A 230,686-nucleotide genomic window follows, 5' to 3' on the forward strand; every position below is an offset into this window, starting at 1 on the left:
TTACGTTTTCCATCCCGTGTCGCGCTGACAGTATGTCGGCCGCCGATCGGCCCGCGCCCACAGGACAGTCGGCGCGCGCGGACACGGAGCGGGCCGTGAGGAACCCATGATGGTCGAGCGCTCACTTATCGCGGTAGTCGACGACGACGAGTCGGTGCGCGAATCGCTGCCCGACCTGCTGCGAGAGTTCGGCTTTGCGGCACGGGCGTTTGCGTCGGCGCAGGAATTCCTGGCCTCCGGCTGTGCCGACGAAGCGCACTGCCTGATCCTCGATATCGCGATGCCCGGAATGTCCGGCCAGGACCTGCAGTACGAGCTCAAGCGGCGCCGGCAAACGGTTCCGATCGTCTTCATCACGGCGCATGGCGACGAGGCCCTCCGGCCGCGCATGCTCGAACAGGGTGCCGTCGAATGTCTGTTCAAGCCATTCAGCGACACGGCTTTGCTCGGAGCGATCCAGGCCGCGCTCCGGGTTGAATGATTCATCCAGATGCCTGCGGATGGAGTTCGAAATGACACCCGCCCATGCAGTTGAACTCGAATCGGAATTGTCGCCGGCGCAAGCCACGCCCGTCGTCTTCGTCGTCGACGACGATGTCTCGGTGCGTGAGTCGCTCGAAGCAATGATCCGTTTTGCCGGCCTCAGGGCAGAGACGTTCGCTTCCGCCCAAGACTTTCTTGGGCGCCCGCGCGCGATGGTCCCGAACTGCCTGGTGCTGGACGTCAGTCTTCCCGATCTCAGCGGCCTCGACCTGCAGAGCCTGATTGGAGCCGAGCGTACCGACATGCCGATCATCTTCATCACTGGCTACGGCGACGTACCGATGACGGTGCGGGCCATGAAAGCCGGAGCGGTTGAATTTCTCACCAAGCCCTTTGACGACCAGGTCCTGCTCGATGCCATCCGTCACGCCATCGAACGCAGCCGCGTGGCATTAAGCGAGGAAGCCGGGATGCAGTCGATCCGTGATCGCTACGCGTCACTCAGTCGACGCGAGCGGGAAGTCATGGCGTTGGTGGTGTCAGGCCTTCTGAACAAGCAGGTGGCAGGCGAGTTGGGCATCAGCGAGATCACTGTGAAGGTGCACCGCAGGCACGTCATGCGAAAGATGAACGCCCGCTCGCTCGCGGAACTGGTCAACATCGCGGGAAGACTTCGTCCTGGCCGGGCACCCGCGTAAGGGTCAGGGCGCGTCCCTGCATGCCGATGACAGCACCAGTCTGGATATCAGGTCAACGTACCCTCAGCTCGACAGGTTTCTCCTCGCGATACCCGCCTCCGAGCGCCCTCGACATCGCGATGTCCTGACTCAGACGCTGCCCGTCGACTTCCAGCATGGAGATGCGTTCGAGCAACACAGCCTGGCGGGCGTCCATCACCGTGAGCCGGCTCGCGACGCCCCTTTCATAGCGCGCTTGCGCACTTGCCTGGGCGAACGATACCGCATCAATCTTCCGCGCCTGCAGCCCGGCTTCCTCGTCGAGGTCCTGAAGTCTGCTACCCGTCACGGCGACATCGCGCACGGCGTTCAGCACGGCCTCGTTGTACTGCGTGATCAACGTGTTGCTGGCCGTGCGCGCGCCGCTCAGGTTGGCGTTGAGCCGGCCGCCATCGAAGATCGGCAGATACAGGCCCGGAATCACATTGATCTGCTGGCTCGCACGCGTAAAGAGGTCTGCAAGATGCAGTGCGTTGACGCCAAAGAACGCCTTGATGTCGAAGCTCGGATAAAACGCGGCCTTCGCGGCATCGATACGGTCGAACGACGATTGCACATACCAGCGCATCGCTTGCAGGTCCGGACGACGTGCAAGCAGTTCGTACGACAGTGTGGGCGGCAACCCGGCGTGCGGGACCGGCAACGCGACGGGCCTGATGTCGGAGAGATCGTCGGGACCCGCGCCAAGCAGCGCGCGCAACGATTCGCGCAACTGCTTGACGCTGGCATGTGCGGCAACGATCTGCCTCTGTGTCGCCAGCAGTCGCGCACGCGCAAGCTCGGTCGGCGTGATTGGCTCCAGGCCGCGCGCGGCACGGGTGGCGTGCGCATCCACATCGAACTCTGCAACACCCTGCAGTTGCATAAGCAGATCGATTAGTTGATACGTCGTCTGGATGCCGTAGTAAAGCTGCGCAACGTCCGTCGACATTTCGAGTTCGATGGCGGCGACTTCGGCCAGCCGCGCGTTGTGCACGCCGATCGCCGCCTCCACCTGTGCTCGCTGCTTGCCCCAGATATCAATGTCCAGGCTCCCGCCGAGTCCTACGATGCCTTCCGTGTACCACGGCCCCGTCGCGCCGATCGCCGGCTCGTTCTTCGAATACGCACCCAGGAAGCCGTTGGCCGACACATGTTCACGATCCACGGCGGCGAGCGCCGTGACCTGAAGGTTTGTGCCGGCGCGCACCAGATCGATATCCGACTTCGCCTGCACGACGCGCGTACGCGCGATCACGATCGTCGGCGAGGTGGCAAGACTGCGCGCAATCAGCGAATCGAGTTGCGGATCGCCGTATGCGCTCCACCACTGGTTTGCTGGCCAGCCCTCTCGCTCGAGATGAATGTCATCGGCGATGCGGATCTGCTCCGGGGCGATCGTCGAATAGGGTTTTTCATCGTGCCGGATCAGCGCACAGGCCGACAGCGCACACGCCAACGCCGCCGTCACACCACAGCGCAGCCAGCGATACGAAAGCGGATCTGAAGAGCCAGTCTTTATTGCCCTGCTCATTCGATGATCCCCATATCGGCCTGGTGAACGCTCCAGGACGGCAGGGTCGACACCTGCCCGAGCAGACGCTCCGCGCACACGATCAATCGTTCATACGCAGCTTTCGCTGCATCGGTGCGCGGCTCCTCCTGATCGATGCTGGCATCTGTCGCAAGCACATCGGGGGGAACGTGAGCCGGTGCGCGCACTGCCTCCGGGTGCTCGGTCAGATCGCTGGCGTAACCTTCCAGCGATACGGCCGCCGCCGCTGCGCATTGTTCAGCCGCGCGGTTCGCACGACGCTCCCCGATCGGCTGCGCCCGGCGTTCTGCGTCGAAGGCGTCCGCTGCCAGGAGAATCTCGCGGGTCTGCGCGAGCATCGTCTGAACGTAATGCTGGAAGTTTTCCTGCTGCCCTTCGCCCATTTGCCAGCCAGGCTCCAGCGCGACACGTGCGGCCATCGCCTCGCATTCTGCAAGTTCGGACCAGAGCGCCGTCGGGATATCTGCGTCGCCCGACTGCCGCAACCGTGCCGCGAGACTTCGCAGAAGACGAGCGACACGTTGGCGGAGCGCCTCGCCTTCCGCCTCGGGCCATAGCGATGCATGAATGACCGCGGATATCGCCACCCCGAGGAGAATGCCGACCATCCGGTCCCGGATCTCGGTCAGGTTCGTTGTCGGCGCGAACTGACCGAGCAAAGCGATCGCGAACGTGAACATGAGCTGGGCGCCCCGCATAGCTGATTCGCTCCGATCCCGCGCACACCCACGCGCCAAGCGCCACGACTGGCAGCGACATCATCAGCAGGCCGACAATGCCGTCGATGCGCGGCACCACCCATACGACCATCACAAGCGCGCTCAAGCTGCCGAGCGCTGCACCGCCGATACGCAGGATCGCACGCCGGCTCGTCGCGCCGAGGCTCGGTTGCGCGACGATCAGCGACGACAGCATGATCGTGTGAATGCCCTGCCAGTCTGTCGCCAGGTAAAAGAGGTAGCCAATCATCGCCGCAAGCAGCGTCTTCAGTGCGAACTGCCTGTAGACCGGGTTCGAAAACGCGTCGGGGACAAAGAAGTGCGCCTTTTCCTGCTTCGTTTCGGTCGACTCAGGCGCGGCCGACCGGTTGGCAAATGCGTGAAGCGCTTCTCGCATCTGCTGCAGCGCGCCGGGCATACTTTCGTCTGCAACGTTCGCGAGCTGCTCCGGCACGGTGAAGTGCTCGTCCGTGCGGATGGTACGGCCAAAGTATGCGCACGCGTCGCGCAGCGCAGACCGAACGCCAGCCGGCACATCCGCCGTGCTTTCGGGCAGATGAGCCGTCGCCGCATACAAACGCGACACCGTAGTGACCCGCGCCAGATGAAACGCCTGAAGCCGCCGGTAATCGGCGTCCCGCATCGTCGAGAAGCGCAGCAGTCTTTGCAGCGTCAGCGTTCCGTTTTGAACTTCCCGCGCGTCCGGGCTGCCAACGCCTCGCGTCCCACGCTCCAGATCGGCAAGGCCCCCGTCAACCACCGCAAGCTGTCCGAGCATTGCGTCCTTGAATTGCTGTACCGGCTCGACAGGCAAACATAACGTGTTGATCAACAGCGTGATCGCAATCGCGTAATTCACAGCGACCCAGATCCACAGCGCGATGCGTACGAGCGCCTCCGCGTGATCGGTCAGATCGACAAACGACTGGAAGTAGATGACGACGATGCCGACGATGAAGAAAGCGGCGCCGATTTTTGCGACCCGCATCATGTAGGCGCTGAGGAGGAACAGCACCGCCGACAACAGGATTCTCAACAACGGGTAGTCGTACGTGAGCTTGATCATAAGAATCGCACTGCCGACGGCCAACGTCACGCCGATCATGAACACGATGCCGATGAGACGCGTCATCACCACGTTCGACTGCGTGACATAGAACACGACGAGTAGCGACAGCGCGAGAAAAGGCACCTGCAATGCCATGGATATCGTAATCACGATCGCGCTTGCCAGCACGCAGCGCAGCATCACGTTCGCACGCCCCGGATGAGCGCGAATCTCATCGCCGACAAAGCGGGCGAATCGACGTAAGTGCCACGGGAGATATCCGCGTGTCTCCATGACTGTTCTCATCGCGCCAACGCCGCTGTGTTGCCGCGATCGAGGGTTGCGACCGCGGACGTGCCGAGGCGGAACAGTTCGGCATCGGGATTACGCACCGCAATCTTGACAGGGAAGCGCTGCGACACATGCACCCAATTGATCGTGCGCTGCACGTTCGGAAGTCCCTCTTGAACCACGCCACCGTCGTCGGGCAGCACGCCATAGCCGACCGAATCGACCACGCCGGAAAAACGCCTGGCGGTGTCGCTCATCAGGTACACCGTGGACGGCGTGCCTGCATGAACGTTCTTCAACTCCGTTTCCCGGAAGTTGGCGACGACGTACCAATGCCGGGTATCGATCAACGTAAAAACAGGCTTCAACGCCGATGCGAACTGCCCGACTGTCGTGCGTAGCGAGACCACCCGACCGTCGAAGGGCGAGCGTACCTCGGTGAATTCAAGATTTAGTTCGGCAATGGCAATCTGCGCATTGACTTCGGCTCGTTGCGCGACCAGCGCATCGACACCGCTGACGGCCGCGCTAGCCTGCTGCGCCTCGCGCATCGCGGCGTTGAGTTCTGCCTGAGCGGAGCGCTGCGCGGTACGTGCGCGATCGACTTCCTCCGCGGAGACGTAGCCTTGCGCGAGCAAGGGTTCGGTGCGGCGCAGCGTGTCCGCGGCCTGGATTGCAACCGCGCGGGCCCGCTCGACGGTCGCCTGCACGGAATTCGCGTTGTATTGTTGCGCGTTGACCGAGCGTTGCGTCAAAACGATCTGGTTGTTGAGCGTGTCGAGCCGCGCGCGCCTGATCCAGCGCGGCCTGATACGGACGCGGGTCGATCCGTAACAGCAGATCGCCCTGCCTGACGGCCTGATTGTCGCGAACGGGAAGCTCGATGATCCGGCCACTGACTTCCGGCACGACGTTGATCGTGTCGGCGTACACGTACGCATCATCAGTGCTCGGCGCGCGATCGAGCCGCCACAGGACAATGCCAAGCAACACGATGGTGACCAGAACAATCGCTGCGGCAAGGAGATTCTTCGTACGCCGCATTGGACGAGGGTTGTTATTCATTTGTGGTCGCACATGTCACGAGCGGGAAAAAAATATCAACCATGCGGCCATCGCGAGCAGCGCGCTCAGCGCCGGATAGCTGATGGCGAGCGGCGCGAGCGCCGAGTTCGCATCGCGTCGGCTCAGCGCCAGGTGGACGAGAATTGTCCCCGCGACGCCGCCCGCGATGCAGAACAACCAGTCTGGAAAGGCTGCCCCGAACAGCGGGATCGACGGTGCAATCGCGCAGCCACCGAGTAGCATGCTCGACATTGACAGCAATGCCAGATTCATTACGCTCGATAAGCTCATGTGCGGTCGACGCCTTTGCGGTTGCCTACGCTCAGATGTTCGCCAACACTCTCTCTTGCTAACGACGCGATTACGAACGATGCGACGCATGCAGCTTTGCCAAGGCACTCGACCGTCGAGAAGAGGGCAACAGGAACGCTGTGCGTGTACTCAAGAGGTAATGCTGGTGCTATGGCGAATACGCTCGCTCCGCAAATGAACATGAACACTTGACGGGCAAACCGGAGGTTGACGATGGCGGCCGTGCCGATGAGGCCAATCAGTATCTTCGACGCCACCAACGCGAGCAGCGAGGTGGAATTGATCGACCCGCCGAGTTCCAGCGGTGCCTCAATCAGTGCCCAGCCACAGACCGCAATGACAGATGCCTTGAACAGGCGCTCCGATTTCGGCGTCAATTCGAGAGAATCACTTGAAACACTTTTCGAAAAATCCTCTTCGTAGTCCATCGGGTTGATCAAGCGGGCTGTTTTCCGGAGATCCACGAGAATTCCTCCTGGGCGGGACGTGTGCTTTTGATACGCACTCGCCGTGTAGAGATGGCGAAGAAAACACAGAATTGGTTGAATACACGATGTTCGAACATCTGCGCGCACTGCAAGGCAACGCGCAGACACCATCGATCCACCGTTGCACCGTTTCGCCGCCGATGCATCATCCGTGGGGACTCTCGTACCGGCTTGCCGAACGGAGCTTTAGCCACGACGTTGAATTTTCCCTGCACGTCGTGCCGGCCGAGAGCACGTCACGTCAAATCGCCAAGGCCGTGATGCCGCACGTGCCGGTGCAGCGCTTCTGCCAGCCCGGCGGATAGATTGCGCGCCGCACAGCGCAAGCCGCTCGATGCGCGGGCGGCGTGCGTTGCACGCCGGATCGCCGTTTTTCATCACGCAGTCCTCCACGCAGACATCGCCGGCCGCGCTTGCGCGGGCGGATACACGTTCCACGATCCGTCGTCGTGACGGAAGAAGAAGATCGACAGCAGCCCACCGGGGCGCGCGGCCTCGACGCACACGCAGCGCCGATGCATATGCGTGCGGCAGAAGCGCACGACGCGCGCGGGCATCGCGGGCGTAGGCGCGAGCCACTTATCGACGGCCCAGTGCAGTGTCTTTCCGGTCGGGCTCATGACGGACTCCTTCGCGTCTTTGTCTGTTTCAAACTTCAGTTGCCGGGTTTCATGCCGATCATGCTGCGTGAACAACAGCGTGGCCGATTTTGATCCGGTTGCCGATGAAAGTGCTCACGAGGCACAGTAGAGCGCGAATGCCCGTGCGCGGTTGCGTGAGGCATGCATGAACCTGTTCGCTGCGGCTTTCGCCGAGCAGGCACCATGCGCAGAAGTGCTCGCAGTTGTTCGTCAGCAAGCGATAGCGGCTTTCTCCGAGGCGCGAGCGGGCGCGCAGCACGGTTTCTTCGCCAGAAAACTTCGGGAACGGATGCGGACGCACGACGACGGCATAACCATCGGCGAACTGTTCGAGCGGGACTTCTTCCACAGGGCCGCGATGCGCGGACTTGGCGAAACCAGCGTAGTGAATGACCTTGCCGTTGCCTGCATAAATGCCGTGATGTTCGTAGCCGCGGCGTTGCGTGATGAGGTGGGCGCCGAGAGCAGGTTCGTCGTGTGAACCGGCTGGCGCGAGGTCCGGCGATGCAGAAGCGGCTGCGCGGATTGCGCCTTGTTCACTGCGTGATTGCTTGAGGTTGCGGTTCATGGCTTTGCTCTAAGTCCGGGTGTGAACGGCTGATGCTACGAACGGGCGAATCGCCTGCACCTGCAATGACATGAAAATGCATGTGGATGCATATACACAGATCACGCACGAGCATCGAAAAAATAGGCCGCCACACAGCGGGTAGACCATGCCGGGGCATGGAGGAGTGACCTCATTTGGAGCGTCGGCCTGCGAACCAATGTAGGTTGTGCCCAGCGCGGCCGCAATTACACTTTGGGTTCAAAACCACTCCTTCCCGCCGGTATGAAGGCGAAACTAATACCATCGTGCAATGGCGCTCTGCACTGTCTTCGGCCTAACCTCGCTTTCAGGACGACAACTCTCGGAGTTTTTTCGTAGCACGCGAGTGCAAGCCCTTGTTATTCCGGTTGCAGGGTGCCGTTCGCGCTTTTCCCGTCAAGGTTCGCGGAACAAACGTCTCCATCCCGATCGGGTCAACAAAATAGTGACTGCCGCTGGGTTGCCGCGTCCGCCCGAGGGCTTACCAAAGACTTGAGAGGCTGGCTTCCGGACGAGTCAACCACACCCCGTTTTTTGACGACGGGCGTTCCGTTCACCAGGTGATCGCGGCGCACACCTCTCTACTTTGACGAGCGGTTAATGGACACATTTCAATGCATGCGCATCTTTGCAAAAGTCGCCAGCGACGGAGGCTTTGCTTCGGCGGCCAGGAGACTCAACTTCAGTGTGGCCGCCGTCTCACGCGCTATCAGTCAACTCGAAACACATCTGGGTAGCCGGCTGTTGAACCGGACGACGAGGCAGGTCGCCCTGACGGAGGCGGGTGAGCGTTACCTGCGGCGATGCCAGGATATTCTCGCGAGCCTTGATGACGCGGAAGCCGAGGCGCGATCCGCGGCGGCGCATCCCACCGGACGGCTGCGCGTTCACGCGCTTTCAAGCTTCGGCCATCAGTTGGTGGTACCTGCAATACTGAAGTATCAGCAGCGGTTTTCCGACCTCAGAGTTGAGGTCACGTTGAGCGGGACTATTCCTGACATGCTGGAGGACGGCTATGACGCGTCGATCGTTCTCGCGCCGGAATTGCCAAGCTCCGGGTTGGTAAGTCTGAGGCTCGGGAGTATCCGCGGCGTGGTGTGCGCGGCCCCTCGGTATCTGGCGAGCCACGGCGTACCGCAAGCGCCTGAAGACTTGCGCGAACATCAGTGCCTGCAACTGACCACGTCCGTGTTTCCGTTTGATAAATGGGTATTCGGAGGCGCTGGCGAGACGTTCCCGGTGAACATCGGCTCGGCTCGCCTGACGGTCAACGCGATGGAGGCGCTGGAGCCGGCGGTAACGGGGGGACTTGGCGTCGCGATCCTGCCGGCTGGCGTTGCGCTGCCCGGTTTGCGCTCGGGCGCATTGATACGGATTCTTCGAGGATACGAGGCGCAGCCCGTGAACGTCTACGCGTTGTATCCGTCCCGGCGTTTCCTCGATGCAAAGATCCGGACGTTCATCGACCTCCTTCGCGAAGAGGTGCCGTCGATGCTGGAGACGGACGAGCGTGCGCTAACCATGCTCGACGGATGTGAGCTCATGAACCATCCGACATCCGGGTACAGATCCTGATGCAACGTCGATTCTTCACGACACACTATTCCAACACCGTGAGAGGCCCTGCCATGGAGAATGCCAAGAATTCCAGGCATGCGCCACTGAAGGCCGGCCACGTGTTCGAAGAATTTGCCAGGACCCTCTGGCATCTGCGTGCTCCGCTCGCGGTTCTGTTTGTGCTGTTCCTTCTGCTTTCGGTTGTCATGTACTACGTCGGCGGTCTGGTCGAATCGGCGAGCCGAACGCCCTCCTCGTTTGGGCAAACTCTCTATTTCTGCACGATCTCAGCGCTCACGATCGGTTACGGCGACGTGGTGCCGACCACAACCCTGGGCCGCATCGATTCGGTGTTGCTCGGAATGCAAGGTGTACTGGCGACGAGTATGGTCACAGCTGCATTTGTTCACGCTGTCCAGGAGGCAGCGCGTCGCGGCGGCATACAAGGTGAAGCCTAAGCCAGGTTCGTTTTCCGCGCGTAAGCGGTAGAAGATCTGGAGCCGGATCATCCCGGTTCACGAAAACCAGCAGCCCACCCTTACCACACTGTCGAGTCCGTCACGGGGCCAGCAGGTGGACAGCATCGCGACCAGCAGGATGGCAGCGACAATGATCGCGAGAATCGCGTAACCGCTCGGCGTCAGAGGCCCGCTGACAAACGCGGCCCACGGCCTGGTACGCTTCACGATCTTTGCCGCGCGGCGCAGCTGGTCGGTAATGTAGGCGCCACAGGCGCGCCGTTCAATGGCAGTGAGAATTTCGCTTTTCATCATCACGCGTCGCGGCAAGCATCATCAACACAGACCCTAATAGCAGATGCATTAGACAGGCGCTCCGATTCGACCGCCAACTCGATCGCATCCACTGAAATGCGTTGCGAAAAAACTTCATGTAACCCCTCGGGGCGATCAAGCCGGCTGTTTTCGGGCATCAATGGCGAGCTTCCATCTACGAACCAATTTAGGGTGCATCCGGCGCAGTCGCAATTGCACTTTGGGTCAGGTATGGCACGACATTCCTTCCCACCGATACCAAGGTGTCATTACACCATCGTGCAATTGAGCCGCGCACCCCTTCCAGCCTAAAGTTGCTCTCGACAGGCAACGTCTCCCAACGCTCGCGTAGCTCGAACGCAGCCAGTCGCACAACGTTACGAAAGCATCGCGTGTCCCTGGAACGAGTACGGATTGGACCCAGCCAGGTGATAGCCGGCTTTCATCACGCTGCCCAACGACGGCATCGAACGCGTGACGTGCGGCTTCAAGGTGGACCACGCGCCTTTGTACAAACTGGTTCCCCGTCAAAGTGGTGCGCGCCGCCACAGTCGGGCCATATTTCGCCACGCAAGCCGTAGTGCTGCCGCAATGGGATAACCATCATGCTGACTGACGTACTCCACCTCTCGCGCGCCCAGTTCGCGATGACCACGGTCTTTCACATTCTGTGGCCGATCCTGACAATCAGTCTCTCGGCGTTCCTGCTGCTGATCGAAGCACTGTGGGTTCGCACCGGCGACGTGATGTACTACCGCCATGCCCGCTTCTGGGGCAAGCTGCTCGTGCTCAACTTCACGGTCGGCGTGGTCACCGGCATTCCGATGGAGTTTCAGTTCGGCACCAACTGGTCCGGCTTTTCGCAGTTCAGCGGCCAGTTCGTCGGCAACATTCTTGGTTTCGAAGGCGCGATGGCGTTCATGCTCGAAGCTGGATTCGTCGGCGTGATGATGCTCGGCTGGGGACGTGTGCCACGTGGTGTCCATCTCTTCGCCACTGCGATGGTGGCGCTCGGTTCCAGCATTTCCGCATTCTGGATCATGGTCGCCAATTCGTGGATGCAGACGCCCGCCGGCTTCGCCGTCGTCGACGGAAAGATCGTGGTGACGGACTATCTGGCGGCCATCTTCAACCCCGACATGGTGTGGGGCGTCTCGCACATGTGGATGGCCGCGATCGAAACAGGCATGTTCGTGATCGCGGGCATCTCCGCGTACCACCTGTTCCGCCGCCGGAACCCCGAGTTCTTCGCGCGCTCGTTCAAGATCGCACTTGGAGTGCTCGTCTTCGTTGCACCGATTCAGGTCTGGCTCGGGGACTCGAGCGGCACCAGCGTGTTCGCGACGCAACCCGCAAAAGGTGCCGCCATCGAGGGACACTGGGAGACCAACAAGCCCGGCACGGGTGCCGCATGGTCGCTCGTTGCCTGGCCCGATCAGCAAAAGCAGCGCAACGACTGGTCGATTGAAGTGCCGGGACTGCTCAGCATCCTCGGCACGCACTCACTGCATGGCCAGGTCAAAGGCCTCACGGACTTCCCGCGCGCCGATCAGCCGTCTATGGTGCCGCTTCTCTACTACGCATTCCGCCTGATGGCTGGCATCGGCTTCGCCTTCATGCTGCTCGCGTTCTGGACAGCGTATGCATTGCGTAAAGCGCGCGGCAGCCTCGACCGGTTGCTCGCCCAGCGCAAGCTCCTGCTCGCATGGGTGCTGTGCATCCCGCTGCCTTACCTGGCTGTCGAGGCCGGGTGGATCGTACGCGAGGTGGGACGTCAGCCGTGGGTTGTCTACGGACTGATGCGAACGAGTCAAGCCGTGTCCACGGTGCCAGCGGCCTCCGTAACGGCCAGCATGGCGATGTTCTTCGCATTCGACGTCGTGTTGCTCGTCACCTTCTTCCTTCTCGCACGGAATTGGCTGAAGACCGGTCCCGATCTCACGGCCACACCGCCCGCAACGATGATCGCGCCGCCCCAGACGGCGGCGAGCTAATACTGTGCCCTCTTTCTCCAACTGAAGCGAGATAGTTCGATGGATAGCACCACTCATTCCCTGCTTGCCGTCACGTGGTTCGGCCTGATCGGCCTAATGCTGGTCCTCTACGTCGTGACGGACGGATTCGACCTCGGTGTGGGCATGCTCACGCTGCTGAGAAGAAAGCGCGAAGATCACGACGTGATGGTTCAGACCATCGGTCACGTGTGGGATGCGAACGAGACATGGCTTGTCGTGCTCGGCGGCGCCCTGTTCGGCGCGTTTCCTGCGGCCTACGCGTTCCTGATGCAGGAACTCTATCTGCCCGTCATGGCGTTGATAGCCGGACTGATCATGCGGGGTGCAGCAATCGAGTTCCGCCATAGCGTCCAGCGTGGACGGCTATGGGACACCGTGTTCGGCGTGGGCAGCCTCGTCGCGGCAATATCGCAGGGCGTCATACTCGGCAAGGTGATCACGGGCTTCGTGTCTGGCGAGTCCAGCACGGTGTTCATCACGGTAACAGCCATTGGCGTGGTGGCGGGCTATGCACTGCTCGGCGCGACCTGGCTTGTGAAGAAGACGGTGGGCGCGCTCGAACGTTGGGCCCGGCACCTGGCCTTACTAAGCGCGCAACTCACCGTGGCTGCCGCGATCGTGCTCACAGCGGCAACCTGGATTGAAGGCGTGGCCGTCCATGCTCGCTGGTCCCAGCCTGGCGTGTTTGCCCCGCTTGCGGTACTCGGCGCGCTCGCCGCACTGTCGTATGCCTGGCTCACCGCTTTGCTCTATCGGGGAAGCGAACGAGCGCCCTTCCGGGCAGCGATTACGCTCTTCATAGTGTCGTTCGCGGGCCTTGTGATCAGCCTCTATCCCGACTTCATTCCAGGCAGGCTCACGGTCATGCAAGCCGCGTCAGATACCCTGACCCTCGCGTTCATGTTGATCGGAATCGGCCTCGTGTTCCCGGTGATGATCGGCTACAACCTGTACCAGTACTCGATTTTCCGCGGCAAGGTGATCAGCAGAACCCGCGCGTAAAGGTAGCCGACGCTGCGCTGCAGCGTCGTTCCGATATGCCGCGCCTCAAAGCCACTGGCATGCTATCCACTTCTTTTCGTCGACGCCGCGTAGTCGCTCGACGTCAACCGGGCACCACGCCTGCCGTTCGCGCCACTCATAGGTTTCCATCCTCGAGGTGTATTCGACGTCTGTCCAGATGCACCGCCGAACGCTCACGGTCCCTGTTCTTTTAGTAGAGGGGACGCATCGAACAAATCGCGGCGGAAGGGATGGGTGCTGCTGGAAAACTCGGGGCCGTCAAAGCAACTTTATGCCTCCGCCATGAGTAGCTTGAATGCATCTCTACGACGCGAGCAGCTTCCCGTTCCAGGCGACCCAGATAACGCATGGGTTATCTACAGGAAGGTTATCGGCTCGGGAGTAAGCGTCGCGTGGGAGCCGTTGAGAATTCTCTGGACAAGCGTCGAAAAACGCGGCAGGCCGCTGCCGGCAGGGATCAAAGCGAGGCAGGTGTCGATAGGGGGAGATGCTTCGCGACGTTCCATGGCAACAGTTCGTCGATGCGGTTCGCCTGGTGATCCGCAATGTGCGTGAGCACGAATTCCAGGTAGGCGCGTGGATTGATGTTGTTCAATTTGCACGAGCCGATCAGGCCATACATGGCGGCAGCTCGCTCACCACCGCTGCCGGAGCCCGCGAATATAAAATTGCGCCGACCAAGGGCCACACAGCGCAAGGTATTTTCGGCAAGCACGTTGCTGATTTCGACACGGCCGTCGTCACAGAACAGTGTGAGGCCAATCCCCATCGGTTCAGAGAGTAGTTGATCGCTTCGACCAGTGGTGCCTTTGGCCAGAGAGTGGCGAGTTTCTCCTTCATCGAGCTCTCGAGAGCCACGAGCAACGGGCTGCTCTTTTCTCGCCTGACGCGTCGCCGCTCATCGGGTGGTCTGCCGCGGATAGCAGTCTCGATTTCGTAGGGATCGCCAATCATGTCGAGCCATTGCTTCGTAGTTTCCGACGGCGCTGTTTCATGGACGTCGAAGAGATATCGACGCGCATGATCCCAGCAAGAAGCCAGGCGAACTTTGCCGCTTTCGGTCAGCTCGTTGAAGCCGAGCATAGCCGCCCCCCTGAAGGACGCCTTCGAATCCGGCAAGATGGGTCTGGGGGTGGGTGCCTTTGCGGTCCGGCGAGTACGCGAACCAGACAGCAGCGGGAAGCGGCGATCATCGCGCATGTAGACCCACAACCGACCGGTCCTGGTCTTCTTGTTCCCGGGCGCGAGCACCGGGATCGGCGTGTCGTCCGCGTGGAGCTTCGTAGTCGACATCGTGTAGCGACGCAGGGCTTCAGTCAGCAACCGGCAGAGTTCTTCGCATTGTCCGACCCAGCGTGCCATGGAGGCCCGATCGAGACGTACGCCGTCGCGCGCCGCGATCTCGGACTGCCGATACAGCGGCGTGTGGTTCGCGTACTTCGCAACGATGATCTCGGCCAGCAAGCTCGGATCCGCTATGCTGCGCTCGATCGGCAGCCCCGGCATGGGTAGTTGCACGGAGCGCGTGCTCGAGCCCGCCTCGATCTGCCCGAAGTGCGACAACGCCATGAACGGCCGCGGCGAGACGCTTACGCTCGGGATCGCTTCCATCGCGAACCTCATTCGGCCACTGCGTGGCGAGTTCGCGCCGCCAACAGGAAAAAGCCAATCGTCGCGATCGCAAAGTCGATCGCGGAGCGGACCGCTTGCTGCTCGAAAAGCGGCGGTGCCACCGTGACCGCCGCCGAAGACGAGCGCATCGGAGCGATAGAGAAGCCGTCTAAAACGCTGATAGCGTGGCCAACGCCCACTTGCCCCAGCACCGAAAGCCCACAGAGATGCACAGTCTTGAACGAACTTCGACGTTGCCGAGAAAGCCTGTCAAGCGAGCCGAATGCCCGGCTGAGCCAGCCCGTTGATCTGCTCCGCCGTCCAGAGGAGCGTTGCTCTGCCAAAGCCGTGCAGCGCCTGCTGATGACGTCGGTACAACATGGCGTGACTGAGCTGGGCGAGTCTGCCCCGAATGAGCCCGCCGGGATAGAAGCCAAAGCGCCCAAGTGTGCCGAACGCGTCGTAGTCGCTCAATGACACAAGCGATCCAAAATCCCGGAACTTGAAGCCAGGAAGAGGCTTGTTGTGACGCACCCACTCCGGCAGGTAGCGCGCGAGATGCTCTGCCTGCTGGGTAGCCACCTGTGCGGTTGGAGGAAGCGGTCGCTGCGCACCGTCTGGCGTCAGGGCCGCGCAATCGCCGAGAGCATAAATGTTCTCATCGTGAAGAGCCTGTAGCGTGCCCGACACCACGATCTGGTTCGCCCGGTTGGTCGCGAGGCCAGCTAGCCCGTTCATGAAATCAGGTGCCTTGACACCAGCAGCCCATACCATCAAATCCGCTTCGGCAAGCTTCCCGTCTCCATACCGAAAGCCTCCCGGCTCCACGGATGAGACACCTGTCGAGGTCATGACGCGAAAGCCGATTTTCTCGAGTCGTTGCTGGCTAGCTGACGAGATCTCCGGTGGGAAGGCCGGAAGCACGCGTGGTCCGGCCTCAAGAAGAGTCAGACTCAGCCTTTTTCTGATCGAGGGATCGCCATAGCTGCCAGCGAGTTCGAACAGGTGACTGAGTTCGGCCGATAACTCGACCCCGGTCGCCCCTGCGCCCACAATCGCAACCCGGAGTTCCTCATCCTTGACAACAGAGCGAAGAGCACGTTCGCGCAACGCGACGTTGAATGTCTCTGCCTGCTGTTGGCTGTCAATGAGATGGCAATGCTCCATGACGCCAGGCACGCCAAAATCGTTCGCGCGGCTGCCTATCGACAGCAACAGCAAATCGTATGGAACTGTTCGGGGCTCGAGCATCAAGCCGCCCTCGTGCGCCCTGATCCCAGCAAGCTGGACTTCGCGCAGTTGCCGGTTTAGTCCGCACATCTCTCCCGGTTGATACGTGAAGCCGTGTTGACGCGCATGCGAAAGAAAAATCACGCGCTGCTGATTCACATCGCGCGTACCGGCCGCAATCGTGTGCAGCATCGGCTTCCAGATGTGCGTCGCGCTCCGGTCGATCAGGGTGACGGTAGCCTCACCCGTTCGGCCCAGCCTGTCGCCGAGCCTGGTTGCAAGCAGAATCCCGGCGATTCCGCCACCTACGATCACGATACGAGTTGGCTTTTTCATGGCAGTTATTCAATGAATGATGGACGACTTCCGATAGAAATACTTCCCTATCCGAACCAATTTACGGTTCGCCCCGTGCGATCGCAATTGAACTTTGGGTTAGGTTGACACGACATTCCTTCCCACTGATACGAAGGTGTCGTTACACCATCGTTCAATTGAATCGTGCACCGCTGACCGCCTAAAGTTCCTGTCCATGAGCTACGTCTCCCGACGCCGGCGTCGCTCAAACGTAGCCAGTCGCACAACGTCATCGGGGCATTGCGTGCCTCCGGGATCGACGACGCCGATAAGCCGGCGGCATTCGGCCTCTGCCTGACGTTCAGTGCCCCCGTTAATTGCAGCGACACGAAAGGACATGCAATGACTCTGATCAATGCAAACAGAAGCAACGTTTCTCAGGAAGCGATCCGCACCGGACGACTGTTTCTCCTCGAATTGAGCGGCGGCCGCATTCACTCGATGAATCCCGACGGCTCCGACCGCAAGACGATTGTCTCGGACTGTCACATGCCCGACGGCATCGTCGTCGATACGGATGCCGGTCATATCTATTGGACCAACATGGGTTCGGTGGGCGCTCATGACGGCTCGATCGAGCGCGCCGACCTCGACGGCAACAACCGCGTGGTCGTTGTCCCGCAAGGCATCACGCATACGCCGAAGCAGATCCACCTCGACAAGGATGGCGGCAAGCTCTACTGGTGCGACCGCGAGGGCATGCGCGTGATGCGCGCGAGCGTCGACGGTTCTCGAATCGAAACGCTGGTCGAGGCCGGGTACGGCGACCATGACCGGCACGACCAGACCAAGTGGTGCGTCGGGATCACCCTCGATCCGAAGCTCAAGAAGATCTACTGGACGCAAAAAGGCCCGGACAACGGCGGCCAGGGCCGCATCTTCCGCGCAAACCTGGATATCCCCTATGGCGAGACTTCGGCGACCCGCTCCGACATCGAGGTGGTGTTCGACCAACTGCCGGAACCGATCGACCTCGAGCTCGACGTGAAGAACCGCATCCTCTATTGGACGGACCGTGGCGATCCCCCGCGCGGCAACACCGTCAATCGTGCCCCCATCGACGAAACGGCGGCACCGGAGATCGAGATCACGCACCTGCTGGAAGGGATCGGCATCGCGCTCGACGTTGACGGCAACCGGATGTTCTTCACGGACCTGGGCGGCTCGGTTTATTCAGCAGATCTCGATGGAAAGGATGTGCGCAACTTCCTCTACGCTCAGGGCAATCTCGCCGGCATCGCCTATGCCGAAGTCTGATCAACGCATTGGAGACATCACATGACCGACACCAAACGTATTCGCCGAATCGCCATTATCGGAACGGGCGTGATCGGCGCGAGCTGGGCCGCGCTGTTTCTCGCCAGGGGACTGCACGTCGTTGCGACGGACATTGCACCGAACGCGGAAAGCGCATTGAGGAAATTCGTGGAGTCCGCCTGGCCGGCGCTCACGAGATTGGGGCTCTCGCCCGAAGCGTCGCTGACCAACCTGACGTTTACGTCCGTGCTCGAGCAAGCGCTCGTGGGCGCGGACCTGGTCCAGGAAAACGGGCCTGAGAGGATTGACTTCAAGCAGAAGCTCTATGGGCAACTCGACGCGCTGCTGCCTGCCGACGTGATCATTGCATCAAGCTCGTCGGGGCTCACCATGAGCGAAATCCAGAAGGGCGCCGCGGCGCATCCCGAGCGTTGCGTCATCGCCCATCCGTTCAATCCGCCGCACCTGATCCCGCTGGTCGAAATCGTCGGCGGAGCCACGACCTCCGGGGAGACGATCCGGCGTGTAGACGAGTTTTATACGTCGATCGGGCAGCGGACGGTGCGGGTCAACAAGGAGATGCCCGGCCACGTCGCAAACCGGCTTCAGGCCGCATTAGCGCGCGAGGTGTACTACCTCGTCACCGAGGGTGTGGTGAGCGCCGCCGACGTCGACACCGCCCTGTGCTGGGGACCGGGCCTGCGCTGGGGGCTGATGGGCAACATGATGCTCAATCATCTTGGCGGTGGTCCGGGCGGCATCGAGCACTTCATGCAGCAGTTCAGCGGCCCGATGACGGCCTGGTGGAAGACGCTCGGCGCGCCGGTGCTGACCCCCGAAGTGCAACAGACGCTTATCGACAGCGTCCATGCCGAGATTGGATCGCGCTCCATCGAGGAACTGGAGGCGGAGCGGGACGCGTTGCTGCTCGGTCTGCTCGAGCTACGCAGCAACGTTAGCATGACGAATCAAACAAAATCGATCGCGCCGGTCGCGTAGGCCTGGTCGCAACTGCCAGGATCGGTCACCCACTGACGCGTCCTTTTTTCCCAGCTTTCAAGCCACCGCAACAGGAGTCGCAACATGCCCGACACAGCCACGGAAAGCAAGATCACCGCGAAGCAGCTTCCGCCGCCGAACAGTGATTTCTATCACTACGCAGACACGCACGGCACAGCTCGCGGACGAAGGCAAGCTTACGGACCAGCAAGCGGCGCTTTCGAAGGCGTTCACGACGTCCAAGGCGCGTGAGACGGTCTCCTGGGCGCGAGAGCTGCTCGGCGGCAATGGCATTCTCGCCGACTACAACGTCGCGCGTTTCTTTGCCGATGCGGAGGCCCTCTATTCCTACGAGGGCACGTACCAGATGCAGAACCTGATCGTCGGCAAGGCAATCACCGGGTTCAGCGCGTTCATCTGATACCGCACCAGCGCGCCGGCGCGCCTTTCGCCGGCTCACGATCTGGAAAGAGAAATCAACCATGTCATCAACAACCATGACACTCGCATCGTCGCCATCAGCAGTGCTTGTCGATTCATCGACGGCAGGACCGACGCTGGCAAACGTCCTGTACGAGAAGTGCGGCGCGATCGCCTATGTGACCGTGAACCGGCCTAAGGTGCTCAACGCCCTGAACACGCAGACATGGAACGATCTGCGAACTGCTTTCGAAGATGCACGGGAGGATGTTGCCGTGCGCGGCGTCATTCTCACCGGCGCGGGCGACAAGGCATTCATCGCCGGTGCCGACATCAGCGAGCTGGCGCACGCGACTGCGATCGAAGCGGAGCAGTCGAGCCGCTCAGGTCAAGCAGTGCTCGACCTGATCGAGAACCTTGGCAAACCCGTGGTCGCGGCGATAAACGGCTTTGCACTCGGCGGCGGCTGCGAGACGGCAATGGCTTGCACCATCCGTATCGCCGTGGAGCACGCGAGGCTCGGTCAGCCCGAGGTCAAGCTCGGATTGCTCCCCGGCGGCGGCGGAACGCAGCGGCTGCCGCGCCTCATCGGAAAGGGCCGCGCGCTCCAGCTGATTCTGTCCGCAGAGGCCATCAGCGCGCAGGAGGCCTGGCGCATCGGGCTCGTCAACGAGGTCGTTCCGGCAGCCGATCTGATCGCGCGTGCGGAAGCCATCCTGAAGACGATCGCTTCGAACGCTCCTGTCGCTGTGAAGCTATCGCTCGAAGCGGTGAACAAGGGATTGGACGCGGGCCAGAGCGAGGGCCTCGCCCTCGAAGCCTCCTACTTCGGGCTGTGCGCCGGGACGGAGGACAAGAAGGAGGGCACGTCCGCCTTCCTCGGAAAGCGCGCGCCCCAGTTCTGCGGCCGCTGAAGCCGCCCCAACGCAACCCACTTAGAGACATCCAATGCCCAATGACAACATCTTCTCCGGCCTGAAGGTCCTGGATTTTTCGACCTACGTCGCCGCCCCGGGCGCCGCGGTGGTCCTCGGCGATTTCGGCGCCGACGTGATCAAGGTCGAGCCGCCGCAAGGTGACGCGTGGCGATACAGCCACAAGCTTCCGGTCCTGCCGCATTCCGAGGAGGCCTACCCGTGGCATCTGGCCAACCGCAACAAGCGCAGCCTCACGCTGGACCTGAAGTCCCCGAGCGCACAATCAGTTGTGCAAGAGCTCGTGAAGTGGGCTGATGTGTTCATCGTCAACACCCCACACGCGGCGCGCAAGAAGCTGGGACTCGAATACGAGACCGTGGCAGCGTGGAACCCGCGCCTGATCTACGCGGATCTGACGGGTTTCGGCGAAAAAGGGCCGGACGCTAACCTCCCGGGCTTCGACCTCACCGCCTACTGGGCGCGCAGCGGCCTGCTATCGATGACCCGCGACGCCGGCGCGCCCCCAACCTGGCCTGTGAGCGGCAGTGGCGATAACGCCACGGCCATGGGCCTGTATTCGGCGATCGTCACGGCGCTCTATCGGCGCGAGCGGACCGGCAAGGGATCGTATGTCACGACCTCGCTGCTCGCCGAAGGCGTGTGGTCGGCGAGTGTGTCGATCCAGGGCGCGCTCGCCGGCGCCACGTTTCCGCCGATGCACGACCGCAAGCATCCGGCCAACGCCGCGATGAACGTCTATCAGTCGGCCGACGGCGCCTGGTTCGTCCTTGTCGTCACGCCCGACAAGCTGGCTGCGGTGGCGAACGCCATCGGCCGAGCGGACCTGCTTACGGACTCGCGGTTCGCCGACCCCGCGAAGATGGTCGCCAACATGCCAACGCTCACAGGCATCTTCGACGAGCTCTTCGCCTCCAAGCCGATGGCGCACTGGCATGAGGTGTTTGGCGGCGTGCACGTGACGTTCGGCGAGGTCCGCGGACCGCAGGAGGTGATCAACGATCCCCAACTTGCGGTGAACGGAATCGTCGTCCCGCTGGAGGGCGCAGGCAAGCTGACCTCGACGATCAGCAGCCCGTTCCAGGTGCATGGCGTTGACAAGGTGCCGGCGCGGCGCGGCCCCGATCTCGGCGAGCACACCGAAGAGATCCTCCGTGACCTGGGATTTGACGCGCAAGGCATCGAGGACCTGCGCGCGAGCGGCGCGGTGCCGAAAGTCAACGAGCACGCAGCCTGACACAAGACAGAGAGAAAGGAGCAAACCATGAGCGACATTATCACCGAGCGTACGGGCGGAATCCTTCGGGTCCAGCTTAATCGCCCTGCCCAGAAGAACGCGATGACGTCCAGCATGTACACGAGCCTGGCCGACATCCTCAACGAAGCGGACAAGGACGACGCGATCCGTGTCGTGCTCTGGCACGGCGCCGGAAACGCGTTCTGCGCGGGCAACGACGTCGGGGATTTTCTGAACAATCCGCCGAGGCTTGGCGCGTTTCCGCAGGGCCTCCTGATGGAGGCATTCGTCAGGTTCGAGAAGCCGATCGTCGTGGCCGTGCAAGGCGCGGCGATCGGCGGCGGAACCACGATGCTGACTCATTGCGATTTCATCTACGCGGGCGAGAGCGCCAAATTCCAGCTGCCGTTCATCAACCTTGCGCTGGTGCCGGAATTCGGATCGAGCTTTTCGATACCGGCGCGCGTGGGCCGTCTCCGGGCGGCCGAATTGTTTCTTCTGGGAGAGCCTTTCACTGCTCAGCGGGCGGTGGAGTTGGGCCTCGCGACTCGCGTGGTGCCCGACGGAGATCTGCTGGCGACTGCGACCGCAACGGCACAGAAGCTGGCGGCAAAACCGGGCGGCGCGTTGCGGGCGAGCAGACGGCTCCTCAAGCAGGCTTCGGTTGGCCGGCTCAAAGAAGCGATAGAGAGTGAAAACCAGGAGTTCATGGAGCGGGTGAGTTCGGCAGAGGCCAAGGAAGCGCTCTCGGCCTTCCTCGAGAAACGTCCGCCAAACTTTACGAAGAGCCCGACGCACGGGACGGCCGAATAGTCCGTGCTCGCAGCACTGTACTTCGCAGCGTTCGTCATCACCGTAAAGCCGGATGCGCTTAGCGCAGTCCCGGCACCGACGAAGCAAGTGCATTTGCAAAATGCCGGCGTCTGGTGCGCCGGGATGCCGTAGCGAACCCGAGTGGCTGGCGCGGTGATTGTGCGCGACCTGCACTCTGATGAAACCAGCCATGAACCCGATGGCGTCAACGTCGAGTTGGACGTGACGCCTGTCCAATCGACTACGCCTTCTGCCTTCTTGACGGAGGCAAGACGATTCGCGACATCTCAACCGCTCACGAGAAAGATTCCTATGTTGACCGACATTCAACGCGACATCATAAAGGCCACCGTTCCGGTGCTGGAAACGGACGGCGAAGCGCTTACCCAACATTTCTATAAGCTGATGCTCGACGGGTATCCGCAGGTGCGCCCACTGTTCAACCAGACTCACCAGGCCAGTGGCTCCCAGCAACGAGCGCTTGCCAACGCCGTACTCACGTACGCGCGCAACATCGATCACCTCGAGGCGCTCGGCCCGCTTGCAAAACGGATCGTGAGCAAGCACGTTGCGCTGCAGATCCAGCCCGAGCACTACCCGATCGTGGGCGCGTGTCTGCTGCGTGCGATTCGAGAGGTGCTGGGTCCCGACGTCGCGACCGATGCAGTCATCGAGGCCTGGGGTGTGGCCTACCAGCAGCTTGCCGATATCCTGATGGGCGCTGAGCGTCAGGCTTACGACGCGCTGGCCAGCGCGCCCGGCGGATGGCGAGGTGAACGTGCGTTCCGGGTGGTCCGCAAAGTCCCGGAAAGCGCGGAAATCTCTTCGTTCTACCTGGAGCCGGTGGATGACGGTCCGGTACTCGACTTCACTCCAGGCCAGTACATCGGGCTTCGCCTGAACGTGAATGGCGCGGAAATCCGCCGAAACTATTCGCTGTCGGCCGCGCCTAACGGACGTAGCTACCGGATCAGCGTGAAGCGCGAGCCCGGTGGCGTCGCTTCCAACTTCCTCCACGACAAGGTCGTTGATGGAAGCATCCTGGAGCTCTTTCCGCCTGCTGGCGAGTTCACCCTCCGCGACAGTGACGAGCCGCTTGTACTAATCAGTGGCGGCGTGGGAATCACTCCAACGCTGGCGATGGCCGAAGCGGCTTTGCACCGCAGCAAACGGGGTGTCATATTCATCCACTATGCGCGCAATGCGTTGGTGCATGCCTTCGCCGATGTACTCAAGGCATGGCATGCCCGTTTTCCGCGTTTTCAATCATACGTCGTCTATGAAGAGACCGAAGCGCGGGAAGCGCCCGCTCCGGACGGGGTAGGCCGGCCAACCCTGGAGCAGTTGCGGCACTGGCTTCCGGCCGACCGGAACTTCGACGCCTATTTCCTCGGACCGAAGCCGTTCATGGCCTTCATCAAGCGGTCGCTGCACGAACTGGGCGTACCCGAGGATAGAAGCCGGTACGAGTTCTTCGGTCCGGCCGAAGAACTAGACTGAGACGCGATCTGGCCGGCCACAACCGGGTCGGCCAGCCCGCCATTGACAGCGGCAAGCTGTTGCCACGTTTTCAGCGGAGCCGCACAAGCGTACGATCGCAGTAAAAGTTCAGAGAGCAGATCAACGTGGCGTTTATCGTCGAGATTGCTAGTCCGAATCACCGCAATCGGCGCCGCGCTCCCGAACTGCCTTGCTTTTCGCCATTCGTTTCCAGCGCCTGAACCCATGCAAGCCGAAATGACAATCGAGACTGGCATCGAGTTCGTGTGCATAGGTGACGTTCGAGACGAAGGTCATGCCAATAGCGAAACATCGGGGCAGTTTAGAAATCTTCACTCGTGATATCTCCCCGGGCGCGCATGTGGACGTCACGCGCACCGTCAAACTGGCGGGACAAACGCTATGCAGAGGTTATGTCATGTACGCTCATGAGTCTGAGTCGGAACATGTCAGTACCAACGTCAAATAGCGCATGCCGCAGGCGTCAAACCGTCAACCGCGGGAACTGAATCTTCGCGCACTACTGCCGCGAGAATCATACGATCGCAATTCGCGGGTACATACGATTCGCAGGCACGCGGTCGGAACACGGAATCGCCGGGATAGATGCGCATGCCTGTCAACACGCAAAAGGACGATCTGCGTGCGACACCTTTCCGCCACACCTGATCAGCGTAGTGTCCGGATTGCGGATCGCTCCAGCGGACACTGAGCGTTTGCGATGTAAGCTGCTCGACAATGGAAACCCGAGCCGGGACCGATTCGCCAACGACGGGCTCAAATGTTCTGGTCGTCGTCGGACCGCTCCGGCGAAATTTCTTCTTGCGGATGTATGTATTCGGCGTGGCCTCCGACGCAAATGATTCCGGAGCCAAAAGAGCAATCAGCGCGCGTCGAACGATGTCGTCCTCATTTCGAAATGTCATAGCTTCACCTTTTCGGAAGTAGTCGCGATTGGCAACCATGCCGAGGCAACGCCTCCGTCGCTCGCGACTTTTACAAACATGCGAATGCATTGAACGGTGTCCATTAACCATCCCTCAAAAAGGCCACGTCGAATGCCTTTCAGGAAACAAGGTTAGGCTGATGGCGATGCACAGCACAATTGCACGATGGTGTTAGCCACAACTTCGTATAGGTTGAAAGCACGCTTTCCGCGGGTTCACTCTCCGCAACACGGCTCACGTTCGCTGGCGCCGCTGACCTCCTTAGCCGATGCCCGGAGCGTCGGCAGGCCGCGGCTCTTCACCTGAGCGCTCGATCCACCCGCCTCCAAGCGCACGATACAGATCGACAAGGCTCGTCAGCCGCTGCATCCTCGCGGTGATCAATGACTGGCGCGAAGCGTACAGGTCATTTTGCGCGGTCAGCACCGACAGATAGCTGTCGACGCCGCGCCGGTACCGCAGCTCCGACAGTTCGAGCCGGCGCTGTTCAGCTAGCGTGTCGTGCTGCCGGGCCTCGATCTCCTGATCGTACGTGCCGCGCGCCGCAAGCCCGTCAGCCACTTCGCGGAACGCGGTCTGGATCGCCCTTTCGTATTGCGCGACCTGGATCTTCTTCTGCACGTTAGCCAGATCGAGGTTCGCGCGGTTTTCGCCGCCTTGGAAAATCGGCACGGATATCTGTGGTCCAAAGGCCCACGCCGCGGAACCCGGCTTGAACAGCCCGCCCAGCGACGGACTGAGCGTGCCGAAACTGCCCGTCAGCGAAACCTTCGGAAAGAACGCTGCGCGCGCCGCGCCAATATTCGCATTCGCCGCGAGCAGGTTCTCTTCAGCTTCCATGATGTCTGGCCGACGACTCAACAAATCGGAAGGCAGGCCCGCCGGAATGTCCTCCAGCAAATCCTGACCATCGAGCGTCGCGCCCGGAGGCAGATCCGAAGGCAATGGTTCGCCGATCAGGAACACCAGCGAATTCTCGGCCTGAGCGCGCGCACGTTCCTGTGCCTGCAGGTTTGCCTGCGCCTCGTCGACTACCGTTTGTGCCTGGCGTAGGTCGAGTTCAGAACCCGTGCCATTGTCGAATTGCAGCTTTGTGAGCCCGTAAGAGTCCTGGGCGGTCTTTAGCGTGTCGCGCGTGACATCGAGTAGTTCATCGTAGGCGATTATCGTCAGATACTGGTCCGCCACCTCCGAAACCAGCGAGAGCTCGGCGGCCTTGCGAGCCTGCGATGTGGCCAGATATTGCGCGAGCGCCTGGTCCTTCAGGCTTCTGATCCGGCCAAAGAAGTCGATCTCCCAGGACGCGTTCAGGCCGACCGAATACACGTCTGAGACGGTGCGCGACGTAGGCGATAAATCTGCCGGCGTGCGCTGCTTGCTCTGCGAGGCCGCCGCATGGACTGTTGGAAACAATCCGGCGCGCGTGATCTGAAACTGTGCACGTGCAGCCTCGATGTTGAGCACCGAGACGCGCAGATCGCGATTGTTCTTCAGCGCAATCTCAATGAGTTGCTGCAGGCGCGGATCGACGAAGAAGTCGCGCCAACCGATGTCCGGCGCCGCCTGTCCGTTAGCCGAGCGCTTGCCGCTCTCTGCTAGCGGCTGCGTCTGATAAACGCCACCGTTCGGGAACGACGCCGCTACCGGCGCATCGGGGCGATGGTAGTGCGGCTCCATCGTGCAGCCGGTGATCAGGATCGCAAGCGCGATTGGCATCAACGAAAGTTCTCGCATTCCACTGTCCTCAACCGGCCGTTTCATCGTGAACACCCACCTCGACGCGTTCGCCGGAAGCATCGGGTTGGTGCGGCTCGTCGTGCGGGAACGCGTGAACCGAGTCATCTTTCTCACCGGAGAACATCGAGCGGACTACGACAAAGAACATGGGGATCATGAAAACGGCGAGGAACGTCGCCGTCAGCATCCCGCCGATCACGCCCGTGCCGATTGCGTGCTGGCTTGCCGATCCCGCACCGTTGCTGATGGCGAGCGGAAACACGCCGAGAATGAACGCCATCGACGTCATCAGGATCGGCCGCAGCCGCAAGCGGGACGCCTCGAGCGCTGCTGCCACGGGCCCCATGCCCCGGGTCTGCTGCAATTCCCGCGCGAACTCCACGATCAGGATTGCGTTCTTCGCTGACAGGCCCACTGTTGTCAACAACCCCACCTGGAAGAACACGTCGTTTTCGAGTCCGCGCAACGTCGCGGCCAGCAGCGCGCCGATCACGCCGAGCGGCACCACCATGATCACCGAGAACGGAATTGACCAGCTCTCATAGAGCGCCGCGAGACACAGAAACACGACGAGGATCGAGATGCCGTACAGCACGGGCGCCTGCGAGCCGGACTCGATTTCCTGAAGCGACAAACCCGTCCATTCGAAGCCGATGCCCAACGGAAGTTGCGCGGCGATCTTCTCCATCGCGCCCAGCGCCTGCCCGGTACTGCTGCCCGGCGCAGCCGCACCCTGAATTTCGACGGCCGACACGCCGTTGTAGCGTTCGAGCTTGGGCGAGCCGTAGGTCCACTGCCCGGTCGCGAACGCGCTGAACGGCACCATCCCCCCCGAAGCGTTGCGCACGTACCAGACATTCAGGTCATCCGGCGACATCCGGAATGGCGCATCACCTTGCACATACACCTTCTTGATCCGGTTGTCGGTATCGAGGAAGTTGTTCACGTATTGCGACGCCCAAGCGATCGAGAAAGTCTGGTCGATGGCAGCCGGAGTGACGCCGAGCGACAGCGCTTTCTCGCGATCGATATCCACCTTGAGCTGCGGCGTGTCGTTCAGACCGTTCGGGCGCACGCGAGCGAGCGCGGGATCCTTCGCAGCTATCTCCAGCAACTGGTTGCGCGCCGCCATCAGCACATCGTGCCCCACAGCCGCGCGGTCTTCGAGCTCGAAGTCGAAGCCGGACGCCGTCCCCAGTTCAGGTATCGACGGCGGGTTGACCGGGATGACCAGTGCAGTCTTGTACGGCGCGAACCGCGCAGCGAGTCGGGCGACCAACGCTTGCGCCTTCTGATCGGAGCGTTGCCGCACGGCGTAGTCCCTAAGCCGGATGAAGACGATACCGGAGTTCTGGGCGCGCCCTGCGAAGCTGAAGCCGTTCACGGCGAACGTCGATTCGACGATGGACTTCTCGTCGTTGAGCAGGTAGTCGGAAATATCGCTCAGCGTGTGTGCCGTGGTTTCCTGGGTCGAGCCCGCGGGCGTGCGAACCAGCACGAACAGGGTTCCCTGGTCCTCGTCCGGCAGGAACGACTTCGGCAGCTTCACGAACAGGAGCCCCACTGCGGCGATCACGGCGAGATAGATGATGAGCCAGCGGCCCGAGCGCCTGATCACGTGATGCACGCCAGAGTGATACCTGTCGCGGCTCCTGTCGAAGGTGCGGTTGAACCAGCCGAAGAAGCCTTTCTTTTCTTCGTGATGGCCCTGCGGGATAGGCTTGAGGATCGTCGCGCACAGCGCCGGCGTCAGAATCAGCGCGACCAGCACGGACAGCACCATCGCAGCCACGATGGTCAGCGAGAACTGACGATAGATCGCACCGACCGAGCCGCCCGAGAACGCCACAGGCACGAACACGGCGGCCAGCACCAGCGCGACGCCGATCAGCGCACCCGTGATCTGGCCCATTGCCTTGCGGGTTGCATCGCGTGGCGACAGGCCCTCCTCCGACATCACGCGCTCGACGTTTTCGACTACTACGATCGCATCGTCGACCAGCAGGCCGATTGCGAGCACGAGACCGAACATCGACAGCACATTGATCGAAAAGCCCACCGCGCTCATGATCGCGAACGTACCCAGCAGGACGACGGGCACGGCAATCGTCGGGATCAGCGTCGCGCGCAGGTTCTGCAGGAACAGGTACATCACGAGGAACACGAGCACGATACCTTCGAGCAACGTCTTGATCACATCCTCGATGGACAACTTCACGAACGGCGTCGTGTCATACGGATACTTGACGACCAGCCCATGCGGAAAGTACTTCGACAACTGGTCGATCTTGTCGCGCACGGCCTTCGCCGTCGCGAGCGCATTCGCGCCCGTCGCGAGGTAGATGCCGACGCCCGCGGCCGGTTGCCCGTTGTACTTCGTATCGATGTTGAAGTTCTCTCCGCCGAGCTCGACATGTCCCACGTCCTTGATACGGACCTGGGAGCCGTCCTGATTGACCTTCAGGAGGACGTCGCCGAACTGCTCGGGTGTGCGCAGCAAAGTCGCCTCCGTGATGGTGGCCTGCAGCGCCTGACCGGGGACAGACGGCGTGCCGCCGATCTGGCCGGAAGCCACCTGCACGTTCTGCGTCTGCAGGGCCTGTTCGACGTCGACCGGGGTCAGCCCGAAGTCGTCGAGCTTGTGCGGGTCCAGCCACACGCGCATCGCGAACTGCGTGCCGCCCAGGAGTGCCACCGTGCCGACGCCGTTGATCCGGCTGACGGGATCCTGCACCTTCGATGCCACATAATTGGCGAGGTCGTACTTGCTCATGCTCCCGTCTTCGGATACGAACGCGAGGACCAGCAAAAAGCTGCTGCTCGACTTGGTGACCTTCGTCCCGAGTTGCTGAACGGCCTGCGGCAAAAGCGGTGTCGCCAGTGACAGCTTGTTTTGAACCTGCACCTGCGCGGTATCGGCGTTCGTGCCGGCCGCAAAGGTCAGCGTGATGGTCGCGTTGCCGAAGTCGTCCGATTGCGACGAGATGTAAAGCAGATGATCGAGACCATTCATCTGCTGTTCGATCACCTGCGTGACGGTGTCTTCCACGGTCTTCGCGGATGCACCCGGGTACGTCGCCGTCACCTGAATCGACGGCGGCGCGATGGTCGGATACTGCGCTACAGGCAGCTTGAGGACTGATGCCGCGCCTGCCAGCATCAGGATGATGGCGATGACCCAGGCAAAAATTGGGCGATCAATAAAGAAGTTGGCCATGACTCCCCCGTTACCGCGCGGCAACCGCTTTCACGACTGCGCCCGGGCGAACCTTCTCGGTGCCCTGCACGATCACGCGATCGCCTGGGTTCAAGCCGCCTTCAACGATCCAGTTCGCGCCGGAAGTCGACGATGTCACGACCTGACGCAAGACCACCTTGTTGTCCTGCCCGATGACCAGCGCCGTTGCACGGCCCTTCTGATCATGCGCGATGCCGATTTGCGGCACCACGTATGCGCCTTGCCTGACGCCCTCCTGAATGCGCGCGCGCACGAACATGCCAGGCAGCAGAACATGGTTCGGGTTCGGAAAAAGTGCGCGGATCGTCACCGACCCGGTGGTCTGATCGACGGTCACGTCCGAGAATTGCAGCTTGCCTTGCAACGGATAAACGCGCCCATCTTCGAGAACCAGCGAGACGGCAGCCGCGTTCGGTCCGGCCGCGTCAAGCTTCCCCTCCTCGAATTCGCGGCGCAATCTCAAGCCATCGAGGCTCGATTGCGTCACGTCCACGTACATCGGGTCCAACTGCTGGATCGTGGCCATCAGTGTCGCCTGGCTCGTCTGCACATACGCGCCAGGCGTGACTTGCGATATGCCTACCCGGCCCGAGATCGGTGATATCACGTCCGTGTAGTTGACATTGATCTGCGCGGTATCGACGGCCGCCTGCGCCGCGGCAATCTCGGCTTCCGCCTGTCCAGCAGCAGCCACAGCGTTGTCGTACTCCTGCTTGCTGATAGCGTTTGCAGCCGCGAGCGGTTTATCGCGCTGAGCGAGGGCATCGGCAGCCATCGCGTTGGCTCTCGCCTTCGCGAGCGAAGCCTTTGCGCTATTCAACGCGGCGATATAGGGCGCCGGGTCGATCTTGTAGAGGCGTTGCCCTTCCTTTACGTCGTCGCCTTCTGTAAATCCGCGGTGCAGGACGATGCCGTCGACGCGTGCCCGAACCTGTGCAACAAGAAACGCATTCGTGCGGCCCGGCAGTTCGGTTGTCGTCGCGACCGCCTGCGGCGCGACTGTAATCACGCCCACCTCGGGTGGCCCCGGCGGATGTACAGGCGGCTTTTGCCCACATGCGGCGAGAGCTAGCGTCCCCGTCACCGCGCCTACGATTCCCAACTTGATCCGTGTGACATCCATAACCAATCCATACAAGTAGCAAAAATTCGAGCGCGTGTAGCCAGCAAACGAGGTATTACGGTTTCCCAGACAAGCTGTGCATATGCATACTTCCGTGTACGGTTAGTCAATCGACTCCGTTCGTAATCAGCAGAGGCGAACCTGAAGTGCGTGCAATGCGACCGGCGACAACGCAAAGGCGAAGCGGACTACGCCACTATCGCGCCGTCATCAGCCTTGAGGTGAACGCAGCGATAGCGAGGCTTCGGGGAGTGACCTGCGCAAAGGTGCAGGAGAAACGACTGTCTTCACGACGCCGGTTTTGACGTCGTAGACCAGTCTGGACACGAAGTGCATTAGTCATTGCAAATTCTTTACTCGTGAGCGGCCTTATACGCCGCGCCATATGAATGCGTACTGTGCATATGCACGTTCATGCGAATTTAGTGTATCCACACCATCCGAGCAAGAGGAATTGCGGTACATAAATTGCACTTCACTGTTTCAGAACTCTGGCGCTGTTGCGCTGGATTGGCCGCGCCCAAGCTGCTAATCCGCTGGCAGCTCGTTCGCGATCGACGACAACGCAGATGCCCCTTCTTTACCCAACATCCTTTTCGCCGTCTGCTGAGCTGCACGCCAGGCCGGCATGGCGGTCACCAGCAATTCACGCCCCGCATCGGACAGCACGATGGGACGACTGCGCCCATGTGTAGGCGTCAACTCCTCAACCCACCCCTGGTCCAGCAGCAGTTGAAGATTGCGTGTTGAAGTCGATCGCTCCAGATGATTGGCGCGGCCCAATTCAGCGCGGCTGCCACCGTTCATTCTGGCGATCAGGACGAGCATGGAAAATTGCGAAGAATTGACGTCATACGAGCGAAGTGCCCGATCATAGATGCCGGTAACGACACGCGAAATGGATCGCGTTCGTGTGAGCAAACAATGCCGGGTTACCTCCTCGACCAGGTCAGGCTCGAATCCCTGCTTGATCGGTGATCTGGTAGTAATACGCTGCACTAAAGTGTAGATGCCGCTGATGGAACATAGGTCAATGAATGCCGCTGGCTGCGTCGACGGCGCACTCGCTCAGTCACTCTCAGGACTGCTGCCCGCGCTGAACGCGGCCCGAACTTCGTCCACCGTCTGTTCAGGCGCTTGCAGATGCGGATAGTGGCCGAGCTTAGGGAGAATCGTAAGCTTCACACCGTTACGGTTCGCGTACTCAACGCCCATTTCCTTCTTGATGTAGATATCCTGCGCGCCCCACACCACCTTCACGGGGACCTTCAGCTTTGCCATATTGGCTTCGAAGTAGTCCTGGTCGCGGGTGAAGTAGGAGTAGTAGTGGTAGAAGGCGTCTGCCGATGTGATATCACCGCTCCATCCTTTCGCGATATCGTCCCTGAACTCCTGGGGCAACGCGTAGCGTTCCTGCGCCGACATGCCGCGGAAGAATGTGTTTGCCAGGATTTCGTCACGGTTCTTGTTCATCGCGGCATGCACGGCGTCAGACGACGGCTTGGACTTCAGGCCCTGCAGGCTTTCGTACATGTACTGCGGGCGGTTGAACGGGGCAAAGTCGCCAACGATGATCTCTTTGGCGATATTCGGTTGCTCCAATGCTGCTAACAGCGCCGGTAGCGCCCCGATATCGGTGGCATAGATCACCAGCTTCGAACTGTCGATGCCCGACGTGCGGATATAGTCTTCCAGCACATGGGCGTAATCCATCGGCGCATAGGAGAAGCGATTGGCGCCTGGACGTGAGGACTGTCCGTAACCCGGCCAGTCAAACGCATGTACCTCGTAGTCGCTGGACAGAGATTCGGCAATCGGTTTCCACGCATACATCGTCTCCGGGAAGCCGTGCAGGAAGAGTACCGTACCCTTAGGATGCGCGGGCCGATAGACCATATGACGCAGCTTGATGTCAGGATTGACCTGCACCTCGCCGACTTCAATCTTCGCCGCCGACGAGGATGACGCCGGCAGACTGGAGCATGCGGAAAGGCTCATAGCTACCGCGGAGAAGACTGTCGCCTTCGTTAAACGTTTGAACATGATCGGATTCTCGCTTAGTGCTCGTGTGACGCATGCAGTGCATACGCACGATGGGAGGCAATGTAGTGTAGATACATCATATGCCCAAGAGAAATTGCGTTGAGTAAAGTGCACTTCAATGTTCCAGAATTCCGGACGTCTGCTGAGTACTCGACAGTACGCTCCAGCGCCTTCTATTGGGGTGAAGTCGGATTTACAAGCTTGCTCAACGGCTTGAGTGGGCCTATCGGGAGGAGCGAGAACGTCATCAAATGTGCTTTCCCCAGGGGAAGTGCCTCGAGCATTTCATGTGCTTGGCCCACATCCGTAACGTTCAGGATGAATGCCACCCCAGCCCGGTCCTGCAGTGAATACCACTGATCAATCTTGCCCTCGAGGTAGAGCTGCGTCGTCTCGCGAACTTCGGTCGGAAGAATGTGTTGGACAAGCTGCATGTCCGTGCCCGGGGGAAAGGTGCCAATCGCCAATATCTTCGTGGTTGGCGTGGTTGGCATCGGAGTGGTGTGTGCCATGGAGACTCCAGCAGAAGCGGCCATCACGGACGCTGTTGTCAAATTAAGAAGAAGGCGTTTTATAGCGCCGCGGATTCGGGTCCCGTCAGATAGCAATCGCGGAAGCGCTCATCGACGCGTTGCCACATCAGTTTCGAAAACAGCAGCGCTGCGTTGAGCGGACGGTGATTGATGACCACGGAATCCGTCTCGCCCTGTTCGTTCAGATGTGCAACGACCACCGTCTCGATCGGCATGCCCTGAATCTGCGAGCGATAGGATTCCATGTACAAACCGTTGCCGATCTCGCCCTTGTAGCTGTGATGCTGGAATTCGTAGAGCGAGACTGCGTGTTTGATCACAGAGAGAATATCGGCTCGCCCCTCGATCGGACGCTTGAGGACGGTGGCTTCGAGCGTCGCGTTTTCGGCGAGGTTGGCCAGCCAGAGCGGCGGACCGCCAGCGGGTGCCATTACGGGGGCTGTGTCGTTGAATTTCATGCTGGGTGCTCCGTTACTGTTTGTTCGTGATGCCCGCGCTAGCGGCATCGAGCGCTGCTTCGAGCGTGATGCGCGCCTTCTCGCGGCGTCGCCGCGCGAGGCGTCCAGCCCCCGCACTGCGCTCGGACTCGCCCGCCAGCAGCGCATGAATGTCGGGCAGCGTCCAGATCGCGCCGCGCGTCCCCCACGCGCCATCAGGAATCTCGGTCGGGAAGACCCAGACGCGCGGCGCGACTTCTTCGAACGGCCGGTTCTCCGCGCGCGCCACCGCTTCCGTAACGCTTTTGACAAGCGTGCGACGCGATTCGTCGGTGTATTGCCCTTCAGGCGCAGACGGAATGATCCGGTAACGTATCGTGTTCGCGCGTTCACCGCCTATGTAAATCGCGGCAGGTCGATGAAGATGGAACACGGTGACACGCTGCGCGATCGGACTGGCGGGATCGTAGCCTTCCGCCTCGATGAGGATGTCGGTCAGTTCCTTGACGAGGCGCGCTTCGGCCTCAGGCGTCAAGGCGTTTTCGGGCCACAGTGCATCGATCATTGGCATGGTGCTGCTCCTGCTTTGGGTTCATCGGATGCGGCCATGATCGGGGTTTACTCGTGCGCCCGGAAGTGGCAGTATCGCCGTTATTCAAGGAATTTCAGACACGCAATGGCCATCGTCCGCATCTGGGTCTATGACGGAATTCTCGCGTCCGGCGTCGCGGGTCCTGTCGACGTGTTCAGCGCGGCCAATCAATTCCATGCGCGCAAGGCTGCGCCAGGCACGACGTCCGCGCCCGTGTTCGTGTGGCGCGTGGAATCGCTCGACGGGCGGCCCGTCATGGCAGCGTCAGGCCAGACCATTCACGTCGACGGCAAGATCGACCCGCGCAAACGGGCCGACGCCGTTCTGCTGACGGCACCGTTCTTCTCGAACATCGACGCGTTCATCGGGCGCCGCGAGCAGTTGAACGAACTGTCTTCCGCGCTGAGGCGCCAACGCAAGGCAGGCGCCGTGCTGGGGGCTTATTGCACAGCCAATTACCTGCTCGCCGAAGCCGGCCTGCTGGATGGCCGCGCCGCGACGACGCACTGGGCGAGAGCCGCGGACTTCGCGCGGCGCTATCCGCGTGTCGAAGTTCGCGCACAGGAACTGCTGATCGAGCAAGACGGCATCATCTCGGGCGGTTCCGTGACGTCGTATCTGAATCTCGCGGTGCGACTCGTCGAGACATTCGCTGGAGAATCGCTCGCGACGATGACCGCAAAGGCACTGTTGATCGACATGAACCGGACTTCGCAGGCTTCCTATGCAACGCTTCTCGATGAACATGGGCACACCGACACGCTTGTCGCGCGCGCCCAGCAGCAGATGGAGGCAACGTTGCAGCAGGGATTCCGGTTGAGTGAGCTGGCGGCATCGCTTGCTGTCAGCGAACGTACGCTCAATCGCCGTTTCAAGGAAGCGGTCGGGCTCGCACCGTTGACCTATCTGCAGAATCTGCGCATCGAGGTCGCGAAACGCTTACTGGAAACGCGACCAATTGGGCTCGACGCAGTGAGTCAGCGTGTCGGTTATGGCGATATCAGCACATTCCGGCAATTGTTCAAGCGCAAGACGGGATTGTCCCCGAGTGAATATCAAATGCGGTTTTCGCGTCCCGCGACGGCGGAGAGTGTAGAAGTCGAGCCAGGCAGCAACGGCTGAGGGCTCGCGGCATCACGCTACCGCCCTCGTCATTTCCCTCCCTCTCGCCCCGCACCTTCCCTTTGTATTCCAACGTATCTGCAAACGGATAGGGATACGCGCGCTTACACACGACCAACTTCAGGACACGAGCGGGATACGTTCGTCTGCTCAAATACGCCCATCGCGAGCAGAAGGCCGCGCCGCAAAAACTGGGCTTACCGAGGTAATGCATATGCAACACGAGCCGAACGGAACCGTTGAACTGGATCGAATTGCGGATCAACCGCTGAGCGGCCAGATCGCGCGCAATTGTCTGGTGACGCGCGCCCGGCAGATCTCCCGTGTCCTGACCTCCGTCTATGACGATGCGTTGCGGCCGCTCAGCATCGTGGCGCCGCAGTTCTCGTTGCTCGTGCTCATCGCGGAGTTCGGGCCCATTAGCCGCTCAGATCTCGGCCGGAGGAATCATCACGAGCGATCGACGCTAACAAGGAATCTGCAGCCGCTGATCGCGCAGGGCTGGGTTGCCGAAGGCGTCCCTGCTAGCGATGGTCGCAGCCGTCCTCTCTCGCTCACGCATGAAGGCGAGGTGCTGCTCAAAAGCGCCGCGAGCGCGTGGTCGGCTGCACAGAGCCACGCGACGCGACTTCTGGGAGAAAACGGTGCCCATGAGCTCATGAAAATCGCGCGCGATTTGCCGCTGCGCATGGTCTGAAATTTTTCGATCGATGTTGCATATGCAAGATCGACCAACGCCTGGTACCCCTACCCCCTCTTCAAGGAGTTTGTCATGAAAGTCGTCAAAGCCGCCGCCGTCCAGTTCAGCCCGGTGCTCTACAGTCGTGAAGCAACCGTTGCCAAGGTCGTGCATAAGATCCACGAACTGAGCCAGAAGGGCGTGCAGTTCGCCACCTTCCCCGAAACGGTCGTGCCTTATTACCCTTACTTTGCGGCTGTCCAGACGGGCATCGAGCTTCTGTCGGGCACCGAACATCTGCGCCTGCTCGAGCAGGCCGTGACCGTGCCGTCCGCCGCGACCGACGCAATCGGAGAAGCCGCGCGAAAGGCCGGCATGGTTGTGTCCATTGGTGTCAATGAGCGCGATGGCGGCACGCTGTACAACACACAATTGCTTTTCGATGACGACGGCACGCTGATCCAGCGCCGCCGCAAGATCACGCCAACGCATTTCGAACGGATGATCTGGGGCCAGGGAGACGGCTCGGGCCTGCGCGCCGTCGATAGCGCAGTCGGCCGAATCGGCCAGCTCGCATGCTTCGAGCACAACAACCCGCTCGCCCGCTACGCGATGATCGCCGACGGTGAGCAGATCCATTCGGCGATGTACCCGGGCTCGGCCTTTGGCGAGGGCTTCGCCCAGCGGATGGAAATCAACATCCGCCAGCATGCGCTCGAGTCCGGCGCTTTCGTCGTCAACGCAACGGCGTGGCTGGACGCCGACCAGCAGGCGCAGATCATGAAGGACACCGGTTGCGGAATCGGTCCGATCTCGGGCGGCTGCTTCACGACAATCGTCTCTCCTGACGGCATGCTGATGGCCGAACCACTTCGCTCGGGCGAAGGCGAAGTCATCGTCGATCTCGACTTCACGCAAATCGATCGCCGCAAGATGCTGATGGATTCGGCCGGTCACTACAACCGCCCTGAACTGCTGAGTCTGATGATCGACCGTACGCCGACCGCGCATGTTCACGAACGCGCTGCGCAGCCGATGATCGTCAACGACCAGGCGTCCGACGATCTGTGCACGCAGGCTGCATGATTCCGCGAATCTCGAACTGCCCCTGTATCGAAGGAGAACCTGCTTTGAAACCAATGATCGGGACCGGCTCCGCGAGCATCGTCGTTGCGGCGCTGATCACAACTGCTTCCCTCGGCTACGCACAGCCGTCTGCAACGGATACGCCCGTCGCAACGCATGCGCGCAAGCCTGTGAGCGCAAAGACCGACGTGTCAGACGGTACGCTGGTGAAGTCGCTGCCCGGATTCAGAAATGGCTATGCAACCGTAAACGGCGTGCGGCTGCATTATGTGGCGGGCGGCAAGGGTGAGCCGCTCGTGTTGCTGCCCGGTTGGCCGGAAACGTGGTGGACCTTCCACAAGATCATGCCGGCGCTTGCCGGTCATCACACCGTGATCGCCGTGGATTTGCGCGGCATGGGTGCATCGTCGAAACCCGCTGACGGCTACGACAAGAAAACGATGGCCGCCGATATCCATGAGCTGACGCAATCGCTCGGATACGACAAGGTTGCGATCGCGGGACACGACATCGGCTCGGCGGTGGCGTTCGCCTATGCGGAAAACTATCCCGAAGCCACCGACAAGCTGGTGATGATGGAGTTTCCACATCCCGACGAGAGCCTGCAGACGTTCCCGCTTCTGCCCGTACAAGGCGCATACGGTGACAGGCTCGGTTCGGCGCGCCCGAACCTTTGGTGGTTCGCGTTCAACCAGGTCAGAGGTTTGCCGGAGAAGCTGCTGGCAGGCCGCGTCCGGCTTGAACAGGACTGGCTCTTCCACTACTTTCTTGTGAATGAGAAAGCAGTCGACGCACGCGACCGCGCCGTGTATGAGCACGCCTATGATAGCGCCCCCGCAATTCGCGCAGGGAACGCGTGGTATCAGGCCTTCCCTCAGGACGTCAGCGACAACAAGAATTATGGCCAGCTGCAAATGCCCGTTCTCGTGATGGGCGGTCCCGCATACAAGTGGATGAAAATGGTCGTCGGGCAAAAGGCGGTCAATATGAGCGCCGTCGACATAGAGAACAGCGGGCACTTTATCCAGGAGGAGCAGCCCGAACTGGTCACGCAGACAATGCTCGGCTTTCTGCAAGACGCCCGCGAATGACGACCCGATCTTCGTGTTGATCAGCGTATGTACGCGCACATTTCCATGTCTACGTGTGTATATGCATACATAAATAACGTGAAGTTTCTCCTTGAAAGGATGTGATATGACAACGAAACCTGCCCATGATCGGCCCATTCTCGTGACCGGTGCCGGAGGCGCGATTGGTGGCATTGGCCGCAACGTGACAACGTCATTGCTCGCGAAGGGCTATAAAGTGCGGGCGCTGGTCCGCAAGGAAGACGAACGCGCGGATGAGTTGCGCCGCCTTGGCGCTGAAGTCGTGGTCGGCGATCTGACTGATCTCGCCTCGATGCACCGCGCGATCGAAGGCTGTTCGCGCGTCTATTTCGGCATGTCCGTCTCCGCGGCCTATCTCGAAGCAACCGTCAATTTTGCTGCCGTGGCGCGTCATCACGGCGTCGAAGCGATCGTGAACATGTCGCAGATGACAGTCACGGAGATGAGCATCACGGAGACGACCGACAGCCCTCAACATAAACTGCACTGGCTCGCCGAGCAGGTCTTGCAATGGTCGGGGCTGCCCGTCGTCACGGTACGGCCGACGGCGTTTCTGGAGAGCTTCTTCCTGACGCTTGGCGCGGCCGGCGTGCGCGACAACGACGAACTTGCACTGCCGCTCGGCAGCAGCAAGACGTCGCCCATTTCAGCCGTTGACGTCGCCAATGCCGTATCGGTGATTCTCGAAGACCCGGCGTCGCATATCGGCAAGATCTATAACCTGACGGGCCTCGAATCAACGGATCTCGAGCAGGCTGCGCGCGTCTTTTCGGATGCGCTCGGCCGGCCCATCCGTTACCGCAATGTGCCTGTCGCGCCGTGGTCCGAGAAATTGCGCGAACTCGGCATTCCTGCTCACGTCGTCGCTCATCTGGCCGTGATGGCCGACCTGCACGCTCAAGGCCGATACGACCGCATGACGAACGACCTCTTCGAACTCACGGGCCGTAAGCCCATGAGCATGTATGACTTCGTGAAGCTGCACGTCGCCGACTTCACCCGCAACGCAACACGCTGATCAAGGCAGGAGACCGATCCCATGTCAAAAGACACGCCCCAATCCTCATCGCGCCGGCACTTTGTCGGTATGGCCGCCGCGGCGCTCGCGGCAGGCTCGCTGAGCCGGCTCGCCTTCGCGGACACGAGCCCGGCAATCGGCAAGATCACGGAACCCGCAAACGGCGACAAGTCCGCGCTTCGCCCGTTCCGCGTTCACGTTCCCGACTCGCAGCTCGCCGACATGCGGCGTCGCATCAAGGCGACGCGCTGGCCCGATCGCGAGACGGTGCCCGACGAATCGCAGGGCATTCAGCTCGCCGCCATTCAGGGGCTCGCGCAATATTGGGCAAGCGGTTACGACTGGCGCAAATGCGAAGCGCGACTGAATTCGTATCCGCAGTTCATCACCGAGATCGATGGACTCGATATCCACTTCATCCATGTGCGCTCGAAGCACGAAAACGCGATGCCGTTGATCGTGACGCACGGCTGGCCCGGCTCGGTCATCGAACAGTTCAAGATCATCGACCCGCTCGTCAATCCGACCGCATACGGCGCACCGGCTTCGGACGCATTTCACCTTGTGATTCCATCATTGCCAGGCTACGGCTTTTCGGCGCGACCTACGACTACGGGCTGGGGACCGGAGCGTACCGCCCGCGCGTGGGTCACGTTGATGAAACGGCTCGGCTATGAACGTTTCGCTTCGCAGGGCGGCGATCTCGGCGGCATTGTCACGAACATCATGGCCAAACAGGCGCCGCCCGAGCTGATCGGCATTCACGTGAATTTCCCTGCCTCCGTTCCGGCCGAGATACTGAAGTCGCTGGCGGCGGGCGATCCGATGCCTGCCGGCTTATCGGACGAAGAGAGGCACGCGTACGAGCAATTGAGCGCGAACTTCAAGAAGAAGCGCGGCTACGCGTTCGAAATGGGCACGCGTCCGCAGACGCTCTACGGACTCGCCGACTCGCCCGTCGCGCTGGCGTCCTGGCTGCTCGATCATGGCGATGGCTACGGCCAGCCCGCTGCGGCGCTGAGCGCGGCCGTGCTCGGTCATCCCGTCAATGGACATTCGGCGGGCGCGCTGACGCACGACGACATACTCGACGACATCACGCTTTACTGGCTGACCAACACGGGTATTTCGGCGGCGCGCTTCTATTGGGAATCGCACGCGAACTTCTTCCTCGCGGCCGACGTCAACGTGCCTGCCGCTGTGAGCGCGTTTCCGGGAGAAAATTACCAGGCGCCGAAGAGCTGGACTGAAAAGGCCTATCACAACCTGATTTACTTCAACAAGCCCGAAACGGGCGGGCACTTTGCGGCATGGGAAGAACCGATGATCTTCGCGAATGAAGTACGCACGGGGTTGAGGCCTTTGCGTGCGTAATGTGCGAAGCGCTCCGATGCGCATGCGTCGGAGCGTTCGTCGTTTGGTTCGGTCATTTTCGACGAACACTGGCGCGCATGTCTGATATTCCTCGAAAGATGGCGACATTGCCACTTCCGCCAGTTTCACCAAAGCCCGATGATCGGGCGAACTTCCATTGCTGGTTCCCGAATATGACGGCAAACGCCTACTTCTCGACAAACCTGCTGCTTGCCTACGCAGCGTATTTCGTTGGCACCGCGAGTCCCGGGCCGAGCAACCTTGCAATCATCTCCACAGCGGCCAGTCATGGCAGGAAGGCGGCGCTAATGTTCGCACTCGGTGTCATTTCAGGATCGATGTTTTGGGCGACGGTGGCAACGCTAGGCGTGTCTGCGGCCCTGATCGCCTATTCTCAATTCATCATTGCAGTGAAGATTTTTGGCGGACTGTATCTCTTGTGGCTAGCCTTCAAATCCGGACGCAATGCGCTCGCGACTGCAGCTGCGTCCGTAGTGGCGGTGGAACGAACGCCGACCTTGACGAGCGTCTACTCACGCGGTGTGATGCTCCATCTCACCAATCCAAAAGCCATCCTCGTGTGGGTTTCGATTGTTGCTCTATCGTCGAACGGCACAGGGCCTACCCAGCCTACCCATAGTGCTCTGGTTATGGGCTGTGCGGCCATCGGATGTCTGGTGTTCGGCAGTTATGCGGTACTGTTCTCGACGGATTCGGCTCGCAGGATGTACGTGCGGACCCGCCGCGCCCTGGAAGGATGCCTGGCTGTGGTATTCGGGATTGCCGGCATCCGACTCCTGGCGTCGCGTCTGTAGAGCGCTATCGGTCAGCCCATCCCGCGCTGCCCAACCGATGCGAGCGCGCCATCAAACGCAGCCCGCTCGCGATTCCGCCTATGCCCGCGAAGATCGCGCCGCCAAGCAGCGCGAGTATCGGTCCGTGCTGGCCAGCCAGTCCAAAGCACAGCGCGACCAGCGCGGCGCCTGTGGCCTGGCCGATCAGACGCGAGGTCGCGACGACACCGCTGCGCGCATGAGGCGCGCTTGCCATCAACGCCTTGATGTTCGGAGACTGAAACAGGCCGAAGCCGACACCGCAGATCGCCATCCGCACCGCGATCGCGTACGCGGAAGGATGAGCGGGCAACAATGAGAGCGACACAAGGCCCGCGCACAGACAGGCGAGCCCGGCCGCGCCCAGCGCGCCTGGCGGATAGCGGTCTGACAGGCGTCCGGCAACGGGCGCCACGAGCGCTACGACAACCGGCCAGGGTGTAATCAGGAACCCCGTCTCGATCTGACTGAGGTGCAGCGCGTCCTCGAAATAGAACGGTAGCGACACGAACGCGAAGCCCTGCGCGGCGAACGCGCAAACGGCCGTCACGGCCGACAGCGCGAACTCGGGCCGCCGGAAGAGATCGACGGGCAGCATCGGCGCAAGTCGCGCTGCCTCGCGCCGCATCAGACACACGCCGAAAACGAGTGCGATGACGAGCGAGCCGAGCACGCGAATCGTGGGCGCACGCTGCCCCCCTTCACCGAGCGCGACAATCAGCGATGCAAAAGTGATGACGTTCAGCACGGCCGCAACGGGATCAAATGGATACGCGCCTCGGGGCGTCTGCGGCAGCGCTGGCAGCGCAAACGCGAGGGCAATGACTCCAAGCGGCACGTTGATCATGAAGAGCCATGACCACGACGCTGTCGAAAGGATTAGCGATGCGATGGTCGGCCCGACGGCAACCGACACGCCAACGACGAGCGCGTTGACCCCGACGCCGCGTCCAAGCCGGTGTCGCGGATACAGCGCACTGACGAGCGCAATGCTGACGCTCGTGATCGCGCTACCGCCCAGCCCTTGCAGAAGACGCGCGGCGGTGAGCAACGGCAGCGTCGGCGCCGCCGCGCAAGCCAGCGATGCGGCCGTGAACAGTGCCAGCCCGCCAATGTAGACGCGCCTGTGCCCGAAAACGTCGCCCAGCGCGGCGAAGGGCAGTATCGTCGCCACCATCGCAAGTTGGTAGCCGTTGACGATCCATACCGATTCGGCCGGCGTCACGTGAAGATCGGTTGCTATCGCGGGCAGCGCTGTGTTCGCGATCGCGGTGTCGAGCGTCGCCAGCGCAACCGCCAGCATGACGGCCACCATCGCGAAGCGGTTCGCGGCCGGCATTGGCGCATCAATGCCGGCTGCGCACGCATTGGAAAGGTCGGACAAGATGCCTCCTCGAATCGAACGAAACGTGATGTCGTCATTGTTCGACGCACCGCTCGGAAAGCGAGGCGAGCTTTGATTCCCGGGAGGAATACCGGCGCCGCGGTGATTGGATTTACGCTAGAGTGGGACTGGACAACGGCTGGCAGAGAATGAATGAGAATCGAAGACTTGCGCGTGTTCTCCCTGCTCGCTCAAACGCGCAACCTGCATCGCGTTGCGCAAAAAACGGGGCTGACGCAATCCGCCGTGTCGAAGATCCTGCAACGGCTCGAAGCGGAATTCGACACCCGCCTCGTCGATCGCAAGGGCCGTGGCGTCGAACTGACGGCAGCAGGACGCGTGCTCCTGGAGCGTGCCGCCAATGTCGGTGCGTCAGTCGCGCAAACCTACGCTGATATGGCGGCGGCGAAGTCTGCGTCGGCGGGCAAGATTCGCATCGGCGTCGTGCCGGCCCTGCTGGAATCCGCGCTACTGCCCATCCTCGCCCGTTATACAGCGCGCGAGAGCGCCGTCTCGTTCAGACTTTCCGTGCAGGTATCGGCGCTGCTGTTCGACGAACTGAAGGACGGGCAACTCGATCTCGCGCTTTGCTTCATGCCGGACACCATAGAAGACGAAGAACTCCGGTCCGATGAGATCGGCAGGCAGCGCTACCGGATCGTCGCGCGGCAAGGCCATCCGCTGGCGCATGCACCCGCCGATCCACGCCTGCTGCAAGGGGCGAAATGGCTGCTGCCGCTGCCGGGACATGGACTGCGCCAGATCGTCGATCGATACTTTCAGGACCACGATCTGGCGTCACCGCAGGCGGTTATCGAAACCGACGCGTCGATTTCGCTGCTGACAACGTTACTGCGCAATAGCGACCTGATTACCATGCTGACGGAGCAGATGCTCCAGACCTATGCGGGCCGCGATCTCGCCGCCCTGCCCTACGAAACGGTGCTATTCGAAAGCAGGATCCGGCTTTTCTACCGCAGGAAAACAACCATGTCGCCGGCCGTGCAGAGATTTCGCTCGACGTTGCATGAGGCACTGACTGGCCCTTGAATGCGATCGCTGGCGCCTCAATGGTCGACGGCTTTCATGGGCAGAAAGCCCGTCTGCCCATAAAACTCCTGCAAGGCAAAAGCTTCGCGCTCCCGTTGCGCGCGAGCACCGCGATCCAGCATCGAGAAGGCCCAGATTCCCGCGAACGCGAGGGGCACTGAAACCAGCGCCGGATTGTCGAGGAACACGGGCGTATGCGCGTGATGCAGCACGTCGACCCAAACCGATTTCGACAACAGCGTCAGCAGCACGGCAGAGGACAGCCCGAGCGCGCCGCCGATTACCGCGCCACGCGTCGTCATGCCCCGCCAGAAAATCGACGACACCAGCACCGGGAAGTTGGCGCTCGCCGCGATGGCCGCCACGAGGCCGACCAGAAACGCCACGTTGACGTGTTCGAAAAGGATGCCGAGTCCGATTGCGGCGACGCTCAATATCAGCGTGGCTACGCGCGAGATACGCATTTCATGTGCTTCGCTGGGTTTGCCCCGCGCGAGCCAGCACGCGTACAGATCGTGCGAAACCGTGGTCGCCCCGGAGAGCGTGAGGCCCGCCACCACGGCCAGGATCGTCGCGAACGTCACTGCGGCGATGAAGCCGTAAAACAGGTTGCCGCCCACAGCCTGCGCCAGCTTGACAGCAACCATGTTCGAGCCGCCGAGCAGATCGCGCGTGAGATTGAAGTGCCCGTCCGCCGCCGTCTTGAAGAACTCAGGATGCTGCGCGAGCAACGCGATCGCGGAGAAGCCGATGATGAAGGTCAGCAAATAGAAGTACCCGATAAACCCGGTAGCGACGAACACGGACTTGCGCGCCTCTTTCGCGCTGGGCACTGTGAAGAAGCGCATCAGGATATGGGGGAACCCTGCCGTGCCGAACATCAGCGCGATGCCGAGCGACAGTGCGTTGAGCGGGTCCTTCAGCAGCTTGCCGGGCGCCATGATACTGAGCGCGCCGGGATGAACGTCGACAGCGCGCCGGAACATCTCATCGGGACTGAAGCCAAACTGCGCCAGCGCGGTGATGGCCATGAAGGTCGCGCCGCACAACAGCAGCACGGCCTTGATGATCTGCACCCACGTGGTTGCCGTCATGCCGCCGAAGAACACGTACACCACCATCAGCGCGCCAACGATCACTTCCGCCATCCAGTACTGCAAGCCGAATAACAGCTGGATCAGCTTGCCCGCGCCGACCATCTGCACGACCAGATAAAAGACTACGACGACGAGCGACGTGCTCGCCGTCAACAGACGGATCGGTGCCTGCTCGAAGCGGTAGGCGACCACATCGACGAATGTATATTTGCCCAGGTTACGCAAGGGTTCGGCGAGCAGGAACATCACAAACGGCCAGCCGACCAGAAAGCCAATCGAATAGATCAGGCCGTCGAATCCGAACAGATACACCATGCCGGAAAGGCCCAGGAACGATGCCGCCGACATGTAATCGCCCGCGATCGCGAGTCCGTTCTGGAAACCGGAGATACCGCCACCCGCGCTATAGAAGTCGCGCGTCGTGCGCGTTTTGCGCGATGCCCAGCGTGTGATGCCGAGCGTCACGAGCACGAAGAGCAGGAACATGCCGATCGCAACGGGATTCAGTTCGACGTGACTGGGCACCGGACCTTCGATGCCCGACGCACGAGCGAGCCCAGCCGTCGATGCGAGACACGCGCACAGCAGGGAGCGAACGATCTTCATGCTTCACTCTCCTTCGGTGCGTCGAGGAGCAATGCGCGCATCGCAGGATCGAGCGTGCGGTTCGCGTGAAGCACGTACCAGCCTGTCAGCCCGATCGCCACCGCAATGATGCCGACGCCCACGACGACGCCGAGCGTGGTCGTCGCGCCCGCATACAACGGTCGCGCCAGCAGATGTGGCGCCACTGCGACGAAGAGGATGAAGCCGTAGTACGCGGCGATCATCAGCGCGGTCAGCCTGAAGCTGAAACGGCGGCGTGACGCGATGAGCCGCCGGTATGCGGGGCTCGCCTGGATTGAATCGATGTGGGTTTGCTGCATGCGTTTGTCTCCTGTCAGCCAAAGTTGGAGCTTTAGCCCCTTACCCTGGCACCATGCAAGTTGGTTGAGGCCTGTTGTCTGTCGTCGGAATGAAATGAGCCTCTCGAGCTCGATGCAACCGCTCTGCGGGCTTCTGTCGGCACCGCTTGCGTGCACGGGCGTCAGTGGCTGGCCAGCCGTCCCATCGCCTGCCGCATGTCGCTCTCGAACCGGCGCACGATGTCGGCAAGCGGCTCGACCTTGTCGGTGAACGCGAGCGACTGTCCCGCGGAGAGCAGTCCCTTCGACCAGTCGCCCGTCACGTACGCGTTGCGGCCGATCTTGCCCGCGACCATCGGCATCAGGTCCTGAATCGTGATGTCCGGGTTCTGTGCCTCGAGTGCCTTCACGGCGGCCGTCGTCTCGTTGCGCAGCGTCCGCACGGTATTGCGCACGGACTGCATGCACAGATCGGTATCGGTCGGTCCTGCTTCCACCAGACGGCGCTTGTAGTCGTCGTGCGCCCAGATCTCCTCGGCCACGGCGAAGCGCGTGCCGACCACCACGCCCGATGCGCCCATCGCGAGTGCCGCGGCAAGCTGCGAGCCGCGACCGATACCACCGCCGATCAAATAGGGAATGTCGAGCTGGCTCTCGGCCCATGCGGCGTTCACGAACGAGCCCACCATGTCGAGTCCGGGATGACCGCCGCATTCCGCGCCGACGATCGCCACAGCATCGACGCCGACGGCGGCCGCCTTGACCGCGAACCGAACCGCGGGCACCTTGTGCAGTACCCTGACGCCGGCCTCTTTGAGCAGCGGCATGAATTCCTCGGGATTGCGCCCCGAGGTTTCGACGCATTTCACACCTTCATCGACGATCAGCTCGAACACTTCGCGCGTTCTCTCGCCCGGAACGAGCTTCGGCAACATCGACACGTTGACGCCGAATGGGCCGCCCTCGCACAGTTCGCGGCAGCGTCGGATCTCGGCGCGCAGCGCATCAGGTTCAGGGAAGCTCGCGGCCGTGATGAAGCCGATGATGCCGGCACGCGAGGCGGCGCCGACATAGTCGGCATCGGCAAGCCACATCAGGCCACCGGCGACGATAGGGAGCCGCGTGCCAAACAGCTCGGTCACGGCGTTGGAAAAAGCGGTCTGGCTCATTGAAAGTCCTTGCGCAATAACGCGCGATCCAGCGTCACACGACGCCTTCTGTCTTCAGTTGCGAAAGCCGTTCGGCGGACAGCCCGAGCAGCGACTGGAGCACTTCGCTCGTGCCTTCGCCGAGTTTCGGCGGGGCGCTGCGCACCGGAAGGCGCGCACCGTCGAAGCGATACGGCGGCGCGAGCACGTGCGTGCTACCTGCTTCGGGATGCTCGAACGTCGTCAGCAACCCGCCTTGCGACGCGCGCGTCGAAGTGAGCGCCTGATGCAAGCCGAGCACTTCGCCGCACGGAATCCCCGCCCGCGCCAGCCGTTCGAGAAGCAGCGCGCGCGGTCTGCTGGCAATCTCGCGCTTGAGTTCGGGCACGAGTGTTTCGCGATGCGTCGCCCGCACGAGGTTCGTGCGATAGCGGTCGTTGTCGAACAGATCCGGCCGTTCGATCACCTCGCGACAGAAGCGCTCGTACTGGCCGTTGTTGCCGACCGCAATGACGAGCGGCCCGTCCTGCGCATCGAACACGCCGTACGGCACGATCGAAGGATGCGCGTTGCCATAGCGCGGCGGGTCTTCCCCCATTAACATCGACTCCAGCCCGTAATACGAAGTGATCATCAGGCCGCAATCGAACAGCGCCATTTCGACATGACGCCCCTTGCCCGTCTCCCGACGCTGGAACAGCGCGGCGAGCACCGCTTGCGCCGAATACATTCCAGTGAACAGATCGACGGCCGCCACGCCGAACTTGAGCGGCGGCTGATCGGCATCGCCGTTGAGCGCCATCAGCCCCGCCTCGCCTTGCAGCACCACATCGTAGCCGGGACGCGCCGCTTCCGGCCCGTGCCGGTCGTAGCCGGAGATCGAGCAGTAGATGAGGTCCTCGTGTCCTTCCTTGAGTTGCTCGTAGCCGAGGCCGAGCTTTTCGGCGCCGCCGAACTTGAAGTTCTGGATCACGACGTCGCTCTGGCGCGCCAGGTCTCGTGCGATCCGCTGCCCTTCTGGTGTTTGCAGATCGAGACACACCGAGCGCTTGTTGCGGTTCACGCTGTTGAAATAGGCCGTTTCGGTAGTGCCGACGCGTATGCCCCAATCGCGCGTGTCGTCGCCGCGCTTCGGATGCTCGACCTTGATGACTTCTGCGCCAAGATCGCCGAGCACCATCGCGCACCACGGCCCCGCCAGCACGCGGGATAGATCGAGAATGCGAACACCGGCAAGCGGCAGGGAGGAATCGAGGTTTGACATGAAAGATCCGGAATGACAAAGAGTGACGAAGGCACCGCGTCTAGTGAGAATCGACTTCGGACGCGCGGCGCAATGCTGAAAAATCAGCGGCGCGCTTGTCGAAGAAGGCGTTGATGCCTTCGGCGGATTCGTCGTCACCGAGCGACTCCGTCATGTATTGGGCTTCGAGTTCGAGTTGCGCTTCGACCGTGTTTCCGCCTGCCTGGCGGCACAGACTCTTGATCCGTGCGATCGCGCGCTCGGGTCCCGCCGCGAGTGATTGCGCCAGCGCAACAGCTTCCGGCAGCGCACTGCCCGGCTCCGCAAGACGGTTCGCGGCGCCGAGCGCGTGCATGCGTTCGCCCGTGACAGGCCGCCCCGTCAGACACAGCTCCGTCATCAGCTGACGGGAGAGGACACCGGACAGGAATGCCGTCGCGCCGCCGTCGGGCGACAAGCCGACCTTGACGTATGCCACAGAGAACGACGCATTGCGCGCGGTCACCAGCATGTCGCACGCGAGCGCGATCGAAAGCCCCGCGCCTGCTGCCGCGCCCTCGACTGCCGCGATCACCGGCTTGCTGCAGTCACGCAGCGCGCGAATCATGTCGTGCAGACTTTCGATGCCGGCGCGCCGCTCGGGCGGCGTCACCGCGCGCCGTTGCGCGAGCCGTTTCAGGTCGCCGCCCGCGCAGAACGCGCCGCCCACGCCCGTCAGCACGATCGCACCGACTTCCCGATCGTTTTGCGCCGCTTCGATGGCAGCCGGAAGCGCCTTGTACACCTCGGCCGTGAGCGCGTTGCGCGCGGAGGGATTGTTGAAGGACAGCACCTGCACTGCGCCTTCGCGGCGCGCAAGGATAGGTTCGTTCATGGCGTCAGCTCCTGTTCAAGGTGATATAGCGTTCGAGATGGTGATCTTCGTCGCCCAGCTGATGGTCGATCATCACGAGGCGCTTCGCGTAGTGGGCAAGCGGCAATTCCCATGTCATGCCGATGCCGCCGTGCAGCTGGATGGACTCTTCGGCCACTTGCGCACCGACGCGCCCGATCGTGTACTTCGCCGCCGACAACGCGCGTTCGCGCTCTACCCGGCTCCCGCCAAACGCGGCGGCGGCATTGATGACCGACGAGCGGGCCTGCTCGATCTCCAGTAGCAGATCGGCCATGCGGTGCTGCAATGCCTGGAAGCTGCCGATCGCGACACCGAACTGCTTGCGCGTGCGCAGGTATTCGAGCGTGTGTTCCTTCGCGACTTCCATCGCGCCGAGCGCCTCTGCGCACAACGCGAGCACGCCCGCGCCGATGCTGTGCTCGAGCGTCGTGTAGCCCGCGTCTCGTTCGCCGAGTAATGCAGTGTCGGGGACGCATACTTCGTTCAGGTGCACCTCGGCGGCCCGTCCACCATCGATCTTTCGATAGCCGCGCACTTCGAGGCCCGGCATCTCGCGCGGAACGACAAAGAGCGAGATCCCTTCTTCGGCTTCGGCTGTGCCGCTCGTGCGAGCCGAGACGAGATAGAAGTCGGCCTCCGCGCCCTGCTGCACGACGGTCTTGACGCCCGCCAGCACCCAGCCGTTCGAGCCCCGGTCGGCGCACGTCGACACCCTGGCCAGTTCGTAGTGCGAGCCGGGCTCGTCGTGTGCGAGTGCGGCGACGGCGCGTCCCTCTATCAGGCTTGCGATGAGAGGCTTGTGCGCGTCGTTGCCTGCATGAGCAAGCGCGTGCCCGACAGCGAGCGCACCGAGGAACGGCTCGACCACGAGTCCGCGCCCAAGGCTCTCGAAGACGACGGCGATATCGAAGCCATCGCCGCCGAAACCGCCATCGGTCACGTCGAAGAGCGCGCCGACGACGCCCAGCTCCGCAAAGCGAACCCATAGTTCGCGGCTGAAGCCCGACTCGCTGCACGCGAGCTCGTCGCGCTTCGCGAAGCCGTACTGCTCGCTCACGAAACGGTTGAGCGTATCCGCCAGCATGCGGCGGTCTTCGGTATGCTGGAAATTCATCGCGATCCTCTTACAGTCCCAGGATCATCTTCGAGATGATGTTCTTCTGGATTTCGTTGGAGCCGCCAAAGATCGACAGCTTGCGGTTGTTGAAGTAGAGCGCGGCGGCGCTCGCGGCCTCGTCGGGGCCGATCGGCGCGTCGTCGTAGCCTTCGTGCAGCGCCTCCTCGACAAACGGCTGCGCGTACGGCCCCATCGCGCGGCGCATCAGCGACGACAGCTCCTGGCGAATCTGCGTGCCGCGAATCTTGAGCATCGAGCTTTCCGCGCCCGGCACGCCGCCGCCCGCCACAGCGGCGATCACGCGCAGGTTGGTCGTCTTCATGTTTTCGAGGTCGATCTCGACGCGAGCGAGACGCGCCGCGAAGAACGGGTCGTCGGCAAGCGGACGGCCGTTGCGCGTGACCTTCGACGCGGCCCGGCGCAGGCGCGCCAGCGCCGCAACCGAAAAGCCGACGCCCGCGATGTTGGTGCGCTCGTAGGTCAGCAGATACTTGGCGACCGTCCAGCCCTTGTTCTCTTCGCCGACGAGATTCGCGACGGGCACGCGCACATCGGTGAAGAACACTTCGTTGATTTCGTGTTCGCCTTCGAGCGTGATGATGGGACGCACTTCGACGCCAGGCGAATTCATGTCGACGAGCAGGAAACTGATGCCCTCCTGCTTGCGTACATCCGTTGCCGTGCGCACGAGGCAGAAAATCATGTTCGCGTGCTGGCCGAGCGTGGTCCACGTCTTCTGGCCGTTGACGATGTAGTGCTCTCCATCTTCATCGATGCCGCGTACCGCGCTCGTCTTCACCGACGCGAGATCGGAACCCGAGCCCGGCTCCGAATAGCCCTGGCACCACCAGTCGGAGCCATCGAGGATGCGCGGCAACCAATGGCGCTTCTGCGCTTCGCTGCCGTACCTGATCAGCACGGGACCGAGCATGTTCACGCCGAACGGCACGATGCGGGGCGCGCCCGCCAGCGCGCACTCGTTCTCGAAGATGAACTTCTGCACGGCGTTCCAGCCCGGGCCGCCGTATTGTTCGGGCCAGTGATTCGCGAGCCAGCCCTGTTCGTTAAGGATCGCGTGCCATTCGGCCATGTCGCCGCGCGTGAGGCGCAAGCCGTTGCGCACCTTGCCGGAGAGCCTCGGAGGCAGTTTGTCTTTCAGGAAGCGCACGACTCGCTCGCGAAAGGCTTCCTCCTCGGGGGTAAAGTTCAGATCCATATCCTGTTTCTTTCAATAGATTTCGAAGAGGCCGGCGGCGCCCATGCCGCCCGCGATGCACATCGTGACGACCGCGTACTTCACGCCGCGACGGCGGCCCTCGATGAGGACGTGGCCCACGAGGCGCGAGCCCGTCATGCCGTACGGATGGCCGATGGAGATTGCGCCGCCGTCGACGTTGAGGCGCTCGGACGGAATGCCAAGGCGCTGCTGGCAATAGACCGCCTGCGATGCGAATGCTTCGTTGAGTTCCCACAGGCCGATGTCGCCGACCGTCAGTCCATAGCGCGCGAGCAGTTTCGGCACGGCGAGCACGGGGCCGATGCCCATTTCATCCGGCTCGCAGCCGGCTACCGCGAGCCCCCGGAATGCGCCGAGCGGTGTGAGGTTTGCGCGCTCGGCGGCTTTCGCTTCCATCATCACGCAGGCCGAAGCGCCGTCGGAAAACTGTGACGAGTTGCCTGCCGTGATGTACTTGTCCGGACCCTTGACGGGAGCGAGCTTCGCGAGTGCCTCCATGGTGGTGCCTGGGCGATTGCAGGTATCGGCGGAGACGGTCACCTCGCGCTGCCTCACTGCGCCCGTCTCCTTGTCGGTCACGGCCATCGTGGTCGTCACGGGCACGATCTCGTCGGCATAGCGGCCGGCGAGTTGAGCTTCTGCCGTCCGACGCTGGCTTTGCACCGAGAACAGGTCCTGCGCTTCACGGCTGATGCCGTAGCGCTGTGCCACGATGTCGGCGGTGTCGATCATCGTCATGTAGAGCGAAGGCTTGTGCTCGACGATCCACGGGTCGAGCGCGGTCACGCCGTCTTCACGCGTGCGGATGCTGGAGATGCTTTCGACGCCGCCGGCGATGATCGCCGGCGCACCGTCGACGACGATACGGCCGGCCGCCATCGCGATGGCCTGCAGACCGGACGCGCAGAAGCGTGTCACCGTCGTGCCGGCGATCGAAAGAGGCAAGCCCGCGCGGACCACTGTCTGGCGCGCGATGTTGCGGCCCGTGTTGCCTTCCGGATAGCCGCAGCCGAGAATCGCGTCCTCGATCAGGTCCGGGTCGATGCCCGAGCGTTCTACGGCTGCCCGCACGGCGAACGAAGCAAGCGTGGGACCGGGTGTGATGTTGAATTCTCCACGGTGCGCTTTGGTCAACGGCGTGCGCGCGGTGGAGACAATGACGGCTTCCCGCATGGTCTGAGTCTGCAAAGAGGGATGAAGAGTTGAACGGATCAGGCGATGTGGTTGAGGCTCGCCAGCGTGGCGCCGTGCTCGACCAGCCCGACGATCAGCGGCGACGGTTGCCAGAACACCGGGTCCTCTTGCGCGAACTCGCGGATGTCGGCGAGCACTTTCGCGAGACCGACGGTGTCGGCGTATTGCATCGGGCCGCCGCGATGGCGCGGAAAGCCATAGCCGTAGAGAAACGTCACGTCCACATCGAGCGGACGCAGCGCGATGCGCTGATGCACGACGTTCGCGCCTTCGTTGATCATCGCCGCCATGTAGCGACGCATGATTTCTTCGTCGGAGAACGTGCGCGGCGTGACGTTCGCACGCTCGCGCTCGGCATCGATGATCGCCTCGACTTCGGGATCAGGCGTGCCTGTGCGCGCGCCGTCGGGATACAGGTAGTAGCCGCGCCCCGTCTTCTGGCCGAACCAGCCGCGCTCGCAGATGCGATCGGCGATCTGCACATAGCGCTGTTTCGGGTCGCGCGTCGCGGCGCGGCGCTTGCGCGTCGCCCAGCCGATGTCGCCGCCCGCGAGGTCGGCGACCTGGAATGGGCCCATCGGAAAACCGAACCCGCGTACCGCGCGGTCGATCTGATACGGCGACGCGCCGTCTTCCATCATGTGGTCTGCGGCTGCGCGGTAGACCGCGAGCACGCGATTGCCGATGAAGCCGTCGCATACGCCCGCTCGCACGGGCACCTTCCGCAGCTTCTTCGCCAGGTCGAATGCGGTAGCAACCACGTCGGCGCTGACCTGCGCGGGCACCACGACTTCGAGCAGCTTCATGATGTTCGCGGGGGAGAAGAAATGCAGGCCCACCACATCGCCGGGGCGCGACACGCTTGCAGCAATCGCGTCGATGTCGAGATACGAGGTGTTGGTGGCGAGCACTGCGCCTGGCTTGCAGACGCGGTCGAGTTCCGCAAATACGGCCCGCTTGATGCTCATTTCTTCGAAGACGGCTTCGATCACGAGGTCGGTGCTAACGAGCGAATCGTAGGACGTGCTGCCGTTCCAGCGCGCGAGCACGGCCGCTTTCGCGTCGGCTGTCATGCGGCCCTTCGCGATCAGTCCGTCGTAGACCTTTTCGATGTTGGCACGGCCGCGTGCGAGCGATGCATCGTCGCGTTCGATCATCGTCACGGGCAGCCCCGCATCGAGCAGCGCCACCGCGATGCCTGCGCCCATCGTGCCGCCGCCGATCACACCGACGCTCGTCATGGCACGCGGTTTCGCGTGACGCGTTTCGGGCGCTTTGAGCACTTCGCGTTCGGCGAAGAATGCGTGAATCAAGCCGGCTCGCTGCGGGCTGTCGAGACATTGCAGAAACAACTGGCGCTCATGGCGCAGACCGTCGTCGAAAGGCAGTTCGAGCGCCGCCTGCACGGCATCGACGATCTTCAGCGGCGAGAACAGCCCTCGCGATTTCTTCGATGTTTCGGCGCGTGCTGCTTCGATGGCGGCTCGACTGGCCACGCGATCTGCGAGCCCGACAGCATCGCGAGTGCGGCGCACGGGAGCCTTCGCATCAAGCAATGCCTTTACGTAGGCCAGGCCCTCCGTCAGCACGTCATCCGTTTCGCCGACGCGGTCGACGAGACCCAGCGCGAACGCTTCCCGCGCGCCAACGTGACGCCCGCTCAACATCAGATCCAGCGCGGCCTTTGCGCCGATGAGTCGCGGCGCGCGCTGCGTGCCGCCTGCACCTGGCAGCAAGCCGAGCGTCACTTCGGGCAAGCCGAGCCGGGCGTCGGCGAGCGCGATCCGGTAGTGCGCGGCGAGCGCGATCTCGAGGCCGCCGCCGAGCGCCGCGCCGTGGATGGCCGCGACGACCGGCTTGCGGCACGCTTCAATCCTGTCGCAAACGACAGGCAGCGATGGCGGCAGCGGCGGCTTCCCGAACTCCTTGATATCCGCGCCGCCGATGAAGTTGCGTCCCGCGCCGATCAGCAACACCGCGTCGACGGCGGAGTCCTTTTCGGCGAATTCGATGGCGTCGTTCAGTGCGCGCCGCACGGCCACACCGAGTGCGTTGACAGGTGGATTGTCGACAGTGAGAACAAGAATGCGATTGCGCAGTTCGCGCCTGACGTCATGCCCGGCCGATTCGGAAGTCATATCCCGTGTCTCCATGTGTTTCGTTTGGCTGATTGTTAAATGCGCGGCGTGCATTGACAATCCAACTGACAGTTGACGAACTGTTAACTGAAAGTTGACACTGGACGCGGGTAGTCCTGCGGGGCGGGATGACGTGCTTGTTTGGGTGAAGCGCTAGCTCCAGGTTTGCGCAAGCGACAGGATTTCGGCGCGCAAATAGTCGATCAGCGCTTGCGTCGCGGGCGACGGATAGCGATTGGGCAGCGTCACGATATACAACGTGTTCTGCATGCCGGCCACGCGGAAATGCGGCAGGATTCGCAGCAGTTCGCAGCTCGTCGGCGCATGCGGCACGTAGGCCGGCAACAGTCCGACGCCCATGCCCCGACACACGGCCTCTGTCAGGAACGGATAGTCCGACGACTGCAGCGCAGGCTGCATCGTGATCGCGTGGACGTCCGTCTCGTCCCCGCGGTGCGTGAGCGTCATCGTGACGCGACGGCCCGGATACGCTGACGCGATCAGCGTGTGCTTTTCGAGGTCGCTCGGGCAGTCAATCGGACCGTGCTGTTTGACATAGTCGGCTGACGCAACCAGGTTCCAGTCGATCGAGCAGATATTGCGCGCCACGTAATCGAGCGGCGGCGTCGCTGTGATTCTTATCGCGACATCGACCTCGGCTGCGATCAGGTCTTCGATCCGGTTGTTGAACGTGACCGTGAGCGCGATGCCTGGATGCACGCGCGCGAACTCCAGCAGCTTGCCGCCGAGAAACATCCTGCCGAAGCCAGTGGGCACGCTGATGCGAACGCGCCCGCTCAAGGTCTGTCCGAGGCTATCGATAGAGGCCTGCGCCGTGCTCAGGTCTTCGAGCATGCGCTGCCCGCATTCGTACAGTGTGTGGCCGGCTTGCGTCATTTCGAAGCTGCGCGTCGAGCGACGCAGCAATTGCGCGCCTGTTTCGCGTTCCAGCAGTTTGAGCCGCTGACTGATATTCGCACGCGTCATCCCCAGCTTGCGCGCGGCGGCACTGAGGCTACGCGATTCGACGATCTCGACGAAGAGGCCGATCAGGTTCAGGTCCATGGTTTGATGGTGCGTGTGATTGCCTGGCGATCGAGTGCAACCGCTTTCCCATTTCCGGCATAGACCAATAGTTTAAGTCAGCGTCAACCACGGCCTTCACGCGAATAGCGACGACCGCTTCGCGTTGCAGGTGACATTGGGTGTCGTTCAACGCTCCGCGAACACCAGCAGCGGCTTGGCGTCGTGTGCGGCGCGCTCGGCGGCCGCGAATGCTTCGAGTGCACGATCCACTGAGTAGCGGCGCGCTGCCGGCGGCTTCAAGGTGCCCTCGGCGATGCGATCGAGCAGACTGCGCAGCGTCCGGCTGCTTTCACTCATCCCCTTGCGTGCGAGCCACGAGAAGATAAACCAGCCGCGCACCTCGGCAGCAGAGTAGACCAGCGCCGGAGCGAAAACCGGCATCTCGAACGCCGCCGGGTCGGTCTGACGATGCGAGGACAACGCTCCATACACGAGCAGGCGTCCGTTCGGGGCCAACTGACGCGCAAGGGTGGCGCCCGTGCGGCCGGCGACGCAGTCAATCGCGCTTACGATGCCATTGCCGCCCGTGGCCGTCGTCAACTGCGCCTGCCAGCTTTCGTCCGCGGTGCATAGCACGACGTCACCGCCAAGCGCCTGAATCTCGGCGACCTGCCCTTCACGGCGTACAAGGTTGATGGTGCGGAACCCCTGCGCTTTCGCGATCTGCAGCACGAGCCGACCGACCGTCGAACCTGCCGCGCTCTGGACCAGCCAGTCGCCGCGTTCGAGCTGGTGCTCGCACATTGTCATTGCCCATGCCGTCATTGGGTTGATCAAAGCCTGCGCAGCGTCCTCGTCGGATATCGCCGCCGGTACAGGTATCGCGCGGTCGGCTGGACCGATGACTTGTTCTCGCCACGTTCCAGGCACATCCAGCAACACAACGCGTTCTCCTACCCGCGTACTCGACACTTCGCTGCCCACGGCGTCGATGATGCCGACGCCCTCTGACCCGGGCGAGGCTGGCAGTGCCGGCTGACGCTGGCGTGCGAAACGTCCACGGATGACGTGCAGGTCGGACGGGTGCACGGGCGCCAGCAGCATCCGCACGCGAACTTCCGCCGGACCGGGCGTGGGCTCGGGCAAATCACACCAGTGGACTACCTCTGACGGCTCGCCGTTGCGTTCGAATATCAAAGCATTCATGTGCTCACCAGACGGTTGGGAGAGACTGCGATGAAAGCCGGGCTTTCATCGCAGTCGATTGAGTTCAGCCTGCCAATGGCTTCAGATGAAGCTGAGCGATTCAACCTTCGCTCGGCTCATACGGCGACGCCCGGTTTTCAAGCTTCCATTTCTTCTCAGCTTCCGTATCGGGCCGAGGTGGTCGAATGCCATCGATCAACCACAGTTCTCGCGGCGTTTCGCCGACATGCAGCTCGTAGTGGTAGCCCCGCTCCTGGACAAATGGCGCAATTGCAGCGTTCGCCTTGCGCAACCACGACTCCGTCCACGTGACATCCTTGGAGATATGTCTGGCGAATTGATCCAATCTGATTCTGACAAAATCACCTCGCGACTCACCTCCCATGAAGAAAGAGTCTTTCGGCTGTTCATGAAACAGAACGCCTACATAGAAGCGAGGGATGATGTAAATGTCGGCGATTCGCTTCGCCATCTCCTGCTTGTCTTCTGCCGTGTAGGCACCGGGGGGATGATAGATATTCCACAAAGGCATTTTTGTCTCCATGCATCAATAGATGCCGCGTTGCTTATGTCAGAGCATCCAGCACTCTGCAAAGCAAAGATGAACCCGACATGAGTGAGGCGGCGTTATAGATAGCCCAAGGATAGGCTACCGTCTGGAACCAATGCTTTCGCAACGCAGCATTGATTGCGACTCGTCGCACCGAAGCGCGATCACATCGTCGGCCCGTTCTACTGGCGACGGGAAAGGCCGAGTAAGCCGCGAGCCTCGTCAGGTGTCGCCACTTCTCCGCCGATACTTTTGACGATACTGACCGCGCGTTTGACCAGCGCCGCGTTGCCCGGCGCCAGTTCCCCTTTGGCAAGGTAAAGGTTGTCCTCCAGGCCGACGCGGACATGCCCGCCGAGAATCACGCTTTGCGCGACGATCGGAAATTGGGCGCGAGAGATGCCAAATGCTGACCAGCGAGCGTTCTCGGGCAAATAGCGCTTCATCTGAAGAAGGCTCTCGGTATCGGCGGACGCGCCCCAAGGCACGCCGAGACATAACTGGAACAAGGGAGCCTGCAGGATGCCCTGCGTTTCGATCAGATGGCGTGCCAGCCGCACGTGTCCCAGATCGAATACCTCGAGTTCCGGCTTCACGCCAGCTTCTTCAATCAAGGTTGCCATCTTGATCAGATGGTCGGGCACGTTGACGAACGCACGATTGCCGAAGTTCATGGTCGCGATGTCCAGCGTGCAGATATCCGGACGCAATTCGAGCACATGCCGCACGCGCGCCTCGGGCGACATCATCGTGCTGAGTTCGCTTCCCCGGTTCGGGTCTTCGTCGCTGGGAACGAATCGTGCCCCGGGTCCTGTGGTCAGGTTGATCAATATCGGGCATCCGCTATTGCGGATACGCGTGACGACTTCGCGGTAGAGCGCCAACTCTGTACTTGGCGCGCCGGTCTTCGGGTCGCGAACGTGAATGTGCGCGATGCTCGCGCCCGCCTCACATGCGGCAATGGCCTCATTGGCGATCTGCTCGGGCGTAACCGGCACTGCTGGATTCACACGCCAGTTATCGTCGCTGCCAGTGAGTGCACAACTAATAATTGTCTTGCTCATGGTGTCTGTTCAAAAGAGAAAAGAATCAGGCGTCGTCGTTCGCGCGTTCAGGCGGCCCGCGCTGGGCCGAACGGTGAAGCCCCGACTGGCGCAACCCGGATCAGCTTCTTGTTGACGAATTCGTCGAAGCCGAGCTGCGAAAGCTCGCGGCCGAACCCTGACCGTTTGACGCCACCGAACGGCAGTTCCGCTGACGTACCGAACGGCTGATTGATGAACACCATCCCGCTATCGATCTGAGCGGCGACTCGCTCGCCGCGTTCGGTATTCGTGGTGAACACCGACGCACCGAGTCCGTATGGCGTGCCATTGGCGAGCGCGATCGCGGCGGCCTCGTCCTCGACGACGTAGAACGCTGCGACCGGGCCGAACAGCTCTTCGGCGAAGACAGGATTCTGCGGCGAGATGTCGGTCAGGACAGTCGGTTGCAAATAGAAGCCTGGGCGCGCGACGCGCTTTCCGCCACACACGATGCGCGCGCCATGCGAAGCCGCGCGATCGATCTGCTCAAGCAGCAGACGCAATGCACGCTCGGATGAAAGCGGCGCGACGGCGGTCGCCGGATCGGTTGGATCGCCCGTCTCGAGCGATGCCATACGCTGCGTGAAGCCTTCGAGAAACGCGTCACCGCGTTCCTTGCCGACCACGATGATGCGCTTCGAACCCACGCAGCATTGACCCGCATTGAGCATGCGGCCTGCGACCGCGCTTTGAATCGCCCAGTCGAGCGGCGCATCCTCGAGCACGATGAACGGATCGCTGCCGCCCAGTTCGAGCACGACCTTCTTCAGATTGCGGCCCGCGCGTTCGGCGACGGCGGCGCCAGCGCGCTCGCTGCCCGTCAGTGTCACGCCCTGGACCCGCGGATCGTCGATGACGCGGCCAGCCTGTTCGATCGAGATGAACAGATTCGTATAGACGCCTTCAGGCGCGCCCGCTTCCTCGAACAACCGGGCAAAGGCCAACGCCGATTGCGGGACGCTCTCCGCATGCTTGAGCAGCAGGACGTTGCCGACCATCAGTTGCGGCCCGGCTACGCGCGCGATCTGGTAGTACGGAAAATTCCATGGCTCGATGCCGAAGAGCACGCCGATTGGCTCGATGTGCACGGCTGCACCGGGCGCTTCCGCGAGCGGGCGCGGTTGCAGATACGCGTGCGCATGTTTTGCGTAGTAGTCGAGAATGTTCGCCGACGACTCCACTTCCTTGCGTGCTTCGCCGCTGCGTTTGCCCATTTCCAGCGTCAGATAGCCTGCGTACTCGTCGGCCTTCTCGCGCAACAGCGCCGCCGCGCGCGACACAATGCGCGCCCGGTCGCTGACGGGACGGCGGCGCCAGTCAGTTTCAAAAGCGCGCTGCGCGGCAGCGAGCTTCGTTTCGAGCAGCTCATCGGATATGTCGGCGTAGGTGGCGAGCAGTTCGCCCGTTGCAGGATTAGTCGTCGTGTACGGCATGAAGTTCTCCGCGAAAAGGTTGGCATCGAGTCATCGCATTGGCATATGCTAACACCGTTAACACGCATTCTGACCAGCGTTTTATGGCCAGGAAAAACCCTCATTGATATTCATGTTAACACCGTTACCATGATCACGTATCTTCTTTCAACTGGGGAAGCGAAATGGCGAAGGGATATTGGGTGGCGGCGTATCGGGCAGTCCATGACGCAAGCAAGCTCGCGGCGTACGGCGTCCTCGCGACCCGGGTGGTGAAAGCCGCGGGTGGAAAATTTCTGGTGCGGGGCGGCGAAGTCGTTGCATTTCAGGCGGGTCTCAAGGAACGGACCGTCGTAGTCGAATTTCCGAGCTTCGAGCAGGCACTCGCTACGTTTCAGAGTGAGGCTTATCAGGAAGCGTTGGCCGTATTGGGAGACGGAGCCGAAAGGGACGCACGCGTCGTTGCAGGCCTCGATGATTGAAATGCTCCCAAGTACCAACCGACGCCGCCGTCTGCATCCACCGCTCAGCTTTGATCTTCGCGATTGTGATCTTTCGCGAACGGTAAACGTCCGTTACCACGCTCTCCCTGTTGCGGATTTCTGGAGAAAGTTTTGGCTTGTGAACGAAAATCGCTACGTACTTTGGTCGAGCATTGGCTTGCGCCCGGTGCAACGCATCAGGTTAGAGTCGTCGAGTTTCGGAACAACCGTGCCGGGCAGCAACGCTATGTACGTGTAGAGGTGTCAAAGACAGGAGAGCGCGCGGCGATGTTCTTCTTTCGTCACGACGATGGCATATGGCGCGTATTCCCTCCCGCGCAAGTTCGAACCGCGATGGGCGCCAGTTGTGCCTTCACTCATTGGCATTGATCAACCACCGAATCTGAGAGACAACCGTATTCAAGTTAATCCTGGCGTTATATTTCAGCCACATGTTATACACGTTAACATTTAAGCCGAGAGACGTGCAAATCTGAGGAAATGGAGCAAAGATGGACGAAGCAATTGTTCAGACAGAAATCAAAGGCCACGTAACGGTCCTTGCGATGAACCGTCGCCCGCACAACCTGATGGGCCCGACACTGTATCGCGCGCTACTCGATGAATTCGAAGAGGCAGTGAAACGCGGCTCGCGCGCGATCCTGTTGCGCAGTGGTCTGCGGCACTTCTCGGCAGGAGCCGAAGTAGCGCTTTTTCCAGATCGCATTGCCAGGCAAGGTAAAGCACTGATGGACCCGCTTGAGGTGCTGCGTGGCTTCGAATCACTACCGATCCCGATCGTCGTGGCGGTGAACGGCACCTGTCTCGGCGGTGGATTCGAAGTGGCGCTCGCCTGTGACTTCAGCGTCGTTGCCGAATCGGCCAAGATCGGCTCGGTCGAGGTCGCACTCGGCTTGCATCCGCTGCTCGGCGGCATCCAGCGTCAGGTGATGCGAGCCGGTCCAGCGCGAGCGAAAGAACTCGCGTTGCTCGGTCGCCGTTACGACGCGGCTACCCTCGAACGCTGGGGCTTGATCAATCTCGTTGTGCCCGACGACAAGCTCGATGAAGTGGCGCTGTCGGTTGCGCAGGAACTGGCCGCCGGTCCGACCATTGCGCATGCCGCTACCAAGCAGCTCGTCCGGGTCGCGGTCAACGAGGGCGTGGCTGCTGCCGACGATGCGATGTTCGAACTGCAGAAGCCGATCTGGGCATCGCAGGATCTCAAACGTGGACTCGAGGCCTTCGAAAAGGCCGGTCCCGGCACCGCCGTTTTCGAAGGAAATTGACATGGCCGGACCGCTCGAAGGACTCAAGGTCGTGGATTTTTCCCGCGTGCTGGCCGGCCCGTTGTGCGCGCGGACGCTAGCCGATCTCGGTGCTGACGTGATCAAGATCGAGCCACCGCGGCCCGACGTGTCGCGTGCCGCGTTCCCGAATCGCGATGGCATGTCGGGCTACTACGCTCAGCAAAATAGCGGCAAGCGCAATATCAGCATCGATCTTAACGCACCGGGCGCACGTGAGTTCGTGCTGCGTCTGTGCGACGAGGCTGACATCATCGTCGAGAATTTTCGGGCCGGCACGCTCAAGGGTTTTGGACTCGACTACGCCACACTCGCGAAGCGCAATCCAAGGCTGGTCTATGTATCGATCACAGGTTATGGCCAGCGCGGCCCGTGGGCGTCGCGCATGGCCTACGCGCCGACCGTGCAGGCCGAAACGGGATTCACGCACAACACGCTGCGCCATTTCGACAGCGCGGGCGACGGTCGCAGATGGACCGATCCCCTGTCCCACGCGGACGTCTATGCTGGCCTGCAAGCAACCATCGCCGTGCTCGCGGCAGTGCGAAAGCGTGAAGTCACCGGGCGCGGTCAATACATCGACGTCGCGATGGCGGCTGTGATGCTGTCGATCAACGAACGCGCTCACCTTGATCTCGCGGGTGTCGATACGGGCGCCGAGCCGGGCATCCTCGGCGCCGCCGACGGACCGCATTTCGTCGGCCCTGGTGGCGAAGAGTTCGTGGCGGCGCAAAGCATCGTCGGCAGCAATACGTTTCCGAACTACTTGCGCGCAATGCGCCGTATGGACCTTGCGCAGGATCCGCGTTTCAGCACCGCTGAGCGCCGCCTGCAGAACTACAAGGCACTGCACGCGGTAATCCAGACGTGGATGCTGTCGTTCCGTGATCTCAAGACACTCGATGCGCAACTCGACGAGGCCAAGATCGCGATTGGCCAGATTCGTACGCTGAAGGAATTGGCCGAGACCGATTGGGCAAAGCAATGGGGTGCGGTTCACGAGATCACGGATCGTCGCGGCGGCTCATATCTGATACACGGCTATCCGTGGCACTTCTCCGACGACGAGCTTGGGATGCGCAGCGCGCCCGCGTTTCGCGGCGAGCATAACGAACAGGTGTTCCGCGAAGCGGGAATGGCGGATACCGAAATTCGCAATGCAATCGATACCGGCGTTCTGGTCGGCGGCGCGCTACCGTCCGCGAAGAAGATTGACGCTTTCGTTCTTGCGCAAGCGAGTGAGTTGCAGAAAGTGACGGACGAGGAGCTCTGATCACCGCGATACACCTCGTATTTACGGTATCAACACAACACGTCGGAGGAGGACTGGATGGAAGTGATGAAACAAGCCTGCGTAGAGGCGTCATCGTCGGATGACAATGCCCTCCTTCGGAAGGCCTACGCTGCGGCGCAATGGAGAATACTGCCGATACTGTTTGGCTTATGGATGCTGGCGTGGGTCGGCCGTTCAAACGTTGCCTTCGCGAAGTTGCAAATGGTAGTGGATCTGCGCTTCAGCGAAACGGTGTATGGATTGGGGGCCGGCCTCTTCTTCGTCGGCTACGTGCTGTTCGGCGTCCCTACTACGATGCTGCAAAAGAAGTTCGGTGCACGCGCCGTGCTTGCTGGCATTGCCGGCGCCTGGGGACTAACGAGCGTCGCGATGACGTTCGTCAATAGCGCGCCGTCGTTCTACGTGCTGAGGTTCCTGCTCGGCGTGTTCGAGGCCGGCTTCTACCCGGGCGTCGTGTTGTACTTCAATGCGTGGTTCCCGGGGAAAAGGCGCACGCGTAACTTCAGCATCTTCCATTCGGGATCACTCTTTTCGACGGTCACGATTGGTTTAACGGGGGGATTCGTGCTCGAGCACATGAACGGACTGGCCGGCTTTCAGGGCTGGCGATGGATGTTCTTTGGTCAGGCGATCCCCACGGTCGTGCTGGCGTGCGTCGCGTTCATGATGCTTCCGGATCTGCCTCGCGGCGCCAGGTGGCTCTCCGCGCGTCAGCGTACGCTCGTCGAGGATGATCTCCGACAGAACGCCGAAACGATGAGCGATACCGGCAAAGACGGCAGTCGTCTGTTGCTCAACCCAGCCGTCTGGATCTTGAGCGCCGCCTACTTCTGCCTCCTCGCCGCTACCGCCGCACTGTTTTTCTTCTCGCCGACGATACTTCGTGAGGCGGGATTCGGCGGATACAAAGAGATTGGCCGTGCAGTCGCTGGTGCCTGCGCGTTAGGAGCATTGGGCAATGTGCTCATCTGCAGCATCGGGGGCAGTGCGCAGCGTCGGCGGCTCTTCTGTGCGTTGGCGTCGGTCTTTACAGCGGTGAGCCTTTCGGCGCTCGTTTTCGTATGGCACAGCAGTACTATCGCGACGTTTTTGCTGCTTGTCCTCGGCTTCGCGGGAACGGGGGCGGGTATAACGCTCTTCTGGCAAATGTCTGTCGGTTTTCTCAGCGGCAGGTCGTTAGTGGTCGGCGTGCCGTTGATCAGTTCTGTCGCCAATGTCGCCGGCTTCGTTACGCCTTTTCTGATTGGATACGTCCGCGACGCAACAGGAACTTACGCGAGCGGGTTCATCATGATCGCCTGTGTGCAGGCACTTGGTGTCGTGGTTCTTCTTTTTGGCGTGCAGCGCATTGCCAAAAGGCGATCGCCCGTTGACGATGTATCGGTTCGATGCCCAACGTGATTAATCGATGTCGACGTGGGCGCGCCAGGCATGCGCCCTGGTCTGACAGCCAACGGCGCCATCACGCGGCTAGAATGCCTATAGGAAAACACGGTTGTCAGCACGTGATCCGCAATATTGCGTACCTCTCTACGCAGAATTTATAATCGATTCCTTGTCGTACTCCACGAACGAAGGCTACGTGAGTCCTAAGTCATCTATCGCGAAGAGCGCGGATTACCATCATGGCAATCTGCGCAACGCGCTCATCGAAGCGGGGCGCAGCGCGCTCATGGATGTATCAGCACAGGACTTGAGCCTGCGTTACCTCGCGCGCATGGTGGGCGTATCGGAAGCCGCGCCCTCGCGACATTTTTCAGGTATCGACGAGTTGCTGGCCACGATCGCGGCGAGTGGTTATCGTGACCTCGCAGCGCTGCGCGTTGCGATCCGTGACAGCGAGGATACGTCGCTTTCCAAGGCGTACCGGATGATGCGGGTGTATGTTGAGTTCGCGCAGCGTCACAATGGGCTGTTCGGCCTGATGATCGGGCCTCGCATCGTCGCGCATCAAGCGTATCCAGAACTCATCGAGGAGAGTAACAGGTCTTTTGGGTTGTTTTGCGAGACGATTGAGGCGCTGGCCATTGAGACTGGCTGGACCCAGGCCGATCTCAAGCTGGTGACCCATGCCGCGTGGAGCATGGAACACGGTCTCGCCACGCTGCTCCTCGCGAACCGCGCGCCGCGGGCGGACACCAAAGTCGCTATACCAAAGTTGATCGATTTTGTCTTGATGACCTTGCTTAGCGCGATCACGGCCGGTCCAGATCATCTCCAGCGCGTGATCCAGCAATGCGCTCTCTCTGAGAAGCACGTGGGTACGCGCACGTCTCGCAAGCGCGTCAAAGCTTAGTTATCGCCGCTGTTGAATGCTAACCACCCGCCGTCGAATTTCGTTCTGAGCGTGCGCGGTATCGTGGTCGATGAGGATCGCTGCGGCGCAGTGCTGTTACGTTGTGAAGCGAGCGTTGGGGTCTTGCCGCCATTCCGATGTCAAGTTTCAGTTAACAGATCGTCAACTCCTACGACGTTCATTTCCGCGCCAATAACTTACACTTCGAAGCGAATATCTAAACGCAAAGTCGTTCCGGAGGGAGTGGATGCATTCATCGGAAATGAGCGGTCTTGAGTTGCTGCGCGCAGTTGCTTCGGGCCATATGCCCCGCGCTTCGATGGGAGAAACGATTCCCATGTCGTTTGCCGAGGTCGATGCCGGATATGTGAAGATGACAGCGCGCGCCAGCAGCCAACATCTGAATCCACTGGGTGGCGTGCACGGCGGCTTCGCCGCAACCGTACTAGATTCCGTGACCGGTTGCGCCGTACACTCGATGCTGGAGCCCGGAGTCGGGTATGGCACGATCGACCTGCAAGTGAAGATGCTGCGACCTGTGCCGCGCGATCAGGACGTCGTGGCGGAGGGCAGAACGGTCCATCTCTCGCGGAACATCGCAACTTCCGAAGGCACTTTGAAGTCTCTCGACGGAAAGCTTCTCGCCACGGCGACGGCAACTTGCCATTTGAAGAGACCCTGAACCACCCCGACAATGACCCCTGCGGTAGCGCACGGCGAGGTATGCCGTGCGCGCCAGGCAGACTTGTGCTGTTCGCGGAAGGACTTACGGTGTCAAGCGTCGAGACGATCAGTCTGGTCGTCCATTACCGAAACTAGCCGAGGGAGTGTGGAAAGCAATTCTTTCGGGTCAAGGCGAGTTTCGTTGGCCTGCTCGGGTGATCCTTGCCGGGCGATAACCGCTACATCGCCAGTTTCAAGAAGACCACCTCAGAGCCTCGGCCTCCCGCTATCCTCGACGCTGCGCCCTGGTGCCATCGCGAGGCCCGCAGGCTCGAATCGCCAAGTCCCCATGAAGCCGCGTCAAGGGCGCGGACGCCTTTCGTGACGGCGCCCGCACATCCGTCGCGCAAGACTAGAAACGGTGTGTCATACCAATCAACGCCAAGGTCTGCGATGTACCTTGCGCCTGCACGCGAACACCCGGCCAGCTTGTGCTCGCTTCACCATGATTCTTCATATAGCCGGCGCGCGCGTACAGGCTCGTGCGTTTTGACAACGAATGGTCGTAACCCGCCTGAATTCCCCATGTACTGTCTTCGGCGCCGCGCACGTTACGGTTGATGCCTGCGATTTCAAACACGTCCGCTGGCGTTGCCTGGATCGTTGCACCTACTTCAGCGAGACTGTATGGGTGCGAGGTGTCGAGCAATGCCGCAAGCGAATGCGTCGGTACATCCTTTGCGTGGTTGTAGGAGTAGTTGGCCTGCAGATTGACGACGCCGATGCGATATGCGACTCCCGCCGAATAGTGCTCCGTGTTGGCGAGCGTCAGCGCGGCGGGCAGGCCGGGTATGGTAGCGAACCCCGAATGCTGGTACTGATAGGCAATGCCGACGTACAGTCCGTACCCGTTATATGAGGCGGAAACGTCCAGAATGTTGCCCGTCGTGGCGGGCGTCGGTTGCGTGACCGTCGCCGCGAAAGCATACATGGCATCGATCTGGAATCCTGCCAGCACCGGCGACTGATAGAGGATCGAATTGCTGGCCCGTCCCGCTACGTATTGCGTTGAAAACGTGTTGCGGTCTACGGCCAATACGCCGGCCGACAGTGGCGACATGATGTCGTTGGCCCGAAATGGATCGGTTGGGTAGATCGCTCGAAAACTCGGCTCGTACTGGCGGCCGAACGTCAACGTGCCGTAGTCGCCATGGCTCGATCCCACCCACGCCTGCCGGTAAAACAATGCGGATGTGTCGATGAACCCCGTTCCGTTATTGATGTTGAAGCCATTCTCCACATCGAAGTCAGCCTTGAGACCTCCGCCGAGATCTTCGCTGCCTCGCAAGCCGAACATCGAGCCTGTACTGCCGCCGCCACGCTCCGAAACGGAGCTCATGCCGCCGTTATTCAGGTACTGAATGAAAGTGTCGGCAACTCCGTAGAGTGTCACGCTCGACGGATCGGCCATTGCTGTGCCCCCTGCCATTGCCACTATCACGCCTCCAATGCCACGGCTCATCCGGCTAAAGCGCATGCATGTCTCCTTTCTATGTATCCCCGCTCGTTGGCGGATGGTTGCACTACTGGTCCTACGGGTGAAACCAGAAGGGGGCGCGGTGTTGACGCACATGCCCTCTTGAATCTTTCGTGGAAAAGAAGCGGCTGCAGAACAGCGTGTGATGCAGGTGTTTGCATGGACACCTGCGTTCTGGCGCTGAGTCGTATAGCGAATGAAATGAAGACAACCGATCAGCCAACTTGCCGGCTCTGGTTTTCCCAGTAATGCGCGCGCAGGTCTTGCTTGAGAATTTTTCCCGCCGCGGAAAGCGGCATTGCCGAGCGGAACTCGACGGATTTCGGACACTTGTATCCGGCGATGAACTGGCGGCAGTGCTCCCGCAGATCATCTACGCTCGGATTGCTCCCCGGCCGTACCACGACCACGGCATGGACGGCCTCACCCCAACGCGGATTCGGAATGCCGATGACCGCACACTGGACGACGGCGGGGTGGCGAGACAGCACGCTTTCGACTTCAGCCGAGTACACATTCTCACCGCCTGTCACGATCATGTCCTTCATGCGATCGACGATGAACAGGTAGCCGTCGTCGTCCATATAAGCACCGTCGCCCGTATGGAGCCAGCCGTTGCGCAGCGTTTGCGCGGTCTCCTCATGCCTGTTCCAGTAGCCCTGCATCACGTTCGCGCCTCGCACGACGATTTCGCCGATCGTGTTACGCGGCACTTCCACATCATTCTCATCGACGATCTTCACCGTGACGCCGAGGCTGGCGCGACCGGCCGAGCGGTAGAGCCCGCTAGCCCGCGCTGCGGTTGAGTGATTGAGGGGTGGATTCACAGATACGACGGGCGATGCTTCCGTGAGTCCGTACGCGTGAAAGAATTCGATGCCGGGCAACACGGCAAGCGCGGTATCGAGCACGGCCGCGCTAATCGGCGATGCGCCGTAGTAGATGCGCTTCAGCGTGCTCAGGTCGCGTGCGCCGAAGTCGGGGTGCTCGAGAACGGCCTGGAGCATGGTGGGCACCAGCAACAATTCTTCCACCTTGTGACGCTCGATCGTTTCGAGCACGGCACGCGGGTCGAACGATGGTAGTACCACGTGGGTATCGCCCGCGGTGAAGTGGCCGACCGCGCGTGCCATCGCTGCGATGTGGAACAGCGGGGCCGCGTGCAGCGATACAGTCGTGCCCTCGAAGTGGCGATATTCCGCCATGCGCGACACGGTTGACGACCATAGGTTTAGATGCGACTGCATCACGCCCTTGGGCTGACCGGTCGTGCCGCCCGTGTACATGATCGCGGCAAGATCGTCGCCGCCGCGAAAGGAATCGTCGACGGGGGACGTATAGGAGATCAACTGCTCATACGAAAGCATGCCGGCAGGGGCACTGCCCTCGCCTGCATAGATCAGGACGGGACGACTGCGCGCGCTATCTGCAATCGTGGCGGCCATCGGCAGAAAGTGGTCGTCGACGATCAGGATGACGGTGTCGCAATCGTCGAGCGAATACACGATTTCCGCCACGCTCCAGCGAATGTTGACGGGATTGACTACCCCGCCGCCCCACCAAACGCTCAGCAGATACTCGATATAGCGGTCGGAGTTGAGCGCGAGCATCGCGACACGCTCGCCCGTCTTCGTGCCGAGTTTCTGCATCGCGCCCGCCAGCCGTGCGACGCGGCCGTGCAGTTCGCTGAACGTCTCCGAGCGTTCGCCGAAAATGACGGCCGCGCGGTCGGGCGACTGTTGCACGAAACGGTGCAAGCCTTGGGTCAGGTACATGATGTCTCCGTGTTCTTGTGCCGGCCATTGATTCGGGGAAGGCCGATCCTTGCTCGAATCGATACCTTAGGGGGCGCCACGCGTGTTGTCCTGTATCGAAAGGAGGAAATCGCGGACGGATGTCGAATAGTTCGAACGAACTACGACGACGCTTTGCGACTATGGAAGAATTGCGCGGCAAGATTTTGCGCCGCGGCGACTCGAGGAATTGGATGGGATAATGATTTCGCTTGTGTCGAAAATCCGGGCATCATTCGCGCGGTAAGCTTGCATATATGCATATACACGGGCCATGTCCTTGCAGCCCTTGCAAGTAACATGGCTCAAGGGCAGAGATTTCGGAGTTGAGTCGGTGAGTACATTTGGCGACGTTGGCGCTCGAAACAATGACAGCAGTACGCCGGGCATCGTTGCATCCAAACTCCGTCCGCCCGCCAACCATCCGACGCAACTCGCCCGCCCGCAACTGATCGACGCAATCACCGGCGCGCATGCCGCGCGGCTCGTGCTGATACGCGCGGCTGCGGGCTTCGGCAAAACCACGCTCTTGCAGCAGTACGCGGCCTGGTGCCGGATACACCGCCGCGACGCCGTCTGGCTGCGGCTCGACGACGCCGATAATGATCTGCGACGCTTCCTGGTGCACTTCCACGCCGGCCTGCAATCATTGTCCGGCGCAACGCGCGACGATCATGCTTCCCTCCATGCGAGTAGCGATGAGCGCTTTTGCAACGCTTTGATCGAACGGATCGCTGCGCATACGCGAACACTGTCCATTCTGATCGATGACTTCGAGACGATCCACAACCCGCCCGTGCTGGCCTTCGTACAGCGTTTGATCGGAGCGCTGCCACCAGGCTGCATGCTGGTTGTCGCCTCGCGCGGCACACCGGAGATCGGACTCGGACGCATCCGTGCGCGCGGCGCACTGCTTGATATCTCGCCTGGCGCACTGCGCTTCTCACTGGCCGAGACTACGCGATTCATTCGTGAAAGTTGCGCCATACCGCTGCGCGATCGCGAAATCGCCATGCTCCATCGCTGCACCGAGGGCTGGCCGACGGCCATTTATCTCGCGACACTTTCACTGCGTAACAGAACCGATCATGCCGCCTTCGTCTCGTCGTTCTCTGGTACCCATATCGAGCTGGCAGAGTTCCTTGACGATGACATCCTCGCGCAGCAAAGCGAGGCTTGCCGCGCCTTTCTGCTCGACACAAGCGCACTGCCGCAATTCTCGGCTGATCTATGCAATGCGGTGACAGGACGTAGCGATAGCCGCGAGATCCTCGATCACCTCGACCGTTCGAATCTTTTCCTGGTTCCGCTCGACGGCGAGCGCAACTGCTATCGCTATCACCGGCTGTTCGGGAGCTTCCTGCGCCACCGGCTTCACGTCGCGCACGCAGGGCGCGAAGCGCAGATTCACTGGGCCGCCGCTAGCTGGTTCCTCGAAAATGGACAGCCGATTCCCGCCATCGAGCATCTGCTCGACGCAGCAGAACATCAGGCCGCACTCGAGCAAATCAGCCGGCACGCACGACGCTTCCTTGGCGCTGGCCGCATCCGTTTGCTGATGCGCTGGCTCGATCGCATCGATCCTGCCCTGCTCGCTTCGATGCCCCACGTACGGCTGGTTTACGCCTGGGTGCTGCTGCTCAATCGCCGTTATGCGCAGGCGCTGCGCACTGTGCAGCATATCGCTTCGGAAGGGGCGCGCGACGCGCAGCGAGAGGAACTGGCACTCGAGGCCGAAGCATTGCGCAGCGTGCTGTTCGCGTTGACCGACCAGGTGGAGGCGAGCCGGCAAACAGGGCTCGCAATCCTGAAACGGTTGCCCAACGACGCCGACTTCCCCTATTTCACGCTCACCAATTCGCTGGCCTACAGCCTCGTCTCGACGCATTGCTACGACGAAGCGCGTAGCGTGCTGTCGTGCGGCCTTCAGCGAAGGAATGGTCATCCGTTCGTCGTGATGCGCTCGATGGCGGAAGCAATCGAAGGCATCATCGATCTCGTGCAAGGCCGTCTTGGCACCGCGCTTGCGCGGATGGCCACTGCCTCCTCTTATGAATGGCGGGAGCAACGCGATGATGTGGCGGGAAACCGCACCAGCATCGACATTTCCCGTTCGCTGGCGCTCTACGAAGCCAACGAGCTCGAAGAAGTCTCGCGGCTGCTCGCCGATTCGCTGCCGCTCGCCAAGAGCGTAAGCCCGCCGGACTCGCTGATTGCCGCTCATGTGCTCTATGCGCGAGTTGCCCTGATTCGCGGCGATCGCGAGCAATGGCTGCGACTACTGGCGGAACTGGAACATCTGGGCCGCTCGATCACGCTGGACCGAGCCGTGTGTTCGTCATGGCTCGAACGTGCCCGTGTCGCGACACTTGAAGGCCGCCTGTAAACTGCGGAGCAGGCGCTGCGCGCGGCGTATCAACACGCACAATGGGAAAGCCCGGAAATCTCCTTTCACGCCAACGATATCGATCTGCCGTCACTCACGCGTGCGCGCCTCGACATTGCGTCAGCCCGATACAAGCTCGCAGAAGGCGTGCTGCGCGACGCCCTCGATCACGCGACTGCCTGCCAGCGATACTGGCGCGCGCTGAAAATCCGCTTGCTGCTGGCGCTCGCGCTCGACGGCCTGGGCGAGCGAAGGGCGGCATTCGCAGAACTCACAAAAGCCCTTCAGCTTGCCAGCCACGAGGGCTTTATACGAGTCTTCGTCGATGAGGGATTTCCGCTGATGTCGCTCGTCTTCGGCTGGGCTGAACAGCATCGCAACGATATGACGACGCTAGGCGTCGTGCCGGCGTTCGTAGATGGCTTGCTGGCACTCGCCGATCAATCGTATCCAGGTCTGGTGCTTCGCAAGGAGGCTCCGGCAGGCAAGCCGTCGCCATCGTGCGAAGCACTGACGCCGCGCGAACTGGATGTACTGCGCTTGCTGTCAGCGGGACACAGCAATAAGATCATCGCCGAAAAACTGTTCGTTTCAGAACTTACCGTCAAGTCCCATTTGCGAAAGATCAGTGCCAAGCTCGGTGCCAGGAACCGGACTCAGGCTGTCGCAATAGGAAGAGCGACGGGTTTAATTCCCTGACGGCGGCGTCGTGGTCAACCCACGACTATGTGCCCTGATAGGCGCCAAAAGGTTGGCAAAGGCTGCAGTGAACGCCATGCCTTTGCCGCGCGTGCTGACATGTCCCACGCTTTAGTCCGATAACGGTGTAGGTATCGTGAACTTTTTATGTACCTATCCCGCCTGCCTACCGTTGCTGCCTCACGGCAATCGCCGCATCCAAACGGTGACAGATCGATATAGACCTGACTCGGTTGGTTGAACAGCAAAGGTGAACGTCCATTAACCGATCATCATGAGACGCCCGAGGTGTGTGAGCGGGAACCGCGAAGAGTCCAGGATATCGGGATTACGCGCGACCTTCGCCACCGGTGTGTTCCGCGTGCGGGGCCACAGCAACGCTTGACCGAAGCTGCGCGTGTCCAAGTTGACGAGCGCGCGGGGCACGGTCGTCCTCAACGTTGAACTCAGCGCAGCGACTGGAAGCTCGAGCGAACCTCTTGCGTGAAAGCGTGTGATTGCTCCCAGGCGGCAAAGTGTCCTCCTTTCGTGAGACGGTTGTAGTGGATCAGTTTGGGATACGCCTGCTCCGCCCAGCTTCGCGGGGCGGCGTACAGTTCGTCCGGAAAGACGCTGATGGCAACCGGAATGGTGACGTGCTTCGGCTCGAAGAAGTTGAACTTGTTTTCCCAGTACAGTCGGGCCGACGATATTCCGGTGTTGGTCAGCCAATAAAGCGTGACGTTGTCGAGAATGTCGTCTCGCGAAAGACCTTCGGACTGTCCATCAAACACGCGCGTAATGAGCGCGAGGCTGGCTGCATCGTGGTCGAGCATCCACGACGCGAGGCCGACAGGCGAATCTTCGATCCCATACAGTGTTTGCGGCCGGCCCGCCATCTCCTGCGCATAGCCGAGACCGTGCTTATAGAAAAAGTCGAGCTGATCGAATGCGTGCTTCTCGTCGGGCGAGAGACCGGCGGGAGCCGGATCGCCGAATTTCAATGCATGTGCAACGTCGTCCGGTACGGTTGCCGGCATGTTGGTATGGATGCCGAGCAGTTCCGGCGGCGTGAGCAGCGCCATCTGTTCCGTGACAGCGTTCCCCCAATCACCACCTTGCGCCACGTATCGCCTGTATCCGAGACGCTGCATCAGAACAACCCAGGCGCGTGCAATGCGAGCGGGGTCCCAGCCGGTTGTCGTTGGCTTGCCTGAGAAACCGTAGCCGGGCAGCGACGGGATCACGACATCGAAGGCGTCCGATGCACTCCCGCCATGGGCCGTCGGATTGGTCAGCGGATCGATGATCTTCAACTGCTCGATGATCGAGCCGGGCCATCCGTGCGTCACGATGATCGGCAACGCATTCTGGTGTTTCGAACGAACATGGATGAAGTGAATGTCGAGCCCATCGATCTCGGTGACGAATTGCGGCAAGGCATTGAGCCGCGCTTCGATCTTGCGCCAGTCGTACTCCGTCGACCAGTAACGCGCGAGTTTCTGCATGGTCGCGAGCTGCACGCCCTGCGATGCATCCGTGACCGTTTCCCGCTCAGGCCATCGTGTCGCCTTGATGCGCCGGCGTAAATCGACAAGTTGCGATTCCGGCACATGCACGCGAAGCGGACGGATAGCGGTCTTGTCGCCGCCCTTTGGTTGTGCGACTTCAGTGATCACCTGATTCGTTTCTGCGAAAGCAAGCCGGCTCAACGAGGCAGCAGCAACGGTCGCCGCTGCGACACCAACAAAGCGACGGCGCGACAGGGTCTGGGGAGGGATATCGTTTAACACTCTTGCTCCTATTGGCAATCAGTCGGGCTAGCGATGAGTGATCAAGCACTCTCGTGATTGCCCACCTGAGCCGTCTTCAAGGTTCGGCACGTAGGCCCTTAGTAGCTGGCAACTTCGATCACTGCGTCCGCAAAGGCCTTGGGGGCTTCCTGCGGCAAGTTGTGACCGATTCCACCAGTGATGGTCCGGTGCGCGTACTTGCCCACGAACTTCTTCGCATACGCCGCAGGCTCCGGATGAGCAGCGCCATTCGCGTCGCCTTCGAGGGTGATCGTCGGCACAGTGATGACGGGTGCGGCCGCGAGACGCTTTTCCAGCGCGTCGTATTGGGGTTCCCCGGTTGAGAGACTCAATCGCCAGCGGTAGTTGTCGATCACGATGGCAACATGATCCGGATTTTCGAAGGCTCTTGCGGATCGCTCAAACGTTGCATCATCGAAGTTCCATTTCGGGGACGCAAGTTGCCAGATGAGCTTTGCGAAGTCGTGTCGGTTGGCTTCATAACCCTGCCTGCCACGCTGAGTCGCGAAGTAGAACTGATACCACCATACGAGTTCCGCCTTCGGCGGCAAGGGCGCCTTGTTGCCCGCCTGGCTGCCGATCAGATAGCCGCTCACCGAAACCAGTGCCTTGCAGCGCTCCGGCGACAGCGCGGCGACGACATTGGCCGTGCGCCCACCCCAGTCGAAGCCGCCGAGGATGGCCTTCTGGATCTTCAGCGCGTCCATCAGTGCGATGACGTCGACGGCCAGCACCGACTGCTGGCCATTCCGGACCGTATTGCCGGAAAGAAAACGCGTCGTACCGTAGCCGCGCACGTACGGAACGATGACCCGATAGCCGGCCGACGCGAGCCGAGGCGCGACGTCGACGAAACTGTGGATGTCATAGGGCCAGCCGTGCAGCAAAATCACGACCGGGCCGTTGACCGGACCAACTTCGGCATATCCGACATTCAGAACGCCGGCATCGATCTGCCTGATCGCACCGAACGAACTATTCGACATCGCGTTGTCCGCGCTTGCAGCGGGCTGGCTCGACTCCTCGACTTGCGCGTTCGCCAGCCCGCTAAAGACCGATTCCATCGCACCCACGCTGACCACCGCCGTCCCCAGAAAGCGTCGACGGCGGGTGTTGATCTGATTCGACATCGGTACCTCTTCTCTTCAGGTTCAGTCATATCGCTGTGAACGCGCGCGGTTTGAGTCGACACTGCACACTTTGCGCCGACCGCGAATGGCGATCGTCGTATCCATTGCGATGAGCGACGGACAATCACGCGACGCGATCAAAGGGCTAGTGGCCAGTGAGCAATGCAGCACAGAGGCCCGCTCCGAAGGCGTATGTTCCCAAAGCCCCGATAGCTCGGGCCGGATTGGGTTTCTGCATGGACGGCCAGGCAATTAGCGCGACCACCAGGAGCAAACGGCAGGCAGTTGCGCCGACCATGCACCAGAGCTGCCAGTAAGGCGGATGCTGAGAGCCGAGGTACAAACAGAGCACCGCCAGAAATGGGACGTACTCGGCGGTGTTACCGTGAGCGCGCACCAGTTTGGTCAGCAACTGATCGGGTTCAGATGCGTAGCCACTTAGCACGCCGACGCGAGAGCGCAGGATTGAAACGGAGAGTCCAAGAGCGAACAGAGGGAGACCAAGGGCAGCGGTACAGGTCAGTGCAATGCTATTCATTCAATACCCCTCGCGCGACACCGAAGCCAGCATGTCAGGTCCGCGCGCAGAGCATAAACGTCGCGCCAGGGGTGTTCGAGAAATCGGGCTTGGGCGTTGAGGTCAGATCCAGGAATGTCTGGATCTTTCGATTGTGTGTGCATATGCATATATATAGACAAAAGCAGTCGGGAAGATGGCAAAGCGGTATGTGTATGGTGAGGCATCTGACAGCGGCTTAAAAGACAAAAACGCCGCGTTTTGGGACAATCAGTGCTCGCGATATGGCTCCAGAATTGCATCGAAATCGTGGCAAAGCTATGCTGGCTCCAATTGCCGATTGCGGCATTTTGAGACATCCATGAAGACCGTAGCATTGTTGATCTTCCCGGGGTTCGAGATTCTCGACCTCGCCGTGATTACCGTATTCGAGTTGGCGAACAGGACGCTCGGGTACGAGTCCTACCGGCAAGTTCGGCTGTCCGAAAACGGGGGGCCGGTTCCGAGCTATTCGGGCGCGACCGTGGACTCGTGCAAGTTCCGCAATGCGGCGTTCGATACGCTGCTCGTCCCAGGCTCCATTCCGGTTCCGAGTTCCACACCGAAAATGAGGTCATTCCTGAAGCGCGCCGAGCAGGCTTGCAGGCGAGTGGGCAGCATCTGCACGGGCGCGTTCATTCTCGCGGAAGCTGGGGTCCTCGATGGTCGCCGTGCAACCACCCACTGGTCCGCGGCTCAGGAGCTTCAGCGGCGACACCCTCAAGTGAATGTTCTGCCGGACCGGATCTTTACGAACGACGGAGGCATATGGACATCGGCCGGCATGACCGCATGCATCGACCTGGCTTTGGCCATGGTGGAGGAAGACCATGGAGCGAAGGTGGCAAAGGCCGTGGCAATGAGTCTTGTGGTCTACCACCGGCGTACCAGTGGCCAGTCCCAGTTCTCGGCGCTGCTGGAGCTTCAGCCCAGGTCCGACCGCATACAAAAGGTGTTGTCCTTCGCCAGAGCCAACCTTCACAAGGACCTTTCGGTGGAAGCCATCGCTGACATCGCGCACGTGAGTCCTAGACAGTTGAGCAGAATCTTCAAGACTGAGACCGGACAGTCTCCTGCGCAGGTGGTGGAGAAACTGCGCGTCGATGCCGCTCGCAGCCTCGTCGATGCCGGAGAGCTCTCACTTGCAGTAATCGCGAGGGAGACTGGATTTGGGGACACCGAAAGGATGCGCAGAGCATTCGTCAGAACGCTGGGCCAACCTCCGCAAACAATCCGCCGGGTTGCCAGGCAGCAGGCTGCCTAATCTAGAGAGGCGTGCCTCTCGAACTGCGCTTTTTCGCCGTTGGCCTCAATCGTTCACGAATAGAGGTTGATGGTTTTCGTCCACGGATGACACGAGGATGCGCGTTCAACGTGGCACGATACCCGCGCGTAGGGCCCGCCGCCTGGATGCCGAAAACGACGGAAGCCGTAGTGACGCCCGTCACCAGTAAACCCTGCAATCCGAACACGACAGCGACGATGCGGCCAATCGCGGTGGTCGGCACCACGTCGCCGTAGCCGACGGTCAACGCAGTCACCGCACAGATATAGAATGTTTCGCTCATCGATGAACGCGTTCGCGTGCCTGCATTGACCGCGCCTCCAGCCAGGTACATCGCAATCGACAGAATAAGAAAAGCAGCAGCAGAATTGCCAGAATACCGCGCAGGTGCCAAAGAATCTGCGCGGTTTCCGTGACGGCGTCGCGCGGCGAGATACGCGCGCCGACCGGGTCGGTGTCGTTGTCCATGTGCCTGACCTCACAGGTAAGCGCCATTCAGCGCGGCTTCAATTCGACGGGCGGATCGGCGCGATAGCCGCCACCGAGCGCTTTCGTCAATGTGATCTCCTGACTGATCATCTGACCGTCGAGCGTGAGCAGCGCGACCTGCTCCGCGATCACTGGCTGGCGCGCTTCGAGCGCAGCGAGACGGCTCGTCAGTCCGCGCTGATAGTGGGCCTCGGCGCTGTCTCTCGCGAACGCCAGCGATTCGATTCGCTGCTTCTGCAATTCGCTCTCGGCGTCGAGGGCCTGGAGACGACTGCCCGTCTGCGCGACATCGCGCACCGCATTGAGGACGGCCTGGTTGTATTGCTCGATGAGCAGGTTGCTGCCCTCGCGCGCGCCGCTCAGGTTCGCGTTGAGCCGGCCGCCGTCGAATATCGGCAGATAGAGGCCCGGAATCAGGTTGATCTGCTGGCTTGCATGCGTGAAGAGGTCCGCAAGATGCAACGCGTCGAAGCCGAAAAACGCCTTGATGTCGAAGCTCGGATAGAACGCCGCCTTCGCCGCGTCGATACGGTCGAACGACGACTCGACATACCATCGCATCGCCTGCAAATCGGGCCGCCGCGCAAGCAGTTCATACGAAAGCGTCGCGGGCAGCGCGGCTTTCGAACGAGGCAGCGCGACGGGCTCGATGGCGGGCAGTCCGTCCGGACCCGCGCCGATCAGCGCGCGTAACGACTCGCGAAACTGCTTGATCTGCGCTTGCGCCGACACGATCTGCCGTTCGATCGCCAGTTGCTGCGCGCGTGCGTCTTCGAGCAACGTGCGGGATTCGAGACCGCACGCCGCACGCGCTTCGTGGGCCTGCACCGCGAACGCCGCGACCTCATGCGATTCGTTCAGCAGATCGATCAGCTGATAAGTCGTTTGAATGCCGTAGTAAAGCTGCGCGATATCCGTCGAGATTTCGAGTTCGACAGCGGACGTCTCGGCGAGGCGCGCATTGCTCACGCCGACTGACGCGGCAATCTGCGCGCGCTGCTTGCCCCAGATGTCGACGTTCAGACTCGCGCCGAGCCCGACGATGCCTTCCGTGTACCACGGGCCTGTCAGCCCCAAAGCCGGTTCGTTCTGCGCGAACGGGCCGAGAAAACCGTGCGCGGACACATGCTCGCGATTCAGCAACGCCAGCGCGGTTATCTGGAGACTCGATCCCGTCTTGACGAGTTCCACATCCGACTTGGCCTGCGCGACGCGCGTGCGCGCGATCACCATCGTCGGCGCATTGCTGAGCGCCTGATCGATGAGCGCATCGAGCTGCGCATCGTGGTAGCGCGTCCACCAGCGCGCGGCGGGCCAGCCCTCACGCGCGAGATGGACGTCGTCCGCGAGCGCAATCTGCTCGGGCGCGATTTCGGTATACGGCGCGCTGTCGTGATGGATCAGCGCGCAGCCCGCCGCCATGCACGGCATCCACACGCAGCACAAGACGGATCGGAGCCATTTCATGTTCGCAACGCCTGTCTCGATACAGCCGCCCCCGAAGCGTCGACGCGCCAATCCGGCAGTCCCGCTACCTGCCGCGACAATTCGTCGGCGGCGTTGGCGAGCGGCGCGTCGGCGGGCCCGGTGACGGGCCCGGCCATCGCCGCGCGCGACGGACCATGCGCGGCGGGCGGATCGGCGTCGAGGCCGTCGGCGTATCGGTCGAGATCGGTGGCGGCCCGTTCCCGCGCCGAGCGCACGTCATCGGCCGTGCGCGGGCTCGCCGACGCGCCATGCGCCGACAGCGCGTTAGCCAACGCATCGCTTGCCAGCATGATCTCGCGCGCTTGCGCGAGCACCGTCTGGCCGCGCATCGTGAGCTGTGCGTGCTCGCCTTCCTGCCAGCCGGGTTCCAGCGCCACACGCGAGAGCGTCGCTTCGCAATCGGCGAGCACGGCCCACGCCTGCAACTGGCGCTGAGCATGCAGCAGCGCGTCATGCCCGCCTTCGGCCGCGAGCGGCGCGCGCAGCTGCACGGCGATCGCGCGCAGCATCGTGGCGAGCTTGTGCCGCAGCACGTCGCCCTCGCCTTCACGCCAGAACGACATCTGCACGAACGTCGCCACGGCGACGCCGAGCAGGATGCCCACCATCCGGTCACGGATTTCGGTGAGATCGGTGATCGGCTCGAAGCGCGCGAGCAGCGCAAGCGAGAACGTGAACATGATCTGCGTGCCGGCATAGCTGATCCGCTCGGACCCGGCCGCGATCCACGCCGAGATTGCGAAGACAGGCATTGTAATCAGCAGCAGGCCGACGATATTGTCGAAATGTGGCACGACGAACACTGTCATGAAGAGCGCCAACGCGCTGCCAACGAGCGCGCCCGCCAGCCGAAGCAGCGCGCGCTGCGTCGACGCGCCGAGAGTCGGCAGCGCGACGATCACGCACGTCAGCATGATCGTATGGATGCCCTGCCAGTCGACCGCGTTGTAGAACACGTAGCACACCAGCACGGCGAGCAGCGTCTTGAACGAGAAGCGCAGGTATGCGGGATTGCTCCACGCGTCGGCCGCGATCATCGGCTCGTCCGGTGGCGGCTTGCCGGGCTCCGCGTCGCGCGCGACAAGATGGGCGTAGGCATGCAGCGCGCGCCGTGCTTCGGCCGCGGCGGGCATCGCGTCGGCGAAATCGCGTTCGTCGGGCGCCGCCGTTTCGATGTAGCGATAGGGTGCGTCGGTCGTCACGGATTCGTCGAGCGCCCGTGCGTTCGCGCGCAACTCGCGCACCAGCGCATGCGCGGCCGGCGTGCGCGCCGCCGTATCGGGCCAATCGCTCGCGCTGCGATAAAGACGCGACACCGTCGCAATGCGCGCGAGCTGCAACGCCTGGTTCTCGCGATAGTGTGCGTCGCGCATCGTCGTTAAGCGCAGCAGCTTTTGCAGCGTGATCGCGCCCTGCTGGACCATCTGCGGTGTGACCGGGACGGCCTGCGCGCCGCCATCGAGAAGATGCGCGAGCCGCGCGTCGAGCGCCGCGAGTTGCCGATGCATCTCCGCCTTCAACTGCACGCGCGGCTCTGCGGGCAGCAGCAGCGTGTTCACGATGAGCGTCAGCGCGATCGCATAGTTGATGGCGACCCACACCCACAGCACCGCACGAATCAACAGATCTGCCTGATCGATCCGGTCCACGAAGCTCTGCACGTAAATCACGACGATCGCGACCACGAAGAATACGGGACCGATCTTCGTCACGCGAAGCAGATACACGCTGCAGAAGAACAGTACGCTCGCGACGACGATGCGCACCAGCGGATAGTCGAACGTGAACTTGAGGAGCAGGATCGACAGGCCGATGGCGAGTGTCGATCCGACGATGAACAGCATGCCGACGAGCCGCGTGACCACGACGTTCGACTGCGTGACGTAGAACACGACGATCAGCGAAAGCGCGACTTCTGGCACTTCGAGCGCCATCGACGCGACGATCACGATCGCGCTCGTCAGCAGGCAGCGCAGCATCACGTTGACGCGGCCGGGAAACGGCGCGAGTTCGCGCGCGAGGAAGACGCCCGCATCGCGCAGCGTATCCGGCAGATGATCGGCGGCGGCCACGTGCGCTCCTTAGCGGCGTTCGCCATCGTTGCCGCGTGCTGGTTGCAACACGGCAACCGCCGACGTGCCCACGCGAAACAGCTCTGGATTCGGACGATCCACGAGGATTCTGACCGGAAAGCGCTGCGCGACATGAACCCAGTTCAGCGTTCGTTGTATGCGCGGCAATCCGCCAGGCAACGCGAAGCCGGCTTCCTCGGATGCGACGCCATAGCCGATCGAATCGACGCTGCCCGCGAAGCGCTGGTCCGCGTCGCTCATCAGGTAGACGGTGGCGGGCGTTCCCCTTTTGATGCCCTTCAATTCCGTCTCGCGGAAATTGGCGACCACGTACCAGTGTCGTGTGTCAATCAGCGTGAAGACCGGTTTGAGCGCCGTCGCGAACTGGCCAGTCGATGTCTTCAACCCCACGACACGTCCGTCGAACGGCGCGCGCACCGTCGCGTATTCGAGGTTAAGTTCGGCGATCGCGATTTCCGCCTCGATGACGGCGCGTTGCGCGACGAGCGCATCGACGCCGCTCACGGCTGCCACCGCTTGCTGAGCCTGCAACTGCGCGGCGCTCAGCTCGGCCTGCGTCGCGCGTTGCGCGGTGCGGGCGCGGTCGACGTCCTCCGCCGACACATAACCGCGCGACAGCAGTGGCTCCATGCGATGCAGCGTATCGGCGGCCTGATTCGCCGCGGCGCGCGCCCGCTCGACAGCCGCGCGCACGGACTGTGCGTTGTACTGCTGCGCGTTGACGGTGCGCTGCGTCAGCTCGATCTGACGATCGAGCGCGACGAGCGACGCCTTGCCTCGCGTGAGCGCATCCTGATACGGGCGCGGGTCGATGCGAAACAGAAGATCGCCCTCCTTCACCGCCTGGTTGTCGTGCACGGCCAGCTCGACAATGCGCCCGTTCACCTCCGGCACGACATCGACGGTGTCCGCATAGACATAAGCGTCGTCAGTTCGCGGCGAACGGTCGAGCTGGCGAATCACGAGCAGCAGCAACAGCAGCGTCGCCACGATCAGGACAATGGCCGGCCATGCTCTCTTTTTCTTCGTGTCGGGAGCCGTCGCCATTGCGTCACCTGAACATTACGAGCCAGACAGCAAAGGAAAGGAAAGCGACGAGCGTCGGATACACCAGCGCCGAAGGCCCGATTGCATGATCGGTACGCAGCCGCTTGAGAATCACGTAGACGACGATCGTCAGCACCACGCCCGCGACGATGCAGAACAGCCAGTCCGGAAAGTATGCACCGAGCACGGCGATGGATGGCGAACTCACGCACCCCGATGTGAGCATCGCGGCGACGGTCGCGATGCCGAGCGCAGGCGGCAGGCATGCCCCTCTGTCGAATCGCATGTATCGCTCCAAGATGTGACGTGTCGCCGAAACCAGCGTCACGCTTTTGGCTTTGCCCAGGCAATCTGGATCAACCTCAGTGCTTACGAATAACCACGTCCAGGTTTGTCGCAAGGAAATCGCAAAAGTGCACTCAACAGCTTAAATATGAGCGATCCCGCTTCATTCCTGTGAGCGACGTCTATACTTTGCGGACGGATGATCTCCCGTTGACAAGCGTTAGCACCTATGAAAAAGAGACAGCTTCTCTGGTTCGTCGCACTTTGGATGCTAGGCGTCTTGGGCGCGGGTCTGCTTGTTCTGCCGTTTCACCTCCTGGTTGCGGCTGCAATGCGACGATAAGCACTACACATTCGCACTAGCAAAGAAGAAACAGATTGTCAGTGGTAGCCCGGGTCACGCTCGGTTACCTTTCCTCTGAACACCCAATACTGCATCGCGTTATAGACCAGAATAATGGGAAGCACGATGGCTGTGCCAATGAGCATGAAGAGCTGGCTCGAATGGCTGGACGAGGCTTCCCATATCGAGACCGAAGGAGGCACGATATTCGGCCAGATACTGATTACCAGTCCGCTGTAGCCAAGGAAGCAAACACCGAGAGTCAGCAGGAAAGGCGTTGCTTCATGCTCAAGACGAATGGAGCGCAGGATGCCTAAAACACACGCTGCGACAAGTACAGGGACTGGAAGGAACCATATCAGGTTGCCGCTTGCAAACCACCGATGCGCCACTGCGGGCAATCCAATGACCGTCCAGACGCTGACAATGCCGATCACCGCGGACAGCAGCCAGATCAAACGCATCATGAGGAACCGCATCTTCCGCTGCAGATCATCCTCGGTCTTCAATATCAGCCAGCCACAAGCCAACGTGGCGTATGTCACGAGGACGCCGATTCCGCAGAAGAGACTGAATGGAGACAGCCAGTCGAAAGCGCCGCCGACGAATCGGCCGTTGACGGTCTCAGTTCCTTGTAACAACGAACCCAATACGATCCCCTGACAGAACGACGCCAGAGCGGATCCACCCATGAACGCCAGATCCCAGGCGTGCTGGGTTCGTGTGGCTTTGCCCCGGATCTCGAATGCGGCTCCGCGAAAGATCAAGCCAATGACCATCAGAATGAGCGGAATGTAATTCGCGGGGAGCAAAGCTGAATAGGCGATCGGGAACGCCCCATAAAGCCCTGCGCCACCCAGAACCAGGAAGGTCTCGTTGCCGTCCCAAACGGGAGCGACTGTGTTCATCATCACTTGCCGGTCCTGTGCGGCATCGAGAAAAGGAAAAAGAAGCCCGATGCCAAGATCGAATCCGTCGAGCATCACATAGATAAACACACCGAGGCCTATGATGCACGCCCAGACGATGGGAAGGTCGACGACCATCACGTCAATTCTCCCGGTTTCATCGCATTGAGGGCGCGATTGTTCAACACGGGATGCTCGCGTGTTTCCTCCTGTTCGGTGTGCGCCGCCGGCCCACGCCTGAGCATCTGAAGCATGTAATAGACTCCCGTACCGAACACAAGCATGTAGACAATCACAAAAATCAGTAGCGACACGCCCACCTGCTGAGCGTTGACGGGAGAGACGGAATCAGCTGTGCGAAGGACGCCATAGACAGTCCACGGCTGACGGCCTACTTCCGTCGTGACCCAACCGGCCAGCAGTGCGACGATTCCCGACGGACCCATCAGCAGCATCATTCGTTGATACCACTGGGCCTCGTAGAGACGACCATTTAGGCGAAGCCCCAGGCCCACGAGTGTCGTCAGAAACATGAGCATGCCTAATCCCGCCATGATTCGAAAACTCCAGAACACGATCGGCGAGTACGGACGATCTTGTGCGGGAAACGCCTTGAGTCCTTTAATCTCGCCATCCCAGGTGTGCGTGAGAATCAGACTGCCCAGATGGGGCACTTGCACCGTATATCGCGTCACTTCGGCTTGCATATCGGGAAGACCGACCAGATTGAGAGGCGTGCCACCCTTTTCCGTTTCCCATAGTCCCTCGATGGCTGCGATTTTCGCTGGCTGATGCTTCCGCGTATTGAGCCCATGAGCATCGCCTACCGCGATCTGCACCGGTGTTATTACGAGCAGGATCCAAAGTGCCATCGAGAAGCTGGTCAGGATGGCCTTGTCGCGTCTTCCCCGCAGCAGGTGCCATGCTCCGCACGCCGCAACGACAAATCCGGCGACGATGAATGCCGCGATCGTCATGTGCGCGAGCCGGTATGGAAACGATGGATTGAATATAACCTTCCACCAGTCAACGGGAACGATACGACCGTTCGCGATGACAAAGCCTTGAGGAGTTTGCATGAAACTGTTGGACGCGAGAATCCAGAACGTCGAGACAAGCGTTCCGAGTGCGACCATCAGCGTGGCGAAAAAGTGTGCTCGTGGGCTGACTTTGCTCCACCCGAAAAGCATGACTCCGAGGAAACCAGCCTCGAGGAAAAATGCAGTCAACACTTCATAAGTCAGCAACGGACCCGTGACACTTCCGGCGACGGTTGCGAACCCGCTCCAGTTCGTCCCGAACTCATAAGCCATGACGACACCGGAGACGACGCCCATGCCGAACCCGACCGCGAAGAAACGCGACCAGAAGACGCAAAGCTCCTTGTACACGCTCTCGCGGGTGACGAGCCATCGCCACTCGAGCACGGCCAGGAAGCTGGCCATGCCGATACTGATTGCCGGGAAGACAATGTGAAAGGAGATTGTGAACGCAAACTGCAGGCGGGCGAGATGTATGGCATCGAGGATATTCATGGCTGAGCCTGCCGGATACCGTCCTGAGCCAGGACTCTTACGTTATAGATACAAGCCTCGAAGTACGCAACGACCGCTGAAGAGAATGCTCGCTAACTTCTCGCCGACGCGGCTGAAACCGGCGGCGACTCATCGCCACCGGGGCCGACTCCGCTACGTTGCTGACACCCGGCCTAACCAAGCCGACGTGAACGACAACTATTGGGCACGCAAGCCACATCGATCGGATAGCGCCGAGCAGCAGTCGACCCGCATCAGCCGTTCGGACCGCGGCGGTACCAAGGCCCGCTTCCGGAGTTCTTCGGACCTCGCTTCGCTCCGATCTATAACCAGAGTGGGCAATGCGAGGGCATCTTCGAATCGTCCTTCTCACGCGCCACCATGCCTGCACGATCCGATGACCTGCGCGATAGTTCATGGGTAATTTGACAGCACCCGACAGCGATGCCGTGGCAGCCCAGTCGCGTCTGAAACCCTCGTCTGCGCGAAATCCAATGAGATACCTGTTTGCCACAACGGGAGAACCATCGTGCGTATCCCAAGCCCTCCAAACGTGCGGACGATCCTGAAGATCATCATTGCCGTGGCGATCCCGGCGCTTTGCGACACGCCCGCCTTGACGGCGGGCTTACAGACCGACGCTACGCCTAATGAAACACCCTTCCTGGCGGAGAACCATGCCGCCATGACAAGAATGATGGACGGCATGTCCGCGAGACCGACGGGTGACGTCGATCGCGATTTTGTCGCAATGATGGTGCCTCACCATCAAGGTGCGATAGACATGGCGCAGGCCGAATTGCGTTATGGACACAACGAACAGCTACGCCGTATCGCGCAAGAGATCGTCGTCGAGCAGCAACAGGAAATCGTCGCCATGCGCGTCGCACTCGGTCAACCATTGCCAGCACCTGCCCCGGCTCCGGACCAGCAACAGCCCGCTTCCATACCTGCCGCCCCTGCTCACCGGACGCCCGACCACGGCATGCCAATGAACATGCCAAGCCCTATGCAAGGGGAGCAAAAATGAAACACGAATCCACCATCGCCATAGCGTTGTCTGCGGCCGCGCTGGTAACAGCGCAGATCGCCTGGGCTGGGCAGGCCCCTGGATCGCAGTCCGATCCTGACATTCCCATAAGCCATCACGATCGCGTTTACGCTGCTGAACAGTTCTCGAACACCGTGTCGGTAATCGACCCCGCCGACAACAAACTGCTCGGCCTGATTCGCCTCGGCGATACGTCGCCGGGCAATTTCAGTCCGTTGTACAAAGGTCAATTGCTTGTGCACGGCATGGGTTTCTCGCCGGACCATCACACTATTGCGGTGGTCTCGATCGGATCGAACTCGGTTTCATTCATCGACACGCAGACTAACGCCGTCAAGCATGTCACCTACGTCGGCCGCTCTCCTCACGAGGCTTTCTTCACGCCCGATGGAAAAGAGGTCTGGGTGACCGTGCGCGGCGAAAACTACGTTGCGGTACTCGACGGAAAAACATACGAGGAGAAAGCACGCATTACTGTCCCGCCTGGCCCCGGCATGCAGATATTCTCACCGGACGGGAAGTACGGTTACGTCTGTTCGTCCTTCAACCCGGAGACCGATGTGGTGTCCGTGGCCGACCATAAGATCGTCGGCATGGTCAGGCAGGCCAGCCCCTTCTGTCCCGACCTGGCGGCAACGCCCGATGGCAAGCAGGTCTGGTTCACGCTCAAGGACACCGGCAAGGTCCAGGTGTTCGATGCAAGGCCGCCATTCGCGCTGGTCACAACACTGGATACAGGCCCAATCACGAATCACGTGAATATCGTGCATAACGACAAGGGCACGTTCGCTTACGTCACCGTTGGCGGCCTAAATGTGATCAAGGTATTTCGGACCGACGACTTTTCGCAGGTCGCGACGATACCTGTCGGCAACTTGCCGCATGGGCTATGGCCGTCGGGGGACGGCAGCCGCATCTATGTCGGGGTCGAAAACGCCGATGCGATGACGGCGATCGACACACTGACCAACGCGGTCATCGCAACTGTGCCCATTGGCCAGGCGCCGCAAGCGGTCACCTATGTGCCGAATGCGGTGCCGGAAGGTGATGCTACGCAGAACCTGCAGACGCTCGGCCTGGCTGGCCAGAGTGTCCATATCACACTGGTGCCGGCGGGGTCGGGCAAGACGGCGGATACCGCCAATGTGCCTACGACTGTCGCGTTGTTCGACCAGGGGCTCGTACAGGTTCTCCAGGCCGCCGTCACTGGCCTGCAACCGAAGCAGCCCTATATACTAGGTCTTGCCGATAACGCCGATGGAACGGGTGACCTGCAAGTGCTCGCGAATTTCATGTCCAATCCGGCCGGCTCGGCGATCGTCAATGCGCTCGGGCAGATTCGCCAACTGGTCACACCAGGAATGGGCAATGCCCGTGACAAGCGCCGCTACCTCGTGGTTGCCCCGCAAGGGTCGGGCAAGCCTGGGGCTCCGGTACAGGTCCAGTCGCCATAACCTGGTCCGCTACCCCGCCTCGTTCGCGGCCGCGGAAGTGTGTGCGGAGCGGCTATCTGATTCTGGCATTCACGGTAACGACCGCCGTTCTCCGCCTCACGCAACCGGTGTAACGAGCGTCAACGCCACTATCCTTTCGATTTTCGATGTGCAAGGGTGCAGAACATTTCATTTTTCACTCTCTGCCGCCGCGTGGACTCTTGTAAGATCCCATGACAAAGAATCTAGAACACGGCCATCGGACAGGAATGCGAAGAGCAATGGACCAACCCGGTACGAATTTGACTGCGCCCATCCTTTGCAGCGACTCTACAGTCTTGTTTTCGGTCTACGGCTTCGGTTGGGGGTACTGTGCCTTTGCGCTACCTTGTGAAGTAGTTTGCGAAAAACTCGGCGCTGCGAATCGCACCCCAAGGCAATTGAGGCTGGCCTTCGAGCTTGGCAAGCGCCGACTGCTGGAGGCTGCGGAGGCGAAAGCAGTCCACGGCATGGGTGGACGCATAATGCTGTCTGCCACTGACCTGTAGCTCAGGAGTGCGATTCGGCGGTCGCTCCTGAAAGTAGGTCGCGCGCTGGGTTGTACCTCGCTATCTGTTGAGTGCTGCACGGAGTCGGTCGCCCTCTGGGGTGCCGATCACCACCGTCACTACCAGACCACGAAGCGGTCTTACCTGCAAACGTCGGAATGGCGGCTCGTTTCCAGGGTGAAGCCGTCATTCGACTCCTCGCTTCAGCGTGGCAATTCCTCCCGTGTGGCTGGTTAAGCACGGCCACCGGCATACTCCAACAATCGATAAGGCTCACGACGCCCGCACCTCACGGACCCCCTTCCCTATCCGCCGCCGCAGCAGCGTACGCAGCGTCACGCCGTCCGCGTAACCGACCTGCTCGGCGATGCGATCCACGCTAAGCTTGCTCGTCTTCAGCAGATGGACGGCGCGCTCGACCCGCAAATCCTGAATGTATTCGATGGGCGTTTTACCGAGCACCTCGTTTAGACGTCGCGTCAACGTTCGCTTGCTGGTCGCCAATTCTTCGGCGGCGTCGTCGAGCGCGATGGCCGTGTGGAGGTGTTCGCGCACCCAGCGGTCGAAACGCTCGACGAGCGGGTCCGAATGGGCCAGGTGATCGGCGATCGCAAAGGCGGACTGCGACGGCCGCGAATCGAATACGAGGTACTTGCCTACGAGCGCCGCAAGCTCCGGGCTGTTGTTGCGGATCAACCAGAGCGCGAGGTCGAGATGACTCAGAGCGGCCCCCGCCGTCACCATGTCGCCGCTGGGAACGACAATACGATGCGCATCCAGGTGCACTTCAGGGTAACGCTGCCGGAATATCGGCGAGAGCCACCAGGTGGTGGTGGCTTCACGCCCATTGAGCAAGCCGCTTTCGGCAAGCACGAAGGTGCCCGTACAGGCGGCTCCGATACGGGCGCCGGCACCGTGCCACGTGCGCAATGCACCGAGCGCATCGATCACGTCGGCCCGGCCGAGCGAAGGCACGAGCAGGTCCGTCGTCGTCCTGTTGAGCGCCGGCACGACGACCCAATCCGGGGCGGGGGCGTCTGTCATGTCGCGCACGGGCACCTGCAGCCCAAGCGCCGTGCGCACCTCTGGCCGCATCCCCGCAACAGTGATGTCGAAGTCCGGTATGACCATCCCGGTCGCGCGCGCCAATTCATTGGCCGTCGTCAGGGCATCGAGCACGGTGGTGAGGCCGGTGTCGAACACCCCCTCGAGCGCCAGGACAAAAATTCGCATGGCAGGATCGATACCAAAATTGTCGATTGAGACAGTATCTCCAAGGGCGCTCCATTTGTAAAGTCTGGACCAACGCGTGAACTCGTCACGCGCAAACTGGAGAGCAAAGATGATTAAGAAGGCACTATTCGTACGACTTGAAGCCAGGCCGGGAAAGGAGCAAGCCGTAGCGGACTTCCTCGACGCCGGGCTGGAAATGACGAATCGGGAGGCGACCACACCGATCTGGTTCGCCCTCAGGCTGTCACCGACGACGTTCGGTGTATTCGACGCCTTTGCGAACGAACAGGATCGCCAGGCACACCTGCACGGGAGTATGGCCGGCGCCCTGATGGCGCGGGTCGACGAGATGCTGGCCAGCGCGCCGTCGGTCGAGCCGATCGACGTTCTGGCCATGAAGAACGAGCTGGCCTGATTCCCGGTTATCTATCACCGATCAATCCTCGCCCGTCAAGCACGATTGCGCGAAACGACGGGCAACTACAGACAATCCTGGAGAGTACAATGTTTGCACTGCGAACTAAACTGGCCATTGCCGCCCTAATTGCCCTGAGCGCCACGATGGCTCAAGCCGAGGCAAAGGGGGCTGCGAAGGATGTTGTCATTGTCCACGGCGCACTGGTGGATGGCTCCGGCTGGCGGGCCGTCCACGACATCCTGATCAAGGATGGCTACCATGTGACGATCGTGCAAGAGCCGCTCACGGGCCTCGCCGAGGATGTCGATACCGCCAGGCGCGCCATCGACCAGCAGCAGGGCCCGGTGGTGCTGGTCGGCCACAGCTACGGTGGCTCCGTGATCACGGAGGCAGGCGCAGACCCGAAGGTCAGCTCGCTCGTCTATGTGGCCGCACTGCAACCCGACGTAGGCGAAGCCAGCGGTCAGCTGTTGCAGAAGTTTGCCGCGCCCAACGATGCCATGCGAGCGACGCCGGACAAGTACTTCTTCCTCCCGCCGGCGAAATTCCGTGAGAACTTTGCCGCGGACGTCCCGCCCTCGGACGCGCAATTCCTGGCGGACTCGCAGGACCAACTCGCCGAGAAAGCGTTGGGCGCACCGGTCTCTGTGGCGGCATGGCGAACCAAGCCCAGCTACGCCATCCTGACCACCCAGGATCATATGGTGAGCCCCCAGCTTCAGCGTTGGATGTATCAGCGCTCGGGTGCCAAGGTGACCGAGGTGAGCGCAAGCCACGCTGTCTTTATCTCCCAGCCGGCCGCGGTCGCGCGAGTGATTGAGGTTGCCGCTAAGTCGACGAACTGACCGGAACAGAGGGCAATCCGGGGGGCGTGGGGGCGATAGACCCGAAGCGCCCCTCAGAAAATGACCAACGCCAGAGTCATCTGCACCCGGTCGGTATTGTTTGTGCGCCAGTGGTTGCAGTGTCGTCGCGAGCAGAACATATTTGCCTACGATGTGCATGGCACCGCATTCCGTTGCGCGCCTGGCATGGTTGCGATGTGATAGCCGCACTTGCCGCAGTTCGAAAACGCGAGTCCGCGGATCAATGATGTCGAGAACAGGTGTCGCGTCTACGATCAGCGCGCTTGATCGCGCAATTGTTGGATGACATCCATCGGCATCCAGAACTGTTCGAAGGCGGCAGTTCAACCACAAAGTTTTTTCAGCATGCCGCAAACACACTATTCGACGGACAGATGTCCGAACTAGCTAAACATCTCGGCGTTTCCACGGCACAGCTTTCCGGCTGGCGCTCCGGAACACAGCCATCGCTTCCACATTTGGCAAATATCGCGAGCCGTTGTGGTTGCAAAATTTCCAATGTCTTACTTGGAAACGAAGTAAAGTTGAGAAGGACGCGTACGAGCTTTAAGCTTAGGAAAAAAGTAGAGCGTCGACCTAGACTCGGCAAGTTTCAATCTCCTGAATGTCTGATAGAAGAGTTGAAGAGGCTCGACAACTTGGGGAAGACGAAAAATCTACTTCAAACCGCCAGGCTTCTCGACGTTAGCTATCGCTGCATTTTTAAGCTGGCACCAGAGTATGCAGCGCAATTAGTACAAAGAGGACGGGAGGTCAGACGTAAAGAGAAGATAGAAGGCGAAAAAGCTCGTTTCAATGCCTATTGGCAATCCTTCCAAGAGTTGTGCCGAGAGAACAGGTGGCCAACAGGAAAAAGAGTTGCGATGCGATTGTCTGAGCGCACCGGGAAGAGAATCAACACCTTTGAAGCTAGCACATTTCACGCGAGAGCAATGCGATTAGCGAAGCTAACAAGCGCGAAGCGGTGATAGCTTCGCCGAAGAGAATCGCGGGATAGAAAATTCGGGACAATTCAAATCCAACCAATTCTTGTCGTAAACGACATTAATTGATGAACTCTACAGCGGCGGCCCCCGAAACATCCGACACGCGTTGATGGCGGAAGGCAGCCGGAGTCGAACCGACCGAGGAGTGGCTGACACCCCTCACTGGGTTTGAAGCCCAGCCGCACCACCAGATACGAATGCCTTCCGTGTCCAACTTCGATCAGCCGCGCAACGAGAAAACATCCACACCGAAACGCACGGCTTACCGCGACCGATTATAGCGGCCACTCATTTACACCGTCAGCCCGTTGCGCCCGCAACGGGCGATCGGCATCACACAGCCGGTTCGCACGCCAACGCCTCGTGCAATTGCGAATCCGGCCTCAGCCAGTGAACGTCACGCTGAAAGCGCGTGTAGCCGATGCGATCGAAGAATTCGAGAATCTGGATCGCGCGCTTGCGTCCTAAACCCGTCGCGTCGCGGAACGCCGATGCGCCCAGCGCGCCGCTACCATCGCCTGCGATGGCGGCAACGAGCCGCGCCAGTTCATGCACGACCTCGCGGTGATAGAACAGATCGCGCACGATCTGATACACGTCGCCCTGCCGAGCGAGCTTGCGCAGCACCTGGCGCACCGCGTCTTCGTCGCGCGCTGTCGTCTTCGCGAGATCGCGCACCCACGGCGGATCGTATCGGCCTTGCGCGATCAACGGCAACAGCGCGCTCGCGAGAACCTGCTCGCGCGCGTCGAGCGAAACCGTATGCGCCGGCAGATGCAGCCACGGCCCGCTTCTCGCGACCGCGCCCTCGTCGACGAGCGAATCGATCAGCGCGCGCCACATCGCATCCGGCACCAGCGGCGCCGCAATGCGCCGCAAGCGCGCAGCGTCGGGTCCCAGTTCGTCCGGCGAGCGCGCGTGATACTGATCGAGCGCCGCGAGCACCTGCAAACGCAGACGCGCCCAATGCGAGCGCAAGACGATCACGGCATCGCCGGCATCCTTGCCGTGCAGCGCAATTTCATCGGCATCGGCGGGAAGGGGCAATGCTTCGGCAGGCACGCCCGTCAGTTGCATCAGCATCGAACGCGATACACCGCGCGGCGCCTCTTCGAGCAGCGGACCGATGCGCCCGTCATCGAGCCACACGCGCAGCGCATCGAGCCACGCGCGCCGTTCCGCCGTCCGGCGTTTGCGCGGCGGACCGAACGGATCGAGCACGCGGCCGCCGCCGACTGTGTGCGTCGCCTGTGCATTGCGGACGATGAAGCGATCGCCCGGCAGCGCGCACACAGGCGCATCGAACACGAGTTGCACGCGCGCCGAGCGCCCCGCAGCCAGCGTATCGTCATCGAGCAACGCGACATGCGCGACGCGATGCAGCGTGCCGATATGCACATGCAGCGGCGCCCAGTGTTGCAGCGTGATGCCTGCATCGTCGAGCAGCGTCAGTTCGACATCGAGCCGATCGCCCGGCTTCGCGAGCCGCGCATCGACGATCCAGTTGCCGCGCGCAATCGCGTCCTTGTCGATGCCCGCGAGATTCAGCGCGCAGCGCTGCCCCGCGCGGCCCGCATCGGCGGCACGATTTTGCGCGTGGATGCTGCGCACGCGCACGGCTCGATGCGAAGGCTCGAGCATCAACGTGTCGCCTGTCGCGACGCGGCCCGCGAACACCGTGCCTGTCACGATCGTGCCCTGCCCCGCGAGCGTAAACACGCGATCGATCGCAAGCCGGAACAGACCATCGTCGCGCCGCCCTTGCCACGCGACAGCCGCTTCACGCAGATGAAGCGAGAGCGCGCGCACGCCGCTGTCGTCCGGCGCGGTCGCGTTCGTTTCGAAGAAAGGCGCGCCGCAGAACGGCGTCGATGCGAGCCATGCGCCTATTTCGTTTCGCACCTGCGCGAGACGCGCCGCGTCGACGCGATCGCTCTTCGTCAGTGCAATCGCGCCGCGCGTGACGCCGAGCAGTTGCAGGATCGCCAGATGCTCGCGCGTCTGCGGCATGATGCCGTCGTCGGCGGCGATCACGAGCAGTGCGTAGTCGATGCCGCATGCGCCCGCTGCCATCGTATGCACGAGTTTTTCGTGGCCCGGCACGTCGATCATGCCGAGCACGTCGCCGTTATCGAGCGGCGTGTACGCGTAGCCGAGTTCGATCGAGATGCCGCGCGCTTTCTCTTCTTTCAGACGGTCCGTATCGATGCCCGTCAATGCGCGCACGAGCGTCGTCTTGCCATGATCGATATGACCCGCCGTGCCGACGATCATATCCGCAGCTCCGCGCATTGCCCGGCGAAGTCCGCTTCGTCGGCGGCTTCGAGGCAGCGCAGATCGAGACGCAATGCATCGTCGGCGATGCGTCCGATCACGGGGCAAGGCAACGCACGCAGCGCTTCTTCTAGCTTCATCAGCGCGCGGCCGCCGCGCTTGCCATGTGCGTTGCGCACGACCAGCCCATAGCTTGGCAATTGGTCGACAGGCAATGCGCCGCTGCCGATCTGGCTCGCCATCGGTTCGGCCGCCACTGCGTACGCCGATCCGAGCACACGTTGCAGCTCGTCTTTCAAGCGCTCCGCCTGTGCCTGCATGTCGGAAGCGGGCCGCGTCAACAGGCGCAGCGTCGTCAACCGCTCGCGCAACAGTTCGGGCGCGCGATAAAGCTGCAACACAGGTTCGAGCGCCGCGAGCGTGAGCTTGCCGACACGCAGCGCGCGCTTCAACGGATGCTTCTTGATCTTGCGGATCAGCTCCGCGCGTCCGACGATCAGCCCCGCTTGCGGGCCGCCCAACAGCTTGTCGCCGCTGAACGTGACGAGATCGGCGCACGCATCGACGGTCTCGCGCACGGTCGGCTCGCGAGGCAAGCCGTATTGCGCGAGATCGACGAGCGTGCCGCTGCCGAGATCGACGGCCATCGGCAAGCCGCGCGCATGCGCAAGCTGCGCGACGTCATCGACGGACACGCTTTTCGTGAAGCCCTCGATTGCGTAGTTGCCGCAATGGACTTTCATCAGCAAGGCCGTGCGCGCGTTGATCGCTTCCTCGTAATCCTTCAGATGCGTGCGGTTCGTCGTGCCGATTTCGCGCAGCTTCGCGCCCGCGCGCGACATGATGTCGGGAATGCGGAACGCGCCGCCGATCTCGACAAGCTCGCCGCGCGACACCACCACTTCCTTCTTCGACGCCAGCGCCGATAGTGTGAGCAGCACGGCCGCCGCGTTGTTGTTGACGACGGTGGCGGCCTCGGCGCCCGTCAGTTCGCAGATGAGTTCGTCGATCAGGTCGTCGCGATCGCCGCGCCCGCCCGTCACGAGATCGAATTCGAGGTTCATCGGCCGCGTGAGCGCGACGACCACCGCGCGCACCGCTTCGTCGGGCAGCAGCGCGCGGCCCAGATTCGTATGCAGCACCGTGCCCGTCAGATTGAACACGGCGCGCAGATGAGGCCGCGCGCGCGCGGCGAGCGCACGCTGCGCATCGTCGACGAGCTTTGCTTCGAAACGGAACGACGCGTCGAACGGGACGCCCGCAAGCAGTTCGCGCCTGAGCGTGTCGGTTGAAGCGCGTATCGCATCGACGACCTGCATGTGGCCATATTCGTCGATCAAACGCTGCGCCATCGGCGTCGACAGCACGCGCTCGACGGCGGGCACGCGCGCGAGCAGCGCGCGCGGGTCATCGCCCAACTTGTTGCCCGACACTTCGCTCACGCTCGCACTCCCCGTGCATGTAGATGAGCTTCACTCGTCCGACGGCACCTCGGGCCACAGCAGCGGATTCGGACTGCTGCGCCGGTAGCCCGCTTCGTTCATCAGCAGATCGAGCGTGAGGCTCGCGAGATCGTCGGCAAGCGGCTCGAAGTCGTAGTCCTTCTCCTGATAGCCGATCTTGCGGTACGTGTGGCATTCGTCGCACGATTCGGCCTTCAGCGCTTCGCTGCCGCCGTCGATGCCGTGATACGCGATGCCCTTCGTCGAATCGCAATTCGAGCACTTCACGCGCACCACGTGCCACTCTGTCGAGCACAGTCCGCATTGCAGATAGCGCAAGCCCTGAAACTGCCCGCCGACGCGCACGATGCTCGCCACCGGCTGCGCGCCGCATACGGGGCACGTGCCCGGCGTGTCGAGATACGGCACGGCGCGCTCGTCGATGCGGCTCGCGATGTCCGTCCACACCACCTGCAGCGCCGCCATCACGAACGGCGCCGACGCGGGATCGACTTCGTTGAAGCGCAGCGCGAGGACCGCATCGGCGAGTGCGTCGAGTTCGTGCTCGCTCTTCATGCGCAAGCCGTCGATCACTCGCGCGAGCGCGGGCGTCACGAGACCGGCCGCTTCGACGCGATCGAGCAGACGTTGCAGCACGTCGCGCCACACGGGATCACGCTCAGTCGTTGACGACGGCGCGATCGGCATTGAGTGCTGCTGCGCGAGGGCAATGGATTCGGCGGAAGGCATCGTCGCGCTGACTTGCGCGAGCGCCTGCTGCTGTGCGTCGGCAAGCGAGGCCATCAGACGGATATACCCGCCGATCGGGCTCGCGCCCGCAAGCTCGCGAAGACGCGCAGCGCGCGTCGAGAACAGCGTCGCGCGCTCAGGCCGGCGAATGCGCGGAAGGGCCGAATGATCGATCGATTCGATCTGGCCGGGCTCCAGGATGCGTTGCACCAATTCAGGTTCCTGCCGTTAGGGTCTGGATGGCGTCAACAGTAGCAGATATGCGAATGCAGCGCGCGCTTCCCGGCACGCGCGCCGCCTGTCACTTGATGCTCTCGCGGAACCACTTCGGATGATGCTTGCGCGCCCAGCCGAGCGTCACCGTGCCCCGCACCATCGCGCGCACGGAGCCCTTCACCCACAGCGCCGCATAGATGTGGACGATGATTCCGCAGATCAGCGCGAACGCCGTGATCGCATGAATCACGGCTGCGACGCGCACCACGTCGACGGAAAAATAGAACGAGAAATATGCCCGCCAGATCACGATGCCGCTCAGCAGCAACAGCACGAGGCACACCACCATCACGAAGAACAGCAGCTTCTGCCCGGCGTTGTAGCGCCCGACTTCGGGCAGCCGGTCCTCGCGCGCGGCGAGCACATCCTTGTACTGACGCATCCATTGCCAGTCGTCGTCGTTCAGGGCGTTGTGATGCCAGAAGCGCAGCGCAAGAATCAGGAACGATACGAACATCACGATGCCGATGAACGGATGCAGGATGCGCGCCCATTGCCCGCCGCCGAACAGCGCGGTGAGCCAGAACATCGACGGGTGGAAGAACGCGAGACCCGACAGCGCGAGCAGGACGAACGTGATCGCCGTGATCCAGTGATTCGTGCGCTCGTTCGCGGTGTAGCGCACGATCAGGTCCGGATTGCCATTCCGATGATGTTTCATTTGACGGGCTCCTCGGGCTTGTGTTCGCCACGCTCGCGTATGTCGCGCGCGGCGTTGCGGGCAGCATCTTCGTCTTCGTCCGACACCTCGTTCGGCCCGACACGCGTGTAGTGGAAGAAGCCCGTCAGCGCCGTGAGCGCCATCACGGCGACGGCGAGCGGCTTCGCGATGCCCTTCCACAACTGCACGAAGGGGCTGATATGCGGATCGTCGGGCAGGCCGTGATAGAGCGACGGCTTGTCCGCATGATGCAGCACGTACATCACGTGCGTGCCGCCCACGCCCTGCGGATCGTACAGCCCCGCTTTCTCGAAGCCGCGCTCTTTCAAGTCAGCGATGCGCTCTTCGGCATGCGCCTTCATGTCCTCTTTCGTGCCGAACACGATGGCGCCCGTCGGACACGTCTTCACGCAAGCGGGCTCCTGGCCGACGCCGACGCGATCCGAGCAGAGCGTGCACTTGTAGACGCGGTTATCCGCCTTCGAAAGCCGCGGAATGTTGAACGGGCAGCCCGAAATGCAATAGCCGCAGCCGATGCAGTTTTCCTCGTGGAAATCGACGATGCCGTTCGTGTACTGCACGATCGCGCCCGGCGACGGGCACGCCTTCAGACAGCCCGGATCTTCGCAGTGCATGCAGCCGTCCTTGCGGATCAGCCATTCGAGATCGCCTTTCGGGTTCTCGTATTCGGTGAAGCGCATCACCGTCCACGAGTGCTCGGTGAGATCGTGCGGGTTGTCGTAGACACCCGTGTTGACGCCGATCGTGTCGCGCAGATCGTTCCACTCCATGCACGCCGTCTGGCACGCCTTGCAGCCGATGCACTTGGTTACGTCGATCAGCTTCGCGACGCCGCCCGTCGCCGGCTCCCGCACCGACGTGGGCTGCACGGTCGTGGCGGAGATGCGCCTGATATCGAGCGATTGATATGCCATGACGCCTCCCTATGCCTTCTCGACCTTCACGAGGAACGACTTGAATTCCGGTGTCTGCGAATTCGCGTCGGCCACGACAGGCGTCAACGTGTTGGTGATATAGCCTGGCTTGGTGAGCCCCGTGAAGCCCCAGTGCAGCGGAATGCCGACCGTCTGCACCTTCTTGCCGTCGATCATCAGAGGCTTGATGCGCTTCGTCACGACGGCGACGGCGACGATATGTCCGCGATTGCTCGTCACCTTCACGCGATCGCCTGCCACCACGCCGATCTGCTTCGCGTGCTCCTCGCCGATCTCGACGAACTGCTGCGGCTGGATGATCGCGTTCAGGCGCGCATGCTTGGTCCAGAAGTGGAAGTGTTCCGTCAGACGATAGGTCGTCGCCACATTCGGGAAATCGACAGCCTTGCCGAACGCCGCGCGGTCATCCGGGAACACGCGCGCGGCGGGATTGCTCGTCGCTTGCGGATTGTTCGGATGGAATGTGTTGTAGCCAAGCGGGTTCTCGAACGGCTCGTAATGCTCGGGGAACGGACCTTCGTTCATCGCGTCGCGCGCGAAGAAACGCGCGACGCCTTCCGGGTTCATGATGAACGGACCCATGCCGTTTTCGGGCGGCTCGTCGAGCTTGAAGTCGGGGGTGTCGGTGCCGCTCCAGTTCGTGCCGTTCCACGCGATCAGCTTGCGTTTCGGATCGAATGGCTTGCCGTTCACATCGCACGATGCACGGTTGTACAGCACGCGACGGTTCGCGGGCCATGCCCACGCCCAGTTCAGCGTCTGGCCGATTCCGGTCGGATCGGAGTTGTCGCGCCGTCCCATCTGGTTGCCCGCCTGGGTCCACGCGCCGCAGAAAATCCAGCAGCCGCTCGCCGTGGTGCCGTCGTCCTTCAGTTGCGCGAAACTGGCCAGCTGATCGCCCTTCTTCACCAGCACCTTGCTCGGGTCTTTCGGATCGGGCAGATCGGCGAGCGCGCGGCCGTTGTACTCCATCGCCATCTCCGCGGCCGTCGGGCTTTCGGGGTTCGCGTACGGCCAGCTCAGATTGACGATCGGATCGGGATACTTGCCGCCCTGTTCCTTGTACGCCTTGCGCATGCGCACGAAGATTCCCGACATGATCTCGAGGTCGCTGCGCGCCTCGCCCGGCGGCTCCGCGCCCTTCCAGTGCCATTGCAGCACGCGGCTCGAACTCACGAGCGAACCGTTTTCCTCGGCGAAGCACGAGGTGGGCAGACGGAACACTTCTGTCTGGATCTTCGACGAATCGACATCGTTGAACTCGCCGTGGTTCTTCCAGAACTCGGAGGTTTCCGTCGCGAGCGGGTCCATGATGACGAGCCATTTCAGCTTCGCGAAGCTCGCCGACGACTTGGCCTTGTTCGGCGCGGACGCAAGCGGATTGAAGCCCTGGCAGATGTAGCCGTTCATCTTCCCCTGGTTCATCAGCTCGAGGCCCTGCAACAGGTCATACGGCTTGTCGAGCTTCGGCAGATAGTCATAGCCCCAGTTGTTGTCGGCCGTCACGGCGTCGCCCCACCACGACTTCATCATGCTGACGTAAAACGCGCGGTAGTTCTTCCAGTAGCTCAGCTGATTGGGCCGCAGCGGCTGCGACGCGCGCTTCTTGATGTAGCCTTCGTAGTCCTGCTCGGGCTCGTTCGGCAGCGTCATGTAGCCCGTCAGCAGATTGGACATCAGGCCGAGATCGGTGAGCCCCTGGATGTTCGAGTGGCCGCGCAGCGCGTTCATCCCGCCGCCCGCGACGCCGATATTGCCCAGCAGCAACTGCACCATCGCGCCCGTGCGGATCATCTGCGAGCCGACCGAGTGATGCGTCCAGCCGAGCGCGTACATGATGGTGGCAGCGCGGTTCGGAGTCGCCGTCGTCGCGAGCGTCTCGCACACGTGCAGGAACTTGTCCTTCGGCGTGCCGCACGTTTTCTCGACCATCTCCGGCGTATAGCGCGAATAGTGCTTCTTGAGGAGGCTGTACACGCAACGCGGATGCTGCAACGACATGTCCACTTTCACGAAGCCGTCGTCGCCGCGTTCGTAGTCCCACGTCGACTTGTCCGGGTACTTGCGTGCCTTCGCGTCGTAGCCTGAATAAATGCCGTCGTTGAACGCAAAGTCTTCACGGACGATGAATGGAAAGTCCGTGTAGTTCTTCACGTAGTCGTGCTGGATCTTGTCGTTCGTCAGCAGATAGTTGATCACGCCGCCAAGGAACGCGATGTCGGTGCCCGTTCGGATCGGCGCATAGAAGTCCGCGACGGACGCCGTGCGCGTAAAGCGCGGATCGACGACCATCAGCTTCGCCTTGTTGTGCGCCTTCGCCTCGGTCACCCACTTGAAACCGCATGGGTGCGCCTCGGCAGCATTGCCGCCCATCACGAGAATCACGTCCGCGTTCTTGATGTCGACCCAATGGTTCGTCATCGCTCCACGGCCAAACGTCGGGGCAAGACCTGCCACCGTCGGGCCGTGTCAGACACGCGCCTGGTTGTCGAACGCGAGCATCCCCATGCTGCGCACAGTCTTGTGCGTCAGATAGCCGACCTCGTTGGTGCTCGCCGATGCCGCGAGCATGCCCGTGGTCAGCCAGCGGTTGACCTTCTTGCCATCGGGCGTGCTCTCGACGAAGTTCGCGTCGCGATCTTCCTTCATCAGCTTCGCGATGCGGTCGAGCGCGTCGTTCCACGAGATGCGTTGCCAGTGATCCGAACCGGCAGCACGATACTCGGGGTATTTGAGGCGGCTCTCACTATGGATGAAGTCGATCAGGCTCGCGCCTTTCGGGCACAACGTGCCGCGATTGACGGGGTGATCCGGGTCGCCTTCAATATGAATGATGCTCGCGGTTGCGTTCTTTGCGCCGTCGCCGAGGCCATACATCAGAATGCCGCAGCCGACTGAGCAGTAAGGACACGTGTTGCGCGTTTCGGTAGTACGAGCCAGTTTGTACTGACGGACTTCGGCGAGCGCGGGTTCGGGTGAGAAGCCCAGCAGGGCCAGGCTCGATCCCGTTAGCGTGCTCGCCGTCACCTTCAGGAACTGACGGCGGGACATTTGCAGCATGATCGCCTCTCGTTCTATTTGTGGGGAGGTGACAAAAAGTATAAGTCGTTTCTTGCACGTCGTAAGCACAACAGAGCAGAACGACAGCACGTCATATGCCTGATGGTTCGCAGTTGTTGTATCGACATAGATAGATGGGCACGACGCTTGCGTCATACCATTGACATTCGCGGCGTGTATGAGCACTGCGATGCGCGGCAAATCTGCGAGCACGCGCATTGCTGCCTGCATGAAGTGTCATCGGTATCCTCGTCAACAAGGACCTCATGGAACTCGATTCACTCTCCGCCGAGAAATTGCAGTCCGTTGCGAAAAAACAGGCGTCGTGGGCCGTCGGCGCGCTGCGGCAGTTCGCCGATAACCGTTGCGCCGCGATGGCGGCCGGCATCGCGTTCTACGCGGCGTTCTCGCTTGCGCCGACGCTCGTGATGGTGATCGCGGTATCCGGCTGGTTCTTCGGCGCCGAGGCCGCGCGCGGCGAGCTCTTTCGACAGGTGCACGGCGTGCTCGGCAACGACGCCGCCGCTGCCGTCACGACGATCGTGCAGAACGCGCATCGCAGCGGCGGCGCAGGCGGGATCGCCGCTGTCATTTCATTCACGATGCTCGCGGTCGGCGCGTCGGCGACGTTCTCATCGCTGAACAGCGCGCTCAATGTCGTCTGGCCATCCGAAGCGCCACGCACGTCGAGCGTGATGGCGCTCGTGCGCGTGCGGCTGACTTCGTTCGGTCTCGTGCTCGGCGTCGCGTTCCTGTTGATCGTGTCGCTCGTGCTCGACACGGCGATCACGTTCATCGGCAACATGCTGTGGGGCGATTCGCCTTATGTGGTGATCGGCAACCTGCTGCAACTGCTCGTCGGCTGGCTGGTGCTCGCGTTCGCCTTTGCCGGGCTGCTCAAGTTCCTGCCCGACGCGCCCGTGCGCTGGCGCGATGCGCTCGTCGGCGGGACGGTGGCGGCCGCGCTGTTCTCGGCGGGCAAGAAGCTCTTCGCGCTCTACCTCGCGCACGCAGGCATGGCGAATTCGTTCGGTGCGGCGGGCTCGCTCGCGGTGCTGCTGATGTGGCTGTACTTTTCGGCCGTCGTGCTGCTGCTCGGCGCCGAGTTTGCCGCCGCGCGCGGACGCATGCACGATCCGCGCGGCGCGTGGGGCTTCGCGCGCGCCACGCCGCCTGGCAGCCGCGCGATGCTGGCGTCGGTCATGGCCGCGTCGACGGTGGCGGCAGGCGCTGCGAAGCGCGGCTCGGTACGGGGCGCGGCGCCGCCGCCGGCAGCGGGCGTGAGGGCGGGCGCTACCGGCGTGACGGCGGGCGCTGCCCGCTTGAGCGCGGGCGCTGCGGACGTTGCGGCAGGCCCAGCCGGCGCGACGATGGGCGCAAAGCCGCGGCCATCGGCTGTGGCAAGGCTCGTGGCGACGCACGACGCCGGCATCAGCAAAGCCGTGACCATCGGCAAAACGGTCGTGAAAGCGGAAACGCACGCGACGCGCGCCGCCGCGAACACGCTGGTGCGCGCGGGCCGCACGGCAGTGGCCGCGGATCGCTACGTCCGGCGCCACCCGTGGAGCTCGGTGCTGGTCGCGGCAGGGACGGCGCTCTTTGTCGCCGCAGTGGCCGGCCGCCTCAACGGCGCCGACGATGCCGAAGCGCCACCCGCCGCCAGCGACACCCGTTAAGCGTTCGCTTCAACGGCCCCGCGCTTGCGACATCACAACGGCGCACGGATGTCCACCCGGAAGGTCAAGATCATGCACCTGCCGCGCCGGCCGCCTCTTTATTTGGAGACGGAAATTTCCGCATTTGATTAGACAACTTTCTTACACATCTCTTGCACGAGAGCGCGTAATCGATACCGACTTGCACGATCACTGTCATAAAAACAACAATAATGCATGGTCAACGATTCAATATTGCCGAAAGAGCAACAATCGTTCACATGCCTGCAACACAAGGACCCGACCGGGCTGTCACATTTTCGATACACCTTAATTTTTTTCAGTTCTTACACTTGGAGACACTGCGCTATTCTCCGATTCGCAACAACGAAACCAATCATCTGCGTGGAGAAATGGATGAAACGAATCGCACTGTCTACCCTCTCGCTGGCACTGCTCGGCGCTGCAGGCGCAGCACATGCACAAAGCAGCGTGACGCTCTACGGCTTGATCGATGAATCGATCCAGTACGTTCACAACGCGAACCGCGCGAACCAGAACCTGTGGCAAATGTACGCCGGCAACATCCAGGGCGACCGCTTCGGCCTGAAGGGCACGGAAGACCTGGGCGGCGGCCTGAAGGCAATCTTCCAGTTGGAAAGCGGCTTTGACGTGAACTCGGGCAAGATGGGCCAAGGTAGCCGTCTGTTCGGCCGTCAGGCATATGTCGGTTTGACGCACGACGCGTACGGTACGGTGACGTTGGGCCGCCAGTACGACCCGCTCGTCGACATGGTTCAGCCGCTGACGGCTGACAACTACTTCGGCAGCACGTTCACCACGCCGGGCGACGTCGACAACAACGACAACAGCTCGCGTACGAACAACGCAGTCAAGTACGTGTCGCCGGTCTTCAGCGGCTTCCAGTTCGAAGGCATGTACGCGCTGGGCGGCGTCGCAGGCGCAACGGGTTCGGGCCAGACGTGGTCGGGCGCGGCAACGTACGGCTTCGGTCCGTTCAGCGTCGCAGCTGGCTACATCCGCATGGACAACGGCAGCACGGCGGCAAGCCGCGGCATCGCGCCGGCGGCGCCGGCAGGCGTGTGGGGCTCGGGCGCAACGTCGGACGGCACGTTCGACTCGCAGATCAACGGCGGCTACGCGTCGGCCAAGTCGATCAGCATCACGTCGGCTGCTGGACAGTACGTGACGGGTCCGTTCACGTTCAACATCCGTTACAGCTTCGCGCAATACAAGCCGGACGGCTTCTCGGCGTTCCACGAGCAGGAGAAGTACCACGTTGCTGGCGCGTTCGCTGGCTACCAGGTCACGCCGGCGATGCTGGTCGGTCTGGGCTATACGTACACGCACGGCGCAGGCGACACGTCGGCGAACTACCACCAGGTTTCGCTGGGTGGCGACTACTCGCTGTCGAAGCGCACCGACATCTACCTGCTCGGCGCATACCAGCACGCAAGCGGCACGCAGCGCGTCACCTCGACGACGACGCAAGAGGCAGGCGCGTCGGTCGGTTCGTACGGCAACAACGCAAGCGACAAGTCGCAAGAAATCGTCAGCCTGGGTATCCGTCACAAGTTCTAATACGAAGAACGAATGGCGTACGGCTCGAGACGTCGAGCCGTATTTCAGAAGCCAGCCAGAGGCGCAAGCCGAAGGCTGGTTTTTTTATTGGTGCGGGCTGTTTCGAGCCCCCGCGCCCTGGATCAACCGCGCGCTTTGGGCTTGTCGGATTGCGCCAGGGTCTGTGCCGGTCGCACACTGGCATCCACAGGGGTCTCGTCGACATCGGCGTGCGACGCGCCAGGCGCGCGATACAGCACCATCTCGCCGATATGTCCGTCGCGCGGCACATCGCTCGCGCTCTGCCAGTCCGGCTCGGGAATCTCGCTGAACACCTGCCGCAGCCGATCGCCCCACGTGCGGTGAATCATCTGGTAGTACGTGTTGTCCTGATCGATCGACACGAAGCGCGTCACGCGCAGCGCATCCTTTTCGTAGACGAGCAGATCGAGCGGCAGCCCGACCGAGAGGTTCGAGCGCAGCGTCGAATCCATCGAGATCAACGCGCACTTGGCGGCTTCGTCGAGCGGCGTCGAGGGCACGAGCACACGGTCGATGATCGGCTTGCCATACTTCGACTCGCCGATCTGAAAGTACGGATTCACGCGTGACGACTCGATGAAATTGCCCGCCGCGTAGATCATGAAGAGACGCGGACGCGGCTGCCCCACGCCGTTGCCGCTCGCGCCGCCATCGCGGATCTGGCCGCCGAGAATGAAGCTGCAATTGAACTCGACGCCGAACGCCTGCAGCGCGTTCGCTTCGCGCTGATGGACGTCGCGCACCGCCTCGCCGACGACGCGCGCGGCATCCGCCATCGTCGAGACGGTCCATAGCGTAGGCCGCGACTGATCGGCGGGCTCGGACAGTTCGTGCAGCACGGCCTGCGTGAGCGACAGGTTGCCTGCGCTGAGCAGCACCAGCACGCGATCGCCCGGCTCTTCGAACACCGACATCTTGCGCGCCGTGCTGATGTGATCGACACCGGCGTTGGTCCGCGTGTCCGAGAGGAACACGAGGCCTTCGTCGACGCACATCGCCACACAGTAGGTCATTTCGGTACTCCCGCGTCTCTCGCGATCTCTCGATGTCTCGATGTCTCGATGTCCCGACGATAGACGACGTGCGGATGGGCTACCGGATCGCCCGGAAAAAGCCCGTCGCCATCGGCTTTGGCGACGGGCTCGCTTTTACGCTCTCCTTGCATGGTACTGCATGCGGTTGTGGTGCAATTCTGTCCGCGCAAAAAAGCATGGCTGGCGCCTGATCGGCCCAGTGACGCTAGCGCAACCGTAGCTGTTTCGATCGATGCCCGGCTGCCTTCCGGCAGGACCGCACCGAATTCCCTGGAGCAGTCGACGAAGCTGGTTGACCTGCATGACGCGAATCCGGGCCAGTTGCCGGCGTATTCGGTGCAGCGCCAGCATCGCCCGCTGGTTCTCAGTCTTGACGGCCAGGAACCCATGCCCGGACGCTGTGCGGCTTCCCGAGTCGCTGCGGCGTCGGCCGCGTCACTCTTGTTCGCGCATGCTCATGGTGACGATGGCTAGCTGTGTAGCCTTCGCGAGCGCTTTTGCTTTGTGTCGATCAAGAAATAACCCGCATTCTGTATGCGGCGCGCTATAGTGCGCATCCTTGTTCTTCGCATGATCCTCGTGACAATGTGCAGCACGCCGATAGTCACCATCGGAAACAGATAAAACCACGCAATCAGGATGATCGGACCGCGCATCACGAGATAAAGCGTGGTGAGCGAAGCAAGGTACAGGCCGCACTCTATGCCCAGAGGACTGTCAATCTTGACACGAGCGTACATACGATAAGCAACCGATGTGAGCAACAAATAACCAAGGTTATAAATCAGTATTCCGAATAGCCCCGAATCGATGATTCGATCAAATAGAAAGTCGAAGTACATCGGCGCCTTCACCACATGGGCTTCATAAAGGATAGCCGATATGTCGAAATTCGGCTTATCGGGAAAGAGGATACGTGGTGTGAACGAACTCGCAACCTGCATGAACCAGTATCCGTGGTGATAGAGATGGTGATCGATGACGTATTGAACGTAGCTCAGATAGTCGAGCGTCGCGTCCGCATGTGCCATATAGTTGCTGTTCGTTACGGAAGATACGAAGTCCGGTACCGCTCTCATGTCGCCGGACAACGCTTCGAAAAGCGACATTTTCATTTGTTTTTGCCAGTCGGCTAATAGGGCTATCAGCAGGATTCCAGCGGCCACCAACGCAGTGCGGACTGACAAGACTCGTCCATTCAAACGAGGACAGGTGACGAGCAGAGCGAGTCCCGTGACAACCATGGGTACGAGCATACTGGTACGATTCGCAGCCCCCACTGAATACACCGCGCTTGCATATCCGCACGCGACAGTTAGCGCAACCCATCGCCGCTGATTCGCATAGCCAAGCTGGGTCGCCGCGAACGCCACCAGCATGAATGAGCCGAACATCGAAGCCAAAGGCAGCGACGACAGATCGAGTTGTACGGCCGCGGCATAGGCAAAGCTAGTGAGGACGAACATGGAGAACGCCAGTTGTCCAGGTCCTTTGTCAAAAAAATTCTTGTTCGGGTATACAACTACTACGTTCTTCTTCCAGAAGAACAGTACAAGCAACGTCGAAAGAAGGACGCCGTAGCCATAAATCGTCAATGCACTGGTGTAGCGTTGAAGCTGGAAACCGTCCTGAAAAAGCAGGACGAGGATGCCGTAACAATGCGTGAATGACCATGCAGTGAGCGCGAAGAGATATACCACTCTGTAGTCGAGCAATGACCGATAACGACACGCCACTGAAATGAACATACACAACGGAAAAAGAATGCTGAAAACAGCGCCTAATGCCGCATCGACGGCCAGCAGAATGGCGAGGTCGAAGCCCACGAACATGGAGATCAGCGGCATTCGTCCCATTCCGCGCGAGAACGTCATACCTCTGTCAAGCGTAGATTGGGCCACGAACGACTCCTGTCTGCATGAGTTCAACATGACCTACCCGCGCGCAGTTGCGCGCGGGCGCTTAACAGGCGCACAAACAGAAATCGATTCAGGCGTCGGGGCGCGCGTACGATCTCGTTCCGTAGCGCAAACGATATTCGGTTGGTGGCATTCCAAACCGCTTTCGGAAAATTTTTGCGAGCCGGGTGCCACACGTCATACCGCATCTCCTCGCAATCTTGTCAACAGGCAACTGACTTTCAATCAGCAATTGACAGGTTTTTTCAAGCCTGGCGCACAGTAGATATTCGGATGGCGTCACACCGAGCTGCTGACGAAAACGGCGCAAGAAATTGCGCTCGCTCATTGCAACAGTACGCGCCGCATCGGATACGGTAATCACATTCTCCAGGTTCGACTTGAGCCAAGTTGCAGACGCGTGAATCTTTTCGTCGATCCCCAGTCCTTCTTCTGGCGAGTCCCGGTGCATCCGAGCCCCCGGATCCTTGAACCGGAAATGAATTTCAATGGCTTGACTGCAAGCTGGTTCAACGTCTCCATCCATGTACACCCATCCAGTTGCGATCAGTTCATATGGCGGCGGCCCATGCCCGGCGACCGAAGCGAGCAGATCAAAAGTAAGAGGCTGAAGCAACAACCGGAGACCATGCGCTCCTTTGGAAGTAAATACAGGCACTTGCTTGGCTGCAACCCTGTCGATCAAGTGAAGCTGCCGGGCAATGTCGGAGCGAACAGGAGTAGCGCCCGCATGCGCCGACATTCGAATCGGAACAACCGACGAAGCGTTCCGCAGTGAGCCCAGATCCTCGGACATCTCAGCAAGGCTCGTTTTCTCAAACTTGTTCATTCTGGCTTCCTCGTATCTAATGCGCGGTCAAACAGATCGATACGCCAAACAGGCGCGGACCTCTCAGCACGCTACGCCTTAGCTCTGCGCAACCGCGGTGGGTAAATGAGACGTACATCGGACCAGAAGTCTCACGATTTCAAATCGAAAATCACCCATAGAGAACGCTGCCCGAGAGTTCCGGACGTTTTTCAACGACGGAAGCAATGAAAAGCTTCTAAGGAGAAGACCAACTACACTTTCCTACGATCGCTCCGACAGTGAACTCACCCCGGGACTCGCGCGACACGCCACGCGGCTATTTAGCCGATGTTCACAAGTAAGACACAAAAATCGTTGACGAAGCAGGATTAAAAAACCTCGGCGCTCGAATCGCAAGTCAATTATTATTATTATGTTTTCTTGTTTTCGATTTCATAACGATGCATCTCCATACCAGTAACGCTAACAGATTCTATAAAAAATCTATAGCGCCGAAACCGGCACGGATATTTTTGCAGATAAGCTTAGGCTCCAAAATTGGCCAGCATTTAGCCGCCAACAAGAAAAAATGACGGCCTATCGCAACGGCAATAAAATCCGGTCGCGTTAGGCGTTTTAGCGCCGCTTTTCAGGATGTGATATGTAACCGAATCAGAACATTTCAGGAAGGCATCAATTGAAAACGTCTGATCGTTGAAGATGGTCGGCTGAAAACGACCATCATTTGGCCGCTCAAATCAATGTCAACATCAACCAGTTACACGGCTGTCTATAAGATTTGGTGCGGACAAGCGCTCACTGCGTAAGCCCGCGCAAATCCTTACGGCGGGTACATTCGGCTGCGCACGCATCGATGATTCCCTTGACGACGTTGCTGGAATCAAATTTCAACACGGACGCACGCACTGCCGAACCTTCGGGAAGCTGGCGATCGCCCTTCACGACGCCTTCCAATATTAGGGCCAACTCTTCCACCCGACCGGCTCTATAAAGCCAGCCGTTGACACCTGTTTTCACGATGTCGCGAGCACCCGCGCAGTCAGAACTGACACATGGCAGTCCCCTCGCCATCGCTTCTGATAAAACCATTGGGAACCCTTCAAAGCTCGACGTCAAAACGAGCGCAGAAGCGGACTGAATGTTCTCCCAAGGATCGGCCTTCCATCCTTGCCATTCGATCCGATCCGCCACGCCGTACTGAATTGCACAGTTCATCAGTCTTTCGCGGTCGGGTCCATCTCCTACGATCGTTGCCTTCCACGCTCCGCCGACACGCGCGAGTGCAATAACGAGATCCTTGATATTTTTCGGATATTCGTATGTCAGGCGACCGACATACAAAAAACGGCTCTCCGCATGCGGACGAACTATCTCACGCGAGTTCTCCGTTACATCGACTGGATTATGTACGAGATAGGTGCACTGCCCTTGCAATTCGGCAGCGTTCGCGATCAACCTCTCGTTGGCCGTGTTGATGCACAGATGAAAGTCCGCTGCGCGAAGTTCCGATACGTGCGCACGTTCTAGCGCCTCATGAAACCACGCACCTATCGGTGCCTCGGATAAGAAGAGTGATCTTATCGGTCGCGCAATTTTTAGTGCTGCACCATCGGCGCACAGAAGAACATCGGGCTTGAACCGCCGCAAGACGATCGCAGATTGAAGTGCATATTTGAGGTAGCGTTTCCAGCGGCGTTCGCGCGGGGTTCCGATCACGCAATGATCCAGACCTTGCAGCCAGCCCTCATGCATTGATCCGCCCAACAGAAAAAGTTTGCCCTTATGCCCCTGTCGGGTTATCTCAGCCAGAACGCGCGCTATCACCGTTTCCATTCCGCCCCGCCCAAGGCGGCCGAAGCACAAGATCGCTATTCTCATGGCCCTTCCTCGAGGGTGTGAAAAGCCGTTTCCGCGGTTTCATCCAGCGGCTCAACCTTCTTTTTACGTCGATTACCGCAAGATCGCCCGTCCTGTTCCAGGTGTGCACGCCGTCGAAGCCTTCTGGTGGCTCCCCGTTGCGCCAAATGCGCTCCGCGTATGTCGTCCTGGTAAGCTCGGTAATCTCGCAAAAACGTATAGCGCCACCGTAACTGTGCTCGCAATCCTGAGCCGGACGGATCAATCTGTTCCGTCGATCCCTGAAGACGTTTCCCGCCATTCTTGCCGACCGGCAATCTGACACGACGGGGTTTAGCGGATGCGGCGTCCAAGGCCCAAAAGGGGTATCGGCGTAGTAGAGAGACAGCTCGTCGTAGTTCGGCTCTCCATGTTTGGCGACACTGGTCCACATCCACCACGTGACGCCGTCCTGAAAGAGTGTCGTATCGGCAGCTATGACATCATCGAGCAGGATCTTGTGCAGTACCCAGGTGATGGGAAACTGCGAAGCGCGATACACCTCTATGGTCCTGTTTGCCGACGTCTCCGGAATCATGAAGATCGCGCCGCCATACTGAAACAAAAAAGGATATGAAAGGTGATAGGGTTGGCGAAGCACGACTTTCGGCGCGTCGATGAATCGCTTCCCCAAAGAGTCGAGCATTACGTGGCTGATAACGCCACGATTTTCTTCATAAGACAGTTCTTCGAAGAACAGATGGTATTGCCCTGATTCATCCTTCCATAGAAAAGGATCGGCATAGAAGTGATCGTCGCGTTCGGGCAGATGGTGCCAATCCAGTTCCCACAGGGCAGTCGGCAGCGACTCTTCTAGATGAAGACCCAACTTCATCAACATCCGCTCGCTTTGATCATGCTCGAACCGTTGCGTGGCGAGCGTCCAATGCTCTTCACGGTAGAGGAGAGCGGTCACTTTGCGCCTTCCCCTATTGAACAGATGACGCGCGCCGAAACGCAAAACCTCGCCTGCGGACACATGATCGACGGCGTCCGGTATTGCTTCGGCGACTACGCCCCTATCGCGGCGTGCGATACCCGGATCTCGCGCGCGAAGCAACAGCGTCTTGCAGCGACGCATACATTGTTCAAGCGATATGCAAAAAAAATCCTTTGCTGGCAACGCAACGTAGGATTCCGCTAGCACGCGATGCACCGTTTTGTTCGGGCATTTCTCCACAACCTGGATGTGTGGTGTCTCCCGACGCAGCAACATATTCCACAACGCAGCCACACCGGGCCTGCCGTTGAACAGAACGATGAAATCTGAATCGAGCTCGGCGTCCATTAGCGACTGGTCAAATGTCCGCCGTGTTGTATGTCGTTCGATCCACATCCAGATCTTCAGCGATATAGGGTATCGCCCCGTAAGCATCACCTCTCCTTTCGCTCCGTAGTGGTTGGGCCGGTGTCCCGATGCAATCCCGGTTCATCATCCCAATGAAGTCACGACGCGCGCCACAGGGGCATCGTTGGCATGCGGGCGGTAAGTCGACACCAATCGTTTCATGACTTCCAGCATCGCTGAGCCAGCCGCCGACCAGTTCAGCCTCGTTGAATACTGCTGGAATGCGCCAACGCACAAGCGTAGATATTTATCGCGCTCACGCAACGTATTCACGATGTAATCCGCCCATACTTCCGGTGAATCGTCCAACGCAAAGAGGTTCCCGTTAACTCCGGGTAGGACTGAAGTAGGTATTCCACCCGTCTTATTCGCAAGAATTGGGACGCCAAAAGAACACGCTTCCGAAAACACGTTCGCATTGCATTCTGCGACAGCGGGATGAATAAGGAACGTCGCGCGCGCAAAACAGGTTCGAACGGTACTCGCCTGTGACTCGTCACTGCTGGACAGAAACCCGTATTCCGTCGCCCACTCGCGTTTTGCGCCCGGCCTGCATCCAATGATATCGATGAACGCTTTAACGCCGCGGCTGCGCAGGTTTTCGGTTACTGCCAACGCAAACTCGCCGTTCTTTCTTTCCCAGGCGACGCCGACAAAAAGTAGCCTTATTTCATCACAACGCAAGCGATCTACTGAAAGGCTTCGAACTGTTGACTCTCCCAGTCCGCTTGAGAAGTTGGAACCGAACGGAATGACGCGCACGTTCGACGGCTCTAGCGCGTACAGCGATATGGCACGTTTCGCCGCCCAATCGGAAGTGAATACGGCCAGATCGCACGCCTTCAGCGAGATCCTTTCAAGCATGTCGCCGTCGCGCCTGTTACGTGCCGTCATCTTGTCGAACTCGGGGTAATAGTCGACGATGCCGCCAAAGCTCGTATCGGTCCAGATGATCTTCGGTACTTGGGTCTTCAAATAGGTGACAGCGATCGCGCCGGGCGAGAGCACCAGGTCCACATCGAGTTCCCGTAGTCTCCGGCTTGCCTGTTCCGAATAGGACCGCACTACCGATGGCTCGCGCTCCAACTGATGAAGATTCCCTCCCAGCCTTGCCCACAGCGCGCGCACCAGTGCGGGCGCATCTGGCGCTTTGCGAAGACTGCCGATATTGACAATTTCCGCGCCTGCGCTGGCAAGCGCACGAGGGATCTGATAGCCCGCACCCGACCATGCATTGGGATCGTGTGCGTCATAAGGCGTGACGTAGGCAATCTTCATTTCAATTTCCTTCAGGACAAGCTGTTTTCAGCGGCGGAGGTGTTCATCACGGAAGCCGAGCAGGTGCCTCACTAATCGCGCGGCCGTTTCCGCTTATGCATAACCTCTAACCTTCGAACGAAGCAGGATGAACAAGATCGTAAGTTGCTTTGGTCCCCACAGCAGATGACCGACTCGTTTATCGAACGCTTGACGCTCTCTGCCCATTGCGTCCGCAAACAGGCGCACATATTCGTTGTCGAGATTTCGCATGTATTCGGGGCCTCCTGTGATCGTTTCTGCGTAACGGCGGAACGCGCCAAGTGGTCGTGATATGCCGTAGAACCGTCGCCCTTGGAGCTTGAAGCGCAGAAAAAGCTCGGCATCCCAACAGATTCGATTGCTCTCGTTAAACCCGCCCGCTTCCTCGTATACGGACGCGCGAAAGAAATAACCCTGCTGAAACAGATTCATCGCCTGATAGGCGAAAAACCGCTTACCAAATGAGGACGGAAAATATCGCCGGATAAGCGCGTCTTCCTGATCGGCAATGTATCCTCCCCCGTGCAACACGTCGACAGCCGGTTCCCGATCGAAGAACCCACTGACGAAACGGAGTGATCTGGGAAGCAGAAAGTCGTCGGCATTCACAAAGCAATAGATTTGCCCCGTTGCCTTCCTGAAGCCGTTATTCAACCCGTCGGCTGGTCCTCTATCTGGTTCGTAAACCCGAACGACGCTGTCTCCATACGAATCGATAATGTCGCGACTGCCATCTGTGCTGCCAGGGTCTACGACGATCATCTCGATAGGTACGCCGTCTTGCGACAGGACGGAATCGATGCATCGGCGCAGATATTTCCCCTTGTTGAAGGAAATCGTCACCACGGAAATCCTGTTCACCAGCGTTCTCCCGTACGTAAATCATCGGTTTCGGACGATCGATACCAACCAACGGCCTCGAGTCCCGTTTGAAACGACGTCAGGAAATGGAGTCTGTTTCTATGTTTTCGGTGCGGCGCTTATGATGATCGGCAAGTAGCCGCCGATACAGCGCATCCAGTTGATCACCGTACGTAGCCTGGCTGTATCGACTACGCACGAATACGCGATTTCGTGCACCGATCTCTCGCACCACCGATGGAGCACGCAGCGCCTTCGCAATCGCCACTCGAAGTGCTGCCGCATCGCCGGGTGGCACCAGTGCGCCATGCACGCCGTCCTCAACGACGCTTCCGGCATTGGGCGTCGTGATCACATAGCATCCGCAAGCGAGCGCTTCAAAAACAACACGCGCAGAACCCTCGGCCAAAGACGGGAAAAGAAATATCGGTGTCGCCGACATCAATTCACCCAACTTCTGCCGGGAAATGAACCCCAGGTGGTTCACATTGGGGCGAGAAAGGAAACCTTGATAAATATGCCGCTCTTTCTCGTTGATGCCACCCGCAACCGTTAGCACCCAGTCCTCTGGAGGCATTGCTTCCAATGCCGCAATGATCAGGTCGAACCCCTTTCGCCTGGATACTTCGCCGGCAAAGAGAATATGACTGGCTTCGGCGGGCTGCACCTTAGGAACACAGTCGACGAACTTTTCGTCCAGTCCTTGATAAACGACGCTAATCTTGTCCTTGTGCGTGCGATCCGAAATCAGCGTCGTGCGCACCAACTCGGAATTGACTAGCACGTGATCTGCCGCTTCAATATCCGCCAATACCCGCTTCCACATGGGCGACAGTTTCGATTCGGCGATCAGATCCGGTGTTGGGACACGTCCGCCGTTATCGACCATGAACTCGAGTACCAACGGACTCACGATCGAGTGATCGCAAAGACATAGCATGCCCATGCGCTTTGCAAGATGTACCGAACTGCCACCATATCCCGCCCGATAGTGATAGATCTGCGCCTTACTCCGCGCAATCGGGCGACGCGCAAGCCAGCCGTATAGCTGAAGTCCCAAGCTTTGCAGTCGGTTGTTGATATCGTGAAGGCCCAACAGCTTTCCGCACGCGACACCGGACTGGATAAACAATTCGGCTAACCAGACCGATCTCACCTTGGAATCGGGTAATCCTGTGCTTGCGCGATCGAGAAATCTCGCCACGGGTGGGCACAGTGCGGCAATCCGTCTGGCTACCGGTTCCATCAATCTGCCAGTTGGATACGCTCCCGTGAGAAACAGGTCGAGCGCCCCCCGCCGCGCGGCTTCAACGGCGGCAGAAACCAGATGAAACCGGAACACACCATTCGACACGATCACCTTGTGCATGGCCAGCCCATTCAATTCGTCATACTAACTATTAAATGCAAACCTTCACTTAACGCGTTAACCAACTAAAAATATTTCTATATTTGCAGCTGTCCGTTCAGGGAGTAGCCAGACCTACCTCATGAGTCGCCTGGTATCGACCAAAAAACTGCCTGACGTATATAAAGCACGTCGATGCCATGATGAGTTCTGTAATAAGCATGGCGAAAGACGTGCCTTCTACACCGGTCCATCGTCCCGCGATATACGCCACCGCCAGGCTAAATGCGGACGCCGTAACATAGATCATTGACACATGGCCTAACTGATTTACCGCTGTGAGCAGAATCAATCCAATTTGCCAGACGCCTGAAAACGCTGTGACAAGTAAAAGAATGTTGAAAAGAGTTGGAATGTAAGCGATCTTTCCGTGCGTCCAGATCGAGAGGATGACCGGCGAGGCAAAATACAATATCAATGCGGCTACCAGTGAGGCGGTCAAGGTCGCAAACGTACCGTATCGATATAGCTTTTGCATCGTCCCGTAAGCGCGCTCCCCGTACCGGCGTGAAAACTCGGGCCAAAGCACACGGCTCAGCATGTTAACAGCCTGAAATCCGACTCGGGACAGGGTTCGATAGGCACTGAATACGGCAAGTGTCGGTGTGCCGAACATCGTCCCCACCAGCAACACCATGCCTTGCAGGCTCAACGCGTTGGCGGCAGGCAATGACAAATAGGACAATCCCGGCAAAATCATCCCAGTCAGTTCGGTACGGCTTGCTCCGCGCGTATTCCAGCGATAATCCCTGTAGCGGCGAATCACATAAATCCAGGTCAGCAAGTTGGCAAGTAGACGTCCGCATAGCAGTCCAAGCCCAACGTCAAACAACGATCGGCCCACTACGAGCCCGACTATGCTACCGATCCATTCACTCAGACGGGCCAAATTCAAGGCAATGATGCCCTTCGCGTATTCATCGCTCGCGCGAAAAACGGCTTCGAAAAGCCCACAAAATACGCACATCAGCGAGGTAATGAGCAGCATCGACAGTGTCAGTCGATGCTCGACCTCCGACCCAGTGTCTCCAAACGTGAAAAGCCAGAGCCCGGGAAGCACGATTGCACCCGCGACAGCGATCGCAAATAGTGCGAACGCCAGCAAACTGTGAAAAACGCGTTCGGCCGCGCGGACGTCGCCACCAGCAGCAAGAATGGTCATCTTGTTCATGCCGACAGATAGAATTCCGACGTCCATCGCAGACATATAAGCAGGTATGGCAGACAGCATCAGCCACTCGCCGTACAGCGAAATGCTCCAGAAATGCAGGAAGATGGGTAACGACAGCAATTGAATTGCGATCGTGACGGCCTGGCCGAAAGCATTCGCGCCTAGCCCCATCGAAATCCTGTAGATTGCTCGTTTCATCTCGCCCCTGCGGCATCGAAGTGTCGGCTTCGCAAGCCGACACCGATCAGTTAAAACAGGTTTTCCGTCGGCATGGCACTCAACCGCGCACGCCACGCCTGGCGACAACATTAAAATGAATGTTGGTGATTATTGTTATGTGGTTACGCTCAACCAAATACGGGCACGGTCAAGCATGATCGGTGACGGAACCACCTGAATACGTGTAATAGCGGGAGTAACCCGTCGCGTATCCCTTTGCACTGCGGCGAACATCCGTTACAAGAATGCCATCGAGTTCAACACCGGCTTGCTTGAGCCGTTTATTGATTTCCGCTATCTCCTCATCGGAGTGCGCTCCATTCCGTATGGCAAGCAGATTTACAGTCGCGAACTTGCCGATCAGCATTGCGTCCGTCACGGCGAGTACGGGAGGCGTATCGACAATAACCAGGTCGTAGTGACTGGCCAGCTCTTCGAACGTGCGTTTTGCTGAGGGCCGAAGCAGCATCTCATCGGGCGATACATAGAGCGAGCCTCTACTCAGGAAATCGACGCCCGGCATTACGCCTTGATGGATGAGTCCCGCGACAGGATGCCCTGCAAGCGCGTCCGTCAGTCCTGCGCGCTGTTCAACCCCGAAGTTCGCGTGAAGATTTCCGCAACGCATGTCCGCGTCGATCAACAGCACGCGTCGGCCCGCGACAGCGGATACAGCCGCGAAATTCACGGACAGGAATGACTTGCCCGCACCCGTGCGAAGCCCTGTAATCATCACGATGTTGCGTTCGTTCACTTCTATATCGATTGTACCTTGCAACGCCACTCTCAACCCACGAAGACTTTCGATGGCCTCATCCTGAGGCGCATTGAGCGCGAGGACCCGTTCGATAGCATTGCTCCCACGGGCGCGTCGCTGGATCTGCTTCTGACGCGTGCTGCGAGGTACGACGGCGAATACGGGTAGTCCCGCCGCGCGCTCGATCTCACGTGAGCGGTCCGCATGCTCAACGAACAGCGTGCGCGCTTTGGCAACTACAACGCCCGCAAGCAGCCCCAACGACACTGCGATCGTGATAATCAGTCCGCGTTTTGGCTTGATGGGTTTTTCCGGCACCATTGCACGGTCCACGAGCCGGGCACTGCCTAACTGACCCGCTTCGATCACCCTCAACTGTTGAGCGTTGTTCAACATGCTCGTGTAAAGCTCGTTATTCACGCGTACGTCGCGCTGCAGGCGCAGCACGTTTTGTTCGGTATCGGGAAGATGCGCCACGCGTTCTGCCAGTCGAAATTGTTCCTGCTTCAACAGTGCGATCTGTTTATCGATCGTTGAAATTGACGGGGCCGATGCAGTGAAGTGCTGCAGGATTTCGGCTCGTTGCTGTTCGAGTGCGATCGTCTTCGCGCGATTGTCTGCACCTTCCTTCACGAGTTGGCGCCCTTCTTCGCTTAGATCAATCGTGCCATTCTGATTGCGAAATGCGTTGTACCGTTCTTCGGCGCGTTCCAGGTCGCTGCGCAAAATGGGCAGTTGAGTATCCAGGAAGTCGAGCGAACGGCGTGCTTCCGCAGACCTGCGCTGCACATTCTGACGAATGTATTCATCCGCCAACGCATTAACGACGCGCGTGATCTGCGTTGGATCGGAACCGTCAAGAGACAGCGATACGACGCCAGTCTCTTTCGTCTTCTCGGTCACGAAAAGTGCCTGTTGAAGCCCGTTGATGGTTTCGAGTGTGGAGTCGCGCCGGAGCTTGAACTGGCAGTGAGGTGTCGCGATCAGTGTACCCACCTGAAGTTCAATTGGCCCCTTCGCGGTGTCAACGCGCAAGATCTGGCCGACTCTGCCGCTCCCGAGTAATTTCCCGTCCGGACCTTCCAGATCAAATAGCTCGTCGCCTCGCGCAATCAGAACGAATTCGCGACCTTCAAATGCGCGCGGAACGTCGAAACGCGAAACAGTAATCTTCTCGCCACCCCATGCGTATCGTGAGAGCCCCAGAACGGGCGCAGCCAACTCGTCGTCGCTGTCTTGCGAGGCCCACTTTTTACCGATAAGCGGGAAATAGCGCGGGGAAACGTGGATGTAAAGTCGCAGATCGCTTACGGCTTCCGAAATGACGAGCCGCGAGCGCATCAACTCCATTTCCGTGTCGGCAGTTGTTTTTCCGCTGGAGTTAAAGATCTCCTCGACTCGTCCAATTCTCTCGCGATCTCGCTCCCGTTCGGAAGGTCCACCGCCTTCGACCTGAATGACGGCGTCTGAACGATAAACGGGTGCAGTAAAGCACGCGTACGCGAGGCCCAATGCAAACACGATCGACGCTACGGCCGAAACGAGCCGCCAGTTTTCCGCGAGCCACGATAATTGGTCTATAAACTGGGTTCCATCATCGTAGCCCGGTTGGTGTCGACGTATATCAATGGGTTGGCTCATAGCGTGTTGGTTTCCCGGTTTCCGCAGCGCTTAGTATTGAGCGCCGCAGAACAGGCGCTTCACCCCAGGACACAGTCATTCTCGTGCTGCGCACGGAGCTATTTGCTCCTCATTGCACACACGCGGTCGATGATATTCACATCGGGTCGCCCGATAGCTTTCCTTGACCGATGCTGCCAACATGTTGGCGGGTTAAGAACCGCGAAGCGGCCAGTCCTTCAGTTTTTAGAAAATCAGCGCGGCTATGCTTGATACTGCCGATCGAAGTCGGCGTTGGAAGGGTCAGTCAAATAGTCCTGGACGAGCTTAATCGGAGAGTCCCAATTGCCCACCAGAAGAGACGCGCTCAAGGTGTGTCTGGCCAGTTGTTCGCTCGCGGTTCCGGGGCATGCTGAAGGGCCATCTTCGAATCGCGAGGCAGCGCATACAACGTTGCGCGAGCAGACGAAGCGCGCCGGCAGCACCACGTCGCGCTGGGAAGCGCGTTGTATGAGTTCGACCGATTCGTTGGCGGCTAGCGTTACATCGAGCCATGGCGATCCCGTCGATGTCAGGAAATTCGGCGCGCGCGGAGACGGACGAACCGACGACACGGCTGCAATCCGTGCCGCAGTTGCGCACGCATTTCCTGCCGGAAGAAATGTCTATCTTCCTGCTGGGCAATATTTACTCAGCGACACCCTCGAACTGTCGCATCGGTACGCCAGTACCGAAGGCGATATTGCAAACAACGTGATCGCCGTCACGTTGACAGGCGACGGCCCCCACTCCACCTGGTTAATCTGGGCCAGCAACATTCCGCTCACGGTCGCTCGCAAGGCAATGATCATTCTCGAAGGCTTCATTGGACTGCAGCGCCTCACACTAGCTGGCGGCCGCAAGTACCTGGGTGGATCGACTCACACGCCATTCTTCGGCATCGTCTGCAAAGGAACGTGCTGGCGGAATATGTTGCAAGAGGTCGACATACGGTATGTCGCCGTGTGCTTTTCCGCCGGGGTAGTACGACGATATGAAAACAGCAGACACCACGGCATCGAAATCGATCCGGATTCGGGCGGTATCGAGCTGAATGTGGATTTCGCACAGATGCGTATCGCCAGTTGCGAGTTCCGCTCGGAAGTCGTGGAATTCGCTGATGGTACGTGGAGCCCGGCGACAGTCAAGGACAGCCGGGGGCAATCGCTCGTCGAGCAATGTGTTGCGCTCGAAGTGGGACGACAGCAAAGCGTGAATATCGAATTCGATACTTGCGTGTTCGACAACGTCAATACAAAAGCACTTCACACGATTCGCTTTGCCAATGCGGGCGATGTGATGTTTCGCAACTCACTGCTGTCCGCACCTTCAATCTCCACCGTCAATACTTATGCCATTCACGAAGAAACCGACTCCGGAGGCTCCAACATTTATCTCGACCATTGCTATTTGATCGGGGGGGTTGCATCGCTGAGAACCACGCAAGGAACTTTGCGCATCCGCAACAGCAACGGCGAAAACGTTTCGCCTGACACCGCGTTGAACGGCGTGGCGGAACTCATACGGGTCATCGGACAAGGCACAACTATCGATATTGACGGCTTCGACATTGGCCGTGGCATTCATGAAAAGCAGCTGACGCTGAGCTACGCCGACCAGTTACGCGACGCGACAACCAATCCCGCCGGCAATACCACTGCGGCCTATGATCGTCGCCTTTACTCTCTGCGCAATATCACCGGCGTTTCGAAAATAAGGTGCGGTCACGAAACGTTTGCGTTCTCATCGCGCGTCGAAGCGGTGACGAGCCTGTTACCCGATTTCACGGCTGAACTTGGCAGACGTCGCATCCCGGCGTCTTACATACTGAACGTTTCGGACGATGCCGATTGCCGCGCAGGTTTTGCATCGGCGGTCCAGCGCGGCGGTCAATGGATGTACGGCGCAACGCTTGACGCGCACAACTGTATCTCGTGGTTTGTGGACGTCGACGCGACCACGTGCTACGACTTCTCAGTTGACGTACACGTCGAACTCCGCCAAAGCGGCGCACCCACCGGTGGCGACGTCAACATTGTCGCTACGTTCCATGACAAGGACAGGCATCTGATCGGCGATGGACCGAATTCGGGCGTTTTCCTGCTTGGCGGCGTTACGCCCACGAACGGGTACGGCTTTCTGCAAAGCGGGACCACGGTCACTATCCACTCGCAGCACGTCGTTCCGCCGGCACGAGCGGCATTTGCGCGTATCGAGATTTCGATTGATCCTCCCACTTCCCGATATGCGTCCGCGGCGATCGGCAATGTTCTTTTTGGACCCGCCGGTGCAAATCTGATCTTGCATACGGCGCTTGCCCCGCAACTTGGCGCCGCCGGCATGCCGTCGACGGGCGTCTGGCAGCGCGGCGATTTCGTGCGCAGATCGTCTTCGACGCCTTCCGGATCGCACACGAACGATCCGCCTTCCGTATTCGGCTGGCTTCGCGAAACAAACGGTGACTCGAACGTCGCCGGTGTCGACTGGCTTCCACTAGGTGGTCTGTCTACCGATTGAGGGCGCGAAACTCCTGCGCCAACTCGCCGGGGAAGTGTCTATGCGACAAGTTCTGCGAGCAGAAATCGACGCACAAAGCAGGGACGGCGACCCGCACGCCCCTACTGCCCCACCTGCCCCTTCACCGCAACCGACACATCGAGCGTCTCTTCCAGCCCGCCAATCCTCCGTCCGCGCACAGGCGAGGCCGCTTCGTAATCGCGCGCCGCCGCGAGCCGGCAATACATCTCGCTCGCGAACGCTGCATGCGTCACATCGACGGAAATCCAGCCCAGGCCCGCGAGCCACACGTCGACCCACGCGTGACTCGCCGCATGCTCGATGTCGCCGGGTTCGATATAGCCGCTCACGTAGCGCGCCGGCAGGCCGCGCGCGCGGCAGCACGCGAGCATCAGGTGCGCGTGATCCTGGCAGACGCCCTTGCCGAGCGCGAGCGCCTGCGACGCCGTGCTCGCCACGCCCGTTACTCCCGGCTCGAACGTCACGCGATCGACGATCTTCTCCGCCAGCGCGATCAGCGCCGCCGGCCTGTCGAGCGATGGCGCCGACGCAGCCAGATCGCGAATCGCGGAATCGCACTCGGTCAGCCGCGTCGCGCACGTGAAATGCTCGAGCGGAATCGCGCCCGCGCCATCGCCGAGCCGCCCGTCGATCAGCGGAAAAGTGTCGATTTCGCCGGATACGTGCACGCGAATCTCGTCGTGCGGCTTGTTCAGCACGAGCGTATGCAGCACGTTGCCGTAGGCGTCGAAGGTCGAGTCGAGCTTGCCGGGCGCATCGAGCGTCCAGCGCCGCACGACCTGCGAAGCACCGCTCGACGGCGTGAGGCGCAACTGCTGGATCGAATAATGGACCGTCGATTCGTAACGGTAGGACGTGTCGTGGCGGATCGAGAGAAACATTGAGGAGACTCCGTCATGCAACAGGCAGCATCAGATAGGTCCGCGCGACCATGTTGCCGAGTTCGAACACGCGGGCAAGGAACTGCGTGAGCCACGCATGCAGGCCGGCTTCGAAGATCTGCCGGATATCCGCGTAAAGCAACTCGGCGCGCAGTTTGCCCGCGAAGCGCTCGCACTGGTTCGAGCCTTGCGTGCGCAACATCGCGAGGTTCTCGCAGACGCCTTCGAGCGACGCCAGCAGCGAGCGCGGCATCTGCGAGTTGAGGATCATCAGCTCGACCACGCGTGCGGGCGTCACGACATCGCGATACACCTTGCGGTAGATTTCCAGCGCCGACACCGAACTCAGAATCGACGTCCAGTAATAGAAGTCTTCGAGCTGACGCGCGGCCTCGCGCGAATTCGGCTCGGCGTCGGCGAAACGCACGTCGAGAATTCGCGCCGTGTTGTCCGCGCGCTCGAGGAAGGTGCCGAGTTGCGTGAAAAAGAACGCGTCGTCCTGCAACGCCGTGCCGATCGTCACGCCGCGCGACAGATGCGAGCGGAACTTCACCCATTCGAAGAGCGCGGCGGGATTGCTCGCCACCTGGCCGTGGCGCGTGCGCTCGTTGAATTCGAGCCACGTGTCGTTGATCGTTTCCCACCACTCGGTCGTGAGCGTGCCGCGCACCGCGCGCGCGTTCTCGCGCGCCGCCTGCAGGCACGCATGAATGCTCGACGGATTCGCAGGATCGGCGACCATGAAATCGAGCACGTTTTCGCGCGTCGGCTCCGAATGGCGCTGCGAGAACGCGTCTTCCAGCTCGGAGATGCGCAGCACCGAACGCTGAGCGCGCTCTTCCTGCTCGGGCGTCTGCGGCAGCAGTTGCGCTTTCAGGTTGATGTCGAGCATGCGCGCGGTGTTCTCGGCGCGCTCCATGTAACGGGCCATCCAGAACAGATGATCGGCGGTGCGGCTCAGCATGTCGGCTTTCCGTGTTGATAGGGCGCGCTTTCGTTCAGCGTGATGGGGAGCGCGCCGGGTTGCCCGCTTTTCGCGCGGCGTCCGTCGCGATCGGCGGACGCCCGCTCTTCGGAACATCGGTCGAATGCGGTCAGTCGACCATCCAGGTGTCTTTCGTGCCGCCCCCCTGCGATGAGTTGACGACGAGCGAGCCCTCCTGCAACGCGACGCGCGTGAGCCCGCCCGCGCACATCGTCACCGTCTTGCCCGACAGCACGAACGGACGCAGATCGATATGGCGCGGCGCAATGCCCGCTTCGACGAACGTCGGGCACGCGGACAGCGCGAGCGTCGGCTGCGCGATGTAGCCCGCGGGCTTCTCGATCAGCCGCTGGCGGAACGCCTCGATTTCCGCCGACGTCGACGCCGGCCCGACCAGCATCCCGTAACCGCCCGCGCCGTGCACTTCCTTGACGACGAGTTCCGGCAGATGCGCGAGCGTGTACGCGAGATCGTCCGGCTTGCGGCACTGGTAAGTCGGCACGTTGTTCAGGATCGGCTTTTCGCCCAGATAGAACTCGATCATCTCGGGCACATACGGGTAGATCGACTTGTCGTCGGCGATGCCCGTGCCCATCGCGTTCGCGAGCGCCACGCGGCCCGCGCGATACGACGTCAACAGGCCCGGCACCCCCAGCGCCGATTCCGGACGGAACGCGAGCGGATCGAGAAAGTCGTCGTCGACGCGCCGGTAGATCACATCGACGCGTCGCGGCCCCTGCGTCGTGCGCATGAACACGTAGTTGTCGTCGACGAACAGGTCCTTGCCTTCCACCAGCTCGACGCCCATCTGCTGCGCGAGGAACGTGTGCTCGAAGTAAGCGGAGTTGTACATGCCGGGCGTCAGCACCACGACGACGGGATCGTCGACGCCCACGGGCGCCACGGAGCGCAGCGTGTCGAGCAACAGGTCTGGATAATGCGCGACGGGCGCGATGCGGTTCTGCACGAAGAGTTCGGGGAAGAGCCGCATCATCATCTTGCGGTTCTCCAGCATGTACGAGACACCCGACGGCACGCGCAGGTTGTCTTCGAGCACGTAGAAGTCGCCGTTTTCGCCGGCGCGCACGACATCGACGCCCGCGATGTGCGCATAGACGCCGAGCGGCACGTCGACGCCCTGCATCTCCGGCCGGTATTGCGCGTTGGTGTAGACCTGATCGGCGGGCACGACGCCCGCACGCACGATCTTGCGCTCGTGATAGACGTCGTGGATGAAGAGATTGAGCGCCTGCACGCGCTGCCGCAGTCCCGCTTCGAGCGTCTGCCACTCGCCGCGCGGGATGATGCGCGGAATCAGATCGAACGGGATGAGGCGCTCGGTGCCGGACAGATCGCCGTTGACCGCGAACGTGATGCCGACCCGGCGAAACAGGAGATCGGCTTCAGCCCGCTTTCTCGCGATCGCTTCGTTGCCCTGCTGCACGAGCCAGCGTTCGAACCGCTGATAATGCGGCCGCACGGCGTCATCGTGATGACGCATCTCGTCATAGCATCGCATGTCACGCCCCACTCTTTTTGTCGGATCGAAGGCGAATGCGCTGCGCATTCGGTTGTCGATCACGTTCAAGCAAGCGTTATGCCATTTGCTTTACACGCGCGGCGCGCAGCGAATGCACTCGAAGCGCGCACGCGATGGGCAGACGACTCGACGCCATCGTAGCGCGGCGGTACGCGATGCGCCACTAAAGTGCGTGGCGTCGCGCGCGCGGCTCGATTCGATGCAGACGCGAACCGTCTTTGGGAATGTGACGCGGTGCAGGGACGATGCAGTGACGAATACGTGCAGACAAAAAAATCCCCGCACGCTTGCGCGTTGCGGGGATCGGGATGAACGCGGCAGCGGTTTGCGCCGCTGCCGTCGACATCGATTACGCTGCTGCTGCGTCCTTCAGCTTCTTCAGCGCGCGTGCCTTGATGCGCACGCTTGCCGGCTTGGCCGGGAACCAGCGCTCTTCACCCGTGAACGGGTCCTTGCCGAAGCGCTTCTTCTTCGCCGGAACAGCCTGAACGACGATCTTCAGAAGACCCGACAGCGTGAATTCGCCGGCGCCCTTCTTGTGAACCGAACCGAGGATCGTGTCTTCGAGAGCAGCCAGAACTGCCTTCGCCGACTTCGGCTCGACGCCTGCACGCTCCGCAACGTGTGCAGCCAGCGAGGCCTTCGTGAAGGTGTCCTTGATCGGCGACGGAGCGCCGGACGCCTTCACGGCGACCTTCTTAGCCGTGACTTTCTTTGCGGGAGCAGCAGCTTTCTTTGCAGCAACCTTCTTGGTCGGTACCGTAGCAGCCTTCTTGGCTACCTTTTTTGCGGAAGTCGCCATGTTTCTCCTACCTCTAGGGTTCAGTAAAAGCGAGAAGCGCACGCGATATGCACACGCTTCAAGGCCGGATTCTACAAGCGCTTTTGGTTTCTGAGCGAATCTTTTGTGTGTAACGGTTACGGTTTGTTGCGCGGCGCAGACTAGCTCGCGCATTTCACGCCTTTTTTTAAGGGGTAAACGTGAACGGCAAGCGAATTCGACACACCTGTCCAGCGCGAATCGTCGAGACTCAAGTCCTTGATTCGACACGCGGCATCAGCTTTGCGAGCTTCGTGAGCGCCGCGTCGATATGCTCCGCCTCGATGCCGCCATAGCCGAAGATGAACCCCGGCCGCTGTTTCGCGCGGACGAAGAAAGGCGCGAGCCCGTGCAACGCAATCGACTCGTCGCGCGCGGCTTCGATCACGGCTGCCTCCGTGATCGGCGCCTTGAGCATCGCGACCAGGTGAATACCCGCCGCCGGCACGATCGGCTCGAACCAGCGCGCGAGGCCGCCTTGAAGATGAGCGAGCAGGCACGCGCGACGCGCGGCGTAGAGTTTGTGCATGCGCTTGACGTGCTTCGCGAAGTCGCCGTTCAGCATGAAACTGCCCAGCGCCGTCTGGGTCAGCGAGCAGCCATGCCAGTCGCCGATCTGCCTCGCCTTCTTCAGCGTGTCGAACAGCGACGCGGGCGGCACCGTGTAACCAACGCGCAGCTCGGGGAAGATCGTCTTCGAAAACGTTCCCACGTAGGCGACGAGGCCCGCGCGATCGAGGCTTTTCAAAGGCTCCATCGGCCGGCCTTCGAAGCGGTATTCGCAGTCGTAGTCGTCTTCGATGATGACGGCGTCGCGTTGCTGCGCCCATTCGAGCAGTTCGACGCGCCGCGCAAGACTCATCGGCATGCCGAGCGGAAACTGATGCGACGGCGTCACGTAGACGAGGCGCGCGTTCTTCGGCAGCTTGCTGACGATCAGGCCGTCGGCATCGACGGGCACGGGCACGACCCTCGCGCCCACGGCCGTCAGACACGCGCGCGCGGGCGGATAGCCAGGATCTTCGATAACGGCGACGTCGCCGGGACGCAGCGTGACGCGCGCGATCAGATCGAGCGCATGCTGCGCGCCCTGCGTCACGATGACGTCCTCCCAGTTGCTCGCAACCGCACGGCTGAACGCGAGATAGCGCGAAATCGCAAGCCGCAGCTCCTGTTCGCCGGCGGCATCGCGATAGATGCCGCGTCCGCGCGACTGCACGCGCAGCGCGTGATTCACGCAGCGGCGCCAGACGTCGAACGGAAAATGGGACTTGTCGGTGATGCCGCCGATAAACTCGAATGACCCGCCGAGCGTCGGCTGCGGACCGAGCACTTCGGGCACGGCGGACCACACCGGCTGCGCGCGGGCGCTGGACTGCGCAGCCGCGCTTGTGCCATGCATGCCATGCATGCCATGCACGCCGTGCGCGCCCGGCGTGCCTTGGGCGCCGAGCGCGTCATGCGCGGCGCGCGCATGCGCCGAACGTTCGGCGGGCAGGCGCTGCAATCCTTCGGCGACGAACGTGCCCGAGCCCGCGCGCGCGTTCAGGAAGCCCTCGGCGAGCAGGCGCTCGAATACGTCGAGCGTCGTCTTGCGCGACACGCCGAGTTGTGTCGCGAGATCGCGCGTCGACGGCAGTTGCGTGCCGCCCGCAAGGCGGCCTTCGATGATCCCCGCCCGCAGTTGCCGGTAGATCTGCCCGGCGAGATCGTGGCGGCCCTCGACGGCGATGTGGATGTCCATGTGGTCCCGTTGCTTCGCTTGCTGTGTTTTTGCAAGCTTACCGTGGGAATCGGCGGCCGGGTCCGCGACGGGTATCGGCTGATTCGTCCACAGGCGCCGCGCAAAAACAAAAGGCGCGCCCAACGGCGCGCCTTCTGAAATTCACTAAAACCGAACGGCCCCGCAGGGCCGCGGCGTCATTGCGCCGAAACGGCCATCGCCCCCGCCTTGCGCGAATTTTCCCGCGCTTCCTCGGCGCAGCGATGATGCGCGCGCGACAGCTTGCCCATCAGCGGCAACAGCAGGATCGCGACCACGGCGCCGAACGCCGCGAGCCAGCCGAGTTCGGTGAAGAGCTTCGTATATAGCGGCAGCGAAGTCATCGGATCGAGATCGCCGGCCGGCATCTTCGCCAGATTCGCGACGACGCTGCCCAGATACTGCGAGACTCCCGTGGCCACGAAATACGCGCCCATCATGAAGCCGCTCATCCGAGCGGGCACGTAGCGCGCGATCATCGCGAGACCGAGGCCGCTCACCAGCAGTTCGCCCAGCGAGTACAGCCCGTAGCCGCCGACCATCCACCACGACGACACCCGGCCATTCACCGCGAAGCTGCCGCTCCATGCATAGACGAAAAAGCCTGCCGCGACCACCGCGAAGCCGAATGCGTACTTCGCCGCGACGGGCACGTCCTTGCCGTTTTTCGCGAGCTTCGTATACAGCGTCGCGAGAATCGGGCTCAGCAGCATGATCCAGATCGGGTTCAGCGCCTGGAACTGCGCGGCGCTCCACGTGAACAGATGCGAGCCGAAAAGCGAGAACGTCGGATCGACGTTGCGCAGCGCGAAGAGCGTCAGCGACGTCGACATCTGTTGATAGAACACGAAGAACAGGATCACCTGCAACACGAGAATCAGCGCGGCGAGCAGGCCCGAACGCTCGGAGCGCTCGCACTTGAGCAGCATGTACGCGAAGATCGCCAGAATCGCGACGCCCGCCGTGTACACGCATGCGACGGCGATCGCCTTGTGCTGCAACACGAACATCGTCGCCGTGCCGAGCGCGATGCCGCCGAGCGCGACGGCCAGCACGCGCATCCAGCGCACGGGTTCGGCATCCGGCGCGGAACCGACATGCGACAGCGTGCGGAACATCAGGAAATAGTTGATCACGCCGATCAGCATGCCGCCGCAGCAGACGGCAAACGCCGTATGCCAGCCCCAATGATCCTTGATCCACGGCGTCGCGAGCATCGACACCGTCGAGCCGATATTCACCGCCATGTAATAGATCGTGAACGCGCTGTCGATGCGCGCGTCGTCGCCTTCGTAAATGCGGCGCACGAGATTCGCCGCGTTCGACTTGAAGAGGCCGTTGCCGACCACGATCACGCCGAGCGACGCATACATGTAGTCGAGGCTGTCGTTCGGCAGCGCGAGCATCAGATAGCCGGCCGCGAGCACGAGCGCGCCGAAGATCATCGAGCGGCGCGCGCCGAGAACCTTGTCGCCGATCCAGCCGCCGATCGACGGCGACGCATACACGAGCGCCGCGAACGCGCCCCACGTGAGATTCGCGTGGCTGTCGTCGAAACCGAGCTTGTCGATCATGAACAGCACGAGCAGTGCCGCCATGCCGTAGTAGCCGAAGCGCTCCCACATCTCGATGAGAAAGACGGTCGAAAACGACCGGGTCTGGGATACGGGTGAGTTCATGTGTTCCTCGAATTCATGCAAAAGCAGCCGCGCGCGCACGCGTCGATACGACGCCATGCCACGTGGCGAAGCTGGAAAAACTGGAGATCGTCGATGACTTGCCGTGGCCGATGCGCAATGCGGCATCCGACGACGGTTCAGTGCGATACGAGCGACGGACGTTGCGGTCCGCGTCGAAAACGGAACAACCAGGACTTCAGCGGGAGGCCGTCAACGCGAAAAGACCGCGTGACGAAGGCTCAATGATAAAGCATCGTGCGCCCGGACCGTTTTTGCGGGCCGTTCTGGACACTCGTGCGCGACAGATGCGATGGCGGAAGAAAGACGGCAGGAAAGTCTGTGGAATGGATCGACATGCGTGTTCACCTTCGGTTATCGGTGGCAGCCCGGTCAGGACGTACCGATCAAGAGACCGCCGCAGGATCGCTGCAAGCGGAAGTGCTGGCGGATCGGCCCTGCAAGGCCGAAGCGCGCGAGGTAGCGATTTTGCGCATCAGCAAGCGTCTTGTCGCTTCGGGAATTCACTGAGATCCGCACTAAAACGCACTCAAGCTTTCATCGAAATTAACGCGCATTCCTTATGCAGATCGAGTCGTCTAATGCGAATCCGATGGACGTACCTTGCGATCTGGCAACATAGAGTGCTTTCTCGAAATTAAGTACGCACAAGAGCGGCGTCGATGCGTCGTCAACGGCTTCGAGACAGAACGCGCGCGGCGCAGCATCTAACAAGATTTGCTTATATCAAACTAATTTTGACGGACTAATTTGGTTTTGTTATGGTCACGACACTTGAGAAGGACACGGCACTTGCACTGGGGAGCAAGATCCGCGCGCTGCGGCAAAGGCTTAAGCGCACGCTCGATGAAACGGCGACGGCAGCAGGCATTTCGAAGCCGTTTCTGTCACAGGTCGAGCGCGGACTCGCATCGCCGTCCATCACGTCGCTGGCGGGAATTGCGCATGCGTTGGGTGTCAAGGTGCAGTACTTCGTCGATACGCCGAGCGAAGAGCGTTCGGTGTGTCGCGCAAACGAGCTGAAGTTTTTTGGTTTCGCAGACTCGGCGAATCTGTTTGCCCGGATGACCAATCTGTCGGGGGGCCGTCAGTTGGAAGCAATCCTCGTGAGGATGCCACCCGGGCAAAAGCGTTCCGAAGTCACGACGCATGCCGGCGAAGAGTTTATCTACGTCATCGAAGGGCAAGTGTCGTTGACGCTGGAAGGCAAGACCTTCGTGCTGCGCGCGGGAGACAGCGCGCATTACGAATCGACGGTGCCGCATAGCTGGGCGAATACGGCCCGGAAAGAGTCGGTGGTCGTCTGGGTCGGTACGCCGAGGCTGTTTTAGAAGGCAGGCATTCAATCCTGGTTGGAAGCGCTTCCGCATGTCGGGGAGCGCGATGAATCGGCGGTGAAGGATGCCTGTAATAATAATTGTAAGGAATCCTCTATGCCGTACACCGAGCAAGGGCCACCCCGGTCCACATCACGCGGATAACCGTTAGCGGCATCCGTGCCGCTCGCGCTCCTCTCCCGACTCTTTCTGCGACCTCAATCATGAAAACAACGTACGTCTACGCGACGGCGCTGACCGCGCTCGTCCTTACACTTCAGCAAAACGCATCGGCCGTCGTGATTCCGCCCGGCGCGACACTCGCCGCGAGCCAGGAACTGACACGCCAGGTGCCCGGCGAAACCGAATCGCTTGACCCCGCGCACATCGAATCGTGGACGGGCAACACGATCGGCCTCGACCTGTTCGAAGGCCTCACGCGCATCGATGCAGCGGGCGCGATCGTCCCCGGTGTCGCGCAGTCGTGGACGCGCACGGCGCCCGATACGTGGGTCTTCAAGCTGCGTCACGACGCGAAGTGGAGCAACGGTCAGCCCGTCACGGCAGCGGACTTCGTTTATTCGTGGCAACGCGTCGTCGATCCGAAGACGGGCTCGAAGTACACGGTGCTCGTCGAGTTCGTGAAGAACGCGAAGCAGATCATCGCGGGCAAGGCGCCGGTGACGAGCCTCGGCGTGCGCGCGATCGATCCGTACACGCTCGAAGTGAAGACGGAAGTGCCCGCTGCGTTCTTCCCGCAACTGACGGCGATGGCGACGATGGCGCCCGTCGACAAAGCCATCGTCACGAAGTTTGGCAACGACTGGACGCGTCCCGCGAACTTCGTCGGCAATGGCCCATTCGCACTTTCGGACTGGCAGCCGAACAACCGCCTCGTCATCGCGAAGAACGGCAACTACTGGAACGCGCCGAAGGTGGCGATCACGAAGGTCACCTATCTGCCGATCGAAAGCGATGAGACGTCGATGCGCATGTATCAGGCAGGCCAGTTCGACTACACCTACACGATTCCTTCCGGCGTTTTCAATCAGGTCGACAAGCAGTTCGGCCAGCAGTTGCAGAAAGGGCTGCAGATCGCGACGTACTACTACAGCCTCAATAACGACGAGCCCGTCTTCAAGGACAAGCGCGTGCGCGAGGCGCTGTCGATGGTCATCGATCGCGATCTGCTGACGTCCAAGCTCACGTCGAGCGGCGAACTGCCGATGTACGGCCTGATCTCGAAGGGCACAGAAGGCGCGGCTGTCTACAAACCCGAATGGGCGTCGTGGCCGATGGCGAAGCGCGTCGACTACGCGCGCAATCTGCTGAAGGAAGCGGGCTACTCCGATGCGAAGCCGCTCGTGTTCACCTTCACGTACAACACGAACGATCTGCACAAGAAGGTCGCGCTCTTCGTGACCTCCGAATGGCGCACCAAACTCGGTGTGAACGCGAAGCTGGAGAACGTCGAGTACAAGGTGCTGCTCAAGCAGCGTCACGATGGCAAGGTGCAGGCGTCGCGCGACGGCTGGTTCGTCGACTACAACGACGCGATGTCGTATTTCGACCTGATCCGCTGCGGCAGCGTGCAAAACGACCAGCACTACTGCAATCCGAAGGTGGACGCACTGATCGACCAGGCGAACCAGCAGACGGACGACAAACGGCGCACCGCATTGCTCACGCAGGCGCATGACCTCGCGATGAACGACTATCCGATGATTCCGCTGTTCCAGTACTCGGCGGCGCGTCTCGTGAAGCCGTACGTAGGCGGATACACGTCGACCAACTATCTCGACATGCGCGCTTCGCAAGACATGTACGTGCTCAAGCACTAAACGGCAGGAACACACCCATGCTTGCATACACGTTGCGCCGCACGTTGTGGGCGATCCCGACGATCCTCGCCGTGATCACCGCGTGCTATCTGCTGCTGCACCTCACGCCGGGCGGGCCGTTCGATACCGAGAAGCAGTTGTCGGCGGCCACGCTCGCGAACCTGAACGCGCGCTATCACCTCGACGAGCCGCTGTGGCAGCAGTATCTGCACTATCTGTGGGGACTGCTGCACGGCGACCTGGGCCTGTCGTTCCGCTACACCGACTGGTCCGTCGCCGATCTCGTGCTGAAGGCACTGCCCGTGAGTCTCGGCGTCGGCGGCGTGTCGGTGCCGATCGCCGTCGTGATCGGCGTCGCGCTCGGCACGATTGCAGCCGTGCGACGCGACAGCGCGATCGATCACGCGGTGATGGTGCTCGGCAATATCGGCAACGTCGTGCCGCCGTTCGTGCTCGGCCCGCTGCTCGTATGGGTGTTCGCCATTCTGCTGAAGACCGCGGACGGCCACGGCTGGCTGCCCGCGGGCGGCTGGGGCGAGGGCGAGTGGCGTTATCGCGTGCTGCCCATCGTGCTGCTGACGTTCATCAACGTCGCGCTGATCGCGCGCGTGATGCGCGGCAGCATGATCGAAGTGCTGTCGGGCAACTTCATCCGCACCGCGCGCGCGAAGGGCCTGCCCGCGCGCACGATCGTCCTGCGCCACGCGATGAAGCCCGCGCTGATGCCCGTCGTCTCGCTGCTCGGCTCGGTGTGCATCTCGTCGATCACGGCGGCCGTCGTCACCGAATCGGTGTTCGCGCTGCCGGGGCTCGGGCAACTCGTCGTCAACGGCGCAATCAACCGCGACTACACGCTCGTGCTCGGTCTCGTTGTGCTGACCACGGCCGTCGCCGTCCTCTTCAACCTGCTCGTCGACCTTGCGTATGCATGGCTCGATCCGCGTATCCGCTACTGATACCGATGAGAACGCCACCTGTCACCTTGACCGTCGCCGGCGCGCCGCCTTCGCGCAGCCCGCTCGCGACCGCCGCGCGCCGTTTCGCGCGCAACCGCGCGGCCTTTATCGCGCTGCTGTTGCTGGTCCTCATCGTGCTCGCGTGCTTCGTCGGGCCGCTGCTGTCGCCGAACAATGCGATCGACAGCGACTGGTCCGCGATCAGCCTCGCGCCGACCTTCGGCAGCATGCACTGGTTCGGCACCGACGAACTCGGCCGCGACCTGCTCGTGCGCACGCTCGTGGGCGGTCGCGTGTCGCTCGAAGTCGGCTTGCTCGGCACGCTCGTGTCGGGACTGATCGGCGTCGCGTGGGGCGCGACGGCCGGTTATATGGGCGGGCGCGTCGATGCCGTGATGATGCGCATCGTCGACATGATGTATGCGATCCCCTACATGCTGATCGCGATCCTGATGATGACGCTGTTCGGCCGCGCGTTCTATCTGGTCGTGCTGACGATCAGCGCGTTCTCGTGGCTCGACATGGCGCGCGTCGTGCGCGGTCAAACGTTGTCGTTGCGCTCGCGCGAGTTCATCGACGCGGCGAAGGCGATGGGCGTCGGCTCGCGTTCGATCATCGCGCGTCATATCGTGCCGAATCTGATCGGCGTGGTGGTCGTCTATGCGACGGTTACGGTGCCGACCATCGTGCTGACGGAATCCGTGCTGTCGTTTCTCGGACTCGGCGTGCAGGAGCCGATGACGAGCTGGGGCGTGCTGATCCAGGACGGCGCGCAGAAGCTCGAATCGACGCCGTGGCTGCTGCTGTGCCCCGCGCTCATGCTGTGCGCGACGCTGTATTGCGTGAGCTTCGTCGGCGACGGACTGCGCGATGCACTCGATCCGAAAGACCGCTGAGAGGGCACGCACGATGGCACTACTCGAAGTAAAGAACCTGAGCGTGCGCTTCTCGCGCCGCGACGGCGCCCCCGTGGACGCCGTGCAGCGCGTGTCGTTCTCGCTCGACAAAGGCAGGACGCTCGGCATCGTCGGCGAATCGGGCTCGGGAAAGAGCCAGACGGTGATGGCGCTGCTCGGGCTGCTCGCGAAGAACGGCAAGGTTAGCGGCGAAGCGCTTTACAACGGCGCAAACCTGCTGACGATGAACGAAGCCGCGCTCAACCGCATTCGCGGCGACCGCATCGGCATGATCTTCCAGGACCCGATGACGTCGCTCAATCCGTTCCTCACGATCGAGCGGCAGATGACGGAGACGCTGCAACTGCATCGCAAGCTGTCGCGCCGCGAAGCGAAAGCGCGCGCAATCGAAGCGCTCGAACGCGTGCGCATTCCCGATGCCGCGCGCCGCATCGGCATGTATCCGCACGAGTTCTCGGGCGGCATGCGCCAGCGCGTGATGATCGCGATGGCGTTGTTGTCTGAGCCCGAAATCCTGATCGCCGACGAGCCGACGACGGCCCTCGACGTCACCGTGCAGGCGCAGATCATCGAGCTGCTGCGCGAGCTGAACCGCGAGCGCGGCACCGCGATCATCCTGATCACGCACGACATGGGCGTGGTTGCCGGCCTGTGCGACGACGTGATGGTGATGTACGCGGGTCAGACGGTCGAGCAGGCGCCCGCGCCACAACTGTTCGCCGCGCCGACGCATCCGTACACGATCGGCTTGCTGAACGCGCTGCCGCGCCTCACCGACGAAGGCGATCAGCCGTTGCAGACCATCGCGGGCAATCCGCCGCTGCCGGGCGAAGCGTCGCAGGGTTGCGCGTTTGCGCCGCGCTGCGCGTTCGCCGGGGATGCGTGCCGCGCGTCGCGCCCCACGCTCGAACCGCTCGGCGACGAAACGCGTGCGTTGCGCGCGTGTCATCGTCCCGTCCAGACCATCGCGGAGGTGCTATGAGCGCTCACGAAACGCTACTCGAAGTCGACAACCTCAGCGTGCATTTTCAGATCGCTCAGGGCGGCTTCCCGTGGTCGAAGAAGGCGACGTTGCGCGCCGTCGATGGCGTGTCGTTCGACCTGCGTCGCGGCGAAACGGTTGGGCTCGTCGGCGAATCGGGCTGCGGAAAGTCGACGCTCGCGCGCGCGATCATCGGGCTCGCGCCTGTGACGTCGGGCAGCGTGCAGTGGAAAGGCCGCGAAACAGTTGCAGCCGACACAAGGCGAGACACGACGCAGATTCGCCGCGACGTGCAGATGATTTTCCAGGACCCGCTTGCATCGCTCGATCCGCGCATGACGATCGAGCAGATCGTCGCGGAGCCGCTAAAGACGCATCAGCCGCAACTGGGCCGCGAAGAAACGCGCGTGCGCGTGCGGACGATGCTCGAACGCGTCGGCTTGAACAACCATCATCTGCGCCGCTATCCGCATGAGTTCTCGGGCGGACAGTGCCAGCGCGTGGGCATTGCGCGCGCATTGATCGGCGAGCCGCAACTCGTGATCTGCGACGAGCCCGTGTCGGCGCTCGACGTGTCGATCCAGGCGCAGATCGTCAACCTGCTGCGCGACCTGCAACGCGAACTGTCGCTGTCGCTGCTGTTCGTCGCGCACGATCTCGCCGTCGTGAAAGCCATCAGCCAGCGCGTGCTCGTGATGTACCTGGGCCGCGTGATGGAATTCGGCGACAAGCGCGACGTGTATCGCGAACCGCGCCATCCGTACACGCGGGCGCTGCTGTCGGCCGTTCCTCTGCCCGACCCGGCCGCGGAACGCGCGCGTGAACACGTGCTGTTGCGCGGCGAGATTCCGTCGCCGCTCAAGCCGCCTTCCGGCTGCGCGTTTCGCACGCGCTGCCCGGATGCGATCGACGCGTGCGCGCACGAGCGGCCCGTCGCGACGTCCGCGGGCATCGGCCACACACAGGTTGCCTGCATTCGCGCCGCGATGACCTGACAGGCGGCTCATATCGACGAGACCCGATTCCACGACTCAGCCAGCCGCTGCGTCAAGGGGGCGTTCGTTTCCGCGACGGTGGAAACGGGCGGAAAGCGTGGTTCGGCCGACCGCCGCGCCACTGTTCAATCAACTAGAAAAAAGCTGGAGTTTCAATGACAACCCAACGAACCACATCAGGAGCCTCGACACTTGCGCTGCTGGCAATCGGCCTGCCCGCGTTGACGATGGCGACGAGCGCGCTCGCCGACGACACGGCCGCTCCCGCCGCCGCGAGCGCAGCCGTGGCGCAGACCGCACCGCAAACCGCAGCGCAGGCCGCGCCCGCGCCGCAAGCGAAGGCCAAGCCGGCGGCCACGACGCTCGCTCAAGCGACGCCCGAAACGAACAACGCGGTCGTGAACGCCGAAGCCACTCAGGCCGTCACGCCGTCCGAGCAGCTGTCGAGCCAGGCGAAGAGCAAGGGCCTTGTCGCCGATAGCCATCTGAACCTGCTGTTCCGCAACTACGCCGACCAGTTCGACAACGAAGGCGGCCCGCATCGTCACGCGTGGGTTCAAGGCATGCAGGCGAACTTCGAATCCGGCTATACGCAAGGGCTCGTCGGTCTTGGCGTCGATGCGTCGCTGTTCGCCGCATTGAAGCTCGACGGCGGCAAAGGCGCAGGCAACATGGTGCACGTGGCCAAGGGCGGCGGCGGCTCCAATCAGCTCGCGTGGGCGTATCCGGGCATGTACGACATCAAGGGGCGCATCTCCGAGACGGTCGTCAAATACGGCTTGCAGATCGTCGACAACAATCCGTTCATGGAACCGCACGACAACCGCTCGTTGCCGCCGACGTTCCTCGGCGTGTCGGCCGTGAGCAACGACATTCACAACGTTACGCTGCAAGCGGGCAGCTTCACGAAGGTCGACGCGCGCGGCCACACGAACCTGACCGATATGAACACGTCGTATGGCGGCACGACGTTCAAGCGCCTCTCGTATTTCGGCGGCAACTGGGACTATTCGCCGAACGGCACGGTCACGCTGTACGCGGACCAGGCGGAAGACGTGTGGAATCAGTTCTACGCGTCGATCTCGCATTCGATCGGCGACGTGAATAGCGTCAAGTGGGCGGGCCTCGCGAACATCTACTCGACGCATCAAACGGGTTCCGCGCTGCAAGGGCATATCAACAACAATGCGTATAGCCTGTCGCTGTCGGCGCAGCATGGACCGCATCAGGTGCTGCTCGGTTATCAGCAGATTCTCGGCGACCAGTTCTTCGACTATGTGAACGAGACCAACGGCATTTATCTCGTGAACTCGATGGACGTGGATTACAACGCGCCGCACGAAAAGTCCTTTCAGTTGCGCTATACGTTCGACGGCAAGTATGCAGGGCTGCCCGGCTTCAAGGCGATGGTGTGGGGTGTGACGGGTTGGGGCGCCGATGCCTCGGCCGGCGCGGCTTCCAATGCTATCGGCCCATACACGCGAAATGGCGAGTTCGTACACGGCACGCACCATGAAATCGGCTTTATTCCGAGCTATACGCTGCAAAGCGGGCGCTTCAAGGATACGAAGATCACGTTCATCGCGATGTATCACAAGTCGACCGCGCATTACTCGGACCCGGACAACATGGAGTACCGGCTTGTCGTGAATGTGCCGGTGAAGGTGTTCTAAGCGGGGCGTTGATGCTGTTCATGCTTGCGGGCATCGACATTCGATGGCCGCAAGTGCAGCGTCCGTTCGCATCAATGTTCAGAAGATAACCGACACCACGATCGCCAGCCACACTGCGATCACGCCCGTCAGAAACATCACGCGCGCGATGCGAATTTTCGCGTCACTCGTTTCCGGTTCGACGGGACTCGTCGCCATCCACGGCACGAGCCCGAGAAACGCAAAGCCTAGTATCGCGATTCCCGCGACGAACTTGTCGGCGAGCGTCCAGTCGCCGGCTTCCTGCAGGCCCCAATAGCCGAGAAAGATGATCCCGATCGAGAACATCGTCGCGGAAGCCGTGCAGAGGGCGGGCACCGATCCTTGAGGAGTGGGCATGATCCACCTCGCGTGAGTCAGTGCCGTCGATTCTACGTCAGCTTCCGAACGCATCGCCCTGCATTCGCGGCCTAAGCCGATTGCCGCGCCTGCCGCGCCTCGTATGCTTTCAGATGGCTGTACGCAACGCGCAGCGACGACAGCGTGCCATGTTGCGCGTCGCCGCCGCGTGCGATCAGATCGCCGACGATATGATCGGCCTCGATGCGCGACTGCCCTTCGATATCGCGCAGCATCGACGCCGTCAGCGGCGAGCCCTCGGCAAAGAGAATGGTCTGCGCGCGCGCATTGGACGCGTCGCCGAGCGGATACCCGTTCGCCGTCGCGACGGCCTTGCATTCGCCCAACATGCGTTCGATCACGTGCCGCCCGTCCGGCGTCTTCAGAATGTCGCCGATAGCGGCGCGATACAGACAGGTCGTGGCCGCGAGTGTCGCGAGGAACACCCACTTCTCCCACATCTGCTGAAGGATGTTGTCGGCCGCCGTCGAATCGAAGCCCGCGCCTTCGAACGTCGACGCAATCGCGCGCACGCGCTCGCTGACGCCGCCGCCGAGTTCGCCGAAGCCGATCGAATGCATGTCGTTCAGATGCACGATTTCGCGCTCGCGATTGAGCGTTGCGGCGATCACGCACTGGCCGCCCAATACTTTCGACGCGCCGAACTTCGCTTTCAGCACATCGATGTGATGCATGCCGTTCAGCACAGGCAGGATCATCGTCGCTTCGCCGACGGCGGGCGCGAACGATTCGATTGCATCGTCGAGGCTGTAGGCCTTGCAACTCAGCAGCACGAGATCATAGGGCTCGCTGATCTGATCCGCGAGCACGGTCTTCACGTTGCGCAACGTGACGTCGCCGCGCGGGCTTTTGATGACGAGCCCAGAGTGTTGAAGTTCTTCGGCGCGTTTTGCGCGCACGAGAAACGTGACGTCGCGGCCCGCCTGCGCGAGACGACCGCCGAAATATCCGCCTGTGGCGCCCGCGCCGACTACGAGAATTCGCATTGTTTCTCCTTGGGGTTTTTTCGTGTGTTTGTTGGGATCGTGCGGTTTATGCGTTTGACACGATGCCTGTGTGGATCAGTCTATCGTGGGGACGGGATCTCTGCTCGCGGGGAATGCAGGCGCGGCGCGGCAGGTTCCAGGTCCGTCCACCAGCGTGAGTGTCGCGTCGTGGGTTACCGCCGGCACGGCAGGGGCCTCCCGGCCGCAAACGTCTCATTGATGCACAGGCCCCATTGATCGAATGCACTCGCGAGCACGACGAAATCGGCAAGCGCAAAGATGGTCGACATGTCCCGGTTGAGACTGAATCGACGATCGTGACTTTATCCCTGCCGTGTCGTTCAATTGCAATGTGCAGCTGCCGTTCGATCGCGTTGGAGTATCGAACGTGACTATCAGGACCTGAAGCAGGAACTCGAACCTGGATACGACCAAGGTCGGAAGTAGCGCGACTTGGACCACCACGCAGTACTGGTCATTGCAGCGGTTAGCGCCAAACGACGAAAAATGTGCTCTTGGTCACATCATTTACATGCAAGGCGATTTCTAATTTTGCTTAGTTGCGCTTAACCGTACGAAAGCAAAATGAAAGCAAAGACGCTTCAGTTACTGAGAGAACAATCACTGCTAAAGACAGCTACCGAGGAAGAGTTAAAGCAGATCGCCGAATGGACGCGTATCAGCCGCGTGAAGTCAGGAGAATATGTGGCATTCGCAGGCGACGCAAATTCTGCTCTGTATATGCTGCTAGAAGGCGAGTTGCGTTCGTTCGTTGTGTCAGCTGACGGGCGCGAGATCCCAATTCGCACATATAGCAGCGGACAAGCCTTTGGCGCTGCAACAATCATTCAGCGCGTTCCATTGATATTTAGTGTTGCGGCGATACGTCGAAGCGCTATCGCCATTCTTAGTCGTACACACGCCCGCACACTCTTTCGATCTCCCACAATCGTGCATTCGGTCAATGAGTTAATGGCGGCTGAGATTTTGGAATGGGCGCGGCGTTTTGCGGGTTCGAGTTCGCCACGTGCGAAGACTCGCATTGCAGCGTTGATCGCGTCCAGTTTGAGAGAAAATGCCTCAGGGGAATGGCCAGCAGTGGAAATTCCGGACCAGGCGACAATGGCAGCTTTAGCTCAAGTAAGTCGCGAAACCGTATCCCGTGTGCTTAAGTCTCTCGAGACCGATGAGGTGATTGTCCGGATGGGGCGGCGCTTACGCATTCGCAATGCCGCAAGGTTGCAACGAATTGCTGCGGGATTCGAACTTGATTGATATCTAGACTGGCCGCTTGCTCGCCCTGTTTTGTCAGCGCCGGAAGGAGTCAAACGCTTGCGGTTACCGATTGAGCGCGTCCCCAAGTCTGACTGATAGGCGTTCATGATCTCCGCGCAGAGAATGGCTTTGCTGCTCAGGCCGTCACGGCGCGCGCCGATGCCTCTTGAGCCCCGCGAAGCACAATGCGGTTTCGCTCGAACATCTCGGCCCAGCCTTGAGGCGACACCATATAGTCGGTGCAATCGCCGTACTCGATGATCGAGTCGCTGAAGATCTCCGAGCCTCGATACGAAAATGCCTCGAAACCGGGCTTGTTCGTCGCGAACAGGTCGAACTGCGTGCGTGGCAAAAGCGCGGAAAGTGCGCGTTGAATTTCCATGCATTGATCGGGTTGAATGTCACCGTAATCGCCATTCAAATACGCCGGATCGTTGCCACATCTGTTTCGGACGAACAACACCTTTTTGCTGTCTAGTTCGTTGACGAACCGATCGGCACGTCGGGCGTATTTCTTTCTCAATTCCGCGAGCTGTTTTTCGACATCGCCCACAATCACTCGATCGTCTTCGTCTCTCGCGAAATCGTGGTGATACATGAGATTGAACCGCGTGTCGACGACGGTCCCCCGGTCCGCAGGAATCGACAAATTCGACGGCTCGAAAAGGCCGCTGAATCGCGCATCGAGAACATCGAGCAGCGCATGGAAGGGTGTCATCCACCAATCGAACGGGTAAGCCTTTCCCATCTTGAAGTGATGGCGGATATTCCAGGTCACTTCGCAATTCGAGCCAATGCTGATGACCCGGTCATATGATCTGTCGGGAGGACGCTTTCGGGCAAATGCGGCGAATTTTTCGAGGAATTTTAGCTTTGCTTGCATGAATGTCTCGGCGGCAGTGCAATATCGTTCGTCGCGGAATGCAACTCAAGGGTGTGTTCGCGGACTTTTCACTCTTCGTGCGTGCCTGGACACGGGCGCCCTTGCCTTCGCACAATCCCTCAGCGATGCCTTTTCAGGTCCGATGCGAGGACGGCTGCGCTCAGGTCCCGGATAAGCTGCCGCGCCTGTTCCGGCTCAAACGCGAACGTATAGACTCCGTTGAGCTCGATGGGACTGTCGGCAGCGACGCGTAGTGCAATGCTTTCGGCCGTTGACTCGGTGCCCCACGTCTGTACTGGCAATGGCCAGTTGCAAAGCTTGTTCATGTGATGTGAGTCGCGTGAATCACAAACTGGTGCCTTGTGTCATTCGTCTAACGGGTTCGATAAAAAATCGGCGGGAAAACCGTATCTGTCCTTCAGTTTCGAGAAAGCGAATAGTCCCAAGGCACCGCTACAGCTTCGCCCTCTGCCGCGCGCGCAAGCGACGCGCTGCGTTGTAGCTCCAGCTCGCGCAGAGCCGCGTTGAGAGTCGAGATGAGTTCCTGCGCCTGGTCCTGCGTCAGCAGGATGGTCTGCACCTGCTGCTCACGCGTCTGCGTGTCCGAGATTGCGCGGCCGGACAGCCGGATATTCGACTGGCCGTAGGTCGATTCAGCCTGGATATTCCAGCGGCCTGTAGGAATGAGTAATCGCTGCACGATGTTTCGCCCGAATACATCAGGTCTTGTTGGAGCGTCTTGAAATAAGGAAATCAATTGCGCAAGACGGGCACGGAAGAATTTGCTTAGTTATTCAACTCGCCAGTGCGACGTGTTACACAATCTGGCATCGCCGTCGCGAATGGCCTAGTGCGCTATTCCATACGAGCTATGGTCTGTTGTCGGCTTGGAACTGACGAGTAACGCTCGCTGGTCACGATTCAGTGCATTCATTGAAAAAAGCCAGGCTTGTGGCCTGGCTCCTTCAAGCAGATAGCGAGCTTCCGCTATCCGCGTTTCGGCTTCGCCCACGCAAGCTTCACGTAGGCGAAAGCCATTTGGGGTTTAGCCCAGCGTGATTACGCCAGCTGCGTCCATGTGGCTTGCTGCTGCGCCAGCGTAGCCAACCAGCACGACACCAGCCGTGTGCGCAAGACCGTCCGACCACTGGACCATCGAGTCAGCGCCCGTAGCCGAAGCCGTGAACGTATGAGCCGTAGCATCGAAGGTACCGCGAACGATGTCAGCGCCCGCCGTTGCTCCCGTGACAGCGTGCGCGAACGAGCCAGCCAGATCGGTCGCCAGTGCACCTGCACCCGTAGCCGAGCCAACAGTGATCGTGTCGCCTGCGTGGAGACCCTTAACGATGTCCATGCTGGAGACATCACCGTTGGTATTGCGTGCAGCACCCGTGTCGGCGGCGACGCTCAGATCGGCGTACTTCAGGCCGTCAACGATGCCAGCACCGTGCGTGCCGAACGTGATGACGTCTGCACCGAGGCCGCCCGTCACCAGGTTGCCACCCGTGCCAACCGTGATCGTGTCCTTACCGTCACCACCCGTGATGACGTTCCAGCCGTTGCCAGCCGTGATGGTGTTGGCATCCAACGAGCCGGTAACGCTGATGACGTTGTCGCCGTTGCCGACCGTGATCGTGTTCGCACCAGCGTGACCATCGATGACGTTGTTGCCGTTGCCCGACGAGATCGTGTCGTCACCAGCACCGCCCGTCAGCGTGTCGCCACCGTCGCCACCGACCAGAACGCTCTTCAGGGCGTTCGAAGTCAGGTGGTTAGATGCCGTCGCGCTACCGATGATCTTCAGGCCGTTGCCCGTCGAACCCGTAGCATCAACCGTCACCGTGCCCGTCACTGCGTGAGCGTCGATCACCGAGTTCACGTTCAGTGCCACAACGCCCGTCGAGATGTTGACGTTGCCTGCGCCCGACACGTTGACGTTCGTCAGTGCCGTTGCGCCCGCCAACGAACCGACCGTCAGGTTGTCGACTGCGTTCAGGTTCAGCGTTTCAACGCCAGCGATTTGCAGACCGCCGAGCGAAATCGTGCCCGTCGTTGCCAGGCCGTCGTCCGCCGTGATGCTGACGGTATCCAGCTGGCCAACTTGCGTTGCGCCTTCCACGTTGATGATCGCCGACGTCGTGCTCGTGTCGACGGTGATGTGCGCGGCTTGCGCTGCCGTCAGACCGTCCACTTCGATAGCGCCGCCGCCGTGCAGAACCACCGACGTGAACGCCGAGTTCGTGAACGTGCTCAGATCAGCGGTCACGCCGTTGTTGACCTGTGCAATTTCGAAGTTCTTGAACAGAGCATCGCTATCCGTCGAGATCGCAGCGTTGTTCGCCAAGATCAGCTTGTCTGCCGTACCTGCGCCGCCGTCCACTGCCTTCGTTTGTGCTGCAAGAGCCGTCACGATGTCTGCACCAGCGCCGCCCATGTAGGTCTGGCCTGCGCCGATCGTGATCGTGTTCGTGCCGCTCGACTGGCTTGCGTCGATGACGGCAGCTGCGTCGAACGTCGTCGCGCCGAAGTTCACGCCTGCTGCGCCCGACACGTTCACCGCCGTTGCCAGGCTCGCGTGCAGACCCGTCAGCACGTTCGCCGACGTACCGTTGCTGACGATGTTGACCGTCGTCGCATTGTCGTCGGTGTACGTGCCAGCCGTAACGCCGCTCAGCGTGAACGTCTCAGCGTGATTCAGCGCCGAGTTGTTCACCGTCACATCAGCCGCCATGCCCGTAGCGGACACGTTGGCAACTGCATTGCCCGTGATCAACGTGGCAGCTGCATTGTTCAACGTGACCGTCGTCAGGGTGTTATGCAGGGTCGAAGCGTCGCTGATCTGGTTCAACGAGCCGTAGTTGCCCGTCACGGTTGCCGAAGCAAGGTTGGTGTTGGTGGTGGCCGTCACGCTGACTGCCACTACTGCGCCAGCCGCAGTAGCGTCAGCTGCCAACACCTTGTTCGCAGCAGCCAGAGCAGCGGCGGCATTGGCGTCGTTCACTGCGTCTGCTGCGATTGCTGCATTGCTTGCGGCCGTTGCGGCCGTTTGCAGCGGCGTCAGAACGGCTTGCGCTGCCTTTACTGCATCGGCCAGCGAGCCCGTTGCCAACGCATTAATGAACGCTGCATCGATTGCCACCTTGTCTGCTGCCGTGATCGCGCCAGCATGGAACGCTGCCGTCGTCGCTTCCTGAATCGAATTCGCGGTCGTTGCGTCTGCCGACGAGTTCGTGACTGCTTTGATAGCCGTCGACAGGTTGCCGAGATTCGTCACCTTGGTGCCTGCGGCAACCATCGCCTTGCCCGATGCATCCGTGTCGCCGAGTGCGGCGACATTAGCCGTAGCTGCTGCAGCTGCCGTCGCTGCGTGCGCCACGCGATCTGCCAGCGAAACTGCGCCGGCTGCCGTCGCGTTGACGCTCGTTCCGCCGACGAACTGGATTGCGCCGCTCGAAGCCGTCGCCGTTTCGGTGCCTGCTGCGTTGATGCTGATCGCGCCGCCGGCTGCCGAGTTCGTCACCGTCACGTTACCAGCTGCTGCAACTGCCGTCGCGTCGATACCGACATGCACATCACCAGCCTTGCTGTTGTTGATCGTGACGTTGTTGCCACCGTTGACGCTCACGCCAGCCATGCCGTTCGCGACGTTGATGTCGGTGGTTACTGCTGCGACGACGCCGCTGATCGTACCAGCTGAAGCCACGTTCAGGGTCTTCAGACCGCTCCAGCCCGAAACGTCAGCAGCGGTGATGCCTGCGGCATTCGCCGTGCTCAGGTTGACCGTCTCGACGTTCGTCACGGTTGCGCCAGCAGCATCGCTCAGCTTGCCGCTAGCCGAAACCAGGTTCAGCGTATCGTTGCCTGCGCCGCCATCGATCTTGTCGAGCGAGGTGAAGGTGTCGCCGCCGGTCGAAGTCAGCGGTGCATTGATAACGTCGTTGCCTGCCGTGCCGGCAACAGTGTCGATGCCGCTGCTCAGGTTGTACGTTTGAGCAACCGCGCCGCTGCCAATATTAGCGACCGTCGTCGCCAGATTAGCCGTTTGCGCAGCCTCCGAAGCCGAGTCCGTCACCAGCGTCACGGCCGCGCGTGCGTTGTTGGAGGCTGCATCGCCGTTGTAGGCAATCTGTCCCGACACCGATTGCGAAACCGCTGCCGTGAATGCGTTAGCGTAACCAAATTTCGCCTGGAGTTCGGCCAGGTCGCCGTTCTGCGCACCGTTGTAAATGTTCAGTGCGACGGAAGCCAGCGTGAACGTACCAGCATTGATGGCTGCCCGGTAGAAGTTCAGGCCCGCCAGGTCCGCGTCATGGCCGAACAATTGCTGGTAGATCGCGTTAATCTGAGCAGCCGTGCTCGAGCCACCATAGAGTTTCGTCGATTCCGTCGAGTTGCCGAACGCGTTGATGATGACGTTGATGTCGCCACCCGCCTTGTCCAGCTGCGTCGCCCAGTAGTCCTGGCCTGCCGGATCTGCCGGACGGCCATAGTAGGCCAGGTAGGCAGTTTGAATTGCATCGTAGTATTGTGCTGCAGCCATTTCTAGCTCCGAAAATTATTTATACACGTGTTTGCGTCATCAAGTGACTGGCCCCCGCGCAGACCAATACCCTCCTGGTCCGACGCGTCCTTCAACATCAAACGCGAACGCATTTTCAGATGAGTCAACGCGCCGTATTGTGACGGGGCTCACAAAACGTGAAATTGTGAATCTGGATGTCAGTTAAAGAATCTGGCGATCGCCATTACAGTGGGCACGCCGCAATTCCAGGCCCAGTGAATAAGGAAAAACACTCTGCCGCTTCGACTTGGCTTGGAAGGGCAAGCACGTAGCGCAATCTGATTCGGGATTAACTGCTCATCCCAACTGTAATTGCGGTGCAAATAGCAGATATGAGTGAAGCGGCCCAACGTGATCGGAGGTGTTCTCAGACGGGAAACCGCGCGTCAAACGGTGAGCGCTGGCTGGCAATACTGCAGAGGCGATTTGCCGCTTATAAGAGGCCCGCCAGTCCCGAGGGTGAAACTGGCGGTTACATCTACTTCCGAGCGACTATGGCTGCTCACAGTAATGCGAGCGGCACAATCTTAATGGCATGCCTTCATCATTTTTGTGACGGCAATCACTATGGGATCGAAAAAGAGGCCGCAATTTCGCATCGCCCCACCAAAGGCCTTTCGCAGATGCAGATTGATTCATCGCCGCTCTGCCCGACGTTTCTCGTAACGCGCACTCTTTGCGCGGTGTTTTCGCCGGACGCTGTACCTGGCGCGCGCTGATACCCAGAAGCTTTCTAACCACCATGGAAGCGTCCACGGCACTCGCGCTCGTCGACACGAGCGCGAGCGTTCAGCTTGCTGCGGCAACGGGCGACGCGCAATATCGAATTTGTCTGTTTGTCGACGTGAAGTCCGACAAGAACAGCGGGATGATCGGTGCTTATTCCACTACGCCGCAAAGCAGGCGACATTCCGGCAGTAGCGAGTTTGCGCAGGAAAAGAGCGCGGCGCCTAAATGCCTTGCACTGAGCGGCTCACCGCCGCTAGTACGTACGGAAGACTTCACCACCCAGCCTGACCCGATCAACCGCGAAGCCGGTGGGTCCCGCTCTGTTGTCTCAAGAAAGACTGAATTTCCATCAGGTATCGACAGGACGCTCTGTCGGCACCGAAACGACCCGCGCATCATCGGCTTCAGGCCAGTTCGACTCCCGATGCTATCCTCCGCAACATCGTGATATCCCGAACGCGTAACCGCCGGCCGATGCGGACAATAACGCCTTTTGACTCGAGAGACTTTAGAACTCGCGACACCGTTTCGCGACTCACTTTGGCCAGTGCTGCTACGGTTGCCTGATCTGGCATCTCGACTGCCGGCCACTCATCGACTTTTTTATCTCCGACGGAAGTCGCGATCAGGGCAGAGACCCTGGCGCTGGCACGAGACAGTCCCGTTACGGAATAGCGTTGAACCATCTGCAACAGATCAGCCGACATCAGTTGGTTGACAGCCGGGGCAATCGTTGGTGAACGCATCAGCGACATTGCTTGCGCGCGATCCAAAGTGGCGACAGTCGCACGCGTGATGGCAGCGATATTCCATGACAAAGCCGTGCGCTGAATAATTGTCGCAGCGCCGAAAACCTGTCCCGCGGTATAGGTGCGCATCGGAATTTCATGCCCGTCTTCCGACGAGACAAACGAACGCAATTCGCCTTCAAGCAACATGAAAAGCGGCGAATTTACATCGCCGGAGAATGCGATATATTCGCCTGGGGTGAAGTGATTGACGCGCGCCAATCGTGCGGCCAGTTCTATCTCTTGATTGGTTGCGGTCGAAAATAGCGCCAAGTTTCTCAGATCGTGGTTCGGTGTTTCGTCGTTCATTTTCTTTTCCAAGATGCGCGGCGAATTGTAAGAGAAAGAAAGAATCTATTTGCATGTTTTGTCTTTTTACAACATTTTACAATTTACGAAACGTTTGCGGTTCGATCTGCCATTTGATTAACTTTGTTAAATATGGCATGTTTTCTATTCACACGGATGTTATATTTCACAATGTTGTACATATACGAAATAAAATTCGAATCTTATAGTTAAATGAAATATTTATCACTTCGCGCGAAAGTTAACCGATTGGTCAGAATCTGTGTTAGCCGCGATTTTGAGCAGTCGCTGATTTAGCCGCTTTTTGGCTCTGATTGGCAGCCAAAGCCGGTTTTGAGTTCAAGTACCGTTAAACCTCATCTTGTCAATTTCAACGTAATGCAATTGAAGAGAGGTTGTGAAGCACGTTTAAGGAGGTGTGCTCACAAGCGCGGGTACAGTCACGCCTGCAACAGGAAAGTCGCATTCACAGAGTTGTCGCAAATGTGCGTACAAGTCATCCGATTAATCCGCAGTACTCGGTACTACAGCAATGAACGGCTATCGGTGCGGGATCTCATGGCGCACCAAATGAGTTCGCCTCTCCTGCGACGCTTCACAGATGCCCGAAATCCGTGCACAAGATTGGATTCGCTGCTAGTCTGGAATTTAGACTAGCGGCCAACGTGCGCCCTCTTTCCAGTCAGGCCGCACGCGATTGACGCGACAACGCGAGCTATATGTGCCAATTGGTACTTCGCGTCTTTCAGCTGACTTTTAAGCAGTTAGAAATCGCTTTATTCATTCAGCGATTTCGTGCTCCGTATCACAAGATGCTCTTCTGCCAACGGCAACGCTAGCCGACGCTGGCCACGATTCGTTCCGCCTCGGGACCCTGCTTTTTCAAGGTATCAAAGACAGTTGGGATGTTCATGCCGCGTTTGTCAAAACAGCTTTTCGGGCACGCAGTCCGCGCAACAACCAGTTTTTCAGATACTCGGCAAGCGCACGTTCAAGCAGACTGTGAGCTACGTTGGCCACGACGATAGCAACCACCGTCGTTAGAAAGAGAAACGAGTACCCGTACGACAGGTTGCCATGTCCCGTCTTCACAAGAAGATCGCTGAGCACTTCTTGCACCAATGGATGCCACAAATACAAGGAGAACGATATATCGCCAAGGTAGGTCAGCGCACTGGGCACCGCCAGTTGCATCCGCTTGCTGGCGAGTACCAGCACGAGCATCAACGGTATCAACGACAGCCCCCATTGGATGATGCCGTGTCCCATCTGGAAGCGCGCCATGTATTGCCAAAGCACAAAAGACACGGCCGTGAATAGCAGCAGTTTCAACGTCGACCTGTTACGAATCTCAATGCGTGACCGGTAGACTAGGCCGAGGATGACACCCGCAGCGAATTGCCAGATGATCGGCGACGTCAAAAGCTGGGAGTACGCGTGACTGAACCCATAGTCGGTAAAGGCGTCGAATGTGACCTGGCCGTGCAGGTAAGGAATCAGCAACAGTGTCACACTGAGCCATACACTCAGCGCAATCCATCGTCCCCGGCCGAATAGCATTGACACACCGAATACTGCATAGAAATACATCTCATAGTTTAGCGACCACCCGACCGACGGAATCGGGAAGCCAAAATCTGGCGGCGTGCCGTTGCCGGTAGGCATGAAGAGCAACGTGTACAGAAGTTGTCGCGAATGGCCCGCAATCTGAAAGAAATGCCGGCCGTGCCACACCACTTCGACGAATGTAAGCGACGCGACGGCATAGACGGGCCAGACACGGCAAAAGCGCTTGATCAAGAATTCGAGGACATAGACCGTTGAGCCATCTGAGTGCACGGTTGTATGAACCATGATGAAGCCGCTAACGATGAAAAAGAGCGCCACCCCCATCATGCCCGCAGGACCGAACAGAACATCGCCCATGCCCATTCCGTAGGGGCTAATAAAGCGGCTGCCATGGTAAAGCACGACCATCAACGCAGCGACGCCGCGAAGCGCCTGGATAAAGGCCAGCTTCTGGTTTGGTATTTGGGTCTGTTCGAAATGCTCAGGCATGTTGATGTGCAGCAGGAACCGAGAAATGTTCAGAAGCAGTGGCACGAGTTTGGAAAAAACAATGGAATTGATTGTAACGGCATGCAAGTAAAGTAAGGTGGTTGTCCGATCGTCGGCCGAGCGCACGATGGCACAGTTGTATATTTGCGTTGTGACGGCCGTCACACAGAAAGAACGCTTTCTGAAATAGACTTCTTGCCTTTGGCCGTCGCACGAAACGCGCAATTGTCGAATTTCCTCGATGAGCCTGGAACTCGAAGTCCGACATGCGTTCAGTCAATATCCAGTACGACGCGCGCCTCGATCATCTGAGAGCCGGCGCAGCGTTGCTCGTCTTCTTCTATCACACGTTTCACGTGCTGTACGGGCACTGGCAGCCTTACCCGCATGCATTTCTGGCTGGCTGGCTCGTCGAAGGCCACAGCGGCGTGGGCCTGTTCTTCGTGCTGTCCGGATTCCTCTTCATGCGTATCGCGCTGGGTGCGCCGGCAATCCGCTGGGGCGCATTCATGAAGAACCGTCTGTTGAGAATCTTCCCGCTTTTCGTGGTGATGTTTGTCGTCGCCACCTCTATCGGACGTGACGACTTCGGACCCGCGGACCTGCTTTATCTGCTCGCGTCCAATCTGGGTCGGGCCCCGACCTCAAACTCCTTCATGACAGGCGCCGCCTGGACAATATCCCTTGAGTTTTCGTTCTACATGGTATTTCCGTTTCTGGCGCGCTTTACCATTCAGTACGGCATCGGATGGCTACTGAGACTGATCGCGCTATGGCTGTTGCTGCGCTGCGGTGCGTATTTCTTTAGCGCCCAGTCCACGCACATGTACTACTCGACCTTGCTCGGCCGATTCGACCAGTTTCTGGTCGGCATGGCGGCCGCGCTGCTCATGCGACGCGTGCCGACGCTCAAAGAGCGGAGACTGCATGGTATCTGGTGCGTTGTCGCTGCGGCACTCGTCGTGACGCTCCTCGGCCTGCTCGCGCGCCACGCGAGCTATCAGTTGCCGCAGCCGAAACAGCCGGTATGGGCAGTCTGGGGACTCGTCGAAGCGCTAATGTGGAGTTTCTTGATTGTCGCTTACACGAGCTGGCGAGGCTCAGTCGACGGCATCTTGGGCGCGTTCCTCGCGATGGTCGGCGAATCGAGCTATTCGCTCTATCTTTGGCACTGTGTGGTGCTCTACCTCTTTGCGAAACTTACGGGAGCTGCCTTTGAAGCCGTCAATTGGCGCATCGGCATGTGCGCTGCGATATTGGTACTGCTTCCGTTAAGTCTGCTGGTCGCGCGCCTCAGCTATACGACGATCGAAAGACCGTGGCTCCTGATGCGCAGCCGTTATCACTAGCCGGCCTTTAGTGTACGCAATTCTGCAAAGTGTGCGCATCCGCACAACTTCGATAGTGACCCTGCGATAAATTTCCGTGCAGGCATTGGTCGGCCGGGATGTGGCTCAGCCACTCCGACCTGGCTCATTTCACGGAAGAACCGTCATGGCTGTCACATCGAAGAAAAAGCGCAAAAGCCTGCGCACAAACGGAAACGTTCCGAGTCATTGGACGGCGGAGTGGGCCGTCGAGCCCGCCACCACGGAAGGTTGGGTCAACGTCACGTTGACCGTCAAACAGACTGACGGCATTTCAACGGTGCAACGAACCTATCGCTATCTGCTGAGCCGCGAGCGCGCCAGTCAGCTCATGCAGGAGATGAACGAATCGCTGGCGAGGGAAGCTGCCAGCGAGAATCTCGATAGCACGGCGGCGCTTGTTGCAGCCAGGGCTGCCCTGCAAGCAGGGGCGACCTCATCCGCATTGACGCCCGAAGAGAACAATACGCTGCTCGATCATTTCGCGCTCGGCGCCTATGGGCTCGTCGGCAACTAGGCCCGACGCCGACGCGGCACGCGGCGCAACGGGCCCGCAGCGAGGATACTGCGGGCGTGACCGTCAGCGCGTCTGAGCCGGACTGGAAGCGTTCGCGAGTGCCGGAGCAGGCGGCAGATTCAGACGCACCCGCATTGACGAGATGAGCGCCGATGGATCGGGAGCCGGCAGGTTTCCCCTTGTCGCGCCTGCATTGGCAAAGTTGGCGGGCACGAACCACTTTGACACGTCGTACAGGTTTTCGGCTGTCAGTATGCCAGCCGCCTTTCTCAATTGCAGGGTCGCCAACAGGTACTGATATCGGGCCTTGGCCAGATCACGTCTGGACTGGTACAACTGCTGTTCGGCTGTCAGTACGTCCAGGTTGGTGCGCATTCCAGCCTGCACACTCTTGCGCGTTGCAGTGATGAGCAGCGTCGCGGATTCGACAGCGCGCTCGAGTGCATCGATGCGCGTCAAGCTGCTTGTGCACACGTTGTACTGCTTGCGAACGTCGAGCAGCACCTTGTCGGTCTTGTCCTGCAGGATGAACTGCTCCCGTTCGTAGTTGTCCCTCGACTGACGCGAGCTTGCGGAAACGAGGCCGCCGGAATAGAGGGGAATCGTCAGCTCGACACCAATGGACTTGGTCGAATATCGTTGTCCGATCGTATTGACGGAATCAGACTGATTGCGCCCCATGCTGGCAACGATATCGACGCGTGGATAGAAGCCGGCCCGCACGATTTCGACCTGCTGACGCGCGGCTTCCACAGTATGCCTCTCCGCGATCAGGTCTGCGTTGTTTTCAAGCGCGATGTCGTGCCATTGATCGAAGCTGCCCGCCGGTGACGCATCAGGCTTGTACTTCTCGGTCAGTCTGTCGAGATTGTCCGCCTCCTTGTCGACGGACAAGCCGGTGAGCGCCTCCAGCGTGTGCGCCATGTTATCGACGTTATCGCGCGCATCAGCGACATCGGCACGCGCGAGCTCGGCCTTTGCGCGCGTTTCGAGAATATCGGTGCGCGTTCCTTCGCCATTGCGAAAGAGCGCTTCGTTGCCGGCGAGCTGTTCGTTGAACGCCTTTTGTTGCGCGAGCGCGAGCGCGAGCTGATCGAGCGCGTACGCGGTGTCAGTGTACGCAGTCAGCACGCGCACGAGCAGGTCCTCGCCATGCCCGGCAAACGTCGCTTCCGAAGCAAGCGCCTGCGCCTTGCCGTACCGGTAGCGAGCGATGCCTTCATAGCTGAAGAGTGGCTGTCGCAGTGAAACGCCTGCCGAGTAGGCCCGATATTGCTGATCAGTTGTCTCTGGCTGGTCGGGGAAGGGCGGTCCGAGCCGCGTTGTCCGCGTCCAGTCGCGATAGTTGGCATAGTTGGCCGACAGATTAGGCAACAGATAGGAGCGGCCAATCGCCCGGTTCTCTTGGCCTGCGTCACGCTCCTTGATCGCCGCGGCATAGACGGGATCGTGCGTGAGGGCGGCGTCATACGCGTCGGCGAGGCCAAATGCGTGGGCGGAGCTGGCAGCTCCGAATGTCAGCGCCGCCGCGACGGCAACAGACAGGCGCCGAAAAGAGCCCGGAAACGCACGAAGCGAACGCGCGTTGGCGCGCCGCGGCGCTCGCCACGTATTCAATGTAATCGACTTCACTGCGTCAGTCCTCCGTCAGCGCCGTGTGCGCGCGATCGACGATCGGCTTGAGCAGATAGCTCAGCAGCGAGCGCTCGCCTGCCTTGACGAAGACCTCGACGGGCATGCCGGGCTTCACGTCGAAGTGCGCCAGCTCTTTCATGCCTTGCGGCGTGACCTTGACACGCAAGCGGTAGAACGGCGCACCCGTGCGTTCGTTCACGAGCCGGTCGGCCGAGATGAAGGACACAGTTCCCGGAATGCGCGGAGTGGTGTTCTGGTTGAACGCTGTGAACATCATGTCCACAGGCATCGCATCATGCACCTTGTCAACCAGATTGACGGGCAATTCCGCTTCGACTTCGAGCGGCTCGCCGCTCGGGACGACTTCCATCAGCTTTGCCCCTGCCGCGATCACGCCGCCATTCGTGAAAACATTGACGCCCACCACCGTGCCGTCGACGGGCGCACGAAGCTCGGTGTTATTGACTTCAAAATCGATTTCGCTCAGCTTGCTTCGCAGCGCGCTCGTATCGCGTTCGACGTCGGTAAGCTGAGTGCGCACTTCCTTCATGTAGTCTTCCTGCTGTTGCGCGATGCGCATACGCGCTTCGGCAATCTGGCTCGCCAGTTGGGCCGAGTATCCGGATTGCGTGGCGATCTCGCTTTGGACTCGCGCGTCCTCGCGTTCCAGATCCTGAAGCTTGGCGCGCGGCACGTAACCTTCATTGGCGAGCTGCCGCACCCCGGCTAGCTGGTCGCTGAGCACCTTCTGTTCCGCCTGTTTCTGCTGGTTCGCATCCTTCGAACCGGCAAGCTGTGCGCCGTAACCCGACATCGTCTGACGCAGCGCGCCAATGGACGACTGCAAGGCGGCGCGGCGCGAATTCAGGAGTTCCTGCTGCAGACGCATGTTGTCCAGGACCTGCTGGTTGTGCTCGGCGGCAGCCTTTTGCAGTTCGGCCGGAAATGCGATTTTCGGGGTGCCCGTTGCCTCGGCTTCGAGGCGCGAGCGCACGGTCAGTTCGCTAAGAAACTGCGCGCTGATTGCCGCCTGCTGGGCGCGGGCTTGCACGGAGTTCATCCGGACGAGCACCTGGCCGGCCTTCACCACGTCGCCGTCGTGCACCAGGATGTCCTCGATGATGCCGCCGGTTGGGTGCTGGATCTGCTTGCGGTTGCCCGTGACGACCACCGTGCCTTGAACAGGAACCCCCTTGCTGAGTGGCGCGAACGTCGCCCACAGCAGCGAGCCGACCACGCCGACGAGAACGATGGCCCAACCGACCCTGACATAGCGCAGTTCGTCAGTCTGGACTTCGGGTGGCACAGACGTGCCAAGTACTTCAAGCGCCGGCGTGCCGGCTTTCTTGCTTGCTGAATTGAACATAATGACTCTTGAGGTCAGGCCGTTGCGTCGGCGGTCTCGACAGACGGGGGCTGGTTTGGCGCGGCGGCATGTGCAGCGGCGGATGCCTCTGCGGAAGCCGAGGCTGCCTGCTGTTGTGCGGGTGCCTTCGACAAGGTGGCCATCACGTGAGCGGTTGGCCCGTAAAGCCGCAGTTGCCCTTCGACGAGTAGCAACAGCTTCGTGGTTGCCGCAATGATGCTTGTGCGGTGCGTGATCAGTACGACCGTCTTCCTGGCTTGACGCAGTTGATCGATCGCGTGCCTGAGCGCTGCCTCGCCCATTTCGTCGAGATTCGAGTTCGGTTCGTCGAGCACGATCAGCGCGGGATTGCCATATAGTGCGCGCGCGAGGCCGATGCGCTGCCTCTGGCCTCCCGAGAGACCCGAACCGCCATCGCCGACGGGCGTATCGTACCCTTGCGGCAATCGCAGGATCATGTCATGGACGCCCGCAAGCCGCGCAGCTTCAATGACCTTGCCGGAGTCGATCTGCCCGAAACGGGCGATGTTTTCGGCGATCGTTCCACCGAACAGTTCGATATCCTGCGGCAGGTAACCGATGTGCGGTCCGAGCTGGTCCTTGTTCCACTGGTAGATGTCGGCGCCATCGAGGCGCACCGTGCCGAGCGCGGCGGGCCACACCCCGACGAGCAGGCGGGCCAGTGTCGATTTGCCTGAAGCGCTCGGACCGATCACGCCGACGACGTCGCCAGCTTCAATTGAGAAGTTGAGGTTTTGCAGCACCGGCACGCGGATGCCAGGAGGCGCGGCGCTGACGCCTTCGAGCGCGAGACTGCCCGACGGTGCAGGCAAAGTCATGCCGACACGACGTGCCGGATTGGCGTCGAGCAGATCGACCAGACGGTTATACGCGCTTTTTGCAGCATTCCACTGCCGCCACACGGAGATCACCATTTCGAGCGGACTGAGCGCGCGTCCCATCAGGATCGATCCCGCTATCATCATGCCGGACGTCACCTGCCCTCGAATAGCGAGCAACGCACCGAGACCGAGCACGAGAGACTGCAGCGACAGGCGCACGAACTTCGTGATGTTGCCAACCAGCGCCGCCTTCTCGCTCGCTTCGGCCTGACGTGCAAGGAAGCCCGTGTTCAGGACGGACCAGCGCGACAGCAGGTCGGGCAGCATGCCCATCGCTTCGATAACCTGTGCATTGCGCAGATTGCTCGTCGCGAGCGCCGTCGAACGAATCGACAACTGGGTTGCGTCTGCAAGCGGTTGCCGTGACACGCGCTCGTTGACCACGGCCAGTACGACGAGTACGGCAGAGCCAGCAACCGCGAACAGCCCGAGCCACAGGTTGAACGCGAAGATCACGATCAGATAGACGGGAAACCACGGTGCGTCGAAGAATGCGAAAAGCGCATTGCCGGTGACGAACTGACGGATCGTGGTCAAGTCGTTCAGCGATTGCCCGGCATTCGTGCCCTGCCGCTTGAGGTTCGACTCGAAGCTGGCTGTATAGACGCGCGAATTGAGTTGCATGTCGAGCTTGGCGCCAACCCGGATAACGATGAAGCTGCGCACATACTCGAGCGCCGCCGATAATCCATACATGCCAAACATTATCAATGTCAGCATGGCGAGCGTGACACCATTGCGGCTCGGTATCACACGGTCATACACCTGCAGCATGTACAGCGACGGCACGAGCATCAGCAGGTTGATGAACATGCTGAAGATGCCGATCGTGCGGAACACGCGCTTGTAGCCGAGTAGCGCCTGCACGATCTCGTTCGTTGGAAGTTTGAAATTCGTTGTCATTTTGCTGACGCCCGCGTTGAGCGGGTGTGGCCTCTTTCTCGCGCGACTGGTGGTTCGCCCCTTTCTCAAGGTGAAGTCGCAGTATTGTTATCCACCCACGAAGGCGCCATTCTGCGGGAATGACATTCGCAAAAATGTGATCGCTGTCACACAGATGAGGGGGTAGGCAGTATGTGACGGCCGTCACATATAAAGACGCGCACAACAACGATACTTACGTCGCTCCACGCTGTGCACATCAATAAAAAAGTCACGAATGGTCGAGAATCAGATTTCGGGGATGCCGCTCAGAGTTGCAATGGGTGGCCGTGCGCTCCTCACGCCACTGACGGGAATAGGGCAATACGCCTTTCATCTCGCGCAAGAGTTCGTGCGGTGTGGCCACGACGTGCGTTTCTTTTATGGAACTCATTGGTCGTCGTCGCTTGCAGCGGGAAACGCTAGCGCATCGTCGGCATCTCTCGGCTCCTTTTCGTTGCGCACCCAAATGGCAAGCGTCGCCAAACGGTTTGCACGGCGTCACATGCCCTGTGTTTACAGGTACATGCCTCATGTCGAGCAGTTTCGCTTCGATTCAGGCGTGCGGCGCAGCACGGCGCCCCACGTGTACCACGATCCGAACTTCATTCCATTTCGCTTTGACGGCCCGACGGTGATTACCGCGCACGACGCATCGTGGGTGCGGTATCCGCAATATCATCCGGCAGCGCGGCTCGCATTGCTGCGGAACAATTTTCCGAAAGCACTCGAGCGCGCGGATCGTGTGATCGTCGTATCCGAATTCGTGCGAGACGAATTGATCTCCTGCTTCGGCGCGCGACCAGAGCGGCTGCGTGTTGTCCATAACGGTGTGTCAGAGCGCTTCAGGCCATACACGACTGAAGAGACGCGCGAGGTGCTGTCGCGCAGCGATCTCGTCCATGGGCAGTATTTCGCAGCCGTAGGCACGCTGGAGCCGCGCAAGAACCTGCTTGCGGCGCTCGATGCGCATACCCGGCTGCCAATGCCGGTAAGACGCAAGTTTCCGCTCGTGCTGGTCGGCGGCGACGGATGGATGACGGAGTCGCTGCACACCGCGCTTGTGAAGTCGTTGAACGATGGCACGGTCCGCAGGCTCGGGTACGTGCCCGACGAGGCGCTGCCTTTGCTGACAGCCGGCGCGCTCGCCCTGCTTTATCCGTCGATGTATGAAGGCTTTGGGTTGCCGGTCCTCGAAGCGATGGCATCGGGTGTCCCTGTAATCTGCTCGAACGCTCGCGCGCTCGTAGAAGTGACGGGCAACGCAGGGCTCATCTATGACCCCGATGATATTGCGGGATTCGCCGACGCAATGCAGATGCTCATTGACGATTCGGCGCTGCGCGCGCTGCTCGTCGCGCGGGGCAAAACGCGGGCGCAGCATTTCAGTTGGCGGCGCTCGGCGCAAGAGACGCTCGATGTATACAGGCAGGTTATCGTCTAGCGCAAACGCTGTCGCCTCGAATACCCGTTAATCGGAAATTGTTCAAAATGATTAGCTTCAGGACAAGCCTCGATCATGTCTGGCTGCTGGCACGACAGGATCTCGTGGATCGTCACCGTGAAAACGCGTTGGGCGCAGCATGGTTGTTGTTGCAGCCACTCGCTTTCATCGCCCTGTTCAGCACAGTGTTTTCGCACTTCATGCGTTCGCGGCTAGGCACATACGCCGACCCGCATTTGTATACGGTCTATCTGATCAGCGGGCTTCTGATGTGGAATCTGTTTTCCAACATCGTGAGCCGGCTCGCTGCGGTGTACAGCGGGAAAGCGCATCTGATTCGCAAGATCAGCGTGAACCTCTGGATCATGCCGCTTCACATCGTCGTCTCGGAGTGGGTTGTGTACGTGATCGCGATGTCGTTTTTTGCGGTGTTTCTTCTGGTGATCGGCCATCCCATCAGTCGGCAGTGGTGTCTGCTGCCTGTCGTCGCCTTGCTTCTTAGTGCGCTCGCTTATGGCATCGGCGTCATGCTAGGCACCATCGACGTATTCGTTCCCGATGTGAAGAACGTGTTGAACATCGTATTGCAGTTCGGGTTCTGGCTGACGCCCGTTGTCTACCTGGCCGATATTCTGCCGCTTTGGGCAGAGCACTTGATGCATTTCAATCCGGTGTTCTGGGCCGTCGACGCGACGCACGGCATCGTCGTATGGCATAGCTGGCCGCCGCTCAAGGAGTTCGCCGCGCTTGCCGTGGCTTGTGTTGTCAGCATGGCCGCGAGCCGCGCGCTGCTCGCCCGACTCCAGGCCGAAGTGAGGGATTTGCTGTGATCAGTCATGCACCTTCCAACGCGCCCGTGCTGGTCGTCGAACATCTGCGCAAGCAGTTCAACATCTACAACCGTCCCGCGGACCGTCTGATACAGGGCCTGACGGGCAAGGCGCGGTATCGTCGTCACGTCGCCCTCGACGATGTTTCGTTTTCTCTTGCGAGAGGTGAAGCGATCGGCGTGCTCGGCCAGAACGGCGCCGGCAAGTCGACGCTGTTGAAGCTCGTAAGCGGTGTGCTCGAAGCGGATTCGGGAACGATCCGCCGTAACGGTCGTATCACGGGTCTGCTCGAACTCGGTACGGGCTTCGACCCGAAGCTGTCGGGGCGGGACAACATCGCTGTCAATGCGCGCCTCATCGGCATGACGGGTGGCGAGATCGCAGAACGCCTCAACGACATCATTGCATTCTCGGAACTGGGCGAATTCATCGACGCCCCCGTGCGCACGTACTCGTCCGGGATGGTGATGCGCCTTGGCTTCGCGATCGCGATCCACGCGGACCCCGTCTGCTTTATCGTCGACGAAGCACTGGCCGTGGGCGACGCTCGCTTTCAGCAGAAGTGCCTGAAGCGAATCCGGACCTTCCGCGACCGCGGCGGATCCATTCTGTATGTGTCGCACGACATCAACTCGGTGAAGCTGCTGTGCGACCGCGCGCTGCTCCTGTCAAACGGCAAAGTGATCTTCGACGGCAGCCCCGAAGAAGCCGCGCAAAGCTATTACCGGCTGATCGCGGGCGTCGACGATGCTCTGCGCAACGTCCGGGATGCCGAGCAGGGATCGTATGGCGCGATGCACACGCGAATTCTGCAAGTAACGATGGCGAACCGCTTCGGCGTCGGCGATCGGTTCGGCTCCGGCGAGCAGGTAACTGTCACGCTCGACTGCGAGTCGTCGCAGGATGCGGAACTGTCAGTTGGCATCCTGATCCGCGATCGTTTTGGTCAGGACGTGTTCGGGACGAATACTTCGCTACTTAATAAACCAGCGGTCTTTCAGCAGGGCGGGCGCGTCGAGTGCCGCTTTTCATTGCCGCTGAACTTTGCCCCCGGCAAATACACCTTGACCGTCGCACTGCATACGGACGACACGCACGTTCACGATTGTCAGCACTGGTGGGACGCGGCAACGACGTTCGAGATCGCGGGTTTTACGAAGACGCCGTTCTCGGGCCTTTGCTACGTGCCCGTCGAATTTCAGCAACACATCCCAATGGATTCCGCACAATTCGCAACAACAAGATCATGACTAACGCGGCACTCTCGGCTCTTATCGAGCGCGTCAAGGCGGAAGCGGCGACGCGCACGCCGGCACGTCAACCCTTGTCGCAACCTGCGCTGCAGCTACCAGGCGATTCCTGCCGCATGCGCGCGCGCGGCTTGCAGCAGACGACCGCTTCTCCGGCAGGCGTCGGTGTCGAGCGATTCATGCTTGGCGATAACGACGATTTTATCGACGAAGCGTACCGTTATCTGCTCGGCCGCGAATCCGACGATTCAGGCCGACGGCATTACAGGGCGCAACTGGCGAATGGCGTCAGCCGGCTGAGTATCGCAGCGAAATTGCGGCTGTCGCGCGAGGGACGCAACCGGGGTACAGGCACGGACGGGATGAAATGGGCAATCGCGCTCACGGCCTTTGACAGCGCATTGCGTCCCCTGCGCATGAGCTTCGTGACGCGCTCGGCGATGCGGCGCCTCGAGCGGCGCGTGTCGAAACGCGCGGCGCTGCTCGAATGCCGGCGCGCAATTGAAGATATTGAGGCGCGGCTTGCTGAGCACAAGGCGCACGTGGAGACTTCAATAGAAACCGCCGTCGCGAGTGCAAGGGCAGCCGTTGCGAAGGCCGCGCAAGACGAGGCGCTCGTTTCTCAGCAAGCGCTCGACCGTTACTATCTCGCATTCGAAGACGCTAACCGCGGCTCTCAGGAGAGCGTCTCGGCCAAGCTCGCCGTCTATAACGACTGGCTCGGCACCCGTGTGCCGGGGCGCCGCGGCCTGCAACATGCAATAGTCGACATCGGTTGTGGGCGTGGCGAATGGCTCGCATATGTATCGGCGAAACATTTCGACGCGGTGGGGGTCGACGCGAACCCCGTTATGGTCGACGTATGCACGGCGCGCGGCTTCGACGTGCAATGCATGGACGCGCTCGGCTATTTGCGTAGCCTCCCTTCCCGATCGGTCGGTGCCGTCACGGGCTTTCACATCATCGAACATTTGCCGTTCGACTATCTTTATGCGCTCGTTGCGGAATGCAATCGCGTGCTGGCGGACGGAGGGTCGGTGCTGTTCGAGACTCCGAACCCGGAAAACGTCCTGGTTGGCAGCCACACGTTCTATCACGACTTCACGCACCGCAACCCGGTCACGCCGTCGGCCATCACGTTCCTGCTTCAGTATCACGGCTTTGATGACATCGACATCATCAGAAGCAGCCCGTATCCGGAAGAAGCAAAAGTTCCGGGCAACGACCCGCTTACCGAGCGTGTGAATGGCCATCTGTGCGGACCGCAGGATTTCGCCGTGACTGGACGCAAGGCACGCGCGGCCGGAGATCTGGATTGAAGATACTTGTGACGGCCAATCTGGTGCCGTTCATCCACGGCGGTGCGACTTATCACGTCAACGGGGTCGTGGACGCATTGCGGCAAGCAGGGCATGACGTCGAATTGCTTAAGCTGCCGTTTCGCTTCTCGCCGGAAGCCGACATTGCGCGGGCGATGAAGCATGCCTCGTCGCTCGATCTTGTGCAGCCCAATGGCGTGTCGATCGATCGCGTGATCAGCCTGCAGTTCCCGGGATATGGCATCGCCCATCCCAATCACTACGCGTGGGTCATGCATCAGCATCGCGCCGCGTACGAACTGTACGATCCCGCGCGGTCGTCATCGGAATTCGACGCATTGCGCGAGCAGATCATCGCCTTCGACAACGCGTCGTTGACGCGCGCCCGAGCCGTGTTCGCAAACTCGGGGCGGGTCGCGGAGCGCTTGCAGCAGTTCAACGGCATTGGCGCACAGCCGCTTTATCATCCACCGGCGCATACCGGGCATTTCAGGTGCGACGACGCGTTGCCTTACGTCTTCTTTCCCAGCCGGCTCGAGACGCTCAAGCGCCAGCACCTGGTGATCGAGGCGGCCCGACACATGCGCTCGCCGCTCAAGATCGTGCTTGCTGGTGACGGAGGCCAGCGCGAAGCGTACGCGGCATTGATCGAACGGCTCGGCGTGGGTGATCGCGTAGCGCTGATCGGCCACGTCACGGAAGAAGAGAAGCGCGCCTTTTATGCGCGCGCGCAAGCAGTCGTTTTTCCCGCTTTCGACGAAGACTACGGCTATATCACGCTTGAGGCGATGCTTTCCTCCAAGCCCGTGCTGACTTGTTCCGACGCGGGCGGCCCGCTCGAGTTCATTCGCCATGGCGACAACGGCTGGATCGAGGAACCCGCCGCCGAGGCGCTTGCCGCTCGTCTCGACTGGATCGCCGCGCATCCGCGCGAAACGGCTCAGGCCGGCGCGCGGGCACGCGAGACGTGGTGCTCGGCTGACATTTCCTGGGAGCGAGTGGTCAAAGTACTGACCGCCGCGTAAGCGAATCGAATCATGAAAATTGCAATTGTTGCACCGAGCCCGGTGCCCTTTGTCATCGGCGGTGCCGAGAATCTATGGTGGGGCCTTGTCAACGCGTTCAATGCGCAGCCCGGCGTACAGGCCGATCTGCTGAAAGTGCCCAGCCCCGAACGGAACATGGGCGAACTCCTGTCGAGCTATCGTCATTTTTCTTCGCTCAATCTCGATCACTTCGATATGGTGATCAGCACGAAGTACCCGGCTTGGGCAATTCGTCATCGCAACCATGTCGTCTATCTGCAGCATACCCTTCGCGGCCTGTACGACTGCTATCCGGAGCGTATGCCGACCACATTCGATCGGGAGCTGCTGCTGTCGCTCGGCATGCCGGAGCGCATCGTTCGGGCGCTTGCGGAGTACCGCGCGCATGACGTCGAGTTCGATGAACTGCTGGAAGCACTCGACAGCGCCTTCGCGCGCTCGCCCGATTCGGTGTGCTGGGCGTTTCCGGGTCCTGTGACTCGTGCGGCGATCCGACTTCTCGATGCCGTTGCCATGCGGCCCGATAAGATCGGGCACTATGCAGCCATTTCGCGCGTCGTGGCAAAGCGGGACGGGTACTTTCCCGAAGGCGTCGACGTCGACGTCCATCATCACCCGACGAATCTTCAAGGGCTTGTTGCAGGTCCGCAAGAGACGATCTTCAGCGCGAGCCGGCTCGATCCGCTGAAGCGGATCGACATCATCATCGAAGCGTACAAGGCGAGCCGGCTTGACGTGCCGCTGCACATTGCAGGCAGCGGGCCCGACGAGGCGCGATTGCGCGCGGCGGCGGGCGACCACCCCGGCATCCGGTTTCTGGGGCGCGTGCCTGATGCCGTATTGGCGCAGGAGTATGCTCGCGCGGTCTGCGTGCCATTCGTCCCGCGCGACGAGGACTACGGGCTTATCACACTGGAGGCAATGCTGGCAGCAAAACCGGTGATCGCGACGACCGATTCCGGGGGCCCGATGGAATTGATCGAGCATGGCCACAGCGGGCTGATCGTCGAACCGGACGCGCGTGCGCTGGCTGATGCGATACGTGTGCTATGCGGCGACCTGGCGCGCGCAAAGGAGATGGGGCGTGCGGCCCGAACGCATGCCGAGAGACTTGACTGGGATATGTTGTGCAAGGCACTGCTCGAAGGCGCTCATACAGCGGCAGCCAGAGCGGCAACGGCGGAACCTGCAGCTCGGATAAAGGTGAATGGGGCGACGGGCAGTACCGCGCCGGCGATTGTCGCGCGCCGCGCGAAGCCCGTGCTCGGCGTGCTCAATACCTATCCGATCGCTCCCGTCGTAAGCGGCGGCAAACTTCGCCTCCACGGCTTGTATTCACACGTGGCGGACGACTTCGACGTGCGTTTCGTCAACCTCGCCTCGCCGGATACGAGACGCCACGTCCGTCACCTGAAGGATGGCTTCAGTGAGGAACTGGTGCCCAAATCAAGCGACTTCATCAAACTGGAGAGCGATCTGGGAGAAACGCTCGGCGCGTCGGTCGAAGATCTGACCGCGGCAATGCATCCCCGCAGCGCGCCGCAGTGGCTCGATGCCATCGACCGGCTGGCCCGGACAGCGGAATTGATGGTGTGTTCGCACCCGTATGCGCTGCCCGCACTGCGCGAGGTCTCGTCCACTGCGTTCGTTTACGAGGCGCACAACGTGGAGGCCGATCTGAAGCGCGACATTTTCGGCTCGCATCAGTGGGCCGTCGATCGTGTGGCTGCGCTGGAGAGACAGGCCGTACGTGAGGGGGTGCTCGTCACGGCGTGCTCCACGCGAGATCGAGACCGGTTGCAATCGCTCTATGAGCGCGTGGACGCCGCGAAACTGATTGTCGTGCCCAACGGCATCGACGTCAGTACAACGCCCTTCCGTCAGAGCGCTATAGCTCAGCGAAGCCGCGCGAAGCTCGGTATAGACGGCCCGCTCGCGCTCTTCATGGGAAGCGCCCATGGCCCGAATGCCGACGCTGCGCGTGTCATTTTCGAGGCCGCCGCCCAACTTCCGCATGTGCAATTCCTGCTGCTCGGCTCCGTGTGCGACATGGTTTCGCGCTGGGACCGACCGGGCAACATCGGGCTCGCCGGCGTCATTAGCGAGGTCGAAAAGCATTGCTGGCTGGAAGTGGCGGACATGGGTCTGAATCCGGTGGTGTCGGGCTCGGGTACCAACTTGAAGCTGATCGAGTACGCTGCGGCGGGCTTGCCGATCGTCAGCACCACATTCGGGGCGCGCGGAGCGGGTTTGAGCGCGGGGCGGGACTATATTGAAGCCGGAGAAGCCGCGTTTGCCGAAGGTATCGCCGAGATGCTGCGACTCGACGATACTGCCCGCGATGCAATGATTCGCGAGGCGCGTTCCCACGTCGAAAAAGAAGCCAACTGGCCGCTGATAGCCCGAACCTACGTGGGCAGACTGAAGAATCTGGTCTGTTGAGTGACGAGGCGTGGCGGGAGCCACGCTCTCAGCGATATAGAGCCGCGCGAGAAAAAGTCTTAAAGGAACAGGTGCCCAACGGACGCGAGCCCGTCTGGCTGACCAGCCAGCGTAAGCTCCACTGTGCCCGTATGTACGGCAAGCTGCGCATGATCCGGTCCCGTCACTTCGCGGAACAGCCCGTCAACCAGGTCATACGACTGGTCAAGAAAACCAAGTGCTTCATGGCACAGCGAACTCTCGGGGGCACCGGACGTCGTGTGCGGGTTTGTCGGGGGAGTTTGTTGGGACATGGCAGAGCCTATAACGTTCTAAGCCCAAGTGTAGCGCATTGAACGCATGTTGGAATCAGTATTTCCATGACAAACCCACCGATGCGCTGCGAACCGTATACGAGAAAATCGGAATCGAATCCGCGACTCGCTGTACTGACAATTGCGCGTAGGTAGACCAGGCATGCGACAAGGGATACACATAGCGAAGCGACGCAGAGCGTAGCGTCTGTTGCCGGGCTTCGCCGCCAAAAAAGATGGGATCATATGACGACGCATCCGTTTGGGTGCGTTGCTGATAGATCGCTTCGAGGCGTCCCCGACGCAGCATGTCATAGTCGAGTTCGAAATAAGTCGAGTAGCCATGGCGGCTACCACCGGGACGGCCGTTGTGTTCATGGTCCCAGGAAGGACCAATCAGGAACAGCAACGTCGTTCGCTCGCCAATCCGCGCATTGAGTGCCGCTCGCGGTTCAACGCGCAGCGCGTTATACATCGAGTTGCCCGGATAGACGGTATCGTCGACAGTCAGATCGATACCCGCACGGGCGATCAGGCCTGTTAGCGTGACCACAGGCGACCAGTTGCTGGCATGCCATACGATATCGCGCTGATAGAGCCGCGTGCCGAGCCACAACACATCTGCGATCACCTCGTTACCCACTTGCCAGTGGCCCAGCGAAGTCTGATGGGCGACACCGAGTGTCGCAACCCGCTGGTCGTACGCATGGTCGCGGCGATATTGGCGGCTCGCGAAGCCGGCAATCACGCTGCTGTTTCGCACGCCGGGAATCGGCATCCCGCCCTGCAGCGACGATTCGAGATATTGGTCACCGTGCGCGAGGCTCGATGGAGCCAGCACCAGTGAATCGATCGGCGCACCCGATGCGAACGTCACGAGCGAGCTAGAGGGTCCGAAGTTCGCGTTCGACGTAACACCGACGCCGAGCGAGGCTGCCGCTTGCGGGCGCCTGACGTTCTGCACGCAAGGGTTGTCGCGATAGAACACGATGAGCTTCTGAATAGGTGCAGGCACGGCGAATTGCTCTTCGATGCGTGCAAGCGTTTGCCGCGTCAGGTCTCGCTCGCCGAGTTGGCAATAGAGGAGCGCGACGTCCAGCAGCGCACCGGCTTCGCGCGGGTCACGGCGGACGAGTTCGTTCAGCAATTCGATGGCCATCTCGCGGTTGCCGCTTTCGATTGCCGCTTGCGCTTGTGCGCGCAGATCGTCGTTGACGATCTGATCGAGCGACGCATCCGTCATTTGCGCATGCGCCGTGACGGAGAGCAGGGCCAGCGCGCCCGCCATACAGATGCCGCGGCACGACCGCGCGAAGAAACAAAGGAGAGAACGGATCATCTGTGTGAGCAGGTTCTCTCAACCGTGTTGCGCGAGGACGGCCGTGTCCTCGCTGAGGACATACAGCATTTCAGGGGCGACTCGTCCTCGCAGCGTCGCTTGCGCATACGGGCGCAAATTGTGGCGTGTCACGGCTTTCGCCGTTTCCTCTCCGACCAGCAGATCGGTGCCTGCAACCTTTGCGTAATCCTGCAGGCGGGAGGCCACGTTGATCGCGTCGCCAATGGCCGTGTAGGACTGACGCGTCGTCGAGCCGAGTTCGCCGACCACGGCGCTGCCCGTGTTGATGCCGATGCGCGCTCGTACCATCTGGCCCGCAAGAAGCGGCTCTTGGGCGTTGTTGAGCGCTTTCAACTCCTTGAGCATCGCGAGTGCGCAGTCCATTGCGCGGTCCGGGTGATCGGCCTGCTCGAGCGGCGCTCCCCAGAAAGCCATGATCGCGTCGCCGATGTATTTGTCGAGCGTGCCTTCCGTGTCACGGACGCAGCAGGTCAACCGTGTGAGGACAAGTTCGGTCATCGCGACGAGTTGCTCAGGGGTCATCTGCTCGGCGAGCCGGGTATAGCCCTCGATGTCGACGAACAGTACGGAAATGTGCCGACGCTCGGGCTGGAACGCTGTGAGCCCATGACGGCGCACGATTTCGCGCACCACGGTCGGCGGCAAATATCGACTGAAACGCTGCTCGAATGAGCGGAGCGTTGCCTGCGATGAAATCCACTCGACGGGCGCCTGAACGATGATGAACATCGCGGCCGGCACGAGTGGCAGAGCAATCAGATCCGCCGCGACGAGAGACGTCAGCAGCGCGACGGCAAGCCATGCGGAGATGGTCATGACGAGTGCGAGCAACGTGGTCAGCGCGCGTGAGCGCCTGAAGAGCACCGCAAACAGCACGATCGTGACCGCCGTCCACGCGAGCGGCAGCAACGTCGAGCCGCTTGCATATGTACCGCCCGCCTGCGCATCGAGAAGCCACGTCAGCATTTCGGCGTGTACTACAGCTGCCGGCAGCCATGCGTCGACGGGTGTCGCGATATGGTCGGTCAGGCCAAGCGCCGACGATCCGACTATCACATAGCGTCCGCGCAACAGATCGACAGGCGCAGCCCCCGTCAGCACCTGAAGCGCCGGGATGGCATCGAACGCCTGGCTGCCGTGACGGAATGGGATGCGAACAGTACCTCGCGAATCGACAGGCAATGAGGCGATCGACTGACCGCCCGACGGCACGTGACCGGCGCAATGCAACATCTGCCATCCAAACATCGGATAGAGGGTCCCCGCATAACGGATGACGGGCGGCATGGCGCGCACGACACCATCGAACTCCGCAATTGGCGTAACGTGTCCTGTGCAAACAGCGGGATCTTCAAAGAAGTTGCCGACGAAGCCCGTTGCGACGGGTGAGTTCCATGGAACGGTAACCGGATCGCGCGGCGCCCCCACATGTCCTGCACGAGCTGCAACCCGATTGTGCGACAGGTCGAATGCCTGCGCGAATACGAGCGGATAATGCCTCGCGATCGTCAGCAGCGCCTCGTCGTCCTTTGGATTCGACGCTTCGGGAAACAGGATGTCGAGTCCAACGGTTTTTGCGTGAAATCGATCGAACAGCGTCTGCGCGAGACGCGCAATGAGCGCGCGAGGCCACGGCCACGGGCCGATGACATCGAGCGAATGCTCGTCGATATCGACCAGAGTGACCCTGGTGTCGGGACGTTGCGCCTTCGTATGTCCCTGACGCCAGTCGTCGAGCGTGAATGCGAGACGTTTGTATGGTTCAGATTGCCAGCCTGTGGCTAGCAGCACCGAGAGCACCGCTGTCAATCCGAAAATCGCAAGGCGAACACAGTCGAGTCTCGAGGGGCGTGCTATCGCGCCCACTGTGTTGCTCCAACTGCCATCGTCTTCGAATCGATGCTTTGCAGGAACAGATACCCCGCCTGAGTAGCCGTCTTTCCCGCGAGCGCGCCGTGGATGGATGCCGGAGAGCCGTAATCGCTCGTCAGGATGCCGTCATTGCCGATCGCGCCCCGCCCTACGATCGAATGCATGCTTTCACTGGCGTTCAGGTCGAGCCGGGTCGTGAACGCGCGCTTTCCGAAGTCGATGGAAAGGCTCGCGTTCGAGATCGTGCCGGGCACGGCCGTGCCTGCCGTCGCATTCACAAGGTAGGCGGCGGATTTTTGCAGCCCGAATTGGAACACACCCTGGACGGGCATGACCATGTCGGGCTGCGGCGTGCGCGTCATCGCGAACAGCATATTGATGTCAACCCGTTGACTGCCTTGCTGGAGCAAGGCGTCAAGCGTGGTATCGGCGGGTTGCGATGCGAGCGGTGCAAAGCGCCCCCAAAAGACCTGTTGTGCTTCCGGCTTCGGCGGCGGTGCAGGTACAGACGGCGCCGGCGTAGGATCGGGAGCGGGCACGGGAGCAGGGGTGACGGTGTGCGGTGTCTGCTCAGGAATGGCATGCATGAACTCAAGTTCGAGCGGGGCGACGCCGACACCGCCTTGCGTTTGCCCAGAGGCCGAGCGGGCCGCATTGTCCTCGCTTTTCTGTGTCGCTGCTCCTTGCGGTGAAATGACTGGCAACCGGTTTTCGACCAGCAAGGGGTGCGTGCTACCACGATCGACCTGCAGCATCGTATTCGCTTGATCGGCAAACAGTTGCGCGGCGGCTGGGCCTTCGCATGGTCCACTGCCGGATGACAGGCAACTGTCGCCGAGCGGCGTCATCACGATGCCGCCGTTACGCACATCGGCGCGTGTCGTATCGGCGGTGGTGAAGACAGAAAAGTCCGTGCCTCGTACGCCGAGCGCTGCGACGGGTGTATTGAGTCGATAGTGATCGCGCGCGGCCTGTGCGCCCTGACCGGAAATCTCGCGCATCGTTCCCTTATGCAGCACGAGCTTGATCACGGACTGTTTGGGTGCGGCAGCGTCGTATTGAAAGCGCTCGAATGTCAGCGACGAGTCGGGACGCACGCTGATGAAGCCGTGATCGACAGTCGCGATGTAGACGTAACCGTCCGCCCCCGTTTCAATCGTGTCTCCCTGCGAGATCGTTGCATCCTCCTCGATCGGGGCACGTTGTCGTGCGTTGACGATGCGCGCGTTCCCTACCACTGCAACTGCGTGTCCAACGATGCTATCCATCTTTTCCGTGCCTTGAGCGATCCCGGTCGTGCATGCAACCGACAGCGCAAGTGCCACCACTCTCAGATCAAAGCGTGTGCGCATTTTGTTGTTGTGCTTTATATCGTGCCGGATAGCACGACTGGTCCTCTGCAGATATTAACCAGGTCAGGGTCGTGATGTGTGATGGCCGTCACAGAATCGATCGGGTTCATTGATTAATGTGACGGCTGTCACAGATGTTGCGGCGCTGTACCACTATCGTGACGACGTGTCAGAGACCAGGCGCACATACTATTAAATGTCGATCGAAGATAAAAAGACTGACGAGGGAACGTTCAAGGCTATCGATCTCCTCAGGCGACAGAAGTTACTTCGCGATGTATCCGACGATGTAATTGAAGAAACCAGTCGCCATATTCGCTACCGGCGTTATAGCAAGCGGGATTTTGTCGTTCATAAGGGCGACGCAGGATCCGCGCTGCTCCTGCTGATGTCGGGGCGACTCCAGGTTATCGCGCTGTCCGAGGATGGACGTGAAGTCGGTCTCAATTTTGTCGAGCCCGGCGATTACTTCGGTGAGCTATCTATCATAGATGGTGGACCGCGTTCGGCATCGATAATTGCGACGACGGAATCGGTGGTGGGGTTCTTGCCGAAACCACAGGCGCAGGCGCTCTTCTACCGCAATCCGGCCGTCGTCGAAGCGCTTTTGCAGCGGCTATGCAGGACGATCCGTCAGGCATCGAACTATCGATCGATGCTCGGCCTCACGCGCGCCTATGCACGCGTGTATTCCGTACTCGAAGCTTCGATGAAGAAGTCCACGGGCGACATGCTGACCATCGAAAACCTGCCGAATCAGCAGGCGATCGCAATCATGGCCAACGTCAGTCGCGAAACGGTGTCACGGGCAATCCGGTCGCTCGTCGATGGCCGCGTGGTCGATCGCGACTACCGCAGACTCATCGTTCGCAACGTCGATTTGCTTCGCAAACTCGCGCGCGGCGAGGCGGAACTGCAACTGCGCAAGGACACATTGGAAGATGGCGTATCACGAGGGCAGAGCGCCGCGTGAAGCGGACAACTCTCCCTCGATGGACGGCTCAGGCCGATTTTTAAGCACTGTACGCTCGCGCTGACCGATTGAACGATCTGTCAGCAACTGGAATCATGCGCGTTTTACATTTCTACCGAACCTATCTGCCCGATACCATCGGGGGCGCCGAGCAGTCGATATATCACCTGTGCCGCGCGGGCGCGGACATCGGTGTCAAGAACAAGATCTTTGCGCTCACACGCATCCGCGATGCCCAGCGTATCGTTCAACTGGAAGGACACGAGGTAGAACGGAGTTTCAATCGGATGACGTTTGCGTCCGTGGAACTCTCATGGCGCGCGTTACGTGAATTTAGCAGGTTGGCGGCGCAGGCTGACGTCGTCCACTACCATTTTCCCTGGCCGATGGCTGACATCGCCCACCTGGCTCGGCGTATCAATCGCCCTTCGATCGTCACCTATCACGCGGACATACAGAGGCAAAAACTGCTGCTCTCACTGTACAGGCCACTGATGCGCCGCTTTCTCGCGAACGTGGACAGGATTGTCGCGACTTCACCCAACTACGTCGCGACTAGTGACGTGCTTCGAGAGCATCTAGACAAGGTCGAAGTCGTGCCGCTAGGGCTCGGACGCGCTTATTACCCGTCGCCCGATGAAGCGTTGATGCAGTCATGGCGTGAACGTATCGGTACGCCATTCTTTTTGTTCGTTGGCGTGTTCCGTTACTACAAAGGTCTTCCCGTGCTGATCGAAGCAATGAAGCGTACGGGCTATCCCGTCGTATTCGTTGGCGACGGCCCGTTGGGCTCGAAAATCCGATCGCTCGCCATCGCGAACGGCTTGACCAATGCTCATTTCACCGGGGTGATACCCGAGGCCGACAAGGTCGCACTGGTCAAGCTCAGTCGGGCAATGGTCTTCCCATCCCCGAACCGGGCAGAAGCATTTGGCATGTCGCTGGTGGAAAGTGCGATGCTGGGCAAGCCAATGATTTCATGCGAAATCGGAACAGGCACGAGCTACGTGAATCTGCACGACGAAACGGGGCTTGTTGTCCCGCCGAATGATCCTGATGCACTCGCGGATGCAATGCGACGCCTGTGGGAAGACGATTGCGCCGTCGAACAGATGGGACGTCGCGCTGCATTGCGATTCGAGGACCAGTTCAGCGCACATCGTACCGCACAAAATTACCGGCGCATTTATGAAGCCGTGATCGCCGAGCGCGCGGTGACGAACTTTGCAGCAGTCCCGAACCAACGACAACTGACAAGACTTCATGCTACGCCATCCGACGTGGCAACCGAGAGGCAATAACAAACATGAACCATCCGTCTGTTCCTGAAACGGTACGTCATGCCATTTCCGGCATATCCGATTCTGTGCCTGGTGCATCGTCGATCTTGCCAGTCGTGCTTGCAGGGGGTGCGGGTACGCGGTTGTGGCCGCTCTCGCGCGAAGCACATCCCAAACAGTTGCTGGCGCTGCTCGGAGATCAATCGATGCTCGAAATGTCCGTCTCTCGTCTGGACGGAATCGCCACCACGCATGCCAATCGCGGCCTCGTGGTGTGCGCCGACGAGCATCGCTTCCTGGTGGGGAAGCACCTCGAGGCGAGCACAAGGGAATGGCAGATGATTGTCGAACCGGTCGCCCGCAATACGGCACCTGCGCTGACTCTCTCCGCACTCTGTGCAACGGCCAATGGCGACGACCCCGTACTTGTCGTGATGCCTGCTGACCACGTAATCGACGATGTAATTGCTTTCGAGCAAGCCGTGCGAGGCGCTGCATCGGTTGCGCGAGAAGGGAAAATTGTGGCGCTGGGTATCGTGCCGACTCGTGCAGAAACGGGATACGGATATATTGAAACCGGCCCGGCACTCGAAGGCACGGCTGGACACCGGGCGCGTGCACTGACTCGTTTCGTCGAAAAGCCGGCTCGCGAAACGGCGGAAGCCTTCGTGGCGTGCGGCAGCTACTGGTGGAATAGCGGCATCTTCGTCGTGCGTGCATCGGTCTGGCTCGCTGCCATCGACTCCGCGCGGCCGGATATCGCACAGTCGTGCAAAATGGCCTGGCTGCGAGCAAACGCGGAAGGCAGTGAATGGCGACCGGACGCACAGAGCATGGGCGCTTGCCCTAGCGATTCAATCGATTACGCGGTAATGGAACGTCTTCCTGTCTGCGGAATCGAGGGCGCTGTCGTGCCGCTCGAAGCGGGATGGAATGACGTTGGCGCCTGGGACGCCGTCTGGGACATTCTTCCAAAGGACGAGGCAGGTAATGTCGTGCGTGGAGACGTTTTGCTCGCGGGTGCATCCGGTACCTATGCGCATTCGGAACAACGACTGATTGCGTGTGTCGGCACCACCGATCTGATTGTTGTCGAGACGGCTGACGCTGTACTCGTTGCCGACCGTCAGCATGCTCAAGAGGTCAAGGCAATCGTTGGCGGTATTCGCAAGCGTGAACGAGCGGAGGCGGCGCATCACCGCAAGGTACAGCGTCCTTGGGGATACTACGATTCGATTGACAAGGGCTCGCGTTACCAGGTCAAACGCATCGTAGTCATGCCGGGGGCAACGTTGTCGCTCCAGTTGCACTATCACCGGTCGGAGCACTGGATCGTTGTGAGCGGCACCGCGCGCGTCACACGGGGCGATGAAACGTTTACGCTGACGGAAAATCAGTCGACGTATGTGCCAATAGGTGTGAAGCACAGGCTCGAAAACCCGGGGCGCGTGCCACTCGAGATGATCGAGGTTCAATGCGGGTCCTATCTTGGGGAAGACGACATCGTTCGCTTCGACGATCGATACGGGCGTCACTGACGCAATGGGCCATCGACATCTGCCCCTGCCCGCAAAGAGCAGGCAGACCGTTCTTTTCGGCGTGATGTCCAGCAAGAACAGAGGGACGATCGATGGATAAGCAACTACGTCGCAAGGCAAGATGGTAGTGGCAGCGTTTGCCTCCAGCGGAAACCTCGTCGGGTCGGTCAGGCAGTACGAGGCCCAGAGCGTCGATGGCGGTCGCGGGAACGGTGGAAGCCTGCATGTGAACTGGGAGCATCTGCAAGAGCCCTGGTGAGCGGCTAGAGTCTGTCTATCACCGAAATCGCGAAAACGATGCTGTAGTTCACCGGCGATGACATAGAGCGCACTCGCCAGCAAACTCTTGCCGGGCGGCCATCTGATTTTCGTGAACCTACGTAGCCGGTACGTCGCAAATCTCGCAAACCGCAGCGGGCCTGCCCAACCCGCCGCGATTCCTCACAAGCCGACCGACCGCACCTCAAACGATTTCAATCGCAAGCGCAATCCCCTGCCCGCCGCCGATGCACAACGTAACGATGCCGCGCTTCAACCCGTCGCGGCGCATCGAATGGATGAGGCGTGTCGTAAGCACAGCGCCCGTTGCGCCGATCGGATGACCGTGCGCGATCGCGCCGCCTTCGACGTTGATGATGTCGTGCGCGAGCCCGAGCTTTTGCGCGACTGCGAGGGGCACGGCCGCGAACGCCTCGTTGATCTCGACCCGCTCGACATCGCCGAGCTTCCAGCCCGCGCGTTCCAGCGCGATCTGCACGGCGGGCACGGGGCCGAGTCCGAACATGCCTGGCTCGACGGCCGCGATGCCGAACGCGGCGAGCCGCGCCGACGCTTCGATGCCATGCGCGTCCGCATAGTCGCGCCCCGCGACGATCATCGCCGCCGCGCCGCTATTGAGGCCGGGCGCATTGCCCGCCGTGATCGTGCCGTCGGGGCGAAACGCGGGGCGCAGCTTCGCGAGCGTTGCGACCGTCGTGTCGGCCCGCGGCTGCTCGTCGCGTGCGAACTGCACGGTGCCCTTGCGTCCTTCGATTTCGACGGCCACGAGTTCCGCATCGAATGCGCCGCGTTCCTGCGCGGCCACGAAGCGCTGTTGCGAGCGCGCCGCCCATTCGTCCTGCGCGGCGCGCGTCAGCTCGGCTTTCTTCACGAGGTCTTCCGTGTGCCAGCCCGAGTGCTCGTTCGAGAACGCATCGACGAGCCCATCGCGCAGCATGCTGTCATGCACCTGCGCGTTGCCCATGCGGCTGCCCCAGCGGCCGCTTTCGAGCAGATACGGCGCGCGGTCCATGTTCTCCATGCCGCCCGCGACGGCCACGTCGCCGAGCCCGAGCGCGATCTCCTGCGCGGCCGATACGATCGCCTGCGCGCCCGATCCGCACACGCGGTTCACGGTCAGCGCCGGCACCGACACGGGCACGCCGCCGCCGATCGACGCCTGCCGCGCGGGGTTCATCTTGTTGCCTGCCTGGATCACGTTGCCCATCACCACCGACGACAACGTCTTCGCGTCGATCCCGCCACGCCGCAGCGTCTCGCGCACGGCAACCGCGCCGAGTTGCGTCGCGGGGACTTCTTTCAACGATCCGCCGAACGCGCCGATCGGCGTGCGGACGGGATAGGCAATCACTACATCGCGTGCATTCATCGCTATTCCTCAAGTTGAACTACTGCACTTCGATGCCTCGCGTGAACGAGGCGCTTCGTTGAAGGCTTCAGTTGGCGGCCACGTCCGTCGAGGGATGCGTTGTCTTCACGACATCGCCATCGGCGGGCGCATCCCAGCCGCCGCCCAGCGACCGGTACAGCGCGACGGCCGCCTGCGCATGCTCGCGCTTCGCCTGATTCAACGATTCGGCGTCGCGCAGATACGCCTCCTGCGCGTCGAGCACATCGAGGAAGCTCGATGCGCCGCCCTTGTACAGTTCATTCGACAGACGCAGCGCGTGGCCCGATGCATCGAGCGCGCCGGCGAGCTTCGCGACCTGTGCATCGCCGTTGACGAGATCGCTGCGCGTGTCCTCGATGTCCTTCAGCGCGTTCAGCATCGTCTGCTGCAAGCCGAGCTGCGATTCGCGCATGCGGCTTTCGTTTTCGTCGATGTGCGCGGTGATGCGGCCTGCGTTGAAGATCGGGCTCGTCGCGCTCAACGCGGCGCTGAAGAGGTTGTCGGTCAACGTCGGCATGCCGAGATACGACGACGCGAGAATGCCGTCGCTCAGGCTCAAGCGGAACTTCGGATAGCGGTCGGCTCGCGCGACGCCCACTTCGGCCGCGCGCTGCTCGACGTTTGCGTATGCGGTGCGGACATCGGGACGGCGCAGCAGCGCTTCGGAAGGCAGCGTCAGCGGCGCGCTTTGCGCGGGCACGGGAATCGGCCGCGCCTCGTCGATCAGCAGGCTGCCGACGCTCTCTGGCGTGCGTCCCGCGTACACCGCGATCAGGCTCATGTCGTGCTGAATGTCCGACCTGACTTTCGGAATCTGCGCCTGCAAATCCTGCAACTGGTTCTGCGCGCGCGCAACGTCGAGTCGCGTCGACAGCCCGTATTGCAGGCGCTCCTGCGTGAGCTTCAGCGCGCGGCTGCGAATCTGCTCGTTGTCGTTGATGATCTGCAATTGCGCCTGCGCCCAGCGTAAGTCGATATACGCAGCGGCCGTGTTCGCGGCCAGCGCAAGCCGCAACTCGTTGAGCGCCGACTGGCGTCCCGTCACCTGCGCCTGCGCAGCGAGCACCGCGAGCCGCTCACCGCCGAATACGTCGGGCTGCCACGAGGCCGTCAAGCCGATACCCGCCTGCTTCACATAGCCGAGCGGCGGCGGCGTGTTCTGCCGCTGATACGCGGCCGTTGCGCCCGCATCGAGTTGCGGCGCGAGCGCCGCGCGCTGCTGCTTCGTGATGTCCTGTGCCTGCTTCACGCGCTCGACGGCCGCTTTCACGTCGAGGTTGTCGCCGAGCACGATATCGACGAGCCGATGCATCGTGGGGTCGCCGAATTGCGACCACCATGCGTCGGCATCGACGGTGTCTTTGGGCGCATCGACGCTCCACGCGTCGGGCGCGACCGTCTTCACGGTCTGCGGCAAATCCGCGTGCGTCGCGGGCTGAACGGCGCACGCGGCAAGTGTCATCGCGGCAGCAATGGCGAGCGCTTTCGCTACGATCGATTTCATGTCGGGTTTTCCAGTCGGAATCGTTGAATGAGCAGCGCGCGTTCAGTGCGCATCGGGCGGCGGCGCCGTATTGCCGAAAGGCCGCGAGAACAGCACGCTCGCAAGGCCGACGACGAAGCACAGCGAGACGGCGAGAAACGTATCGGAGAACGTGAGCACGAGCGCTTCGCGCATCACGAGTGCGTGCAGCGCACCGAGCCCCGCCGCCGCGCCGTTCAGCACATCGCCGCCGACAGCCGCGAAATGCGCGGCCTGGTCGCGCAGCAGCGCTTCGATCACCGGGCGTCCCGCGCTCACGTGTTCGTCGAGCCGCTCGTAATGCAGGTTCAGGCGGTCGTTGAGCATCGTGCTGCATACGGCGATGCCGATTGCTCCACCCAGATTGCGCATCAGATTGAAGAGCCCGCTCGCGGACTTGAGCCGCGACGGCGGCAGCGAACCGAGTGCCATCGTGACGATGGGCGGCACGCAGAACTGCTGGCCGATGCCGCGCAGCGCCTGCGGAATCAGCAGTTCGTGCCAGCCCCACTGATTCGTCAGCGGCACATACAGATAACAGCCGACGCCGAAACAGAGCAGCCCGAACACCATCAAGAGACGCATGTCGACGAAGCGCGCGAGAAACGAATACGCGGCCAGCGCGATCAACTGGAAGCAGCCGACCGACAGCAGCGCGACACCGATCTGCAGCGAATCGAAACCGCGCACACGCGACAGGAACACGGGCGTGAGAAACACTGCGCAGAAAAGCCCGATGCCGGTGATGAACGACAGCAGACTGCCGATGCCGAAGTTGCGGATCGCGAGCGCGCGCAGATCGACGATCGGTTCCTTCGCGGTGAACGCATGCACGAGGAACAGGAAGCCGCAGATCGCGGAAATCCACGTGCAGAACAGAATTGCGTGATCGCCGAACCAGTTCTTGCGCGGACCTTCTTCGAGCACGTATTCGAGGCAGCCGAGAAAGCCCGACATCAGCAGGATGCCGAGGTAGTCGCCGCGCTTGAGCAGCGACACATCGGCATGGTCGACGTTGACGAAGCGCGGCACCAGCACCGTCACCAGCGCGCCCGGCACGAGGTTCAGATAGAAGAGCCAGTGCCACGACCATTGATCGGTGATCCAGCCGCCGATCACCGGGCCGATCGTCGGCGCGAGCGATGCGAGCGCGCCGATCGTTGTCGATGCAATTAGCCGCTGCTTGCCGGGGAACAGCATGAATGCCGTCGTGAACACGGTGGGAATCATCGCCGCGCCGAGCGCGCCTTGCAGCGCACGAAACAGGATCATCGAGTTGATGTCCCATGCGAGTCCGCACAGCATGCTCGTCAACGTGAAGCCGAATGCGGAGAAGGCGAACACCCAGCGCGTCGAGAACACGCGCGTGAGCCAGCCCGACATCGGGATCACCAGAATCTCGGCGATCAGATACGAGGTCTGTACCCAGGAGAGTTCGTCCTGGCTCGCGGACAGCCCGCCGCCGATGTCCTTCAGCGACGACGCCACGATCTGGATATCGAGCGTCGCCATGAAGAAGCCGAGGCACAGCAGCGAGAACGCGAAGACTTTGGTGCCCGTCGGCAGATCGGCGGGATTCATCGAAACGGAGGGGATCTTGCTCATGATGGGCGTTGCATCCGTCGAGTTACGAAGCCGCGCTTGCGGAGTCGCGCGTCGTCTCGCCGTCGCCGCGCAGATGCACTTTCACCGTCGCGGAGAGGCCCGGGCGCAGCACGCCCTGCATCTGCTTCGGCACCGACAGGCGCACGCGCACGGGCACGCGCTGCACGATCTTCGTGAAGTTGCCGGTGGCGTTCTCGGCGGGCAGCACGCTGAACGTTGCGCCCGTCGCAGGCGCCAGGCTCTCGACGGTGCCTTCGATGCGATGGCTCGATGCATCGAGATCGACGTCGACGGTGTCGCCGACCTTCATCTTCTTCAGCTGGTCTTCCTTGAAGTTCGCGTCGATCCACAGGCCGCTCGCGGGCACCACCGTCAGCAGCGACACGCCGACATTCGCGAGCACGCCGACGCGCGCCGTGCGATTGCCAACATAGCCGTCGATGGGCGAACGGATCGTCGTGTACTCGACGTTCAACGCGGCCACGCGCTGCGCCGCTTCGGCTGTCGCGACGCGCGCATGCGCATCGCCGATCTGCGCATCGAGCACGCTCAACTGACGTTGCGCCGCGATCAGCGCCGCGCCGCTGCGATCCACCGCGGCGCGCGCTTTCAGGAGATCCGCGTCCGCGCGCTCGACGACCTGGTTCGACACGGCATCGTCCTTCACCAGCTGGCGATAGCGCGTCGAGTCCGACGCGCTGCGCGTGAGCTCGGCGCTCGATGCGCGCACCTCGGCGGACTGCTCGTTGATCGTCGCGAGTTGCAGCGACTTCTTCGCTTCGAGTTCCGTCACGGACGCCTGTGCGCTCGCGACTTCGGCATTGGCCTGCGCGAGACGCGCATCGTAGTCGCGCGCGTCGAGGCGGATCAGCACCTGCCCTGCTTTCACGTACTGGTTGTCCTGCACCAGCACATCGGTGACGAAGCCGTTCACCTTCGGCGCAAGCACGGTGACGTCGCCGCCCACGTATGCGTCGTCAGTTGTTTCGATAAACCGGCCGACGAAGAACCAGTACGATCCCGCCGCCGCGATCACGGTTATCACGGCGATCACCGCTAACAGCATCCACGGAATGCTGCGGGTCTGTCTCGCGGCGCCGGCGACGCTCGACGGTGCAACGGAAGGTGAAGTAGACATGTTTGGATGTGCGTATGCACTGAAAAGCGTTGAAAAAAAGCGCGTAAAGCGCGGCTGCATTTCCTGCTGGGTACTATCGCTTCGTCATATCAAACAGCTCGTCTCGCAGCGCTTCGGCACGCTTCGTGCCGAAACGCTCCTCGAATTCCCGCTGCGCCGCATGCCAATGCTCGCGAGCCTGCTTCAAGCGTTCTTCGCCCGCCGACGTCAGCATCACGGTAAGCACGCGTCGATTGCTGCGCGACGCTTCCGTGAACACGAGCCCATCGCGTTGCAGCGGCTGGATCGCGCGAACCAGCGACGTGCGCTCCATCACCATCGAATCCGCAAGCTCCTTCATCGTCATCCACTTGCGATACCGCAGCCGGCACATGATCGAAAACTGCGTCGTCTTCAGGCCGACGCGCGCGAGATGCCGGTCGTAGACCTGCGTCACGAAACGCGCCGCCTGCCGGATCGCGAAGCAATCGTCGTCGGGCGATAACTTCACTTCGGTTGCTCCCGCCTCTACGTGCATATGCACACCAATGAATCGATCTAATCGAACGCGTCTTTCGACGCACCAAAAAAACACAACGGGATTATGACGACGTGAGGTTGAACAGTTCCGCGCGCAACGCCTTGGCGCGGCTGCGGCCGAACTTGCCTTCGAACTCGTCCTGCGCGGCGCGCCACGCCAGAGCGGCCTGCTCGAACGTCTTCTTGCCCGCATCCGACAGACTGAACTGAAACGTGCGCCCGTCATGCGGCGACGGCTCGCTGAGCACCAGACCATCGCGCTGCAACGGCTTGAGCGCGCGCACGAGCGTGGTGCGCTCCATCACCATCGTGTCGGCGAGTTCCACCATCGTCAGGCCTCGCTTGCGCGCGAGCTTGGCGAGAATCGTGAACTGCGCCGCCGTCACGCCGACCTGCCCCAGATGGCGCTCGTAGATCTGCGTGACGTAGCGCGCCGCCTGGCGCAGCGCGAAGCAGTTGCAATCGTCGTGGGAAATGGGCTTGCTCATGAACGGCAGTCTATATGTGCGTATGCACGCTGTCAAACTGCGCAATGGCGTAGGGGTGAAATTCATTGTTGCGGCCGCCGCTCAGAGAATCGCCGCTCAGAGCGCGAGCACGCTGACGGCAACCTCGACGCGATGCGCGCCGCCGCCGAGTATCATCCCGCGCAGCAGCGACACGTCGCTGTAATCGCGGCCGATCGCGAGCGTCACGTGGTCCATGTCGGCGAGCACGTCGTTGGTCGGATCGAGGTCGATCCAGCCGCTCTCGGGACAATGCACGGACACCCACGCATGCGAAGCGTCCGCGCCGATCAGACGAGGCTGGCCCGGCGGAGGATCGTTGCGCAAGTAGCCGCTCACGTAGCGCGCCGGCAGACCGAGCGCGCGCAAACAGCCGATCATCACCTGCGCGAAGTCCTGGCAAACGCCGCTTTTCATATCGAACGCGCGTTCGGCGGGCGTATCGAACATCGTCGCCGATGGCCTGTAGTCGAAATCCGCGTGAATGCGATGCATCAGATCGATCGCGCCCGCGACGACGGGCGTGCCCGGCTTGAAACTGCGCAACGCGTAGTCGCGCAACGACGGCCGCAGCGCGATATTCGGCGACGCAAAGCAGAACTCCACCTGCGGATGGCACGCGCCGCCCGCGCGAAAACGCAGCGAATCCGCGACGGCTTCCCATGCGGGCGTCGCGTCGTGATCGAGATGTGTCCAGCGCGGCGCGAGTTCGACCGTCGTTTCGCTGATCATTTGCAAACGTTCGTGCGGCGCATCAAGCGCGAAATACAGCACGTCGTTGCCGAACGCATCGGTGCGGCTATGCAGATACGAAGGCTCCGGCTCGATGCGCTCCGTGTGCGCGACCATGCGCTGCCATGCGCACGCGAGCGGTCGGATCGTCGCGAGATGCTGCGCCGTTTCGACGAGCGTCGAGTAGTGATAAGTCGTGCGATGAGACACGGACAGCAACGTCCCTTCGCCCTTCATGCCCTTCATGACGACACCTGCGCGGCGAACGTATTCGCGTGACTGAAATAGCGCGCGCTGACTTCATTCGCGGCCGCCGTGACGCTCATCGCGAGACGGTCGCACAGCGAAACCAGTTCCGCGTACATGCCGTTGGTGTCCGTCGCGCACAGTCGTTCGAGGGACGGCAGCATGTCCGTATGCGGCAGCAGATCGCTGAACGGCCGATGACGCCCGCCGCCCGCCGCATTCGAAATATCGTCGAGCTTTGCGCACAGACGCGCATACACGCCGTACAGGCCACGTGGATTGGTCGGCTCGATGACGAGCAGATCGAGCAGCGCGGGCACTTCGAAACGCCCCGGATACAGCGAGCGATACGTCAACGTGCTGTCGAAGAGTTGCAGCAGCAGATCGAAGCCGGCAGGCGTCGCGATCTGACGCTGCATCGCGACGACGCGCAAGATCGATGTCATCGTCCACACGCGCTCGATATGTCGACCCGCGAACATCAGCCGCCACGCTTCGTCGCGCGTCATGCGATCGCCTTGCGAGCCGCTGATCGCGGCGAGCTGCGTCGCGAGATGCTCGAGCGCGTTCATCAGCATGACGCGGTTGTAGCGCGCCTTGCCGCGCGACGACGCATTCGACGACACCGCCGCAGCAGGCGTCAGCTCGTGCACCGCGTCGCGGAAGTCATTGCGCGCGGCGAGCGTGATGCGCCAGTGATCGTTCGACAGCCGCCCGCGAATCTCGCCGCTCGCGCGCGCCTGGCTCGCGAGGTTTTGGCCGATGCTGTAAGCACCCGTGCTCTCGTGCAGATTCGCGACCAGCGTGCGCTCGAACGCCTGCAACGACTGGCCCGCAACCATGTCGCCCGATTGCACGAGACCGAAATGCAGCGCGAGCTCGACGAGCGTCGAGAACATCGTGTCCGCGCCATTGCTTTCGAGCGAGCCGAGTATCAGCCGCAGAATCCGCACGTTGTTTTCCGCGCGCTCGCCGTAACGGCCGCTCCAGAACAGATTCTCCGCCGCGCGGCTCGACACCGTGCGATGCTTGCGCGCGAGATCGGCGGGCTTGAGCGGCGAAGGCAACAGCGTGAACGTCGAGCCGGGATGGCTCGACAGCACCCACGTATCGACGCTGCTGCCGCCGAACTGCATCGACACCGACGACTGCCGCTCCGCCGCGAGACGCGTGAAGCCGCCGGGCAGCACATGCCAGCCGCCGTTCGCATCGGCGACGGCAATCGCGCGCAACACGCACGGCCGGTTGCCGAGCGCGCCGTCTTCGTAGCGCGGCGTGCACGAATACGGCAACGGCTGCTGGATCGTGAACGCATCGGGCGAACGCTCGATGCGGCCGCGCCATTCTTCGAGCCGCTGCACGCCGCGCGCGATCCCAGGCGGTCCATCGGGCGATACCGGGGTGCGGGCGGGCCACGTCGGCTGAAGAAACGCCTCGTCCATGTTCGCGAACGCGTGCTCGCGCGCGGCGTCCTCGCCGCACCACCACGTCGGCACGCCGTTGAGCAGCAACGGCTCGTCGAGCAGCGTCTGCGCGATGCCGGGCAAAAAGCCGTGCATCGCCGGCGATTCGAGAAAGCCCGAGCCCGGCACGTTCGACACGATCACATTGCCCGCGCGCATCACCTGCAAGAGGCCGGGCACGCCGATCGTCGAATCAGCGCGCAGCTCGACGGGATCGCAGAACGCGTCGTCGAGGCGGCGCAGCACGACGTGCACGCGCTCGAGGCCCGTGAGCGTCTTCAGGTACAGCATGTCGTTGCGCACCGTCAGGTCCTTGCCCTCGACGAGCGTCACGCCCAGATAGCGCGCGAGAAACGCATGCTCGAAATAGGTCTCGGCGAACGGCCCCGGCGTGAGCAGCGCGATATGCGCGGCGCTGTCGGTCTTGTCCGGGCCGGTGTCCTTCGGCATCGTTGCGCGCGCCCATTCGGCGAGCGTCGCGACCAGCGTCGAGAACGTCGGCGCGAGCCGGCTCACGCGCAACTCGCGGAACGCATCGGCGAAAACATTCGACACGATCAGCCGGTTTTCGAGCGCGTAGCCGAGACCCGACGGCACTTCGGTGCGATGCGATACGACCGTCCATTCGCCGTTCGGCGCGCGCGCCAGATCGACGCCGACCACCTGCAGAAACTGGCCGCCCAGCGGCGCGAAGCCCTTCACGGCACGCAGATAGCCCGGATGTCCGTAGACGAGCGCAGGCGGCAGCTTGCTTTCGCGCAGCAGTGTCTGCGGGCCATACACATCGGCGACGATCGCATTGAGCAGTTGCGCGCGCTGCTTCACGCCGCGCTCGATCTGCGCCCACTCGCTTTCGTCGATGATGAACGGCAGCAGATCGAGCGCCCACGGACGCGGCTCGCCCTTGTCCGCGTACACGTTGTATGTGATGTCGTTATCGCGCACCTGCTGCGCAACCGACGCGCGCCCCGTCACGAGACCCGCGATGCCTTCCTCGCCGAGCAGTTCGAAAAAGCGCCGCCACGGTTCGCGCAGCGCGCCCGATGTGTCGCGCAGCTCGTCCCAGTGGCCCTCGCGCACGTCGAGCAGCGGCATCGTGCGCAGCAGCGCCAGCGCGTCGGGATGGCCCGATGCCGCTTCGAACGGAAAGGTCGATTGAAAAGCCAAGGTGGTATCGCGATTCTGTTGTTGTGGGTTCGACCCGTTTGTTTACCCGTGCCGCAAATCGAGCGTGAACGGAAATTCCAGGCTGCGCGGCGGCGCTTCCACGACGAGCGGACCGGGCGTGTGGCCCATCGTGAAGAAGCGCGCGCGACGCCTGCTTTCCGCTTCGTAGGCGTTCACCGGGAACGTCTGGTAATTGCGCCCGCCCGGATGAGCGACATGATACTGACATCCGCCGATCGAACGCCCCGTCCATGTATCGACGATATCGAATGTCAGCGGCGCGTGCACGCCTATCGTAGGATGCAGCGACGATGCCTGCTGCCATGCGCGAAAGCGCACGCCCGCAACGAATTCGCTGACGCGCCCCGTCGGCTGCAACGGCAGCGGCACGCCGTTCACGGCCACCCGATGACGGTTGTCGTTCAGGCCCAGCACCTTCACTTCGAGCCGCTCCACCGATGAATCGACATAGCGCACCGTCGCGCCCGCCGAGCCCTCCTCGCCCATCACGTGCCACGGCTCCAGCGCGCCGCTGATCGTCAGCGCGATACCGTTCGCGTGCATCTCGCCGATGGCCGGGAAGCGGAATGCGAAATGCGGCGCGAACCATTCGCTGTCGAACGCATAGCCCGCGTCGCGCAGATCGTCGAGCACGTCGTCGAAATCCATCTGCACGAACGTGCCGAGCAGAAAGCGGTCGTGCAGCTCGGTGCCCCAACGCGTGAGGCGCGCCGTGTACGGCGTTTTCCAGAACCTCGCGACGAGCGCGCGCAGCAGCAATTGCTGCACGAGGCTCATGCGCGCATGCGGCGGCATTTCGAAGCCGCGCAGTTCGAGCAGGCCGAGGCGCCCAGTCGGGCCATCGGGCGAATAGAGCTTGTCGATGCAGAACTCGGCGCGGTGCGTGTTGCCCGTCACGTCGATCAGGATGTTGCGCAGCGCGCGGTCGATCATCCACGGCGGCAGCCGCTCGCCACTGTGCCCGCCGAGCCGGTCGACCTGCCGTTGCAATTCGTCGAACGCGAGTTCGAGCTCGTAGACCTGATCGTTGCGCGCTTCGTCGACGCGCGGCGCCTGGCTCGTCGGTCCGATGAAAAGCCCTGAAAACAGGTACGACAGCGACGGATGGTTGTGCCAGTACGCGACGAGGCTCGCGAGCAGATCGGGGCGGCGCAGGAACGGGCTGTCGGCGGCCGTCGCGCCGCCGAGCACGAAGTGATTGCCGCCGCCCGTGCCCGCATGGCGGCCGTCGAGCATGAACTTTTCCGTGCTCAGATACGACTCGTGCGCGGCCTGATAAAGGAACTCGGTGTGATCGACGAGTTCGTCCCAATTCTTCGCCGGATGGATGTTCACTTCGATCACGCCAGGATCGGGCGTCACCTGTAGCACGGACAGGCGCGGATCGCGCGGAGGTGGATAGCCTTCGATGACCACTTGCATCTTCAGTTCTGCTGCCGTCGCTTCGACGGCGGCGAGCAGATCGAGATAGTCGTCGAGTTCCGTGAGCGGCGGCATGAAGACATGCAGCAGCGCATGACCGTCGCCGGAGGCATCCGCTTCCGCTTTCGGTCCCGCCGCACGCGCGGGATGACGCGCCTCGACGCACAGCGCCGTGCGAATCACCGACGACGCCGATTCGCCGCGCTCGGGCATGCGGTCTTCTCGCGCGGCACCTGGCCCGAAGCCGCCCGTGCCATTTGCGCCAGTGCCCGCGCCTGCATCACCACTACGCGCGTGCGCATACGACACGCCCGCATACTGCATCCTCAGTTCCGCCGACGTGCGCAGCGGCACAGGCTCGGCAAACGGATCATGCGCATGCTGATACGGATAGTCCGCCTTCGTGACCCACGGCAGCGAATCGAGCGGCAATCTGAGGCCCATCGGCGAATCGCCGGGAATCAGGTACATGCGCTCGTCGCGGAAGAACCATGCGCCGCTCGTCCAGCCGCCCGCGCCTGTGCCGGCATCGGCGCGCGCGAGCGGCAGCACATAGCCCGTTACGCTCGACAGCCCCGCATCGAACACGCGCCGCAGACGCGCGCGCTCCATTTCGTCGTCGAGACGCGAATCGAACGGATCGACGTTGACGGGCAGGCGCCGCTCGCGCCACAGGTAGTACCACGTGTCCTCATGGCCCGCCCGAACGTGCCGGCCGTCGACGCCGAGCTTGTCGGCCAGCAGCGTGATGAAACGGCGCGCATCGTCCGATGTGTAGCGGCCGGGGCTGCGTTCGTCGGCGAAAAGCGAGGGATCGCGCCAGCACGGCTCGCCGTCCGCGCGCCAGTACAGCGACAGCGCCCAGCGAGGCAACTGCTCGCCCGGATACCACTTGCCCTGGCCGATATGCAGAAAGCCGCTCGCGCCGTAGTACGCGCGCAGCTTGTCCATCAGCGCGACGGCATAGCCGCGCTTCGTCGGGCCGAGCGCGTCGGTGTTCCATTCGGCGGCATCGCGGTCGCGCACCGCGACGAACGTCGGCTCGCCGCCCATCGTCAGGCGCACGTCCATCGCGTCGAGCCGGCTGTCGACGTGCGCGCCCATCGTCAGCACGCCGTCCCACGCGGCCTCCGTATAGGGCTTCGTCACGCGCGGCGTTTCGAGCACGCGTGTGATCGACATCGCGTGCGCGAATTCGACTTCGGACTCGTCGACGGAACCGGAGATCGGCGCGGCGCTGCCCGGCTCCGGCGTACACGCGACGGGAATGTGGCCCTCGCCTGCGAGCAGCCCCGAAGTCGGATCGAAGCCGATCCAGCCCGCGCCCGGCAGGAACACTTCGCACCACGCGTGCAGATCGGTGAAGTCGTATTCGGTGCCGCTCGGGCCATCGAGCGACTTCACATCAGGCGCGAGTTGCAGCAGATAGCCCGACACGAAACGCGCGGCGAGCCCCAGTTGACGTAACGTCTCCACCAGCAGCCAGCCCGAATCGCGGCACGAGCCCGACGCGTTGACGAGCGTTTCCTCGGGCGTCTGCACGCCCGGCTCGATCCGGATCAGATAGCGAATCTCGCGTTGCAGCCGCTGGTTCAGGTCGACGAGAAAGTCGCTCGTGCGGCGCGGCGAGCGGTCGATGCTCGCGACGAACGCCGCGAAGCGCGGCGTCATCTCGCGCTTGACGCGATACGGCGCAAGCTCCGCGGCCAGCTCGGGCTCGTACTCGAACGGGAATTGCTCGGCGGCGGGTTCGAGGAAGAAATCGAACGGGTTGTAGACGGCCGTCTCCGCGACGAGATCGACCGTGATCTTGAACTCCGGCGTGCGCTCGGGAAAGACGAGCCGCGCCTGATAGTTCGCGAACGCATCCTGCTGCCAGTTGACGAAGTGCTCTTCGGGCTCGACGCGCATCGAATACGACAGGATCGGCGTGCGGCAATGCGGGGCCGGGCGCAGCCGCACGACTTGCGGCGACAGTCCGACGAGCCGGTCATAGCGGTAGTGCGTGACATGGTTCAACGCGACACGTATGGACACTCCGGACTCCTGGCGAGAAGGGGGCAGCCGCGAAAAGCAAGCTTCATGCCGTTGATCGCTTGAAGCGCCGCCGCGAAGTGATGCCGATACTGCGCTTGCATCGAACGCGTCGTCACATCATCGCTGCATGCTTCGGCAGACGGCGCGGCTGCGTTGCATGCCCGTTCGCGCGCACCAAAGCGGCGCATGAGCGAAGCGGACGCGCACGCAATGTGCGCAGGCTCATCGAAGTTATAGCGAAGGGGCATGAACATTGCGCGTATGCTCGCGCCTCGCCAGATGCTGCATGCCGCGTGCTGCACAGCCGTCGGCCATCACGTTCACATCAGAGGTTGAAGCGATGAAAGCGTTTCACTGCAATCGATGCGATCAGCGCGTGTTCTTCGAAAACGTGCTGTGCGAGCGCTGCGAAGCGCTGCTCGGCTACGTGCCCGAGCTGGGCGAAATCAGCGCATTCGAAGACGCGGGCGATGGCCAGTGGCGCAGCCTGCATCCCGACGCGAAAAACGCGCTGTATCGCCAGTGCCACAACTACGCGGTCGAGAACGTCTGCAACTGGATGCTGCCCGCCGACGACTCCGACACGCTATGCCGCTCATGCCGCCTCACGCGCACGATTCCGAATCTCGCCGAGCCGAACAACCGGCTCTACTGGTATCGGCTGGAGACGGCGAAGCGTCGGCTGCTCTATACGCTCGCCGCGCTCAGCCTCGCGATCGAATCGCGCCGGGCCGACCCGGAGAACGGACTGGAATTCGATTTCCTCGAAAACATCGACGAAGCCGCGCCCGTGATGACGGGCCACGACAACGGCCGCATCACATTGAATGTTGCCGAAGCCGACGACGCGCACCGCGAAAAAGTCCGCACTGACATGCGCGAGCCGTATCGGACGCTGCTCGGCCACTTTCGTCACGAGTCGGGGCATTACTACTTCGAAAAGCTGATTACGGGCACGCGCTGGCTCAAGCCGTTTCGCGAGCGGTTCGGCGACGAGCAGGCCGACTACGGCAAAGCGCTCGACGCGTACTACCGCGACGGCGCGCCCGACGAATGGCAGAACAGCTACATCAGCGCCTACGCGACGATGCACCCGTGGGAAGACTGGGCCGAAACGTGGGCGCACTATCTGCTGATCGTCGATGTGCTCGACACGTCGACGGCATACGGGCTCGCGCTCCTGCCGCCCGCGTCGAACGAGCCGCGGCTCACTGACCAGACACCCGTCGAGGAAGCGAGCTTCGATAATCTGATGAAACGCTGGTTTCCGTTAACGGACGCGCTGAACAGCCTGAACCGCAGCCTCGGCATGCCCGACGGCTATCCGTTCACGCTCGCGCCGCCCGTCGTCGACAAGCTGCGCTTCGTGCATCGCGTGATCGCGCAGGCGTCGGCGCGCAAGTAGCCGCGCCTGCGCCGCCATGACTCGACGCGCTCGCCGTCACTTCTTCTGCAACAGCGCTTTCAGTTCCTCGACGTTTTCTTCGACCCGCTTCGCGATCACTGCATACGAATCGGCCTGCGTGCGATACGCGGCTTGCGTCAGCTGCTGCATGTCGGCGAGCGCCTTGTGCAGCGCCTGCTGAACGAGCTCCGCCGTCTGCGCCGACGGCATGCCGCCTGCCGCCGCCTGCTTCTGCACGACCTCCTGGAGTTCCGTCAGCGTCGAGCGCAGCATGTCGGCCTGCTTTTGCGCGAGCGACTGCATGCCCTGCACGGCCGTCTGATTGGCGGCGATCAGCGCCTCGACGTCCTTGCGGCGCGCTTCCATCACAGCAGGCACGTCGAATCCGGGCAGCTTGAACTGTTCGAATAACTTGTTGAATTCGGCGAAGGGATTGGCGGCGTCAAAGGGTTCCATGCTCGATCTCCTTGGGGCGCGTCGGTAGGGAAATGCGCCGCTCGGGATCGAGTGCGCGCACGGCTCGATCATGCCCGTTAATGCGGCGCTGTGCCAGCGAAGGCACGATTCGCCGGCTGGCCGCAAGAGGGATGCCTGGAGCGATACCTGCGCACCGCGCGTTGCCGCGATGCAAAACGCGGTGCCGCTTTTTGCGCACTCATTGTGTGACCGACTGTTGACCGACGCACGTTCCGCCCCCGATTCATATCACGTTGTGATGCAGTCAGACCACGCGTCCGGTGCGGGTTTTCCCTGTATTCGCGGGCCACGCCGAGGCCCGCCGGTCCAGCGAAAGCGCGGATTTATATCACAATGGCATATATCCATGACCACAAGTTGTTTCCTTTCTGGGGGGTTTTCCCTTAACGTACGCCAGCCTCGCTCCCTACCACGATCCACAGAACAATACCTTGACCAGTTCCCCCTTTTTCCGCTGGCTGGCGCGTTTTTATCCGGCCGCGATGAACGTCAAATGGCCCGAGCGCATGCGCTCGGCGCTCGGCGCGCTGATCGGCATCGCCTTCACGGGCGGCAGCATGCACCTGCTGCTGGGCCCGAACGCGAACATTCCGATGCTGGTCGCGCCGATGGGCGCGTCCGCCGTGCTGTTGTTCGGCGTGCCCGCGAGTCCGCTTGCGCAGCCGTGGTCGATCATCGGCGGGAACCTCGTGTCGGCGACGGTGGGCGTCGCGTGCGCGATGTTCGTCTCCGATCCTGTCGCGGCTGCGGCATTGGCCGTGGCGATGGCAATCGCGGCAATGTTCGCGCTGCGCTGCGTACACCCGCCGTCAGGCGCCGTCGCGCTGACGGCCGTGCTCGGCGGCCCCGCGATTCGCGCGCTCGGCTTTCATTTCGTGCTCGAGCCGATCCTGATCCAGTCGGCGGCGCTGCTCGGCGCGGCGCTCGTCTACCACGCCGTAACGGGCCACCGTTATCCGCACGCGGCGTCGCGCGCGACGCCCGCCGCTTCACAAGCGCCCGTGTCGGGCAACAACATCACGCGCGCCGACCTCGAAGCGGTATTGAACCGGCGCGGCGAGCTGCTCGACATCGATCCCGACGACCTCGAAACGCTGTTCCGCGAAACGCAGTTGCAGGCCTACACGCGCACGTTCAGCGAGCTGGCATGCCGCGACGTGATGTCGACGCCCGTCGTCAGCATCATGCCCGACACGACGCTGCGCGCGGCCGCCGACCTGTTGCAGCACCATTCGATCAAGGCGCTGCCCGTCATCGACAAACGCCAGCACGTGGTCGGCATCGTCACGCGCGCGGATCTCGCGAACCCGGGCAAGACGCCCGATCTGCGTCTGATGGACACGATTGCGGCGCGCCTCTTCAAGCGCGACGCGACGCGTGCGCGGCTCGTGAGCACCGTGATGACGACACACGTGCGCACGGTCGCGACCAGCACGCCGATCGTCGAGCTGGTGCCGCTCTTCGCCGACGACGATCATCACCACATTCCCGTCATCGACACGCATGACAGGCTGGTCGGCATCATTACCCAATCCGATCTGATCGCGGGTCTCTACCGGCAGACCCAGATGCAGGCCGAGGTGCAACAGCGCCCCGCCGCCTGATGCAGCTCACGCAGCGCTTTTAACGCAGCAGAAATACATCTTTTGGTCCGGCGATGCGCAGGCGTCGCCGGGTATATCATTTTGTGATAGATTTTTTGTTTCCCCCTTGGCGCGAGCAAGATGAAGGTACTCACACGCACATTGAATAAAGCGGACTACGAACAGCTATCGGAATTTCGCTATCAGATGCGGCGCTTCGAGCGCTTTTCCGAACAGGCCGCGCAGGGCGAAGGCATCACGCCGCTGCAATATCTGTTGCTGCTGCATATCAAGGGCTATCCCGATCGCGAATGGGCGACCATCGGCGAGCTGGCAGAGCGGCTGCAGGCACAGCATCACGGCGTCGTCGCGCTGGTCTCGCGCTGCGAAGCGCTCGAACTCGTCAAGCGAAAGGTCAGCGAGACGGACCGGCGCCAGGTGGAAGTGCATTTGCTGAAAGCCGGAGAAAGGGTGCTCGCGCGCCTTGCCGAACTGCATCGCGCCGAACTGCGCTCGCTCAAGGGCGCGTTCACCATTCCGCAAATCGACTTTTGAAACCCGACCTTTAATCCAGCTGAACGCAGCAGTAGACACATGAGCGACAACTCTCACAAGCGGGACTTTTCCAGCAACGCGCGATTACCCGGCATTTCCGCGCTGGCGGCGTGCATCGGCTTTCTCAGCACGCTTGCGGCCTTCGTGCTGCTGAGCCTGATTCATCTGTTCACGAACCTCTTTTTCTTCGGCAGCTTTTCGTTCGCCGACCGCTCACCGGCGACGAACACGCTCGGCGTGTGGGTGATCGCGATTCCCCTCGTCGGGGGACTGATCGTCGGCATGATGGCGCGCTTCGGCTCCGAGAAGATTCGTGGCCACGGCATTCCCGAAGCGATCGAAGCCATTCTGTTCGGCAAGAGCCGCATGTCGCCGAAAGTCGCGGTACTGAAGCCGCTGTCGTCGGGCATCGTGATCGGCAGCGGCGGCCCGTTCGGCGCGGAAGGCCCGATCATCATGACGGGCGGCGCGCTCGGCTCGCTGATCGCGCAGTGCGTGCGGCTGACCTCGGCGGAACGCAAGACGCTGCTCGTCGCGGGCGCCGCGGCGGGCATGACGGCCGTGTTCGGCACGCCCGTTGCCGCCGTGCTGCTCGCCGTCGAACTGCTGCTTTTCGAATGGCGGCCGCGCAGCTTCCTGCCCGTCGCCCTGGCATGCGCGGTTGCAGGCTTCTCGCGCGCGATCTTCTTCGGCACGGGTCCGCTGTTTCCGCTCGAAACGGCTGCGCCGACGGCCATTTCGCTCGTGTCGTGCGTGATCGCGGGACTGTTGTCGGGCGCGCTCGCGTCGGGCCTGTCGGCGGCGCTCTACAAGACGGAAGACCTGTTCCACAAGCTGCCCGTGCACTGGATGTGGTGGCCCGCGATCGGCGGCCTCGTCGTCGGCATCGGGGGCTTCATCGAGCCGCGCGCGCTCGGCGTCGGCTATGACGTGATCGGCGATCTGCTGCATCAACACATCGTCTTTCAGGTCGCGATTGCGATTCTCGTCGTGAAAGCGGTGATCTGGGTGGTCGCGCTCGGCTCGGGCACGTCGGGCGGCGTGCTCGCGCCGCTGCTGATGCTGGGCGCCGGCCTCGGCACCGTGCTCGCCCATGTGCTGCCGGGCAACGAACCCGCGCTGTGGCCGCTCGTCTGCATGGCCGCGACGCTCGGCGCGACGCTGGGCGCGCCGCTCACGGCCATCGTGTTCGCGTTCGGCCTCACGCACGACGCGAATGCGCTGCTGCCGCTGCTCGCCGCGACGCTGGTCGCGCACGGCTTCGCGACCGTCGTGATGAAGCGCTCGATCATGACGGAGAAGATCGCGCGTCGCGGTTATCACATCTATCGCGAGTACGGCGTCGATCCGCTCGAACGGCATTACGTCGATGAAGTGATGACGCAGAAGGTCGACGCGATCGACGGCGCGGTCACTGTGCGCGACGCGCTTACGCAGTACTTCGGCGCGACGCAGAAGCGCCGCGCGTATCCCGTCGTGCGCGGCAATGGCATCGTGCTCGGCGTCGTCGATCGCGCGATGCTCGACGCGGTTCGCGAAGGCACGACACGTCATACGCTCGATACGCCGCTGGCCGACGTGCTGCAAGACCAGTCGCTCGTCGTCGCGCTGCCCGACGAAACCTGCCGTCTCATCGCCACGCGTCTCGCCGTGCACGATCTCGAACGGCTGCCCGTCGTTGCCGATCGCGATTCGATGCATCTGCTCGGCGTCGTGTCGCGCAGCGATCTCGTGAAGACTTCGTTCGCGCACTTCGAGGAAGAGCACAAGCGCGAGCGTTTTCGGCGTCTGACGTTTTCGTCCGGCAAGAAGCAGTTCGCGCCCGTGCGCAAGACGCCGACGCATACGCACGGCTGACGCGCTCCTCTCTGCGGCCGACATTTCACGGCCAGTCGCGCGGCACGTCACACGACACATCGCGCGATACATCGCACACCGTCCGCGTGCCGGAACAGCTTTCCGGCACGTGACATCTAACTCCTCGAATCGCATTCAAACGCCTGCCCTTCGTCACGATCGGCAGGCGACTCACCTTATCGAGGAGGCCTCAGATGAAATCCACACGCTGGTTACTCTCCGCGCTTGCGCTGACAAGCGCGTGTGCCTGGGCTCAGGGCTCGGGTCCGACCGATCCGCAGATCGCCGCGATCGTCGTCGCCGCGAATCAGGCCGATATCGACGCGGGCAAGCTCGCGGAATCGAAGACGCATTCGAAAGACGTCAAGGCATTTGCCGAGCAGATGGTCAAGGACCATACGGGCGTCAACAAGGCGGCCGTCGATCTCGTGCAGAAGCTCGGCGTCAAGCCCGAAGCGAATCCCACCAGCGACAGCCTCAAACAGGGAGGCGAAACGAACATCGCGAACCTGAAGCCGCTGCAAGGCGCGAAGTTCGACCGCGCTTATATCGATCACGAAGTGACGTATCACCAGAACGTGATCGACGCGCTCGACAAGACGCTGATTCCGAGCGCGCAAAACGCCGAACTGAAAGCGCTGCTGGTGAAGGTCAGGCCCGCGTTCGTCGCGCATCTGGAGCACGCGAAGATGGTGCAGTCGTCGCTGCCGCAGGCGCAATGAGCCGCTTGCGCAATGCCGTGCGCTGCGCGTGCGCGCTGATGTTGGTCGCCGCCGCAACGCCGGCGATGGCACGCACCTATGTCGTGATGATCGAGCAGATGCGCTTCAATCCGCCGATACTGACCGTGCATCGCGGCGACGAGGTCGTGTGGGTCAACAAGGATCTCGTCGCGCACACGGCGAGCACCGACGCGAAAGGCTTCGATTCGCAGAGCATTGCGCCCGACGCGTCATGGCGCTACAAGGTAGGAAAGCCCGGCCGCTATGCGTACCGCTGCATCTTTCATCCGACGATGCACGGCACGCTGATCGTCGAGCCGGCGCCATGACGGCATGTGAATATTCGAGGAACGACACGATGGACGGCACGATCGCCGATAACCGGACGAAACCGCAGACGAAACCACAAACCAACCCGCTATCCGATGACGATGCGGACATCGTGCGCCGCATCGTAGCGGGCGAGCGCACCGCGTTCGAGCTGCTGATGCGCCGCTACAACCGGCGGCTGTATCGGCTCGCGCGCGCGACGCTGCGCAACGATGCCGAAGCGGAAGACGCATTGCAGGACGCATACTTGAACGCGTATCGCGCGATCGCGCAGTTTCGCGGCGATGCGCAACTCTTCACGTGGCTGTCGCGTCTCGTACTGAACGAATGCTTCGCGAGGATGCGCCGCGATGCGCGCCGCCAGAACCTGCTTCCGATGCTGCACGATTGTCCCGACGACGAGCAGATGTCCACCGACATGCACACAATGAACGCCCATCACGAAAGCGCTCCCGATCATGCGGCCGCCCGCGCTGAAATGCGCGCGCTGCTGGAACGCAAACTCGATGCGTTGCCTGCGAGTTTTCGCACCGTGTTCATGCTGAGATCGGTCGAAGAGATGAGCGTCGAAGAAACGGCGCAGTGCCTCGACATTCCCGAAGCCACTGTGCGAAGCCGTCATTTCAGGGCTAAAGTGTTATTGCGTGAATCGCTCGCCGAGGAGGTCGAGAAGATTGGTCCGGAGATCTTCGAATTCGGCGGAGCGCATTGCGATCGTATCGTTGCAACGGTGCTGGAGCGGTTGCGGGATTTGTAGCAAACGGTCTGCGTTGGGCCAGAGTTGGCGCTAGAGCGCAGAACGCTGGTCGACTGCTCTGCTTGGGACCCGAGTAAGCGCTAAAGCGCTAACTCGGGTCGACAGGAGAAAGATCATGGCGCGAGGAAGTGGTTTGTTCATGTGCGTCGTCATCGCGAGCGCGCTCGCCAGCATGAGCGTGCAAGCGCAGCAACAGATACGCATCCAATCGGGCACCTACGGCGCGAATTGCGGCGCGACGCCCGGCAACGTCACGCGTGACCTCGCGAGCCGCTGCAATTCACATGCGACGTGCCGCTATATCGTGAACGCGAAGCTCGATCTCAAGCCGCATCCGTCATGCGCCGCTGACTTCGTCGCCGAATGGTCGTGCGACCATCGCGAGTTTCATCGCGCGATGCTGAGCGCCGGAGCAGGCAACGGCAGCTCGTTGATGATCACGTGCGTGCCATCGACAGGCGCGGGCAAATAGCACTCGAACGAACAATTCAAAGATCGAGCGTCAGGCTCGCGCGCTCTCCATCGACGACGGGATGCGCCATGCAGATCAGCGCGCAGCCGTTCTCGACTTCGGCTTCCACCGCGCCGTCATAAGCGAACTCACCTGACAACACCTTCGTCGAGCACGTGCCGCACATGCCCGAGCGGCAGTTCGACTGCGCTTCGATGCCGTTCTTTTCCGCGAATTCGAGCAGGCTGCCGTGCTTCGGCAGCCATTGGATCGTCCGTTGCGAACGCGCGAACGTCACCTGCGCGCCACCCTTTTCTTCTTCCGTTGCAACATGCTCCGCCGTTTGAGCGGCAGCAGGCGCGTGCTTCACGCTCGCGGGTCCGAACGCTTCGAAGCGAATGCGTTCGTCAGCGACATTCAATGCGCGCAGCCCTTCGTACAGGTCGCGCATGAACTGCTCGGGGCCGCAAAGATAGAAGTCGTAGTCATCGAAAGGCAGCGCGCGCTTCAGTTCGGCGATGCTCACGCGGCCTCGCGTCACGCCATCAGCGGGCGCGCGCGCAGCGCTGTCGAACAGATGCATCGACACGGACGGATTGCGCGCCGCGATCTCCTTCAGATGCGCGCTGAACGGACGCTCGCGATCGCTGCGCGCGCCGTGAAACAAGAACACGGGCTTCGCGTGCGCTGCATCGCTGGCGCGCGCTTGCAGGTCGTGATGCAGCATCGCGATCATCGGCGTGATGCCGATGCCGGCGGAAATGAACACGGCCGGGCGCGGGCTGGCCGCGTCGTAGACGAACACGCCGCGCGGCGTCATCGCTTCGATTTCCATGCCCGCCGCGAGATGATCGTGCAACCAGTTCGACGCCACGCCCTCGCGCTTCACGCTGATCCGGTAACGGCGCGGATCGTGCGCATCGGAGAGCGTGTAGGTGCGCGTCAACGGCGCGTCGTGAGCATCGGCGGGGATGCGGATCGGCAAGTACTGTCCTGGCTGATACGCAGCCAACGGCGCACCGTCCGTCGATTCGAAATAGAACGAGCGAATCGACGGCGTTTCTTCGACGACAGCCGCAACCTTCAGCTTGTGCCACGGCGATGCCGCCTGCTTGCGAACAACGTCTGCGAATTGCGGCGCGTATTCGACGTCGGACCAGCGAAACGGCAACACGCCCTTGCTGCGCCGCACCTCTTGCACATGAAATCGCACGAGCCGCTCCGCGCCGTCGAACGCGGTCAGCTCGGGCCCTTGCCAGACGATTTCGGCGAGCACGGCAAGATACAGCAGATCGCCCGTCGCGAAGTCGATGAAGAGCAGCCCCGCGCGCGGATCGTGCAGCAGATTGCCGATCGTGTTGAAGAACTTGTTGCCGCTGAAATCAGGCGTAGTCAGCGTAGACGCATCGTCGATGCGCACGAAGCCCGGCGCGCCGCCGCGATGCGAGACGTCGACGCCGCGCGCGAAACCCGCATCGTCGGCTGTGTTTGCGCTCGCGATATAGAACGTGTCGGCGCGCGACAGCAACGCGCGGTCCGCGTCGTTCAGTTGCGTCGCGATCTCTTGCGGCGCGTGTGCCGCATTCGCAGCGCGTTCGATGAACGTCGGCTTGCGCCCCTGGATGTATTTCGCGCAATTGCCGAAGCTCTGGCTCACTTCGAGCGTGACAGTGCCGCCATCGACAGCCGTCACCACGCCGTTGATCCGGTTGCGCCGCCGCGTATGCGGCTGAATGCCGAGCCCGCCGATCAGCGCGCCCGTCTGCCAGCGTCCGCCGAGCGGATCGCCAGGCAATGCGCCGCCGTCGATGCGCAGCGTGCGCGCATCCGGCGACGACGCGAAGCCCGGCTCGCCGACGCGCACGGTTGCCCACGGCTGCCCGCTCGCATCGACGCCGCCGAAGATCATGAACGGCTGCTGCGCGTAAAACTCGCGATGCTGATCCGGCATGTAGCGGCGAATGCCGCGACGTCCCGAGGAGTCCGCCTGGCTGTCCACGCCTGCGAGCCGCTGCGCGGCCAGTTCGTTGGCATGAAACGGCGAGGCTTCGATGCCCCAGCCGTTCAGAGGAATGAAATCGGACATGATGCGGCTCCCGAGATGCAGTACGTAAAGTCCGTAACCGCGACGCGAATCAGACGGGCCGCGGAAACATCACGCGGCAAGCAACCCCGCCTTCGTAACCGGCATCGCGACGAAACGCGGCAGCGCCTCGACGCGGCGCAGCCACGCACGGATGTGCGGATACGGATCGAGCGACACGCCGCCTTCCGGCGCATGCGCGATGTACGTGTGCGCGGCGATATCGGCAATCGTCACGTGCTCGCCCGCGGCGAACGGCTTCGTCGCCAGTTCGCGGCCGATCACGTCGAACAGCCTCGCCGCAATGCCCTTCGCCGTTTCGTGATCGAGCGGCGCGCCGAACACCGTGACGAGACGCGCCGCGCACGGACCATACGCGATCTGTCCCGCCGTCAGCGACAGCCAGCGCTGCACGGCAGCCGCTCGGCGCGGATCGTCGGGCAGCCACGATGCGTCGCCATAGCGCTTCGCCAGATACACGAGGATCGCGTTCGAATCGAACAGCGTCACGTCGCCGTCCTGAATCGTCGGCACCTGACCGAACGGGTTGAGCGCCAGATACTCGGGCTTGCGGTTGTCGCCCGCGCGCATGTCGAGTTCGATCACTTCGAACGGCAGGTCGAGCAGAGTCAGGAACAGCTTCACACGATGCCCGTGACCCGACAGCAGGGTCGTGTAGAGGCGGATCGGCTGGGCGGGCTTGGCAGCGGGCATCGAAGGCTCCGGGTTCGGTCGCGATGGACAGTGGATAGAGAGTGAAACGACAGCATCAGGTTAGCGCGCGCCTGCCACGCGCAAAAGACTGATAACCTTGAAAACATAATCCTTCGAAAGTGGACAATCGATCATGGCCGACGTGCGCGACGTCAACCTGAACCGGCTGGCCGTCTTCGTCGCCGTCGTCGAGGCGGGCTCGCTGACGGCGGCCGCCGCGCGCCTCGGGCTCGCAAAGACGATGGTCAGCACGCACATGCAGCGGCTGGAAGCGGAAGTCGGCGCGAGCCTGCTTGCGCGCACGACGCGGCGGCTCGGCGTCACCGAGGCGGGGCGCGCGTTCTACGACGCGAGTGTGAAGATCCTGCGCACCGCCGAAGATGCGCTCGCCGAAATCGGCGGCGAAGAAGCGCCCGTGCGCGGCACACTGCGCGTCAGCTCGCCGATCGACTACGGCACGCTCGCCGTCGCGCCCGTGCTGGTCGAGCTGCGCCGCGCGCATCCGCAACTCGATATCGAACTGCTGTGCAGCGATCATTTCGTCGATCTGATCGCGGATGGCATCGACGTCGCGATTCGTCTCGGACGGCTCGCCGACTCCAACTATCGCGCAGTGAAGCTGGGCACTTTCGAGAAGTGGGTCGTGGCGAGCCCGCAGTTCATCGAAGCATGGGGCGAGCCGCGCACGCCCGACGAACTGCCCGCGTTGCCGTTTGTCGCGCTCACCGTGTTGCCGCGTCCGCAGACGCTCGATTTGCGCCATACGGATGGGAGTGCTCAAAGCGTGCGCTGCGAGAACGCGTTTCTCGTCAATACGGCCGAAGCCGCGCGCGCCGCGACGCTCGCGGGCGGCGGCATCGGCCTGCTGACGGATTTTTCGATTGCTGCAGATGTCGCCGCAGGACGGCTCGTGCGTCTGTTGCCGGATTGGTCGACGGAGCCCGCCGGCATTCAGGCCGTCTTTCCGCCGACGCAGCACACGCCGCCGAAAGTGCGCGCGCTGATCGACACGTTCAGGACGCATCTCGCGCGCAACGGATAACGACTGCTTGTCAGCGGCCTGGTGAGCGGCGACGGCCGCCGCGCGATGCGGTCAGCGCATCGGGTTGTCTGTCCGCGCGTACTGGCTGAGCGTCGCGAGACGGGAAGCCGGGGCATCGTCGACGCGCGGCGGCTCGGGATTGCGGCGCGCGAGCGCGCGGACAGTCGCGAGGAACGCGCGCGGAATGCGGCGGACGTCGAGCGCCACGCGTCCCCGCCATGAATTGACGCTCTGCACCGTCCAGCAATACGACCGGTTGCCGCGCGACCAGAATGCCTTGAAGTGCTCGGAGCCCGTGCCGAAGTCGAAATCCAGTTGGCGCTCGAATGCCCACCTGGCGACATGCTCAAGCCCGATAAGCCCCGGCGACCACTTCGCGCAGTCGGGATCGAAGCCGGAGATGATGCCCGACACGCCGCGCGTATCCGTGCAGAAGATGTTGACGGCGACGGGTCGGCCGTCGAGCGTAACGACGAGGAGTCGCGCGGGCGTTGATGCTGGGGTTGCCCTCGGCGTTGCCGTTGTCGTTGTCGTTGTCGTTGCGTCCGAGGTCAGCCAGGCGACCAGAAAATTGCGGTAATGCGCCGAGTCGAGCCAATGGCCGCGCTTGTTCACGCGCGAGCCCCAGCTACGCTTCCAGTCGAGCATCGCATCGACGGACTCGGCGATTCGCTCTGTATCGAACGAATCGACGAGCAGCACATCGACTTTGCCCGCCTTCGACATGCGCTGCGCCGCCTTGCCCGGCTTCTTCTTGTGCAGCGTGCCGAGCGAATCGCAAAAGCCTTGCCAGTCGTAGCGGCGGCTTTCCGTGCCGAGCCGCGCGATGTACGCCTCGACGCGCTCGCGTATCACGGGACGATGCGCGTTCGCGATAAGCCCGCCGAGCGCCGTCTCTTCGGGAACATAGGGCATGTGGATGAAATCGGCGCCGCAGCGCGTGCGCGCGACACGCCACGCGCCTTCGACCCGCGCCGCCGTGTGTGCGCCGTCTTCGACGAGCACGCGCGAGTAGCCCGCCGATTCGGGGCTGAGCGGAATCAGATAGGTCCACAAGAGCCAGCGGCGATACGTAACGAGAGGCCACACCATCACGAGCCTGCCGGCGTCGCGGCGAACGATGCAGCGCAACGACCTGCCGTTGGGCTTCGCGATCTGCTCCCATGCGATCCGTGTGCTTCATCGATGCCTCGCGAACAACAGCGGCACACGAAGCGGCGCCGGGTGTTGGCAAGCATGCGCGTTTGCATCGACAGGGTGTGTGCGTGTGCGCACGGTTGCAGGCGTTTGGAAAGGGGCGCGGCTGGAGCGTCTTCTCTCAAGCCGACAGGATAACTGAGATTACAAACGCGATTTTGCTTACTCCAGATCGGCTCGACGCCAACTCAAATGAGACTGGACGACACGCCAAACGGGATTTTCCGCCTTCTACGCCAAACCTACTGAGATTTTGGAAATGACGGTGATTTCTCGAGCGCCTAAATTCAATAAAAATGTTAATCAACATTTGGATTTTCATAACTTGGCCCCGTCGCAACGCTCCGCTGCAAATACAAAGATCGCCTGTAGTGCCCGGGGCCGGGTCACTGATCCGCACCTTAGCCAAGGCCGCAGAGTCCGTTGCGGGCTTTCGTTACTGCTGTTGCAATGCAGCAAGGCGGCGCCCATCAATCGACCGTTTATCTTCAGTGAGAGGGCGGCGGCCGTATTGCTCTCAATGTTCATCTGAACCTGAACCTGCGTCGACTGTCAGACATAAATTATTGCTTTGCGCTGGAGCAGAGGCGCTGGCAGGCGGTCAGCGTTCGTCATCGTCAGACTCCTTGCCGATGGCGACGCCTGCGGTCTGGAGCAGCAGCTTCGCAAGTGTGTGATTGGCCATGCGCGCTGTGCCCGCTCATTCCCTGAAGCTCGCGGTGTCGAACCGGAGACTCATCCCTCACTACGCCGGTGCTGACCTCGACGTGCACCACGCGACCGCCGTTTCGCTCTTCGACGTCTCGTACCTTGACTCGACGCCCATACAAGGGATGCCAACGGTAATGGACTCGAACTTCTTGCCCGAGCGAACTTGCTGTCGGGCGAAAAACCGGCTCTTCGACGACACAGTCGCCGGCGCGAATGCGCCAGCCAACCTGTATTCACTGATCGAAACCGCAAGGCAACAGCGTCGAACCGTATGGCTATCTCGTCGCGCTGTTCAAGGCACTCCCGCTCGCAGACAGCGCCGACGATTACGAAGCGCTGCTGCCTTGGGACCTCGCTACTTCCACCGACTGACGCACAGCCAGTCGCAGGAGCGCATTTCATCAACGATACGTAGGTGTGGAATCATTTTTGATGCTAAAATTGATGCAACTCGACATCAAAACGGAGTCGAAATGCGAACCACTGTAACGATCGACGATACCCTCTACGAGCGCGCGCTGGAACTTGCCGACCCCGACATGGATAAATCTGACCTGTTCAGGGTGGCGATGCTGACCTTTGTTCGCGTCCAGGCTGGCAAGCGCCTGGCTGCCTTGGGTGGCACCGAGCCCGGTATGCCAGACACCCCGCGACGCCGATCGGAGCCTGCCGCTCAATGAGCGTGCTCATCGATACGTCTGTTTGGGTTGACCATTTCCGTCGCACCAATTCGAGGCTTGTTCAGCTGATCACCAGCGATCGGGCGCTCACGCATCCAGTCGTGCTTGTTGAACTCGCCTGCGGCACTCCGCCCGCACCTCGTGCACGGACACTTCACGACATCGGCCTGCTGCAACATGCGACGCATCCGACATGGGCCGAGGTGATGGAGTTGATCGAAGCAAGGCGATTGTACGGTCGGGGTTGCGGCAGCAGCGACCTTACTTTGCTCGCCTCAACCCTGATGACGCCCGGTGCGTCTCTCTGGACCCTGGACAAACGTCTCGCGCAGCTCGCCTGTGAACTTGACATTGCGTATGGGCACGACGTCCACTAGGCGCGCCCCCGCCTGCTGTCCCGACCATCTTTGCAACTGCCCCCTCCGCAACGAACGCGCAAGCAGCCGGTGCCTGGGTGTGCTCGAAAAACAAATGGCCGCCAGGCCATTTGTTTAGCCGTCACCGCGTGCAGCGCTTATTGCGGCTGGATACTCGCAGCCTGCTTGCCCTTCGGGCCCTGCTTGACTGAGGACGACACCTTCTGGTTTTCCCGGAGCGACGTGAAGCCACGTGGATTTCGGAGAAGGGTGCGAACAGGTCTTCGTCGCCCCGTATCGAACTCGATTCCCGAAACGACCGTTTTCACAAATTGTGTCTTCGCGAACACATCAATACGAACCAGGTCCGTCACAACGTGACTGTCAGGTCGACAAGGTCGCTCATTTCGATAACAGGCAATTGCCCGTAGCCGGAATGGCCGACGTTGAGTTCGCCAAAACCAGGCGGAGCTGATTTCCGCCTCACTGATGCTGGCGAAGAAGCATCAGCGTGGCCGCCATCTCCCTTTTGAAACGTGATGCAGGTTGTGACGATCAGGAACTTGCATCTGCTAGATCTCATGCGATCCTGAGCTGTCTCTGCGCCGAAACGCATATAGAGAGCCAGTCACCTCTTCTGCGCGTCGTTGGCAAGCGGACATCCACAACCTACATCACCGACAATTTCATGATCCATCAAGACAACAGAAACCTGTGGCGCGTGTTCGTCAACGAATGCAGGGAACTCCTCCTTGAGTACTTCATGCCGGTCATCGGCTTTGCAAAGTGGGTAATGCGCTCCTGGCGTAAGTGAACCGCAGAAAAATTCACGGAGTCTGAAATGAAATCCAGTTGCTTTACGCTAGAAAATGGCCGGGAGGTCATCAAGCTCGTCACCGATTCTGGCATTACCGGCTATGTCGATACATGTATTCCGCCCGAAGTGATGGAGGCATGGCATCGGCGGCTTTCCGCGAGCCTGCGACGCTCGATCTACCGGTCCCGCTGCGCCCCCCGACAAGAGCGTCGACGCCGGCGAATCACTGTGCGCCGACGCATTCGCCGTCCACGTCGGTGCCCGCGGTTGAGACTGTGCGCGAGCCGATTTCCGCTCGTCCCGCGACGATAGAGGAGCAGCGTTTGCGCCGCAAGCACGTGATTCTATGTCTGTTCCGGCGCCGCAGCCGCCGGGAGGCGTTTCCTCTTCTACTGCCCCAACGGAGTACCCAATGCACAACGATCAGCATTCCAGATCACTGTTCGTCTTCGTCCACCCAGACCATGCATGGCTTCCTCGCTCCGTCAGACGGTTCTGGAATGGCGTCGGCCTCCTCCTATTCTTCGCGCCACCATTCATGGCTTGCACGTCTGGCCTGGGGGTGGTCCTGGGACTATCGAGACTTGAGGAAATCTGTCCAGCGTTGGCACAGGGCATGGCCCTCGGCGTAATTGCACTCGTCAAGGTGTGCGCCATTGCGTTCGCCAGTCTCTTTGTTACTGCGGATATCTACGGGCGTCATGAGCTTGCCCACCTTATCCGCGAGGACATTTACGAGATGATAGAAGAACACATCGTGCCCTTGTTCCGCTAGCCGACTACGACGTTGCCACGACCAGTTCCGTCCATGGTCTTTTCATAAGTTTTCGCGCGAAGTCGCGTGTGGTGACGCATGCTGCATCCATCACCTTATTGATGCTTTCCACATCGACCAATGCCGACATCTGGCTCACAGCCCGTTCCGCACTTCTGTCTGGCTGCTGAGCCTACATGTCGGCGTTGGCAGGCGCCGCGTCGCAATCCGCGAACTGAAATGCAGTCGGCGGCGCCCCTCCTCCGCACAGGCGCAGCCAGCCTGACCTGCCCTCCTTGCGGGGACAACGATCTCTCGACCGTGCGTAATCCGTCAGCTTTAGCCTCAACGCCATGTACGGCGTTGTTGAAGTGAAGGCATGGCTGACCGGCATAGCCCCCGACATTCTCAATTCTCAGGGGCCACACTTGTCCGGCGACGGGAAAAGGTGCCGAAACGTCGTACGACCTTCGGTCAGGACAGGATCAGATGGGCACCGTGGCTGCCTGCCTTCGTGGAGCGCAGCGGGCAGTCACCCCATACATAACCGCTGTTCCCAAACAGCCAACGCTGCGTCGAATCCGAAGCCGACTTGTGTTCTGCGAAACGCGTGAGAGCATGGTTTTGAGCCTGCGAACGAACCACTGAGGTCGCGTAGATCGCAGCCTGAAATAAAAAAAGTCCCGAGGTGCGCAATGCGCGAAATTTTCCGCTATTTCTTCGATGTCTTCTTCTGGGTTCCGGCGGTTCTGCTCGCTGTGACGCTGGCTCATTCGTTCGACGTGAACGGCTATCACATGAGCACGCAGACGAGCCAGTCACTGCTGGCGATCACGCTGGTTGCGGCGTGGGCGATCTGGGCGCGCCGGCGCGATAGCTGGATCTGGACGCAGGTTGCATTCGGTGTGCTCAGCCTCGGCTTGCTGCGCCTGATGTTCGCGTTCAACCAGTACAGCATGTACGGCACGATCATCTGCGGCCTCGCGTTTCTTGGCATGGTCTACCAGCACCGGAAGATGCAGCGGGTCGGCACAGGTTACCCGACGTCGCCGCAGGTTGCGACCGCTACGGCGACCGCGCAAGGCCAGGCTCCGCGTCAGGAACAGCCGAAGGCACCGGCATACGACTACGATCACAAGGTGCAGGCCGCGCGCTTTACGTTCAACCACATTGTCGGCATGGCGGATACCAAACGTCGCCTGCTTGGCGCGGCGCAGGAGATCATTGGCGGCGTGGCGTCGGAGCGCAATGGCGTAATCCTCTTTGGGGAACCCGGCAACGGCAAGACGCTGTTTTCGGAGGCGCTTGCTGGCGAGTTGGGCATTCCGTTCTTTTCGATCGCGTACGGCGATGTTGCGTCGCCATGGATCAACGAGACGCCGATGAAGGTCAAGGCTGCGTTTGACCGGGCCCGGCGTGCTGGTGTGTGTGTATTCTTCATCGACGAGTTCGACTCGTTCGTGAAGTCGCGTGACAGCCGATCGGCTCACTCGATGGACCAGGACCTGACGAACGTGATCCTGACCGAAGTGGTGTCGCTGCGTGGTTCGCGTGTGGTGCTGGTTGCGGCCACTAATTATCTCGAGAAGCTTGACGCCGCGAGCCTTCGTGAAGGTCGCTTCGACTACAAGATTGAAGTGCCCTCACCGGACCTCGAAGCGCGTGAGGCGATTCTGCGTAAGTCGATCGGTGATGCAATGGGTTTCGCAGCGGTGGACGGCAACGTGGTCGCAAGCCTTGCCGATCGTTGGGAAGGTTTCAGCGCGAGCCGGCTGGCGAAGGTTGGTGCAGAGCTCAAGACCATGCGGCGCGACGGTCAGATCGGCCAGGGCAAGGTGTCGTTCGACGACGGCATGCTCGCGATGCGCCAGATGGTTGGTCGCAAGGGCAAGCTGCCGGAAAAGGTGCTGGCGATCGACGACATCATCATGCCGTTGCAGTCGCGTGACGCCCTGAAAGATCTGGCGTTCAAGATGAAGAACATCGCGAGCCTCGAAAAGATCGGTGGCCGGGTTCCGGCAGGCCTGGTGTTCATGGGCCCGCCGGGCACCGGCAAGACGGCTGCGGCAATGGCACTGGCCAAGGCGAGCGAGTGTGCGTTCCTCAAGACAACGGGGGCCGAGATCCTGTCGGACCCGGCCTCGTGGGACAAGCTGGTTCGAGAAGCAAAGGACATTCGTCCGGTCGTGGTGTTTCTGGATGAAGCTGACGATATCCTCTGCGATCGTCGCGTCTCCGCCCACGGCACGATCACGAACAAGCTGCTCACGACGCTCGACGGTGGCGGCGGCCGCGTGCGCGATATCATCTACGTGGCCGCGACGAACCACTTTGACCGGATCGATCCGGCGGCGGTACGCGGTGGTCGTTTCGAGGAAAAGATTGTCTTCGACGTGCCATCGTCGGCGGACATGCAACGGTACGCGACGAAGAAGCTGACCGCGCTGGCTGGCAACAACTTCCGGGTCCTGCCGGCGACGCTGGACACGCTCGCGATGGCTCTGTCGGGTCGGGCAATCGCTGACGCAGACGCTGTCGTGCAAAAGTCGCTCGATTCGGCCGCTGTGCGCGCGCTGCGCGAGCAGATCGCGGAAATCCGCCCGGACGACGTCGAAGCAGCGGCACGCACGCTGTTCCCCGTTGGGCCCTGACAGAGGTTGCAAACACGCCCGAAGCAAGTCCTTGCCTTTCCTTGATGCCTACGGCCTATCGAGTTCAGAGGCAGACAAGATCGTCGCGCCGGCGGTGCAAGAACCTCATGGGTAGTCAACGCAGGCTCATCGACCAGAAACGAGCGGCCCTTTCGAGTCGGCAGAGGCGCGGGCAGTAAATCGTCGCTCGCGCGTCTCCCCTGGCATCTGCACTTCTGCGAGGTCTTCCGGTGCATCCCGCATCTTGAACCGACTCTCATACGTTATGCTAAATTAGTATATGTATTAGGAAATTCTAACGAGAAACGAACCTTGCTAGACTCCGGCTGGCCTGTTTGCAGGGGGCAGGTCAGCCATCCGAGCGTCGCCCGCTTAGCCGTGCGGGCTTTCGCGTAATCGAGGATCCACACCTGAAAGGCGAACTGGAGCTTGATGTGCCGCTTTCGGCCACCCTTCGTGCCGTCACGCTCGTGCATGAAGAAGGAGTTCTCCCCGATCTCCCGGAGATCATTCACCCAGGGGCGAATGCAGATTGTCTCCTTACGCCGAAAGCCGAACGCCAGCTGCATCGCAACGATGATGCCGAAACGCTCGTCGATGGCGAACGCTTCCTGGAGCTTCTGCTCGACGTCAATGCCGCTCGCACTCCACGACTTCGACTTATTCCCTCTCTTTTTCAGGTTGCGGATCTTGATGCGCTCCGCTGGTGCATCAGGCAAATATTCTTCAAGCGGACGCACAACGCCCTTCTTCCCCATCCACCCAAAGAATTTCCGGAGCACGGAAAGGTCGTTACGCATCGTGGACGCCGCTTTGCCCTCCTCGTACCAATACTGAACGAGCACCTGAATATGCCGGTCGGTGAGGTTTTGCGGGACTTTCACCTTGTGGTTGAGCTTGCTGTGCCACGTCTCGAACGCACACTTGATGACATTGCGGTTGTGCTCTCTCGTGCGGAGCGAAGCTACCTGACCATTGACGCGCTTATTGATGTTTGCGTCGACAATCGCCCTAACCCGGCTACGCCAGCTTTCCGCATCCTCATCCGGTGTGCTCGCTACTGCAACCGTTGCACGTTTACCTTGCCGCAGCTTATATCGTCCCAATACTCATCTCCCACCACAACGTGAAAAACCGCCCTGTGCTTCGTTCGAAGTCAGAGTGCCGGTTTCGCAGCTGTGCGCGCCGCGAATCTATGCGTCGAAGCTCGTTCCTCTTACCCGGTCTCGCAATCGGTCAGAGTTCGGCGCGCCGCGTCTGCGCGTCTGGAAGGAAGCCACTTCCCATATCGCTTGTGACAAGGTCGCATGGTCGTAAAAATGTGCATTCCGGCGGTAGCCTGACCTCTCAAAACTCCGCTCAAGCCTCGCCCTTACGGTCACGAGGTTACCTGGCGTAATAGCCAGGCGCCGGCCCTTTGAAGGGGAGCCACGCCTGTGTGCTTCCGTTCCTCGCGATGAGGACGGTTTATGCGATAACACACGTACCGCCAAGAGTTGATGTTCCCTGCCATGACCGGCGGGCAAGGCGACCCCACTCACCCCGACGCTTGCGCGACCAGTGAATAGTTCGTCCGCAATAGGACGATTACGCCTACGATTTGCCGCGAATCCGCCGTGTTTTCCCCAGCGCGTATGTCAGTCAACGGTGGAGTAAAACATCCCTCTCGGCCGCGCTCGTCAAGGATTTGCGCCCTGACTCTGTGTGGAACTGCTGGGGATTCGCTGTTGGGTAAAAAAAGACGCCTCTAGGGCGTCGTGCTACAAGTTTGCGCGGATGGTTCCGCGTGGGATATGTACGGCGGGCGCCTAGTGCGAGTACGAGGCTTTGCTACTGCCGCATCGGCGGCCGGATGAATCTGATGGACAGCAGTAAATCACATGTCCACGACGCTTGCAAGCGGAGACTTCTTCGCCCTCGAAAATCTAGAGCTTTGCAACTTTAAGGCGCTGTATTTGCCGAGCCCTGAGTCGATGGTGATATCTGTGCTGCTTACCTAGGTTCCTGTTGCGGCAATTAGGTTCCAGCCTGCGGCTAATAAGATTTTAGCAACGGGCCAATATAGTTCCACCTCGGGGCCATCAAGGTTCCAGCTATGGGCCACTATGGTTCCAGCGACGGTCCGTTAAGGTACCAATTTGGGGCCGACAAGATTCCAACTGCTTCCGGTTTTGGGCCTACGTTCCTTTTGGACCAGTTACGTCCCCGTCGCGAACCATATACGTTCCCGCCGTGGGCCCACTCCGTTCCTGTTGTCGGGCGTGTAGTCCCTTTTGAGGCGTATATGAATACCGGATGTACCTTGCCGGGGAAAGATTTACGTCGCTATGCCGAATGTAGCGCTAAATGACGGTTTTTTCATCGTGGGATGCCCCTGGAGATAAGGCAAACTTCTGCCTGCGTTCCTAAAACCGCGGTACAGACAGTCAAGACAGAAGACCACCAAATGAATGTTGACGAATTCCTACGGTCCGCCCATCGTCCTCGACGTACGAAAATCAACGCCTTCGATGCTGAGATCCGTCAGTTGCGGGCACAAGGCGTGAGCTATCAAGGAATCGCGGATTTCCTGCGACTCAACAACGTTGAAACTTCTGGACGAGCCGTCAACAAATATTTCGAGCGGCACCCCAATCAATACCGCGCCTCCAAACCGTCAACTGCACGCAAGGGACGGCGGGATGATCCGCGCGCAGACGAGCGCTCTCAATCCATCGCCACAGATGTGAGCCCGCGCCGCCACGTTGTCACTGCAGAGGACAGCACCCTTGACGATGCCGATCGAGCGACAGCGCCGACAGAGCGAACGGATGGCAGGACTTCCCCAAGCGCAACACACGCAACTTCGGATCACGACGCCGTTGTTGGCGGAGCCTCGCGCAAAGCGAGCAGTGACAGGACATCAATGAACGACACACCAAACGGCAAGGTGCACGCTGGGCCCACCGACTCCGCGACGCCATCGAACTCGAGAAACGACGCTGCACGCCATGCTTTCCCGCAAAAAACAGCTACCGACGCACCATATCATTCGACAGAAATCTCCCAAGCACCTTCGGTCGCGACAACAATGCCGGAGCGGCCTGACGTAGGGGCCAACCCATTCAATGACCTGTTCAGGTCCGTCGACTTCAACACTCCCGACTTCCTCGCAGCGCGAAAGAATGTGCGCAACGGGCAGTAGAGCTGGACTTTTTTCTTATTCCTTTCAGAGGGCAGAACATGGCAAATCTTTTGGTCGTTTCCAAGGCGGGTACCGTTGGCAAGAGCACGATCGCGTCTATTCTGATCGCACCGCGGTTTGGGTGCGACGAGGTAATCACGATTGAAACAGAAAACGCAGCAGGCGCGCGTTACGCCCAAAAGGTAAACCGCTTTACGGCAGAGCGGTACCTTCCCTATATGGAATACGTGATCCACGCCTCCGACGAGGGCAAGAACACCGTTACTGACCTCGGCGCATCGAACTACGTCAACTTTCTCAGGAATCTGGCGCTCGCTAACGGCATCGCGTTTTTCGACTACGTCGTCGTGGTAACCGATACCCAGGAGCGCTCTCAACAGGACGCGATCGATACGATCAAACAGTTCTTCAAGCTCGGCATGGACCCCGAAAGGCTTCGCATCGTGCTGAATAAATCGGCACCTGCCATGCCAGAGCTGACCATCGAACAACAATACGAGACCGTGTTTGCGGCGGCTCGACTCGACCCGCGCATCAAAGTCAACCCCGAGTGCAACATGCCCGCCCTGCCGATTTTTGATCAGATGGCTTTCAACAGCATCAGTTGGGCTGAATTGCTCGAAGACACCACGGATTACACGGCGCGCCTGAAAGCGACGGTAAGTGAGGGCCAGACGATGGCTCGTGCAAAAACCGCCGCCTACCGCATGGCTCAGGCATCTTTGAAGCCGACCATCATGTTTTCGGATCTGCTTTTCAAGGCATTGAATATCGGCCCCGTGGTTCCAGCGCCCGCTTTCTCCACTATTAAGCAGGGCGGGGCAGCCGCGACAGAAGAGTCCAAGAATGACGCCAGCAAGCACTCCTCCGCTAACAAACCTTCGACAGTAAAGGCGTAAGATGGTCAAGAGTTCCTTCGACTACCTCGCGATTTTCGATGGATTTCACACGACGCGAGATGAGTTGCTGCACATCCAGACCTCGATTGCCGATAGGGCGAAAAGTATCGAGCAATCGGCGGACGATATTGCAGGGGTTGTCAGATTGTGGCGTGCCGACATCAAAGAACTCGGCGCGACTATCGGGCGCGATGTACATATAAACGGGTACGTCGCGCTTGAGAAGTACGTGAATGATCTTCATGAGAGATCGCTCACAGAACTGCGAGAGATCGCGACCTCCGCGGTGAACGAGATGCGGCAGATCGCATCGTCAGCAACGACCGAATGGCGCGCGCTCTCCACCAATCAGCAGGAAACATTGCACCGCCAGCTGAAAGATATAGCGGCGGCTGTAAATGGGCTCCCCCCTCTCCCACCGCGCCCGATCGCAGCATCACCTTTCAGTAACTGCGCGTATTTTGCGAAGCTGACGTTCGTTCGCGCACGCCGATTCAGCATCGAAGCAGAGTCTTTTGCCACACTCGTCTTGGCGGTCGCCTCTGCGATTTCGGCCGTTGCACTCGTTTTCATCGCTGTGCATCTCGCGCAGGGCCCGATTTCCTTGTCATCCTTCCTCTTCCGTTGACGCACTGACGGTCAGTCCATTGACCGTCGTCATCTCCACGTCTCAGGTTCAGCGCGCCGACGCCAGGCTGAACCACCGAGCGCCTCCGCCACGATGCGCTCTGCGGAACGCGTCGTCTCACGCTGAGACGAAATCGGCGCGGAAAACCTTTGATTTAAAAAGAAAACATAGGATTGGATTCGCTTAATCTGGCAGTTTTTACGTCGATTCCTATCGGATTTTCATTGGCCTGCATTGCGCAGAGTGAATCTTCGAGAAATTTCAGCCCCGCCGGAATTGGTAGCTGCATGCGCCCGCGCGCCCCACCCGCCTGCCGCGCGAAACGTAACCTCCCTGTTTGTTGTTTTTTATGAAGATCGGGTATACATCCGTCATCAGCAGGCCTTGATAGCCCGCGAGGAACGCCTGCGGATATTCCTGCCCGCGCCCCGGCTGGTAGTCGAACAGCACGACTGGCCGCGCGCAGTCTTCGGCGCTTCGATAAACCCACATATGCGATGTGCTTTGCGCGACACGGCCACGCTCCTTGAGTACCTGCACCGTTGTTTCGTCACCGTGAATCAACGACTGCGACAACAACGCCTTGCGTAAGGCCCCACAGAGCCGGTGATAGTCCAGTTCGGCGTGCCGGATGATCCAGTTCGCCAGCGTGCCGCGTCCGACCTCGATGTCGGCGCGCCCCAATGCGTTGGCCATCCCGTATAGCGGTGTCAGCGTCGGATAGATACTCCCCCTTTGGTCGAAGTAATTTTCCCCAGTTTTCTGTCTGGCGGCGCCGCGTAAGCGGCGCTGCCCCCTCGATCAACGACCATATCCCGCTTCGGATCCGTCGTGGGGTATCGGTGGTCGAGCTGGGAGAGGTTATGACGATTCTGGAATTGCACCGGCAACGGCTGAGTATTTCTGCCATCGCCGCTCGACTGGGTATGGACCACAAGACCGTTCGTAAATACATCAAGGGTGAGGTGCAGGCGCCACGTTACGGTCCGCGCGCGCCACGACCTTGCGTGGTCGACCCCTTCGTTCACTACGTGAGTGAGCGTGTGGGTGAGTACCCGGACCTGAGCATTGAGCGACTGCTGCGGAGATTCGGCCCACGCTTTTCCGTACCGGAAATCATCCACTGATCTGTACAGGTACTGTACCGGCCTCTGTCGCTACACTGTCGCAAACCGAAACTCTCGCGGAGCGGTCCGATGTCCTTCGAAACCTTGAGCGCCCTGCCCGCCGGCATCCTGTTCGCGCTCGTCACGACCATCACGCCCGGACCGAACAACACGATGCTTCTCGCGTCGGGCGTCAACTTCGGTTTCCGCCGCACGCTGCCGCATATTCTCGGCATCAGCGCGGGTGTCGCGCTGCTGATGCTGTCGGTCGGCTTCGGTCTCGGCGAGGCATTCCGACGCTTCGAGGTGCTGTACACGGTGCTCGAAGCGCTGAGCGTCGCGTATCTGCTGTATCTCGCGTGGAAGATCGCCACCTCCGGCGAGATGCAGGTGAAGAAAGGCGAGCGCCGGCCGATGCGCTTTCACGAAGCAATCGCGTTCCAGTGGGTCAATCCCAAAGCGTGGATGATGGTGCTGACGGCCGCGACCACGATCCATCTGAGCGCCGACTTCGGCACGAACGCACTGCTGATGGCCGTGCTGTTCTACGTGATCGGCTTGCCGTGCATCTCGCTATGGGCCGCGTTCGGCACGACCATGCGACGCGCGCTGTCGAAGCCCGCTTATCTGCGCACGTTCAACGTCGTCATGGCGCTGGCGCTGGTGGCCTCGCTGTATCCAATCGTGCTGCGCTTTTTCGCGTAACGCGCCGCACTCCGCGGCGTTCGCCGGTGTTCGCCGCGCGCGGACACCGTGCAATTTCTTCCAGCTTTGTGTCGTTATTTGCCTGACTGTCGCGTGCCTCACACGTCCCCGTTTCGCGACTGTCATCTTCGCGATTTGACAGTAGAATAGCCACGGCATAACCCCTGCCGTCATGAGCGCGAGCCGCGCCATCCGAACCGATCCATTCAATGCGCATCGGCGTTCATCGGGCTCGCAAATTGCTCCGGGACGCAGGTTATCCGCAAGGCAAATTTCCCGGCGCTCGTGCGCGGCACGCAGCGCCGGATTCGCCATTGACGAACGCAGACCGCAAAGGTCGGAGGCGTTGCACATGGACCCAAATGATTCGCCGGACCGCGAGAGCGGCCCTCGGCAACCGCACGACACAAGCTTTTTTCCGTATGATAGCGAAGACCCGCAAGCGCCGCATTACAACTGGGTGCAGATCTGCCTGATTTCGGCGATGGGCCTTGCCGTCGGCGTGATGGGCACGGCCGCTTATGTGATCTGGTTCAGCCGCGATCAGCAGACTTACAGCGACGCCGTGCAGGCGGCGAAACGCCCGCCGCCGTCGGCGGCTGTCGCCGTCATACCCGACGCCGAATCGGCTGTCCCCGCGCGCGCCGCGCTGCCGACCAGCGCCGTGACGGGCCGCGTGATTCCCGCAACGCCGACATCGCAGCCGCGCTACGCCGAGGCCAACCAGGCCAATGAGACGAATCAGGCCGGTGAAGCCAATCGCGCGCTCGCTTTGGCGCAAGCTTCTGACGATGCAATCGATCCCACCGACACTGCCGACGCCACTGACCCCACCGATGCCGGCGACGATTCGCAGCAAGCCGCGCGTCCCGCGCAAGCCGCGCTCGCCGGGTCCGCTGCACGCGCCGACCGTGGCAAGCAGGCGGCCGTCGCGAGCCGCCACGCGCCGCAACGCGCGAAGCCCAAGCAAACATTTGTCTCCCGGCTGACGGCGATGTTCCGCAAGGTCGCCTACCATCGGGGCCACCAGCGGAACGACAACCTCGATCCGTATTCCCATCCCTGACCGGGCGGCGTGGAGGAGACCATCACGCCGTATCAGCCTCCTCGCCCGCGCTGGCGTCCGCAGCCCATCGCGGTCGGCATGGCCGCGCTGGTGTGTCTCGTGATCGGGCTCGTCTATATCGCGATTCAGGTCAAGGCGCTCTACGCCGATCACTTTCAGCAGCAATACGCCGCGCTCGTGCTCGAAGCCGTCGAACGCACGGAGAACGCGCGCAACGCCGCGAGCCTGCTGAAACGGATCGCGCCCGCCAATGCACCGCCCTTCGCGAATCAAGCCGACTATCCGCAGGCGTTGAACGAACTGCACGCGCGCGTCGGCGCGCTCGACGCGCTGATCGCCTCCAGTCCGATTCCCGCGCCCAGCCTGCGGCAACAGTTGTCCGAAAAGGCGAGCAACATCGACGACATGAAGCGCACGCTCGCCGCCACCGAGGACTATTGGCGCGCCCGCCGCGACGGCATCAGCGCCGACGTCCGCGCGCGCACGCTGCGCGTCGCCAGCGTGCTCGCCGTGCTCATGGTCGTGGTGGCGGGCGCGTTGCTCGCGGCGCTTGTCGTGTTCGCGCGGCGTCATCGGCGTCTCGCGGGGCTGACGCACCAGTTCCAGCACGCGGCGCAGCACGACGCGATGACGGGTCTGCCGAACCGCCAGCAATTGCTCGCGCGGCTCGAGCAGCTCGCGGCCGACCGCACGCCCGGAAAGTGCGCGGTGCTCTTCATCGACCTCGACGGCTTCAAGCACGTCAACGACACGCTGGGCCACGGCGTCGGCGACGCTTTTCTGATCGCCGTCGCTCAGCGCTTTCGCCAGTCGCTGCGGCCGGGCGATCTCGTCGCGCGAATTGGCGGCGACGAATTCGCGGCGCTCGTGTCGGGCTTCGGCAGCGACAGCGAACTTGCGGGCATCGCCACGCGTCTGATGAACTGCGTCGGCGACACCGATACGCAGATGGGCCTCGCCCTCGTGCGCGCGAGCGTCGGCATCGCGACGTTTCCGGATCGCGTCGCCGATCACCGTCTGCTCGTCGCGGCCGCCGACAGCGCGATGTACGAAGTCAAGCGCAGCGGCAAGAACGGCTACGCGTTCGCCGCCCGTTCGATTCCGGGCGCGTGATCCGCGCGCGTAGAGCCCGCCATGCAACGCCTGGCGCGGTACGCGCATGCGCGATCGTCAGAATTTGCAAATCCCGATCAACTTCCGCGCGGCGCTGCCGTTATACGGAATCAGCAGGGCGACGGGGTGCGCCGCGACTTTGCGAACGGATCGGCGGTGGCGGCGGCAAGACGCCAAGACGCTACACGCGCGCGTTCGTTCCGCTGAAGCACGAACGCACAATTTGGACGAAATCGGCTCAAGCTTTTCAGTTGGCTGTCGATAGCGCAGGGTATGGAAAAGAAACTCGCACAACGAATCGTCAGCTCCGCGCACCGCGCGGCTGAAGCGATTGCAAACGCCCGCATGGATCTTCCCGAAGTCCAGCAGGACCAGCTGTACAGCCGCGTGTTTATCGGGCTGCTGGAAGACAACGTTGGCGCGGAACACATCGTCGAGCTGATCGACGCGCTCGCGCGGCCCTGACGCCGCGTGCGCCCTTCATCGAAGCGCGACGCGAAACCTTCGCACGTTTCTCACGCCGCAGCGTCGCGGCCGATCCGTTCGATGAAGCGCCACAACGCGTCGTCGGTGGAATGCGGGACGTTGAAGCGGAACCACGCGCTCGGCGCGTCGTCGGGACGGAAATAGGAGCCGGGCGCGAGCCAGATTCCGTCCGATAGCGCCGCCGTCGCGATCTCGCCGGCGCGCTCGGGCTCGATCGGCAGGCGCGCAAACAAAAAGAGCCCCGCGCGCGGCCGGTGGAACACGTCGAGGCCCAACGCATCGAGCCGCTCCTCGACGCTCGCATGCGCGGCACGCAGCCTGTCGTTGACCAGCTCGACGTGGCGCGCGTAACGGCCTTCGTGCAGCACCTTGTCGACGATCCGCTCGATTGCCTCCGACGACGTCAGCCCCACCGCCATCTTCGTGCGCGCCAGTTCGCGCAGCACGTCACGCTCGGCGACGACATAGCCGCAGCGCAGCGCGGGCGTCACGGTCTTCGAAAAGCCGCTGATGTACAGCACCCGCCGCAAGCCTTCCATCGCCGCAAAAACGGGCGCGCCGGGCGCGCAAAGCTCGCGGCTCACGTCGTCCTCGATCACCCACATGTGGTTGCGCTCGGCGATCTGCAGCAGCCGGAACGCGGACGCCATCCCATACGTCGCGCCCGTCGGGTTCTGCAAGGTCGTGTTGACGAAGATCGCTTTCGGATGATGCTGTTCGACGATCTTTTCGAGCACGTCCGTATCGACGCCCGCCGGCGTGCGCGGCACGCCGATCACGGTGAGTCCCGCGAGCTTGAGGATCTGCAGCAGGTTGCAGTAGCCGGGATCTTCGACCACGACGGCGTCGCCCGCCCGCAGCAGCGTGCGCACGACCAGATCGAGCGCCTGCGTCGCGCCTTGGGCGAGCAGCACGTTCGACATGTCAACGGGCAGGCCGCGCCGGTCCATCTGCTCGGCGATCTTCGCGCGCAGCGGCGCGAAGCCATACGGATGCCCGTAGTCGCCGAGACGCGCGGCGGGCACGCGGCTCATCGCGCGAAACGCGTGCTGCATGCCCGTTTCGTTGATCCACTCGTTCGGCAGCCAGCCGCCGCCCGCCTTGATCGGCACGGAATGGTCGGCGAACACGTCGGACAGCAGCCACGTCGCGGTGAGGCTCGGCGGCTGCCAGTCGACGGTGTTCGCATGCGCTGTCCGCGAGTGCTGCGCGACGCGATAGCCGGAGCCGCGCCGCGCGATCACCAGACCCATCGATACGAGCCGGTTGTACGCCTCCGTCACCGTGAACGTGCTCAGTGAGTGCGACTGCGCAAGCTGCCGCACCGACGGCAATAGCGCGCCCGCGCGCAGCGCCTGCGTGTCGATCGCGCGCGCGAAGCCTTGCACGACCTGCTCGACGAGCGTCGGCGCGGAACGGCGGTCACGGTCCAGTTCGAGTTCGATCATCTTCGGGGTCAAGGCAGGACGGCGGCTCGCTGTCGCGTGCGGCCGATAACAGCACAGTCGATGCGATTCGGCCAGCACAGTTAGCAGCGCAGTGAGTCAACTGTTTATGTCCGCCATTTAACCTCGGACGCTACAGTTTCGCTACCCATTCGAGGAGAAACCCATGACTTCGCGCCCCGTCATCGACGACCTGTCGAGCTTCTGGATGCCGTTCACCGCCAACCGCCAGTTCAAGGCCGCGCCGCGCCTGCTGGAATCGGCGAAAGGGATGTACTACCGCTCGACCGACGGGCGCGACGTGCTCGACGCATGCGCGGGCCTGTGGTGCGTGAACGCGGGCCACAGCCGCGACGAGATCGTCGCCGCCGTGCAGAAGCAGGCCGCCACGCTCGATTTCGCGCCGACGTTCCAGATGGGGCATCCGCTCGCATTCGAAGCGGCGTCGAAAGTCGCGGAGCTGATGCCCGAAGGGCTCGACCGCGTCTTCTTCACGAACTCGGGCTCGGAGTCGGTGGATACCGCGCTGAAAATCGCGCTTGCCTACCACCGCGCGCGCGGCGAAGCGCAGCGCACGCGTCTGATCGGCCGCGAGCGCGGCTATCACGGCGTAGGCTTCGGCGGCATTTCCGTCGGCGGGATCGCGCCGAACCGCAAGACGTTCTCGGGCGCGCTGCTGCCGTCCGTCGATCATCTGCCGCACACGCACAACCTCGAACACAACGCGTTCTCGAAGGGCCAGCCCGCGTGGGGCGCGCATCTCGCCGATGAACTCGAGCGCATCGTCACGCTGCACGATCCGTCGACGATCGCAGCCGTCATCGTCGAACCCGTCGCGGGCTCGACGGGCGTGCTGATTCCACCGCAAGGCTATCTGCAGAAGCTGCGCGACATCTGCACGAAGCACGGCATCCTGCTGATCTTCGACGAGGTGATCACCGGCTTCGGCCGTCTGGGCGCGGCGACGGCGAGCGAATACTTCGGCGTGAAGCCCGACCTGCTGACGATGGCCAAGGCGATCAACAACGCGGCCGTGCCGATGGGCGCGGTCGCTGCGAGCCGCACGGTGCACGACACGATCGTCAACGCCGGCGCGCAAGGCGCGATCGAGCTGTTCCACGGCTACACGTATTCGGCGCACCCGCTCGCGGCCGCCGCGTGCGTCGCGACGCTGGATCTGTATCGCAAGGAAGGCCTGTTCGAGCGCGCGGCGTCGCTGGCGCCGAAGTTCGAAGCCGCCGCTCACGCGCTGCGCGACGCGAAGCACGTGAAGGACATCCGCAATCTCGGGATGGTCGCGGGCATCGAACTGGAGCCGCGCGACGGCGCGCCGGGCGCACGCGCGTACGAGGCGTTCGTCAAGTGCTTCGAGGCAGGCGTGCTGATCCGCTTCACGGGCGACATTCTGGCGTTCTCGCCGCCGCTGATCATCGACGAAGCGCAGATCGACCACGTCTTCCAGACGGTGCGCAACGCGCTGGCTTCGATTCAATAAGTCCGTTGCGCTGCGCCGCCGATTCGCCTGCTTGTTCCGCTTCGTCCGCTTCGTGACGAACGCGGTGGCGCTTCCGGCGGCGCTTCGATACACACGCTAGTGATGCGCGCGCGCAGCCCGCGTATGCGCGGCCTTCTTCGCCGCGGCTGAACGGCCCGCCGCGCCCTTCGTCGCAGCAGCCTTCTTCGCGGCGGCTGAGCGGCTTGCCGCCGGACGCTTCGCCGCTGCCGTCTTCGTCTGCTTCGACAACGCTTCCTTCGATGCGCCGCGTCCGCTTTCGCGCTTCAGCACGGACTCGGAGACGCGCGAGCGCTTCGCCGTCGATTCGCTGCTCGGGCGGCGTGCCGCCGTCTTCTTGCCCGTCGTCGTGGCAACGGCCTTCTTGGCAGCCGTTCTCTTCGCCGTAGGCGACTTCTTCTGGCCTGCTGCCGTATCGGCGGCGGCCTTCTTGCGGGTGGATTCGCTCGTCGTCCCCGCCTTTGGCTGCTTCAGCGCGACGCCCGCGCGGCGCGCCTTCGACAGGCCGATCGCGACCGCCTGCTTCGCCGATTTCACGCCGTGTTTGCCTTCGCGCACGTGCTCGATTTCTTCCTTCACGAACTCGCCGGCCTGAGTGCTCGACGACTTGCCGGCGCGCTTGTCGGCGGCGGCTCGCTTGAGGGTTGCTTTTTCAGGCATGACAGTGCTCCCGTTTGACTGGTGGCACATGCAGTCCAGCAACGTGTGTGCCTTGCCCATCCGAAGCCGCGAATCCCCGCGTTTTCCGCGATTCCATCGAATCTGCGTGGGAAAGCATGCGCAAATTGCAGGCTGCGTTGAAGCAAGAACAGAGCAAGGGACGCGGATTCGATGCGCAACAGAGGCTGCGCGATGCGCGCCGAGCGTCTATGGTTTACGTGAAGGCACGTGAAGGGCTGGCACGATGACCCGGCCCGCCGGGAGACGCGTCATGAATACACCGACAGTCAGGGCAGGCACGCACATCGAAGGCATCCACTGGATCGCGGAGTATGTCGAGGACGTGCACGAGATCCGCATCTTCCGCGAGGGGCAGGAAGTGGACGTGCACGACGCGCCGTCGACGCTCTTCGGCGACGAAGAAAACGCCGGCTCGAAGAGCTGCGCGGACCATCGCGCGGCGGAAGCGGCCGTGCTCGCGTACCTGCGGCACTTCGTGGCCGAGCACGACGCGGAGGAGTGACGTCGCATAGTGACGCGCTGCGCCGCGTGCAAAGAGAAAGGCCAGCCGTGCAATGCGCGTAGCTGGCCTTCGCGGTGCGTCTTCCGGGCGCGCCTTCCGCAGCGCCTTTTATCAGGGTTTATCCGGCGCTAATCAGCGTCATTCAGCGGGACGCAGCTTCTTCACTTCCGCATCCGATGGCTGCACGCTCGCGCCGTCGATATAGCGATACGACGTCATCACGCCCTTGCCGTCCTTCAACGCGGTCACGCCGACGAACGCGCCCATCGTCGACTGGTTGTCTTGCGGCCGATAGGTGATCGGCCCAAACGGCGTCTCGACATTCAAGCCCTTGAACGCGGCCGCGAGCTTGTCGGGATCGGTCGAGCCGGCCTTCTTGATGCCGTTCGCGATCGACATTAGCGCCGCGTAGCCGACCACCGAGCCCAGGCGCGGATAGTCGTGATACTTCGCCTGATAGTCGGCGACGAATTTCTTGTTCGCGGCCGTATCGATCGAGTACCACGGATAGCCCGTCACGATCCAGCCGGCGGGCGCTTCCGCGCCGAGCGGATCGAGATAATCGGGCTCGCCCGTCAGCAGCGACACGACGCTGCGATCCTTGAAGAGCCCGCGCGTATTGCCTTCGCGCACGAACTTGCCGAGGTCCGCGCTGAACAGCACGTTGAAGATCGCGTCGGGCTTCGCATCGGCGAGCGCCTGCACGGTCGCGCCCGCGTCGAGATTGCCGAGCGGCGTCGCCTGCTCGGTGACGAACTCGACGTCGGGCTGCGCGGCCTTCAATAGCTTCTTGAACGTCGCCACCGCCGACTGGCCGTATTCATAGTTCGGATACACGAGCGCCCAGCGCTTCTTTTTCAGCTTCGCCGCTTCGGGCACGAGCATAGCGACCTGCATGTAGGTGGACGGACGCAGACGGTACGTGTATTTGTTGCCGTCGGCCCAGACGATCTTGTCCGTCAGCGGCTCGGCGGCGAGGAAGAAAATGCGCTTCTGCTTCGCGAAGTCCGTCAGCGCAAGACCCGTATTCGACAGATAGCCGCCGAACAGCAGTTGCACCTGCTCGCGCGCGATCAGTTCCTGCGCGACGCGGATCGTGTCGCCGGGATTGGCGTTGTCGTCGCGCGAGACCACTTCGAGCTTCTTGCCGAGCACGCCGCCCGCCGCGTTCACCTGATCGAGCGCGAGATTCCAGCCGTTCCGGTACGGCATCAGAAAAGCGGGCTGCGCCTTGTAGCTGTTGATTTCGCCGATCTTGATCGTCTGCTGCGCAAATGCGCCCGTCGTTGTCAGCGACAGGGCCAGCGATGCAGTCAGCGAAGCGGTCATGCGAGAGATCCAGGCTGCGCGCGAGGTCATGCGTAACTCCGTTTATTGTCAGTTGAGCGGTGCGGCGAGACGAGACGAACCCAGCCCGCCGGACGGTGCATCGTACCGGAGTTTCGCGGACGCGCTTTCAACGCGCATCGCTCGATATGAAGCCGTCAACCCATCAAACGCTCAGATACGCGCGCCGGACGACATCGTTTTGCGCGAGTTCGCGCATCGTGCCGCCAAAGCGTATCTGGCCTTTTTCCAGCACATAAGCGCGATCGCTGACGAGTTCCGCGAAATGCAGGTTCTGCTCCGACAGCAGGATCGACAGCCCTTCGCGTTTCAGTTCGAGGATCATGTTCGCCATCTGCTCGACGATCACGGGCGCGACGCCTTCGGACGGCTCGTCGAGCAGCACCAGCCACGGATTGCCCATCAGCGTGCGCGAGACCGTCAGCATCTGCTGCTCGCCGCCGCTCATCTGGCCGCCGAGGCGCTTCGGCATTTCGCCGAGATTCGGAAAGAGCCTGAAGAGCTTTTCAGGCGTCCAAGTGGGCGCGCCTACGCGCGGCGGCTGACGTCCCGTGTCGAGGTTCTCCATCACCGTCAGGTCCGAGAACACGCGGCGGTCTTCCGGCACATAGCCGAGCCCCATGCGCGCGATCCTGTGCGACGCGAGCGCCGAGATAGTCGCGCCGTCGAACTGGATCATACCTTCACGGCGCGGCACGAGGCCCATGATGGCTTTCATCGTCGTCGATTTGCCCGCGCCGTTGCGGCCCATCAGCGCGACGACTTCGCCGCGCCCCACTTCGAGACTCACGTCGAAGAGGATATGCGCGCGCCCATAGTACGCGTTCAGCTTATCGACTTTCAGCATCGGTGCGTTCATGCGCGCGGCTCAGTTTGCGTCGCGCCGTCGGGCGACAGCGATGCGCGCGGCTGGAACGTCTTGCCCGTGCCGAAGTACACGGCCTGCACGTTCGCGTCGTTGCGTATCGTGTCCGCGTCGCCTTGCGCGATCAGCTTGCCGCGCGCGAGCACGATCACGCGGTCCGCGAATGAGAACACCACGTCCATGCTGTGCTCGGTAAACAGCACGCCGATCCCGCGCTCCGCGACGAGACGCTTGGTCAGCGCCATCAGATCGTTGCGCTCTTTCGGCGCCATGCCCGCAGTCGGTTCGTCCATCAGCAGCAGCTTCGGTCGGTTCGCGAGCGCGATGGCGAGATCGACGCGCTTTACGTCGCCATACGCGAGCACGCTGCACGCGCGCCGCGCATGCGCGGCCATGCCGACCTGATCGAGCAGCGCCATCGCTTCGTCTTCGAAGCACGATGCGGCCGGTTTCCACAAACCGTATAGACGCTTTTCGCGCGACACGAGCGCCATTTGCACGTTTTCGAGCACGGTCATCGAATTGAATGTCGCGGCCACCTGAAACGTGCGGCCGACGCCGCGCCGCCAGATATCGCGCGGCCGCATGCCGACGAGTTCATGGCCGTCGAGCACAACCGAGCCATGCGATGGACGCAACTGTCCGTTGACGATGTTGAAGCACGTCGATTTGCCCGCGCCGTTCGGTCCGATCAACGCGAGCAGTTCGCCGGGCTGGACGTCGAACGACACATCGTCGACGGCTTTCACGCCGCCGAACGACATCGAAAGATTCGACACGCGCAGAAGGCTCATCGTCCGCCTCCCGTTGCTTGCCGATGACCGGCTTCGTTCGAATCGTCGCGTTCGAAGCGCTCGCGCACGAAGCCCACGATGCCTTGCGGAAACGCGATCACAAGCAGCAGGATCGCGACGCCGAGCAGCGCCTGCCAGTAGTCGGTCTGCCGCGCGACGGCATCCTGCAGCCATGTGAACAACGCCGCGCCCGCGACGGGGCCCGTCAACGTCTGAATGCCGCCGAGCAGCACCATCACGAGTCCATCGACGGAACGGCTCACGCTGATCACTTCCGGCGAAATCGTGCCTTTGGAAAACGCGTACAGCGAGCCCGCGAGCCCGCAAAACAGTGACGCGATCACGAACGCGGCCCACTGCACGCGCTTCGTGTCGATGCCGATCGCTTCGGCGCGCAACGCCGAATCGCGCGACGCGCGCATCGCGTAGCCAAGCGGCGAAAACAGCATGCGGCGCAAGAGCCATACGCCGATCGCGGCGCACGCGAGCGTCAGGTAGTAGTACGCGATGGGCGACGACAGCCAGTTCGACGGCCACAAGCCCAGGATGCCGTTGCTGCCGCCCGTCACGTCGTCCCATTGATAGACGACCGACCACACGATCTGCGCGAACGCGAGCGTGAGCATCGCCAGATACACGCCCGACAGCCGCACGCAGAACCAGCCGAACACCAGCGCGCCGAGCACGGCCAGCGACGGACCGAGGACGAGCGCCGCTTCCATCGGCAGATCGAGCACTTTCAGAAAGAGCGCGGCGCCGTACGCGCCCAGGCCGAAATACGCGGCATGGCCGAACGAATGCATGCCGCCCGGCCCCATGATGAAGTGAAGGCTTGCAGCGAACAGAACGGCGACCAGGATTTCGACGAGCAGCACGGGCATGTACGGAAACGCAGTGGCCCCGAGCGGCGCGAGCACGAGCGCGGCAAGCACGCACATGGCCAGCCACTTCAGATGCTTGTCTGCGGGCTTGAGCGGCGCTTCGGCGACGGACATCGCGCGCACGGCGGACGTGGCGCGCCCGAGCAAACCCCAGGGCCGCACGACGAGCACGACGGCCATCACGACGAACTCCGCGACGAGCGTGAAGCGGCTCAACGAAAGATCGACGCCGAACAGCGAAACATGCCCGATGCCGATGCACAGCGCCTTGATTTCCGCGATCAACAGCGCCGCGACGAACGCACCCGGGATCGAACCCATTCCGCCGACCACCACGACGACGAACGCGTTGCCGATAGTCTCGAGATCGAGCGAGAGATTTGCGGACATGCGCGGCCCCTGCAACGCGCCGCCGAGCCCCGCGAGAAACGCGCCGACGAAGAACACGCCCGTGAACAGCCACGCCTGATCGATGCCGAGCGCGCCGAGCATTTCGCGATCCTGCGTTGCGGCGCGCACGAGCGTGCCCCATCGCGTGTGCGTCAACGCGTACCACAGCAGCAGAAGCACGAGCGGCCCGATGACGATCAGCGCGATGTCATAGGTCGGCAGCCGATGGCCAAGCAGGTCGACGGCGCCCGCGAGATGCGGCGCGCGAGGGCCGAACAGGTCCTGCGGCCCCCAGATCGCGAGCGCGGCATCGCGAATGATCAGCACGAGCGCGAACGTCGCGAGCAGATGGAACAGCTCGGGCGCCTGATAGATGCGCCTCAGCACCAGCAGTTCGACGAGCGCGCCCAATATGCCCGTCACGACGGCGGCTGCGAGCATCGACAGCCAGAAGCCCGCGACGCTTGCGCCGAAGCGGCTTGCGAAGCTGTAGGCAACGTAGATGCCCAGCATGTAGAACGAGCCGTGCGCGAAGTTGACGATGCGCGTGACGCCGAAGATCAGCGACAGGCCCGCCGCGACGAGAAAGAGCGCGGAGGCGTCGGCGAGTCCGTTGACGAGTTGGACCAGCAGGTTGGGGAGCATCGTGCCCATCGGCGTTGAGTTTCGATGGGCTGCATCATATACAGGAAATGGGTGGGGGTTGCAGGTGCATTAGTATCCGCGACGGCCTTTCCTTCGTATTACTTTGTCCGTCGCAGATTCAAACAATCAACCCTTGGCCACTTCCCCATCCTGCTCACGAAACACCTTATCAGCAAGATGAAACGCCGAATTCGCCGCTGGCACCCCGCAATAAATAGCCGTCTGCAACAACACTTCCTTCACCTGATCCCGCGTCACGCCATTATTCCGCGCGGCACGCAGATGCAACGCCAGTTCCTCGCTGCGATTCAACGCAACCATCATCGCAATCGTCAGCAGACTGCGCGTGTGACGCGGCAAGCCATCGCGCGTCCAGATCTCGCCCCACGCATAGCGCGTGATGAAATTCTGAAACTCTTCCGTCACTTCCGTGCGGTTCGCAATCGACCGGTCGACGTGCGCATCGCCCAGCACCGCGCGACGCACGCCCATGCCCGCTTCGTAACGTTGCTCGTCGTTCATCGCTGCCCCTTCAGGAAATCGAGCACGGCCTTCGTGAACGTGTCCGCCACTTCGATGTTCGAAATGTGCGACGCGTCCAGTTCGACGTAACGCGCACCCGCGATCGCAGCAGCCAACTCGCGACCTTGCGCGGGCGTCGCGGCCAGATCGTGCGTGCCGGAGATCACGAGCGCAGGCGCCTTGATGCCGTGCACTTCGGGGCGCAGATCGGTCGCGTTGATGGCTTCGCAATTCAACGCGTAGCCTTCCTTGTCGGTATGCACGAACACATCGCGGATAAAGCCGAAGACGATCGGCTCGCGTGCGATGAATTCGGCCGTGAACCAGCGCGGCAGCACGGCATCCGACAGCGCGAGCATGCCTTCGCTGCGAGCGCGCGCCGCGCGCGGCACCCACACTTCCGGCGAGCCGATGCGCGCGGCCGTGTTGCTCAGCACGACGTGATCGATGCGATCCGCGTGACGGGCCGCGAGGCCGATGCCCGTCAGCCCGCCCATCGACACGCCGCAGAAATTCGCGCGCGCGATCTTCAGCGTGTCGAGCAGGCCGATCACGTCGCCCGTCAGATGCTCGATCGTGTACGGTCCCTTCGGCGCTTCCGAGTGGCCGTGGCCGCGCGTGTCGTAGCGCAGCACGCGAAAGTGCTTCGCGAACTCGGCGACTTGCGGCGTCCACATCGACAGGTCGCTGCCGAGCGAGTTCGACAGCACGAGCCACGGCGCGCTGCCGTGACGGTCGCCGTCGATCCGGTAATGAAGCTCGATGCCATTCACTGCGGCGTAGGGCATTCCTTTACTCCTGATGTTGTGTCACGCGTTCTTTGCGCGCGGTATGAAGAGCCAGCACGGCGTCCACGAAAGCGTGCGCGCTGCCGACGTAATGAGCGGGATCGAGCAGACGTCGCAATTGCTCGGCGGGCAAGTGTCGCGTGACGGATGCATCGGCGGCCAGCACGTCGAAGAGCGTGTTGCCGGACTTCACCGCTTCCTTCGATGCCTGCTCGACGAGATGATGCGCATCGAGCCGGCCGATCTTGTCGCCGAGCGCGAGCATCACCGCTTCGCCGAGAATCAGGCCGTGTGTCACGTCCAGATTTTCCGCGAGCCGCTCGGCGTTCACTTCGAGCCCCTTCGCGATCTGCTCGATATTGGCGAGCGCGCCGCCCGCGAGGCGCGCGAGATCGGGCAGCGCGTCCCACTCGGCCTGCCACCCGCCGAGCGCGCGTTCGTGCTCCTGCACCATGCCCGCAAACACCGTCGCGACGAGACCGGGCGCGCGCGTCGCCGCCGTCAGCACGGCCGCGCAGCCGACGGGGTTGCGCTTGTGCGGCATCGTCGACGAGCCGCCCTTGCCGGCCGCAACCGGCTCGCCGAGTTCGCCGAGTTCCGTCTGCATTTGCAATGAGATGTCGCGCGCAATTTTCCCGAGCGTACCCATCAGCATGCCGAAGAACGCTGCCGCTTCGGCGATGCGGTCACGCTGCGTGTGCCACGGCACAGCGGGCATCTCCAGTTTCAATTCTTTCGCCAACGCCGCTGCAACCGCGCCGCCTTTGTCGCGCAAGCTCGCAAGCGTGCCCGCCGCGCCGCCGAATTGCAGCACGAGCGCGCGTTCGCGCAGCGCGTCGAGCCGTTCGCGATGACGCAGCAGCGCATCGAGCCATTGCGCGAACTTCAACCCGAGCGTGATGGGCAGCGCCTGTTGCAGCCACGTGCGGCCGATCATCGGCGTCGCGCGATGCTGCTGCGCGAGCGCGGCGATCGCGTCACATGTCGACGATAAGGCGACGTCGAGCAGATCGAACGTATCGCGCAGTTGCAGCACGGTCGCCGTATCGATGATGTCCTGGCTCGTCGCGCCCCAATGGACGAACTTCGATGCTTCCGCGTCGGCGTCTTTCACGCGCGCGGTCAGCTGCTTGACGAGAGGAATCGCGAGATTGCCGCCGAGCGCAGCATCGCGTGCGAGCGCTTCGGCGTCGAGCTTGTCCGCATGACACGTCGCTTCGATCGCGGCGACGGCCGACTGCGGAATCACGCCATGTGCAGCCGATGCGCGAGCGAGCGCGGCTTCGACATCGAGCATCCGTTGCAGCGTCGCGCGCGGCGACCAGATGTCGTTCATCGGCTGCGTGCCGCAGATCAGGATGGTCAGGCGGGCGCTGGCTTCTAGCATGATGGTGAGTGCTTCGGGATGAATGCGCGTCGATATGGCGCCTGAATGCAGCGCCTGAAAGCGCGGGGCGGTCGGCTTCATTGTCGCCGAACGCCGCACGGAGGTCACGCGCGCTCTTGCGCGCGCGTTCCTTTACGTGGCGGCCCGGCGTTGCGCGCGCCTCAAGCCGCGCGAGCCTGCTGCGTGCCGTCGATCAACGCGACGCCCGTCAGCTTTTCCAGTTCCGCGAAGTCGATATCGGAGAATATCTCGCGCACGACGAGGCCGTCCTTCGTCACGTCGATCATCGCGAGGTCCGTATAGATGCGATCGACGCAGCCGACGCCCGTCACGGGATACAAGCACTCCGCGACGATCTTGCTTTCGCCCTGCTTCGTCAGATGCTCCATCATCACGAACACCTGCTTCGCGCCGATGGCCAGATCCATCGCGCCGCCGACTGCGGGAATCGCGTCGGGCGCTCCTGTGTGCCAGTTCGCGAGGTCGCCCTTCGCCGAGACCTGGAACGCGCCGAGCACGCAGTAGTCGAGATGGCCGCCGCGCATCATCGCGAACGAATCGGCATGGTGGAAGAACGCGCCGCCCGTCAGCAGCGTGACGTGCTGCTTGCCGGCGTTGATCAGTTCGTCGTCTTCCTCGCCTTTCGCGGGCGCCGGGCCCATGCCGAGCAGGCCGTTTTCGCTGTGCAGGAAGATTTCCTTGTTCGCGTCGAGGTGGTTCGCCACCAGCGTCGGCACGCCGATGCCGAGGTTCACATAAGCGCCTTCAGGAATGTCCTGCGCGACGCGCTTAGCCATTTCATCGCGGGTCAGTCGTTTCATGTCGGGTCTCCTTCCTTCAGGCGGCTTGCTCTGGACGCTGCGATTGATGCGCCGCTTGCGGCACTTCGACGATGCGCTGCACGAAGATCCCCGGCGTCACGATCACTTCGGGGTCGAGCGCGCCGAGCGGCACCACTTCCGACACCTGCACGATCGCCGTCTTTGCGGCGCTCGCCATGATCGGCCCGAAGTTGCGCGCGGTCTTGCGATAGACGAGGTTGCCCCAGCGGTCGCCCTTGTATGCCTTGATGAGCGCGAAATCGGCGTGCAGCGGCGATTCCAGCACATAGTGCTTGCCGTCGATCACGCGCGTTTCCTTGCCTTCGGCGAGCTTCGTGCCGTAGCCCGTCGGCGTGAAGAAGCCGCCTATGCCCGCGCCCGCCGCGCGGATGCGCTCGGCCAGATTGCCTTGCGGCACGAGTTCCAGTTCGATTTCGCCGGCGCGATAGAGCGCGTCGAACACATACGAGTCGGTCTGACGCGGGAATGAGCAGATGATCTTGCGCACGCGCTTCGCGTTGAGCAGCGCCGCGAGGCCCGTGTCGCCGTTGCCGGCGTTGTTGTTGACGATCGTGAGTTCTTTCGCGCCCTGTTCGATGAGCGCGTCGATCAGTTCGGAAGGCATGCCCGCCGTCCCGAAGCCGCCGATCATGACGGTCGCGCCGTCATGCACGTCGGCGACCGCCGACTGGAGTGACTCGAAAATCTTGTTGATCATGTCGAATTTCCTCTGTAACGCGTCGTTCCGCGCGCCGCGCGACCCGCCTACCGTTCGACGGAATTGCGCGCCGGACGGTCTCCACGTCTGCTTTCGTCCTTCATGGCCCTGCTGACGGCATGCAGACCTGCCGCAGGCCGCATGAGTTTGGTTCGCCTTTCGCTTCTGCCGCGCATTGAATGCCCGAAAAGTTCTTAATACGAACACTGTTTCGTTTAGCGAACGTACCGGCGCATTATGGTTTGCGCCCGCGTCTCTTGTCAAGGCAACGGATTCGTGGTTTGCCCTACGCTGGCGTTGCGTGGGCCTGGGTACCGATGCGCCGGCCCAGCCGGTTCATCATCGAACGCGAGTCCTGCATCATTCTCCGCCCACATCCGCGAGGCCGCATCGGAACGCGTCAAGCCGTCGTCGGCGCTTTCCCTGATATGCGGCAGCGCGATTGCCAGGCTAGGTTGTATACGGTTTATCGATAATATGCGGATCATTTCAGGACTCCGCCCCAGCATGGCCGAACTCGATCTCAACCTGATCCCCTACCTCGTCGCGCTCGAAGACATGCGCAACGTGAGCCGCGCCGCCGAACGTCTCGGCGTGAGCCAGCCGCGCGTGAGCACCGCGCTCGGCCGGCTGCGCGAGTACTTCAACGATCCGTTGTTCGTGCGCACGTCGCGCGGCATGGAGCCGACGCCGCGCGCGCTCGCGCTGATTCCCGCCGCTCGCGAGGCGCTCGCTCGCATCGAAAAAGGCATGCTCGAAACGCAGGACTTCGATCCCGCGACGTCGACGCATACCTTCTCGCTCGCGCTATCCGATGTCGGCGAGATCGTGTTTCTGCCGCGCCTGCTGCAGCTTTTCGCCGAGCGCGCACCGCATGCGAATCTGCGCTCGGTGTCGCTGCCGCCCGCGCTCGTCGAACGCGGCCTGGAGTCGGGCGACATCGATCTGGCCGTCGGCTACTTTCCGGATCTGTCCGGCAACAACTTCTTCCAGCAGCGGCTCTTCACGCACCGCTTCATCTGCCTGCTGCGCAGCGATCATCCGCTTGCGGGCGCGCCGCTCACGCTCGAGCAGTTCGTCGGTCTCGGGCACGCGGTCGTGCGCGCCGAAGGACGCAGCCAGGAAGTGCTCGAACGGTATCTGGAGAAAAAGCGCATTCGCCGCCGCGCCGTGCTGGAGACGCCGCACTTCATGA

Annotated in this window: 195 protein-coding genes, 1 tRNA gene and 8 pseudogenes (2 of these 204 only partly in view); 89 read left to right on the top strand and 115 right to left on the bottom strand. The window is 61.4% G+C overall.

Annotated elements, in window-relative coordinates; all coding sequences use genetic code 11:
* The 3 genes in view from VSR68_RS07080 to VSR68_RS07090 are tightly spaced (at most 31 nt apart) and all read left to right on the top strand, a layout consistent with a single transcriptional unit that may run on beyond the window.
* Positions 1-110 carry the 3' portion of a PAS domain-containing protein gene (locus VSR68_RS07080; RefSeq protein WP_342939135.1) on the top strand. 2,335 nt of this gene lie to the left of the window's left edge, so only the last 110 of its 2,445 coding nucleotides appear in the window; its start codon lies off the left edge, out of view; its stop codon occupies positions 108-110.
* Positions 107-481, top strand: coding sequence for a response regulator (locus VSR68_RS07085; RefSeq protein ID WP_342939136.1), 375 nt, complete (start codon positions 107-109; stop codon positions 479-481). Before VSR68_RS07080 ends, VSR68_RS07085 begins: the two co-directional genes overlap by 4 nt.
* Positions 482-512: 31 nt before the next feature.
* On the top strand, positions 513-1,181 hold the full coding sequence (locus VSR68_RS07090) for a response regulator transcription factor (protein WP_342939137.1): 669 nt from the start codon (positions 513-515) through the stop codon (positions 1,179-1,181).
* A gap of 52 nt (positions 1,182-1,233) precedes the next feature.
* Here VSR68_RS07090 and VSR68_RS07095 read toward each other — a convergent pair whose 3' ends face one another.
* From VSR68_RS07095 to VSR68_RS07105, 3 genes and pseudogenes are all read right to left on the bottom strand, one after another.
* Positions 1,234-2,733 (bottom strand): MdtP family multidrug efflux transporter outer membrane subunit, encoded by a 1,500-nt coding sequence (locus VSR68_RS07095; protein WP_342939138.1) that lies wholly within the window; start codon positions 2,731-2,733, stop codon positions 1,234-1,236.
* Positions 2,730-3,434 (bottom strand): hypothetical protein, encoded by a 705-nt coding sequence (locus VSR68_RS07100; RefSeq protein WP_342939139.1) that lies wholly within the window; start codon positions 3,432-3,434, stop codon positions 2,730-2,732. Before VSR68_RS07100 ends, VSR68_RS07095 begins: the two co-directional genes overlap by 4 nt.
* Before the next feature lie 106 nt (positions 3,435-3,540).
* Positions 3,541-4,464: pseudogene (locus tag VSR68_RS07105) on the bottom strand (FUSC family protein); the annotation flags it as partial.
* On the opposite strand from VSR68_RS07105, the gene VSR68_RS42760 reads away from it, so the two are divergent.
* On the top strand, positions 4,375-4,644 hold the full coding sequence (locus VSR68_RS42760) for a hypothetical protein (RefSeq protein ID WP_428983475.1): 270 nt from the start codon (positions 4,375-4,377) through the stop codon (positions 4,642-4,644). The pseudogene VSR68_RS07105 and the gene VSR68_RS42760 sit on opposite strands and share 90 nt — an antisense overlap.
* A 179-nt stretch (positions 4,645-4,823) precedes the next feature.
* Here VSR68_RS42760 and mdtN (VSR68_RS07110) read toward each other — a convergent pair.
* From mdtN (VSR68_RS07110) to VSR68_RS07120, 3 genes and pseudogenes are all read right to left on the bottom strand, one after another.
* Positions 4,824-5,856: pseudogene (mdtN, locus tag VSR68_RS07110) on the bottom strand (multidrug transporter subunit MdtN).
* A 36-nt stretch (positions 5,857-5,892) separates the two neighbouring features.
* Positions 5,893-6,129 (bottom strand): YtcA family lipoprotein, encoded by a 237-nt coding sequence (locus VSR68_RS07115; protein ID WP_342939140.1) that lies wholly within the window; start codon positions 6,127-6,129, stop codon positions 5,893-5,895.
* Positions 6,130-6,164: 35 nt separating this feature from the next.
* The gene (locus tag VSR68_RS07120) at positions 6,165-6,653 is read right to left on the bottom strand and encodes a hypothetical protein (protein WP_342939141.1); all 489 of its coding nucleotides are present in this window, start codon (positions 6,651-6,653) and stop codon (positions 6,165-6,167) included.
* A gap of 89 nt (positions 6,654-6,742) precedes the next feature.
* Between VSR68_RS07120 and VSR68_RS07125 the strand changes: the two genes are divergently transcribed.
* Positions 6,743-6,982 carry a DUF2866 domain-containing protein gene (locus tag VSR68_RS07125; RefSeq protein WP_428983467.1) on the top strand — a complete coding sequence of 80 codons (240 nt, stop codon included), beginning with the start codon at positions 6,743-6,745 and terminating at the stop codon, positions 6,980-6,982.
* Between the two features lie 72 nt (positions 6,983-7,054).
* Here the strand turns inward: VSR68_RS07125 and VSR68_RS07130 are convergent, their stop codons facing one another.
* Positions 7,055-7,297 carry a hypothetical protein gene (locus VSR68_RS07130; RefSeq protein WP_342939143.1) on the bottom strand — a complete coding sequence of 81 codons (243 nt, stop codon included), beginning with the start codon at positions 7,295-7,297 and terminating at the stop codon, positions 7,055-7,057.
* 58 nt (positions 7,298-7,355) lie between these two features.
* Positions 7,356-7,886: a lecithin retinol acyltransferase family protein gene (locus VSR68_RS07135; protein ID WP_342939144.1), complete on the bottom strand. Its 531-nt coding sequence runs from the start codon at positions 7,884-7,886 to the stop codon at positions 7,356-7,358.
* A 621-nt stretch (positions 7,887-8,507) separates the two neighbouring features.
* Here VSR68_RS07135 and VSR68_RS07140 point away from each other — a divergent pair.
* Both VSR68_RS07140 and VSR68_RS07145 read left to right on the top strand, forming a co-directional pair.
* Entirely contained in the window at positions 8,508-9,482 is a 975-nt protein-coding gene (locus VSR68_RS07140) for a LysR family transcriptional regulator (protein ID WP_342939145.1), read from the top strand.
* A 53-nt stretch (positions 9,483-9,535) separates the two neighbouring features.
* Positions 9,536-9,922 carry a potassium channel family protein gene (locus VSR68_RS07145; protein ID WP_342939146.1) on the top strand — a complete coding sequence of 129 codons (387 nt, stop codon included), beginning with the start codon at positions 9,536-9,538 and terminating at the stop codon, positions 9,920-9,922.
* A 57-nt stretch (positions 9,923-9,979) separates the two neighbouring features.
* On the opposite strand, the gene VSR68_RS07150 is transcribed toward VSR68_RS07145, so the two are convergent.
* Complete coding sequence (locus VSR68_RS07150) at positions 9,980-10,237, bottom strand: hypothetical protein (protein ID WP_342939147.1); 258 nt, start codon at positions 10,235-10,237, stop codon at positions 9,980-9,982.
* 605 nt (positions 10,238-10,842) lie between these two features.
* Between VSR68_RS07150 and VSR68_RS07155 the strand changes: the two genes are divergently transcribed.
* Positions 10,843-12,231: a cytochrome ubiquinol oxidase subunit I gene (locus tag VSR68_RS07155; protein ID WP_342939148.1), complete on the top strand. Its 1,389-nt coding sequence runs from the start codon at positions 10,843-10,845 to the stop codon at positions 12,229-12,231.
* Between the two features lie 39 nt (positions 12,232-12,270).
* Complete coding sequence (locus tag VSR68_RS07160; RefSeq protein ID WP_342939149.1) at positions 12,271-13,254, top strand: cytochrome d ubiquinol oxidase subunit II; 984 nt, start codon at positions 12,271-12,273, stop codon at positions 13,252-13,254.
* 478 nt (positions 13,255-13,732) lie between these two features.
* Here VSR68_RS07160 and VSR68_RS42765 read toward each other — a convergent pair whose 3' ends face one another.
* The 3 genes from VSR68_RS42765 to VSR68_RS07175 form a co-directional block, all read right to left on the bottom strand.
* Positions 13,733-13,990, bottom strand: coding sequence for a transposase domain-containing protein (locus VSR68_RS42765; protein WP_428983468.1), 258 nt, complete (start codon positions 13,988-13,990; stop codon positions 13,733-13,735).
* Positions 13,885-14,886 carry an IS66 family transposase gene (tnpC, locus tag VSR68_RS07170; RefSeq protein WP_342939151.1) on the bottom strand — a complete coding sequence of 334 codons (1,002 nt, stop codon included), beginning with the start codon at positions 14,884-14,886 and terminating at the stop codon, positions 13,885-13,887. Before tnpC ends, VSR68_RS42765 begins: the two co-directional genes overlap by 106 nt.
* Positions 14,887-15,156: 270 nt before the next feature.
* A complete protein-coding gene (locus VSR68_RS07175; RefSeq protein WP_342939152.1) occupies positions 15,157-16,452 on the bottom strand; it encodes an NAD(P)/FAD-dependent oxidoreductase in 1,296 nt (431 codons plus the stop codon).
* A 261-nt stretch (positions 16,453-16,713) separates the two neighbouring features.
* Here VSR68_RS07175 and VSR68_RS07180 point away from each other — a divergent pair, with 261 nt between their 5' ends.
* The 7 genes from VSR68_RS07180 to hmpA all read left to right on the top strand — a co-directional run bounded on the left by VSR68_RS07180 (position 16,714) and on the right by hmpA (position 23,634).
* Complete coding sequence (locus VSR68_RS07180) at positions 16,714-17,730, top strand: 3-hydroxyacyl-CoA dehydrogenase (RefSeq protein WP_342939153.1); 1,017 nt, start codon at positions 16,714-16,716, stop codon at positions 17,728-17,730.
* A 21-nt stretch (positions 17,731-17,751) separates the two neighbouring features.
* A complete protein-coding gene (locus tag VSR68_RS07185) occupies positions 17,752-18,729 on the top strand; it encodes a 3-hydroxyacyl-CoA dehydrogenase NAD-binding domain-containing protein (RefSeq protein ID WP_342939154.1) in 978 nt (325 codons plus the stop codon).
* Between the two features lie 142 nt (positions 18,730-18,871).
* Positions 18,872-19,150 carry an acyl-CoA dehydrogenase family protein gene (locus tag VSR68_RS07190; RefSeq protein WP_342939155.1) on the top strand — a complete coding sequence of 93 codons (279 nt, stop codon included), beginning with the start codon at positions 18,872-18,874 and terminating at the stop codon, positions 19,148-19,150.
* Positions 19,151-19,226: 76 nt separating this feature from the next.
* Positions 19,227-20,063, top strand: a complete 837-nt coding sequence (locus tag VSR68_RS07195) for an enoyl-CoA hydratase-related protein (protein ID WP_342939156.1) — start codon at positions 19,227-19,229, stop codon at positions 20,061-20,063.
* Positions 20,064-20,097: 34 nt separating this feature from the next.
* Positions 20,098-21,321 carry a CoA transferase gene (locus VSR68_RS07200; RefSeq protein ID WP_342939157.1) on the top strand — a complete coding sequence of 408 codons (1,224 nt, stop codon included), beginning with the start codon at positions 20,098-20,100 and terminating at the stop codon, positions 21,319-21,321.
* Between the two features lie 27 nt (positions 21,322-21,348).
* A complete protein-coding gene (locus tag VSR68_RS07205; protein ID WP_342939158.1) occupies positions 21,349-22,134 on the top strand; it encodes an enoyl-CoA hydratase in 786 nt (261 codons plus the stop codon).
* A 312-nt stretch (positions 22,135-22,446) separates the two neighbouring features.
* Positions 22,447-23,634 carry an NO-inducible flavohemoprotein gene (gene hmpA / locus VSR68_RS07210; protein ID WP_342939159.1) on the top strand — a complete coding sequence of 396 codons (1,188 nt, stop codon included), beginning with the start codon at positions 22,447-22,449 and terminating at the stop codon, positions 23,632-23,634.
* 461 nt (positions 23,635-24,095) lie between these two features.
* Here the strand turns inward: hmpA and VSR68_RS07215 are convergent, their stop codons facing one another.
* The 9 genes and pseudogenes from VSR68_RS07215 to VSR68_RS07255 all read right to left on the bottom strand — a co-directional run bounded on the left by VSR68_RS07215 (position 24,096) and on the right by VSR68_RS07255 (position 34,263).
* Positions 24,096-24,599 carry a DUF3331 domain-containing protein gene (locus VSR68_RS07215; protein ID WP_342939160.1) on the bottom strand — a complete coding sequence of 168 codons (504 nt, stop codon included), beginning with the start codon at positions 24,597-24,599 and terminating at the stop codon, positions 24,096-24,098.
* A gap of 243 nt (positions 24,600-24,842) precedes the next feature.
* Positions 24,843-26,315, bottom strand: a complete 1,473-nt coding sequence (locus VSR68_RS07220; protein WP_342939161.1) for an efflux transporter outer membrane subunit — start codon at positions 26,313-26,315, stop codon at positions 24,843-24,845.
* A 10-nt stretch (positions 26,316-26,325) separates the two neighbouring features.
* Entirely contained in the window at positions 26,326-29,535 is a 3,210-nt protein-coding gene (locus VSR68_RS07225) for an efflux RND transporter permease subunit (RefSeq protein WP_342939162.1), read from the bottom strand.
* Between the two features lie 13 nt (positions 29,536-29,548).
* Positions 29,549-30,679: pseudogene (locus tag VSR68_RS07230) on the bottom strand (efflux RND transporter periplasmic adaptor subunit); the annotation flags it as partial.
* 528 nt (positions 30,680-31,207) lie between these two features.
* Entirely contained in the window at positions 31,208-31,600 is a 393-nt protein-coding gene (locus VSR68_RS07235; RefSeq protein WP_342939164.1) for a MarR family winged helix-turn-helix transcriptional regulator, read from the bottom strand.
* 147 nt (positions 31,601-31,747) lie between these two features.
* Positions 31,748-32,722, bottom strand: a complete 975-nt coding sequence (locus VSR68_RS07240) for an alpha/beta hydrolase (protein ID WP_342939165.1) — start codon at positions 32,720-32,722, stop codon at positions 31,748-31,750.
* 173 nt (positions 32,723-32,895) lie between these two features.
* A complete protein-coding gene (locus tag VSR68_RS07245) occupies positions 32,896-33,234 on the bottom strand; it encodes a hypothetical protein (RefSeq protein WP_342939166.1) in 339 nt (112 codons plus the stop codon).
* Between the two features lie 59 nt (positions 33,235-33,293).
* Positions 33,294-33,713, bottom strand: coding sequence for a hypothetical protein (locus VSR68_RS07250; protein WP_342939167.1), 420 nt, complete (start codon positions 33,711-33,713; stop codon positions 33,294-33,296).
* Between the two features lie 13 nt (positions 33,714-33,726).
* Entirely contained in the window at positions 33,727-34,263 is a 537-nt protein-coding gene (locus VSR68_RS07255) for a Tautomerase enzyme (protein WP_342939168.1), read from the bottom strand.
* 105 nt (positions 34,264-34,368) lie between these two features.
* Between VSR68_RS07255 and VSR68_RS07260 the strand changes: the two genes are divergently transcribed.
* From VSR68_RS07260 to VSR68_RS07290, 7 genes are all read left to right on the top strand, one after another.
* The gene (locus VSR68_RS07260; RefSeq protein WP_342939169.1) at positions 34,369-35,406 is read left to right on the top strand and encodes a GlxA family transcriptional regulator; all 1,038 of its coding nucleotides are present in this window, start codon (positions 34,369-34,371) and stop codon (positions 35,404-35,406) included.
* Positions 35,407-35,620: 214 nt separating this feature from the next.
* Complete coding sequence (locus VSR68_RS07265) at positions 35,621-36,103, top strand: MarR family winged helix-turn-helix transcriptional regulator (RefSeq protein ID WP_342939170.1); 483 nt, start codon at positions 35,621-35,623, stop codon at positions 36,101-36,103.
* Positions 36,104-36,178: 75 nt separating this feature from the next.
* Positions 36,179-37,171 (top strand): carbon-nitrogen hydrolase family protein, encoded by a 993-nt coding sequence (locus tag VSR68_RS07270; RefSeq protein WP_342939171.1) that lies wholly within the window; start codon positions 36,179-36,181, stop codon positions 37,169-37,171.
* Between the two features lie 53 nt (positions 37,172-37,224).
* Positions 37,225-38,262, top strand: a complete 1,038-nt coding sequence (locus tag VSR68_RS07275) for an alpha/beta hydrolase (protein WP_342939428.1) — start codon at positions 37,225-37,227, stop codon at positions 38,260-38,262.
* Between the two features lie 106 nt (positions 38,263-38,368).
* Positions 38,369-39,301 carry an NAD(P)H-binding protein gene (locus VSR68_RS07280; protein ID WP_342939172.1) on the top strand — a complete coding sequence of 311 codons (933 nt, stop codon included), beginning with the start codon at positions 38,369-38,371 and terminating at the stop codon, positions 39,299-39,301.
* A 21-nt stretch (positions 39,302-39,322) separates the two neighbouring features.
* On the top strand, positions 39,323-40,675 hold the full coding sequence (locus tag VSR68_RS07285; RefSeq protein ID WP_342939173.1) for an epoxide hydrolase family protein: 1,353 nt from the start codon (positions 39,323-39,325) through the stop codon (positions 40,673-40,675).
* A gap of 173 nt (positions 40,676-40,848) precedes the next feature.
* Complete coding sequence (locus VSR68_RS07290) at positions 40,849-41,490, top strand: LysE family translocator (RefSeq protein ID WP_342939429.1); 642 nt, start codon at positions 40,849-40,851, stop codon at positions 41,488-41,490.
* Positions 41,491-41,494: 4 nt separating this feature from the next.
* Here the strand turns inward: VSR68_RS07290 and VSR68_RS07295 are convergent, their stop codons facing one another.
* A complete protein-coding gene (locus VSR68_RS07295) occupies positions 41,495-42,847 on the bottom strand; it encodes an MFS transporter (RefSeq protein WP_428983474.1) in 1,353 nt (450 codons plus the stop codon).
* Between the two features lie 198 nt (positions 42,848-43,045).
* Between VSR68_RS07295 and VSR68_RS07300 the strand changes: the two genes are divergently transcribed.
* On the top strand, positions 43,046-43,942 hold the full coding sequence (locus tag VSR68_RS07300) for a LysR family transcriptional regulator (protein ID WP_342939175.1): 897 nt from the start codon (positions 43,046-43,048) through the stop codon (positions 43,940-43,942).
* 17 nt (positions 43,943-43,959) lie between these two features.
* Here the strand turns inward: VSR68_RS07300 and VSR68_RS07305 are convergent, their stop codons facing one another.
* From VSR68_RS07305 to VSR68_RS07370, 14 genes are all read right to left on the bottom strand, one after another.
* Complete coding sequence (locus VSR68_RS07305) at positions 43,960-45,645, bottom strand: cation acetate symporter (RefSeq protein ID WP_342939176.1); 1,686 nt, start codon at positions 45,643-45,645, stop codon at positions 43,960-43,962.
* A complete protein-coding gene (locus VSR68_RS07310) occupies positions 45,642-45,965 on the bottom strand; it encodes a DUF485 domain-containing protein (protein WP_342939177.1) in 324 nt (107 codons plus the stop codon). The genes VSR68_RS07305 and VSR68_RS07310 overlap by 4 nt, the downstream gene beginning before the upstream one ends.
* 161 nt (positions 45,966-46,126) lie before the next feature.
* Positions 46,127-47,113, bottom strand: coding sequence for a nitronate monooxygenase (locus VSR68_RS07315; protein ID WP_342939178.1), 987 nt, complete (start codon positions 47,111-47,113; stop codon positions 46,127-46,129).
* Positions 47,114-47,147: 34 nt separating this feature from the next.
* Entirely contained in the window at positions 47,148-48,356 is a 1,209-nt protein-coding gene (locus tag VSR68_RS07320) for a CoA transferase (RefSeq protein ID WP_342939179.1), read from the bottom strand.
* 40 nt (positions 48,357-48,396) lie between these two features.
* On the bottom strand, positions 48,397-49,209 hold the full coding sequence (locus tag VSR68_RS07325; protein ID WP_342939180.1) for an oxepin-CoA hydrolase, alternative type: 813 nt from the start codon (positions 49,207-49,209) through the stop codon (positions 48,397-48,399).
* Between the two features lie 4 nt (positions 49,210-49,213).
* Positions 49,214-50,344, bottom strand: coding sequence for an acyl-CoA dehydrogenase family protein (locus VSR68_RS07330; RefSeq protein ID WP_342939181.1), 1,131 nt, complete (start codon positions 50,342-50,344; stop codon positions 49,214-49,216).
* Between the two features lie 10 nt (positions 50,345-50,354).
* Positions 50,355-51,563: an acyl-CoA dehydrogenase family protein gene (locus tag VSR68_RS07335; protein ID WP_342939182.1), complete on the bottom strand. Its 1,209-nt coding sequence runs from the start codon at positions 51,561-51,563 to the stop codon at positions 50,355-50,357.
* Positions 51,564-51,575: 12 nt separating this feature from the next.
* Positions 51,576-52,757 carry an acetyl-CoA C-acyltransferase gene (locus VSR68_RS07340; protein ID WP_342939183.1) on the bottom strand — a complete coding sequence of 394 codons (1,182 nt, stop codon included), beginning with the start codon at positions 52,755-52,757 and terminating at the stop codon, positions 51,576-51,578.
* Positions 52,758-52,795: 38 nt separating this feature from the next.
* Positions 52,796-54,916 carry a 3-hydroxyacyl-CoA dehydrogenase NAD-binding domain-containing protein gene (locus tag VSR68_RS07345; RefSeq protein WP_342939184.1) on the bottom strand — a complete coding sequence of 707 codons (2,121 nt, stop codon included), beginning with the start codon at positions 54,914-54,916 and terminating at the stop codon, positions 52,796-52,798.
* Positions 54,917-55,069: 153 nt separating this feature from the next.
* A complete protein-coding gene (locus VSR68_RS07350) occupies positions 55,070-55,981 on the bottom strand; it encodes a LysR family transcriptional regulator (protein WP_342939185.1) in 912 nt (303 codons plus the stop codon).
* Positions 55,982-56,128: 147 nt separating this feature from the next.
* The gene (locus VSR68_RS07355) at positions 56,129-57,148 is read right to left on the bottom strand and encodes a zinc-dependent alcohol dehydrogenase family protein (RefSeq protein ID WP_342939186.1); all 1,020 of its coding nucleotides are present in this window, start codon (positions 57,146-57,148) and stop codon (positions 56,129-56,131) included.
* Between the two features lie 100 nt (positions 57,149-57,248).
* Entirely contained in the window at positions 57,249-57,680 is a 432-nt protein-coding gene (locus VSR68_RS07360; RefSeq protein WP_342939187.1) for a tautomerase family protein, read from the bottom strand.
* A 200-nt stretch (positions 57,681-57,880) separates the two neighbouring features.
* Complete coding sequence (locus tag VSR68_RS07365) at positions 57,881-58,762, bottom strand: 3-keto-5-aminohexanoate cleavage protein (RefSeq protein WP_342939188.1); 882 nt, start codon at positions 58,760-58,762, stop codon at positions 57,881-57,883.
* A 47-nt stretch (positions 58,763-58,809) separates the two neighbouring features.
* Positions 58,810-60,216 carry an NAD-dependent succinate-semialdehyde dehydrogenase gene (locus VSR68_RS07370; protein ID WP_342939189.1) on the bottom strand — a complete coding sequence of 469 codons (1,407 nt, stop codon included), beginning with the start codon at positions 60,214-60,216 and terminating at the stop codon, positions 58,810-58,812.
* A 164-nt stretch (positions 60,217-60,380) separates the two neighbouring features.
* Between VSR68_RS07370 and VSR68_RS07375 the strand changes: the two genes are divergently transcribed.
* The 6 genes from VSR68_RS07375 (at position 60,381) to VSR68_RS07400 (ending at position 66,256) form a co-directional block, all read left to right on the top strand.
* A complete protein-coding gene (locus tag VSR68_RS07375) occupies positions 60,381-60,677 on the top strand; it encodes a DUF1330 domain-containing protein (protein WP_342939190.1) in 297 nt (98 codons plus the stop codon).
* A gap of 512 nt (positions 60,678-61,189) precedes the next feature.
* Positions 61,190-61,966: an enoyl-CoA hydratase/isomerase family protein gene (locus tag VSR68_RS07380; protein WP_342939191.1), complete on the top strand. Its 777-nt coding sequence runs from the start codon at positions 61,190-61,192 to the stop codon at positions 61,964-61,966.
* 1 nt (position 61,967) lies between these two features.
* Positions 61,968-63,257 carry a CoA transferase gene (locus VSR68_RS07385; protein ID WP_342939192.1) on the top strand — a complete coding sequence of 430 codons (1,290 nt, stop codon included), beginning with the start codon at positions 61,968-61,970 and terminating at the stop codon, positions 63,255-63,257.
* Positions 63,258-63,314: 57 nt separating this feature from the next.
* Positions 63,315-64,679 carry an MFS transporter gene (locus VSR68_RS07390; protein WP_342939193.1) on the top strand — a complete coding sequence of 455 codons (1,365 nt, stop codon included), beginning with the start codon at positions 63,315-63,317 and terminating at the stop codon, positions 64,677-64,679.
* Between the two features lie 94 nt (positions 64,680-64,773).
* A complete protein-coding gene (locus VSR68_RS07395; RefSeq protein WP_342939194.1) occupies positions 64,774-65,574 on the top strand; it encodes a TetR/AcrR family transcriptional regulator in 801 nt (266 codons plus the stop codon).
* 247 nt (positions 65,575-65,821) lie between these two features.
* Complete coding sequence (locus VSR68_RS07400; RefSeq protein ID WP_342939195.1) at positions 65,822-66,256, top strand: PaaI family thioesterase; 435 nt, start codon at positions 65,822-65,824, stop codon at positions 66,254-66,256.
* Between the two features lie 393 nt (positions 66,257-66,649).
* Here the strand turns inward: VSR68_RS07400 and VSR68_RS07405 are convergent, their stop codons facing one another.
* On the bottom strand, positions 66,650-67,774 hold the full coding sequence (locus VSR68_RS07405) for a porin (protein WP_342939196.1): 1,125 nt from the start codon (positions 67,772-67,774) through the stop codon (positions 66,650-66,652).
* Positions 67,775-67,989: 215 nt separating this feature from the next.
* A complete protein-coding gene (locus VSR68_RS07410; protein WP_342939197.1) occupies positions 67,990-69,549 on the bottom strand; it encodes a long-chain-fatty-acid--CoA ligase in 1,560 nt (519 codons plus the stop codon).
* A gap of 292 nt (positions 69,550-69,841) precedes the next feature.
* Here VSR68_RS07410 and VSR68_RS07415 point away from each other — a divergent pair, with 292 nt between their 5' ends.
* Both VSR68_RS07415 and VSR68_RS07420 read left to right on the top strand, forming a co-directional pair.
* Positions 69,842-71,953 (top strand): helix-turn-helix transcriptional regulator, encoded by a 2,112-nt coding sequence (locus VSR68_RS07415; RefSeq protein ID WP_342939198.1) that lies wholly within the window; start codon positions 69,842-69,844, stop codon positions 71,951-71,953.
* Positions 71,954-71,968: 15 nt separating this feature from the next.
* A complete protein-coding gene (locus VSR68_RS07420; RefSeq protein ID WP_342939430.1) occupies positions 71,969-72,652 on the top strand; it encodes a helix-turn-helix transcriptional regulator in 684 nt (227 codons plus the stop codon).
* Positions 72,653-73,098: 446 nt separating this feature from the next.
* On the opposite strand, the gene VSR68_RS07425 is transcribed toward VSR68_RS07420, so the two are convergent.
* From VSR68_RS07425 to VSR68_RS07435, 3 genes are all read right to left on the bottom strand, one after another.
* A complete protein-coding gene (locus VSR68_RS07425; RefSeq protein ID WP_342939199.1) occupies positions 73,099-74,424 on the bottom strand; it encodes an epoxide hydrolase in 1,326 nt (441 codons plus the stop codon).
* 98 nt (positions 74,425-74,522) lie between these two features.
* Entirely contained in the window at positions 74,523-75,575 is a 1,053-nt protein-coding gene (locus VSR68_RS07430) for an alpha/beta hydrolase (RefSeq protein ID WP_342939200.1), read from the bottom strand.
* Positions 75,576-75,720: 145 nt separating this feature from the next.
* Entirely contained in the window at positions 75,721-76,113 is a 393-nt protein-coding gene (locus VSR68_RS07435) for an MAPEG family protein (RefSeq protein ID WP_342939201.1), read from the bottom strand.
* 340 nt (positions 76,114-76,453) lie between these two features.
* On the opposite strand from VSR68_RS07435, the gene VSR68_RS07440 reads away from it, so the two are divergent.
* A complete protein-coding gene (locus tag VSR68_RS07440; protein ID WP_342939202.1) occupies positions 76,454-77,395 on the top strand; it encodes a GlxA family transcriptional regulator in 942 nt (313 codons plus the stop codon).
* Between the two features lies 1 nt (position 77,396).
* On the opposite strand, the gene VSR68_RS07445 is transcribed toward VSR68_RS07440, so the two are convergent.
* The 8 genes from VSR68_RS07445 to VSR68_RS07480 all read right to left on the bottom strand — a co-directional run bounded on the left by VSR68_RS07445 (position 77,397) and on the right by VSR68_RS07480 (position 85,604).
* Positions 77,397-77,750: a potassium channel family protein gene (locus tag VSR68_RS07445; RefSeq protein WP_342939203.1), complete on the bottom strand. Its 354-nt coding sequence runs from the start codon at positions 77,748-77,750 to the stop codon at positions 77,397-77,399.
* Entirely contained in the window at positions 77,696-77,884 is a 189-nt protein-coding gene (locus VSR68_RS07450; protein WP_342939204.1) for a hypothetical protein, read from the bottom strand. The genes VSR68_RS07445 and VSR68_RS07450 overlap by 55 nt, the downstream gene beginning before the upstream one ends.
* A 27-nt stretch (positions 77,885-77,911) precedes the next feature.
* On the bottom strand, positions 77,912-79,372 hold the full coding sequence (locus tag VSR68_RS07455; protein WP_342939205.1) for an MdtP family multidrug efflux transporter outer membrane subunit: 1,461 nt from the start codon (positions 79,370-79,372) through the stop codon (positions 77,912-77,914).
* Positions 79,369-81,465 (bottom strand): FUSC family protein, encoded by a 2,097-nt coding sequence (locus tag VSR68_RS07460; protein ID WP_342939206.1) that lies wholly within the window; start codon positions 81,463-81,465, stop codon positions 79,369-79,371. The genes VSR68_RS07455 and VSR68_RS07460 overlap by 4 nt, the downstream gene beginning before the upstream one ends.
* 9 nt (positions 81,466-81,474) lie before the next feature.
* Positions 81,475-82,533 (bottom strand): multidrug transporter subunit MdtN, encoded by a 1,059-nt coding sequence (mdtN, locus tag VSR68_RS07465; RefSeq protein ID WP_342939207.1) that lies wholly within the window; start codon positions 82,531-82,533, stop codon positions 81,475-81,477.
* 4 nt (positions 82,534-82,537) lie between these two features.
* On the bottom strand, positions 82,538-82,819 hold the full coding sequence (locus VSR68_RS07470) for a YtcA family lipoprotein (protein ID WP_342939208.1): 282 nt from the start codon (positions 82,817-82,819) through the stop codon (positions 82,538-82,540).
* Between the two features lie 380 nt (positions 82,820-83,199).
* On the bottom strand, positions 83,200-84,207 hold the full coding sequence (gene cydB / locus VSR68_RS07475) for a cytochrome d ubiquinol oxidase subunit II (RefSeq protein ID WP_342939431.1): 1,008 nt from the start codon (positions 84,205-84,207) through the stop codon (positions 83,200-83,202).
* On the bottom strand, positions 84,207-85,604 hold the full coding sequence (locus VSR68_RS07480; RefSeq protein ID WP_342939209.1) for a cytochrome ubiquinol oxidase subunit I: 1,398 nt from the start codon (positions 85,602-85,604) through the stop codon (positions 84,207-84,209). Before VSR68_RS07480 ends, cydB begins: the two co-directional genes overlap by 1 nt.
* Positions 85,605-86,133: 529 nt before the next feature.
* Between VSR68_RS07480 and VSR68_RS07485 the strand changes: the two genes are divergently transcribed.
* Positions 86,134-86,634: a DUF305 domain-containing protein gene (locus VSR68_RS07485; protein ID WP_342939210.1), complete on the top strand. Its 501-nt coding sequence runs from the start codon at positions 86,134-86,136 to the stop codon at positions 86,632-86,634.
* Positions 86,631-88,109 carry a YncE family protein gene (locus tag VSR68_RS07490; RefSeq protein WP_342939211.1) on the top strand — a complete coding sequence of 493 codons (1,479 nt, stop codon included), beginning with the start codon at positions 86,631-86,633 and terminating at the stop codon, positions 88,107-88,109. Before VSR68_RS07485 ends, VSR68_RS07490 begins: the two co-directional genes overlap by 4 nt.
* Positions 88,110-88,909: 800 nt before the next feature.
* On the opposite strand, the gene VSR68_RS07495 is transcribed toward VSR68_RS07490, so the two are convergent.
* Positions 88,910-89,869 (bottom strand): GlxA family transcriptional regulator, encoded by a 960-nt coding sequence (locus VSR68_RS07495; protein ID WP_342939212.1) that lies wholly within the window; start codon positions 89,867-89,869, stop codon positions 88,910-88,912.
* 109 nt (positions 89,870-89,978) lie between these two features.
* On the opposite strand from VSR68_RS07495, the gene VSR68_RS07500 reads away from it, so the two are divergent.
* The 3 genes from VSR68_RS07500 to VSR68_RS07510 all read left to right on the top strand — a co-directional run bounded on the left by VSR68_RS07500 (position 89,979) and on the right by VSR68_RS07510 (position 92,121).
* On the top strand, positions 89,979-90,284 hold the full coding sequence (locus VSR68_RS07500) for an antibiotic biosynthesis monooxygenase (protein WP_342939213.1): 306 nt from the start codon (positions 89,979-89,981) through the stop codon (positions 90,282-90,284).
* Between the two features lie 89 nt (positions 90,285-90,373).
* Entirely contained in the window at positions 90,374-91,132 is a 759-nt protein-coding gene (locus VSR68_RS07505) for an alpha/beta hydrolase (protein ID WP_342939214.1), read from the top strand.
* A gap of 284 nt (positions 91,133-91,416) precedes the next feature.
* On the top strand, positions 91,417-92,121 hold the full coding sequence (locus VSR68_RS07510; RefSeq protein ID WP_342939215.1) for a helix-turn-helix domain-containing protein: 705 nt from the start codon (positions 91,417-91,419) through the stop codon (positions 92,119-92,121).
* Positions 92,122-92,249: 128 nt separating this feature from the next.
* Here the strand turns inward: VSR68_RS07510 and VSR68_RS07515 are convergent.
* The 7 genes from VSR68_RS07515 to fdnG form a co-directional block, all read right to left on the bottom strand.
* A tRNA-Sec gene (locus VSR68_RS07515) sits at positions 92,250-92,345 on the bottom strand.
* Positions 92,346-92,472: 127 nt separating this feature from the next.
* Positions 92,473-94,413: a selenocysteine-specific translation elongation factor gene (gene selB / locus VSR68_RS07520; protein WP_342939216.1), complete on the bottom strand. Its 1,941-nt coding sequence runs from the start codon at positions 94,411-94,413 to the stop codon at positions 92,473-92,475.
* A complete protein-coding gene (gene selA, locus VSR68_RS07525) occupies positions 94,410-95,855 on the bottom strand; it encodes an L-seryl-tRNA(Sec) selenium transferase (RefSeq protein WP_342939217.1) in 1,446 nt (481 codons plus the stop codon). The genes selB and selA overlap by 4 nt, the downstream gene beginning before the upstream one ends.
* A 30-nt stretch (positions 95,856-95,885) precedes the next feature.
* The gene (gene fdhE / locus VSR68_RS07530; protein ID WP_342939218.1) at positions 95,886-96,818 is read right to left on the bottom strand and encodes a formate dehydrogenase accessory protein FdhE; all 933 of its coding nucleotides are present in this window, start codon (positions 96,816-96,818) and stop codon (positions 95,886-95,888) included.
* Between the two features lie 88 nt (positions 96,819-96,906).
* A complete protein-coding gene (locus VSR68_RS07535) occupies positions 96,907-97,542 on the bottom strand; it encodes a formate dehydrogenase subunit gamma (protein ID WP_342939219.1) in 636 nt (211 codons plus the stop codon).
* Entirely contained in the window at positions 97,539-98,477 is a 939-nt protein-coding gene (gene fdxH, locus VSR68_RS07540) for a formate dehydrogenase subunit beta (RefSeq protein ID WP_342939220.1), read from the bottom strand. The genes VSR68_RS07535 and fdxH overlap by 4 nt, the downstream gene beginning before the upstream one ends.
* Positions 98,478-98,486: 9 nt before the next feature.
* The gene (fdnG, locus tag VSR68_RS07545) at positions 98,487-101,558 is read right to left on the bottom strand and encodes a formate dehydrogenase-N subunit alpha (protein WP_342939221.1); all 3,072 of its coding nucleotides are present in this window, start codon (positions 101,556-101,558) and stop codon (positions 98,487-98,489) included.
* A gap of 266 nt (positions 101,559-101,824) precedes the next feature.
* Here fdnG and VSR68_RS07550 point away from each other — a divergent pair, with 266 nt between their 5' ends.
* Both VSR68_RS07550 and VSR68_RS07555 read left to right on the top strand, forming a co-directional pair.
* Positions 101,825-103,234, top strand: coding sequence for a YihY/virulence factor BrkB family protein (locus tag VSR68_RS07550; RefSeq protein WP_342939222.1), 1,410 nt, complete (start codon positions 101,825-101,827; stop codon positions 103,232-103,234).
* 396 nt (positions 103,235-103,630) lie between these two features.
* Positions 103,631-104,815: a porin gene (locus VSR68_RS07555; protein ID WP_342939223.1), complete on the top strand. Its 1,185-nt coding sequence runs from the start codon at positions 103,631-103,633 to the stop codon at positions 104,813-104,815.
* A gap of 122 nt (positions 104,816-104,937) precedes the next feature.
* Here VSR68_RS07555 and VSR68_RS07560 read toward each other — a convergent pair whose 3' ends face one another.
* Positions 104,938-105,849, bottom strand: a complete 912-nt coding sequence (locus tag VSR68_RS07560) for a proteasome-type protease (protein WP_342939224.1) — start codon at positions 105,847-105,849, stop codon at positions 104,938-104,940.
* A 74-nt stretch (positions 105,850-105,923) separates the two neighbouring features.
* Here VSR68_RS07560 and VSR68_RS07565 point away from each other — a divergent pair, with 74 nt between their 5' ends.
* Positions 105,924-106,061: a hypothetical protein gene (locus VSR68_RS07565; protein ID WP_342939225.1), complete on the top strand. Its 138-nt coding sequence runs from the start codon at positions 105,924-105,926 to the stop codon at positions 106,059-106,061.
* Here VSR68_RS07565 and VSR68_RS42770 read toward each other — a convergent pair.
* The 10 genes and pseudogenes from VSR68_RS42770 to VSR68_RS07615 all read right to left on the bottom strand — a co-directional run.
* Positions 106,043-106,319 (bottom strand): annotated as a pseudogene (locus VSR68_RS42770) (IS110 family transposase); the annotation flags it as partial. The gene VSR68_RS07565 and the pseudogene VSR68_RS42770 sit on opposite strands and share 19 nt — an antisense overlap.
* A gap of 21 nt (positions 106,320-106,340) precedes the next feature.
* Positions 106,341-107,771 (bottom strand): hypothetical protein, encoded by a 1,431-nt coding sequence (locus VSR68_RS07575; RefSeq protein WP_342939226.1) that lies wholly within the window; start codon positions 107,769-107,771, stop codon positions 106,341-106,343.
* Between the two features lie 88 nt (positions 107,772-107,859).
* Positions 107,860-108,618, bottom strand: a complete 759-nt coding sequence (locus tag VSR68_RS07580) for a helix-turn-helix domain-containing protein (protein ID WP_342939227.1) — start codon at positions 108,616-108,618, stop codon at positions 107,860-107,862.
* Positions 108,619-109,395: 777 nt separating this feature from the next.
* On the bottom strand, positions 109,396-110,433 hold the full coding sequence (locus VSR68_RS07585; protein ID WP_342939228.1) for a glycosyltransferase: 1,038 nt from the start codon (positions 110,431-110,433) through the stop codon (positions 109,396-109,398).
* Positions 110,402-111,832 carry a glucosamine inositolphosphorylceramide transferase family protein gene (locus VSR68_RS07590; RefSeq protein WP_342939229.1) on the bottom strand — a complete coding sequence of 477 codons (1,431 nt, stop codon included), beginning with the start codon at positions 111,830-111,832 and terminating at the stop codon, positions 110,402-110,404. Before VSR68_RS07590 ends, VSR68_RS07585 begins: the two co-directional genes overlap by 32 nt.
* Positions 111,833-111,928: 96 nt before the next feature.
* Positions 111,929-113,122 (bottom strand): glycosyltransferase family 4 protein, encoded by a 1,194-nt coding sequence (locus VSR68_RS07595; protein ID WP_342939230.1) that lies wholly within the window; start codon positions 113,120-113,122, stop codon positions 111,929-111,931.
* Between the two features lie 93 nt (positions 113,123-113,215).
* Positions 113,216-114,004, bottom strand: coding sequence for a glycosyltransferase family 2 protein (locus VSR68_RS07600; protein WP_342939231.1), 789 nt, complete (start codon positions 114,002-114,004; stop codon positions 113,216-113,218).
* Positions 114,005-114,083: 79 nt separating this feature from the next.
* Positions 114,084-115,373 carry a glycosyltransferase family 4 protein gene (locus tag VSR68_RS07605; protein ID WP_342939232.1) on the bottom strand — a complete coding sequence of 430 codons (1,290 nt, stop codon included), beginning with the start codon at positions 115,371-115,373 and terminating at the stop codon, positions 114,084-114,086.
* A 97-nt stretch (positions 115,374-115,470) separates the two neighbouring features.
* Positions 115,471-116,781, bottom strand: a complete 1,311-nt coding sequence (locus tag VSR68_RS07610) for a hypothetical protein (RefSeq protein ID WP_342939233.1) — start codon at positions 116,779-116,781, stop codon at positions 115,471-115,473.
* A gap of 169 nt (positions 116,782-116,950) precedes the next feature.
* On the bottom strand, positions 116,951-119,200 hold the full coding sequence (locus VSR68_RS07615; RefSeq protein WP_342939234.1) for a GNVR domain-containing protein: 2,250 nt from the start codon (positions 119,198-119,200) through the stop codon (positions 116,951-116,953).
* A gap of 324 nt (positions 119,201-119,524) precedes the next feature.
* On the opposite strand from VSR68_RS07615, the gene VSR68_RS07620 reads away from it, so the two are divergent.
* Positions 119,525-121,735, top strand: a complete 2,211-nt coding sequence (locus VSR68_RS07620) for a glycosyl hydrolase family 28-related protein (protein ID WP_342939235.1) — start codon at positions 119,525-119,527, stop codon at positions 121,733-121,735.
* Positions 121,736-121,836: 101 nt separating this feature from the next.
* On the opposite strand, the gene VSR68_RS07625 is transcribed toward VSR68_RS07620, so the two are convergent.
* From VSR68_RS07625 to VSR68_RS07650, 6 genes are all read right to left on the bottom strand, one after another.
* The gene (locus tag VSR68_RS07625; protein ID WP_342939236.1) at positions 121,837-122,637 is read right to left on the bottom strand and encodes a transglutaminase family protein; all 801 of its coding nucleotides are present in this window, start codon (positions 122,635-122,637) and stop codon (positions 121,837-121,839) included.
* A 13-nt stretch (positions 122,638-122,650) separates the two neighbouring features.
* The gene (locus VSR68_RS07630) at positions 122,651-123,601 is read right to left on the bottom strand and encodes an alpha-E domain-containing protein (RefSeq protein ID WP_342939237.1); all 951 of its coding nucleotides are present in this window, start codon (positions 123,599-123,601) and stop codon (positions 122,651-122,653) included.
* Between the two features lie 130 nt (positions 123,602-123,731).
* Positions 123,732-125,141, bottom strand: a complete 1,410-nt coding sequence (locus VSR68_RS07635; RefSeq protein ID WP_342939238.1) for a circularly permuted type 2 ATP-grasp protein — start codon at positions 125,139-125,141, stop codon at positions 123,732-123,734.
* A gap of 370 nt (positions 125,142-125,511) precedes the next feature.
* The gene (locus VSR68_RS07640) at positions 125,512-125,964 is read right to left on the bottom strand and encodes an HU family DNA-binding protein (RefSeq protein WP_054919981.1); all 453 of its coding nucleotides are present in this window, start codon (positions 125,962-125,964) and stop codon (positions 125,512-125,514) included.
* Positions 125,965-126,193: 229 nt separating this feature from the next.
* On the bottom strand, positions 126,194-127,726 hold the full coding sequence (locus tag VSR68_RS07645; protein WP_342939239.1) for a PLP-dependent aminotransferase family protein: 1,533 nt from the start codon (positions 127,724-127,726) through the stop codon (positions 126,194-126,196).
* Between the two features lie 176 nt (positions 127,727-127,902).
* On the bottom strand, positions 127,903-129,423 hold the full coding sequence (locus VSR68_RS07650; protein WP_342939240.1) for an oligopeptide:H+ symporter: 1,521 nt from the start codon (positions 129,421-129,423) through the stop codon (positions 127,903-127,905).
* 339 nt (positions 129,424-129,762) lie between these two features.
* On the opposite strand from VSR68_RS07650, the gene VSR68_RS07655 reads away from it, so the two are divergent.
* The 8 genes from VSR68_RS07655 to VSR68_RS07690 all read left to right on the top strand — a co-directional run bounded on the left by VSR68_RS07655 (position 129,763) and on the right by VSR68_RS07690 (position 138,121).
* On the top strand, positions 129,763-129,951 hold the full coding sequence (locus VSR68_RS07655; RefSeq protein WP_342939241.1) for a hypothetical protein: 189 nt from the start codon (positions 129,763-129,765) through the stop codon (positions 129,949-129,951).
* A gap of 251 nt (positions 129,952-130,202) precedes the next feature.
* Positions 130,203-130,772 (top strand): cupin domain-containing protein, encoded by a 570-nt coding sequence (locus tag VSR68_RS07660; protein WP_342939242.1) that lies wholly within the window; start codon positions 130,203-130,205, stop codon positions 130,770-130,772.
* 209 nt (positions 130,773-130,981) lie between these two features.
* Entirely contained in the window at positions 130,982-132,598 is a 1,617-nt protein-coding gene (locus VSR68_RS07665; protein WP_342939243.1) for a peptide ABC transporter substrate-binding protein, read from the top strand.
* 17 nt (positions 132,599-132,615) lie between these two features.
* On the top strand, positions 132,616-133,554 hold the full coding sequence (locus tag VSR68_RS07670; protein WP_342939244.1) for an ABC transporter permease subunit: 939 nt from the start codon (positions 132,616-132,618) through the stop codon (positions 133,552-133,554).
* A 5-nt stretch (positions 133,555-133,559) separates the two neighbouring features.
* The gene (locus tag VSR68_RS07675) at positions 133,560-134,450 is read left to right on the top strand and encodes an ABC transporter permease (protein ID WP_342939245.1); all 891 of its coding nucleotides are present in this window, start codon (positions 133,560-133,562) and stop codon (positions 134,448-134,450) included.
* Between the two features lie 13 nt (positions 134,451-134,463).
* A complete protein-coding gene (locus VSR68_RS07680; RefSeq protein ID WP_342939246.1) occupies positions 134,464-135,453 on the top strand; it encodes an ABC transporter ATP-binding protein in 990 nt (329 codons plus the stop codon).
* Positions 135,450-136,448: an oligopeptide/dipeptide ABC transporter ATP-binding protein gene (locus tag VSR68_RS07685; RefSeq protein ID WP_342939247.1), complete on the top strand. Its 999-nt coding sequence runs from the start codon at positions 135,450-135,452 to the stop codon at positions 136,446-136,448. The genes VSR68_RS07680 and VSR68_RS07685 overlap by 4 nt, the downstream gene beginning before the upstream one ends.
* 155 nt (positions 136,449-136,603) lie before the next feature.
* Positions 136,604-138,121, top strand: coding sequence for an OprD family outer membrane porin (locus tag VSR68_RS07690; RefSeq protein WP_342939248.1), 1,518 nt, complete (start codon positions 136,604-136,606; stop codon positions 138,119-138,121).
* Between the two features lie 78 nt (positions 138,122-138,199).
* Here VSR68_RS07690 and VSR68_RS07695 read toward each other — a convergent pair whose 3' ends face one another.
* Both VSR68_RS07695 and panE read right to left on the bottom strand, forming a co-directional pair.
* A complete protein-coding gene (locus tag VSR68_RS07695) occupies positions 138,200-138,499 on the bottom strand; it encodes a hypothetical protein (protein WP_090864364.1) in 300 nt (99 codons plus the stop codon).
* 71 nt (positions 138,500-138,570) lie between these two features.
* A complete protein-coding gene (panE, locus tag VSR68_RS07700; protein ID WP_342939249.1) occupies positions 138,571-139,506 on the bottom strand; it encodes a 2-dehydropantoate 2-reductase in 936 nt (311 codons plus the stop codon).
* A gap of 585 nt (positions 139,507-140,091) precedes the next feature.
* Between panE and VSR68_RS07705 the strand changes: the two genes are divergently transcribed.
* Positions 140,092-140,781 (top strand): Crp/Fnr family transcriptional regulator, encoded by a 690-nt coding sequence (locus tag VSR68_RS07705; protein ID WP_342939250.1) that lies wholly within the window; start codon positions 140,092-140,094, stop codon positions 140,779-140,781.
* A 136-nt stretch (positions 140,782-140,917) separates the two neighbouring features.
* On the opposite strand, the gene VSR68_RS07710 is transcribed toward VSR68_RS07705, so the two are convergent.
* The 3 genes from VSR68_RS07710 to VSR68_RS07720 form a co-directional block, all read right to left on the bottom strand.
* On the bottom strand, positions 140,918-141,664 hold the full coding sequence (locus VSR68_RS07710) for a DUF1796 family putative cysteine peptidase (RefSeq protein WP_342939251.1): 747 nt from the start codon (positions 141,662-141,664) through the stop codon (positions 140,918-140,920).
* A 418-nt stretch (positions 141,665-142,082) separates the two neighbouring features.
* The gene (locus VSR68_RS07715) at positions 142,083-142,364 is read right to left on the bottom strand and encodes a hypothetical protein (RefSeq protein ID WP_342939252.1); all 282 of its coding nucleotides are present in this window, start codon (positions 142,362-142,364) and stop codon (positions 142,083-142,085) included.
* A 345-nt stretch (positions 142,365-142,709) separates the two neighbouring features.
* On the bottom strand, positions 142,710-146,204 hold the full coding sequence (locus tag VSR68_RS07720) for a beta strand repeat-containing protein (protein WP_342939253.1): 3,495 nt from the start codon (positions 146,202-146,204) through the stop codon (positions 142,710-142,712).
* A gap of 763 nt (positions 146,205-146,967) precedes the next feature.
* Here VSR68_RS07720 and VSR68_RS07725 point away from each other — a divergent pair.
* Entirely contained in the window at positions 146,968-147,402 is a 435-nt protein-coding gene (locus VSR68_RS07725; RefSeq protein ID WP_342939254.1) for a hypothetical protein, read from the top strand.
* Here VSR68_RS07725 and VSR68_RS07730 read toward each other — a convergent pair.
* A complete protein-coding gene (locus VSR68_RS07730) occupies positions 147,359-148,051 on the bottom strand; it encodes a Crp/Fnr family transcriptional regulator (RefSeq protein ID WP_342939255.1) in 693 nt (230 codons plus the stop codon). The two genes, VSR68_RS07725 and VSR68_RS07730, sit on opposite strands and share 44 nt — an antisense overlap.
* A gap of 909 nt (positions 148,052-148,960) precedes the next feature.
* Positions 148,961-150,235, bottom strand: a complete 1,275-nt coding sequence (locus VSR68_RS07735) for an acyltransferase (protein ID WP_342939256.1) — start codon at positions 150,233-150,235, stop codon at positions 148,961-148,963.
* Between the two features lie 140 nt (positions 150,236-150,375).
* Here VSR68_RS07735 and VSR68_RS07740 point away from each other — a divergent pair, with 140 nt between their 5' ends.
* The gene (locus VSR68_RS07740) at positions 150,376-151,458 is read left to right on the top strand and encodes an acyltransferase (RefSeq protein ID WP_342939257.1); all 1,083 of its coding nucleotides are present in this window, start codon (positions 150,376-150,378) and stop codon (positions 151,456-151,458) included.
* A gap of 76 nt (positions 151,459-151,534) precedes the next feature.
* On the top strand, positions 151,535-151,993 hold the full coding sequence (locus VSR68_RS07745) for a hypothetical protein (protein ID WP_342939258.1): 459 nt from the start codon (positions 151,535-151,537) through the stop codon (positions 151,991-151,993).
* A 63-nt stretch (positions 151,994-152,056) separates the two neighbouring features.
* Here the strand turns inward: VSR68_RS07745 and VSR68_RS07750 are convergent, their stop codons facing one another.
* Genes VSR68_RS07750 through VSR68_RS07760 form a run of 3 tightly spaced genes read right to left on the bottom strand, consistent with a single transcriptional unit; the run spans position 152,057 to position 156,799 of the window.
* Positions 152,057-153,625, bottom strand: coding sequence for a TolC family outer membrane protein (locus tag VSR68_RS07750; protein ID WP_342939259.1), 1,569 nt, complete (start codon positions 153,623-153,625; stop codon positions 152,057-152,059).
* Between the two features lie 4 nt (positions 153,626-153,629).
* Positions 153,630-154,994 carry an HlyD family type I secretion periplasmic adaptor subunit gene (locus VSR68_RS07755; RefSeq protein ID WP_342939260.1) on the bottom strand — a complete coding sequence of 455 codons (1,365 nt, stop codon included), beginning with the start codon at positions 154,992-154,994 and terminating at the stop codon, positions 153,630-153,632.
* 14 nt (positions 154,995-155,008) lie between these two features.
* Positions 155,009-156,799, bottom strand: coding sequence for a type I secretion system permease/ATPase (locus tag VSR68_RS07760; protein WP_342939261.1), 1,791 nt, complete (start codon positions 156,797-156,799; stop codon positions 155,009-155,011).
* A gap of 298 nt (positions 156,800-157,097) precedes the next feature.
* On the opposite strand from VSR68_RS07760, the gene VSR68_RS07765 reads away from it, so the two are divergent.
* Genes VSR68_RS07765 through VSR68_RS07790 form a run of 6 tightly spaced genes read left to right on the top strand, consistent with a single transcriptional unit; the run spans position 157,098 to position 165,148 of the window.
* Positions 157,098-158,261, top strand: a complete 1,164-nt coding sequence (locus VSR68_RS07765; protein WP_342939432.1) for a glycosyltransferase family 1 protein — start codon at positions 157,098-157,100, stop codon at positions 158,259-158,261.
* Complete coding sequence (locus VSR68_RS07770) at positions 158,207-159,091, top strand: ABC transporter permease (protein WP_342939262.1); 885 nt, start codon at positions 158,207-158,209, stop codon at positions 159,089-159,091. Before VSR68_RS07765 ends, VSR68_RS07770 begins: the two co-directional genes overlap by 55 nt.
* Positions 159,088-160,341 carry an ABC transporter ATP-binding protein gene (locus VSR68_RS07775; protein WP_342939263.1) on the top strand — a complete coding sequence of 418 codons (1,254 nt, stop codon included), beginning with the start codon at positions 159,088-159,090 and terminating at the stop codon, positions 160,339-160,341. The genes VSR68_RS07770 and VSR68_RS07775 overlap by 4 nt, the downstream gene beginning before the upstream one ends.
* Entirely contained in the window at positions 160,338-161,660 is a 1,323-nt protein-coding gene (locus VSR68_RS07780) for a methyltransferase domain-containing protein (RefSeq protein ID WP_342939264.1), read from the top strand. The genes VSR68_RS07775 and VSR68_RS07780 overlap by 4 nt, the downstream gene beginning before the upstream one ends.
* Positions 161,657-162,685: a glycosyltransferase family 4 protein gene (locus VSR68_RS07785; RefSeq protein WP_342939265.1), complete on the top strand. Its 1,029-nt coding sequence runs from the start codon at positions 161,657-161,659 to the stop codon at positions 162,683-162,685. The genes VSR68_RS07780 and VSR68_RS07785 overlap by 4 nt, the downstream gene beginning before the upstream one ends.
* 12 nt (positions 162,686-162,697) lie before the next feature.
* On the top strand, positions 162,698-165,148 hold the full coding sequence (locus VSR68_RS07790; protein WP_342939266.1) for a glycosyltransferase: 2,451 nt from the start codon (positions 162,698-162,700) through the stop codon (positions 165,146-165,148).
* A 348-nt stretch (positions 165,149-165,496) separates the two neighbouring features.
* On the opposite strand, the gene VSR68_RS07795 is transcribed toward VSR68_RS07790, so the two are convergent.
* The 3 genes from VSR68_RS07795 to VSR68_RS07805 form a co-directional block, all read right to left on the bottom strand.
* On the bottom strand, positions 165,497-166,729 hold the full coding sequence (locus tag VSR68_RS07795; RefSeq protein WP_342939267.1) for a tetratricopeptide repeat protein: 1,233 nt from the start codon (positions 166,727-166,729) through the stop codon (positions 165,497-165,499).
* A 69-nt stretch (positions 166,730-166,798) separates the two neighbouring features.
* Positions 166,799-168,592 carry an adenylate/guanylate cyclase domain-containing protein gene (locus VSR68_RS07800; RefSeq protein WP_342939268.1) on the bottom strand — a complete coding sequence of 598 codons (1,794 nt, stop codon included), beginning with the start codon at positions 168,590-168,592 and terminating at the stop codon, positions 166,799-166,801.
* A 62-nt stretch (positions 168,593-168,654) separates the two neighbouring features.
* The gene (locus VSR68_RS07805) at positions 168,655-170,025 is read right to left on the bottom strand and encodes a FecR family protein (protein ID WP_342939269.1); all 1,371 of its coding nucleotides are present in this window, start codon (positions 170,023-170,025) and stop codon (positions 168,655-168,657) included.
* A gap of 196 nt (positions 170,026-170,221) precedes the next feature.
* Here VSR68_RS07805 and VSR68_RS07810 point away from each other — a divergent pair, with 196 nt between their 5' ends.
* The 3 genes from VSR68_RS07810 (at position 170,222) to VSR68_RS07820 (ending at position 173,816) form a co-directional block, all read left to right on the top strand.
* Positions 170,222-170,998, top strand: coding sequence for a Crp/Fnr family transcriptional regulator (locus VSR68_RS07810; RefSeq protein ID WP_342939270.1), 777 nt, complete (start codon positions 170,222-170,224; stop codon positions 170,996-170,998).
* 68 nt (positions 170,999-171,066) lie between these two features.
* A complete protein-coding gene (locus tag VSR68_RS07815; protein WP_342939271.1) occupies positions 171,067-172,299 on the top strand; it encodes a glycosyltransferase in 1,233 nt (410 codons plus the stop codon).
* A gap of 5 nt (positions 172,300-172,304) precedes the next feature.
* Entirely contained in the window at positions 172,305-173,816 is a 1,512-nt protein-coding gene (locus tag VSR68_RS07820; protein WP_342939272.1) for a mannose-1-phosphate guanylyltransferase/mannose-6-phosphate isomerase, read from the top strand.
* Between the two features lie 463 nt (positions 173,817-174,279).
* On the opposite strand, the gene VSR68_RS07825 is transcribed toward VSR68_RS07820, so the two are convergent.
* From VSR68_RS07825 to VSR68_RS07865, 9 genes are all read right to left on the bottom strand, one after another.
* Positions 174,280-175,464 carry a thiolase family protein gene (locus VSR68_RS07825; protein ID WP_342939273.1) on the bottom strand — a complete coding sequence of 395 codons (1,185 nt, stop codon included), beginning with the start codon at positions 175,462-175,464 and terminating at the stop codon, positions 174,280-174,282.
* A gap of 67 nt (positions 175,465-175,531) precedes the next feature.
* A complete protein-coding gene (locus tag VSR68_RS07830) occupies positions 175,532-176,989 on the bottom strand; it encodes an efflux transporter outer membrane subunit (RefSeq protein WP_342939274.1) in 1,458 nt (485 codons plus the stop codon).
* Positions 176,990-177,031: 42 nt separating this feature from the next.
* On the bottom strand, positions 177,032-178,612 hold the full coding sequence (locus tag VSR68_RS07835; protein WP_342939275.1) for a DHA2 family efflux MFS transporter permease subunit: 1,581 nt from the start codon (positions 178,610-178,612) through the stop codon (positions 177,032-177,034).
* 22 nt (positions 178,613-178,634) lie between these two features.
* On the bottom strand, positions 178,635-179,750 hold the full coding sequence (locus VSR68_RS07840) for an HlyD family secretion protein (RefSeq protein ID WP_342939276.1): 1,116 nt from the start codon (positions 179,748-179,750) through the stop codon (positions 178,635-178,637).
* Positions 179,751-179,823: 73 nt separating this feature from the next.
* A complete protein-coding gene (locus VSR68_RS07845) occupies positions 179,824-180,267 on the bottom strand; it encodes a MarR family winged helix-turn-helix transcriptional regulator (RefSeq protein WP_342939433.1) in 444 nt (147 codons plus the stop codon).
* Positions 180,268-180,331: 64 nt separating this feature from the next.
* Entirely contained in the window at positions 180,332-180,757 is a 426-nt protein-coding gene (locus tag VSR68_RS07850) for a MarR family winged helix-turn-helix transcriptional regulator (RefSeq protein ID WP_342939277.1), read from the bottom strand.
* A gap of 96 nt (positions 180,758-180,853) precedes the next feature.
* Complete coding sequence (locus VSR68_RS07855; protein WP_342939434.1) at positions 180,854-181,744, bottom strand: transglutaminase family protein; 891 nt, start codon at positions 181,742-181,744, stop codon at positions 180,854-180,856.
* 5 nt (positions 181,745-181,749) lie between these two features.
* Positions 181,750-184,383 (bottom strand): circularly permuted type 2 ATP-grasp protein, encoded by a 2,634-nt coding sequence (locus VSR68_RS07860; protein WP_342939278.1) that lies wholly within the window; start codon positions 184,381-184,383, stop codon positions 181,750-181,752.
* A 42-nt stretch (positions 184,384-184,425) separates the two neighbouring features.
* Complete coding sequence (locus VSR68_RS07865; RefSeq protein ID WP_342939279.1) at positions 184,426-187,863, bottom strand: transglutaminase family protein; 3,438 nt, start codon at positions 187,861-187,863, stop codon at positions 184,426-184,428.
* Positions 187,864-188,203: 340 nt separating this feature from the next.
* Here VSR68_RS07865 and VSR68_RS07870 point away from each other — a divergent pair, with 340 nt between their 5' ends.
* The gene (locus VSR68_RS07870) at positions 188,204-189,268 is read left to right on the top strand and encodes a putative zinc-binding metallopeptidase (protein ID WP_342939280.1); all 1,065 of its coding nucleotides are present in this window, start codon (positions 188,204-188,206) and stop codon (positions 189,266-189,268) included.
* A gap of 36 nt (positions 189,269-189,304) precedes the next feature.
* On the opposite strand, the gene VSR68_RS07875 is transcribed toward VSR68_RS07870, so the two are convergent.
* Positions 189,305-189,724 (bottom strand): phasin family protein, encoded by a 420-nt coding sequence (locus VSR68_RS07875; RefSeq protein ID WP_342939281.1) that lies wholly within the window; start codon positions 189,722-189,724, stop codon positions 189,305-189,307.
* A 452-nt stretch (positions 189,725-190,176) separates the two neighbouring features.
* On the opposite strand from VSR68_RS07875, the gene VSR68_RS07880 reads away from it, so the two are divergent.
* From VSR68_RS07880 to VSR68_RS07910, 7 genes are all read left to right on the top strand, one after another.
* On the top strand, positions 190,177-191,349 hold the full coding sequence (locus VSR68_RS07880) for an HPP family protein (protein ID WP_428983469.1): 1,173 nt from the start codon (positions 190,177-190,179) through the stop codon (positions 191,347-191,349).
* Positions 191,350-191,469: 120 nt separating this feature from the next.
* A complete protein-coding gene (locus VSR68_RS07885; protein WP_342939282.1) occupies positions 191,470-191,883 on the top strand; it encodes a helix-turn-helix domain-containing protein in 414 nt (137 codons plus the stop codon).
* A 39-nt stretch (positions 191,884-191,922) separates the two neighbouring features.
* Positions 191,923-193,740, top strand: a complete 1,818-nt coding sequence (locus VSR68_RS07890) for a chloride channel protein (protein ID WP_342939283.1) — start codon at positions 191,923-191,925, stop codon at positions 193,738-193,740.
* Positions 193,741-193,934: 194 nt separating this feature from the next.
* Complete coding sequence (locus tag VSR68_RS07895) at positions 193,935-194,462, top strand: DUF4142 domain-containing protein (RefSeq protein ID WP_342939284.1); 528 nt, start codon at positions 193,935-193,937, stop codon at positions 194,460-194,462.
* Positions 194,459-194,791, top strand: coding sequence for a cupredoxin family copper-binding protein (locus VSR68_RS07900; protein WP_342939285.1), 333 nt, complete (start codon positions 194,459-194,461; stop codon positions 194,789-194,791). Before VSR68_RS07895 ends, VSR68_RS07900 begins: the two co-directional genes overlap by 4 nt.
* Positions 194,788-195,549 (top strand): RNA polymerase sigma factor, encoded by a 762-nt coding sequence (locus VSR68_RS07905; RefSeq protein ID WP_342939286.1) that lies wholly within the window; start codon positions 194,788-194,790, stop codon positions 195,547-195,549. Before VSR68_RS07900 ends, VSR68_RS07905 begins: the two co-directional genes overlap by 4 nt.
* 115 nt (positions 195,550-195,664) lie before the next feature.
* On the top strand, positions 195,665-196,021 hold the full coding sequence (locus tag VSR68_RS07910; protein ID WP_342939287.1) for a hypothetical protein: 357 nt from the start codon (positions 195,665-195,667) through the stop codon (positions 196,019-196,021).
* Between the two features lie 16 nt (positions 196,022-196,037).
* Here VSR68_RS07910 and VSR68_RS07915 read toward each other — a convergent pair whose 3' ends face one another.
* Positions 196,038-198,086, bottom strand: coding sequence for a pyridoxamine 5'-phosphate oxidase family protein (locus tag VSR68_RS07915; protein WP_342939288.1), 2,049 nt, complete (start codon positions 198,084-198,086; stop codon positions 196,038-196,040).
* Between the two features lie 69 nt (positions 198,087-198,155).
* Positions 198,156-198,797 carry a glutathione S-transferase gene (locus tag VSR68_RS07920; protein WP_342939289.1) on the bottom strand — a complete coding sequence of 214 codons (642 nt, stop codon included), beginning with the start codon at positions 198,795-198,797 and terminating at the stop codon, positions 198,156-198,158.
* Between the two features lie 133 nt (positions 198,798-198,930).
* Here VSR68_RS07920 and VSR68_RS07925 point away from each other — a divergent pair, with 133 nt between their 5' ends.
* Positions 198,931-199,839 (top strand): LysR family transcriptional regulator, encoded by a 909-nt coding sequence (locus VSR68_RS07925; RefSeq protein ID WP_342939290.1) that lies wholly within the window; start codon positions 198,931-198,933, stop codon positions 199,837-199,839.
* Between the two features lie 51 nt (positions 199,840-199,890).
* On the opposite strand, the gene VSR68_RS07930 is transcribed toward VSR68_RS07925, so the two are convergent.
* Positions 199,891-200,931, bottom strand: a complete 1,041-nt coding sequence (locus VSR68_RS07930) for a GNAT family N-acetyltransferase (RefSeq protein WP_342939291.1) — start codon at positions 200,929-200,931, stop codon at positions 199,891-199,893.
* A 992-nt stretch (positions 200,932-201,923) separates the two neighbouring features.
* On the opposite strand from VSR68_RS07930, the pseudogene VSR68_RS07935 reads away from it, so the two are divergent.
* From VSR68_RS07935 to VSR68_RS07945, 3 genes and pseudogenes are all read left to right on the top strand, one after another.
* Positions 201,924-202,119, top strand: a pseudogene (locus tag VSR68_RS07935) (transposase domain-containing protein); the annotation flags it as partial.
* A 101-nt stretch (positions 202,120-202,220) separates the two neighbouring features.
* Positions 202,221-202,427 (top strand): type II toxin-antitoxin system VapB family antitoxin, encoded by a 207-nt coding sequence (locus VSR68_RS07940; RefSeq protein ID WP_342939292.1) that lies wholly within the window; start codon positions 202,221-202,223, stop codon positions 202,425-202,427.
* Positions 202,424-202,804: a type II toxin-antitoxin system VapC family toxin gene (locus VSR68_RS07945; protein WP_342939293.1), complete on the top strand. Its 381-nt coding sequence runs from the start codon at positions 202,424-202,426 to the stop codon at positions 202,802-202,804. The genes VSR68_RS07940 and VSR68_RS07945 overlap by 4 nt, the downstream gene beginning before the upstream one ends.
* Before the next feature lie 137 nt (positions 202,805-202,941).
* Here the strand turns inward: VSR68_RS07945 and VSR68_RS07950 are convergent.
* A pseudogene (locus VSR68_RS07950) lies at positions 202,942-203,081 on the bottom strand (cold-shock protein).
* 213 nt (positions 203,082-203,294) lie between these two features.
* Here VSR68_RS07950 and VSR68_RS07955 point away from each other — a divergent pair.
* Together VSR68_RS07955 and VSR68_RS07960 are read left to right on the top strand one after the other, a co-directional pair.
* The gene (locus VSR68_RS07955) at positions 203,295-203,597 is read left to right on the top strand and encodes a hypothetical protein (RefSeq protein ID WP_342939294.1); all 303 of its coding nucleotides are present in this window, start codon (positions 203,295-203,297) and stop codon (positions 203,595-203,597) included.
* Positions 203,598-204,012: 415 nt separating this feature from the next.
* The gene (locus VSR68_RS07960; RefSeq protein ID WP_342939295.1) at positions 204,013-204,375 is read left to right on the top strand and encodes a hypothetical protein; all 363 of its coding nucleotides are present in this window, start codon (positions 204,013-204,015) and stop codon (positions 204,373-204,375) included.
* A gap of 772 nt (positions 204,376-205,147) precedes the next feature.
* On the opposite strand, the gene VSR68_RS07965 is transcribed toward VSR68_RS07960, so the two are convergent.
* Positions 205,148-205,327 (bottom strand): hypothetical protein, encoded by a 180-nt coding sequence (locus VSR68_RS07965; protein ID WP_342939296.1) that lies wholly within the window; start codon positions 205,325-205,327, stop codon positions 205,148-205,150.
* Positions 205,328-205,493: 166 nt separating this feature from the next.
* Here VSR68_RS07965 and VSR68_RS07970 point away from each other — a divergent pair, with 166 nt between their 5' ends.
* A complete protein-coding gene (locus tag VSR68_RS07970) occupies positions 205,494-207,005 on the top strand; it encodes an AAA family ATPase (RefSeq protein WP_342939297.1) in 1,512 nt (503 codons plus the stop codon).
* Between the two features lie 263 nt (positions 207,006-207,268).
* Here the strand turns inward: VSR68_RS07970 and VSR68_RS07975 are convergent, their stop codons facing one another.
* Complete coding sequence (locus VSR68_RS07975; protein WP_342939298.1) at positions 207,269-208,111, bottom strand: phage integrase N-terminal domain-containing protein; 843 nt, start codon at positions 208,109-208,111, stop codon at positions 207,269-207,271.
* A 1,340-nt stretch (positions 208,112-209,451) separates the two neighbouring features.
* Here VSR68_RS07975 and VSR68_RS07980 point away from each other — a divergent pair.
* Genes VSR68_RS07980 through VSR68_RS07990 form a run of 3 tightly spaced genes read left to right on the top strand, consistent with a single transcriptional unit; the run spans position 209,452 to position 211,716 of the window.
* Entirely contained in the window at positions 209,452-210,189 is a 738-nt protein-coding gene (locus VSR68_RS07980) for a hypothetical protein (protein ID WP_342939299.1), read from the top strand.
* Between the two features lie 38 nt (positions 210,190-210,227).
* Complete coding sequence (locus VSR68_RS07985; RefSeq protein ID WP_342939300.1) at positions 210,228-211,088, top strand: hypothetical protein; 861 nt, start codon at positions 210,228-210,230, stop codon at positions 211,086-211,088.
* Position 211,089: 1 nt separating this feature from the next.
* The gene (locus tag VSR68_RS07990; RefSeq protein ID WP_342939301.1) at positions 211,090-211,716 is read left to right on the top strand and encodes a hypothetical protein; all 627 of its coding nucleotides are present in this window, start codon (positions 211,090-211,092) and stop codon (positions 211,714-211,716) included.
* Between the two features lie 359 nt (positions 211,717-212,075).
* Here VSR68_RS07990 and VSR68_RS07995 read toward each other — a convergent pair.
* Positions 212,076-212,424, bottom strand: a pseudogene (locus VSR68_RS07995) (IS66 family transposase); the annotation flags it as partial.
* A gap of 155 nt (positions 212,425-212,579) precedes the next feature.
* Here VSR68_RS07995 and VSR68_RS08000 point away from each other — a divergent pair.
* The 5 genes and pseudogenes from VSR68_RS08000 to VSR68_RS08020 all read left to right on the top strand — a co-directional run.
* Positions 212,580-212,801 (top strand): annotated as a pseudogene (locus VSR68_RS08000) (helix-turn-helix domain-containing protein); the annotation flags it as partial.
* A gap of 111 nt (positions 212,802-212,912) precedes the next feature.
* Positions 212,913-213,527, top strand: a complete 615-nt coding sequence (locus tag VSR68_RS08005) for a LysE family translocator (RefSeq protein WP_342939302.1) — start codon at positions 212,913-212,915, stop codon at positions 213,525-213,527.
* 352 nt (positions 213,528-213,879) lie between these two features.
* A complete protein-coding gene (locus tag VSR68_RS08010; protein ID WP_342939303.1) occupies positions 213,880-214,593 on the top strand; it encodes a hypothetical protein in 714 nt (237 codons plus the stop codon).
* A 9-nt stretch (positions 214,594-214,602) separates the two neighbouring features.
* Positions 214,603-215,706 (top strand): diguanylate cyclase domain-containing protein, encoded by a 1,104-nt coding sequence (locus tag VSR68_RS08015; RefSeq protein WP_342939304.1) that lies wholly within the window; start codon positions 214,603-214,605, stop codon positions 215,704-215,706.
* A 273-nt stretch (positions 215,707-215,979) separates the two neighbouring features.
* Entirely contained in the window at positions 215,980-216,171 is a 192-nt protein-coding gene (locus tag VSR68_RS08020; RefSeq protein WP_152758257.1) for a hypothetical protein, read from the top strand.
* A gap of 50 nt (positions 216,172-216,221) precedes the next feature.
* Here VSR68_RS08020 and VSR68_RS08025 read toward each other — a convergent pair whose 3' ends face one another.
* Positions 216,222-217,640, bottom strand: a complete 1,419-nt coding sequence (locus tag VSR68_RS08025; protein ID WP_342939436.1) for a PLP-dependent aminotransferase family protein — start codon at positions 217,638-217,640, stop codon at positions 216,222-216,224.
* 163 nt (positions 217,641-217,803) lie between these two features.
* On the opposite strand from VSR68_RS08025, the gene VSR68_RS08030 reads away from it, so the two are divergent.
* Positions 217,804-219,132: an aspartate aminotransferase family protein gene (locus VSR68_RS08030; protein WP_342939305.1), complete on the top strand. Its 1,329-nt coding sequence runs from the start codon at positions 217,804-217,806 to the stop codon at positions 219,130-219,132.
* 96 nt (positions 219,133-219,228) lie between these two features.
* On the opposite strand, the gene VSR68_RS08035 is transcribed toward VSR68_RS08030, so the two are convergent.
* Entirely contained in the window at positions 219,229-219,810 is a 582-nt protein-coding gene (locus VSR68_RS08035) for a DUF6496 domain-containing protein (protein ID WP_342939306.1), read from the bottom strand.
* 271 nt (positions 219,811-220,081) lie between these two features.
* Between VSR68_RS08035 and VSR68_RS08040 the strand changes: the two genes are divergently transcribed.
* Positions 220,082-220,333, top strand: a complete 252-nt coding sequence (locus tag VSR68_RS08040) for a hypothetical protein (RefSeq protein WP_087735112.1) — start codon at positions 220,082-220,084, stop codon at positions 220,331-220,333.
* A 138-nt stretch (positions 220,334-220,471) separates the two neighbouring features.
* Here the strand turns inward: VSR68_RS08040 and VSR68_RS08045 are convergent, their stop codons facing one another.
* The 9 genes from VSR68_RS08045 to VSR68_RS08085 form a co-directional block, all read right to left on the bottom strand.
* Complete coding sequence (locus VSR68_RS08045) at positions 220,472-221,692, bottom strand: ABC transporter substrate-binding protein (RefSeq protein WP_342939307.1); 1,221 nt, start codon at positions 221,690-221,692, stop codon at positions 220,472-220,474.
* A gap of 133 nt (positions 221,693-221,825) precedes the next feature.
* Positions 221,826-222,539 (bottom strand): ABC transporter ATP-binding protein, encoded by a 714-nt coding sequence (locus VSR68_RS08050; RefSeq protein ID WP_342939308.1) that lies wholly within the window; start codon positions 222,537-222,539, stop codon positions 221,826-221,828.
* Entirely contained in the window at positions 222,536-223,339 is an 804-nt protein-coding gene (locus tag VSR68_RS08055) for an ABC transporter ATP-binding protein (RefSeq protein ID WP_342939309.1), read from the bottom strand. The genes VSR68_RS08050 and VSR68_RS08055 overlap by 4 nt, the downstream gene beginning before the upstream one ends.
* On the bottom strand, positions 223,336-225,255 hold the full coding sequence (locus VSR68_RS08060; RefSeq protein ID WP_342939437.1) for an ABC transporter permease: 1,920 nt from the start codon (positions 225,253-225,255) through the stop codon (positions 223,336-223,338). The genes VSR68_RS08055 and VSR68_RS08060 overlap by 4 nt, the downstream gene beginning before the upstream one ends.
* A gap of 126 nt (positions 225,256-225,381) precedes the next feature.
* Positions 225,382-225,777 carry a 4-carboxymuconolactone decarboxylase gene (gene pcaC / locus VSR68_RS08065; RefSeq protein ID WP_342939310.1) on the bottom strand — a complete coding sequence of 132 codons (396 nt, stop codon included), beginning with the start codon at positions 225,775-225,777 and terminating at the stop codon, positions 225,382-225,384.
* Positions 225,774-226,565, bottom strand: coding sequence for a 3-oxoadipate enol-lactonase (pcaD, locus tag VSR68_RS08070; RefSeq protein WP_342939311.1), 792 nt, complete (start codon positions 226,563-226,565; stop codon positions 225,774-225,776). Before pcaD ends, pcaC begins: the two co-directional genes overlap by 4 nt.
* 4 nt (positions 226,566-226,569) lie before the next feature.
* On the bottom strand, positions 226,570-227,952 hold the full coding sequence (locus VSR68_RS08075) for a 3-carboxy-cis,cis-muconate cycloisomerase (RefSeq protein WP_342939438.1): 1,383 nt from the start codon (positions 227,950-227,952) through the stop codon (positions 226,570-226,572).
* A gap of 161 nt (positions 227,953-228,113) precedes the next feature.
* Positions 228,114-228,773, bottom strand: a complete 660-nt coding sequence (locus VSR68_RS08080) for a 3-oxoacid CoA-transferase subunit B (protein ID WP_342939312.1) — start codon at positions 228,771-228,773, stop codon at positions 228,114-228,116.
* A 16-nt stretch (positions 228,774-228,789) separates the two neighbouring features.
* Positions 228,790-229,491 carry a 3-oxoacid CoA-transferase subunit A gene (locus VSR68_RS08085; protein WP_152758285.1) on the bottom strand — a complete coding sequence of 234 codons (702 nt, stop codon included), beginning with the start codon at positions 229,489-229,491 and terminating at the stop codon, positions 228,790-228,792.
* 507 nt (positions 229,492-229,998) lie between these two features.
* Between VSR68_RS08085 and VSR68_RS08090 the strand changes: the two genes are divergently transcribed.
* Positions 229,999-230,686, top strand: partial view of a LysR family transcriptional regulator gene (locus tag VSR68_RS08090; RefSeq protein WP_342939313.1) — the 5' portion only. 236 nt of this gene lie beyond the right edge of the window; the window shows 688 of its 924 coding nt (coding positions 1-688); it begins with the start codon at positions 229,999-230,001; its stop codon lies beyond the right edge, outside the window.

The sequence above is a fragment of the Paraburkholderia phymatum genome, from assembly GCF_038900715.1.
Taxonomy (GTDB): domain Bacteria; phylum Pseudomonadota; class Gammaproteobacteria; order Burkholderiales; family Burkholderiaceae; genus Paraburkholderia; species Paraburkholderia phymatum_A.

What these genes read in the sequence shown, in the direction of transcription:
- VSR68_RS07490 (WP_342939211.1), top strand. Translation starts at nt 86,631, where the DNA reads ATGAAACACGAATCCACCATCGCCATAGCGTTGTCTGCGGCCGCGCTG.
- VSR68_RS07450 (WP_342939204.1), bottom strand. Translation starts at nt 77,884, where the DNA reads ATGGACAACGACACCGACCCGGTCGGCGCGCGTATCTCGCCGCGCGAC.
- VSR68_RS07365 (WP_342939188.1), bottom strand. Translation starts at nt 58,762, where the DNA reads ATGAGCAAGACAATTATTAGTTGTGCACTCACTGGCAGCGACGATAAC.
- VSR68_RS07385 (WP_342939192.1), top strand. Translation starts at nt 61,968, where the DNA reads ATGGCCGGACCGCTCGAAGGACTCAAGGTCGTGGATTTTTCCCGCGTG.
- VSR68_RS07765 (WP_342939432.1), top strand. Translation starts at nt 157,098, where the DNA reads ATGGGTGGCCGTGCGCTCCTCACGCCACTGACGGGAATAGGGCAATAC.
- VSR68_RS07945 (WP_342939293.1), top strand. Translation starts at nt 202,424, where the DNA reads ATGAGCGTGCTCATCGATACGTCTGTTTGGGTTGACCATTTCCGTCGC.
- VSR68_RS07730 (WP_342939255.1), bottom strand. Translation starts at nt 148,051, where the DNA reads ATGAACGACGAAACACCGAACCACGATCTGAGAAACTTGGCGCTATTT.
- VSR68_RS07665 (WP_342939243.1), top strand. Translation starts at nt 130,982, where the DNA reads ATGAAAACAACGTACGTCTACGCGACGGCGCTGACCGCGCTCGTCCTT.
- VSR68_RS07615 (WP_342939234.1), bottom strand. Translation starts at nt 119,200, where the DNA reads ATGAGCCAACCCATTGATATACGTCGACACCAACCGGGCTACGATGAT.
- VSR68_RS07390 (WP_342939193.1), top strand. Translation starts at nt 63,315, where the DNA reads ATGGAAGTGATGAAACAAGCCTGCGTAGAGGCGTCATCGTCGGATGAC.
- VSR68_RS08080 (WP_342939312.1), bottom strand. Translation starts at nt 228,773, where the DNA reads ATGAAACGACTGACCCGCGATGAAATGGCTAAGCGCGTCGCGCAGGAC.
- VSR68_RS07275 (WP_342939428.1), top strand. Translation starts at nt 37,225, where the DNA reads ATGATCGGGACCGGCTCCGCGAGCATCGTCGTTGCGGCGCTGATCACA.
- VSR68_RS07115 (WP_342939140.1), bottom strand. Translation starts at nt 6,129, where the DNA reads ATGTCGAGCATGCTACTCGGTGGCTGCGCGATTGCACCGTCGATCCCG.
- VSR68_RS07640 (WP_054919981.1), bottom strand. Translation starts at nt 125,964, where the DNA reads ATGGCGACTTCCGCAAAAAAGGTAGCCAAGAAGGCTGCTACGGTACCG.
- VSR68_RS07685 (WP_342939247.1), top strand. Translation starts at nt 135,450, where the DNA reads ATGAGCGCTCACGAAACGCTACTCGAAGTCGACAACCTCAGCGTGCAT.
- pcaD (WP_342939311.1), bottom strand. Translation starts at nt 226,565, where the DNA reads ATGCCCTACGCCGCAGTGAATGGCATCGAGCTTCATTACCGGATCGAC.
- VSR68_RS07985 (WP_342939300.1), top strand. Translation starts at nt 210,228, where the DNA reads ATGGCAAATCTTTTGGTCGTTTCCAAGGCGGGTACCGTTGGCAAGAGC.
- VSR68_RS07810 (WP_342939270.1), top strand. Translation starts at nt 170,222, where the DNA reads ATGTCGATCGAAGATAAAAAGACTGACGAGGGAACGTTCAAGGCTATC.
- VSR68_RS07300 (WP_342939175.1), top strand. Translation starts at nt 43,046, where the DNA reads ATGAGAATCGAAGACTTGCGCGTGTTCTCCCTGCTCGCTCAAACGCGC.
- VSR68_RS08085 (WP_152758285.1), bottom strand. Translation starts at nt 229,491, where the DNA reads ATGATCAACAAGATTTTCGAGTCACTCCAGTCGGCGGTCGCCGACGTG.
- VSR68_RS07370 (WP_342939189.1), bottom strand. Translation starts at nt 60,216, where the DNA reads ATGCCGTACACGACGACTAATCCTGCAACGGGCGAACTGCTCGCCACC.
- VSR68_RS07325 (WP_342939180.1), bottom strand. Translation starts at nt 49,209, where the DNA reads ATGAACGAACCTATCCTTGCGCGCCGCGAAGGCGCAGTGCAGGTGCTG.
- VSR68_RS07240 (WP_342939165.1), bottom strand. Translation starts at nt 32,722, where the DNA reads ATGTTCAAACGTTTAACGAAGGCGACAGTCTTCTCCGCGGTAGCTATG.
- VSR68_RS07830 (WP_342939274.1), bottom strand. Translation starts at nt 176,989, where the DNA reads ATGAAATCGATCGTAGCGAAAGCGCTCGCCATTGCTGCCGCGATGACA.
- VSR68_RS07160 (WP_342939149.1), top strand. Translation starts at nt 12,271, where the DNA reads ATGGATAGCACCACTCATTCCCTGCTTGCCGTCACGTGGTTCGGCCTG.
- panE (WP_342939249.1), bottom strand. Translation starts at nt 139,506, where the DNA reads ATGCGAATTCTCGTAGTCGGCGCGGGCGCCACAGGCGGATATTTCGGC.
- VSR68_RS07220 (WP_342939161.1), bottom strand. Translation starts at nt 26,315, where the DNA reads ATGCGAGAACTTTCGTTGATGCCAATCGCGCTTGCGATCCTGATCACC.
- VSR68_RS07555 (WP_342939223.1), top strand. Translation starts at nt 103,631, where the DNA reads ATGAAACGAATCGCACTGTCTACCCTCTCGCTGGCACTGCTCGGCGCT.
- VSR68_RS07440 (WP_342939202.1), top strand. Translation starts at nt 76,454, where the DNA reads ATGAAGACCGTAGCATTGTTGATCTTCCCGGGGTTCGAGATTCTCGAC.
- VSR68_RS07725 (WP_342939254.1), top strand. Translation starts at nt 146,968, where the DNA reads ATGGAAGCGTCCACGGCACTCGCGCTCGTCGACACGAGCGCGAGCGTT.
- VSR68_RS07295 (WP_428983474.1), bottom strand. Translation starts at nt 42,847, where the DNA reads ATGCCGGCCGCGAACCGCTTCGCGATGGTGGCCGTCATGCTGGCGGTT.
- VSR68_RS07315 (WP_342939178.1), bottom strand. Translation starts at nt 47,113, where the DNA reads ATGAGCCAGACCGCTTTTTCCAACGCCGTGACCGAGCTGTTTGGCACG.
- VSR68_RS07760 (WP_342939261.1), bottom strand. Translation starts at nt 156,799, where the DNA reads ATGACAACGAATTTCAAACTTCCAACGAACGAGATCGTGCAGGCGCTA.
- VSR68_RS07910 (WP_342939287.1), top strand. Translation starts at nt 195,665, where the DNA reads ATGGCGCGAGGAAGTGGTTTGTTCATGTGCGTCGTCATCGCGAGCGCG.
- VSR68_RS07590 (WP_342939229.1), bottom strand. Translation starts at nt 111,832, where the DNA reads ATGTGGATCGAACGACATACAACACGGCGGACATTTGACCAGTCGCTA.
- VSR68_RS07255 (WP_342939168.1), bottom strand. Translation starts at nt 34,263, where the DNA reads ATGCCAATGATCGATGCACTGTGGCCCGAAAACGCCTTGACGCCTGAG.
- VSR68_RS07200 (WP_342939157.1), top strand. Translation starts at nt 20,098, where the DNA reads ATGCCCAATGACAACATCTTCTCCGGCCTGAAGGTCCTGGATTTTTCG.
- VSR68_RS07840 (WP_342939276.1), bottom strand. Translation starts at nt 179,750, where the DNA reads ATGTCTACTTCACCTTCCGTTGCACCGTCGAGCGTCGCCGGCGCCGCG.
- VSR68_RS07710 (WP_342939251.1), bottom strand. Translation starts at nt 141,664, where the DNA reads ATGCAAGCAAAGCTAAAATTCCTCGAAAAATTCGCCGCATTTGCCCGA.
- VSR68_RS08075 (WP_342939438.1), bottom strand. Translation starts at nt 227,952, where the DNA reads ATGCTAGAAGCCAGCGCCCGCCTGACCATCCTGATCTGCGGCACGCAG.
- VSR68_RS07930 (WP_342939291.1), bottom strand. Translation starts at nt 200,931, where the DNA reads ATGGTGTGGCCTCTCGTTACGTATCGCCGCTGGCTCTTGTGGACCTAT.
- VSR68_RS07920 (WP_342939289.1), bottom strand. Translation starts at nt 198,797, where the DNA reads ATGCCCGCTGCCAAGCCCGCCCAGCCGATCCGCCTCTACACGACCCTG.
- VSR68_RS07355 (WP_342939186.1), bottom strand. Translation starts at nt 57,148, where the DNA reads ATGAATGCTTTGATATTCGAACGCAACGGCGAGCCGTCAGAGGTAGTC.
- VSR68_RS07470 (WP_342939208.1), bottom strand. Translation starts at nt 82,819, where the DNA reads ATGCGATTCGACAGAGGGGCATGCCTGCCGCCTGCGCTCGGCATCGCG.
- VSR68_RS07645 (WP_342939239.1), bottom strand. Translation starts at nt 127,726, where the DNA reads ATGGACATCCACATCGCCGTCGAGGGCCGCCACGATCTCGCCGGGCAG.
- VSR68_RS07455 (WP_342939205.1), bottom strand. Translation starts at nt 79,372, where the DNA reads ATGAAATGGCTCCGATCCGTCTTGTGCTGCGTGTGGATGCCGTGCATG.
- pcaC (WP_342939310.1), bottom strand. Translation starts at nt 225,777, where the DNA reads ATGAACGACGAGCAACGTTACGAAGCGGGCATGGGCGTGCGTCGCGCG.
- VSR68_RS07550 (WP_342939222.1), top strand. Translation starts at nt 101,825, where the DNA reads ATGGAACTCGATTCACTCTCCGCCGAGAAATTGCAGTCCGTTGCGAAA.
- VSR68_RS07085 (WP_342939136.1), top strand. Translation starts at nt 107, where the DNA reads ATGATGGTCGAGCGCTCACTTATCGCGGTAGTCGACGACGACGAGTCG.
- VSR68_RS07345 (WP_342939184.1), bottom strand. Translation starts at nt 54,916, where the DNA reads ATGACTTCCGAATCGGCCGGGCATGACGTCAGGCGCGAACTGCGCAAT.
- VSR68_RS07690 (WP_342939248.1), top strand. Translation starts at nt 136,604, where the DNA reads ATGACAACCCAACGAACCACATCAGGAGCCTCGACACTTGCGCTGCTG.
- VSR68_RS07890 (WP_342939283.1), top strand. Translation starts at nt 191,923, where the DNA reads ATGAGCGACAACTCTCACAAGCGGGACTTTTCCAGCAACGCGCGATTA.
- VSR68_RS07250 (WP_342939167.1), bottom strand. Translation starts at nt 33,713, where the DNA reads ATGAAATTCAACGACACAGCCCCCGTAATGGCACCCGCTGGCGGTCCG.
- VSR68_RS07720 (WP_342939253.1), bottom strand. Translation starts at nt 146,204, where the DNA reads ATGGCTGCAGCACAATACTACGATGCAATTCAAACTGCCTACCTGGCC.
- selB (WP_342939216.1), bottom strand. Translation starts at nt 94,413, where the DNA reads ATGATCGTCGGCACGGCGGGTCATATCGATCATGGCAAGACGACGCTC.
- VSR68_RS07595 (WP_342939230.1), bottom strand. Translation starts at nt 113,122, where the DNA reads ATGAAGATTGCCTACGTCACGCCTTATGACGCACACGATCCCAATGCA.
- VSR68_RS07290 (WP_342939429.1), top strand. Translation starts at nt 40,849, where the DNA reads ATGACGGCAAACGCCTACTTCTCGACAAACCTGCTGCTTGCCTACGCA.
- VSR68_RS07630 (WP_342939237.1), bottom strand. Translation starts at nt 123,601, where the DNA reads ATGCTGAGCCGCACCGCCGATCATCTGTTCTGGATGGCCCGTTACATG.
- VSR68_RS07990 (WP_342939301.1), top strand. Translation starts at nt 211,090, where the DNA reads ATGGTCAAGAGTTCCTTCGACTACCTCGCGATTTTCGATGGATTTCAC.
- VSR68_RS07090 (WP_342939137.1), top strand. Translation starts at nt 513, where the DNA reads ATGACACCCGCCCATGCAGTTGAACTCGAATCGGAATTGTCGCCGGCG.
- cydB (WP_342939431.1), bottom strand. Translation starts at nt 84,207, where the DNA reads ATGGTCGTCGACCTTCCCATCGTCTGGGCGTGCATCATAGGCCTCGGT.
- VSR68_RS07755 (WP_342939260.1), bottom strand. Translation starts at nt 154,994, where the DNA reads ATGTTCAATTCAGCAAGCAAGAAAGCCGGCACGCCGGCGCTTGAAGTA.
- VSR68_RS07415 (WP_342939198.1), top strand. Translation starts at nt 69,842, where the DNA reads ATGTCCTTGCAGCCCTTGCAAGTAACATGGCTCAAGGGCAGAGATTTC.
- VSR68_RS08005 (WP_342939302.1), top strand. Translation starts at nt 212,913, where the DNA reads ATGTCCTTCGAAACCTTGAGCGCCCTGCCCGCCGGCATCCTGTTCGCG.
- VSR68_RS07375 (WP_342939190.1), top strand. Translation starts at nt 60,381, where the DNA reads ATGGCGAAGGGATATTGGGTGGCGGCGTATCGGGCAGTCCATGACGCA.
- VSR68_RS07870 (WP_342939280.1), top strand. Translation starts at nt 188,204, where the DNA reads ATGAAAGCGTTTCACTGCAATCGATGCGATCAGCGCGTGTTCTTCGAA.
- VSR68_RS07780 (WP_342939264.1), top strand. Translation starts at nt 160,338, where the DNA reads ATGACTAACGCGGCACTCTCGGCTCTTATCGAGCGCGTCAAGGCGGAA.
- VSR68_RS07915 (WP_342939288.1), bottom strand. Translation starts at nt 198,086, where the DNA reads ATGTCCGATTTCATTCCTCTGAACGGCTGGGGCATCGAAGCCTCGCCG.
- hmpA (WP_342939159.1), top strand. Translation starts at nt 22,447, where the DNA reads ATGTTGACCGACATTCAACGCGACATCATAAAGGCCACCGTTCCGGTG.
- VSR68_RS07560 (WP_342939224.1), bottom strand. Translation starts at nt 105,849, where the DNA reads ATGACCTACTGTGTGGCGATGTGCGTCGACGAAGGCCTCGTGTTCCTC.
- VSR68_RS07265 (WP_342939170.1), top strand. Translation starts at nt 35,621, where the DNA reads ATGCAACACGAGCCGAACGGAACCGTTGAACTGGATCGAATTGCGGAT.
- VSR68_RS07565 (WP_342939225.1), top strand. Translation starts at nt 105,924, where the DNA reads ATGGGCTACCGGATCGCCCGGAAAAAGCCCGTCGCCATCGGCTTTGGC.
- VSR68_RS07535 (WP_342939219.1), bottom strand. Translation starts at nt 97,542, where the DNA reads ATGAAACATCATCGGAATGGCAATCCGGACCTGATCGTGCGCTACACC.
- VSR68_RS07805 (WP_342939269.1), bottom strand. Translation starts at nt 170,025, where the DNA reads ATGCGCACACGCTTTGATCTGAGAGTGGTGGCACTTGCGCTGTCGGTT.
- VSR68_RS07140 (WP_342939145.1), top strand. Translation starts at nt 8,508, where the DNA reads ATGGACACATTTCAATGCATGCGCATCTTTGCAAAAGTCGCCAGCGAC.
- VSR68_RS08045 (WP_342939307.1), bottom strand. Translation starts at nt 221,692, where the DNA reads ATGACCTCGCGCGCAGCCTGGATCTCTCGCATGACCGCTTCGCTGACT.
- VSR68_RS07270 (WP_342939171.1), top strand. Translation starts at nt 36,179, where the DNA reads ATGAAAGTCGTCAAAGCCGCCGCCGTCCAGTTCAGCCCGGTGCTCTAC.
- VSR68_RS07330 (WP_342939181.1), bottom strand. Translation starts at nt 50,344, where the DNA reads ATGAATTTCCAGCATACCGAAGACCGCCGCATGCTGGCGGATACGCTC.
- VSR68_RS07500 (WP_342939213.1), top strand. Translation starts at nt 89,979, where the DNA reads ATGATTAAGAAGGCACTATTCGTACGACTTGAAGCCAGGCCGGGAAAG.
- fdxH (WP_342939220.1), bottom strand. Translation starts at nt 98,477, where the DNA reads ATGGCATATCAATCGCTCGATATCAGGCGCATCTCCGCCACGACCGTG.
- VSR68_RS07820 (WP_342939272.1), top strand. Translation starts at nt 172,305, where the DNA reads ATGAACCATCCGTCTGTTCCTGAAACGGTACGTCATGCCATTTCCGGC.
- VSR68_RS07405 (WP_342939196.1), bottom strand. Translation starts at nt 67,774, where the DNA reads ATGCGCTTTAGCCGGATGAGCCGTGGCATTGGAGGCGTGATAGTGGCA.
- VSR68_RS07185 (WP_342939154.1), top strand. Translation starts at nt 17,752, where the DNA reads ATGACCGACACCAAACGTATTCGCCGAATCGCCATTATCGGAACGGGC.
- VSR68_RS07740 (WP_342939257.1), top strand. Translation starts at nt 150,376, where the DNA reads ATGCGTTCAGTCAATATCCAGTACGACGCGCGCCTCGATCATCTGAGA.
- VSR68_RS08030 (WP_342939305.1), top strand. Translation starts at nt 217,804, where the DNA reads ATGACTTCGCGCCCCGTCATCGACGACCTGTCGAGCTTCTGGATGCCG.
- VSR68_RS07400 (WP_342939195.1), top strand. Translation starts at nt 65,822, where the DNA reads ATGCATTCATCGGAAATGAGCGGTCTTGAGTTGCTGCGCGCAGTTGCT.
- VSR68_RS07680 (WP_342939246.1), top strand. Translation starts at nt 134,464, where the DNA reads ATGGCACTACTCGAAGTAAAGAACCTGAGCGTGCGCTTCTCGCGCCGC.
- VSR68_RS07580 (WP_342939227.1), bottom strand. Translation starts at nt 108,618, where the DNA reads ATGAACAAGTTTGAGAAAACGAGCCTTGCTGAGATGTCCGAGGATCTG.
- mdtN (WP_342939207.1), bottom strand. Translation starts at nt 82,533, where the DNA reads ATGGCGACGGCTCCCGACACGAAGAAAAAGAGAGCATGGCCGGCCATT.
- VSR68_RS07310 (WP_342939177.1), bottom strand. Translation starts at nt 45,965, where the DNA reads ATGCAGCAAACCCACATCGATTCAATCCAGGCGAGCCCCGCATACCGG.
- VSR68_RS07100 (WP_342939139.1), bottom strand. Translation starts at nt 3,434, where the DNA reads ATGTTCACGTTCGCGATCGCTTTGCTCGGTCAGTTCGCGCCGACAACG.
- VSR68_RS07335 (WP_342939182.1), bottom strand. Translation starts at nt 51,563, where the DNA reads ATGGATCTGAACTTTACCCCCGAGGAGGAAGCCTTTCGCGAGCGAGTC.
- VSR68_RS07435 (WP_342939201.1), bottom strand. Translation starts at nt 76,113, where the DNA reads ATGAATAGCATTGCACTGACCTGTACCGCTGCCCTTGGTCTCCCTCTG.
- VSR68_RS07895 (WP_342939284.1), top strand. Translation starts at nt 193,935, where the DNA reads ATGAAATCCACACGCTGGTTACTCTCCGCGCTTGCGCTGACAAGCGCG.
- VSR68_RS07135 (WP_342939144.1), bottom strand. Translation starts at nt 7,886, where the DNA reads ATGAACCGCAACCTCAAGCAATCACGCAGTGAACAAGGCGCAATCCGC.
- VSR68_RS08010 (WP_342939303.1), top strand. Translation starts at nt 213,880, where the DNA reads ATGGACCCAAATGATTCGCCGGACCGCGAGAGCGGCCCTCGGCAACCG.
- VSR68_RS08040 (WP_087735112.1), top strand. Translation starts at nt 220,082, where the DNA reads ATGAATACACCGACAGTCAGGGCAGGCACGCACATCGAAGGCATCCAC.
- VSR68_RS08035 (WP_342939306.1), bottom strand. Translation starts at nt 219,810, where the DNA reads ATGCCTGAAAAAGCAACCCTCAAGCGAGCCGCCGCCGACAAGCGCGCC.
- VSR68_RS07695 (WP_090864364.1), bottom strand. Translation starts at nt 138,499, where the DNA reads ATGCCCACTCCTCAAGGATCGGTGCCCGCCCTCTGCACGGCTTCCGCG.
- VSR68_RS07900 (WP_342939285.1), top strand. Translation starts at nt 194,459, where the DNA reads ATGAGCCGCTTGCGCAATGCCGTGCGCTGCGCGTGCGCGCTGATGTTG.
- tnpC (WP_342939151.1), bottom strand. Translation starts at nt 14,886, where the DNA reads ATGGAAGCGATCCCGAGCGTAAGCGTCTCGCCGCGGCCGTTCATGGCG.
- VSR68_RS07670 (WP_342939244.1), top strand. Translation starts at nt 132,616, where the DNA reads ATGCTTGCATACACGTTGCGCCGCACGTTGTGGGCGATCCCGACGATC.
- VSR68_RS07885 (WP_342939282.1), top strand. Translation starts at nt 191,470, where the DNA reads ATGAAGGTACTCACACGCACATTGAATAAAGCGGACTACGAACAGCTA.
- VSR68_RS07825 (WP_342939273.1), bottom strand. Translation starts at nt 175,464, where the DNA reads ATGAATGCACGCGATGTAGTGATTGCCTATCCCGTCCGCACGCCGATC.
- VSR68_RS07410 (WP_342939197.1), bottom strand. Translation starts at nt 69,549, where the DNA reads ATGTACCTGACCCAAGGCTTGCACCGTTTCGTGCAACAGTCGCCCGAC.
- VSR68_RS08060 (WP_342939437.1), bottom strand. Translation starts at nt 225,255, where the DNA reads ATGCTCCCCAACCTGCTGGTCCAACTCGTCAACGGACTCGCCGACGCC.
- VSR68_RS07480 (WP_342939209.1), bottom strand. Translation starts at nt 85,604, where the DNA reads ATGAATATCCTCGATGCCATACATCTCGCCCGCCTGCAGTTTGCGTTC.
- VSR68_RS07150 (WP_342939147.1), bottom strand. Translation starts at nt 10,237, where the DNA reads ATGATGAAAAGCGAAATTCTCACTGCCATTGAACGGCGCGCCTGTGGC.
- VSR68_RS07495 (WP_342939212.1), bottom strand. Translation starts at nt 89,869, where the DNA reads ATGCGAATTTTTGTCCTGGCGCTCGAGGGGGTGTTCGACACCGGCCTC.
- VSR68_RS07660 (WP_342939242.1), top strand. Translation starts at nt 130,203, where the DNA reads ATGGTCACGACACTTGAGAAGGACACGGCACTTGCACTGGGGAGCAAG.
- VSR68_RS08020 (WP_152758257.1), top strand. Translation starts at nt 215,980, where the DNA reads ATGGAAAAGAAACTCGCACAACGAATCGTCAGCTCCGCGCACCGCGCG.
- VSR68_RS07925 (WP_342939290.1), top strand. Translation starts at nt 198,931, where the DNA reads ATGGCCGACGTGCGCGACGTCAACCTGAACCGGCTGGCCGTCTTCGTC.
- VSR68_RS08050 (WP_342939308.1), bottom strand. Translation starts at nt 222,539, where the DNA reads ATGAACGCACCGATGCTGAAAGTCGATAAGCTGAACGCGTACTATGGG.
- VSR68_RS07260 (WP_342939169.1), top strand. Translation starts at nt 34,369, where the DNA reads ATGGCCATCGTCCGCATCTGGGTCTATGACGGAATTCTCGCGTCCGGC.
- VSR68_RS07305 (WP_342939176.1), bottom strand. Translation starts at nt 45,645, where the DNA reads ATGAAGATCGTTCGCTCCCTGCTGTGCGCGTGTCTCGCATCGACGGCT.
- VSR68_RS07845 (WP_342939433.1), bottom strand. Translation starts at nt 180,267, where the DNA reads ATGCACGTAGAGGCGGGAGCAACCGAAGTGAAGTTATCGCCCGACGAC.
- VSR68_RS07850 (WP_342939277.1), bottom strand. Translation starts at nt 180,757, where the DNA reads ATGAGCAAGCCCATTTCCCACGACGATTGCAACTGCTTCGCGCTGCGC.
- VSR68_RS07095 (WP_342939138.1), bottom strand. Translation starts at nt 2,733, where the DNA reads ATGAGCAGGGCAATAAAGACTGGCTCTTCAGATCCGCTTTCGTATCGC.
- VSR68_RS07610 (WP_342939233.1), bottom strand. Translation starts at nt 116,781, where the DNA reads ATGAAACGAGCAATCTACAGGATTTCGATGGGGCTAGGCGCGAATGCT.
- VSR68_RS07130 (WP_342939143.1), bottom strand. Translation starts at nt 7,297, where the DNA reads ATGAGCCCGACCGGAAAGACACTGCACTGGGCCGTCGATAAGTGGCTC.
- VSR68_RS07285 (WP_342939173.1), top strand. Translation starts at nt 39,323, where the DNA reads ATGTCAAAAGACACGCCCCAATCCTCATCGCGCCGGCACTTTGTCGGT.
- VSR68_RS07340 (WP_342939183.1), bottom strand. Translation starts at nt 52,757, where the DNA reads ATGCGGGAAGCCGTCATTGTCTCCACCGCGCGCACGCCGTTGACCAAA.
- VSR68_RS07350 (WP_342939185.1), bottom strand. Translation starts at nt 55,981, where the DNA reads ATGGACCTGAACCTGATCGGCCTCTTCGTCGAGATCGTCGAATCGCGT.
- VSR68_RS07320 (WP_342939179.1), bottom strand. Translation starts at nt 48,356, where the DNA reads ATGTCAAACCTCGATTCCTCCCTGCCGCTTGCCGGTGTTCGCATTCTC.
- VSR68_RS07215 (WP_342939160.1), bottom strand. Translation starts at nt 24,599, where the DNA reads ATGGTTGCCAATCGCGACTACTTCCGAAAAGGTGAAGCTATGACATTT.
- VSR68_RS07445 (WP_342939203.1), bottom strand. Translation starts at nt 77,750, where the DNA reads ATGTACCTGGCTGGAGGCGCGGTCAATGCAGGCACGCGAACGCGTTCA.
- VSR68_RS07380 (WP_342939191.1), top strand. Translation starts at nt 61,190, where the DNA reads ATGGACGAAGCAATTGTTCAGACAGAAATCAAAGGCCACGTAACGGTC.
- VSR68_RS07245 (WP_342939166.1), bottom strand. Translation starts at nt 33,234, where the DNA reads ATGGCACACACCACTCCGATGCCAACCACGCCAACCACGAAGATATTG.
- VSR68_RS07675 (WP_342939245.1), top strand. Translation starts at nt 133,560, where the DNA reads ATGAGAACGCCACCTGTCACCTTGACCGTCGCCGGCGCGCCGCCTTCG.
- VSR68_RS07855 (WP_342939434.1), bottom strand. Translation starts at nt 181,744, where the DNA reads ATGAAGGGCGAAGGGACGTTGCTGTCCGTGTCTCATCGCACGACTTAT.
- VSR68_RS08025 (WP_342939436.1), bottom strand. Translation starts at nt 217,640, where the DNA reads ATGATCGAACTCGAACTGGACCGTGACCGCCGTTCCGCGCCGACGCTC.
- VSR68_RS07155 (WP_342939148.1), top strand. Translation starts at nt 10,843, where the DNA reads ATGCTGACTGACGTACTCCACCTCTCGCGCGCCCAGTTCGCGATGACC.
- VSR68_RS07790 (WP_342939266.1), top strand. Translation starts at nt 162,698, where the DNA reads ATGAAAATTGCAATTGTTGCACCGAGCCCGGTGCCCTTTGTCATCGGC.
- VSR68_RS07625 (WP_342939236.1), bottom strand. Translation starts at nt 122,637, where the DNA reads ATGTTTCTCTCGATCCGCCACGACACGTCCTACCGTTACGAATCGACG.
- VSR68_RS07430 (WP_342939200.1), bottom strand. Translation starts at nt 75,575, where the DNA reads ATGTCGAATCAGATCAACACCCGCCGTCGACGCTTTCTGGGGACGGCG.
- VSR68_RS07960 (WP_342939295.1), top strand. Translation starts at nt 204,013, where the DNA reads ATGCACAACGATCAGCATTCCAGATCACTGTTCGTCTTCGTCCACCCA.
- VSR68_RS07795 (WP_342939267.1), bottom strand. Translation starts at nt 166,729, where the DNA reads ATGGCGGGCGCGCTGGCCCTGCTCTCCGTCACGGCGCATGCGCAAATG.
- VSR68_RS07705 (WP_342939250.1), top strand. Translation starts at nt 140,092, where the DNA reads ATGAAAGCAAAGACGCTTCAGTTACTGAGAGAACAATCACTGCTAAAG.
- VSR68_RS07605 (WP_342939232.1), bottom strand. Translation starts at nt 115,373, where the DNA reads ATGCACAAGGTGATCGTGTCGAATGGTGTGTTCCGGTTTCATCTGGTT.
- VSR68_RS07145 (WP_342939146.1), top strand. Translation starts at nt 9,536, where the DNA reads ATGGAGAATGCCAAGAATTCCAGGCATGCGCCACTGAAGGCCGGCCAC.
- VSR68_RS07965 (WP_342939296.1), bottom strand. Translation starts at nt 205,327, where the DNA reads ATGATCGTGCCGTACATGCTGTACTGGTTGAACGCGAACATCAGGCGC.
- VSR68_RS07175 (WP_342939152.1), bottom strand. Translation starts at nt 16,452, where the DNA reads ATGAAAAAGCCAACTCGTATCGTGATCGTAGGTGGCGGAATCGCCGGG.
- VSR68_RS07980 (WP_342939299.1), top strand. Translation starts at nt 209,452, where the DNA reads ATGAATGTTGACGAATTCCTACGGTCCGCCCATCGTCCTCGACGTACG.
- VSR68_RS07195 (WP_342939156.1), top strand. Translation starts at nt 19,227, where the DNA reads ATGACACTCGCATCGTCGCCATCAGCAGTGCTTGTCGATTCATCGACG.
- VSR68_RS07225 (WP_342939162.1), bottom strand. Translation starts at nt 29,535, where the DNA reads ATGGCCAACTTCTTTATTGATCGCCCAATTTTTGCCTGGGTCATCGCC.
- VSR68_RS07650 (WP_342939240.1), bottom strand. Translation starts at nt 129,423, where the DNA reads ATGAACTCACCCGTATCCCAGACCCGGTCGTTTTCGACCGTCTTTCTC.
- VSR68_RS07360 (WP_342939187.1), bottom strand. Translation starts at nt 57,680, where the DNA reads ATGCCTTTGTGGAATATCTATCATCCCCCCGGTGCCTACACGGCAGAA.
- VSR68_RS07125 (WP_428983467.1), top strand. Translation starts at nt 6,743, where the DNA reads ATGTTCGAACATCTGCGCGCACTGCAAGGCAACGCGCAGACACCATCG.
- VSR68_RS07585 (WP_342939228.1), bottom strand. Translation starts at nt 110,433, where the DNA reads ATGGAAACGGTGATAGCGCGCGTTCTGGCTGAGATAACCCGACAGGGG.
- VSR68_RS08055 (WP_342939309.1), bottom strand. Translation starts at nt 223,339, where the DNA reads ATGAGCCTTCTGCGCGTGTCGAATCTTTCGATGTCGTTCGGCGGCGTG.
- VSR68_RS07835 (WP_342939275.1), bottom strand. Translation starts at nt 178,612, where the DNA reads ATGAGCAAGATCCCCTCCGTTTCGATGAATCCCGCCGATCTGCCGACG.
- VSR68_RS07205 (WP_342939158.1), top strand. Translation starts at nt 21,349, where the DNA reads ATGAGCGACATTATCACCGAGCGTACGGGCGGAATCCTTCGGGTCCAG.
- VSR68_RS07875 (WP_342939281.1), bottom strand. Translation starts at nt 189,724, where the DNA reads ATGGAACCCTTTGACGCCGCCAATCCCTTCGCCGAATTCAACAAGTTA.
- VSR68_RS07905 (WP_342939286.1), top strand. Translation starts at nt 194,788, where the DNA reads ATGACGGCATGTGAATATTCGAGGAACGACACGATGGACGGCACGATC.
- VSR68_RS07940 (WP_342939292.1), top strand. Translation starts at nt 202,221, where the DNA reads ATGCGAACCACTGTAACGATCGACGATACCCTCTACGAGCGCGCGCTG.
- VSR68_RS07635 (WP_342939238.1), bottom strand. Translation starts at nt 125,141, where the DNA reads ATGCGATGCTATGACGAGATGCGTCATCACGATGACGCCGTGCGGCCG.
- VSR68_RS07505 (WP_342939214.1), top strand. Translation starts at nt 90,374, where the DNA reads ATGTTTGCACTGCGAACTAAACTGGCCATTGCCGCCCTAATTGCCCTG.
- VSR68_RS07280 (WP_342939172.1), top strand. Translation starts at nt 38,369, where the DNA reads ATGACAACGAAACCTGCCCATGATCGGCCCATTCTCGTGACCGGTGCC.